The following is a 230,686-nucleotide window of genomic DNA, read 5'->3' as shown; positions in this document are numbered from 1 at the left end:
TACAGTTGTAGCAAGATCAGAGGACACAATTAATAATACGCTTCCGACAGGTCATGTTGAAGTGCTAGCTGTGGAATTTATTATTGAATCAGCTGCGGACACTCTACCTTTTGTTATTAATACCGAAAAAGACGCTCCCGAAGAGTCGAGGCTTAAACATCGCTTTTTAGATCTTAGACGTGAGAAATTACATAATAATATAATACTCCGCTCACAAATTATTTCTCATATTCGTCATTTGATGACGGCAAGAGGATTTACCGAATTTCAGACACCGATTTTAACTGCTAGCTCTCCTGAAGGTGCTAGGGATTTCTTAGTGCCGAGTAGAATGCATCCGGGTAAGTTCTATGCATTACCGCAAGCACCTCAGCAATTCAAGCAGTTATTAATGGTTTCAGGCTTTGATCGTTATTTCCAAATTGCTCCTTGTTTTCGGGATGAAGATGCAAGAGCCGATAGATCACCCGGCGAGTTTTATCAGCTAGATGTAGAAATGTCGTTTGTTACACAGGAAGACATATTTAGTACTATTGAGCCTGTGATGCATGATTTATTTACTAAATTTACAGATGAGAAAGTATCAGAGACTCCTTTCGTTCGTATTCCATATAATGAATCTATGCTAAAATACGGCTCTGATAAGCCTGATTTGCGTAACCCTATTATAATTGCCGATGTAACTGAGATATTTAGAAATTCCGATTTTACAATCTTTAGAGAGAATATTAAAAAAGGTAGCATAGTTCGTGCAATTCCTGCCCCTAAAGCTGCTTCATTACCTCGTAGTTTCTTCGATAAAATGATAGAGTTTGCGATATCAGAAGGAGCAGGTGGACTCGGCTATATTCAGTTTAGTGAAACCGGTGAAGCAAAAGGACCGGTAGCAAAATTCTTAAGCCCGCAGCAATTAGAGAGTCTAAAAGCTACAGCTAGCATTAGTAACGGTGATGCTGTATTTTTCGCTAGCGATAAGAAAGAGAAAGCTGCTAAACTTGCCGGTAAGGTTAGAATAAGACTTGGTGAAGAGCTTGATTTACTTGAAAAAGATTGTTTTAAATTCTGCTGGATTACCGATTTTCCATTCTATGAGCTAAATGAAGAAACAGGAAAAATTGATTTTAGCCATAATCCGTTTTCTATGCCGCAGGGCGGAATAGATGCTTTAGAGCAAGCTAAGACCACTGAAGAGTTATTAGAACTTACCGCATACCAATATGATATTGTTTGTAACGGTATTGAACTTTCCAGCGGTGCTATTAGAAATCATAAGCCGGAAATTATGTATAAAGCATTTTCCATAGCAGGTTATAGTGAAGAGAAAGTTGATAAGAGATTTGGAGGGATGATTAGAGCGTTTAAGTTTGGAGCTCCACCACATGGTGGAATAGCCCCCGGTATTGACCGAATCGTTATGCTGCTTGCGGAAGCAACAAATATAAGGGAAATAATTGCGTTTCCTTTAAACCAACAGGCTGAAGATTTACTAATGAACGCCCCAAGCTATGTAGAGGATAAAGCTCTAAAAGAGCTAAGCATTATGCTCTCACCGTCAGTTAGAAAAAATGCGGAAGGTGGTAAGGATTTATAGTTGTTGTATGTTATTATGTCATACTATGACTTGATCGCAGGATCTACCTTTTTTAAATTTTTTTCTAGATACCGTGGTCAAGCCACGGATGACAGAGGTGAAATTGATCCACGCAACAATGCTTACCTTTGTTGCTGTCTTTCCTTCCTAGCTTGTAATTTAGAGAATGCGATTCCTTTTACTGCTTCTACTCTTTTTGTTTGGAGCCATTCTTGCTTCTTCTGTTGTAGTATAGCATAGGCAATTAAGATAGTGATATTAATAAAAGGATATGGTAAAGTAATTAGAAAATAGTTATGCCAAGTCCATATTCATATGATTTAAGAAAGGGAGTGATTCAATATATTGAGTCAGGGAAAAGAATAATAGAAGCAAGTCAAGTATTTAATATCAGCCGTAAAGTAATATATGATTGGAAGAAATTAAAGAAAGAAACAGGAGATGTTCAATTAAAAACTGGCTATCAAAAAGGGCATAGTCATAAAATAACAGATATGGAAGGATTTAAAAAATTTTTGGAATCTAATAAAGATAAAAGCAGTCGAGAGCTAGCCATCTTGTATCCTAGTAAAGTGTCAGCAAGAACTATAATAAACATGATTAGAAAAGTTGGTTACAGCTATAAAAAAACTTTTCTTCATCCCAAAAGAAATCATAAATTAAGAAATGAGTTTATAGAAAAGATAACCACCATAGACAAAGATAAACTAGTGTTTTTGGATGAATCAGGAATAGAAGATAATGCGTGTCGAGAACATGGCTGGAGCCCAAAAGGAGAAAGATGTTATGGTGAAAAAGTTTATCAGCACAAACACAGAATTAGTATGATTGCTGGCCTATTTAATAGCAATATTGTAGCACCTCTAATATTTGAAGGCAATTGTAATAAAGCTATTTTTGAGACGTATAGCTTAAGCAGGTAAGGTAGTTACTTTTTGTAATACGTGATAAACAGCAGAAAAAAATATGTAAAGTTACTAGTATCTTTTCTAATTTGATGTTTAATTTTAAACCAATAATGTTCTATAGGATTAAGATTAGGACTGTAAGTAGGAAGGAATAAAATACTTGCCCCTACCGATTCAATTAATTCTTTTAGAGGGGTCTGTCAGATTTTTTGTGTAAGTACGATTTCTCCATTTGCCCAATTTTGTAAATTAGTATCACAAAGTATAGCAAATTGATTTAAAGCCATGGCCCAATTCTTAATAGGCATTGTCCATTTTTTAGAAGCATTTGTCAATGCTAAAAAGATTATTTTCTGAATCGATTTATCATCTGGAAATACCCCCTTATTTTTTATAATTTTACGAATTTGACGGTTAGTTGATTCAATAGCATTAGTAGTGTAAATCGCCTTTCTAATGTCTTCCGGAAAGCTAAAGAACGGAGCTATTCCAGACCAATTTCTCTGCCATATATCAAAAATAACTGGATATTTTTCATCCCATTTTTTAGCAAAATTTTCTTACTACATGACAATTTTTAGAGATGTAAGGACTAAAGGATTGAATTTTGCTGATAATTCATGATGATAACGGGGAAAGAACTTGGTTTACATATGAAAGATCATTCCGCCCCTCTAGTCGAATTATTACAAAAACATATTTCGCTTAATTTATCAAGAGCAAAATGTTTAGGATTATTTATCATTTCAATGCTTAACAGCAGGACAGTAAACATGTCATTGTTATGCAATAGAATGCCGTCTGGGATTAAAGCAGCTTCATGGTATAGAAGGATGCAAAGATTTATCTCTGAAATCTCAATATCATGGAGAGTATTACCTGTTATGTTAGTCATGATGACTGGGTTTGAGCAGGAGCAAAAATGGGTATTGTGTTTAGATAGAACGAATTGGAAATTTGGTAAACGACATATAAATATTTTATATTTAGCTGTCAGTTTTCATGGTATAGCGATCCCCCTTTTTGGAATTTTCTAAGTGATAAAAAGTGTGGTAACTCTGATTATATTGAGCGTATTGATCTGATGGAGTGTTTTTTAGAAGTTTTTGACAAAAACCGCATTGAAGCATTAACCGCTGATAGAGAATTTATAGGTAAGGAATGGCTCTCTTGGCTTAGAACAAATCAAATAAGATACGTTTTTCGAGTTAGAGAAAATAGACAATATATCAGTAATGCAAGGGGAAAAATGGTTAAAATACAAGAGTTATTTCGCCCTCTAGCCATAGGATCGCATGTGAGTTTGTCACAACGTAGAATTGGTACAAAAGGTGAAATATTTAATGTAGTAGGGATCAGAAATAAGAAGAGTGAACTTGCAGTCTTAATACATAGTGATGAGATCAAAAATCCTGCTGAGATATATGCTCAAAGATGGCAAATTGAAACAATGTTCAAAGCTTTTAAATCAGCAGGATTCAACTGTGAAGCAACTCATATTACTAATGATTTACGATTAGATACATTGATGCAAATATTGTCTATTGCATTTTGCCTAGCTTATCAAACTGGAGAGATTATAGTTTTAGATAAACCAATAGTTATTAAAAAACATGGTTATAGGCAAAATAGTATATTTCGTGTTGGATTAGATACATTGGTTAATATCTTGTATAATATTTCTACTCAATTAGTACGTTGGATACAGCTGTTGTCCTTGATATTCCAATATCCAAAGATGATAAAATGAAAAATTGTCATGTAGTAAGGCAAAATTTTGTAATTCTCTTAATCCCTCTGCTTCATTTATTGCAGAATAAACTGCCTTTAAATCAGCTGTTACCAATTTTAAATCTTTATATGATACGTATTTTACAGAGTTTCTTACCATATGAACAATACACAGTTGTACTGTGGTTTTTGGGAAAATGCTATTTATTGCTTCTGGAAAACCTTTAAGACCATCAACACACGCAACATATATTTGTTCTACACCACGATTCTTCAGTTCTGTTACTACTTGCATCCAAAATTTAGATCCTTCATTCTTGCCTATCCAAATACCTAATAGTTCCTTCTTGCCTTCTATATTCACGCCAATAGCTAGATAAACTGCTTTATTTATTATTATATGATTGTCTCTTGCCTTAACATGAATACAATCTACATTATAGGATATACACTATCAAGTGCTCTATTCTGCCACGCAGTAACTTCCTCTAAAATGCCATCAGTTACCTTTGATATTAACTCAGATGATACTTTGGTGGCATATAGTTCTTCTAAGTGCCCTTGTATTTCTCGAATAGTCATTCCCCTAGCATATAAAGATATTACTTTATCATCAAATCCTTCAAATCTCCTTACTCCTTTTGGAATTAGTTGAGGTTCAAATTCTCCTTCCCGATCCCTTGGCACTTCTACTATCAATTTACGACCCTCGGAATCTATTAGAGTCTTTTCATAATTGCCATTACGTCTATTATCTGACTCCTTGGTATTCTTAGAATGCTTCTCATAACCTATATGAGATTCCATTTCTTTTTCTAAAATCTTATTTACTATCTGCTTTTTAATTTCCTGAAATATTCCTTCTTTGCCAAATATCTCAGATGGATCACTTTGTGATAGTATTTCTGATACTACTTTTTCTATAGTCGGATTTGATACTTTACTCTTATTCTTCATATTAGCCTCATGTAAGTTGTTTTAATTAATTTTATTCTTAACTATGTGTAAGGAATAATTCATAAGCTTTTAAATCAACAAAATTACGTGATCCACGTAATAGCAAATGTTGTTTCACTGCTTGCTTAAATGTATCATGACTTTTTTCAACAGAACCATTTTCATGACTAACACCGGGATTATTTCGCGATGGTGCAACATCGTAATAACCAAGCAATTCTTGCCATTTTTCTGTAAATTGTCTACTATTACCACATTGCTTGGTAGCTGCACTTAAATTATCTGTACGATGCTCTGGTAAAACTCCACCTAACTCCCATACAGCTTTTTCAAACCCTGATGCTAATGTATCAAAACTTTCACTATGGCATATGCTGAAAGTTTCCCAACATGAATAAGGCAACATAAAATGAAATAGTAAGTGAGGATATGGTTTCCCACCAATACAAATACCCAATTGATTCATATTGCTCCAATCAGACTGGCTTTGTTTGCCAGGAAGAATATTTTGTAAAAAGATTACTGGCTTATCCTTACCATGTTCAGCTCTCCATTGTTTCAACCTTTTCTGCAAACAGCGTAATTGCTTTCCATTATAATTCCCATGATACTTTTCTGTCAAATATGCTAATATGGTAGTTGCTTGCAACTCCGGAGCTGATTCTAGCATTGATTCTATTTCATCCCAGTGCTTAACAAATGGATCCTTACGTGTCCTATATTTACGTATTGTTCGTAATTCACTTGGATACTTATTAACACGTAAATACTTACGTGCCGTTTTTACACTCATACCTGCTTTTGCAGCAGAAATTATCTGATTATATTTTTTGATCTTTTGCATTAAAATACCTACTTGTTTATTTGTACATGTCATCAGTAATTCTCGAATAATATATAAATCTTAAAAAAGAAATTTTTATTCGATTTTACTGTCCATAGTTACTTCTTTTTTATAGGTAATTTTAATGTTCGTTGAGGGTAATTCTAATATTCGTTAGTCAGAGATAGGAAAATCCGGTAGAAGAACATAGAAAAATCTTGTTATTATTTGATTAAAATTATATTGTAAATTCAAAGTATCATTATGAAATTACAAGGATGAAGTACCATAATGCCGGGAATAATACATATAAAAAAACAGAAAAAATAAGTGTAGTTGGAATAGAGAACTTATCTAATTTACAGCTTGGTTAAAGTGTACTAATTACGAGTCAATCTAATAGTGTTTGGAACAATCAGGCGGCTTGATAATCAACTAACAAGTTTTCTAGCAGTTTCTTTATACTGTTGCTTTCTATACTAATAAGTATTATATTACAAAATATTAATACTAAGGGAAAAAGTTTATATTAACTATAGAATGAATATTTTATAAAAGTAATTTTAATTTATATATTATTTCATTTAATGTTAGAATTTTATTTGCTTTACGTACTTTGAAATCCATTGATCTAATTTGATCACATAATACCGCCCCCTTTATTTGCTAAAAATCTATTATTACTTCAAAAGGATAATTTTTTATTTGACTAGTAATAGGAGCAAATAAAGCAAGACCGCTTTTAAGATTATATTTGTAAGGGCTAAGTACAACCGCAGGACGTGTCTTTTGAATTTCTTTACCTTTTTGTGGTTCAAAATCAAGCCAAACTATATTACCTTTTCAGGTATATAATTTACCATGTTTCATTACCTTTCATCTTATCATTACTTAATAATTCATGATAACGATTAGAGTCAGTAATATTATTTAGTAATATATCTAATTCAGATTCTTCTGTGCTAATAATTAAACCGTTATTAGTTAATTTTAAATTAACTAATGCGCCTTCACTAACATGTAATTTTCCAGCTAAATATTTAGGTATTCTAATACCTAAATTATTCCCCATTTTTTAATTTGACTTTGCATAATAATATACTTGATTATTGTATAAACAAGTATATACGTAAATTTAAATTTTGTAAATTAATTAATTTTAAACTACACATAAGGATTTTTAGTTTTTACGTAAGTGAATCTAATAGGAATGCCCGGCATGTCAAAAGCCTCACGCATATTGTTTACTAGATAACGAGTATAGCTATCAGTAATTTTCCCCGGGTTATTAGAGAATAATTTGAAAGTAGGTGGGCGGGTTTTTGTTTGAGCCATATATTTTACACGCACTCTTTTACCGCCTTTTTGTAGAGGTAGTGGATGTGCTTCCGTAGTAAAATTAAGCCATTCATTTAATTTGCTGGTAGTTATTTTTTTATTCCAAATTTTATAGATTTTAAGACAAGCATCTAAAACCTGCTCTATATTTTGTTTATTTATTGCTGAAATGAATAGAACTGGTACCCCTTTAACCTGAGGCAGATGAGTATTTATCTGATAATAAAATTCTTCCTGAAATGCTTCTTTTTCGGATTCTTTAACTAAATCCCATTTATTCACTACTATAACTATACTTCTTCCCTCATTTACCACATGGCTTGCAATATTTAAATCTTGCTGTTTTAAAGGGACTAAAGCATCAATCATTAAGATTACGGTATTAGCAAATTTAATACTGTTAATAGTATCTGATGCCGATAATTTTTCTAAAGATTCTGTAATAGTAGATTTTTTGCGAAGCCCTGCCGTATCGATTAATTTAATATGATTATTTTTGTATTGCCAATCAATTTCAATTGATTCACGAGTAATGCCGGCTTCAGGACCGGTTAATAATCTTTCATCATTAATAAGAGCGTTTATAAAAGTAGATTTTCCGGCATTGGGTCTGCCGCTAACTACTATCTGCAAACAATCTCCTTTAATTGGATCGGCTATATTTGTCTCGATTGATTCTTCTTCAGGTAACTTGGCAATAATCTCGTCATATAAATTAATTAAGCCTGTGCCATGCTCGGCAGAGATAGCCACCATACTATCAAACCCTAATTTGTAGTACTCTTTATCAAAATCAAAAGCTTTCTCGCATTTATTAACTACCAATATAGCAGGCTTATTATATTTTCTAACAAAGCTACCAAGTAGCTTATCATCGGGCAATATTCCGCTTCTACCGTCAACCATAAAGCAAATTAAATCTGCTTCTAAAATTGCTTTAGTAGTCTGTTCCATTAACTTCTCTCCCATACTATCAGGATTCTCTTCAAGTCCTGGGGTATCAATTAACAAAAATTCAAAAGAGCCAATTTTGCCTTCTGTATATTTTCTATCCCTAGTGACGCCCGGCAAATCGTGAACGATAGCTTTTTTACGTGTGCTTAATCTATTGAAAAGCGTTGATTTGCCTACATTTGGACGACCAACTAAAGTAATGATTTTCTTAGTCATTATTAAATATTATTATGGTTAAGAGAACTAATAATGCCCCGATAAAACCTACTATATTTGCTATTATAATAGGTGTATTTTTTATTAATATGCCGTATATAAGCTAACTACAAAGAGCAATAGCACCTATAGTAAAGGTGAGCATAGAAACGGAAGCTGAAGATTTGCAGGTGAAAATCTTATGAGCCTGTACATAAAACATAAAATTGCCGATTGTACCGACAATCGTCATATATTTTTCGTAAAATTTCATGAATTTTGGAGACATATATTTATTTCTTAAAAAGTGATTTATGTCATTTTCGTAGGTATTGTTGCATGGATAGCAAATCGTCATTGCGAGCGACTAAAAGGAGCGTGGCAATCTCAGGACTTTAGCATGAGATTGCTTCATCAAAACTTGCAGTTTTTCCTCGCAATGACGGTCTGGTATCCACGCAGGCAATGACATTCACTGACTATTTTTAAAACTCGCAATTACCGGTATATGATCTGAAGGTTTTTCTTGAGTCCTTAAATTATAATCCATATAGCAATTTTCTAAATAGTCAATAGTATTATTACAACCAAGGATCATATCAATCCTCATACCTTTATTTTGTTCAAAACATCCGGCTCTATAATCCCACCATGAAAATTCTTGTTTACTCGGATGCATCAATCTATATAAATCCTCAAACCCGGAATTTAGAATAGTACGTAATTTTTTTTGTTCAATCTCAGTAAAACAAGTAGTTTCAGCAAGTAGCTTAGGTGAATATACGTCTATATCGAACGGTGCAATATTGAAATCACCGCCAATGATAGTTTTTTCGTCAAAAGATTTTTTAGTTGATAGATAATTAATAAAATTATCATAAAATGCTAGCTTTGCTACAAATTTATCGCTACCGATAAATGAACCGTTAGGAGCATAGAGCGAGATTATATTACAGAATCCTATAGGTAATGATAATTTTATTTCTAAGAATCTTGCTTGATCACTGTAGTAATTATTCGGAAAGTCCTTAATTATTTCATCGGCAGGAAATTTTGAAATTATAGCAACGCCGTTATATGATTTTTGTCCGTGAACATAAAAATTATAAGGTAGATTGGATAATTCATCAAAAGGAAATTTCTCGGTTTCGCATTTTATTTCTTGCAATAATAAAATATCCGGATTTTCTTTAGATAAAAAATTACGCAATAAATTAAGTCTTGTTTTTATGGAATTAATATTCCAAGTAACTATCTTCATGTTTGTTTTTCTAAGTTTGTGTTTTCATTACGGAATCGCCACTCAAGAAAACCAAAATGATAAGCTAAAAGATTAGTAATGAATGCTCCGGAAATTACTATAATCATTGAATATTTTATGGTATTGTAATTTGGATTACTGCCGTATATATCTAATAATACGCTAAAGGCTATACCCCATAATATACTTATTTCAATACTCACTCCTCTTGGTATTCTCTTAATTGAATGTTCTTTCATAATAAAATCTCGTAATATCGCACCGCAATTAGCTGTAATAAAAGCAAAAAACGGTCCCCAAAAACTTAAAGGCTTGATTTTGTGAATAATAACCATTGCAACTCCTATAATTATAAAAGTTGCTTGTCCGAATGAATCACAAATTGCTACTATATTATTTAATGATTGTTCTAAATAATTATCTTCAGCAATCTGTTTATTATAATAGCTGAATAATTTAATAATTGTAAAACCAAGTAAAACTACTACAAATATATAATAGAAATAAGAAGGAGTAAAATAGAAGTTTAAATGTCCGGTATCATGATTTACTATTAAGTCGAGTATTATACAGCTACTAATAGACGGTAATACTGCAAATAAAAATGTACCGAATAAAGTACTATTTTTTCTGCTACTTAAAATAATTCCTGAAAAAGCAAAAGCAAGGCAGCCAAGTAATCCTATAATATGACACCAACGAGCATCTATAGATTTAGGTAATAGAATATGGTATATGTATGTCTTAATAATTTTTTTATATTCGTTACTTGTAAGAAAATCATCTATCGCAAAATTAAATTGCTCAATTATATTTAAAGATACGGTTTTTTTGCTAAATATCAAATGTATAGGAGTTTTAATATTTAAAGGAACTTCTAATATGTTCCTGTCTATCGCTCTTCCGAGTATATTAACGGAACCGACTATTCGATCACTAATAAAACCGTCAATTTCTTTCTTTATTATTCCGTTTACTAATTCTATATCATTTTGATATATTTCAATTATATCCCGATTTTTCTCATTATATAAAAAATCCGTAAATTTAGGGTCTCCGTATACGGTACCTTTCACTATTCCTAAATGAAGATTAAATAAGCGTATTTGTGCTGTTAGTTCATTAACATTTTGAAAATTTAACTTTTTGGCAAGTGATTCAATAATAAATAATGATAGTTCTTCTAAGCGATAAGGTTTTGAAAAATGAGCGTAGTTACTTCTCTCAGCAGTATAAGTAGCTCCTGCAGTCATATCGGCATTGCCGCTTTGAATATCTAATTGATCTTGATACCAACTATCTTGATTATACTCAATATTGATACCTATTTTTGCGGCAATAGCGTTAATTAATTCTATATCCATACCGGAAACGGTAGTGCGACCGTTTGAAGTAGCAATTAAGTATTGGTAAGGCTCATTTACATACCATGCATTTATCAAAGTTTTTTTATTGGTTGTCCCTTCACATTCTAAAATTGCTTGTTGTTCGTTCGTACCTATGCTCAAAGCATAAAAATTTTTAGAAATGAGAAGTATAAAAATAAAAAGCTTTAAAATTTTCATGGTCTGTATTTTTTTAGAATTATGTTTTGTCATTCCTGCGAAAGCAGGGATCTAGTAATTTTTAATGTCATCCCGCAACTTGATTGCGGGATCTCAGGATACAGCCTGTGATACAAGATCCTGTGGTCAAGCCACAGGATGACATTTTTAATTACGAACTACTTTAATTTCGCCGTCAGAAAATTTAATATTAAAAATTTTTTCATTTGCAGCAGTAATTTTAGAAGATAAAAAATTACCTGTTTCTCCTTTAACTATAGCAAAACCTCGTTTCAATACGTTATGATAATCAAGGCTTGCAAGTAACGTGCTATTTAATTCTAATTTATACTCAAAATTTTTCAAAGTATTATTTGCCGATTTTGATAGATAAGCTGTTTGATGTGTTAATTCTAATGTTTTGTAATTGAGTATTTTAGCAGGGTTAACTCTTTCTTTAGAAAAAGATTTAAGCTTTGTTCCTTGTAGTTCAATAAAGCACGGTAAAGCATCTAGTAAATTAAAACCGGTTTCGTCTAGTAATTGTTGCCTATTATTTATATAGTGAGAGAGATATCTGTATATTTTATCGTAATTTACTATATTTTGTTCGTGATATTTAATTAACCGGCTAGTATTATTCAATAATATTTTTTCATAAGATTGTAGAGTATTATTTAAAATAGATCGTACCGGTACGGCAAATTCTGCGGCAGCAGTTGGAGTCGGAGCTCTTTTATCGGCTGCTAAATCTATTAAAGTATAATCCACTTCATGACCTACTGCRGAAATAATAGGAATTTTTGAGTTATAAGCGGTACGTACTAATATCTCATCGTTAAATGACCAAAGATCTTCTATAGAACCGCCACCTCTAGCAACAATTATAACACTTGGTTTATTTATCTCTTCTAAATTGTTAAATCCTTCAATTGCTCTAGCAATTTCATTGCCGGAATTTTCGCCTTGTACGCTAACCGGCCATATTATTATCCGAGTCGGGAAACGTTCGCGAATGCGATGAATAATATCTTTAATAACAGCACCGGTTATTGAAGTGATAACGCCTATTTTATCAGGTAAAAAAGGTATAGGAATACGTTTCTTATTAAATAGTCCCTCTTTTTCTAAACGAGCTTTGCGTTCATTTAGAATTTGCAACATAGCACCAAGTCCTGCAGGTCGCAAATTATCTACCGATAATTGATAGCGTGAATTACCTGCATAGCTTGAAAGCTTGCCGCTAATTACCACTTCCATACCATCATTTAAAGGAAATTTGATTTTAGCAAGAATAGGACGCCAGCAAGTACAGGCTAAAATAGCGGTATTTTCTTTTAAGTTAAAATAAGCATGACCTGAGCTTGCTATTTTTAAACCTGAAATTTCTCCTTTTACTTTAATATAGCCAAAATTATTTTCTAATAATTCTTTAATTTTATTAGAAATCTCACTAACTGAAAACTCTTTAGTTGCTTGATTTGCAATGAAATTGTCTAGCATTTTATTAGTACTTGGTTTTTTGAGCTGAGAGTGGCTTTGTTGCATGGTTCTTGAAAAACGTTCCGATGTCATACCGTGGCTTGACCACGGTATGACAGTAGTGGAATCGATCCACGCAACAATGTCCACTCACAATGACTGTTATCATCTCCATAGAATAACCTTGCACTGCAAAAGAGCAAGCAAAATTTTTTATTATTTGATATATTGCTAATAGCTTGCTATTATTTTACTATTAAAATATTTTTAATATAAATGCTACTACGAATAATATGCTTGCTTATTATCATAATATTTTCTTTGGTAAGTTTTACCCATCTTTCTAAGAATGGTCAAAATATTAAAATAAGCAATATGATAGCCGACTTCGTAGAGTATAATGAAAGTCAGGATTTGATATATGCTAAAGGTAATATAAGAATTATCACGGATGAGTATTTATTAACGGCAGATAATTTACTTTATGATATAGAAAACGATATTTTATGGGCAGAAGGTAATATCCGAATTAAGGATAAACAAAACCGGATAATAGAGGGAGACAAAGCGGTTTTAAAAGATGAATTTAAGAAAGGTATCATATCGGAATTCATTTTGCTTCCCGGTGATAATAATCTTTTAATTGCTAAACTTGCCGAAAGAATAGATGAAAATAATCTTAAGCTGCACCATGCCGAATTTACCCCTTGCGATGTTACTTGTAATAGAAATCCTATTTGGCAAATTGCTGCTAAGGATACTTATATTTATTCCGAAGAACATAGAGTAGTTTATAAAAACGTATTTTTTGAAGTATATGGCGTACCGATTTTTTACTTACCGTATTTTTCCCATCCGACTCCTACGGCACCTGCAACTTCCGGATTATTAGTGCCTGACATCAAAAATAAAGGTTTTGGTATCCCTCTATATCTACGTGCAAAACCTAATATGGATTTTACTCTCACTCCAAGGATTTTTAGTAAATATCAAACTTATGAGCTAGAAGCACGCTATCGCCCGAATGATACCGATAATATGAATTTTCAAGGTAGTTACGGTAAATTACCGTATTTTCTAAAAAAAGATGGAAGTGTAGTGAAAAATAAAAAAGTTTCTTCTTATCATTATATAGCAAGCGGTAATTTTATTAGTACCGATAAAGTTTATGATTACGGTTTCAGGGTGGAACGTACATCGGATAAAGCTTATTTAAAAAATTATTATAATAACTACGCTTCATATTTAACTTCTAAAATATTCTTAAATAAAATTCATGAGACTGATTATTTTTCGGCGGAAGGATTAAGTTTTCAAGGCTTAGGTAGTAATGATAGTAAATATACCGATCCTCTAGTATTACCGAAAATCAATACAAAAAACGTGATAAATTTGAATGATAATGACAACAGCCATATCGTTGTTGAAAATAATATGTTAATGTACAAAGAAAGAATAGGAAAACAACTTGCTAGAACCTCTCTACAATTATCCTTTATGCATAATGTGCTGACTTCTTCAGGGCAAATTTTTGATTTTGTAGCAAAAGATAGAGGCGATTTTTATCTTGCTAGACGGGCTTATTTAGATAAGCCGAGAGAAAGTAAATCATTTCAAAGGAATATACCGGAATTGCAAACTTTATGGCGTTATCCGTTAGTAGGTAATATAACAAAAACTATAAATTTACTTATTGAGCCGGTAGTTTCTTTTACTATGGGACGTAAACTATCTAAGAAAGATAAAAAATTTGTTATAATTGATCCTGCTAAATATGAATTATCCGAAAAAAATATCTTTTTATCCAACCGTTATAGCGGTATTGATTGCCATGATTTCGGTAATAGATTAAGTTATGGCTTAAATACTAGTATTGCTAAAGAAGAAAATTATTTAAAATTATTTTTAGGACAGTCGCGTAATACAAGATATAGTATAGATTTGCCTGCTGATGATACGGAAAATGTAGGGCAGATTCTAGGTAATCTTTCTAATAATTTAGAAGTGTTTTATAGCTTTTGGAAAGATAGATATTTCAGACCTATTAAAGATGAAGTGGGAGGAAATTTTAACTATGATAAGATTAACTTTCTAGGTAGTTTTATTCAGCTTACCAATCTTAAAAAATATTATTCCGTAGAAAGTATAAAGGTTTTAAATAATAGAGTGCGACAATTTTATGGGGACATAAATTATCAGTTAGCGGAAAATTGGACTATAGGCTTTGGTGCACGTATTGATCTCTCTAGACGATCTCCAAATTTGCTTACTCGAACTATTAGGGTGACATATGCGAAAGATTGTGTTAGAATTACTGCAAAGATTTATTCCGATTATCTAGCCGATGGAAGTAGAGGAATCAAAAAAACTACCTCTTCGCCGACTATTTCTATCGGTTTAAAAGTTTTAAACATGTGAGTATACTCGTTTTATTTAAAAAATTGGCTACGTCGTCTTATAAGTTCTGCGGTGCTCACGTACTAAATGTACGCTCCACTCCTTGACTTATAGACTCCTTGCTCTTTTCCAAATAAAACTTCGTCTACTTACTGGTCACTTATTCAGAGTATCACATGAGAAAATTATTATTAATCATTACCGTTTTTTTTACTTTTAATGTAGCACAAGCATCATTACCGAATATAGTAGCATCCGTAAATGATGAACCTATTACTCTTAATGAGTTCCGTGCTAGAAAAAAAATGATTATGGCACTAAATAATGTTGAAAGTCTAACGCCTGCTCAAGATAAGCAGCTAAGTGACTTAGTAATCAAGAGCTTAATTGACGAATCTTTGCTTTTTCAATATGCCGGAGATAGAGAAATTCCGCAAGAAGAGATAGATAACGCTATTAAATCTATTGAAGATCGTAATAAAATGCCTCACGGTTCTCTTCTTCAGTATCTAAAAAGCAGATCGGTTAATCCTGATAGTTTTATTTCCCAAATTAAATCCGAGTTGATTAAAATGAATATTTTATCAAGTCTATCAAGATCGGTACAAGTAAGTAATAAAGAAATAGATGTCGCAATTTTATCTAGCGATCAAAAAGACGTAGAAATTTCAATGCAAGTATTTACATCTAAAGATGGTGGCAATAAAGCGTTTACGCAGATGAATAATTTGAAAAATCGACTAAAAAAATGTGCGGATGTTAAAAAATCGCTTTATGATAATTTTGCTACTATGCAAATTATTACCGATAAGCTTAGCAAGATAGAAGGCGTAAAACAAACTATTATAAAGGACTTAACTCCTGATAAAGCAAGCAATGTTTTTGAAGTAAATAACAAATTTGAAATAATATTAGTGTGCAGCAAAAAAATCTTAAATGTTAATGAAGATGAAAATAATTATGTAGTAAACTTCCTAACCAATAAAAAGATTTCGCAAAAAGCACAAAAAATGTTTGAAAATATGCGTAAAAAGGCAGCTATAAAAATAATGTTGCCATCTTGAGGTACCTGTTTTTCGTCATTGCGAGGAGAGGCAAAGCCTCGACGCGGCAATCTCAGGATTTTATACTATTTCATGAGATTGCCACGCTCCTTTCAGTCGCTCGCAATGACGATGAAAATCGATTCATGCAACTTTTTTAGCTAGAACAACATTACTCCATGCTCCCTTCAATTGCAAAACATGCAGCATCTCATCAAATTAATCCTCTTAAAAAGTACGGACAAAATTTTATTTTTGACAGTAGCCTATGTGATAAAATTGTACATGCGAGTAACCTTGCAGAAAATAGCCGAGTATTAGAAATAGGACCAGGCACCGGAGGGTTAACTAGGTCAATATTGCAAAAAAAACCTGAATCCTTAACTGTTATAGAAACAGATGAGAGATGCATCCCGCTTCTTAATGAGATTAAAGAATATTATCCTAATCTAAATATTATTAAACAAGATGCGCTTAAAATAAATTTAACCGATTTAAGCTATGATATAGTCAATTCAGTTGGATTTGCATACAAGGAGCGAGAAGCGAAGCCTATAACTAATAGGAGAGCGACGAGTAACGATGTAGGCGAGTCCAAATCAATTGACTATAAAGTAACTATAATTTCTAATTTACCGTATCATATAGGTACTGAGTTAGTGATTAGATGGCTGAAAGAAGCACGACTAATTAATAATATGACGCTAATGTTACAAAAGGAAGTAGTAGAACGTATTTGTGCTATGCCATCAACTAAAGCATATGGCAGGTTATCGGTAATATGTCAGTTAATTGCTAAAGTGGAAAAATGCTTTGACGTAGCACCGACTGCTTTCTATCCACCTCCTAAAGTATATTCTGCGATAGTCAAACTAATACCTTTAGAAAATCCGCCGTCTATTGCTCTGATAAATAAAGTTGAGCAAATAACAAAACTTGCTTTTGCAGGACGACGGAAAATGATCAAATCATCACTGAAAAATCTTGTACCTAATATACATGAAGTATTAACTCAGTTGAAAATCAATGATAATTATCGTGCTGAAAACCTTACCCCTCAAGATTATTTGAGAATTGCTGAAATATTATAAGCTTGCATCATTCAGCTTTATCTAACTTTTTTGCTTCTGCTTCTTGCTGTAGTTTATATTCTGCTGCTTTTTCTTCTATATAGTTAAAAAAGAAATAACAAAATGTTAAAAAGCTAGTTAAAATGATTGCAAACGTTATTAATATTAACTTAAGTTCTTTTTTAGAGTTTGCAGCTTTTAATCGTTTTTCCTCTTCTTCATCAATTATAAACTCAGGTAATATATTTGATTCTTCTTCTTTATTTTCCATGTGTTACCATATCTTAAGTTTATTAAAAATTAATGATAGAGTTTAAATACCATTTAAGTAAATTACGATATAAAGATACTTAAAATAAGTCAACAATTTTTAATTATTAGTTATGATTTAATATAAATGACTGGTGTTTTTTAAAATAATTTTCTAATAGACAGTTTTGAAATTAGTTATTCTTCTTTCTTGAGTTTCTGATTTTGTTTTTGGGAAATCTACATTATCTTAGCCAAGTGTATGAAAGTGTTTAAGCTTTCTTCGTCGTCTTTGGTTATTATATAAGGTACTTTGACATATATAAGCATTTGATGTGTTTTGTCCGATATATTATTTTTCTCTAAAACGCATATAATTTGTGAGTATTGTTATGTTCATCTTGTATACTAAACGCTTTATTTGCTGAAACTGATTTATCGGATTTTGATATAAAATCATCAATAAAATAGTTTAAAGAATCTCTAAATAATTCGCTTAATTGCTCATCATTTTCAAGTTCTTCATATGATAACGATCTTGCAGTTTTTAACTTAAAATATGATTTAATCATTTCAAGAGCAGAATATCTATCGCAGTTATTATTAAGAATTTTATATAACATTTTTTTATCAAAATATGCAGGTATTATTTTTAAATCCTTATTAATAATTTGCTGTTTGTAATAAGATAACTAACGCATAAAAACGATAACGGTAGCTGTAAGACCTGCAACTAAGATAGAGTATAAATTTAGTGAAAAGCATATTTTTAATATATTTAATTATAACTACCAACGATAGTATAGCATTTTTTGCTTTTCAATCTAAAAATGAACCATTACTGTATATTACTTATTTTTTCTTTCAATTAGTTTATTTATCACATATTTATTGTGCTGCTAATAGAACAATCTATGACAAGAAAGTTATTAAAAAATAAATTTCTAAAATCTTATTAATTTTTACATATTGATTCTAGAAAAATATTCTAATTATACATATTATCCTCTTATTAAATTCTATAAATTTTAATATTCTGTTAAAGAATGAGCTATAGACAAAATCATAATAAGAAGTTTTAAGAATGCAATAGAAATTTAATTAAAGATATAAATAAAAATTTGAGAGTAATTTAAAGAGTTTATGAATATATAGGGGATTAAAGGAAATAATAGAAGATTTTAATAGTTAATGATAGTTGCTCTTTATTGATTTAAAAAATCTATTTATTACAGTTGTTCCAAAACTATCGTCAGAACAGTTTAAAACATCTTTAAATAACAAGTTTATGCGTGATAATAATCTTACTTTTTCTAGCTGAAAATATTGTTTAATTTCTTCAAGTGCCAAATATCTACCAAGGTTATTATTAAGAATTTGCTGTTTATAAAAAGATATTTTGTTCATCATGGTCTAGTACCTCAAGAAAAGAAGTATAAAGTAGAACATATAGGGCAAATATCTAAAGAAAGTTGTGAAATATCTTAACTTCTTACATTCCACTACATGTGAAGTGCGTTAAGTTGCACTTCATTTCTCTATTTATCGTACGCGAGTTTCGTATTAATAGAGGAACTGAATAGCTGATAGTAACTGGGTTACGAGGATATTAGTAATATTGTTTTTGTTATAAAATGTACTTAAAACTGCATAAATTTTTAGTAAATTGTCTTTTTTGACTATAACTATTAAATTGTAAAACTTGTCACACCTCTTACAAACCTTGAAAGGATAAGCATTATAGCATATTCATTAACCATAATTTAGGCATCTTAATACGAAACTCGCGTTATCGTATAAGGCGAAAATTCCTATTGACTTTTATATAAAACAGTATAGATTTCTTTACAATTTAATTTTTTGTAAAGAAATTATGCTGACCTATAAAAAAAGCAAGTAAGGTTAAATAACGCGAGTTTCGTATTCAAAAAGTCGCTGTATAGCATAGGCAATTAAGATAGTGATATTAATAAAAGGATATGGTAAAGTAATTAGAAAATAGTTATGCCAAGTCCATATTCATATGATTTAAGAAAGAGAGTGATTCAATATATTGAGTCAGGGAAAAGAATAATAGAAGCAAGTCAAGTATTTAATATCAGCTGTAAAGTAATATATGATTGGAGGAAATTAAAGAAAGAAACAGGAGATGTTCAATTAAAAACTGGCTATCAAAAAGGGCATAGTCATAAAATAACAGATATGGAAGGATTTAAAAAATTTTTGGAATCTAATAAAGATAAAAGCAGTCGAGAGCTAACCATCTTGTATCCTAGTAAAGTATCAGCAAGAACTATAATAAACATGATTAGAAAAGTTGGTTATAGCTCTTACTACATGACAATTTTTCATTTTATCATCTTTGGATATTGGAATATCAAGGACAACAGCTGTATCCAACGTACTAATTGAGTAGAAATATTATACAAGATATTAACCAATGTATCTAATCCAACACGAAATATACTATTTTGCCTATAACCATGTTTTTTAATAACTATTGGTTTATCTAAAACTATAATCTCTCCAGTTTGATAAGCTAGGCAAAATGCAATAGACAATATTTGCATCAATGTATCTAATCGTAAATCATTAGTAATATGAGTTGCTTCACAGTTGAATCCTGCTGATTTAAAAGCTTTGAACATTGTTTCAATTTGCCATCTTTGAGCATATATCTCAGCAGGATTTTTGATCTCATCACTATGTATTAAGACTGCAAGTTCACTCTTCTTATTTCTGATCCCTACTACATTAAATATTTCACCTTTTGTACCAATTCTACGTTGTGACAAACTCACATGCGATCCTATGGCTAGAGGGCGAAATAACTCTTGTATTTTAACCATTTTTCCCCTTGCATTACTGATATATTGTCTATTTTCTCTAACTCGAAAAACGTATCTTATTTGATTTGTTCTAAGCCAAGAGAGCCATTCCTTACCTATAAATTCTCTATCAGCGGTTAATGCTTCAATGCGGTTTTTGTCAAAAACTTCTAAAAAACACTCCATCAGATCAATACGCTCAATATAATCAGAGTTACCACACTTTTTATCACTTAGAAAATTCCAAAAAGGGGGATCGCTATACCATGAAAACTGACAGCTAAATATAAAATATTCTAAAGAAAACCTTACTACATGACAATTTTTAGAGATGTAAGGACTAAAGGATTGAATTTTGCTGATAATTCATGATGATAACGGGGAAAGAACTTGGTTTACATATGAAAGATCATTCCGCCCCTCTAGTCGAATTATTACAAAAACATATTTCGCTTAATTTATCAAGAGCAAAATGTTTAGGATTATTTATCATTTCAATGCTTAACAGCAGGACAGTAAACATGTCATTGTTATGCAATAGAATGCCGTCTGGGATTAAAGCAGCTTCATGGTATAGAAGGATGCAAAGATTTATCTCTGAAATCTCAATATCATGGAGAGTATTACCTGTTATGTTAGTCATGATGACTGGGTTTGAGCAGGAGCAAAAATGGGTATTGTGTTTAGATAGAACGAATTGGAAATTTGGTAAACGACATATAAATATTTTATATTTAGCTGTCAGTTTTCATGGTATAGCGATCCCCCTTTTTGGAATTTTCTAAGTGATAAAAAGTGTGGTAACTCTGATTATATTGAGCGTATTGATCTGATGGAGTGTTTTTTAGAAGTTTTTGACAAAAACCGCATTGAAGCATTAACCGCTGATAGAGAATTTATAGGTAAGGAATGGCTCTCTTGGCTTAGAACAAATCAAATAAGATACGTTTTTCGAGTTAGAGAAAATAGACAATATATCAGTAATGCAAGGGGAAAAATGGTTAAAATACAAGAGTTATTTCGCCCTCTAGCCATAGGATCGCATGTGAGTTTGTCACAACGTAGAATTGGTACAAAAGGTGAAATATTTAATGTAGTAGGGATCAGAAATAAGAAGAGTGAACTTGCAGTCTTAATACATAGTGATGAGATCAAAAATCCTGCTGAGATATATGCTCAAAGATGGCAAATTGAAACAATGTTCAAAGCTTTTAAATCAGCAGGATTCAACTGTGAAGCAACTCATATTACTAATGATTTACGATTAGATACATTGATGCAAATATTGTCTATTGCATTTTGCCTAGCTTATCAAACTGGAGAGATTATAGTTTTAGATAAACCAATAGTTATTAAAAAACATGGTTATAGGCAAAATAGTATATTTCGTGTTGGATTAGATACATTGGTTAATATCTTGTATAATATTTCTACTCAATTAGTACGTTGGATACAGCTGTTGTCCTTGATATTCCAATATCCAAAGATGATAAAATGAAAAATTGTCATGTAGTAAGCAAATTTCCAATTCGTTCTATCTAAACACAATAACCATTTTTGCTCCTGCTCAAACCCAGTCATCATGACTAACATAACAGGTAATACTCTCCATGATATTGAGATTTCAGAGATAAATCTTTGCATCCTTCTATACCATGAAGCTGCTTTAATCCCAGACGGCATTCTATTGCATAACAATGACATGTTTACTGTCCTGCTGTTAAGCATTGAAATGATAAATAATCCTAAACATTTTGCTCTTGATAAATTAAGCGAAATATGTTTTTGTAATAATTCGACTAGAGGGGCGGAATGATCTTTCATATGTAAACCAAGTTCTTTCCCCGTTATCATCATGAATTATCAGCAAAATTCAATCCTTTAGTCCTTACATCTCTAAAAATTGTCATGTAGTAAGCATCAAATTAGAAAAGATACTAGTAACTTTACATATTTTTTTGATGCTGTTTATCACGTATTACAAAAAGTAACTACCTTACCTGCTTAAGCTATACTCTAAGTAATATATATTGGGAGTTCTGAAAACTATACTAAATTCTCTGATGTCATTCAGTTGATCCATAGGTGTTGTTGCATGAATCCTGTTATGTCATTCCCGCAGAAGTGGGAATCCAGTACTTTTATCTGTCACCCCGTGGCTTGACCACGGGGTGACACAGTGTATTTTACCGATCCACGCAACAATGCCAACAAAGGTAGACAATGACAAGTATGAGAGATATTACTAAGATAAAGCTGTAACTATTTAGCTATAGGTAAACTATTTTCTGCTTGATTTTCTTCAATTTCATTAATATTAGAAACTAAATCAGATTTCTTTTTTGAGGAAAGGTTAGCAAGTACTATTGCGTTTATTAAAAATAATGTTGTAAGTATTATAGTGCTTTTAGTAAGAAAATTACCGACTGTTTTAGCACTGACTACTCCCATATTATTACCGCCGCTTATACTACTAATTCCATCCGATCCGCTACGCTGCATCAGAATAACTATAATTAGCAATATTGCAATAGTAATATGTACAAAAAGAAGGATGTCTATCATATAATAAAATAATCGTTACTGTATTAAATGTAAATCATACATTAGTTTTATATTATTTGCAACTTAGCTTTATAAAATAAACGTAATACTATAATAGTATCTGACAGAAACTAGACTAAAATCAGCATATGAGCTTTTCAAGAAAGGTTAAAAACTCACAAAGCTTAGGATGTGTGGTGGTGCTACTAGGAGGAATTGAACCCCCGGCCTCTTCATTACCAATGAAGTGCTCTACCCCTGAGCTATAGCAGCAAGATTATTTCAAGCTCTTTTTGCCATATATTTGTTATTAAATCAAGAAGAATTTTGGAAATTCGTTTACTATTTACAAAAAAGCTCTTATTCTAGCTCTTCATTCGCTCCACTTATATGTACCTCATCATAAGATGCTACTGTAGTTTCATTAGCATGCATTCCAAATTCTTTCTGTAAATAATCACTTAAAATCTTTAGTATTTTTTCTTTGGTTTGGCATGCTAATATCATTTTATTATCTTGTACTAACTTTTGTAATTGGGCTATCTCTTTTGCAGAAGCAGGTCTCATTTCTAAAGATCTGCTTTCTTCTTGCTGTAGTCAGTCAGTCGTTACAGTCGTAGTAATTCTATGGCACGTACCGAATAAGTCTATATCTATCCTTGAAATTGCCTCGTTACTAGTTATTTTTTCAACAGTTTTGGAGTGATTTATGCTATCCTGTGAGATACTAGCAAAAACTAATCCTTTTTTAGTTATTTTATGTTCGTAAGCATTGCCATAGTAAAAACTCTTAGGTGTCAAGAATACAATCTTATCATTAAATTCAACTAGGTTTGCAGGTTTTGTAATTTTTTTCATATTTTATCTAAACTTCTATTTTTGTAAAAAGATAAGGCAATCAATGCAAAAATACAGCTTAATATGACATAATAAACTGCCGAGGTTACATGCCCTGTTTTTTGTACTAAATATTCAAAGACAAGAGGCGTAGTACCGCCAAAAATACTTGTAGCAGTATTATATGAAATAGAGAGAGCAGTGTTACGTATATTTGTAGGATAAAATTCTGCTTGTAATGCCGGTTCAGGACCGATATAGCTAGCGGCAAGTATAGCGAGTATAAATTGTGAGATAATTACGCTTGTGAAGTCCCCGTTCTCAAAATTATTAAGTAAAAACGGCGTTGTTACAATAATTATTATCAGATTAATTACAAAAATTTTCCTGCGACCTATAATATCGGATAGATAACCGCTTAATAAAGTTACGGCTATCATAATCACGTAACACATGCTAGCGAGGCTATTTACCTCATTTTCAGTGAAGTTGCGGCTGATTTTTAAAAACGATACCAAGTAAATTGTAGTTAGATAGAATATTATCGAACCGGGAGCATTGATAAAAATCGAGATTAATATATCAAACCAATGATTGGTAATGATTTTTTTTAACGGTGATTGTAAAATCTTTTTCTGCTCTCTTAGATTTTTAAAATTCGGTGTTTCGTGTGTATTTTTTTTAATATAAAATGCTGCAAAAAGAATAAAAAAACCAAGTAAAAAAGGTATTCTCCAGCCAAAACTATCAAATTGTGAAGCTGTTAGAATATTCTTGACTATATAAGAAACAAAAGAACCAAGCAATAAACCGGAGCATATACTAGACATTAAAATACTACCGGTGAAGCCTCGGTGTTTATGGCTAGTATGCTCAATAACAAAGGAAATAGAGCCGGTCAAAGCTCCTCCCACTGATAATCCTTGTAGAATTCGTACACAAATCATTAATATAGTCGCAGTTATACCGATAGTATGGTAAGTTGGTAATATTCCTATTAATACGGTTGGGGCAGACATGCAAAATAACGCACTAGTTAAGGCTAGTTTGCGTCCAAATCTATCACCGATAACACCAAAAAATATGCCACCCAACGGTCTTGCCAAATAACCTATAGCAAAGACTAAAAAAACTTGCAGTAAAGAAGTATTAGCATCATCATTCGGGGAAAATTTTGCTCCTATTATGGGTGCAAAATAACCGAATAATACATAATCATACCATTCAAAAGTGTTAGAGATACCGCTTGAAAATACTAGCTTACTGCGATTCATGTTTTCTACTCATAGTTTTTTTTTCGGAGTATATTATAAATAAGGTGGCAGGAATTATTATTACTGCTCCATGAAGTGTGCTTTTATCGGGAAACTCGTTAAATATGAAATATGCTGCTATTGCCGAAATCACCAGCTCTAAATATCTATAAGGAGCGGTAGCGGTTGCATCTACCATGGAAAAAGCTTTAAGTAGGAAGAATAATATTAAGCTTCCGCTACTACCGAGTACAAACAATAAAGCTAATTCAAAACTACTAGGAGTTAGCCAATACTGCGATGCTACAGGTAGCGACACTATAGCAGTTACTATTGCCGAATAAAACAGCATGCTAATCATCGATTCTTTTATTACGAATTTTTTATTAATAATGTCAAGCATAGCAAATGAAATAGCCGCTAATACAAAATACAAAATTTCGGGGTTAAAATCCTCGGCATGCGGTTTAAGCGTAACAACAAGTCCTATAAATCCTACTACGGTAACTACCCATCTTTGCCAAATAATATTTTCGTTCAGAAAAAATACGGCAAGTATTAAAGTAAATAAAGGAATAGAAAAACTTACAACGGTTGCAGTAGTAACGGGAGCTATAGTCAGACCGTAAGTCCAAGAAGTCATGCCGAAAAATAATAATAACCCTCTTAATATATGTACAAAAGGACGACTTGTTTTTAAGGTATTTTTACCGTAATAAACAACAAAAGGTAGTAAAACTATGCTACTGAAAAAGAAGCGGGAAAAAGCTACTTCAAAGCTATGTAAACGAGTCCCAAGATATTTAGACATTACATCATTGGTACTACTACTTACTAAACTAAGTAAAAACCAACCTATACCGGTTAAATATGTTTTTAATGCATCATTCATTAATATGCTCCAATAATTTCTATAATTTTACTTAAATGTCTTGACTTTTAGCATAAAAGAATTCTATCTTTTATGACAATAGGTATAAATATATAAACAAAAACTTTATATAATAATACGGTAATCAATTTTAAGCAAGTAAAGGTTATAATTATATGTTAAGAATAGTGAAAAAATTAGGGATAATTTTGTTTGTGTCCAGCATAAGTATTAATAGTTTTGCTAAAAGCATGTATGATGATGTAGATTCTGCTCCTGACTATGATAGTACACCGTATTACGAAAATGAAGGAAGTTTAGTTTTCAAGATGCGTCTAGGTGGTGTTTTTTCAAGTACTAAGCAAAAAGGATTACCTACTCCTACCTCTCCTCAACCTGTTTCAGTAGGAGAAGTTGCAAAAAACGGTTATGGAGGTGATGCGTCCACTACTATATTCTTTAATAATTATTTAGCTACTGAATTAGCGCTTGGCTTTAATGTTTTACGCACTAAATATACATCCCTTGCAGCCGTTGCTCATAATTATGGCGTTGATAATGTCAAACTAGGAAAAAACAAACCTATTTATATGATTCCTGCAACAGTTACAGGACAATTTCATATAGCTCCTTACGGTGGAATAAGACCGTATATAGGTATAGGTTATCACGGTTCTTATATGCTTACGCAAGCTACCGGTCTTAAAATTAGAAACGGACACGGTGCCGTAAGACAAATAGGTGTAGATTTTTATGCTAAAGATGATACTTTAATCAATATTGACGTAAGACAATTTTTCTTAAATCCTAAACTTGAGTATAAACCGAATTTAGTAGGTAATAAAACCGTGACCTCTAAAGTTAAACTTAACCCTTTAATAGTTTCCGTAGGTATAGGATTTACTTTTTAAAAATCTCTCGTCATTGCGAAGAGACATTGTTGTATGGATAACTGAGCCGTCATTGCGAGGAAATTACGAAGTAATTGACGAAGCAATCTCAGGAGTTTGTTATTATTTCATGAGATTGCCACGCAGGCTAATCTCCTCGCAATGACATTTCCAAATTATTAAATAAATTCACCTATGTCCCTACAAATTATCCAGTTATTATACTTAGTTGCGGCTGTTTGCTTTATTCTATCACTCAAATTCTTATCCTCACAAAAGCAAGCACGTTTAGGCAGTACCATAGGTATTTTGGGGATGGCGATAGCAGTCGGCGTTACTTTTTTCCTCCCGGATTTTACTCATAAATTACCCATTATAGCAACTATATTATTAGGCGGTATAATCGGAGGGATTATTGCACTTAAAATCTCCATGACGGCAATGCCTCAATTAGTTGCTGGATTTCACTCTTTCGTTGGTCTTGCTGCGGTATTTGTAGCTTACGCTACGATACTTGCTCCTGAAAATTTTTCTATAGGAATAGCAGGAAGTTTACCTATTAATTCGCTAATAGAAATATCGCTTGGAGTTTCTATAGGGGCATTAACTTTTAGCGGCTCGGTAATAGCTTTCCTAAAACTACAAGGCTTAATGAAAAGTAGCCCACTAAAATTCTACGGTCAGCAATATATATGCCTATTAACAGCAATAATATTACTTCTTCTGATAATATTATTTATTAGTTCAGAAAATATATTTTTATTTAATCTAATAGTTTTTTTATCGCTGTTAATCGGAGTATTACTAATAATACCGGTAGGCGGTGCAGATATGCCGGTTATAGTATCGATGCTAAACTCATATTCAGGCTTTGCAGCAGCAGGTATCGGCTTTACGCTTAGTAATAGCCTACTTATTATTACCGGGGCATTGGTCGGCAGTAGCGGAGCTATACTTAGCTATATAATGTGCAAAGCGATGAATCGCTCATTAATTAAGGTTATTTTTGGGGCGTTTTTGCCTGCACCTACTGGAATTAACAAGGATATAGATGACGATAAAATAGCAAAAATAAGCTGCCCTGAAGATGCGGCACATTTACTACTTAATACATCGTCGGTGATAATTGTCCCTGGTTACGGTATGGCAGTAGCCCAGTCTCAGCATATAATAAAAGAGATGGTTGATATATTAGAACGTTCAGATATTAATGTACGTTTTGCCGTACATCCGGTAGCCGGTAGAATGCCTGGACATATGAATGTTTTACTTGCAGAAGCTAATATAGATTATGAGAAAGTACTTGAGCTTGAAGAAATTAATAGAGATTTCGCTACCACTGATGTAGTGCTTGTGATTGGGGCAAATGACGTAACTAATCCTGCTGCTAAAAATGATCCGAATAGTCCAATTTACGGTATGCCGGTACTCGATGTCGAAAAAGCACGTACGATTTTGTTTATTAAACGCTCTATGGCATCAGGATATGCAGGTATAGAAAATGAGCTATTTTATCACGATAATACTTTTATGTTATTCGGCGATGCTAAGAAAGTAGTTGAGGAGATAGTTAAGTTTCTAAATGAAGATTGACTTAAATAACTCTATTTGTTATAACTTCTTAAATTAAGCCAAAAAACAATTATCATGAATTCGCAAAAAATATTACCGCTTCTGCCAAAAGCCACGGCTATGTGGTTAATTGAAAATACTTCTTTAACTTTTAAACAAATTGCCGATTTTTGCGGTATTCATGAATTTGAAATAAAAGGTATGGCTGACGATGAAGTAGCACAATCTATAAAAGGTTTAAATCCAATTGCAAACGGTCAGTTAACTTTAGAGGAAATTGAGCGTTGCAGTAAAGATCCTAATGCTAATTTACAAATTTCATATAGCCCTGCTGATGAATTGATGAAAAATCAGAAAAAACAGCGTGCTAAATACACTCCTATAGCAAGACGTCAAGATAAACCGGATGCTATATATTGGTTATTGTCTAATTATCCGAACATCCAAGACCATCAAATAATTAAATTAATAGGTACTACTAAAACTACTATAGATGCTATTAGAACCCGTATCCATTGGAATATGAAGTCTATTCGTCCTCGTGATCCTGTATTACTGGGGATCTGTAGTCAAATAGACCTGAATAAAATAGTAGAAAGCCTAAAGCCTCCACAAAATCCTACAAAAGAATCATAAAATTATACTAACTTCTATCCTGCGAAAAGCTTGCTTACATGAATTATTTTTTGATTGTTATCCGCCTTTATCAGCGTTATTGCGTAGCTCGTTTATGTCATTCCTGTATAGTCGGAACATTGCTGGATGGACCGGTAAAATCCACTGTGTCAAGCCACGGAATGACAACAGATGCGTTTTTCAATCTACACGGACAATGCCTTTCTCGCAAACGGATTTTTTATGGATTAGAAAAGTGATTATTGCCTAATAAGTCGTTTATCGCTAGGTAAAGTATAACTTTTATCGGTAGAAGAACGATAGGGACAAATATCAATTCCTCCACGCCTAGTATATACTATATAAATAGAAAGAAAATCAGGATTTATAGCGTTTTTAATGTCTGTAAAAATACGCTCGGCACACTGCTCTGCAAACTCATTACAATTTCTAAAAGATATTAGATATTTCAGGAAAGAATCATGTTTTAACTTTTTTCCTTTATATTTTATAATGATTGTACCCCAATCCGGTTGACCGGTTACTAAGCAATTTGATTTTAGTAAATTAGAATTAATCTCTTCTTCTACTAAAACATCTTCATACTCAATTAAACTATTATCGGGTGGACCGTAATTATTGCATACTATATCTAAATCATCGATATTTTTACCGCTTGGAACACCAAATTCTATTTTTGTATTTATAGGAAATATACGTCCTGTTACTTTAGCGTGTGTAACATTACTTAGATCCTGCAAGATAATTCTTTCTAGTTCTTCTACTGATTCAACAACAAAGTTATTAAAAGAATTTAGATATAATTTAAATGATTTTGATTCTACTATATTTTCAGAATCCATCGGTATATAAAAAGTACCTACTCCAACCCATGGCTTACCGTTCTTATTAAGGCAAGATAGTTCATATGTATTCCAAACATCTACCCCGTAAAACAGAAGATTATTACTATTTATTCCAAGTTCGTTTCGATTATTTATACGTGGAATTTTAAATAATAAAGTCGCATCATAACTATCTTTATAAGTACTTTTTTACCAAGTAAAGAAGTCGATAAAGGCATTAATTATGCTCCTTGTGCTAAAATTTCTTTTTGTTGTAATTCATCATATTCTTTTAGCATATAACCGCGTCCCCATACTGTGTCGATATAATCTCTACCGCCGGCAGCATCACTTAACTTTTTACGAAGTTTACAAATAAATACGTCAATAATTTTCATTTCCGGTTCGTCAACACTACTATATAAGTAATTTAAGAACATTTCTTTAGTTAATATAGTTCCTCTTCGGAGTATTAATAGCTCTAAAATAGCATATTCTTTGTTCGTCAAATGTACTTTTTTGCCGTTAACTTCTACACTTCTAGCATCTAGGTTTACGCTAACCTTATCAAACCTAAATACTGATGCTGCATGCCCTTTAGAACGTCTAACTATAGCTTTAATTCTAGCAATTAATTCCTCTCTTACAAACGGTTTGGTTAGATAATCATCGGCTCCGGAAGAGAAACCGGTAATTTTTTGATCGGTATCCGTTAAGCTAGATAAAATTAAGATTGGAGTTTTTATTTTGGCAGCACGCAATCTTAGTAATATCTCAAAACCATTAATATCCGGTAACATAAGGTCTAAAATCACTAGATCATAACCACCGACTTTACCAAGTCTTAAACCTTCCACACCAACTGAAGCTTTATCGCAAACTATCCCTTCTGAAGCTAAAGTTAGCTCAATTAAGTTAGCCATTTCCGGCTCGTCTTCAATTAACAAAACTCTCATTATTTTTCTCCATAAAATTCAATTTTTATATTGTGCTATAATTTAATACAGTTAATTATTGTTAACTAAATTATAATTTTTTATCTAGTGCTTTATACATTCATTAATAACATAAGTAAAGAATATTTAATCAAATTGATAAAATATTTACTATTAAGCTCTATCTGTGACTTAAAAACTATGGCGTTTAAAACGAGATTTATTAAATAATTAAAGATTTTTTTAATGTCCCCCTTCGGGGATAAGAAATCCCTCGCCTTCAGGCGAAGGGAAGATATAATGAAATTGCTTTAGCAATGAATTTATATCAAGAAACATGAGAAGTTATAGAAAGAATAGTCATAGTCAGTATGATTTAAAAGTACATCTTATATGGATACCAAAATATAGGAAGAGAGTATTGATAGGCAAAGTAGCGGAAAGGGCTAGAGATTTACTAAGGCAGATTTGTATGGAACATGAAGTATATATAATTTCAGGGAAAATATCATGTGATCACGTGCATATGTTTATCTCATATAAATCACAAATATCTCTTAGCAAGTTAGTACAGTATTTAAAAGGTAGTAGCTCAAGAATTTTATTGCAAGAATTTGCTCATTTAAGAAAACAATTTTGGGGCAATCATTTGTGGGCTAGGGGCTATATGGCGGTCAGTTCAGGTAATATAACTGATGAAATGATACAGCGCTATATTGATGAACAGGAAGGTGAACCTGTGAATGATGATCGATTTCTAATCGATTCCACTTTATAACCCCTCAGCTTATAGCTGAGGGTTCTTTAGTTTTGATGCTCCGACATTTTCTTATGATATAAGGCACCAAAATCTATAGGATCAATCATTAAAGGCTGGAATCCTGCATCTTGAGTACAGCTAGCTATAATTTTTCTAGCAAATGGAAATATCATTGCCGGACAATAAACGGATAATAAAATCGGATGTTGTTCAGAATCAATATTAATTAAATTAAATACTCCGGCATATTTTAATTCTATCTGAAATAATTTATATTTCTCATTTCTTGCAATTGCTTCGATATTTAACTCTACTTCATAGAAATTTTCTTCCGACAAATTAGTAATATTTATATCTAGAGATAAATCAATTTGAGGACGTTGATCCAAAGCCGCAAGAGAAGACGGGGCAGAAGGATTCTCAAGAGATAAATCTTTTATATATTGTGCATTAACGGAAATATGCGGCATTGCCTCATTAATATTGGTGTTTATTGTACTCATAAAAATCCTTATTAAAAATTAAATATAATTTTTTAGAGCCTGTTCACGATTTTATTTTGATTGATAATTAAAGAGGTTTTTAAGCGAAAATTAATAAGGTTTTTGTAGGAATAGTATTCTTATTTCAAAAAATCTTATAATTTGCAGCTAAAAAGATTTTAATTAGCTTTAAAATTAAGATCGCGAACAGGCTCTTACATAAAAAAGTTATGTTAACGGTAAAGTTACGCCTACTTGTTTCATATATTTTCCTTGTCGATCGGCATATGAAGTATCACAAATTTGATCACTTTTTAAAAATAAAAACTGACAAGCTCCTTCATTTGCATATATTTTAGCAGGTAATGGAGTAGTATTAGAAAACTCTAAAGTTACATGTCCTTCCCACTCCGGTTCTAACGGAGTCACATTTACTATTATACCGCATCTTGCATAAGTGGACTTGCCGACACAAATAACTAATACATCACGCGGTATTTTAAAATATTCTATAGTTCTGCCAAGGGCAAAACTATTAGGTGGAATAATACACACATCTACTTCTCTATCAACTAAATTATATTCACTGAAATTTTTTGGATCAACCGTAGTAGAATTTATATTGGTGAATATTTTAAATTCATTAGATACTCTAGCATCATAGCCGTAAGAAGATAAGCCGTAAGAAATAATCTTTTCTTTATTATGAACTCTTACCTGCTTTTCCGTAAAGGGCCTTATCATACTTTGATTTATAACAGCTTCTTTTATCCACTTATCTGACATTATAGCCATAATCAAAACTTAATTTAATTAATAAACTTAATGATTATAACTCATAATTATTTACAATACAAAATTTTTCTTTAAAACTATAAGTCTGAGACTACTTGAATAATGATAGTGATAATAATACTACATAAAATTAAATTATTACAAAATTAAAATAGTTTTTTATTGTCAATTCTGAAAAGTATTATTATATTTTAACATAGTTGATTTATATTTATTAATACTAAAAATTTATTTAGTATTAATAATTGTATAGTAAATTTTATTATTTAAGTTTATAGGGACTTTATTAAAATGAAAAAATTATTATTAGCTGCAAGTATTATTTGCCTTGCATCGGCTGGTCTTGCCGAAAAAAATCCAACAGCTGTTATTTCTAATTCTGATACTGAAATAAAATTAGAAGGATTATATTTATTTGAAAGCGGTTATATTAAACAGGATCATTTAATTTTATTTGATAAAAATGTAACTGATAACAGGAAAAAGCTAGGGTTTTACACGGAAGCAGCGTTTGCGGCAACTATTGCTAAAACTATCAATGATGTAATAGCAGGTGCTAAAATAGTGCTTCAGCCTACTACAAGAGCAAAAACCTCTGCAAGTTATAACGGATCACATATCTTTATTGAAACTAGTTACGGTAAAGTAGAATTAGGCTCTCCTGTTGATGCAAGTGCTAAGTTGCGTGTTACCGGCTCTCAAGTAACTGCAGGTACCGGAGGATGGTATAGATATACTCTACTTGACGGTCAGTATATGAGATATAACGGTTTAAAACCGGATTTTGATACTAGTGCTAGCTTTTATCTTGAATCATACTCGAACTCTTTTGATCAAATCAATGAAAAAACTGAAAAAGCTAGAAGACTCAACTTTTTCACACCTAAAATGAAAGGCTTCCAAGCTGGTATCTCTTATACTCCGGACACTGCTAATACAGGCGGTAATAAAGATATAAATAATTTAACACTTGAAAGTTCAGGAAGAAACGGGATTAGTGGTTCTAAAACCGGAATAAAAACGGTTACCTTAGGAAACGGCGAAACTATGACTATAAATCAGAATATTCGAGATGCTTTTTCTGCCGGCTTAACTTATGAACATGAAATTAGTGAAGATGCAAACTTAAAATTATCCGTTACCGGAGAATACGGTAAACCTGCTCGTCGTCTTATTCATGCTAAAAGAGAAGGAACTACAATCCAAGTGCTTAATACTTATAAGCTTTCTAATTTAAAAGCATATAATCTTGGAACTGTATTTACTTACGGTAATTTCTCTTTTGGGGCTTCTTACGGTAATTTAGGTAAAAGCTTAACCGCTAAGGAATATTATAAAGTCGGTCGTGATACCTATTATTACAATGGAGCAGTTGCTTATGGACAAGGACCTATAAAAACAACTCTTGAATATCTTAAAACTTCAAGATATAAAAACACCGTTGATTCTGTAAGCCTCGCTACTGAATATAAGATCATGCCTGGTTTATTACCATATGCTGAAATTTCTCATTTCCAAGCTAAAGGTAAACCTGTATATTACCCTGAAGCACCTAGTAAAACAACACGAGGTACTGTTGGTCTTATAGGTACAAAACTTAAGTTTTAATTATTTACAAATTAATGTCCCCCTTCGGGGATAAGAAATCCCTCGCCTTCAGGCGAAGGGAAGATATAATGAAATTGCTTTAGCAATGAATTTATATCAAGAAACATGAGAAGTTATAGAAAGAATAGTCATAGTCAGTATGATTTAAAAGTACATCTTATATGGATACCAAAATATAGGAAGAGAGTATTGATAGGCAAAGTAGCGGAAAGGGCTAGAGATTTACTAAGGCAGATTTGTATGGAACATGAAGTATATATAATTTCAGGGAAAATATCATGTGATCACGTGCATATGTTTATCTCATATAAATCATAAATATCTCTTAGCAAGTTAGTACAGTATTTAAAAGGTAGTAGCTCAAGAATTTTATTGCAAGAATTTGCTCATTTAAGAAAACAATTTTGGGGCAATCATTTGTGGGCTAGGGGCTATATGGCGGTCAGTTCAGGTAATATAACTGATGAAATGATACAGCGCTATATTGATGAACAGGAAGGTGAACCTGTGAATGATGATCGATTTCTAATCGATTCCACTTTATAACCCCTCAGCTTATAGCTGAGGGTTCTTTAGTTACCATATATTGTGATGCAAGCATAATATATGGTAATCATGTGATATATGATTTTTATTATTTTAAAACAGGAGTAACACTATGAATCATGCTCAATTTACAAGCTCAAGATATTCCTTTGTAAATGGATTAAAAGCAGTTACAAGATATGCAACCGCTTCTAAATTATTATTTAAAGATGCATATAATTTTGTTTCTAGTTCCAACTTAAAAAAATATTTACAATATTACATGCTTTAAATATTCAGAAAGTCTATACAAAAGGCGGGGATTTTGAGGCACCATTGAAGTTTTTTAATATGAAACAGGATAATTCTCTAAAGATAGATGTAACTCAGAACATCGAAAACCAGCATCAGAGGGCAATAAAAATCTTTTCTCTCCTATATAAATGTATTTAAAAACATGATGGAAACAAGTAACATTATAGATAAATATATTACTGCAATCCCTCATTTAATGAGTATAGGTTTTACCTTAAAAAAATTTCAAGCCCCAACCACGTTATAAGCAAATTTGATGCAATAAAAGGTACCAGCACTTATGGCTGCTGTTACCGCTATCGGAAAACATTTAATAGATACAATTAGAGAGGATTGTTCTACTATGATTCAATTTTTCAAAGATAGTAATAAACGCGAGTTTCGTATTAATAGAGGAGCTGAATAGCTGATAGTAACTGGGTTACGAGGATATTAGTAATATTGTTTTTGTTATTAAATGTACTTAAAACTGCATAAATTTTTAGTAAATTGTCTTTTTTGACTATAACTATTAAATTGTAAAACTTGTCACACCTCTTACAAACCTTGAAAGGATAAGGATTATAGCATATTCATTAACCATAATTTAGGCATCTTAATACGAAACTCGCGTTAATAAGTTATTAACTGGTGTTTATAACCTTTTCGGTAATAATAATGAAGATTTTACATATTATCAGTTAGAGGAAGGTCATCATGATGATCAGGTTGATGTTATAGGAGTAGGAGATAGTAACATCTATTAATTTAAATAGGTAAGATGAATTTAAAAGCCTATAAAAACTTTTAATAATAGAACGGTACAAGCGAATTTATAAATAATTCGCTTGTATCAAACCATATAAAATATGCTATTTTTTTGTATACATTCAATCTTTATTATAATTATGATGAAAATCTATTATTTTTTGGGAAGCCCATAGGAGGTAATTTACCGGTATTACCTCTTTTTCCTAAAAATGCAACAATGTTTTTCTCAAGTTTGACTTTTCCATTGTTATTCCAACCTAAGCCGTCTTCTTTATTGAATATTTTAATATCTAGAAGCTTTGCATTCTTAAATTTTTGCAGCGTTACACCTTGTCCTTTTTTCATTTCAGGTATTTCATCTATATTAAATACCAGTAATTTACGACTTTCACCGATACAAGCAATACTATCCCCGTTTACAGGTAAACAAGCTATACATGCATGACCATCCGGTATATTCATAATTTGCTTTCCTGTTTTTGTTTGAGCCATTACTTCGTTTGAATTAACTAAAAATCCCTTACCTACACTACTTGCGAGTAATAAAAGCTGATCAGGTTTATAGACTAAAATATTTGTAATATCGTTATTGCCTATATCCACAAGTAGCTTTATAGATTCTCCTGTTCCTTTACCTTTGGAAATATTATCGGCAAGCAAAGTAAAAAACCTGCCTTCTGAACTAACTATTAATATTTTATCAGTCGTGTAAGCTTCTAAAATAAATTTTTCTGCATCACCTTCTTTATATTTGATAGTCGATAAATCGGTGTTATGACCTTTTAACGAACGCACCCACCCCATTTTTGAACAAATAATAGTAATCGGTTCTTTAGTAATAAACGCCGTTATATCAACTACTTGATTCGTAAGCGTTACTTCTTCAAAACTTGTACGTCTAGCTCCTATTACCGTATTTAATCCGAATTTTGTTTGTACTGCTTTTATTTCCTTTTTTACTACTTTCCATAATTCTTTTGGATTATTTAAAATCTCTTCTAATATAGCTTGTTGCTTCTGCAAATTACCATGCTCATTAATAATTTCCTGCTCTTCAAGTTTACGAAGTGAGCGAAGACGGGTATTTAATATCGCTTCTACCTGTATTTCGGTTAGCTTGAACCGCTCCATCATTATCGCTTTCGGTTCATCTTCTTCACGAATGATTTTAATTATCTCATCAAGATTTAGATAAGCTATTCTCAGACCTTCTAGAATTTCTAAACGATGTTTGATTTTGTTTAAAAGATAAGTTGACCTCCGAGTAACAATATTTTGTCTGTGAGCTAAAAACTCTTGTAAAACCTCTAAAATATTCATTACTCTCGGCACGTTATTACTGCCGATCACATTCATATTTAACTGAATGCGGCTTTCTAAATTCGTTAGCTTGAATAGAGATTCCATAACTATTTGTGGATCACAACTACGATCTCTAGGCTCGATAATTAATCTAATAATATCGGTTGATTCATCTCTAATATTGCTAACAAGCGGGATTTTTTTATCCTTTAGTAATATCGCTATTTGTTCTATAAGTTTTGATTTCTGAACCTGATAAGGTATCTCGGTTACGACTATCTGATATGTACCGTAACTTAGCTCCTCTTTTTCCCATCTGCTTCTTACTCTAAGACTACCGCGTCCAGTAGTATATGCAGCATTAATAACTTCAGCTTTATCAATAATTATGCCGCCGGTTGGAAAATCAGGACCTTTAATGAAATTCATTATATCGTTAATTTCAGCTTTTGGGTGGTGGTCGATTAAATGCACCAAAGCATCGCATAACTCATGTAAATTATGCGGCGGTATATTGGTTGCCATACCGACTGCTATCCCTTCAGAACCATTAGCTAGTAAATTCGGAAAACTTGCCGGCATTATTACCGGTTCTAAATCGGAATCATCATAAGTAGGGCGGAAATCTACCGTATCTTTATCGATGTCTATCATTAATAAAGTACATATTTCCGTCATACGTGATTCGGTATAACGCATAGCCGCTGCATTATCACCGTCGATAGAGCCGAAATTGCCCTGCCCGTCAATTAAAGGATAACGTAATGAAAAGTGCTGAGCAAGGCGTACCAAAGTATCATACACTGCTACATCACCGTGCGGGTGATATTTACCGATCACGTCACCAACCACCCTTGCACATTTCTTATAACCGGAATTCGGCTCAAGCCTTAGCTGTAGCATTGCGTATAATAACCTACGATGTACAGGCTTGAGTCCGTCACGTACGTCAGGAAGCGAACGTGACATAATCGTTGACAACGCATAAGCAAGATAACGCTCCGATAATGCATTACCAAAGTCAATATTTTCTATTTTAGCTTCTTTCATAAGTTATTTAATATTTGTTGATGTTGAAGGGCTTTTATTTATTGTCATCGTCATTGCAAGCAATCGTTGTTGCATGGATCAGTTTCACCACTGTTATCCCGCGACTTGATCGCGGGATCCAGTAAAAATACTAATATCATTAGTATTTTTTATTGTTTTTCTGGATACCGTGGACAAGCCACAGTATGACACTAAAATATCACTTTAACACACAACTCTGTTTGTTATAAGCTAGTTTCTTACAAACCCCTTTGGCTTGACTAAGACTACCATAATCACCGGCTAAGATTAAATAGAAAAATTTGCCGTCCTCATATTTAACTTTTTTGGTTGTGATAACAACATTTTTAAGAATTTTTGGGAATTTCTTTTTTATTCTTTCCCCTTCTTGCACTGCTTCTGCTTCAGATTTTACCGACCCTAGTTGTACTTTATAACTTTCATTATTTTTACAATTTTTAGCATTACTAACCTTATCCTTACTTCCTTTTTCAAGCTTTATGATATTTAAATCAGTTTCATTTTTGGCGTTATTACTTGGCTCTATTAATGCAATAAGGTTGGATATTTCATCAAAAGATTCATCGCTTTGACTTTGGTTACGAAAATCTATATTCATAGGTTTCTCAGGATCAGGAAGCAATTTTACGGTTTTAATATTTGTATCTTTAGCAATAAGATTTTCATATATCGTACTATGTACTGCTGCTATTTGGTTATTTTCTATTATAGACGGTTTTATTTTTGTAGGCAACTCATCAGGATAAATAGTAATTACTGGCTTGCTATTCTGATAATATTGATAACCAAAATAAATAGCGGATACACATATTAAAAATACTAGAAATATTTTAATAAAAATATTATTGATCATGATATATAAAATATTTGAGATGTCACCCCGTGGCTTGACCACGGGGTCCAGTAATAAAAAATCTAAATACAGATAAAATTTTAAAACTAAAAGCTCGATTTATCTCGCTTTATGTTGGCCCCCGTGGTCAAGCAACGGGGTGACACAATGGGTTTTACTGATCCACGCGAGCAATAGGTGAATAGACCGAAGGAACCTCCCCTTCAGTCTCTCGCAGAACGGTGCGTAAACCTCTCAGCTTACACCGCTCCCATTATCCAAACCTTGATCCAAGGCCTAACCTCCAATGAACAAATAGTCTAGGTTCACGCTTTCGCACACACCCTAACCAATTCCTTGCTCGTTTCTTATAACCTTGGAATCTTTTGTATTTCCTCATTACCCAACGTGTTAGAAAACGCTCCATATTACGTAAAAATGGATACATAGCCGATTTATAATATCGTCCATAATAATTTACCCATCCTTGTACATGTGCATTAAACATCCTCGCTAGGTCAGTAATAGTTTTATCACTTCGCAGATGTATTCTCCAACTCCTTATCTCCTTTCTGATACGGTTTGCAGCTTGCTTACTAATTGCAGGTGAAAAGTTAACAAAAGTTTTACCATATTTATTCATTGATAATCGTGGTCTAAATGTATAGCCAAGAAAATCAAAGCTTTCATACTCATAAGAGCCTCCTCGATCATCATCTTTACAATACACTATTTTTGTCTTTTCTGGGTGTAGTTCAAGACCACACTCTTTTAGTCTAATCTTAATCTCCTCCAGTACTTTCTTAGCCTGCTTTTGTGAACTGCAATGTGCTAAAATATCATCTGCAAAACGCTCAAACCTTACTTCCGGATAGTGCCTTCTCATCCAATTATCAAATGCATGATGCATGAAAATATTTGCCAACAAAGGACTCGCTACTCCTCCCTGAGGAGTACCAGACTGCCTTTCTATCAGTTCTCCACTCTCCAATTGTAAAGGGGCTTTAAGCCACCGCTCCACATAAAGATGGATCCACTTCTCCTCGCTATGAAATCTTATGGCTTTCATCATTAACTGATGATCCAAACTATCGAAGAAATTCTTGATGTCCAGATCAATACACCAATCTTGCTGCCAACATCGCTGCCTTGCTACTCCAACTGCATCCAATGCTGATTTCTTAGGACGATATCCATAAGAATCTTCATGAAATTTTGGCTCCACTAATTGCTCAAGCTGATCTTTAACCACTGCTTGTGCAATTCTATCTGCCACAGTTGGAATACCTAACAAGCGTTTGCTCCCATCTGATTTTGCTATTTCTACCGCCTTTACAGGTGGAGGAAAATATGTACCAGATGACATCCGGTTCCATAACTTATAAAGGTTATCCTTTAAGTTTAATGCAAAATCTTCAATTGATTCTTCATCAACCCCATAGGAACCTTTGTTCGCTTTAACTCTTTCCCAAGCTGCCATAATACTTTTATTGGAAATACAAAATGGTTTTGTTTTATTCAATTTAGCTCCTCCCAATTCTTATTAGTTGACTAATCAATAAAACGGATAACTCAACCCCTTTGCTCCACTGCCTTTCAACAGCTTCATCACTACTACGAGCCAATCCACCCCTATGTACTGCTTTGGTACTCAGATACTCGTGGGGCTTCCACTTGCATCGCTCCCTTTGCATCAATACACAAGTTCCCACGTTCCACATAAGAGCCTAAATCAAGTTCATGCCACCTCTATGCCGGAGACCACTTGACCAGTAAACAGGTTTCCGCCAAATTTATCCTGAGTTAACGACTACCCCTCAGTTTTGATCTCATCTATACGCTTTCGACACTTCAGCAGTGGTTTAATCGCTTCATCTCCTTAATTCTTACCTGATACCTTGCAAGATACCTTTTCTCTAACGCTCACCACCTTGGCTCTTTACCAACGCAGCTTAGAGTGGTTTGAAGCCTTTTCCTGTAAAACGGCTTCGGAAGGCCTACTTCCATCTCTTATATAGTTACGTACAAATTCAATTTACATTATATGGCTTCATGTAACTTCCTTTGCACTCGTGGCACACAATCATCGCAATAACGATAAAAACCTAACTACATTTTGTTCATTGGTTCTACACCTATCACTTCGAGACCGCTAGCTATAACTTTCTGTATGGCACTTGCAAGAGCAAGACGTGCTAGAGTTAATTCTTTATTGCTCTCAATTACAAATCTATAATCGCTATTTTCTTTACCGAAATTCCACATAGAATGAAATTTTGAAGCTAAATTTATTAAATAAAATGCGATGCGATGTGGTTCAAAATATTTTGTAGATGCTTCTAATGTTTTTGTCCACGCAGCTAAAAGTTTTATAATCTCAATTTCTTCTTCTGACGATAATAAAGATAAATCATACTTACTTGCTTCAAAGCTATTATAAGATTCCGGCATTAATTCTCTAGCTTTTGATAAAATAGATATCGTTCTCACATGAGCATATTGTACGTAAAAGATAGGATTTTCCCTTGATTGTTCTTTCACTTTTACTAAATCAAAATCAAGCGGCTTATCATTTTGCCTTGTTAACATCATAAATCTTATAATATCTTTCCCCACCTCATGATTTACATCTTGCACACTAGCAAAGCTCCCAAGGCGTTTTGACATCTTAACCGGTACACCGTTTTCAACGAAATTGACCAATTGACAGATTTTAACGTCCACTTTAACATGCTCTTTGCCTAGAGCCTTAACTATTGCCTCAATTCTTTTAACATATCCACTATGATCGGCACCAAGTACATAAATTAAGTGATTCGCTCCCCGCTCTATTTTATCCTTAGCATATGCAAGATCGGAAGCAAAATAAGACCAACTTCTATCAGCTTTTTCTATAGGACGATCTTGACTATCACCGTACTTAGTAGATTTAAATAATTTTTGAACTCTATTATCCCATTCCTCATGAACTTTACCTTTAGGGGCAGGTAACGTACCTTCATAAATTAGCCCCATACGCTCCAGTAGTTTAACTGTTTTCTCTATCTCACCTTTATCATGCAATGATTGCTCAGAGAAAAATATATCATGTTTAATCCCTAAATTTGCTAAATCTTTTCTATTTAAATCAAGCATTTTTTCTACGGCAAAATTTTTGACTATTTTGAACTTTTCAGCATCGTTCATAGTTAATAATTTATTGCCGTATTCTTTCGCTAAAATTTGCCCGAGTGGAATTAAATACTCTCCCGGATATAACCCGACAGGGATAGTAATTTGCTCACCTAAAGCCTCTTTATAACGTAATAATACTGTACTAACTAAATCATTTATTTGTGAGCCTGCATCATTAACATAATATTCTTTTGTAACGGAGTAACCTACCTTTTGCAAAATCCTTGCTAGCACATCACCATATACCGCACCCCTAGCATGCCCTATATGCATTGGACCAGTGGGATTTGCCGAAACATACTCGATGTTAATATTTCTGCTTTTATCTATATCAATTTCAAAAAATTTTTCTTCGTGCTGTAAAATATCTTTTATTGATGCCTGCCAACTATCAGCTTTTATAGTAAAATTAATAAAGCCCGGTCCTGCTATTTCTATACTTGCAATATAAGGTAATGTTATAAGGACTTCTTTAAACTTTAAAGCCACTTCCCGAGGAGAAATACTTTCTTTAGCTGCAATAATCATTGCAATATTACTTGATAAATCACCGTTAAAACTATCTTTCGGTGTTTCAATAGTAGCAGTATTTGCTATTTCTTGATTATTATATAATTGCTGACTTGCCGCAATTATATCTTGTTTCAATTGATTAAATATATTCATAATTATTAAATGTTATTAAAATTCAGCGAATAGACTTCTTGCAAACGTCTGCTAATAAGGAGGAATTTGAAGAAAACACGGAACGCAGCACCGCAGCGTACACTTTAGTACGTGAGGATGCGAGTACCGGATTGACGTACAAATTACCGTTAGAAGCAAGTTATGTAGGAAGTCGAACAAAGCTGATTATATTCCTGAATGGCAAAACGGTCAGTCATCCCTGCTATATAATCAGCAACAACTCTAGCTTTACTATATGTTTCATTAGAGTCTATTAGCATTTTCCAATTAACCGGCAATAAATTAATATCATCCATATAAACCTTAAACAGACCTTGTACGATTTTAGTACATTTAAGGCTGATGGCCGTAATTTTATTACTTTTATAAACTCGCTTATGGAGAAACTTTTTAGTTTCCTTAATATTTTCATTAGTTTTTTCTGTAAAATCCACTATCTGATAATTCAAGTTACGTATTTTGTCTATATTAGTAATTTTTTCTTTATTTAAATTTTCTTTTGTTTGCCATAATAAATCGGTAATTAACTCATGTATTAGCTTACGTACTACCTCATAAATCAGACATGAGGAACTAATATTTTTAAATTTTGATTTGAGTTCAAAAACATGCTGATCAATATATTTAAGTTCAGCGAGACTATTAAAATCGATAATTTTAGCACCGATACTATCTTCCAAATCATGCGAAATATAGCTAATATCATCGGCAAGAGCTGCTATTTGAGCCTCTGCTGATGCATAAGTACTAAGTTCTAAATCATTTTGCTTATTATACTCTGCTATATATTCATTTATCTCACCTAGTATAGGACCGTTATGTTTTACGATTCCTTCTAAAACTTCCCATGTTAAATTTACTCCATTATAAGCCGCATATCTTTTTTCAAGTAATGTTAGTATCTTTAAAGATTGAGCATTATGAGAAAAACCGTTATACTCTTTCATACATTCATTTAAAGCTCTCTCTCCCGCATGACCGAAAGGCGTATGACCAAGATCGTGAGCAAGTGCTATTGTCTCAGCTAAATCACTTGATAAATTTAAAGTATTAGCAACCGAACGCGCAACAGTCGAAACCTCTAGAGAATGAGTTAACCTATTTCTGTAATGATCTCCCTCGTGATTAATAAAAACTTGAGTTTTATATTGCAAACGCCTAAATGCATTAGTATGTATAATGCGATCACGATCACGTTCAAACTCGTTTCTATAAGAGGTCGGGATTTCCTTATATAATCTTCCCCTACTTTTAAGAGGATCAGAAGCGTATGAAGCAAGCATCGTTATCCTTTATTTTGAAAGACGTTGTTGTGTGACTTTGGTTTTCCGGTTGTCATACCATGGCTTGACCACGATATCTAGTAATTAAAAAATACAAATACAGCAAGTTTTTAAAACTAAAAGCTCGATTTATCTCGCTTTACGCTGGATACCGTGGTCAAGCCACGGTATGACAAATTTGACAATTTCTAAACCATACAACAACGCCGACTTGAAAAATATCAAGATATACTATATAATTTATGAGACTTTTACAAGGTAATTTTAAGTGACGATAACAATTACGGATAGAGCTTTTGAACGGGTTTGCGAGTTAGTAGAGCTAGAAAAAGATAAGAATTTAGTACTGCGAGTTTCGGTTGATAGCGGCGGTTGCTCAGGACTTATGTATAATTACGAACTAGTCTCAAAAGATAATATAGAGCAAGATGATTATGTCATTACTAAACATAATGCTACAATTATTATTGATCCTATCTCTCAAAAATTTATGCTGGATTGTACTCTTGATTTTATAGAAGAGCTAGGCAGTTCATATTTCAACGTTAGTAATCCGCAAGCTAAAGCAAAATGCGGCTGCGGTAATTCTTTCTCGGTATAAATCCAAGTATTGCGAGTGGGCATTGTTATTAGAGTGCCGAGGTCATTCTCGCGAAAGCAGGAATGACCTCGTAACGTCAAACTTTAATGTTGATCATTAGGTTACATAGCTGCTCCACCTACCTCAACTTCGTCATTATCACCATAAAGAGGAGGAATTACTTCTTCATTATTGTCGTTATTATTCTCTTCCTCCTCTTCTTCTGAAGCACTATCTCCATTAATATAATAATGTTGTTCTTGGGCTTGTTGAGCTATTAAACTTTGTTTTAATGTTTCAGCTTGAGATTTTCTTAAATTTAGTCCTTGTCCTTTACATTGCTCCGTAGAGAGAATTTTAAGGCCTTGAGATTGTCTTATTAAATCATCGTATACAAAAACTCCGCAGTCCGAAGTATTTCCTTCTTCTTGTTGTTGATTTTTTAAATCTATTATTTCTGCATCAGAGCAAACCTCGGTAATAAGTTTTACTAAGTCAGGACGATCATTTAACGATCTGCCCAAAGGATCATTATAAGTAAATATTATCTTATTTGTATCATTATCTTTACTAATCATCATACTTACCCAATGCCCATGTCCTGTATTAATCGGTATAAGTACAACTTTACCTTTGTTCTTCAAATCCTCATGCACTCCCTCTCTAAGTGCGTCTCTTACTTGTTCAGGGCTTATTAAATCAACGTGGGTAACTATAGAGAATTTATTTTTGTCTATATTTGCTTCTAATATATTTTTTATATCATCTTCACTATATCAGTAATCCGATTCTTGTATATTTTCTATAGTGTGAAGCGGGGTACTTTTCGTTGGCGGCGGTTGTTGTTGATGCTTTTACTGCGGCTGAATTAAAGCTTCTTCTTATTTTTGAGGCTGCGTATCATTTTGTTTGTTTACTTCTTTTTGTTCATTAGTCAATTGCTCATTTTGATTTTGTTGTACTTTTGGCCACTCCTTGGCTTGCGGCTCCGGCAGTGGAATAAAATCATTTATTATAGTCTGTGTATCACTTAAAAAGTTTGTTCTGTCGGCCTCCTTGGCAAACATACTAAGATCCTCTATTTTGCCTTTGTCAAGCATTGCACGTATAAAAGCAGTATTTTTTGCCATATCCGTATCAAAAGCTTTTAAAGCCTTTGATACTAATTCTTGTTTTTCTTTCTCATTTTTGTCAACTCTACTTGCAGCTCTCAAATATTCAAGTCCTGCTTTTGACATTAAATTTAATTTAAACAAAAATTCTGCTACAGATATATGAAGATCTTTTTCTAAAGATATATAATGTGCTTTCGTTTCTCTTTTATTTTTTAAAATACTAAAAATTTCATGAAGAATATTACTACTCTCCTCAATATCGGCTATACTTAAACTTACTTTAAAATATTTCATTGCTTCATGAATTAACTTTATAGCACTTCCGTTTTCATTTTTACTTCTATACCATTTCCCTAGTGTTAAAAATAAGTCACCTATTTTTTTATAAATATTGCTAAAAATATACGGAATGGTATCATGACCATAGAGAAAGTTAAATCTTTATCAATTTCTAGGGCATTAATATATTCTCTTATCGCTCTAAACCAGTCTAATTCCGATTTACTATTTTCATAGATCATACCTAAATAATAATGAGCATTGGCTTTTATTTCATTTATAGATATAACAATATGCTCAGCTTGCGGTCCCGTAAGTTTATCAAGCCATTCTAATGCTTCTTTATAAGATTTTTTTTGTTCTTTATTAGATTCTACATTATCAGTTACCTGATAAGGTTTTAATTTCATATCTAATATAGCTTTATCTAATAAATTTTCTTCAATTAAGATTTTTTTGCTTCTTTAACTGCCCCCATCAGCGGTTGCAAACCTTGCGATTGCGGATAAAGTTTTTTACAAAAAGATAAAGCCTTCCATTGCTGATTTAAGAAATATACATAGTTACCTAATATTCCTTGGAAATGAATTTTATCTTTTATATCTTCTGCCTTATAAAATTTTCTTATAGTTTCTAAAAATGAACAAACCATATTTAGGTGATCATTTGGATTTTTTAGCTGATCATTAGAATATTTAATATATGTATCTTCAAGCTCTTCTATTTCTTTTAAAGCAGAAAAAAAAGTTTCTTTGGTTTTTTGTACCGGTGATTTATTTACGCGAGTTTCGTATTAAGATACCTAAATTATGGTTAATGAATATGCTATAATGCTTATCCTTTCAAGGTTTGTAAGAGGTGTGACAAGTTTTACAATTTAATAGTTATAGTCAAAAAAGACAATTTACTAAAAATTTATGCAGTTTTAAGTACATTTTATAACAAAAACAATATTACTAATATCCTCGTAACCCAGTTACTATCAGCTATTCAGTTCCTCTATTAATACGAAACTCGCGTTTATTTAATATTTTTTTGGCAAATAAGGTTGAATTAACGAAAACGGGCTTATTATGTTATGCTTATTGACTTGAAGAAAATTTATAATAATTTTACCTATAGTTAAAACATTTTCATTTACTTGATTAGATAAAACTTGCGGTAAAATTATCTTATTTGCATCTGATTTTTGAGGTTTTATATATACTTCTTTTATTGTAGCCCATTTACCTTGACTTAAGTCCTTAATATTAAGTGTATCCGAAAAGGGTCTTACACATAGGTTTATCAGTTTCTTTACATGTTCGATGATCAATGGCTCATATGAGGTTTTTTACTCAAAATATCTTGTAACTCTAATTTCAACGCAATACTTATAAGATTTTTTTGTTCCTCAGTTATAAGAGGATTTGCATCGGAACCGGAATTAAGTAGAACATCTCCTTTACCTTTGGTGGAAGAAGCAAATGCATCCAAGTTAGTGTGTTTCTGTTCATCTATTATAGTAATATTAGTGTTTTTTTCTTCTTCATTTTTACTCTGAGAAATAACCTCGATATAAGAAAAGATTTTTCCCCGCTTTACTTGTATTTCATTATTTGCGATTGTTCTGATTAATAACGAAATAGCAGATATAACAATAAAAAAATCTTTGGTCTCAAGTGTTTCTAAAAAAGATTTAGTATCACCGCTAGGTTTTTTAAATAAAATTACAGATTTTCCTAGCTCTGTAATTATAAATTTTTGTCCTTCATCTAAATTTTTACTCTTCAAAAGCTTACTGAGTTTACTTTTTTCTTCCTTAATCTTAGTATTTTTCTCTCTTTCATTTTTATAATCAGCAACAGAAATTATATAAGATACAGCATCTTCTAATTGTTCTTTAATTTCCAGAGTTAACTGACCGTTACCGTCTCTAAAAATATTAGTAAATTGTTTATATGTAGAATCAAAGACACCCTTTACACTATTATCGCTAATTATGACTGAAAATTTAACTTTTTCGGCTAATTCTAATATTTGCCAGTAAATATATGAATTAAGAATTGTTTGAATAGGATCTATGGGTTTATTATGAATCCCTGGACGTTCTATAATATTAATTCCACCTTCATCATCAGATATAAAGAAATTATTAACACGCTTATATCCATTGTCTGATTCATGATGTATTTTTTCATCATATTCCGGTTCTTTCGCATATTAAAGAGCGGTCTTCATTTTCTTCTAATTTTTGTCCGCTTAAAAAACAACTAAGAGTAGTGGTACCTACTCCGTTCATCCCTATCATCGCAATTATTTGAACTTTTGTTTTTTTTAATATGCATTTACAGAATTTTCATTTAAAATATCTACTTCGGGAATGAGCTGAAATTCTGAATTATCATTAAAATTAGGAGAGATTTTTAATTCTGCTAGCTTATATTGATTATTATGTTTTATCTCTAATAAAGTTTTTATTCCGATATTATTGCTTTATTACTCACTAAAGAAAGTTTAGTTATTGTTTTGTTAAGTCTAAACATTTCGGCTAAAATTTTTATTTGCTTATCATTTATACCGCAATTGTCCAAAAATACTCGCTCGATAGTCTTATTATTCCTTAAATAATTTGCTATATATTGTATATCTTCCGTTATAAAGAGGTAGACTAAAATCCAAGCAGCCACGTGGATAAACTCTGCAAGCCCGCTATTTGGTTTTACTAATGTTTCATTAAATATAGAACGAGTGTTATTAGAGAGCCAAGCTATAATATCTTTATATTCATACTTAGATATGAAGCTTGTGTTTGGAGTTAATATATCCTTAATATTATGTAATTTCATTAATATATTACATTCTTTAAGAACAGTTAAGTTTGGAGTGTTTTTTTGTCCCAAAATATTATTACAAATACTCCGTCAAAAAATCATTTATATTTTTTAAACCTCGTTCCTGTTTGGGACTTCCCACCAATTAAACATATATATTTACCTAAAAAACGCGAGTTTCGTATTCAAAAAGTCGCTGAATAGCTGATAGTAACTGGGTTACGGGGATCTTAATAATACTGTTTTTGTTATAAAGTGAGTACAAAATACAAATTGCTAATTAAAATATGGTATTTATAGTATTAGAAAAAAGTTTATAGGTTATTGAAAAAACTTTAAGAGCAATAACCTATGATAATGGATTTTACAGAAATATTTTGTTACGTCGATGATTTTTTTCAAGAATTAGACAAGCATACAAATTCAATTACTAACCATAACAACAAATCTGGTCCTAAAAGTCGACTGAACAGAAGTGAGGTAATAACAATTATAATAGGCTACTGGCAGTCATCTTATGATTGTTTTAAGAATTATTATCTGAAGCAAATATGAATTCATCATCAAAGAGATTTTCAATTAGTAAGCTATAGTCAATTTATAAAAATAATAGGTCCACATTTACCACTATTAGTACTAATATTCAATTCTATTTTGGATCAGTGTGACGGACTCTCTTTTGTAGATTCAAGTAGTATAGAGGTATGTAAGAGATACCGTATTTCAATGAATAAAGTGTTCGCCGGCATAGCAGCAAGCAGTAAGACAACAAAAGGTTGGTTCTATGGACTTAAACTACATCTAATAATTAATAGAGCCGGTGGTATAGTTAAAGCATCTTTTAGCCCTGGCAATAAGGATGATAGAAAACAGCTGGAACTGATAATCAAAAATCTTTTTGGTAAAGTATTCGGAGATCGTGGTTATATTTCGCAACAATTATTTCTACAACTTTTAGAGCAAGGAATTTTTATGGTAACTAGGGTAAAGAAAAATATGAAAAATAAACTTATGTCTATGTTGGATAAAATATTATTGCTTAAAAAAGCATTAATAGAATCTGTGTTTAGTAAAATTAAACTATTGGGGAAGTTTGAGCATTCAAGGCATAGATCAGTTACAAATGCCTTTGTGCATATGGTTGCAGCACTGATAAATTATCAAATGTCTGATAATAAACCTTCTATTACATCTCTCTTGATATGCTAAATCCTATGCTATATTAATTCRAAACTCGCGTTAAAATAATTTATATTACTCCAAATAAAAACATTTTAGCTTCATAAGTTGAATAAATAAATATTAACACTACTTAAAAAATTTTTTTGAATAAGTAAATTTACAGCAAGGATTTAAAGGTGAATTGTTGGAATTCTGATGATAAGAAAGTTCTATTTCTTATGTTGTAAAAAATTATCACTTCTATTTTAAAATTGAATTAATAGGGGATATTTATATATATTTTGAAAGGTAAAATTTGAGGTTATTTTTCTTTTGTAATTTTATCATATTTTTTTAGTTTGATAAGAACGGGTTCTAGATTATCCAACTTAATCATACATGGACCATCGCTTGGAGCGTTATCGGGGTCTTGATGTACTTCCATATACATACCAGCGATACCTACAGAAGTTGCTGCCTTTGCAAGTAACTCTACATATTTTCTTTCTCCGCCGGTACTACCTCCTAGCCCTCCCGGTTGCTGAACGGAATGTGTGGCATCAAAAACTACAGGTACATTTAACTCTGCCATTATTGCAAGACTACGCATATCAGATACCAAGTTATTATAGCCAAAACACGCTCCTCGCTCTGTAAATAATATATCCTTTACTCCAAAAGCTTCTAGTTTTGTTTGTACATTTTTCATATCCCACGGAGCTAGAAACTGTCCTTTTTTTACTTTTACTATTTTACCTGTTTTTGCTGCAGCTTGAAGCAAGTCGGTTTGTCTACATAAAAATGCCGGAATTTGTAAAATATCTGCTACTTCGGCTGTTTCGGTACATTGACTCTCTGAATGAACATCAGTAACAATAGGGCAATCGAATTCAGATTTTACTTTTGATAAAATTTCTAAACCTTTCTCAATACCAAGTCCTCTAATCCCATTTACGGAAGTTCTATTAGCTTTATCAAAAGAAGATTTATAAATAAACTGAATCTCAAGCTTGCTAGTTAATTTAACAAGTTTTTCTGCCATAAACAACGTATGATCTTTTCCTTCAATCTGACAAGGCCCTGCAATTAGAACAAACGGTAAATCATTTCCTATTTTGATATTGTTAAGTTTTACTACTTTTTGCATAATTCTTAGATTTAATTAATTGAGGCACGGATTAGTGTTTCTCTGTTATATCAGGTGCTGATTCATTTTCTATTAAGTCATTGTTAATTATTAGCGTATAATATTTTTCTTTTATTGTCGTTAAATCATAATTACCATGATAATAACCTTCTAGGTTAATAATTTTTTTTAAATAAAAATTTACCTGTTCTGTTTCTAACGGTTCATCTATATTTTTTATAATAGACGACTTAATATTAATTAAATACGCTTTTATTTTTTTAAATTCTTTAATAATTATAAAAATATCATGCGGTTTTGTTACCAATATTCCTACAAACAAAATTAATAATATTTGTGTTAAAGACATATTTATATTAATTTCTTATGTTTATATTTTGGATTTAAAATACTTTCCCCGTTAGTACTTAGCATATATTCATGATAATCTTGATAATTTCCTTCAAACCATGTAGCATTATTTTCTTTATCATATGATATAATATGAGTGGCTATTCTATCTAAAAACCACCTATCATGACTAATCACTAATACACAACCTGCAAAGTCTAAAATAGCATCTTCAAGTGCTCTTAACGTATTAATATCTAAATCATTAGACGGCTCATCTAATAATATAACATTTGCTCCTTCTTTTAGTAATTTTGCCAAATGTACTCTGTTACGTTCTCCACCTGAAAGTTGTCCAACTTTTTTTTGTTGATCACCGCCTCTAAAATTAAAAGCTGCACAATAAGCTCTACTTTTAATTATTCTATTACCAAGTTGTAATTCATCTAGACCTTCTGAAATTTCTTCCCATATAGTCTTATTATCATCTAAATAATCCCGTGATTGATCAACATAACCTAATTTTACCGTTTGACCAATTTTTATAGAACCACTATCTGGCATTATTCTACCTGTAATAATATTAAACAAAGTAGACTTACCTGCTCCATTCGGTCCAATAATTCCTACAATAGCTCCACGTGGAACTTTAAAACTAAAATCTGATAATAATATTTTATTATTAAATTTTTTAGCTATATGTTCTGCTTCAATAATAAGATCCCCTAAACGAGGTCCGTTAGGTATAATTATTTGAGTAGGATCAGTTTTTTGTTCTTGTTGTTTATTTAATAACTCTTGATATGCTGTAATACGTGCTTTATTTTTTGATTGTCTAGCTTTTGGAGTTTGACGAATCCATTCAAGTTCACGATTCAATTGTTTTTTTCTATCATCGTCTTCTTTACTTTCTAAAGCTAATTTTTTTTGCTTCTGCTCAAGCCAAGAACTATAATTTGATTCCCACGGTATACAATTTCCACGATCTATTTCTAATATCCATTCTGTAACATTATCTAAAAAATAACGATCATGGGTAATTACTATTACAGTACCCTCATAATGCTTTAAATAATCTTCAAGCCAAGAAACTGATTCTGCATCCAAATGATTTGTAGGTTCATCAAGTAACAACATATCAGGTTTCTCTAAAAGCAATTTACATAAAGCCACTCTTCTTTTTTCTCCACCGGAAATTTTTGTAATATCTGCTTCTTTTGGTGGGCAATGTAAAGCAAGCATTGCGATCTCTATTTCACGTTCTAGATTCCATCCATCACAATTGTCTATTTTTTCTTGCAATTCTGCTTGTTTATCAAAAAGCTTTTGCATTTCTTCATCAGTGATTTCAGCAAATTTGTTACTTATATAATTAAATTCATCAATAAGTTTTTTCTTTTCATGAAGACCTTCTATGATATTATCAAAAACATTTTTACTAGCATCAAGATACGGTTCTTGAGGTAAATATCCTACTTTTATACCAATTTTAGCTGTTGCTTTACCTTCAAACTCTTTATCAATACCTGCCATTATTTTTAATAAAGTTGATTTGCCTGCTCCATTTGGACCTATTATACCGATTTTAGCTTTTGGTAAAAATGATAAATTTGTTTCTTTTAAAATTCGTTTACCATTTATAATTTTGCTTAAACCAACCATTTCATAAACATATTGATATGACATAAATTATTTATTTCCTTATATTATTATTTTACACTGATATATATTTACTACTGTATTGTATGAATTTATTGCTCTATGCTCATATAATTCAAAATCAGACATTGTAATTTCTATCATTGTTTTTCTCGTTTAGATATTTATCTTAAGAAATAAAATGCTGTATATATACTTTAATTTTAACAGTTTTTTTAATTTAATTTTAATAATATCAAGTCTAATTCTTCTAAATCTTTATAATGAAATATTAATTTTCCACCTAATGGATAATTTTCTATTGTTATTTTTATACCAAATTTTTCTGATAAAGCTTTTACTAATAATTCTAGATCATTATCCGTAGCGTTGTCCTTTAAAAAACGCTTTCCTACTTTGTTATTATTGTTAGGGGATTTTGTATACTCATTTTTATACCATTGTCTTACTAGTTCTTCTGTTTGACGTACATTTAAATCATTATTTATAATATGATCGGCTATTACTTCTGCATGTTCGTGATTTATTAAACATCGAGCTTGCCCCATGCTTAGTATATTTTCATTTACTTTATCTTGAATAGACTGCGGCAAATTATTAAGCCTTAATAAATTAGCTATATGACTACGACTTTTACCAAGCCTTTCAGCTAATTTTTCTGCCGTATAATTAAAATTTTCTACTAAATATTTAAAGCCACGAGCTTCTTCCATAACTGTTAAATCAGCTCTTTGTATGTTCTCAATTAATGCTATTTCCATACTCTCTCTAGCATCTAAATTTTTTATAATTACTGGTATCTCTAAAACTTTTGCTAATTTACATGCACGCCAGCGTCGCTCTCCTGCTATAATTTGGAAATTATTATCAACAATAATAGGCTGTAATAAACCATTATTCAATATAGAATCTGCTAATTCTTTTATTTTATCATATTCAAAGTTTTTTCTAGGCTGATTCTCATTTGGTCTTATTTTATCAATATTTATTATTTGTATTATTTCTGATTCTATAGAAATAACTTCTTCTCCAAGTAATGAAGATAATCCTCTTCCTAGTCCTTTATTTTTCGCCATATCTTTCTAAGATTTCTTTTGTAAGTTCTATATATGCAACTGCTCCCGAACATTTATAATCATATATAATAGCCGGTTTTCCATATGAAGGAGCTTCAGATAGTTTAATATTTCTTGGAATAACGGTTTTAAATACTAATTCTCCTAAGCATTTTCTAACATCATCTTCTACTTGCTCAGTTAAACGATTACGCTTATCATACATTGTAAATAATATACCTGCAATCTTTATCTTAGGATTTAATTTTTTCTCTATAATTTCAATTGTTTTTAGCAAGTGACTTAATCCTTCTAAAGAATAAAAATCACATTGCATTGGAATCAGCACTTCATCGCTTGCAACTAAAGCGTTTACCGTTAATAAATTTAATGAAGGAGGGCAATCAATAATTATATAATCATATAATATTTTTATTTCTTCCAATAGCTTCATTAAAATATATTCTCGGTCCTTTAATTTTGTTAAATCTAATTCAGCCGCAGATAGATTAGTGTTTGAAGTAATTATTTCTAAATTTGGTATATCTGTAGAAATTATTGCATCTTTCAATTCTATTAAATTTGTTAATACTTGGTATATAGTATTTTTGCGTTGTTGCTGACTAATTCCAAAACCGGTACTACTATTCCCTTGAGGATCAAGATCTATAACTAAAATTTTTTTATTTACAGCAGCAAAAGCTGTAGCTAAATTTACAGTAGTTGTAGTTTTAGCTACCCCTCCTTTTTGATTAACAATAGCAATTATTTTCATATAATTTTTGTTAAATTATTAACTTCTAGAATTTTCCCTTCTTCACAAGTAATACTTTGATGTATTAAATAATCAAATAACCATCTTTCTTTAGCTTCTACTATTTCAGTTAAATAATTTTTTCCTTTTAATAACAAAAATTTTTCTCGTACTGAAATATTTTTTATGCAATTAAATATTGTATTTAAGTTAGAGAAAGCTCTACAAGTTAATATACTGCAATCTATTTCTACTTTTTCTATTCTTTGATTGATTATTTGTATGTTATTATTTGATATCTTTGATGCTTTTTCTAAAAATATACATTTACGTAAATCAGCTTCTATTAAACTTACTTTCGCTACCCCTGCTATAGATAATACTATACCAGGAAAACCAGAACCGCTTCCTATATCAACTAAATGTATTTCTTTATTATCAATATATTGTATTAATTGTAATGAGTCTAATATATGACGTTGCCAAAAATTATGTATACTATTCGATACAAGATTGATTGATTTATTCCATTTTTTAACTAACTTTTGAAAAATTTCTAACTTTTCAATTATTTCACGTGGAATTTCCATCACTATATTTAGTTTTTAAATAAATTATAATAGCCGTAATTGCTGCAGGTGTAATCCCTGGAATTCGACGTGCTACACCAATAGTAGCAGGTTTATGGGAAGAAAGTTTTTCCTGTATCTCTAATGATATACTTGGTATTTTAAAATAGTCAATATTTTTAGGTATTAACTGTGCCTCTTCACTTTGAAATAAATTAATATCTGCGTGTTGTCTAGTTAAATATGAAGCATATTTTGCTTCAATATAGAGTAATTGCAAAATGTTATTATTTTGCGTTTCTTTAAGCATAGGAAAAATTTTAATAGCTTGTTCAACATTAAAATTAGGTATTTTAAATAAGTCTAATACTGTTTTATATGTACCATCCTGTGCAACCTGTATACCCATTTTAGCAAGTTTACTAGTAGTTAAAGACAAGGTATTTAATAATGATTTTGTTTTTTCTATATCTTCACATTTTTTTGTGAATATTTTTTTACGTTTTTCTGATACAACTCCAATGTTCATCCCTAATTCTGTTAAACGTAAATCAGCGTTATCTGCTCTTAAAGATAATCTATATTCTGAGCGAGAAGTAAACATACGATAAGGTTCTATAGTACCAAATGTTGTTAAATCGTCAATCATTACTCCAATATAACTGTTTGCTCTTGTTAACATAAACGGTGCTTGATCTTTTACTGCTAAAGCAGCATTTATACCGGCTATTATACCTTGCCCCGCGGCTTCCTCATATCCTGTAGTACCGTTAATTTGCCCAGCAAAATACAATCCAGCTATTTTTTTTGTCTCTAGCGTAACACTTATTTCACGTGGATCAACATAATCATATTCTATAGCATAACCTGGACGTAAAACCTTTGCATTTTCTAATCCTAGTATTGTTTTGATTAATTTATATTGCACATCTTCAGGCAAAGAAGTAGAAATACCGTTTGGATAAATCGTATAATCATCTAACCCTTCAGGTTCTAAAAATATACGATGTTCTGATTTTGTACTAAATCTGACTATTTTATCTTCAATAGAAGGACAATATCGCGGTCCTATTCCTTCTATTTGCCCTGAATACATTGCGGATTTATCAAGATTCTCACGTATAATATCATGAGTTTCTGAGGTTGTTTTTGTGATAAAACAATTTATCTGAGGAACATTAACAACATTTGTTAATTCAGAAAAAGGACGAGGAATTTTATCGCCGGGTTGTAAAATTGTTTTACTATAATTAATAGTACGTCCATCAATTCGAGGCGGTGTACCTGTTTTTAAACGAGCCAGTTTAAAACCTATTTGTTTTAATGTATTTGATAATCCATACGAAGGCTCTTCATCTACTCTACCGGCAGGAATTTTTTTTTGTCCAATATGAATAAGACCTGATAGGAAAGTACCTGTAGTTAATATAATTTTTTGACAAAGAATTTTGCTACCGTTATTTAAAATAACCGCTTCAATTTTAGAAGATTTAATTTCTATATCCTCCACTTTTCCATATAATATATCTAGATTAGGATAATTTGTTAATATTTGATACATCGCTTTTTTATAAAGCTTTCGATCAGCTTGAGCTCTAGGTCCCCAAACTGCCGGTCCTCTAGTCTCATTCAGCGTTTTATAATGTATACCGGCTTGGTCTATAACATAACCCATTAACCCATCAAGTGCATCGATTTCTTTAACTAATGTGCCTTTTGCAATTCCACCGATTGCTGGATTACAAGACATTTCACCTAAATTTTCCGGTTTTAACGTAATTAAGAGAGTAGGAACTCCAAGACGTGCAGAAGTGGCGGCTGCTTCTACGCCTGCATGTCCACCGCCTATAACTATTACGTCATATTTTAGCATTAATTATTCTATAATTTCAGATTTATTAAAGAAAAATTCGATTTCTCTTTTCGCACTATTTTCACTATCTGAACCATGAATACTATTAGCCTTAATTGATTCGCCTAAATCTTTTCTAATAGTTCCTGCTTCAGCTTCAGCAGGATTAGTTGCACCCATAACGGTGCGGTTTAAAGTTATAGCATCTTCCCCCTTAAGAACTTGAAGTACTACCGCTCCTGAAGTAATATATTCAACTAAGCTATTAAAAAACGGTCTTGCTCTATGTTCATCGTAGAAACACTCAGCTTCATATTTAGTTAAAAATTTCATTTTCTGAGCTACTATCTTTAAGTCTGCATTTTCCAAATAAGTATTAACTTGTCCTATTTTATTCCTCTTGATAGCATCAGGCTTAATCATTGAAAAAGTATATTGTATTGTCATTTTGTAACCTTTATATAATTATTAAATTTATTTTTTAGCTGAACGATTCCATGTTAAAGCAAATAATACTCCTCCTAAAAGAGCAGAAATACTGAAAAATATAAATACCCCATTCCAACCGTAATTATCGCTAATCCATCCTACGCCGACTCCCGCAATAGCCGCTCCTAAATAACCAAATAACCCTGATAATCCATTAGCTGTACCGACAGCTTGACGGGTACTGAAATCAGCAGCTGCTATACCTACAAGGAGCTGAGGTCCTGAAACAAAAAAGCCTATTAAAGAAAGAATTACTATACTTAATAATTCACTTTGAATAGGAATTTTCCAAAACAAGACTAACAATAAGCTAAGCAATACCATACATATGGATGCAACAGGACCTCGACGACCTTGAAATAGTTTATCAGATAAAACACCTGCTATTAATGCCCCTGGGATACCTATCATTTCATATAAACCGATTTGTAAGCCTGCATTTGCAAGACTTATATTACGTAAATCTTTTAAAAATGTTGGAGCCCAATAAATTACTCCGGAACGTATTATATAAACAAACATGTTTGCTAAACAAACATACCATATTAGCTTATTACAAAAGACCATTTTAAGTAATTGGGGAGTTAATAGCTTCTCATAATCCCCTATAGCTTCAGGCGGATATTCTTTATATTCCTCTACGGTAGATAAACCTACTTCTTTTGGAGAATTACGAAGCCTATTATATAAAAAAAGCGATACTATACAAGCAACTACACCGGGAACGAAAAAAGTAGCTCTCCAATCAAATTTATCGATTAAATAACCGCAACTTATCATAGCAAGGGCACCACCTATTTGATTAGAAGTTGCACCCATAGCCCATTTAGTTCCAAGTTCTTTTGAAGCAAACCAGTGAGTAAGCATTTTTGTTGCAGGAGGCCAACCCATAGATTGAAACCAGTTACTGGCTATCCATAAAATTCCTATAAGCCATAAAGAATCTGAAAAACCTATTAGAATAGTAATGATCCCGACAAATAAAAGACCCAAAACCATAAATATTCGAGCATTAACTTTATCGCTAATAAACCCGTTACAAGCTTTACTGACTCCATACATAATAGATGAAGCAGTTAATATCCAACCAATTTGTGTTTTAGTAACCCCAAAATATTCTCTTATAGCAGGAGTTGCTATATTAAAATTCTGACGACAAAAATAGAAAGTCGCATAACCTATAATAATAGAATACAAAATCCTTATTCGCCAACTATTATATTTTTTTACATATGGCGATCTTGGAGTTTTAATTTTGGGTTTTGTATTTGTCATATTATAAACTCTCCGACTATAAAAAAGCAAGCTTCTAAGAAACTTGCTTTTTTATAATATTAAATTTTAACAAATTCTATTTTTCAGTTTTATTTACCAAAACTTGATACTCTTTATTTAAACCTTTAACAGCATATATCCATAATATTACTATTACAAAGAATATAGAAGCAAAATAAGGAGTTGCCTCTACAAAACCAAATGCAGGAAATAAAATAAAGAATGTAGATTGAATAATAGCACCACCTGATTTACCGAATCTTCCTCCGATAACTTCAACAGCAGCTTGTCCTTTTACTCGTAAATCCTTATCAAGCGGAATATATGCCATGTTTTTAGTGGTATCAAATAAAGAATATTTTACACCTTTACTTAAAACATTTTGAATCATACCAATCATAACAGTAAGTGCTAAAGGACCCGAAGCAAGAATGCCTGTTAAATGCATAGCAATAACACTATCAAAAAAGATAAATGCAAAAAATGCTGCACCGGTAATTAACATCATTAATGGAGTTATCATAGCTGCAGTTAGCCATGATACTTTTCTTAAAATATTACTACCTATAAGCATGAAAGCAATTGCAACCCAACCCTGATAAAATTGGAACTTACCCATATATATAGTATAAGCCTCTTTCGTCGGATATAATTCTTTTACTTTGGATTTCCAAACCCCTTCAACTAAATTTACTGAAACACCGTAAGCAATAAGTAACAATGCAATATAACCTACATACTTAGAAGTAAAGATCATTTTAAAACTGTCTATTAATGACATTTTAGCTTTAGCTTTCTTTTCTTTTACTAATGCCGGATCATAAAGTCTAGGATCGGTTAGAACGTTTTTATTCATCCATCTATATGTTAATATTACCAAAAAGCTACTTGTTATCATTATAACAAATAAAGGCACAAATTTTAGATGTTCTGCAACTATTTGAGTTTTCTCATGCAAGAAATATCCAATAATTACGGATGTTACAGGCAATGCTAAATTAGCAAGTAAACCAAACATTGAGTAAAAACGTTTAGCTTCATCGGTTTTAGTAATTTGGTTAGCAAATTGCCAAAACAATAAACTAAGCATCATTGTTCCCCAAAGCTCTGCCATAGTATAAAAAGATGCAAAACTCCATTTCCCAACTATTCTTATAAACCATTTGAAATTAGGGTAAGCTAAACTTAAAGATTCTATGGTTTCAGGATCAGGATGAACTAAATCAGGGTAGGGGTAAAGAACAAATGCAAATAATGCAAAATACCCTAAGAAAAATGAAGTAATAACATAAAACACGTTTTCTTGCTTTAAAATATCGCAGAGCTTAACATAAATTACCATAGCGATTACGGCAGAAGGTAGTACTATATATGTTTTTAAGAAACTTATTGCTTCTGCCCCTATATCCGTTACTACAAACCCGTCTTTAATTGAACGAAGCGTTGAGTAGTTTAATAAAATACAGAACATCATAAACGCCATAGGAAGAAACTTCTTATTTTCATATCTTTCTATAGGCCAAATTACCTTTCTTAGTTCCGAGAGATAATTGTCACTTTTGGGAGTACTCATAAATTAAATTTTTCTATTTATTTTGAAGATAAATATTATACTAGAATATGTTAGAAAAGTCAAACCTATTGATTTTTTCTCAAAAGAAATTAAATAAAATTATTAACTATAGGATGCGTAAAAGAAATATGACAATTTATTTACTTGATTTTAATTTCTATCTATAATTTTCTATTTATAAATTATTATAAAAAATATATGTCCAAATTAAAAACAGCTCTATTATTAACTGCTATAATTTTTATAACAGGTTATAAAAGTAATATGAAAAATGAAAACAATATTTCATTACCGCAATATGTAACTTTGAACATTCAAACCTTAAATAGTTCAAAGGATAAAACTATTAGAATAAAGGTAAAAACTTTAAACTTTCCGTTATCTTCCTTACTACATGACAATTTTTAGAGATGTAAGGACTAAAGGATTGAATTTTGCTGATAATTCATGATGATAACGGGGAAAGAACTTGGTTTACATATGAAAGATCATTCCGCCCCTCTAGTCGAATTATTACAAAAACATATTTCGCTTAATTTATCAAGAGCAAAATGTTTAGGATTATTTATCATTTCAATGCTTAACAGCAGGACAGTAAACATATCATTGTTATGCAATAGAATGCCGTCTGGGATTAAAGCAGCTTCATGGTATAGAAGGATGCAAAGATTTATCTCTGAAATCTCAATATCATGGAGAGTATTACCTGTTATGTTAGTCATGATGACTGGGTTTGAGCAGGAGCAAAAATGGTTATTGTGTTTAGATAGAACGAATTGGAAATTTGCTTACTACATGACAATTTTTCATTTTATCATCTTTGGATATTGGAATATCAAGGACAACAGCTGTATCCAACGTACTAATTGAGTAGAAATATTATACAAGATATTAACCAATGTATCTAATCCAACACGAAATATACTATTTTGCCTATAACCATGTTTTTTAATAACTATTGGTTTATCTAAAACTATAATCTCTCCAGTTTGATAAGCTAGGCAAAATGCAATAGACAATATTTGCATCAATGTATCTAATCGTAAATCATTAGTAATATGAGTTGCTTCACAGTTGAATCCTGCTGATTTAAAAGCTTTGAACATTGTTTCAATTTGCCATCTTTGAGCATATAATCTCAGCAGGATTTTTGATCTCATCACTATGTATTAAGACTGCAAGTTCACTCTTCTTATTTCTGATCCCTACTACATTAAATATTTCACCTTTTGTACCAATTCTACGTTGTGACAAACTCACATGCGATCCTATGGCTAGAGGGCGAAATAACTCTTGTATTTTAACCATTTTTCCCCTTGCATTACTGATATATTGTCTATTTTCTCTAACTCGAAAAACGTATCTTATTTGATTTGTTCTAAGCCAAGAGAGCCATTCCTTACCTATAAATTCTCTATCAGCGGTTAATGCTTCAATGCGGTTTTTGTCAAAAACTTCTAAAAAACACTCCATCAGATCAATACGCTCAATATAATCAGAGTTACCACACTTTTTATCACTTAGAAAATTCCAAAAAGGGGGATCGCTATACCATGAAAACTGACAGCTAAATATAAAATATTTATATGTCGTTTACCAAATTTCCAATTCGTTCTATCTAAACACAATACCCATTTTTGCTCCTGCTCAAACCCAGTCATCATGACTAACATAACAGGTAATACTCTCCATGATATTGAGATTTCAGAGATAAATCTTTGCATCCTTCTATACCATGAAGCTGCTTTAATCCCAGACGGCATTCTATTGCATAACAATGACATGTTTACTGTCCTGCTGTTAAGCATTGAAATGATAAATAATCCTAAACATTTTGCTCTTGATAAATTAAGTGAAATATGTTTTTGTAATAATTCGACTAGAGGGGCGGAATGATCTTTCATATGTAAACCAAGTTCTTTCCCCGTTATCATCATGAATTATCAGCAAAATTCAATCCTTTAGTCCTTACATCTCTAAAAATTGTCATGTAGTAAGAATTTGATGTTTAATTTTAAACCAATAATGTTCTATAGGATTAAGGTCAGGACTGTAAGTAGGAAGGAATAAAATACTTGCCCCTACCGATTCAATTAATTCTTTTACCTTAGAGTTTTTATGAAAATTAATATTATCCATTACTACGACTTGTCCTGCCCTTAATTCTTTAATGAGTATATCCTTGACATACGTCTCAAAAATAGCTTTATTACAATTGCCTTCAAATATTAGAGGTGCTACAATATTGCTATTAAATAGGCCAGCAATCATACTAATTCTGTGTTTGTGCTGATAAACTTTTTCACCATAACATCTTTCTCCTTTTGGGCTCCAGCCATGTTCTCGACACGCATTATCTTCTATTCCTGATTCATCCAAAAACACTAGTTTATCTTTGTCTATGGTGGTTATCTTTTCTATAAACTCATTTCTTAATTTATGATTTCTTTTGGGATGAAGAAAAGTTTTTTTATAGCTGTAACCAACTTTTCTAATCATGTTTATTATAGTTCTTGCTGACACTTTACTAGGATACAAGATGGCTAGCTCTCGACTGCTTTTATCTTTATTAGATTCCAAAAATTTTTTAAATCCTTCCATATCTGTTATTTTATGACTATGCCCTTTTTGATAGCCAGTTTTTAATTGAACATCTCCTGTTTCTTTCTTTAATTTCTTCCAATCATATATTACTTTACGGCTGATATTAAATACTTGACTTGCTTCTATTATTCTTTTCCCTGACTCAATATATTGAATCACTCCCTTTCTTAAATCATATGAATATGGACTTGGCATAACTATTTTCTAATTACTTTACCATATCCTTTTATTAATATCACTATCTTAATTGCCTATGCTATATGTCAAAATGTATAATAACATTTGCAGTACATGAAAATGAAGAGTTAAAAAAATAGCGTCCTGACCTTAAGGATACAATGCCTAAAACTATTTGGATTAACCCCTCATATAAACCGATAGGTATTGATAAACATGAAGATTACTAGGGGTGCTTTTCTGTTTAAAATGCTACAGGACCGGTAGCAAGATTCAAGAAAATTCATTATCACGCATATGATATAAATGGAAATCAAATTCAAGGTATCGCAGAAGGATTTTTAGCAAGAGTTATCCAACATGAAACCGATCATCTAAATGGAAAAGTATTTTTAGATTATGTAGCTCCCCAAAAAATAATGACTAAAGAAGAATATTTAGAAATGCGTAAAAAAGCTATGGAGCAGGAAAATATAAAATCTTAGAGTTCTCTAAATCTCAAATATCATTCTAGACGTGAGTTTCGTATTAAGATGCCTAAATTATGGTTAATGAATATGCTATAATCCTTATCCTTTCAAGGTTTGTAAGAGGTGTGACAAGTTTTACAATTTAATAGTTATAGTCAAAAAAGACAATTTACTAAAAATTTATGCAGTTTTAAGTACATTTTATAACAAAAACAGTATTATCAAGATCCCCGTAACCCAGCTACTATCAGCTATTCAGTTCCTCTATTAATACGAAACTCGCGTCATTCTAGCTAAAATTTTAGTATGTCATTCCTAACTAAAAGCGAGAATCCAGAAAAAAGCGAAATTATTTGAGTTTTTAATATGAAAAACTAAAGAACCCTCAGCTATAAGCTGAGGGGTTATAAAGTGGAATCGATTAGAAATCGATCATCATTCACAGGTTCACCTTCCTGTTCATCAATATAGTGCTGTATCATTTCATCAGTTATATTACCTGAACTGACCGCCATATAGCCCCTAGCCCACAAATGATTGCCCCAAAATTGTTTTCTTAAATGAGCAAATTCTTGCAATAAAATTCTTGAGCTACTACCTTTTAAATACTGTACTAACTTGCTAAGAGATATTTGTGATTTATATGAGATAAACATATGCACGTGATCACATGATATTTTCCCTGAAATTATATATACTTCATGTTCCATACAAATCTGCCTTAGTAAATCTCTAGCCCTTTCCGCTACTTTGCCTATCAATACTCTCTTCCTATATTTTGGTATCCATATAAGATGTACTTTTAAATCATACTGACTATGACTATTCTTTCTATAACTTCTCATGTTTCTTGATATAAATTCATTGCTAAAGCAATTTCATTATATCTTCCCTTCGCCTGAAGGCGAGGGATTTCTTATCCCCGAAGGGGGACATTAAAAAATTTTGTATCTTTTAGTTACTGGATTCCTGCCTTCGCAGGAATGACATCGTTCCATGCTAAGGCAGCGTAAATTTATTCTATATTATTTGGTATAATAACTATTGCATCAGATACAGGGCATATTGGATGTTCGCCTAAAGCTTCATCTTCATCACCTGTAACATTATTTATAATTTTTTCGTCCATAAATAGCGTGGAAGAGCCGCCGCCATCTAAATTGATTGCTGATTCACATCCAAGGCTTAACACATAATCTGCAAGTTCTGTTTTAGTTAGCCCTATCACAGTATCAAATTTTTAACGCTTCGGGAATTGTTAATTTTTCAAAAGTTATACCTTTTTCTTTTCGTAGAATTGATCTAACTTGTTCAAGCTTAATGTCTTTTATATGCTGCTTATATATCTGTTCTACTACAACTATCACTATAGTACCGTCATTACGCACCCTTAGAGCGATACGAGCATGAGCCGAATCATTTTGCTTTGGATTATCTATAACATTTTTATCGTTTTGAACCAACAACGGAATACCGGTTACTACTGAAGCGGTTTTGCTTAAATTTATAGGCTTACCGTCTTTATCGATAAATTCTAAATTTAGCTTTACGGAATCATTTATATTTACTACCGGTAAACTTATTTCTTGTGGAAAGGACAATATAAAGCCTTTTTGCAGGATTTGATTATCACCATGCTTGCTTATTTCCGTAACAATAAAATTCCGGTCAATCAAAATTTCTTTGTTAGTATACGGCGTTAATGTGGAGGACGCCCAAACATCATTATAGAAAGTAATATCTTTTGGATTTGAAAAATAATTCACTTGATTTGGAATAATCGATTTATCACCTATTTCTAATGAAATTTTTACTGATGCTTTGGTAATTTGGATATTATTTTGATCTATAATTAACAAGCTTTGTAGTTGTTCTAAGACTAAATAGCTTGCCGTTAATCATTAAAGTAAGGCTTGGTCTGCCGTCATCGCTACCGGCGATTTCAAAAAATCCGCCATTAATAGCAGCAACTGCATTAGTGCGGTGTGCTATAGCATCTACTGTTTCTCTGCCTATAACCTGATTATGTACTTTAACTAGTTTTAGCCCAAAATTCTTAGGATCGATAGTTAACACATGAATAACATGCTTATCTTTTTCATAACGATTATAGGTTAAGCCTTTATATTCCTTAGCGTATATTTTAAAACTGATTATTAAAGTGAGAAATAAATAAACTAATCTGATCATATTGTTTTACTTTTTTTACAATAAAATTTAACCATAATGCTTCTTTACTTGGAGAGAATCTCTTACTCTTTTCCGTCCATATTTTAACTACCTCAAAAGCCCGTTAAAATAAGGTTTTATTGTATCTTAATTCATATTGTAAAAATCGCGATCATCACGTTGTATAATATCTGAACCGTATCCGTAAGAAGCATAAAAAATCCCTTCCGGCTTTAATGCAGCATGAACTTTTTTATAAACATTGATTGTTTCATTATAAGGTACATGAAGGAGAGTTGCTTGAGCCCAAACTCCATCAAACGACTTCTTAAAATTGATATCTTGAAAAGTTGAGTGCAGTACATCTATTCCGGTTTCTTTTGTGGCTAATTTGACCATTTCGGTTAAGCCTTCAAAAGCGATAACTTGATATCCTTGACTTAAAAAATATTTTGTATCACGGCCAACTTCGCAACCTGCATCTAAAATATGAGCTTTTTCAGGTAAATAGCTAGTAAATGCTTTATAGTTATCAGATAAATCCGCATTGATTGTTCTGTTATAAAACTCTTGAGCATTATTATTATAATATTGTATATTTTTCATAATTTTATTTTATTCCCAACTACTAGGTTCTGTGAAGGAAAATTAAATTATTTATATTTTCAGATATTTTTTAGCGAAAATTAATAAGATTTTTGCAGTAATAGTTGTTCCTATTTTAAAAAAATCTTATGATTTACAGCAAAAAATAGCAAAAATAGATTAATTTAATTCTCCTTCACAGAACCTAGTATATTTATACTCACCAAACAATAAAATACAAATAGAAAATACATATAATTTCTATTATAGATTAGACTTCTTTTCGAACTCGCTTATAGGGAGGAATTTGGAGGGAACACTTCACCTCGCACCGCAGCGTACAAAAAAGTACGTGAGGATGAGAGTACCGGATTGACGTACAAATTACCCCTAGAAGTAGAGTTCGAAAAGAAGTCTATTGACTATTAGACTTAAAAATAGTCTACTTATCAAGAATAAGGCTTAAGGTTTATATGATAAAAAAAATAATATTTGGAATAGCTATTTTACTTAGTACAAGCTGCTTTGCCAATAGTACAACTTCTGACGGCTCCAGAAAAGACGGTGCAAAAACTAACGATGTTACAACACAAAAAATTATAGATGATTTTTCTGCTTACGCCGGTACTATAAAACCGAAAGTACGGAAGGAAATACAAAAATATAGAGTAGAAATAGTCGATATTAATAAGAAGAAACGTGAACTATATAATAGCCTTTCCAAAGAGGCTCAAAATTTTTTAGCAGAGCAACAAAAATATAAACAAAAACTATCTATCTCTAAACTACCGGCAGAAAACGACCAAAAGAATAATACTGCTGATTCTAGTGATAATAAGAACAAAGATACAAAATAAATTATTTTTCTCAGCGTTGTTGCGTGACTCCAAAATTGTCATTGCGAGCAACTGCAGGTGTTGTTGCATGGATAGAAAAATCTACTTGATGTCATTCCTGCGAAAGCAGGAATCCAGCATAAAGCGAGATAAATCGAGCTTTTAATTTTAAAAATTTGCTATATTTATACTTTTTTTGGATTCCTGCTTTCGCAGGAATGACATAAGAGCCATGCAACAAAGCTGCTTTTAGCTAGGAATTACATCTTCATAAATCTGCTCTACTATACCATCAAGACCCATTAAAAAAGTATAAACTTTTAATTGGGGAAATTTTTCTTTTATTATATCACGGGCTTTGTTTAAAATTTCTGCATGGGCTGCCGTTTCTTTTTCCTTGGTATTTAGCTGTTCCTGACCTATAAGTATTTTATAAGCTCCACATTCTCTATGATCAAGAAAAACAATTTGTTTGATGTTATGTAATTCTTGTAAAATCTCGATAGTATCTTCTATTGTTTTTCCCCAATAAGTATATTTGTCGTTAACAAGGGCAAGCGATGCACCCGGTAGCGATACTTTATCAAAATTATCCTCTAATCCTAATTGCTTCATTAATTTATCTGTTTCGTCTATTAATCTAAAATCTACACAACTAATTAAAAGAGTAGAAGCTTCATTTAATGTTTTTAAATGTTCATTACTTACTTCTACCTTTACAACTTTCTTATCGGCAATTATATCATTGTTAGCAGCGTAAAGATTTAAACTAGACACCATAATAAACCCTAAAATTATATATTTTACATATATCATAAAATTCTCCTATTTAAAAATATTTCTTACATGCTTTAAAATAAGAATAGCCTGTAATGATTGTTAAAAAAGCGGCAATCCATAAAATTATTTCCCCTACTATATCTAAATAAATAATTCCTGAACCTTTTGAGCCTAGTATCAATATCGATAAAGCAAACATTTGTAAAAACGTTTTTACCTTAGCAAGTCTCGATACAGGCACACTAACCTTTACTAGAGCCAAAAATTCCCGAAGACCGCTAACTAAAAATTCTCGTGCTAAAATTAATAAGCAAGGTATCTCATCTACGTTATCCTTTTTTAGTAGCATTATAATAACGCAACCTACTAGTAACTTATCTGCTATAGGATCAAACATCTTGCCAAAACTTGTGACTAAATTATATTTTCTTGCAATATAACCGTCAAAAAAATCCGTAATACTAGCTAAAACAAATAATAATGCCCCAAGTTTACGTGCAAGTAAATTATTTATATAAAATGCCAGTATAATAACCGGAATTACCATTATTCGAGCAATAGTTAGATAATTAGGTAAATTTTTATCTATTCTCATTAATTAATTAAATTTATTAATATAATATTGTTGAATTATGGATAGAATATTATTCCAAGACCAATATATTAAAAGTCCCACAGGAAAACTACTAAACATAAATAAAAAAATTAGCGGCATAAATTTCATTACTTGAGCTTGCATCGGATCCGCAGGTTCAGGACTCATTTTTTGCTGTAAGAACATAGTAATAGCCATTAAAATAGGCCATGCTCCAATCATTAAAAATGACGGCGGCAAGAACGGTAATAAGCCGAATAAATTAAAAATAGTAGTAGGGTCAGGTGCAGATAAGTCTTTAATCCAGCCGTAAAACGGTGCTTGCCGCATTTCAATAGTTACATACAATACTTTATAGATGGAGAAAAATACCGGAATTTGAACAAGTATAGGTAAACAACCCGCTACCGGATTTACTTTTTCTTTTTTATATAAAGCCATAATTTCTTGATTTAAACGTGCCTTATCATCACTGTATAAATTTTTTATCCTATCGATTTCCGGCTGTAAATTTTTCATTTTTTTCATCGAACGATAAGACTTATTGGCTAAAGTAAACATTAATAGCTTAATTATAACCGTAACAATTAATATACTAACACCGAAATTACCGACATAGCCATAGAAAAAATTCATGGCGTAGAAAACCGGTTTGGTAATTATATAAAACCAGCCGAAATCAATAGCTCTATCAAATAATTTGATATCATATTGCTTTTCATATTTATCAAGCAAATCTACTTTTTTTGCTCCAGCAAAAATTCTGCTTTTAATGGAAAAATTTTCGCCGGGCTTTATTATTTGTACCGGTGAAATAAAATCTACCTGATATCTTTCAGCCCCTTGCTTAAGAGCATAATTAAAATTCGAGCTGTAATTACTTGATTTATCCGGAATCAAGGAAGATAACCAATATTTATCAGTAATTCCTATCCAATCGACCTTACCTGCAGCAAATTTTTCGCTTTTTTTATCTTTAATATCATCATATGAATATTCTTTAAGATTCTCGTCTATACACCCGATAGGTCCTTGATGTAATATATTTACCGCTTTCTCTACAGCAATATATTTACGGTTTATTAAACCGTAAGATTGGACAGGAAGTTCTTTATCACTATTATTAACTATGGTTTGCTCTATAGTAAATAAATAGTTTTCATCGACAGTAATAGTAACTAAAAATTTAACTCCGTCTTCATTAACCCAAAATAAATTAACGGATTTTTCAGGGCTTAATATTTCACTATTACTATTCCATATAGTATCGTTGTTAGGGAGTTTTACACTAGATAAATTACTAACTAAACCAATTTCAGCAAAATATGCATTTTCTGTATTAGCCGGTGAAAATAATCTCACTTCAGGACTATTTTTAGATAAATCTTGTTTATATTTCTTTAATATTAAATCGTCAAATCTAAGTCCTTTTAATGAAATAGAACCGGTGAGTGATTCAGATTCTATTTTAATACGCTGTACTTGATTTTCTTCTTGAACAACAATATCAGTTGCAGGTTCTACTAAAGCTTTTAACTGTTGTTTCTTTAAATTTTCTGCTTTCTGCACTGCTATTTGCTGTTGCTGTTTTTTTTGTTCAGGTTTTACAACAAAATACTGCCAACCGAAGATTATACTTAAAGACAGTATAATAGCGGCTATTAAATTAATTATATTATTATTCATTCCTAGGTCTTAAATTTTCATATTTTTAAAGCTTTAAGTTTTAAAGCATTTAGAGAAAATAATCAAGTAGTATATATACTTCTTTTCTTTCAAAAGTAGTGAATATCCAAGATGGAAGTCGCCCTTCATCTTGGATACAAATTTAATTTATTTTTACTACTTTTCATTTTACTTCGGATATATTATACCACTCCCACATTCTGAAATATTTTTAATTTAAATTCAGGAAGTATAGAAATTAAATGTTCAGAAATATTATCCTGTATATTTTCATAACCTACTAAATTCACTTCTTTAACGAAGAGATATATTTCTATAGGCAACCCATTAATCGTAGGTTCAAGCTGTCTTACTAGAAAAGTAAACCCTTCGGTATAAACTGCCGGATTATTTTTTAGATATTCCTGAATATATAATTTGAATAGTTTAATATTAGTTAAATCTTTATCTTCTTTATCAAGAGTGATTTTATCTATTACATCCTTTGATATATAAGGAGATTTTTTTAGTTCTTTTAAAATAGTAGCATCACAGAAGTTAATAGTTGCCATATTAATATTAAATACTCTCTTTACCCTTCTTGCTCCTGATTCACTAATTCCTCTATAATTAGTTACGTTAGAATTTAAAATGCTGTAAGTAGGAACTGTAGAAATAGATTGGTCAAAATTCCTAATTGTTACTACAGAAATAGTAATTTTTTCAACTGTTCCTTCAATTTCGCCTATACGTACCCAGTCTCCAATATTAATAATTTCTTGAGTAGTTAGTTGCAAGCTTGCAAGTAATCCTAAAACGGTATCTTTGAAAACAAATGTTAAAAGAGCTGCGGCTGCACCTAAGCTTGTTAAGAATGTACTAAGTGAAATATTTAATATATATGAAATAGTTACCATTACTGCAATAACTATGACAATAATTTTTAATATTTGAAAATATAAGCTAAGCGGTGCATTTTTTGTAACGGCTTTGATCCTATTGTGATACAGATCTGCAAAAGCATCTATAAGCATTAATAATAACATCGTCACGGATATATTAGTATATAAGATTACTATAGTATCTTTGATTCCTAGTAATACATGTGCTTTAAAAGAAGTAGGATGGAAAATATTTCCCCAACATACAAAGTAAATTGCTAATAAAGTGTGTAATAAATAACGAAATATAGGATATTTTTTTAGTATCCTTTCATAATCATCATAATGATGTCTAGTTAAATAATTTTTTACAGGAATAAAAATTAATCTTTTAATTAGAAATATCACCGGTATAAGAGATACTAACATAACAAACAATAATACTAACTCAGTACTTGAGGTATGATATAGATCCATTAAATATTGCATATTTTACCTATCATTATTATTATAAAATATAAATCTTTTTTATTATTACTAAAAATTTTATTTTTATAATTTTAACCTTACTACATGACAATTTTTAGAGATGTAAGGACTAAAGGATTGAATTTTGCTGATAATTCATGATGATAACGGGGAAAGAACTTGGTTTACATATGAAAGATCATTCCGCCCCTCTAGTCGAATTATTACAAAAACATATTTCGCTTAATTTATCAAGAGCAAAATGTTTAGGATTATTTATCATTTCAATGCTTAACAGCAGGACAGTAAACATGTCATTGTTATGCAATAGAATGCCGTCTGGGATTAAAGCAGCTTCATGGTATAGAAGGATGCAAAGATTTATCTCTGAAATCTCAATATCATGGAGAGTATTACCTGTTATGTTAGTCATGATGACTGGGTTTGAGCAGGAGCAAAAATGGGTATTGTGTTTAGATAGAACGAATTGGAAATTTGGTAAACGACATATAAATATTTTATATTTAGCTGTCAGTTTTCATGGTATAGCGATCCCCCTTTTTGGAATTTTCTAAGTGATAAAAAGTGTGGTAACTCTGATTATATTGAGCGTATTGATCTGATGGAGTGTTTTTTAGAAGTTTTTGACAAAAACCGCATTGAAGCATTAACCGCTGATAGAGAATTTATAGGTAAGGAATGGCTCTCTTGGCTTAGAACAAATCAAATAAGATACGTTTTTCGAGTTAGAGAAAATAGACAATATATCAGTAATGCAAGGGGAAAAATGGTTAAAATACAAGAGTTATTTCGCCCTCTAGCCATAGGATCGCATGTGAGTTTGTCACAACGTAGAATTGGTACAAAAGGTGAAATATTTAATGTAGTAGGGATCAGAAATAAGAAGAGTGAACTTGCAGTCTTAATACATAGTGATGAGATCAAAAATCCTGCTGAGATATATGCTCAAAGATGGCAAATTGAAACAATGTTCAAAGCTTTTAAATCAGCAGGATTCAACTGTGAAGCAACTCATATTACTAATGATTTACGATTAGATACATTGATGCAAATATTGTCTATTGCATTTTGCCTAGCTTATCAAACTGGAGAGATTATAGTTTTAGATAAACCAATAGTTATTAAAAAACATGGTTATAGGCAAAATAGTATATTTCGTGTTGGATTAGATACATTGGTTAATATCTTGTATAATATTTCTACTCAATTAGTACGTTGGATACAGCTGTTGTCCTTGATATTCCAATATCCAAAGATGATAAAATGAAAAATTGTCATGTAGTAAGAATTTTAACTCAAAAGAATTTGGTATTGCTAACCAAATATAGATACTGTCATTGCGAAGCCACGAAGCAGCTGCGGCAACCCATAAAAATAATAAAAAACTGGATTGCCTCGTCAATTACTTACGTAATTTTCCGTAACTCAGACATTAAATGAATTAAATAACTTATTTATCTATGACATTTCCTAATATCAATCCAATTATTTTCTCTATAGGTCCACTTGCTGTCTCTTGGTATTCTCTTTCATACGTAGTAGGAATTTTGCTAGGCTGGTTCTATGCAAACAAAATTATAGAAAAATTTAAGCCTCAAATTATCAAAAAAAATCTAGAAGATTTCATTACTTATGCCATTATAGGCATAATAGTCGGAGGCAGACTAGGGTTTGTTTTATTATATAACCCTTCTAGATATTTTTCAAATCCAATAGATATCTTAAAAACTTATGAAGGCGGTATGTCTTTCCATGGCGGAGCTTTAGGGGTGATTATTGCTGCTTATTTGTTTTGCCGAAAATATAAAATTAATTTTTTAAGTCTCACGGATATAATAGCCCCTGTAGTACCTATCGGATTATTTTTAGGTAGAATCGCTAATTTTATTAACAGCGAACTATACGGACGTATTACGAATTCTTCTTTTGGTATGATTTTTCCGAATAGTGATTTGATACCAAGACATCCTAGTCAGTTATATGAAGCTTTTTTTGAAGGTTTAGTATTATTTTTTATCCTAGCATATGCAACATTTAAGCACAAAACTCTTAAAAAGTGCGGTTTAAACTCAGGACTATTTTTAACATTTTACGCTCTTTTCCGAATCGCTGTTGAAATATTTAGAGAACCAGACATACAAATCGGGTTTATTTTAGATAGCTTAACTATGGGACAAATCTTATCTGTACCTATGTTACTTTTAGGAAGTTATTTAATATGTCAATCGAACCCAAAATAAGACAATTAATTGATCAAAACGGTTATATTACTTGCGATGTTCTCATGCAGCAAGTATTACAATCAAATCCTAATTCCTATTATAAGCAAGTAAAATCTTTGGCTAGCGAAGGTGATTTTGTTACGGCTCCTGAAATTTCGCAGCTATTCGGTGAAATTATCGGCTTATGGTGTATCAAAGAGTGGCAAAGAATCGGTTGCCCAAAAAGTCTTAGTTTGGTTGAGCTTGGTCCAGGTCGAGGTCTATTAATGCGTGATTTACTAAGTACTGCAAAATTAGTACCGGAATTTTATAAAGCTTTATCAATTGAACTAATAGAAATTAATCAAAATTTTATTGTTCATCAAAAGGCTAATTTACAAGATATTGATTTACCGATTAAACACCTATCATTTATAGAAGATATACCCAAAAAACCTACTATAATAATAGCTAATGAATTCTTTGATGCTATGCCGATAAAGCAATATGTTAAAGTCAAGGAATTATGGTATGAAAGAATATTTGTGGTGCAACCGGTAGACGGGAGAATTAAATACGACAAAATAAGCATTAATAAACCATTACAAGAATATTTACTAAGAACTCATATTGAAGCAAAAGACGGAGCAGTGCTTGAAGAATCTTATAAATCTATAGAAATTATAAAATTTATAGCTGAACATCTAAAAACACAGAGCGGCAGTTGCTTAACAATAGATTACGGTTATGATATAGCTCCGAATGGTAGAACTAGATATCAATATAATCCAACATTACAAGCGGTCAAAAATCATAAATATTGTCCCATCCTTGAGAATCTTGGAGAGGCCGATTTATCGGCACATGTGGATTTTTATACATTAAAAATAGTAGCTAAAAATAGTAAAATAAACGTAATAGATACAATATCGCAACGAGATTTTTTAATAGAAAACGGAATCTTATTACGCAAACAAACATTGCAAGACAAGCTTAATTATAGGCATCTTTCCAAACTCGCTTATAGAGAGGAATTTAAAGGAGACACGAAACGCAGCACCGCAGCGTACACTTTAGTACGTGAGGATGCGAGTATTGGATCGACGTATAAATTACCTCTAGAAGTAGAGTTTGGAAAGATGCCTGAGCAAGCACAAATAATAGAAAGACAGGTAGAAAGACTAATATCACCGAAACAAATGGGAACATTATTTAAAGTATTACAAATTATGAATTAATCTAGGTTCTGAGTCTTGATTATAAATGGACAACTTAAGTCGCCTTCTTCACATTTCAGCATGGCTTCAAATTCTTTGATACGCTCTTCGTTTTTTTTGTAAAACACATAAGCAGTATCATTGGATATACAGAACCGCCATAAACCCTAAAGCTTTGAAATTCGCACTCAGCTTCTCGGTACTTAATCCATAAGTTTTGAGATTTTTTAAGTAAATTAACTTGTTCTTGTTTGTCTGAAATATGTTTTAATATTTCTTGGTATATTTGATTTAGTTCCTTATCAACTTTCTTATATTCTTCATCGGCACAATAATGCATATCACCTTGTGTCAGGGCATTATTACAATCAACGGCAAAAGTACAAGATATCGAACTAAGAAATAGCCAACAGAAAATAATTGCTTTTTTCATTATTTTATCATTTTTAAAAATAATTAATTAAGAATCACAGCTTTGTTGCGTGGATCAGTTTTTCCGGTATCATCCCGCGACTTGATCGCGGGATCTAGTTAAAAATACTAAAATTTTAGCATTTTAAGTTGTTTTTCTTGATACCGTGGTCAAGCCACGATATGACACCGAACGCATTTTTAGATCCATGCAACAACGCCAAGAATCACACGCCATGACGTTCTGCAATTAAACTTTTTATTTTACCTATAACCTTAGCAGGATTTAAGCCTTTAGGACAGGTTTTAGTACAGTTCATAATCGTATGACAACGGTAAAGCTTAAACGGATCTTCTAAAGCTTCAAGACGTTCACCGTTATGATCATCCCTTGAATCAGCAATCCATCTATATGCTTGTAGTAAAATCATAGGACCTAAATATTTATCACCGTTCCACCAATAGCTAGGACAGGAAGTAGAACAGCAAGCACATAATATACACTCATATAAACCATCAAGCTTTTCTCGGTCTTTAATCGACTGTAACCTTTCAGAGTTTGAAGGAGTAGGACTATCGGTTTTGAGCCAAGGTTCTATAGATTCGTATTGTGCATAAAAATGCGACATATCAGGTACTAAATCTTTCACTACTTTCATATGAGGAAGCGGATAGATTTTGATATCGCCTGATATATCTTCTATTGGTTTTATGCATGCTAAAGTATTTGTACCGTCAATATTCATTGCACAGCTACCGCAAATTCCTTCTCGACAAGAACGTCTAAATGTTAGAGTCGAATCGATTTCATTTTTGATTTTAATTAAAGCATCTAAAACCATTGGTCCGGTTTTACTTAAATCTATCTCAAAACTATCGATAGTAGGATTCTCGTCGAGGTCAGGATCATATCTATAAATCTTTATCTTACGAGGTTTTAGCATTTCCTCGTTTTCTTTATGCTCTCTACCTTTTTTTACTACTGAATTTGGCGGTAATCTTAACTCTGCCATTTAAGTACTCTCTTTTTTAGCTTTAGTTGTTTTTGTTTTCTCAGGTGATTTTTCTTTATCTATTTTTATAGTAGATGAATCATTAAAAGGAAATTTATTTTCCTCTTCTGAATCTAAAGCTCTACCGCTAAGTAAATTTTTAATTTGCTGACCGGACAATGTCTCATATTCAATTAAAGCATTTGCTAAGGTATGAAGTTGATCTATATGTTTTGTTAAAATATCTTTTGCAAATTCATATCCTTGTGTAATAATTCTTTTAACTTCGGCATCGATTAACTCTGCAGTAGCTTCCGAGGTTTCATTATTAGGTTGTCTACCATACATATCGTCACCACTTGAACCATGAAATATCGGTCCTATTAAATCGCTTAAACCTGCTTTTGTAACCATCGCTCTTGCAATATTAGTTGCACCTTTTATATCCGACGAAGCGCCTGAGGTAACTTTATTTCTACCAAAAATAATTTCCTCCGCTACTCTTCCTGCCATATAAACTGCTATAGATGATTCCATCTGTTCACGATTCTGAGAATATTCATCAGTTTCAGGAAGTCTTTGCACCATCCCAAGAGCATTACCACGCGGTATAATCGTAGCCTTATGAATAGGCGATGCTGCAGGACAATAAAGCCCAACCAATGCATGTCCTCCTTCATGATATGCAGTCAAACTTTTTTCTTTCTCCGACATTGCAATAGAACGACGTGCAACTCCCATCAGCACCTTATCTTTTGCCTCTTCCATATCATGCATATCTACTTCTTTCTTACCAAGCCTTGCAGCAATAAGAGCAGCTTCATTAACTAAATTAGCGAGTTCGGCACCGGAAAAGCCCGGAGTACCTCTAGCAATAATTCGTGCTAGTACTGTACTATTATATTTAATTTTCTTTAAATGTACTTTTAGAATTTGCTCACGACCGTTTATATCGGGGTTTGCAACGGCAATTTGACGATCAAACCTACCGGGACGTAGTAATGCACGATCAAGAACATCAGGACGGTTTGTAGCTGCAATGATCACAACTCCCTCGTTTGCTTCAAATCCGTCCATTTCGACTAACATTTGGTTTAAGGTTTGCTCACGTTCATCATTGCCGCCGCCCATACCGATACCTCTATGGCGACCCACCGCATCAATTTCATCGATAAAAATAATACAAGGAGCATTACGTTTACCCTGTTCAAACATGTTACGCACACGGCTTGCACCGACACCTACAAACATTTCAACAAAATCAGAGCCGGATATGTTAAAAAACGGAACATTAGCCTCACCTGCAATTGCTTTAGCAAGAAGTGTCTTACCGGTTCCAGGAGGACCTATAAGTAAGCAGCCTTTCGGTATTTTACCGCCAAGTTTTTGGAACTTGCTTGGATCTCTTAAAAAATCTACTATTTCAGTTAATTCTTCTTTTGCTTCATCGATACCTGCTACATCTTTAAAGGTAATTTTTGGTCCTTTATCTGATAGCAACCTAGCCTTAGATTTTCCAAACCCCATGGCCTTCCCGCCTCCATGCATTTGACGCATGAAAAAAACCCAAACACCTATCAATAAAAGCATAGGAAACCAAGAAATTAAAAAGCCTAAAAAGGTATTCATTCTTGTTTCAAGAGGCACTACTTCAATATTAACGTCATTGCTAGTAAGACGATTTACTAAATCAGGATAATCAGGAGCATAAGTGTTAAAAGTAGAGCCGTCATTTGAAGTGCCTTCAATTACTCTACCTTGAATTTTTACCGAATTAACGGTATTTTCATCAACTCGTGTTAAAAAATCCGAGAAAGTTATATTATTTCTTCTGCCAAGTAAACCGTCAGATTGGAAAATATTAAAAAGTAATATTACAAAAACAAAAAGTGCTGCCCAAGCTAAAATACTTCTACCTTGATTATTCATCGATATAAAACCTAATAAAAATTTTTATCGGTATAAGAGGTTATCTGTAAATAAATTTTAACTACTAATTAAAATTTATTTACAGATAACCTCTTAAATACCGGTGTTAGCAAAAATGGGTAAAACGAGATACAAAATTTGGAGCAAAAGATACTTCAAAGTTCCACATGTCGTTATCATAATATGATATATGTGGTATTGCTATAACTTTTTCAAGTATTTTAATGATAGGTAAGGTAAATAAAATTGCATTGTGGTTTTTGCAGGATAGATTTTTCAAAGGTTCTAAATCTAATTGTTTCTTTATTATTTTATAATCTTCTAACAATAGATGAGTTACAAAACAATTTAGAGTTTCTTGATTTCTTGTGATGCAAAATCTATTATCCCAAATAACGGATTTATCTAGTAATATTTTACTCTCAGGTAATTTTTTGCCGAATTCTCTATATATAAGTAACTCGTTTTGTATACGCTTAATTACACAGCCATGAAGGGTATTCTTAAAGTTTACCTCTTGAGTAATTAATTTTAAAATAGGTTCTACCGAATAAAAACGAGCTGCTCTAGATTGTCCACTAATCATTATCAGTAAAAAATTAATTATTTGTACTTTCACCTCATTTAAAAATTTATCAAATTTTACTAAATCAAGAAAAGCAAAGCCATATTCAAAAATCTTGACCGCTTCAGCTATTGCTAATATTAACTCCGGCTTAAACTTATCTTCTATAAGCTTGTTGGTTTTGAGTTGTTGTAAGATTATCTCGGCTTTAGACATTTTTCCAAACTCTAGAGGTAATTTATACGTCGAGCCTAGACTCGAATCCTCACGCAACAATGCCTCCCCACGTACGCTTGTGTACGCTGCGGTGCTGCGTTCCGTGTCTCCTTTAAATTCCTCTCTATAAGCTGGTTTGGAAAGATGTCTAATATAATCTTCGCCTTTAGCTAATTTTTGCCTAATAACATTTCGTCTATATTTATCGGATGAATTTGACTCATCTTCAAACCATTTTATATTATGACTGACTAAATATTCTACTAATTCACTTTTTGGAATATTATATAGCGGTCTAATTATTTGTATATTATTATACCAATTGATATTACTGCTACTAAGTCCAAATATACCGCTATTACGCTCTAATCTTAAACAAAAATTTTCTACGTAATCATCCTCATGGTGAGCAGTTAAAAGTACTAATATATCGAGTTCTAGACATAGATTTGTCATTAAATCATAGCGTCCTTCTCTTGTTCTTTCTTGTAAATTGGAAAAATTATTTTGATGGTCAAAAGATAAACTATAATGCTTGCGATTTAGACTATTACTGATATTTTGGATATAATGAGTCTCTTGCTTCGACTGTTCCCGTAAGTTATGATCAACCGATATAACAAATAATTCTATATTATTTTTTTCTGCCCAAATATTAGCAAGATAAAGAAGTGCTACCGAATCGCTCCCACCGGATACTGCAATCGATATTTTAGATAAGCCAAAATTACCTATTAGATTATTGATATTATACTCAAATTTTTCATATAGCATGGTTGAAAAATGTTAGTATTGTAAGTTTGACAATGTCATTTCTGCAGAAATGCTTTGTTATATGTCTCATATTTTTTCGTCATTGCGAGAAGAAACTGCAAGTTTCGACGCAATTCAGTTTAAAATGCTAATTTATAGCATTTTTTTAGATTGCCTCGCTCCTTTCAGTCGCTCATAAGGCATTGTTGCGTGGATACCGAGTCATCATTGCTAGCGAACGTTAGTGAGCGTGGCAATCTCAGGAATTCTTCCTAAGATTGCTTCGTCAATTGCTATGCAATTCCCTCGCAATGACGGAAGAACTGGTCAATGCCTTGCAGAAATGACAAAAAACCACACAATTAGATGATAAAGAAAAATTTATGCTGACTCAGCTAAATCTTCTAAAGTTTCAGTCTTTTGTTCGCGTAAATAATCTTGTGCTTCTGATTCTGATCTTGTAACAATAACCGTAACTATAGCATTAAGCTCCGCATGGAGTCTTATTTCAACTGTATAAATTCCGGTAGATTTAATTTGTTTATCAAGAATAACATTTGAATGAGAGATATTATAAGATACATTTTCAGATAATTTATCGGCTATCTCTTTATTAGTAACCGAACCAAAAAGTTTACCGTCATCTAATGTTTGACGGATAAAAACTAATTTTTGATCTTTAATAAGAGCGTTGATTTTTTCTACTTCTTCTCTTATTTGCTTATCTTTTGCTTCAAATTCGTGTTTTTGTTTAACTATTAGCTCTTTATTAGGCTCAGTAGCTCTAATAGCTAATTTTTGCGGTAAAAGATAATTACGACCAAACCCGTCTGCTACTTTGAGTATGTCGCCAATTTTACCTAATTTTCTTACGGGTTTTATTAATATAATTTCCATGTATTATGCCTTTATTTAGCTTGAAATACAAAAGGTAATAACGCTAAAATTCTTGCAATTTTAATAGCATTATTTAGCTTTCTTTGTTTCTTTGCACAAACATTTGTGATCCTGCTTGGTAGCATTCTGCCGCCTTCAGAGACAAATTTTATTAAAAGCTCAGGATTTTTATAATCAATAACAGGTGCATTAGGCACAGAAAGAGGGCATCCTTTACGTCTTCTAAAAAATACTTTTTTAGCAGTTTTATCTCCTAGCTTGTGAGTAGCTGTTTCACTAGCATTATTACTTTTTGACATTCTTTAACCTTAATTCTTACAAATTTAATTATTAATCGTTACGTCAATTACCGGAGTATTCTCTGTACTCTGATTTTTTAATATCGGTGAAGGTTCACTACTAATTGAATCTGCTTTAATTGTAAGAAATCTAATGATATTTTCGTTAAGCTTCATTTTTCTTTCTAGTTCTTCTTTTACATTACCAGTAATATCTAGACCTAAAAAATAATAATGTCCTTTTTTGTTATTACCGATTTTGTAAGCTAAAGTTCTTAACCCCCAATATTCTTTTTTTATGATAGTGCCATTATTATCTTTAATAATTTTAGCAAAATCATCAACGATTTTATCTATATCGTTTAATGATACGTCTTGGCGTATAATAAAAACTGATTCATAAAAGCTCATGATATATAAGAATCTCCAACAAACAAACTTTAAAATAAAGCTATTTATAGTAACTAAAACTATTAAATTCAAGTATTATCTTTAAAAATTATTATTTCTTTGTTTCTTTATTATAAAAAGTTTGCTATAAACCCTAATAAATTAGAAAATTATTACAAAAGTTTTTAATTATTTACTAAATATTAATGGGGATTAATTCAGTGTTTGATAAGCTATTACCTGAAGTTTTAATTTCTAGAAAAAGCATTAACTTATTTTTTTAGTCAGCCGCTTGCTATCATGATTATTAGTGCAGAATTACAAGAAAATCCTTTAATAAGAATAAATAACGTTAGAAAAATTAATAAATTTTCTAAAACGCCTATAATATTTATTATCAAACAAATAATTAATATTTAACAGAAATAGACGATAACGTGCTATTTTTTTATAAGCCCTTCTTATCTGAGCAAATAGTAGGTACTTTAAAGAGCTTATTGAGACGTTCCAAGTCAGTTTTACAAGATAATATTATTAAATTTAAGAATATAAATATTGATTTAAATACTGAAAAAGTATACAAAGACGGACTGAATATTCGTCTAGGTCCTACTGAAAATTTTACGACTTTTTTTCAGTTTCCAAATGAAGTATTTTCGCGTCAAGAAATAATAAAATATTTATGGGAAAGTGAAGAGACCTTTAATGAACGTCTCATAGATGTTCATATAAAGATTAGAGAGGCCTTAGGGAAAGACAATTTAATTATTAAAACCGTTCGTTTTATCGGTTATTGTTTAAATAAGGATAATGATTAGGTTCTGTGAATGAGAATTAAATTAATCTATTTTTGCTATTTTTTGCTGTAAATCATAAGATTTTTTTAAAATAGGAACAACTATTACTGCAAAAATCTTATTAATTTTCGCTAAAAAATATCTGAAAATATAAATAATTTAATTCTCCTTCACAGAACCTAGAATTTTGTTGTCAAAATTTTCTTTGTATTTATGCATTAAGTATGTTAATATCTATTAATTATATTTATGTATACTAACTATAATATAATAAGATTTTATTCGTTGCCGATTTATATATTTTATAACTAAAAACTGTAAATTTTATGTTAAGTAAACTAAATAAGCCTGCTTTATTTGCTTTAATATTTTATCCTATTTTTATTATATCTCTTGTAGTTAAATATTCGTTTGATTATGGGATAGGACTAACTGAAGTTATTTTTATAATTGCTAGCTATTATATTAATACTATTACCGTTGGGATCGGTTTACATAGGTTGTGGTCTCATAATGCCTATAAAATAAATAAATATGCCGAGTTTGTCTTAATTATGCTGTCTGCAGGAACATTACAAGGACCAGCTTTATCTTGGGCATCGAATCATTATAAGCATCATAGATATACGGATGAAGATCAAGATCCGCATACTCCATTAAAATTTGACAATAAATTTTTAGGCTTTATGTGGTCTCATATAGGATGGATGCTAGTCGGAAGCGGTAGCCATAAGTCTATTGATCGCATTACTTGGGCTAAGCACGGGAAAAATAATTTATTAAAATGGCAGCTAAAATATTATTGGCAAATAGCAGCTTTTATGAATATTGTCGTACCTTTATTTATCGGTTACTTAGTCGGCGGTACTATACAATCGGCATATGCAGGATTTTTATTTATGGGACTCGGTAGATTCCTACAGCAGCAAGCAACATTCTGTGTTAATTCTTTATGCCACTTTGCCGGTAGTAAAAAATATTATAAAGGCACTGCTGGAGATATTTGGTGGATGGCATTATTCTTACTCGGTGAAAATTGGCATAATTACCATCATGCTTTTCCTTCAGATTATCGTAACGGTGCAAAATGGTATCATTTTGACGTTCACAAATGGATAATATTTTTAATGAGTAAAATCGGTTTAGCTTCAGAACTTGAACGCACTACAAAAGTACGTATACAGGCAAAAATGCAAGAAACTTTAAGCTATCTTAGTGAAAAACAAAAGCAAAAATTGACCTTAATGCAAACTAAAATAGATCATTTATTAGAAAATCTATGCTTAAAAATTAAAGAGCTTGAAGAATCATCTATTACTATTAAAGAACAATTTAAAAAATCTTTTGTAGAAATACAGGAATCTCTTAAAAATTTAGCGGAGCAAGTAAGTTCTGCAACGCGAATAACAGAAAAATCTTCGGAAAAACTACTAAAAATAGTTAATAAAAAAATTATTGATGCCGAACAATCTATTTATAAGCTGTATAATCAATTAAATACCTTAAAGGTATCTAATTAGGCATTATTAAATAAAGATAGGTATCGTCATTGCAAGCGGGTGTTGGTGTTGTCGTATGGATCCTGTTATGTCATTCCCGCGTAGGCGGGAATGACATTGGTATCCAAGTGGGCAACACTTTCTCGCAATGACGCAAACTATCATTTTTTACTTAATAACGCCTCTAATTAGTTTCAATTTGAATGATAAAAATTTTAGGTATAGAATCAAGCTGTGATGATACAGCTGTTTCTATAATCACCGAAAACCGAGAAATCTTATCTAATATAATCATTTCACAAAATACAGAACATGCAGTTTTTGGAGGGGTAGTACCTGAAATTGCTGCACGTTCTCATTTATCGAATCTAGATAAGGCATTAAAAAGCGTTTTAAAAGAAAGCAATACTAAATTAACGGAAATTAGTGCAATTGCAGCAACTTCCGGTCCAGGTTTAATCGGCGGTGTTATAGTTGGCTCAATGTTTGCAAGGTTGCTAAGCAGTGCTTTAAAAAAACCATTTATTGCAATTAATCATCTAGAAGGTCATGCCTTAACTGCAAGACTAACCGATAATATTCCTTATCCTTATTTACTCTTGTTAGCTTCGGGTGGACATTGCCAATTTGTAGCAGTTTTAGGACTCGGAAAATATAAAATCCTAGGATCTACTATAGATGATGCTGTAGGCGAAGCCTTTGACAAAATAGCAAAAATGCTAAACTTAGCTTTTCCCGGAGGACCTGAAATTGAGAAAAGAGCAAAACTTGGCGATCCTCATAAATATAAATTTCCAAAACCTATAATTAACAGCGGTAATTGTAATATGTCATTTTCAGGACTTAAAACTGCCGTACGTACTTTAATAATGAATTTAAAGGGAATTGATTATAAAGACCGTCATCATTTAGAAAGCTTCAGACAAGATGAATTTAAGAAAGAGCCTGCGCAGCGTACAAAAGTACGTGAGCACAGGCGAAAGTCGCAAAATTTGCTTGTATCAAGCTTTCTAAATGATGACGTAATTAATGATATAGCGGCAAGTTTTCAATTTACCATAGGAGAAATTCTAGGTAGTAAGGTACAGCATGCTATTAGAGCATATGAGCAAGTAATAAATAATTGCGATAAGAAAAATATAGTAATTGCTGGTGGTGTCGCTGCTAATAAATATTTACAAGAAATATTAAGTAGTTGTGCTAAAACATATGATTATCGTCTTATTTATCCACCTATCCACTTATGCACCGATAATGCTGCAATGATTGCATATGCAGGACTTGAGCGTTACAATAATAAGTTATTTACTCCTTTGAATTTTTGTCCAAAAGCTAGATGGAGTCTAGAGGATATCAGTAAATAAATTTTAACCAATAATTTAATTCTTTTTTGCTGCAAATTATAAGATTTTTTAATGTCCCCCTTCGGGGATAAGAAATCCCTCGCCTTCAGGCGAAGGGAAGATATAATGAAATTGCTTTAGCAATGAATTTATATCAAGAAACATGAGAAGTTATAGAAAGAATAGTCATAGTCAGTATGATTTAAAAGTACATCTTATATGGATACCAAAATATAGGAAGAGAGTATTGATAGGCAAAGTAGCGGAAAGGGCTAGAGATTTACTAAGGCAGATTTGTATGGAACATGAAGTATATATAATTTCAGGGAAAATATCATGTGATCACGTGCATATGTTTATCTCATATAAATCACAAATATCTCTTAGCAAGTTAGTACAGTATTTAAAAGGTAGTAGCTCAAGAATTTTATTGCAAGAATTTGCTCATTTAAGAAAACAATTTTGGGGCAATCATTTGTGGGCTAGGGGCTATATGGCGGTCAGTTCAGGTAATATAACTGATGAAATGATACAGCACTATATTGATGAACAGGAAGGTGAACCTGTGAATGATGATCGATTTCTAATCGATTCCACTTTATAACCCCTCAGCTTATAGCTGAGGGTTCTTTAGTTCTTTTTTGCTGCAAATTATAAGATTTTTAAATAGGGACTCTATTCCTTCAAAAATCTTATAATTTGCAGCAAAAAAGAATTAAATTATTGGTTAAAATTTATTTACTGATATCCTCTAGGAAGAAATATAATTTTTTAATATTGACACTTCTTAATTTAGTAGTATAATATTGTAATTACCACGAAACATGATAATTATCTATATAAAAAAGAGGTAAGTTTATGAGCAATAACAATTATAAAAACATCTACAAAGCATTTAATTGTTTTTCAGAAGCAACAAATTCTGCCTATTCAGCCGTAAGTAATTTTTTAGAACTACCTAATGTATTTAATAAATATCCTACTGTTATTTCTTTAATTTTTTCTAAAACAGCAAAATTAGACTCTAATATAACCAATATAATTAAAAACGGTATTATTATATATGAGATATCAACAACCTTAATAGGTGCCGTAAATACTTTTTATAAAGATACAAAACTAGTCGATAAAATATTAAAAGACGGACAGAATGCTATTGATAAGCTTACTGAAACAACAACCTACTTATCGCCAATAGTTACAGATATTATAAATTCTTACTTAATTGATCCGTATAAAGAAGAAAAAACACTATTATTTGACTTACAAATTCCTAACTCTACTAGTAATGATTGTTATAAATTATCAGGTACTGAAAGTATAACATTAGCTGAAATTGAATGTTATTAATACTAATTTATAGAATTTTTTATTACTTTTTCTAGATTGCCATACTCCTTTTAGTTGTGGTTTTATTGCATTGCTCGTTTTGTATCATTCCCGCTTTCGCGGGAATGACATCGAACGCATTTTTTGAGCCATGCAACAAATCTTTTAACGCGAGTTTCGTATTAAGATGCCTAAATTATGGTTAATGAATATGCTATAATGCTTATCCTTTCAAGGTTTGTAAGAGGTGTGACAAGTTTTACAATTTAATAGTTATAGTCAAAAAAGACAATTTACTAAAAATTTATGCAGTTTTAAGTACATTTTATAACAAAAACCTTACTACATGACAATTTTTAGAGATGTAAGGACTAAAGGATTGAATTTTGCTGATAATTCATGATGATAACGGGGAAAGAACTTGGTTTACATATGAAAGATCATTCCGCCCCTCTAGTCGAATTATTACAAAAACATATTTCGCTTAATTTATCAAGAGCAAAATGTTTAGGATTATTTATCATTTCAATGCTTAACAGCAGGACAGTAAACATGTCATTGTTATGCAATAGAATGCCGTCTGGGATTAAAGCAGCTTCATGGTATAGAAGGATGCAAAGATTTATCTCTGAAATCTCAATATCATGGAGAGTATTACCTGTTATGTTAGTCATGATGACTGGGTTTGAGCAGGAGCAAAAATGGGTATTGTGTTTAGATAGAACGAATTGGAAATTTGCTTACTACATGACAATTTTTCATTTTATCATCTTTGGATATTGGAATATCAAGGACAACAGCTGTATCCAACGTACTAATTGAGTAGAAATATTATACAAGATATTAACCAATGTATCTAATCCAACACGAAATATACTATTTTGCCTATAACCATGTTTTTTAATAACTATTGGTTTATCTAAAACTATAATCTCTCCAGTTTGATAAGCTAGGCAAAATGCAATAGACAATATTTGCATCAATGTATCTAATCGTAAATCATTAGTAATATGAGTTGCTTCACAGTTGAATCCTGCTGATTTAAAAGCTTTGAACATTGTTTCAATTTGCCATCTTTGAGCATATAATCTCAGCAGGATTTTTGATCTCATCACTATGTATTAAGACTGCAAGTTCACTCTTCTTATTTCTGATCCCTACTACATTAAATATTTCACCTTTTGTACCAATTCTACGTTGTGACAAACTCACATGCGATCCTATGGCTAGAGGGCGAAATAACTCTTGTATTTTAACCATTTTTCCCCTTGCATTACTGATATATTGTCTATTTTCTCTAACTCGAAAAACGTATCTTATTTGATTTGTTCTAAGCCAAGAGAGCCATTCCTTACCTATAAATTCTCTATCAGCGGTTAATGCTTCAATGCGGTTTTTGTCAAAAACTTCTAAAAAACACTCCATCAGATCAATACGCTCAATATAATCAGAGTTACCACACTTTTTATCACTTAGAAAATTCCAAAAAGGGGGATCGCTATACCATGAAAACTGACAGCTAAATATAAAATATTTATATGTCGTTTACCAAATTTCCAATTCGTTCTATCTAAACACAATACCCATTTTTGCTCCTGCTCAAACCCAGTCATCATGACTAACATAACAGGTAATACTCTCCATGATATTGAGATTTCAGAGATAAATCTTTGCATCCTTCTATACCATGAAGCTGCTTTAATCCCAGACGGCATTCTATTGCATAACAATGACATGTTTACTGTCCTGCTGTTAAGCATTGAAATGATAAATAATCCTAAACATTTTGCTCTTGATAAATTAAGCGAAATATGTTTTTGTAATAATTCGACTAGAGGGGCGGAATGATCTTTCATATGTAAACCAAGTTCTTTCCCCGTTATCATCATGAATTATCAGCAAAATTCAATCCTTTAGTCCTTACATCTCTAAAAATTGTCATGTAGTAAGATATTTGACAGAAAAGTATCATGGGAATTATAATGGAAAGCAATTACGCTGTTTGCAGAAAAGGTTGAAACAATGGAGAGCTGAACATGGTAAGGATAAGCCAGTAATCTTTTTACAAAATATTCTTCCTGGCAAACAAAGCCAGTCTGATTGGAGCAATATGAATCAATTGGGTATTTGTATTGGTGGGAAACCATATCCTCACTTACTATTTCATTTTATGTTGCCTTATTCATGTTGGGAAACTTTCAGCATATGCCATAGTGAAAGTTTTGATACATTAGCATCAGGGTTTGAAAAAGCTGTATGGGAGTTAGGTGGAGTTTTACCAGAGCATCGTACAGATAATTTAAGTGCAGCTACCAAGCAATGTGGTAATAGTAGACAATTTACAGAAAAATGGCAAGAATTGCTTGGTTATTACGATGTTGCACCATCGCGAAATAATCCCGGTGTTAGTCATGAAAATGGTTCTGTTGAAAAAAGTCATGATACATTTAAGCAAGCAGTGAAACAACATTTGCTATTACGTGGATCACGTAATTTTGTTGATTTAAAAGCTTATGAATTATTCCTTACACAAATTAAAGAAAAGCGCAATAGCTGTAGAAAAGAAAAATTAGCTGAAGAATTAGTTTATTTAAAAGAGTTACCAATCAGGAAATGGAATGCACCTACAATATTATCAGTACGTGTTAACCCAAGCAGTACAGTTAGTATTTTATCTGTAGCTTATTTGTGCCTAGTCGCTTAATAGGTTATACTTTAAAAGCTTATATTTATTCTGAAGAAATAGAGCTTTACTATGGTAACAAATGTTTACAAAAAATGTCTAGAATCAGCAATGGCTATGTTATTGATTATAGACATATTATTGATAGTTTAGTACGTAAACCTAGAGCATTTGTCCGATATCAATATTATGAAGCTTTATTCCCACGTGCTATATTTCGTCAGGTATATGACCAGCTTATATCTATATATCCATATAAAGGGCATAAAATATATCTTAAAATATTACAATTAGCAAAAATGTATGGAGAATTGAATGTAGTTGCTGCATTAGAAGTGCTATTAGAAGAGAAGATTGAGCCAATAATTGATCATATTACAGATTTACTAAATAGTCAGACTAAAACTGTTTGTTCAGTAAAAATTAATCAACCAATACTGTCTGAATATGATCAATTACATTGCTTTAAAACAATGGAGGTCGCATGAGTAAACAGATAATAACTCTGCAACCGCTAAATAATTTACTCAAGAACCTTTGCTTACCTACTTTTGCATCATGCTACAAATCAGTTGCAGAAAGCTTTGAGCAAGAAAAGAAAACATATATAGATTACTACAGGAGTTAGCCATACGTGAGTTAGAACATAGACATCAGCAACGTATTGCCAGATTGCTGAAGCAAGCAAAACTCTCTCGAGATAAGTTATTAAGCAACTTTGATATTAAGAGTATCCCAGGATTATCGTCAACTAAGATCCAATATCTTGCACAAGGAGAATTTATGGATCGCTATGAAAATATACTTATTTTTGGTAATCCTGGCACTGGCAAAAGTCATCTTAGTATAGGTTTAGCACGTGAGTGGTGTCTTGCTGGTAGGCGTGTATTATATACAACAGCAGCTAATTTGGTTCAACAATTACTAGAAGCAAAACTTAGTTTAAAACTTAAGCAAATTATTAAAAAATTCGATTATTTTGAAATATTGATAATTGATGATATATCATATGTACCATATAATCGTGAAGAAACTGATGTTTTATTTACCTTATTACCTGAACGTTATGAAAATGAGTAGTGTATTAATTACTAGCAATTTAGTTTTTGCAAAATGGAATACTATTTTTAAAGATGAAATGACTACGTCAGCAGCTATTGGCAGATTGGTTCACCATTCTTCAATTCTTAAACTAAATACTGAAAGTCATAGAATCACTACAGCGAAAGGCAAAAAATTAACTATAAAATCGGAGGATAATAATGTAATACTTTAGACAATATTTTTTACTCAAAAATGGGGAATTTTAATATTCGTCATGGGGAATTCTAATGTTCGTTCATCATAGGGTTAGTCCAGAAAGTAAGGGAGAAAGCAAGTAAGCAATCGACTCCTACTGTAGGTATTATAGATAGTCAATCTGTTAAGAATACCCAAAAAGGGGGTCTAGAGGATATGATGCAGGCAAGAAAACTAAACAACCCTCAGCTATAAGCTGAGGGGTTATAAAGTGGAATCGGGGTCTGTCAGATTTTTTGTGTAAGTACGATTTCTCCATTTGCCCAATTTTGTAAATTAGTATCACAAAGTATAGCAAATTGATTTAAAGCCATGGCCCAATTCTTAATAGGCATTGTCCATTTTTTAGAAGCATTTGTCAATGCTAAAAAGATTATTTTCTGAATCGATTTATCATCTGGAAATACCCCCTTATTTTTTATAATTTTATGAATTTGACGGTTAGTTGATTCAATAGCATTAGTAGTGTAAATCGCCTTTCTAATGTCTTCCGGAAAGCTAAAGAACGGAGCTATTCCAGACCAATTTCTCTGCCATATATCAAAAATAACTGGATATTTTTCATCCCATTTTTTAGCAAAATTTTGTAATTCTCTTAATCCCTCTGCTTCATTTATTGCAGAATAAACTGCCTTTAAATCAGCTGTTACCAATTTTAAATCTTTATATGATACGTATTTTACAGAGTTTCTTACCATATGAACAATACACAGTTGTACTGTGGTTTTTGGGAAAATGCTATTTATTGCTTCTGGAAAACCTTTAAGACCATCAACACACGCAACATATATTTGTTCTACACCACGATTCTTCAGTTCTGTTACTACTTGCATCCAAAATTTAGATCCTTCATTCTTGCCTATCCAAATACCTAATAGTTCCTTCTTGCCTTCTATATTCACGCCAATAGCTAGATAAACTGCTTTATTTATTATTATATGATTGTCTCTTGCCTTAACATGAATACAATCTACATTATAGGATATACACTATCAAGTGCTCTATTCTGCCACGCAGTAACTTCCTCTAAAATGCCATCAGTTACCTTTGATATTAACTCAGATGATACTTTGGTGGCATATAGTTCTTCTAAGTGCCCTTGTATTTCTCGAATAGTCATTCCCCTAGCATATAAAGATATTACTTTATCATCAAATCCTTCAAATCTCCTTACTCCTTTTGGAATTAGTTGAGGTTCAAATTCTCCTTCCCGATCCCTTGGCACTTCTACTATCAATTTACGACCCTCGGAATCTATTAGAGTCTTTTCATAATTGCCATTACGTCTATTATCTGACTCCTTGGTATTCTTAGAATGCTTCTCATAACCTATATGAGATTCCATTTCTTTTTCTAAAATCTTATTTACTATCTGCTTTTTAATTTCCTGAAATATTCCTTCTTTGCCAAATATCTCAGATGGATCACTTTGTGATAGTATTTCTGATACTACTTTTTCTATAGTCGGATTTGATACTTTACTCTTATTCTTCATATTAGCCTCATGTAAGTTGTTTTAATTAATTTTATTCTTAACTATTTTTATAACTTACACAAACTTTCTGACACCCCTAGGAAATTTTTAGAGGCAATATTGGTATTTTTGCTATGGAGTGATTTTTTCCATCTCTATTTATTTTTATCTTTTTATTTGCTCCAAAAGCAAATGTGTGGCTCAAAGATGAAATATCAATGCAAGCTCCTGTGAAAATTGATAATATCCCAGTAGCTGTTGCGTTTTTTACTTCTATATCATCAAAAATAAGTTACTCTTTATCAGAGACGCTCGAAAAGCATTTACTTCCACCTGATGAAGGGTTATCAAGCAGGAAGAATGGGATTATGTTTGGAGCAAAAGCTATTGGTAAAATCAAGGACATTCAAATAGAGGATCCGGTAACTTTGACCAATACAAAAGAATTTTTAAGACAATGTTTTATGAAACCTTATATAATTGGTAATATTTTAGGTAAAAAAGCCGAAGCACAAAGAGCTAGTGACATCATTGCTTTTATCGAGCAAAATATGCCGAATAATTTTGGTATTTATTATAAGGATCCAAGTAATTCTGCTATTTCTTTTAAAACCTGCAGGCAGGTAACTCCTTTAATTAAGGCAGCTTTTAATAAAGAACTAAAGAACCCTCAGCTATAAGCTGAGGGGTTATAAAGTGGAATCGATTAGAAATCGATCATCATTCACAGGTTCACCTTCCTGTTCATCAATATAGTGCTGTATCATTTCATCAGTTATATTACCTGAACTGACCGCCATATAGCCCCTAGCCCACAAATGATTGCCCCAAAATTGTTTTCTTAAATGAGCAAATTCTTGCAATAAAATTCTTGAGCTACTACCTTTTAAATACTGTACTAACTTGCTAAGAGATATTTGTGATTTATATGAGATAAACATATGCACGTGATCACATGATATTTTCCCTGAAATTATATATACTTCATGTTCCATACAAATCTGCCTTAGTAAATCTCTAGCCCTTTCCGCTACTTTGCCTATCAATACTCTCTTCCTATATTTTGGTATCCATATAAGATGTACTTTTAAATCATACTGACTATGACTATTCTTTCTATAACTTCTCATGTTTCTTGATATAAATTCATTGCTAAAGCAATTTCATTATATCTTCCCTTCGCCTGAAGGCGAGGGATTTCTTATCCCCGAAGGGGGACATTTAAAATTATGATTTAGCAATTAATTACAAGCCAAGCGATGCAGCAGCATATTGTGACAAAGGCACATCTTTGAGAAAATTAGGTAAATACCAAGAAGCCATTCACAGCTACGACTTAGCTATTAAGCATAAATCTGATTATGCTGAAAGTTACTTAGAAAAAGGTATTGTCTTAGTTAATTTAGGTAAACACAAAGAAGCTAAAGAAAATTTTAACTTAGCTTTTAAATACAAACCTAATCTTATAACAGAATATGAAGCAATAATTAAAGCTTTAAGAACAGTAGGAAATAATTTGATGGCTAATGAATTTGAAGAAAAATTACAAATACTAAAAAATAATTTGTAATTCTATGCAACCACAAAATCAAAATAATTTTACTCGTGGTTCACAAATTTTTGCTCATCAGATGAGAATGCTTGGGCAAGGCAGTATTAATGCTTTAACTATTGGATTAATATTTACTGTAGTTTGGCTAATGTGGCGTACATATCAGAAATTATCCTTAGTAAGTTTATATTATTTTATTATAGAGAGATATGTAGGGTTAAAACTTGCTATAGGAGAACATTTTTATCCTATAGATCAAATAGGTATTCAATTCTATTATTTAGAGCAAAAAGCTTGGGTTTATCGTAATGCTGAAGAATTTGTGCATAAATTTTGGCATGTTACACCGCATTCGCATAATATCAATCAATTTGAGCAATTTTTATTGCACTCAGCTTGGCAAGAAGGTATTATTACGTTTACTGTGGGAATATTTACTGCTATCATCTTTTTTATGTATCGAGGTAAAAAAGCTGTTATCCAAGATAAGATCAGGGGAGCAAATTTTGTAGAAGCAGGTATTTTAGCAAAAATGCTTTATAAAAACAAACAAGCTGCTAATATTTGCTTTTCTGGATTACCGTTGGTAAAAAATAGTGAAAGAAGACATATTCTTATTACCGGTACTACTGGTAGTGGTAAAACTAATATGTTAAATGAGCTATTACCTCAGATTAGAAAAGAGCGAGGTAGAGCAATTATTGTTGATTTAACAGGTAGCTCTACTGATCGATTTTTTGATCCCAAATGTGATAAATTGTTGAATCCTTTGCAAGATGGTACAGAGCATTGGCTACCGTGGAATGATTGTCATGAAATTTGGGATTATAATGATATAGCCAGTAGTTTTAGTAATTATAATCCAAAATTAGATGATTTTTTTGCTAAAAGTGCTGAGCTAGTATTAGCTGAAGGATTAAGATTATATCAGGATAGTAAAGACATCAAAAAGCTTGTAAATACTATTCTTTATGCAAATAATAAAGAATTTGCAAAAAGTTTTAAGAATAGTGCAATGTCCGGTATCATTAGCAGTAGTGCACCTGAGACTTCGTCCGGTATTCAAGCAACTATTAGTAAAAATATTGCAGCTCTGCAACATTTAAAGCCTGATGGTAGTATTAGAAAGTGGTTTACTGCGGACAAAGGTTGGTTATTTATAACTAGTATTCATAATACTCATAGTAATATGTGGTTTGTAATTGATGAGCTGCCAGCTTTACAAAAGATATCTTCACTCCCTATAGCTTTAGCTGAAAGCAGGAAATATGGTGGCTGCGTTGTTACAGGCATGCAGAATATTCATCAATTAGAGGAGATGAGGAGATATATGGCCATGCAGGAGCAGCTTCAATGCTTGATTTATTTGGCAGTAAATTTATTTTTCGAGTGAGTGATCAGCAGACAGCACATAAATCAGCTTTAATGCTTGGTGAGCAAGAAATTATTGAAACTCAAGAGAATCTCTCTTATGGTGCTAACTCCATGCGTGATGGAGTAAATATGCACAGCTTAGAGAAAAGAAAATTATTAGTAATGCCTTCTGAAATCATGAATCTAGAAGATCTTATCTGTTATGTAAAACTTGCGGGTAATTTCCCAATTACTAAATTACCAATGAATTTACAAACTTGATTTAAATCTAAAAACATAAAAGCCATTTTAATGGTATTTTTAAAAGATTTCGATTGTTTGATAGGGGGGATTACCTTATAAAGAAAAATCCTATTATAATACCCCTTTAAATCGCTAATTTAGTATTACGAGTTTTAGAGGTAAGCTGTGTATAAAATTTTTTTTGTTATTTCAGAATTTTTATAAATGATTTTTCAAACAGCAGAGTAAATTTTACAAGAAATATGTTTACTCTAAAGAACTAATAAAAGCTTCATCAAGACCAGTTACACTAGAAATTAAAGAAATATTGCAACCTTGAGCTAACATTTTTTTTGCTATCTCTACTGCTTTATTATATTCCCCTTCAGCTTTTCCTTCAGCTTTTCCAATCTGGATACCTTTAGCTTCACCAATTTGGATACCTTTAGCTTCACCAATTTGGATACCTTCAGCTTTTCCAATTTGGATACCTTTAGCTTCACCAACTTGTAAGCCTTCAAGAATACCTATTTCTTTCCCTTCTTGTTGCCAATGTTGTGCTAAACTTCTCATAAGCCTTGTTCCTATTTCTGGATTTAACTTTGTTGATAATAAATTCTCTAGTTTTATTTTATCAGCTTGCTCTATCTTCGTCAATGTATAATATAATATCATTTCTAAATAATCATATCCTATAGTTATTTTGGTTAATTCCGGCAGTATATCTGATATTTCTTGCCATCTCTTTAATAACTCCCTCTCATGTATATGCTTGAGAAAAAATTCTAATATCCCTGACCATATCCTTTGTTTAAACTCTTCATCAGGAATTTCATGGACATTCACTAACTGGTAATCATTAATCCATAATTCTTTTGCTAATTTGTTATTGGCAAATAAATCCCACAAATTCCTTGAAACATTGTATTTCGCCTGACTATTGTAAAATATCATTGGGTATACCAATGGTAAAGTCTTAGCTTTAGGATTTTGTATTAAATATCGCTCACAAATATTAATCATATATTTAAATAGCCTAAAAGCCATAAAATGATCTGCTTTTGATTGATGCTCGACAAGCAAAAATAAATATCCATCTTGTTTATCAAATTTGCATGAGAATAAAACATCAGAGATAGAATCTTTTAAAGAGCTTTCTACAAAAGTGGTGTTTTCCATTGCTAAACTAGGAAAATCTATTAAACTTTTAATATTTGGGGGCAAATGTGCATTAAAGAACTCATGGGCGACTAGAGGATTCTCGAGTGCCTTACGAAATATCTTATCATGCTTAGCTTTCTTCGTGCCTTTATCTGGATCACCAAGCAGGTTTCCTTGTTCACTCATATATTTACATTTTTTAAACTTGATAAATATTATTACACTATACTCTAAACTCTTATTCCTTGACTAAGCTTTACCTCAGATACTTGCTTTACTGCACTTTTTATTTCTTTAGCTATTTCTGAGCTTGGACTTATATACTGCATTACTTGTTTATCCCTTCCTATAGTATTTAAGTAATCTTCAGGAACGAGATGACTTTTGCCTTGAAAATCATGTACTACTATATCACAAAATCTTTTATCACCAAGATTATAATTAGGATCAAATTTATTCTGCATAATTTGTAAATCTTTCTTTATCTTCTGCTCTATTGCTGCTATGCAAATCTTGTTACTGTAGAGCATACAAGAATCTATACCTTTTTCTCTGTAGATTTGTATTGCGGTATTGATATTTTCTTCTGTGCCAAACTTTGCTAGAGCTGTTATTTGCTGTTGCTGCAAATTATTTAGTTCGTTATTATCGTTATTTGCAAATTTTGAAAATAGTAATTCTATAGACTGAAATTGTGATTTTCTATTATCATTTGTTTTCAATGATGATTTAAGTTCTATTGCATTGCTAGCTGCTGTTAATTTTATTATTTCAGGCTCTATAAGCTTGTCTATAGATTCTACCCCTTGGGATTTTAACATATCGTTAAAATCGCCTTTTTCTGGTGGTCGTATTATTGCTACCGTCGCTCCTTGCCTAATTAATTCTTCCTGAGCCTTAATTACAGTATTAACTGATACTGCGTCTTTGCCATCATTATCGGCAGCAATTATTATTCTTTCTCCTTTGATAGGCTCATAGTTCCTAATGTTACTTACACCTAAACTACAAAGAATTTTGCCCTTAATACCAGCTTCTGCAATGCTTAAAGCTGTCTCTACCCCTTCTGCTATAATCGTTATATTACTAACTGAATTATTGCCATCTTTACTGCTTTGTACGTTCTGCTGTTCGTTATTTTTATTAATCTCAACAAAAGAACCTCTGATTCTACCAAATGAACGTTTATTAACCTCAATATTAGCTTTATTATTTGTGTCTTTGTTTAAATAAATTGATTGTCCACCAGTAATATTACCATCTTTATTTCTAGCAAAAGCAATTAATGCAGGATAATATTGTTTGCTATTACTATCCCACATCATATTGGTTCTAAGATCGTTACTTAATTGATATCCTGTTAATATTTTTTCAATTCCACGATGTTCTGATAAATATCTTGTTGCTACATTATTAGGCATAGAATATTTTATAGAATCTGATTTTTCATATAATATTTCTGCCCTCTTAATTTTTGCCATTTCAGATTCTTGCTCTGTTTGAGTCTTAATTTGCCGCTTTTTGTTTGTTGATAAATTTACTGCTAGAGCTTCATCTACTTTGGTTGATATACTAACCATATCTTGTAAATATTTCTTAGCTTCTACAAAATCACAATTTTTTTCTCGTTGTACTAAAGTAAATAAATCTCCTCCCTCTTCTTTACTAAAATCATACCATATGCCAACTTTACTGCCATTTATCTTCATCGCTATCTTACCATCTTTCTCCCAGCGGAGTAACTGGCTATTTGATAAATGCTTATTTGGACTACCTAGTAAATTTCTTCCTATTTCTTCTGCTTTAAATGATAATCTTTGCTTTAATTCTACTGCTTCTTGTTTATTAATAGCATTATAATCTATTTTTTTCTTTGCCATAATATCCTCTTGTAACTTGATACTTATTGTTGTATCCTGTTTATTACAATTCTTGAGGTTATAAGAAGAGCGTGTCCGCTCTTCTTGGACTTTATGGCTTGTGGCAAGATTTGTGCTAGTACTTCCTAGGATCTCTGCTACTTTAGCAGGTGGCTCTAACTTCACTCTTAAGTGGTAATAGTTATCATTACTATGTAATCTATCCTTAATATCTTCTACTACCCCTTTAAACCAATTACCTACTTTATCTATAATATTAGGACTCTTATTTTCTTGATCTTGAATCGCTACTAATTCTTCTAAAGTTTTAAAATTAATGCTAGATAGCCTATTATCTATTTTGTTAAGTTGTGATATTAAACTTGCTATATTTCTTGTACTGTCCTTATTATAGTAGAGTTTTACCTCTTCTATGTGCCTCGTCATCGCTACATAAGAATTTCTGCTATTTCCTGCTAAATTATGTAATACATAGACATCTTTAATTGAGGCTCCTTGTGCTTTATACACTGTAGAAGCATAGCCATGTTTAAAGCTTACATCTTGAGGATTAAATTCTATTTCTTTCCCGCTATCTGTTTTAGCAACAAACTTATCGTTACTGACTAGAGTTATCGTTGCAAATTCACCATTTTCTATTTGTAAATCTTTATTTGTACTTTTAAACAAAATACGATCTCCTGCCATATAATCTTCATGCTTTTCAGATGAAATATAGTCTCTATATTCTTTACCGGTAAGTAAGCGGTAAGTAAGCCTTTAGCTTTTAGTAACTCCCTGATCCCTTGATTAATACTATCTACTTCAGCATTACGCATGGTAATTATTAAACGCTCATTCAGAGCAAATTTGCTGTTACTCCAATCGTTAATTAATCTTACCATTGATTCTTCTAGCGTATGATCAATCTTTAAACATTTATGCTGTTCTAGTAATTGCAGGCCACCAGCAATATCTGATTTTGCAAAGCATTAAGCCATTTCTCTTGCCCATGCCTTGCTTTGTCTTCTAATGTTACTTAATTCATATGAGCCAAATTTACTAGCCAATACTGTAAACATTCCTCCTCGCTCAACGGAAGTGAGTTGTCTCTCATCTCCAGCCAATATCAGATTACAATTATTACTCCTTGCTACTTTTAGTAATTCTAAATAATCACTATTACCTACCATCCCTGCTTCATCTACTACTAGCGTAGTATTTCTTGGTAGATTAGCTTTACCATTATACAATTTAAATAAAAATCCTTTTACTGTATGACACTTCCGGTAACCTTTACTTTTAAGCTCTGATGCTGCTTTATGAGTAGGGCTAAGCCCTATAACATTTTGCCCATGATTAGTGGCAATTTTATAAACTTCAGCAAGTACTTGTGACTTACCGGTGCCAGCTCTACCTCGAAGGATTCTAATACCTTGACTATTAATTAAAATATGTTGCAGGCTTGCTCTTTGTGCTTCATTAACACTGGTAATATTTGCGATATCACTTTTAAGCTTAATAACGTTATTAAAATGAATCTGGCTATTTACCTTATCTGCTATTCTAACTATCCTTAATTCTTCATCCAGTATATCTTTAGTAGTATAGTATTTAGTATCCGTGCCATCTTCATTATATAGTTTTACCAGCCTATCTGAATTTAATACCTCCCTTATTAGTTTTTGCTTTGCTGCTTCTTCTGGAATCTCTTTTACTGCTTTTTCTAGATCCAATTTAGTAAAAATAGCTTGATGACGAATCATGCGATCAAGTATCCCATCTGCTCCTTTGATGATTTCAAGATGGGCTAGCTTACATATTTTATTTTGCTCTGCTATTTCATTGATAATACTTCGCATTCTAGTAGGGCCAACATGCTGCTGAGGCACGAAACTTATTGGATCTACCCGATTTTCTAGACCTAACTGAGCAAAATATTTATTTAAATCTACTGCCTTAGCTCCTAAGGCTTTACCATCTTCTGTGAATCTTCTGGTAGTAACAAGCAGATGGGCATGCCAATTCTTCTCTCCATCATGTGGCTTGTGAATATCAACTTGAACTCCTAGACCATTTTTTACCCACCCCATCTCCTCAATGATTTTGTGAGTAATGGTAATCCTATCTTGTAAATCTAATTCCTTATCATCAGGCAGTGCTATAACTACATCTTTTAATAATTGACTATTTTTTCTTGTCTCTAGACGTTCTACCTCATTCATCAAGATTCTAGGATCTTTGAATTTTTGATCTACATAATTAGGCAATAATACTGCATGATAAACATTATCGCCTTTTTTGCTAAAATTATAAGTAATGTTAGTTCTTTCATCTTTAATAATTAGCCTGGCATTATAAGCATCTTTCAAACAAGCATTTCCTCCTGAACTCCTACTTACTATTTCTATTCTTGCAAACTGTATTACCATGATTCTTTTTATGATTATTACAATCCTGCATTACATTAGCATGAATGTTTTTCATCATCCATTGAATCAGCAATAAATCAGCACACAATAAACGATAGTTTATATATTGCGTAGTGCGACACGATGGCACTAAATTAAAGTCTGCAAGTATATTGCGTAGTGCGACACGATGGCACTAAATTAAAGTCTGCAAGTATATTGCGGCTAGGTTGCATTTAGACCTAATTACTATTATTGCGGTGCAAGATTGGTAACGTTCTTGTGCTAAGCGCAATAAGAAGCCTAACTAAATTACTAATCTGGATGGGAAATAGGGGCAAGGTAAAGTTAAAATTGGTTAAACGAAAGTGAATCTTTGTTTAGAAAATATCGTAAATATCTTACTACATGACAATTTTTAGAGATGTAAGGACTAAAGGATTGAATTTTGCTGATAATTCATGATGATAACGGGGAAAGAACTTGGTTTACATATGAAAGATCATTCCGCCCCTCTAGTCGAATTATTACAAAAACATATTTCGCTTAATTTATCAAGAGCAAAATGTTTAGGATTATTTATCATTTCAATGCTTAACAGCAGGACAGTAAACATGTCATTGTTATGCAATAGAATGCCGTCTGGGATTAAAGCAGCTTCATGGTATAGAAGGATGCAAAGATTTATCTCTGAAATCTCAATATCATGGAGAGTATTACCTGTTATGTTAGTCATGATGACTGGGTTTGAGCAGGAGCAAAAATGGGTATTGTGTTTAGATAGAACGAATTGGAAATTTGGTAAACGACATATAAATATTTTATATTTAGCTGTCAGTTTTCATGGTATAGCGATCCCCCTTTTTGGAATTTTCTAAGTGATAAAAAGTGTGGTAACTCTGATTATATTGAGCGTATTGATCTGATGGAGTGTTTTTTAGAAGTTTTTGACAAAGACCGCATTGAAGCATTAACCGCTGATAGAGAATTTATAGGTAAGGAATGGCTCTCTTGGCTTAGAACAAATCAAATAAGATACGTTTTTCGAGTTAGAGAAAATAGACAATATATCAGTAATGCAAGGGGAAAAATGGTTAAAATACAAGAGTTATTTCGCCCTCTAGCCATAGGATCGCATGTGAGTTTGTCACAACGTAGAATTGGTACAAAAGGTGAAATATTTAATGTAGTAGGGATCAGAAATAAGAAGAGTGAACTTGCAGTCTTAATACATAGTGATGAGATCAAAAATCCTGCTGAGATTATATGCTCAAAGATGGCAAATTGAAACAATGTTCAAAGCTTTTAAATCAGCAGGATTCAACTGTGAAGCAACTCATATTACTAATGATTTACGATTAGATACATTGATGCAAATATTGTCTATTGCATTTTGCCTAGCTTATCAAACTGGAGAGATTATAGTTTTAGATAAACCAATAGTTATTAAAAAACATGGTTATAGGCAAAATAGTATATTTCGTGTTGGATTAGATACATTGGTTAATATCTTGTATAATATTTCTACTCAATTAGTACGTTTAGTACGTTGGATACAGCTGTTGTCCTTGATATTCCAATATCCAAAGATGATAAAATGAAAAATTGTCATGTAGTAAGCAAGTTTCCAATTCGTTCTATCTAAACACAATAACCATTTTTGCTCCTGCTCAAACCCAGTCATCATGACTAACATAACAGGTAATACTCTCCATGATATTGAGATTTCAGAGATAAATCTTTGCATCCTTCTATACCATGAAGCTGCTTTAATCCCAGACGGCATTCTATTGCATAACAATCAAGGGAAAATCCTATCTTTTACGTACAATATGCTCATGTGAGAACGATATCTATTTTATCAAAAGCTAGAGAATTAATGCCGGAATCTTATAATAGCTTTGAAGCAAGTAAGTATGATTTATCTTTATTATCGTCAGAAGAAGAAATTGAGATTATAAAACTTTTAGCTGCGTGGACAAAAACATTAGAAGCATCTACAAAATATTTTGAACCACATCGCATCGCATTTTATTTAATAAATTTAGCTTCAAAATTTCATTCTATGTGGAATTTCGGTAAAGAAAATAGCGATTATAGATTTGTAATTGAGAGCAATAAAGAATTAACTCTAGCACGTCTTGCTCTTGCAAGTGCCATACAGAAAGTTATAGCTAGCGGTCTCGAAGTGATAGGTGTAGAACCAATGAACAAAATGTAGTTAGGTTTTTATCGTTATTGCGATGATTGTGTGCCACGAGTGCAAAGGAAGTTACATGAAGCCATATAATGTAAATTGAATTTGTACGTAACTATATAAGAGATGGAAGTAGGCCTTCCGAAGCCGTTTTACAGGAAAAGGCTTCAAACCACTCTAAGCTGCGTTGGTAAAGAGCCAAGGTGGTGAGCGTTAGAGAAAAGGTATCTTGCAAGGTATCAGGTAAGAATTAAGGAGATGAAGCGATTAAACCACTGCTGAAGTGTCGAAAGCGTATAGATGAGATCAAAACTGAGGGGTAGTCGTTAACTCAGGATAAATTTGGCGGAAACCTGTTTACTGGTCAAGTGGTCTCCGGCATAGAGGTGGCATGAACTTGATTTAGGCTCTTATGTGGAACGTGGGAACTTGTGTATTGATGCAAAGGGAGCGATGCAAGTGGAAGCCCCACGAGTATCTGAGTACCAAAGCAGTACATAGGGGTGGATTGGCTCGTAGTAGTGATGAAGCTGTTGAAAGGCAGTGGAGCAAAGGGGTTGAGTTATCCGTTTTATTGATTAGTCAACTAATAAGAATTGGGAGGAGCTAAATTGAATAAAACAAAACCATTTTGTATTTCCAATAAAAGTATTATGGCAGCTTGGGAAAGAGTTAAAGCGAACAAAGGTTCCTATGGGGTTGATGAAGAATCAATTGAAGATTTTGCATTAAACTTAAAGGATAACCTTTATAAGTTATGGAACCGGATGTCATCTGGTACATATTTTCCTCCACCTGTAAAGGCGGTAGAAATAGCAAAATCAGATGGGAGCAAACGCTTGTTAGGTATTCCAACTGTGGCAGATAGAATTGCACAAGCAGTGGTTAAAGATCAGCTTGAGCAATTAGTGGAGCCAAAATTTCATGAAGATTCTTATGGATATCGTCCTAAGAAATCAGCATTGGATGCAGTTGGAGTAGCAAGGCAGCGATGTTGGCAGCAAGATTGGTGTATTGATCTGGACATCAAGAATTTCTTCGATAGTTTGGATCATCAGTTAATGATGAAAGCCATAAGATTTCATAGCGAGGAGAAGTGGATCCATCTTTATGTGGAGCGGTGGCTTAAAGCCCCTTTACAATTGGAGAGTGGAGAACTGATAGAAAGGCAGTCTGGTACTCCTCAGGGAGGAGTAGCGAGTCCTTTGTTGGCAAATATTTTCATGCATCATGCATTTGATAATTGGATGAGAAGGCACTATCCGGAAGTAAGGTTTGAGCGTTTTGCAGATGATATTTTAGCACATTGCAGTTCACAAAAGCAGGCTAAGAAAGTACTGGAGGAGATTAAGATTAGACTAAAAGAGTGTGGTCTTGAACTACACCCAGAAAAGACAAAAATAGTGTATTGTAAAGATGATGATCGAGGAGGCTCTTATGAGTATGAAAGCTTTGATTTTCTTGGCTATACATTTAGACCACGATTATCAATGAATAAATATGGTAAAACTTTTGTTAACTTTTCACCTGCAATTAGTAAGCAAGCTGCAAACCGTATCAGAAAGGAGATAAGGAGTTGGAGAATACATCTGCGAAGTGATAAAACTATTACTGACCTAGCGAGGATGTTTAATGCACATGTACAAGGATGGGTAAATTATTATGGACGATATTATAAATCGGCTATGTATCCATTTTTACGTAATATGGAGCGTTTTCTAACACGTTGGGTAATGAGGAAATACAAAAGATTCCAAGGTTATAAGAAACGAGCAAGGAATTGGTTAGGGTGTGTGCGAAAGCGTGAACCTAGACTATTTGTTCATTGGAGGTTAGGCCTTGGATCAAGGTTTGGATAATGGGAGCGGTGTAAGCTGAGAGGTTTACGCACCGTTCTGCGAGAGACTGAAGGGGAGGTTCCTTCGGTCTACTCACCTTATAGTTTGTGCAAAATCTGAAAGCTCTTGTATTAAAGCAAAGAAGATAATTAACGATTGGTTAAATATCAGAGGATTAACATTATCAGAGGAAAAGACCAAGATACTCCATATTAAGGAAGGGTTTGACTTTCTGGGATTTAATATCCTAAATAGGGTCTGTCAGATTTTTTGTGTAAGTACGATTTCTCCATTTGCCCAATTTTGTAAATTAGTATCACAAAGTATAGCAAATTGATTTAAAGCCATGGCCCAATTCTTAATAGGCATTGTCCATTTTTTAGAAGCATTTGTCAATGCTAAAAAGATTATTTTCTGAATCGATTTATCATCTGGAAATACCCCCTTATTTTTTATAATTTTATGAATTTGACGGTTAGTTGATTCAATAGCATTAGTAGTGTAAATCGCCTTTCTAATGTCTTCCGGAAAGCTAAAGAACGGAGCTATTCCAGACCAATTTCTCTGCCATATATCAAAAATAACTGGATATTTTTCATCCCATTTTTTAGCAAAATTTTGTAATTCTCTTAATCCCTCTGCTTCATTTATTGCAGAATAAACTGCCTTTAAATCAGCTGTTACCAATTTTAAATCTTTATATGATACGTATTTTACAGAGTTTCTTACCATATGAACAATACACAGTTGTACTGTGGTTTTTGGGAAAACGCTATTTATTGCTTCTGGAAAACCTTTAAGACCATCAACACACGCAACATATATTTGTTCTACACCACGATTCTTCAGTTCTGTTACTACTTGCATCCAAAATTTAGATCCTTCATTCTTGCCTATCCAAATACCTAATAGTTCCTTCTTGCCTTCTATATTCACGCCAATAGCTAGATAAACTGCTTTATTTATTATTATATGATTGTCTCTTGCCTTAACATGAATACAATCTACATTATAGGATATACACTATCAAGTGCTCTATTCTGCCACGCAGTAACTTCCTCTAAAATGCCATCAGTTACCTTTGATATTAACTCAGATGATACTTTGGTGGCATATAGTTCTTCTAAGTGCCCTTGTATTTCTCGAATAGTCATTCCCCTAGCATATAAAGATATTACTTTATCATCAAATCCTTCAAATCTCCTTACTCCTTTTGGAATTAGTTGAGGTTCAAATTCTCCTTCCCGATCCCTTGGCACTTCTACTATCAATTTACGACCCTCGGAATCTATTAGAGTCTTTTCATAATTGCCATTACGTCTATTATCTGACTCCTTGGTATTCTTAGAATGCTTCTCATAACCTATATGAGATTCCATTTCTTTTTCTAAAATCTTATTTACTATCTGCTTTTTAATTTCCTGAAATATTCCTTCTTTGCCAAATATCTCAGATGGATCACTTTGTGATAGTATTTCTGATACTACTTTTTCTATAGTCGGATTTGATACTTTACTCTTATTCTTCATATTAGCCTCATGTAAGTTGTTTTAATTAATTTTATTCTTAACTATTTTTATAACTTACACAAACTTTCTGACACCCCCTGCAATTGTAATAAAGCTATTTTTGAGACGTATGTCAAGGATATACTCATTAAAGAATTAAGGGCAGGACAAGTCGTAGTAATGGATAATATTAATTTTCATAAAAACTCTAAGGTAAAAGAATTAATTGAATCGGTAGGGGCAAGTATTTTATTCCTTCCTACTTACAGTCCTGATCTTAATCCTATAGAACATTATTGGTTTAAAATTAAACATCAAATTAGAAAAGATACTAGTAACTTTACATATTTTTTTGATGCTGCTTATCACGTATTACAAAAAGTAACTACCTTACCTGCTTAAGCTATACCCGCCATTTAATTAGCATGGGTGGGTTAGTTGTGAAAGCTAAACTTGATGATTTACCTACTAATAGTTTATTGGGAGCTTTTGTTTCTTTGAAAAAAGAATTAATACAACACCCGAGTATCCAAGATCAATGGACCAAAACTGGCAAAAATATTTTTGATAATCAAGAATTATGATAATTAGTCCGTCCGCCAAAATTCAAAAAAATATCACTTGTGGCACTAATTTCCAAAAATAGTGCGATTTTATAGAGCAAATTACTTGATTTTGAGGGCTAATTTCAAATTTTTGTATCAAAAAACATACTATTTCCCAAAACATACTCAATTTTCTCATTGCCATTTTTTCGTATTTCCATAAGCTTTTGATATAAAACTTTTCATTTTCTTATGAATTTTACTATTACTTTTTGCCTTAAAACCCCCTAATCTATAGGGCTTATAGAGTTTTGGTGGATGGACTAATTAATATCAATATAATATATAAACTAAAGAACCCTCAGCTATAAGCTGAGGGGTTATAAAGTGGAATCGATTAGAAATCGATCATCATTCACAGGTTCACCTTCCTGTTCATCAATATAGTGCTGTATCATTTCATCAGTTATATTACCTGAACTGACCGCCATATAGCCCCTAGCCCACAAATGATTGCCCCAAAATTGTTTTCTTAAATGAGCAAATTCTTGCAATAAAATTCTTGAGCTACTACCTTTTAAATACTGTACTAACTTGCTAAGAGATATTTGTGATTTATATGAGATAAACATATGCACGTGATCACATGATATTTTCCCTGAAATTATATATACTTCATGTTCCATACAAATCTGCCTTAGTAAATCTCTAGCCCTTTCCGCTACTTTGCCTATCAATACTCTCTTCCTATATTTTGGTATCCATATAAGATGTACTTTTAAATCATACTGACTATGACTATTCTTTCTATAACTTCTCATGTTTCTTGATATAAATTCATTGCTAAAGCAATTTCATTATATCTTCCCTTCGCCTGAAGGCGAGGGATTTCTTATCCCCGAAGGGGGACATTAATTATTTTGGTTGAGGAGTAGATAAATTGCATAACATCTGATACTTCACATTATACTATTAAACCCTGATATTATATCAATATTTGGTTACCCATACTAAAAGTCATATATTTTTATATCATTATCAGAGCCATCTTTTTTATTGACACTTGGAGTACTATACTGCTCTTCATTATTAGTTTCTATAATTTTTGATGTCATTTCATATAATGTAATCAATGGTTTTTGATCTTGATTGAAAAAATGCATATTATACTTGACTATACTTGTATTAGTGTTTCTTTTATCAAGCTCCCAAAAACAAAAAGTAAGATTATCAAATTTATTACTATGTAAAATAAATCCACTAAGGTGGAAAGGAACAATAATTTTATTTTTTTCAGGATTAATACTTTTTGCTAATGGGAAAATAGGTATCTATAGTCCACTATCTATTATTGATTGATCTATATTAAATATCTCAGATGGGTTGCAATATATTGCTCCTAAAGCACAATCATTATTGTATTTAATCCATTGTAGTTTTCTATACTTGTCACCATATGCATAACCATTTTCAGCTAGCTTTTTATAAATTTCATCTTTCTCAATTATTGAGATATCTTGCAATTCAGTAGAAATCTTGTGTAACTTTAAATTATATTGTTCTATATTACTTAATCCAACACTTCCAGAACAATATTCATTTTTGTTAGTATCAGAAATCACAAAATTATTTTTTGTATTAATAAACTCATAATGTTCTATATTATTTACAAGTGGTTTTAACCAACATATATTTAATAATTCTTGAGCTTGAGTTGTTTTTTGGGCTAGTGATAAAGTATAAGCAGCAGGAAGAAGTTTTTTATTATTTACTATATGATGATGGTAATATTTATCTTTATCAGCTAACCCATATTTTGGCTGATCAATCCAGTGTATGTAATCGTCAAATTCATATGGAGGTAAATCTGATATTTTCCTTACTGAATATATTTTTGACCAGTCAAATTCGTGACAATCTAAATATAATTTTCCAAGCCTTTTATATAATTTTAGTAGATCATTGAAATTAAGTAATTGTAGCTCAATAGATTCAAGTTGAAAATCCTGTTGTTGTTCCATTTCATAGTATTCTGGTATTGTGAAATTAAATAAATTTTCTGATAATTTGTTTATCAACTGCTCTTTATTTTCAACAATAAAAAATCTTCGGTATTTATAATGTTCCCTACAAACTGATAGGGTATATGTAATACTATATAAATCAATTTCATTTTTGCCTTTAAGCCAAATTCTTAAGGCATCTATATTTCTTTGAAGTGCTCCAATTGAGTGACCAGAGATTAATATAATAAATAGCTTATATGGTATTTTATCTGAAATTTCATTAATTTTGAATTCCTCAATTATAGCATTGGCATTTGCTCCACCTGCACAAAATGAACTTATCATTGCTATCCTATTTTTTATATCTGATTTGTTCCATGCAATTTGTTCTTGAGACAAATAGAAAGGAGAGTCATCGAAATTTATATAAGAATTTGGTGTTTTGGAATTTAAAGTAGGAACTATTTTTTCATTATACATTTGATATAGTACCTTTATTATACCTGCTACTCCTGCAGCTGACTCTAGATGACCGATATTACTCTTCACAGAACCTATAGCACATTTATTTTTTACATTAGTATTAAAAGCTAGATTAAGTGCTCTTATCTCTATTGGATCACCAAGTTCAGTGCCAGTACCATGTGCTTCTACATAATCAATTGCATCAGAAGATATCTGAGATTTTGTGATAGTAGAAGATATTAGTGCTGATTGAGCAAGTGGATTTGGAGCTGTATAACCATTAGAATGGCCTCCAGCATTGATAGAACTTCCTTTTATAACACCAAAGATTCTATCCTTATTTTAATTGCTTGATTAAGTGGTTTTAAAAATATGGCAGCAATACCTTCACCATCAACAAACCCATCAGCATTTTCTCCAAATGATCTACACTCTAATCTCTTTGAAAGCATCCTTAACCTGCACAACTTACAATATTGTTTAGGATGTAATATTAAATTTACTCCACCGGCTATAGCCATAGTACTTTCACCATTCTGAATGGATTGACACGCCAAATGAATTGCTGTAAGTGATGAAGAACAAGCAGTATCCACAGCCATACTTGGTCCATGCCAATCAAAATTGTATGAAACACGGTTAGCAACAGACCAATATAAAGTATCTGCCCAATTCATTTTATCGGTGTCAATCCCCAACCAAGAATAACCAACATTCATTATTCCAACAAAAACTCCTATATTTGAACCTTTGAGATCAGAAACTTTATAACCTGAATTTTCAATAGCATGATATGTTGTTTGTAAAAAAAGCCTTTCTTGTGGATCAATATTTTCTGCATCAAAAGGAGTTATTTGAAAAAATTTATTATCAAAATATTCTACGTCTTCTATAAAACAACCATAATTAGTATATATTTTGCCTAAACCTCCTTCTGGATCGTAAAATTCACTATTATTCCATCTTTCTAATGGTATTGCTGTGGTGCAGTTTAATCCATTGACTAAATTATTCCAAAATTCATCAATATTTTTGGCCTTTGGAAATTTGCCTGATAAACCAATAACAGCTAAATCATTTTCATTTCTTTGAGATAAAGAGGAAGGTTCTAAATTTTGCGGTGGTTTACTACTAGTACTTTCAGTTACAACAAAATTTTCCTTTATTTTTTCGCTATATTGACCTATAAGGTAAGTGTAAAGAGAATTTAATGTTGTGTGTTCAAAGAAAATTGTATTTGGTAGATAACCAAGCTTATTCGCAATTAATTTTACAATCTCAAGGGTAATTAATGAATCTATGCCGTAATTAGCAAATGGTGTATTTTCATTCAGTTCTTTTGGGTCAATACGAATTACATGACATATAGTGTCTTTAAGCCATGTTTTGAATCTATTATCATCAATCATAGTAGGTTTTATATCCTTAGAACTTTGTATAACAACCTCTTTGCTTGTTTTGAACGCTTTTTCTGATTCTTCTTTATACTCTTTTAACAAATAATTTTTCAAATTTGATATAGTACTATATTCAAAGAAAATTGTAGTTGGGAGCTCTTTATATATTTCCTTAAATGGTTTAGCCAACTCAAGTACAATCAATGAATCTATACCATAATTTGCAAATGCTGTTGTTACATTCAGCGATTCATGAGGAATTTTCATTATTTGTGATATGTTTTTAGTAATAAATTTTTCTACCGAATTAGCTATATCTTTATTATAATCTCGATTCGAAGAATTCACATCATAACTTATTTTGCTTACAGATTCTTGAATTGTATTGTCACAAGTAAAGTTGTTATCCAAATTTGTTTTTCCTGCTAAAGCTACTATAACCTTTTGTCCCTGATTTCCGTAAAATTTTACTTCAATAAAATTATTTTTACGAAGTATTTCTTTCCATATATTAGAATCTATTAGTGGACTATCAATAATTCTAGAGTCTGAGTATAGCCACCATCCTGGTGTTAGTCCAAAAGTAAGGGTAGCAAAATCAGATATTTCAGTTACCTCATTAATTATTGCTATACCATCTGTTTTTACATATTTTCTTACATTTGCTATAGTTCTTTTAATGTTTTTAGTAGCATGGAGAACATTTGTTGCAATGAGAATATCAAAGCTTCCGATTAGGTCTTCCTTAGAATCTTCTTCTATATTACATATGTCATATTTAACATTTTGAAATCCATTAAATTCATTTTTTGCTTTTTTTAAAAAAGCAATGGATAAATCAGTATAATAATAACTATCTTTTTCTCTTAATTTTGGTAAAACAAATTTAGTTGTACTACCTGTTCCAGCACCTATTTCTATTATTCTTATTGGATGGTGAGTCAATCTACTATTTATATAGTTTTCAACTATTTCTGAGACCTTAATATTATAATAGTCTGAAATAGGATTATCTCGATAGATTGGTTCAACAAGATCAAATTTACCATCTGGGAATAGAACAGACATATAATCAATTTTACCAGTAAGGATTTCAGCATATTTTGAAATACATTTATCAAGAAGATTAATATGTCCCACCAACCAAGGATAATCATGTAAAATTTCTGATTTATCTATTTGATCAGTTTTAGGTATAGCATTTATAGCTTTAATAAGCCTGTCATAACGACTTAGCACTGATTCAGTTGGAATGCAGATGCTCTGTATAGAGTATCTTGCATATTCTTCTAATTTTTTTAGTGCTAATTGATGATTTTGAATAGTAATGTCATTTACTTTAAATATAGGTATTAATTCATCTAATATGTTGTTATTTTCTGATAGGATATTTTTTGTATCTGATAAATCACTAATATTATTAGTAAAATAATCTCTAACAATTGCTTTTGTATTTTGAGATTCAAAATCTATATATAAATTTTTAAGGGCCTGTTCTGTTCCTTTGATAACAGTTATTTGATTTATATCGCTTGTAAGAATTTGTTCAATAACCTTAAATCCTTATTCAGGTTCAATAGAACCTATACCATACTCATCCTATTTCTGTATTCGTCTGTTGAAACTATTCCCACGCTACCCCAATATCCCCAATTTATTATTTTAGTATTCTGCATATTAAAGTTTCTAAGGAGATTAGCGATAGTATCTTTAAATACACAGGCTGCTGTATAATTGGCTTGTCCTGAATTAGCAATAAAAGATTGAATTGATGAAAAGAATAGAACAAAATCAAGATCAAGGTTGTTCTCTACTATTGTATTATATAAATTAATGGAGCCAATAACTTTTGGGTCTAGTACATCATTCAATGTATCTCTATTCATGAATTGTATAGTTTTATCTAGTAAGGTTAGAGCTGAATGTATAATACCATTTACTGCATATTTATGTAGCAAGTTGGTTATCATGTTTTTATTAAGTAAATCTGCTTTTTCATAACTAACCGTACCACCAAATCTATTGATTTCTTCAATTTTTGCTATATCTGGGTCTGATCTTCCAACAAGAACAAGATTAGCCTTATAATTTTGGGCTAAATATTTACTTAACTCAAATCCTATTCCACCTAAACCTCCAAAAATCATATATAATCCATTATACTTAAATTTTGACTCTTTAAGTTTTTCAAATTTATATGGTACTAATTTTCTTATATATCTTTTACCTTTAATACGCGAGTTTTGAATTAATATAGCATAGGATTTAGCATATCAAGAGAGATGTAATAGAAGGTTTATTATCAGACATTTGATAATTTATCAGTGCTGCAACCATATGCACAAAGGCATTTGTAACTGATCTATGCCTTGAATGCTCAAACTTCCCCAATAGTTTAATTTTACTAAACACAGATTCTATTAATGCTTTTTTAAGCAATAATATTTTATCCAACATAGACATAAGTTTATTTTTCATATTTTTCTTTACCCTAGTTACCATAAAAATTCCTTGCTCTAAAAGTTGTAGAAATAATTGTTGCGAAATATAACCACGATCTCCGAATACTTTACCAAAAAGATTTTTGATTATCAGTTCCAGCTGTTTTCTATCATCCTTATTGCCAGGGCTAAAAGATGCTTTAACTATACCACCGGCTCTATTAATTATTAGATGTAGTTTAAGTCCATAGAACCAACCTTTTGTTGTCTTACTGCTTGCTGCTATGCCGGCGAACACTTTATTCATTGAAATACGGTATCTCTTACATACCTCTATACTACTTGAATCTACAAAAGAGAGTCCGTCACACTGATCCAAAATAGAATTGAATATTAGTACTAATAGTGGTAAATGTGGACCTATTATTTTTATAAATTGACTATAGCTTACTAATTGAAAATCTCTTTGATGATGAATTCATATTTGCTTCAGATAATAATTCTTAAAACAATCATAAGATGACTGCCAGTAGCCTATTGTAATTGTTATTACCTCACTTCTGTTCAGTCGACTTTTAGGACCAGATTTGTTGTTATGGTTAGTAATTGAATTTGTATGCTTGTCTAATTCTTGAAAAAAATCATCGACGTAACAAAATATTTCTGTAAAATCCATTATCATAGGTTATTGCTCTTAAAGTTTTTTCAATAACCTATAAACTTTTTTCTAATACTATAAATACCATATTTTAATTAGCAATTTGTATTTTGTACTCACTTTATAACAAAAACAGTATTATCAAGATCCCCGTAACCCAGTTACTATCAGCTATTCAGCGACTTTTTGAATACGAAACTCGCGTTTTTTAGCAAATTCAGGATATAAATCCCGCAAGATTTTTAAATTAGCTTTATTGCCGGTAATGAAGCCTGTATCAACTGTTGTAACGTTAGGGCTAGCAGGGCGAATGCTCGTAGTACTAGTTAATTCGGAGCTATGTACTACTGCCATAGATATTATACCCGGTTTTAGGTGATTTATAGAAGCCACAACCTTTAAATCTGCCGAACCGAGTTTATCAGTCGCTTTTAATGTCCCCCTTCGGGGATAAGAAATCCCTCGCCTTCAGGCGAAGGGAAGATATAATGAAATTGCTTTAGCAATGAATTTATATCAAGAAACATGAGAAGTTATAGAAAGAATAGTCATAGTCAGTATGATTTAAAAGTACATCTTATATGGATACCAAAATATAGGAAGAGAGTGTTGATAGGCAAAGTAGCGGAAAGGGCTAGAGATTTACTAAGGCAGATTTGTATGGAACATGAAGTATATATAATTTCAGGGAAAATATCATGTGATCACGTGCATATGTTTATCTCATATAAATCACAAATATCTCTTAGCAAGTTAGTACAGTATTTAAAAGGTAGTAGCTCAAGAATTTTATTGCAAGAATTTGCTCATTTAAGAAAACAATTTTGGGGCAATCATTTGTGGGCTAGGGGCTATATGGCGGTCAGTTCAGGTAATATAACTGATGAAATGATACAGCGCTATATTGATGAACAGGAAGGTGAACCTGTGAATGATGATCGATTTCTAATCGATTCCACTTTATAACCCCTCAGCTTATAGCTGAGGGTTCTTTAGTTTAACATTAATAGTAGCTTCCTTATTTTCGTCTATCGGTATCTCTTTAGGATAATCTAATATTTTAAGTCCTTCGCTTGTTTCAATATTTAGAAAAACCTGAGCGTTTCCTGAATCTTTTAGGTTATTAAATATTGTTACCGGTACTGTAAACTCATCATTCGGAGCTACAAATAAAGGTAAATTTGGATTGATAATAAGATCGGATTGGTAATAAATCAGCTTTGGAAGTTCCTATAGTGTCAAGGCTTGAGGCTACCCCTATAACTCTTAAAGTGCCGTTAAAATAGCTTGGTATGTCAAATGTGACTTCTCTCTCATCAAGATCCGCTTTTAAAATTCCTGACCAAAATGCTACCGGAGGCTGGCTTTTTCTTTTAAACGGATTAAGGTTTCGAGCGACATTTATAAAACCGTCTCCGGCAGGAGCCGCCATATAAGCTTTCATTAATAAAGGACGCTCAGGTAATATTAGATCCATGATTTGTGATGTTCGGACTTCCAAGGCTTTATCGTTAATGAAGTAATTAAGCGGGTCGGGAGTCTGATAACCATACCTAAGATTAAGCTCTGTAATAGTAGAATTATCTTTTAGCATTAAGGCTAATTCCTTTGCTCCTTGCTCGCCTATTTTGTTCCATCTAAGATCAAGCGACGTTAAAGAGTTATTAGCTTTTAAGCTTGCCGCCAAGTCTCTCGCTCTAGCCTCGCCTATGTCGTTATAAGAAAGATTAAGCGTTGTATCACCCTTTCTTAAACTATTTGCTTGTCTAGTAAATCCTCTTTTTTCTAGAAATTCTATTAATTCTTTCATATCTCTACCCTTATTAAATTCTATAAATTTTAATATTTTGTTAAAAATGAGCTTATAGACAGAATCATAATAAGGAGCTTTAAGAAAGCAATAGAAATTTAACTAAAAGTATGAATAAATAAATTAGGATTAATTTAAGGGATTTATGAGTATATAGAGGATTAAGGGAAATAATAAGAGGTGTTAATAAATTATAATAATAATAATCTATAATGTTGCTGATGTGTCGCTAAACCTTGCAGCTTAACACCGCCTTTAGTACGCATCCATCTTAATAGCTCATCGACACAGTTGCTAAATATTCAACTCGGTTAAGCTTCTGCCACAAGGTTGATGCTTGGAATTTTCCCCCGCCACAGTTAAAGATAAATGAGGGAGGCTTGTTGGTTAATTAAATTATTAATATTTCTTTTTATAAGGTGATAAATTTACTATTTAGAAGAAAGAGAAAAGCTACTTAGTTTAGAGATTTGGTGAAAGACACTTAATATTTCAGTTAAACGACAAAAAGCTTGATTTTATACTGTGTCCGCCGTTTGATACGTTTGTAGAAATACTGAAAAATGAAGAATGGCGCACCCGAGAGGAGTCGAACCCCTAACCTTATGATCCGTAGTCATATACTCTATCCAATTGAGCTACGGGTGCTAAGCTTGAAGTACTTATTTCTAAGCCTTATTTCTTGTTGCTAACATACGAAGGAGCATATATAAGAGCATAGCATTTGTCAAGAAACATAGAGTGTTCTTATATTTTTCTAAATAATAAAATATATTACGATTAATAGTTGAATTATCGTATTATATATTGTATTATGACTGCACAAGCAGACAATATATCGGAAAGTGCTAAAAAAATTAGAGGTAATTAACTCTTTAAAATGTTGAGGAAAAGTGGCAAAAAGGTATGTAATAAATTGTAAGTCGGGAGAAACTTTATTAGAAGAAACGGAAAAATATAACTCTCCTAAGTTAAAGCGTTTGACTCATTGTAGTTGTTTTGCGTATGCTGCTAGTGCAGCCTTGGGGCTTCCAAATAAGTCTCTACTTCCTCATCCTGAAAGCGATAAAGAAATTTATACCTACTTTATCAAATAAGCAAGCTGAGTGGCTTGAAAAAGACGGAATAAAGAACGGATGGAATTTTGTTAAAGCAGGAAATCGTGATGATAGTTTTATTCAAGCACAAAAATTTGCTAATCAAGGATATTTTGTTGTATCCGTATATAAAAATGCTAACCCAAAAAGAGCAGGGCATATTGCCGTTGGTAGTACCAAGTAGTAAGGATATAGAGAAAATAAAAAATGAAGGACCGGACACGGCTCAAGCCGGTAATATTAATGTCCCCCTTCGGGGATAAGAAATCCCTCGCCTTCAGGCGAAGGGAAGATATAATGAAATTGCTTTAGCAATGAATTTATATCAAGAAACATGAGAAGTTATAGAAAGAATAGTCATAGTCAGTATGATTTAAAAGTACATCTTATATGGATACCAAAATATAGGAAGAGAGTATTGATAGGCAAAGTAGCGGAAAGGGCTAGAGATTTACTAAGGCAGATTTGTATGGAACATGAAGTATATATAATTTCAGGGAAAATATCATGTGATCACGTGCATATGTTTATCTCATATAAATCACAAATATCTCTTAGCAAGTTAGTACAGTATTTAAAAGGTAGTAGCTCAAGAATTTTATTGCAAGAATTTGCTCATTTAAGAAAACAATTTTGGGGCAATCATTTGTGGGCTAGGGGCTATATGGCGGTCAGTTCAGGTAATATAACTGATGAAATGATACAGCGCTATATTGATGAACAGGAAGGTGAACCTGTGAATGATGATCGATTTCTAATCGATTCCACTTTATAACCCCTCAGCTTATAGCTGAGGGTTCTTTAGTTGTTTCTTAAAAAATTAATAAATTTTTTACTACAGTACCTAACAACCATATTCTATCATTGACAGTCTATCTCATATGTGGTTATGTCTATACTATTCTAAAAAATATTATATGTAATGATGTTATTTAAAATAAATCCTGAATGGATATTAAATTTTAGAAGTGAAATGTTAACTAGCTGGTTTAAAATATTTCCTTTTTTGCTAGTGATTATTTTTACATTACAATTATTGCGATTGCCTACTGGTTAAATCCAAGAAATAGATTATTTTTGGATTTAGGCTGGCTTATATCATTTGCAACATTATTGAATGTTATTATTAAAAAGGCTTTTTCTATTCCTAGCCCGCCTAGTACATTACATATGTTACCTATTAATGATGGATCATTTGGTTTTCCTAGTGGGGATGTACAGGTGGCTACTGTTTTCTTTATGATAATATTTTTATCATTTAATTCAAAAATGATTATTAATATTATGCTTTCACGCCTATATCTTGGAGTACATAGTATATATGATGTTATAGGCGGTATGATTTTTGGAGTGTTAATTGTTTTAGTTTATAGAAGTAATTTTATACAAGCACAAATAAGTAGATGGGAAAATAGGGCTAAATCTTATTATTGTATATTGGCTTTTGTGATAGGTATATGTTTCTTTTTATGGAAAGACAGTCCTTTTCCCTTACTGGTTTTATTACCAATAGGAACTTTAGTGGGTTATGGTATCGTATATATTTGCTTTAAATATAATTCTGATTTGATCTTAAATAATGCTCAAAAAACTATAGGTATAATTATTAGTTTCATTCTGTTATTCTTTTTTTATAAAACTTTTTCTATAATAAAAAATTCAACAATATTATTTAATTTTACACTTTTGCCTTACTACATGACAATTTTTAGAGATGTAAGGACTAAAGGATTGAATTTTGCTGATAATTCATGATGATAACGGGGAAAGAACTTGGTTTACATATGAAAGATCATTCCGCCCCTCTAGTCGAATTATTACAAAAACATATTTCGCTTAATTTATCAAGAGCAAAATGTTTAGGATTATTTATCATTTCAATGCTTAACAGCAGGACAGTAAACATGTCATTGTTATGCAATAGAATGCCGTCTGGGATTAAAGCAGCTTCATGGTATAGAAGGATGCAAAGATTTATCTCTGAAATCTCAATATCATGGAGAGTATTACCTGTTATGTTAGTCATGATGACTGGGTTTGAGCAGGAGCAAAAATGGGTATTGTGTTTAGATAGAACGAATTGGAAATTTGGTAAACGACATATAAATATTTTATATTTAGCTGTCAGTTTTCATGGTATAGCGATCCCCCTTTTTGGAATTTTCTAAGTGATAAAAAGTGTGGTAACTCTGATTATATTGAGCGTATTGATCTGATGGAGTGTTTTTTAGAAGTTTTTGACAAAAACCGCATTGAAGCATTAACCGCTGATAGAGAATTTATAGGTAAGGAATGGCTCTCTTGGCTTAGAACAAATCAAATAAGATACGTTTTTCGAGTTAGAGAAAATAGACAATATATCAGTAATGCAAGGGGAAAAATGGTTAAAATACAAGAGTTATTTCGCCCTCTAGCCATAGGATCGCATGTGAGTTTGTCACAACGTAGAATTGGTACAAAAGGTGAAATATTTAATGTAGTAGGGATCAGAAATAAGAAGAGTGAACTTGCAGTCTTAATACATAGTGATGAGATCAAAAATCCTGCTGAGATATATGCTCAAAGATGGCAAATTGAAACAATGTTCAAAGCTTTTAAATCAGCAGGATTCAACTGTGAAGCAACTCATATTACTAATGATTTACGATTAGATACATTGATGCAAATATTGTCTATTGCATTTTGCCTAGCTTATCAAACTGGAGAGATTATAGTTTTAGATAAACCAATAGTTATTAAAAAACATGGTTATAGGCAAAATAGTATATTTCGTGTTGGATTAGATACATTGGTTAATATCTTGTATAATATTTCTACTCAATTAGTACGTTGGATACAGCTGTTGTCCTTGATATTCCAATATCCAAAGATGATAAAATGAAAAATTGTCATGTAGTAAGCAAATTTCCAATTCGTTCTATCTAAACACAATAACCATTTTTGCTCCTGCTCAAACCCAGTCATCATGACTAACATAACAGGTAATACTCTCCATGATATTGAGATTTCAGAGATAAATCTTTGCATCCTTCTATACCATGAAGCTGCTTTAATCCCAGACGGCATTCTATTGCATAACAATGACATGTTTACTGTCCTGCTGTTAAGCATTGAAATGATAAATAATCCTAAACATTTTGCTCTTGATAAATTAAGCGAAATATGTTTTTGTAATAATTCGACTAGAGGGGCGGAATGATCTTTCATATGTAAACCAAGTTCTTTCCCCGTTATCATCATGAATTATCAGCAAAATTCAATCCTTTAGTCCTTACATCTCTAAAAATTGTCATGTAGTAAGCACTTTTGCTTAAATTTGCTTTATTACCTGTTTTGATTTATATTTTACTTCCTATGATGCAAAGAGAACTAAAAAATAGATTAAATTAAATTTCTTTCACAAAATCCAATGTACAGATTTATAACTATCCGCAGGATAGTCTAATATATCAAGTATTGACAAAGTACTTACATTATTTATTATAAATATAACATTGAAAATGGTTGTATTATGAGTATCAAACTAGATCCTCACGAACAAGATATTGAAGATAATTTTGAAAAGCAGCAAAAAATTGATGATCCAGCTCTCATTGCATTATTTCAAAAGTCTGCAAAAGCACATCTTAATAAAAAGTGGTCTGTTACTATTAGAATTGCAGAACATGACATAGAAGCAATAAAAATTAAAGCTTCTAAGCATGGTTTGCCTTATCAAACCTATCTTAATATGCTAATTCATTCAGATGCTACTAAATTGTAAATACCAATGATCAAATTTAGATATAATCATGAAAAGAACGCTAAGTTATTGCATGAGCATAATATAGGCTTTGAAGAAATAATACAGTTGATTGCTGACGGTAATTTATTAGATATTAAATTACATCATAATCAAGAGAAATATAAAGGTCAAAAAATTTTATATGTTAGAATGATTGAGCAAGTATATGCAGTACTTTATATAAAAGGTGATAAAGATGCTATTTTCCTTAACACTTTATTTCCTAGCAGAAAAGCAAAAAAGGAATTTTTAAAAAAATAAGAAATAATATATGAGTTTTATAGAAGAATTTATAAACAAAGGATATTTCCATCAATGTACCGATTTGGATCGGTTAACTGCTATAACGAAAGAAACAAAAATAGCTGCATATATAGGCTTTGACTGTACTGCTACATCACTCCACATCGGTAGTTTAATGCAGATAATGATTCTGCGATTGCTTCAGCAGTATGGACATAAGCCTATTGTAATTATCGGCGGCGGTACGAGTAAAATCGGTGATCCTTCAGGTAAAGATGAAGCACGTAAAGCTTTGACTAAAGATGATATAAAAAGAAATGCTGAAGGTATTAAAAAGTCACTGTCAAAGTTTATCAAATTCGGTGACGGTAAAAGTGATGCTATTATGCTGGATAACGCAGAGTGGTTAGATTCGCTCAATTATCTAGATTTCCTACGGGATTTCGGTAGCTATTTCTCGGTAAACCGCATGCTGACTATGGATTCAGTAAGGCTAAGGCTTGAGCGTGAGCAGCATTTAAGCTTCTTAGAATTTAACTATATGTTGCTACAAGCCTATGATTTTTACTATTTAAGCAAGCATTATAATTGCAGTTTGCAGCTTGGCGGTAGCGATCAATGGGGCAATATCGTAATGGGAGCGGATTTAATTCGTAAAATAAGCGGTAAAGAAGTATTCGGTATGACGACGCCGCTACTTACGACTAGCTCAGGTGCTAAAATGGGTAAAACTGCAGTAGGGGCGGTATGGCTTAATGAAGATTTGTTAAGCCCGTATGATTATTACCAATATTGGCGTAACTGTGAAGATGCCGACGTAATTAGATTTGCTAAATTATATAGTGAGCTAACTTCTGAAGAGCTTAATAAATTTGAGAGTTTAGCGGCTGAAGATATTAATGCAGCTAAAAAACAGCTTGCTTATGAGCTAACTAAGCTTTGTCATTCGGAACAAGCGGCAAAATCAGCTCTAAAAACTGCAGTAAAGATATTTGAAGAAGGACAAATCGATGAGAATTTACCTACCGTTGTTTTAGAGCAGGAAGTATTACAAGCAGGTATTAGTGCATATGAATTATTTCATGAAGCAGGGCTTGCTACTTCTAAATCGGAAACACGCAAGCTTATAAGAGGGAAGGGAGCTAAAATAAATGATGAATTAGTTGCAGATGAGAATATGATAATTAATACTAATTTCTTACTCGATAAAAATGTTATAAAGCTCTCTGCCGGTAAGAAAAGACATATATTGGTTAGGATTTGAATATTTTTCTAGATTACCATGCTCCCTTCAGTTGTAGCATTATTGTATGGCTCAAATATATTACGTCTAATTGAAACTGCAACTTTCAATTAGACAAATTGTATATTTTCTATCTCATGAACCCTTATAACATAAGTTAAATTCAAATTTAAAAAGTAATGACTAAAATAAGGCTTGATGAATATTTGCTGCAAAAAGGTTTTGTAACAGATATTACCATAGCACGAAGCTTGATTATCCAAGGTAAAGTACATAATAAGCATGAGCAGTTAATTAAGCCTGGGATACAGGTTAATATAAATGACACCGACATTAAGGTAAAGTTACCGAAGCATAATTATGTTTCAAGAGGGGCATTAAAATTAATTGCCGCTTTGGATTATTTTAAAATTGATCCTGAAAATTTAGTTTGTATTGATATAGGTAGTAGCACCGGCGGTTTTACAGAAGTATTACTTGAGCGTAAAGCAAAATTAATTTTTGCCGTAGATGTCGGTTATGGCGAACTTCATCCTAAATTACGCGACAATCCACAAATTAAAGTGCTTGAGAAGACTAACGCACGATATTTAACCGATAAGCAAATAACTACCCCTCCTGATTTAATTGTCTGTGATGCCAGCTTTATTAGTTTAACTACTATATTACCGACTGCACTAAATTTAGTTAAAGAAGATTGCATGCTTATTGCTTTAATAAAACCGCAGTTTGAGGTCGAAAAGTATGAAGTAGAGCAGGAAGGAATTATTAAAAATTCTCTCTTACATCAAAAAGTATGTGATAAAATCAAAGATTGGCTTGAGAAAGAGCATAATTTTAAAATATTTGGTATAATAGAAAGTCCTATACTAGGTGCTAAGGGGAATAAGGAGTTTTTAATATGCGGAAAAAGAAAAACGGTTATTTTTCTATAGCTTATCCTTAATTTGAATTGTTTTAGTAATCATTGCATCTTCTAATGTATAATTATTCAATGTTTTTATAAATGCTTCACTTGCTTCTTTAATAAAATGTTTAAATTGGCATGAATTTGTAATTCTGCAGCTATTAGTATTTTTATTAAAACATTCTACTATATCCATATTAGGTTCTAATTTTTCTATTATATCTCCCAACTTCATAGAAGAAGGGCTAAATGCTAGCTTAATTCCCCCTCCTTTTCCTTTACTACTATTAATATATCCTAATTGTGCTAATCTATGAATCACTTTTACCAAATGATTAAGGGAAATATTATAGTACTCTGATATCTCTTTTACACTACAAATTCTTTCCGGTTTTGAAGCAAGATATATAAGGCTACGTAATCCGTAGTCAGTAAAACTTGTTAACTGCATAAAAATTTTATTTATTTTTACCTTGAATATACAAAAAAACGTCTATATACGACTAGTTACTATAATATGTATTTTAAATGTAAAAGTTATATTATTAAAAAAGGAGTAATCATGTCTAGAACAACTATAGTGAGAGAAATAAGAAAAGCTGCTGAGCTATTTAAGAATTTTGATATTACTAAATCTTTAAATTTTTATGGAAATTTAGCAACTAAATATGAAGCAGTGGTAAATGAATTTTTTAATAGTAATAGTTTTAATACTGAAAAACCTGAGAAAGGAATACAGCCAAATGCAATGAAAAATTTTTTAAATCTTACCGGCAGTAGTATTCTAAAGGTTTTAAGTTCATATAGCGAAACAGATGAAGTAGATCTTTTAGAATTGATCCAACCAGCATTAGAGAATGATCATAAATTTAAAAAGGCAGTATCAAAAATTGTTGGTATACATGTAGGGCGCAATATTCCTTCAGAGTTATATCAACCTGTTGCTGAAGAGCTTATATCAAATGTAGATGAGGGTAACACGCTGGTAACGGAAATATTAAATATACGCGAGTTTCGAATTAATATAGCATAGGATTTAGCATATCAAGAGAGATGTAATAGAAGGTTTATTATCAGACATTTGATAATTTATCAGTGCTGCAACCATATACACAAAGGCATTTGTAACTGATCTATGCCTTGAATGCTCAAACTTCCCCAATAGTTTAATTTTACTAAACACAGATTCTATTAATGCTTTTTTAAGCAATAATATTTTATCCAACATAGACATAAGTTTATTTTTCATATTTTTCTTTACCCTAGTTACCATAAAAATTCCTTGCTCTAAAAGTTGTAGAAATAATTGTTGCGAAATATAACCACGATCTCCGAATACTTTACCAAAAAGATTTTTGATTATCAGTTCCAGCTGTTTTCTATCATCCTTATTGCCAGGGCTAAAAGATGCTTTAACTATACCACCGGCTCTATTAATTATTAGATGTAGTTTAAGTCCATAGAACCAACCTTTTGTTGTCTTACTGCTTGCTGCTATGCCGGCGAACACTTTATTCATTGAAATACGGTATCTCTTACATACCTCTATACTACTTGAATCTACAAAAGAGAGTCCGTCACACTGATCCAAAATAGAATTGAATATTAGTACTAATAGTGGTAAATGTAGACCTATTATTTTTATAAATTGACTATAGCTTACTAATTGAAAATCTCTTTGATGATGAATTCATATTTGCTTCAGATAATAATTCTTAAAACAATCATAAGATGACTGCCAATAGCCTATTATAATTGTTATTACCTCACTTCTGTTCAGTCGACTTTTAGGACCAGATTTGTTGTTATGGTTAGTAATTGAATTTGTATGCTTGTCTAATTCTTGAAAAAAATCATCGACGTAACAAAATATTTCTGTAAAATCCATTATCATAGGTTATTGCTCTTAAAGTTTTTTCAATAACCTATAAACTTTTTTCTAATACTATAAATACCATATTTTAATTAGCAATTTGTATTTTGTACTCACTTTATAACAAAAACAGTATTATCAAGATCCCTGTAACCCAGTTACTATCAGCTATTCAGCGACTTTTTGAATACGAAACTCGCGTTAAATATAGTAGGAAAGCATTTTGTAAGTGCTGAAAAGAAGCAATATGATGAATTAAAAGAAAAGTATAATATAGAGAGTTTTGAAAGTCATAAAATAAAAATCGAAATAGAAAGTGCTGATAGAAATACGGCAAAAATAAAATTTTGTAGACAAAATGAATAAAAAGTAATACCGCACAAACATGGGCAGGTCATTACTGTTAAAGTAGGAGAAAAATACAGTGAATTTACAGTTATAAAAACCGGTCATGATGAAGAAGGTTATTATTATGAATGCCTAATAAAGAAAAATCCTAATGGAACTATAACAAACTATCTATTTGATTCTGAAAATCAGCTAGTAAAAGTACACCCTTCGTATATTGAATCGGATATAGAAAACAATAAAGATCTCGTTCTTATCAGCGGCGGGTCAGGAGAAAGTCATTCTATTTCTAGAATTAATAGTATAACAAATGAAGAAAATGTTAAGCTTCCCGCCGTTATTCACATTATTTACTCTACTAAAAATAAAAACAGTGACACATTTCAATTAGATGCAGCTGTAAAAAAATTAACTGATATTGCAGCAATATGCGATACTGAAATTCACTATGATAAATTTTATACTCAAGATAGTTATGATAATATTAATGAGAACGATAATATACATTATCATACCGGTAGAATAGCTGAAGAATTTTTATTAGGCATTTTAAAAGGTGAAACCTATGAAATTTGCGGTCCTCATTCTTTTAACGATCATGTGTAGCATATATTAGAAGAGAAAATTGGGGTTATGTATACTCAGTATTCATGTAGAAGAATTTTGTTCATCAGGAGGAGCCTATGATCCATTCTAAGCGGACAAGAGGGATTATCGAGTATTTGCCCATTTATGAATATGTAGTTTTACAAAAATATAAAGTTAAATATTGCTTATATATTCTAATTAGTGTATTTTCGTTACGGATAAGCATTATAAAAATTATAGATAGGTGGGTTTATCCCACCTTTTTTGTTATAAATATCAAATATGCAAACTATTGAACAACAAATAACAAACGTAATAGAAGAATCCTTGACGGATATGGGGTTTGAGTTAGTTCTTGTTAAGTTTAAAGGTGTTAACCCTAAAGTAGTGGAGATATTGATTGATAGCTTAAACGGCGAAAAAATATCTGTGGAAGATTGTACTAAAGCAAGTAGGACTATCTCCGCTATTCTAGATGTTGAAGATTTAATAGAAGATACATATTCTTTAGAGGTATCATCAAGTGGTCTTGAACGTCCGTTAGTAAAGTTTGAAAATTATAATAGATTTTCAGGAAGAGAAGTTAAAATCAAACTTAAGGAATTATTGAACGGCAAAACTCGTTATCAGGGTAAAATAATTAAAGCCGAAAATAATAAAATATATTTAAAATGTGAAGAACAAGAAGTACTAATTGATTATGATTTAATTAAAAATGCTAATCTAGTTTTAACTGAAGAAGTATTTAAAAAATTACTAGGTTCTGTGAAAGTTTCTAATTGATTGGCTATTTTGAGGTATTTTTAAAAAATAACCAAAATTAAATCTTTTTAGAAATTGTACGCAAGAACCTAAAGCAATAAGAATAATGTATGTCTAATATAGGTAATGTAGAAATTTTACAAATTATAGATTCTGTAGCCCGTGAGAAAGGAATATCAAAAGAAATTTTGATTTCAACGGTTGAACAAGCGGTACAAGTAGCAGGACGAAAAAAATACGGTAATGAATATAATATTAAAGCTCAGATAAATAGGAAAACCGGCGAGATAAATCTTTTAAGGATCTTAAAAATAGTAGAAAATGTAGAAGATTACTTAACGCAAATCTCACTTGAAGAAGCTTTAATAAAGAATCCGGAAGCTAAAATCGGTGATGAAATATATGAATATTTACCGCCGATTGATCATGCTAGAGTATCGGCTCAAGCTGCAAAACAAGTTATAACTCAACGTGTTATAGAAGCTGAACGTGAAAAACAATATCATGACTTTAAAGATAGAAAAGGCGAAATTATAAACGGGATAGTTAAGAGAATAGAATACGGTGATATAATAGTTGACTTGAGTCGTGCTGAAGCAATAATAAAAAAAGATCAATTAATTAAGGGTGAGAATTTTAAACCTAATGATCGTATAAAAGCATATGTACAGGATGTAAGGCAAGAAACAAAAGGACCGCAGATTTTCTTGTCTAGAGTAGATAACCAGATGCTGGTTAAGCTATTTAAGTTAGAAGTACCTGAAATTCTTGAAGATATTATTCAAATAAAATCAATAGCACGTGATCCCGGTTCAAAAGCAAAAATAGCGGTATTTGCTTCGGATAGTAGTATAGATCCTGTAGGCTCATGCGTAGGTATTAGAGGTAATAGAGTAAAAGCCGTAACAAATGAATTAAACGGAGAGAAAATTGATATAGTATTATGGAGTAATGATCTTGCACAGTTTATAGTTAATGCTCTTGCACCGCTTGCACCTGGGGAAATCACAAAAATTTTGATTGATGAGGATAGGCATAAGGTAGAAGTAGTAGTTTCGCAAGAAAATCAAAGTATTGCAATAGGTAGAAGAGGGCAGAATGTTCGTTTAGCTTCTAAGCTTACAGGTTGGAATATCGATATAATGACCGAAGAGCAAGAATCAAAAAGAAGAAATGAAGAATTCTTAACTTCTACGGAATTATTTATGGAAGCTTTAGATGTTGAAGAAGTTATAGGTCAGCTTTTATCGGTAACGGGATTTAATTCAGTAGAACAAATTGCTAGTAGTGAGATTAGTACTTTAACAAGAATTGAAGGCTTTGAGGAAGAACTTGCCGTAGAGATCAAAAATCGAGCTATTAATTACGTCGACCTTAAGAATGAAAAGATTATCAAAAAGCTAGAGGATCTAGGAGTTGAGCAAGAATTAATAGATATATTAGAATTACCGCTTGAATTAATATTAAAATTTGCCGAATATGGTATAAAGACCATAGAAGATTTAGGAGAGATGAGCGTAAATGAATTTAAAAATTTAGCTCCAAATTCTAATATAACGGACGAAAATATTAAATTGCTGATTAAAACTGCTAGACAGCACGGTGAATTAAAGGATAGTTAGTGGGTTGGGTGTATGTTATTCCTAGCTAAAAGCAATATTGTTGCATTGCTCGGGTTTATCCATCATTGCGAGCTGGCATTGTTGCATGGATCAATTCCATCGCTGTCATCCCGCGACTTGATCGCGGGATCTAGCTAAAAATACTAATAATTTTAGTATTTTTAGTTATTTTTTTGGATACCGTGATCAAGCCACGGTATGACAGCGAACGCATTTTTAGAGCCACGCAGCCTACGGCTGCTCGCAATGATGAAAAAAAAACTGATCCACGTAACAACATTTCTACGGGAATGACATAATGAAGTAGTAGACGGAAAAAACAGAAACACAAAGGTTTTAAATATGACGGATAACCAGGAAATCAAACCCAAAAAGTTGACACTTGGCAATTCAAAATTATCGCTTAATAAGTCTTTTGACTCTCTTACAGGAGCTCAAAGCTTTGTTAATGCTAAATCTAAAACGCTAGTAGAAGTTAGAAAAAGCGCTACCGGTAGTACTACCCTTTCATTAAATAAAGAAAGAAATAGCTTAGATCAAACTGTTATTGATGCTAATAAGGAAGAATTTAACAGACGTTTATCTATTCTTAAAAAAGCTGCTGAGCAATCTAAATTAAATGACCCTTCACAAATAAGCACTTTAAGTAAACTTGCAAGTATTAACCAGTCTGCTAACTCAAAAATAGAACCGCTAGAAACTGATAAAGAAGTTGAACAAAAACAGCAAAATACCGAAGAAAATAAAGTAGAAGTTAGTGCTAAAATCGTTCAAGATGATGAAGATACACCGTCACAAATACCTAAAAAGAAAGAAGAAACTTTTGTAAAGTCTCCTTTAGTAGGAATGCGAACACGTTACGGTATAGAATCAGAGAAAGAATTAGATAAAACGGCAGATAGTAAAGTAGTCGCACCAAAAATTAAGCTAGAAGAGCCAAAAAAATTCAAAAAAGCCGATCTTTTCAATATGCTTAGCGACGACGAAAGCGGCAGCGGTAGAACTAGAAGTCTTGCTTCTATAAAAAGAGCTAGAGAAAAAGAAAAGCGTAAATTAGTATCACAAGCACCTGAGAAAGTATATAGAGAAGTGACGATACCGGAAGTTATCGGAGTCGGCGATCTTGCAAATGCTATGTCTGAAAGAGTGGCTGATATAATTAAAGAATTAATGAAACTCGGTATTCTTGCAAATGCTAGCCAAACAATAGATGCCGATACGGCAGAACTAGTTGCAACAAATTTAGGGCATACGGTAAAAAGAGTCCAAGAATCAGATGTTGAAAATGTTTTAATTAGTGATGATAAGGTTGAAGATTTAAGAACGCGTGCTCCGGTTGTGACGGTAATGGGGCATGTCGATCATGGTAAAACCTCATTGCTTGACGCTCTTAAATCTACGGATATTGCTGCAGGTGAGCTAGGCGGCATTACCCAACATATCGGGGCTTATAGAGTAACTCTTGCAGATGGTAGAGCGATTACTTTTATTGATACTCCGGGGCATGAAGCTTTTTCGGAAATGCGGTCAAGAGGTGCTAAAGTAACGGATATAGTTATTATAGTGGTCGCAGCAGATGATGGAATCAAAACACAAACGGTTGAGGCAATTAATCATGCGAAAGCAGCGGGTGTTCCTATAATTGTAGCTATTAATAAGATTGATAAGCCTGATATTGATATTGAGCGTGTAAAGAACGAATTATATGTCCACGAAATTATCGGCGAAGAGGCAGGTGGCGACGTTATGGTTATTCCTATCTCGGCACTAAAGAAAATTAACTTAGATAAACTTGAAGAAGCAATTTTATTAATTGCAGAAATGCAGGATTTAAAGGCAAGCCCTTTCAGTTCAGCTGCCGGTGTTGTAATCGAGTCAAAAATTGAAAAAGGAAGAGGAACGCTAACTACTATATTAGTTCAGCGAGGTACTTTAAGAAAAGGTGATATTATAATAGCCGGTTCTTCTTACGGCAAAGTTAAAAAGATGACCAATGATAAGGGACTAGAAATAGCGGAAGCAACTCCGTCTGTTCCTGTAGAAATTCAGGGTTTAAACGAAGTACCTTTTGCCGGCGATAAATTTAACGTAGTACAAAATGAGAAACAAGCAAAAGATATAGCTGAATATAGAATGCGTCTTGCTAAAGAAAAGAAAATATCTATTGCACCGCGTTCAAGTTTAGAAGATTTATTTTTAAAAGCTTCCGGTAATAGTAAAATTAAGGAATTACTTTTAATTATTAAAGGTGATGTTCAAGGGTCGGTTGAAGCTATTTCAGGTAGCTTATTAAAATTACCGAGTGATGAAATAAAGCTTCGTATACTTCATAGCGGCGTAGGTCCGATAACGGAATCCGATGTATCTCTTGCCCATGCTTCTTCGGCTATTATTGTCGGCTTTAACGTTAGAGCAGGGGCAAATGCTTTAACTGCTGCAGAAAAAGAAAAAGTCGATATTAGATATTATAGTATAATATATAATTTAATTGATGACGTAAAAGCCATTATGAGCGGTATGCTTGATCCGATAGTTAGAGAGCAGTATATCGGAAGCGTAGAAATTAGACAAATATTCAATATTACCAAAGTCGGTAAAATCGCCGGTAGCTATGTAACTAAAGGGATTATTAAGAAAGGGGCGGGCGTACGCTTATTACGTGATAATGTAGTCATTCATGAAGGAAAACTCAAAACTTTAAAACGCTTTAAAGATGAAGTTAAAGAGGTTAGAGAAGGATATAAGTGTGGTATAGCATTTGAAAATTACGAAGATATTAGAGAAGGAGACACAGTTGAAGTTTTTGAGCTAATTCAAGAACAAAGACAATTATAATATACTCGTTGAACTTCAAAAATTGGCTACATTATAATACAAGTACTCCGGCGTTGTTGCATGGATACTACTAAATCGTTATTGCGAGCAGTCGTAGACTGCGTGGCAATCTCATGAAATAATAACAAACTCCTGAGATTACTTTGTAATTTCCTCGCAATGACGAAAAGTTAGAACCACGCAACAACGCCCTGACTTCGCGGGAATGACATTTAGTAGAATATCCCTCTTTGATAAATTAATCAATTTTAAGCTTACTACATGACAATTTTTAGAGATGTAAGGACTAAAGGATTGAATTTTGCTGATAATTCATGATGATAACGGGGAAAGAACTTGGTTTACATATGAAAGATCATTCCGCCCCTCTAGTCGAATTATTACAAAAACATATTTCGCTTAATTTATCAAGAGCAAAATGTTTAGGATTATTTATCATTTCAATGCTTAACAGCAGGACAGTAAACATGTCATTGTTATGCAATAGAATGCCGTCTGGGATTAAAGCAGCTTCATGGTATAGAAGGATGCAAAGATTTATCTCTGAAATCTCAATATCATGGAGAGTATTACCTGTTATGTTAGTCATGATGACTGGGTTTGAGCAGGAGCAAAAATGGGTATTGTGTTTAGATAGAACGAATTGGAAATTTGGTAAACGACATATAAATATTTTATATTTAGCTGTCAGTTTTCATGGTATAGCGATCCCCCTTTTTGGAATTTTCTAAGTGATAAAAAGTGTGGTAACTCTGATTATATTGAGCGTATTGATCTGATGGAGTGTTTTTTAGAAGTTTTTGACAAAAACCGCATTGAAGCATTAACCGCTGATAGAGAATTTATAGGTAAGGAATGGCTCTCTTGGCTTAGAACAAATCAAATAAGATACGTTTTTCGAGTTAGAGAAAATAGACAATATATCAGTAATGCAAGGGGAAAAATGGTTAAAATACAAGAGTTATTTCGCCCTCTAGCCATAGGATCGCATGTGAGTTTGTCACAACGTAGAATTGGTACAAAAGGTGAAATATTTAATGTAGTAGGGATCAGAAATAAGAAGAGTGAACTTGCAGTCTTAATACATAGTGATGAGATCAAAAATCCTGCTGAGATATATGCTCAAAGATGGCAAATTGAAACAATGTTCAAAGCTTTTAAATCAGCAGGATTCAACTGTGAAGCAACTCATATTACTAATGATTTACGATTAGATACATTGATGCAAATATTGTCTATTGCATTTTGCCTAGCTTATCAAACTGGAGAGATTATAGTTTTAGATAAACCAATAGTTATTAAAAAACATGGTTATAGGCAAAATAGTATATTTCGTGTTGGATTAGATACATTGGTTAATATCTTGTATAATATTTCTACTCAATTAGTACGTTGGATACAGCTGTTGTCCTTGATATTCCAATATCCAAAGATGATAAAATGAAAAATTGTCATGTAGTAAGATTTTTCATATTTTTCTTTACCCTAGTTACCATAAAAATTCCTTGCTCTAAAAGTTGTAGAAATAATTGTTGCGAAATATAACCACGATCTCCGAATACTTTACCAAAAAGATTTTTGATTATCAGTTCCAGCTGTTTTCTATCATCCTTATTGCCAGGGCTAAAAGATGCTTTAACTATACCACCGGCTCTATTAATTATTAGATGTAGTTTAAGTCCATAGAACCAACCTTTTGTTGTCTTACTGCTTGCTGCTATGCCGGCGAACACTTTATTCATTGAAATACGGTATCTCTTACATACCTCTATACTACTTGAATCTACAAAAGAGAGTCCGTCACACTGATCCAAAATAGAATTGAATATTAGTACTAATAGTGGTAAATGTGGACCTATTATTTTTATAAATTGACTATAGCTTACTAATTGAAAATCTCTTTGATGATGAATTCATATTTGCTTCAGATAATAATTCTTAAAACAATCATAAGATGACTGCCAGTAGCCTATTATAATTGTTATTACCTCACTTCTGTTCAGTTTGTTATTACCTCACTTCTGTTCAGTCGACTTTTAGGACCAGATTTGTTGTTATGGTTAGTAATTGAATTTGTATGCTTGTCTAATTCTTGAAAAAAATCATCGACGTAACAAAATATTTCTGTAAAATCCATTATCATAGGTTATTGCTCTTAAAGTTTTTTCAATAACCTATAAACTTTTTTCTAATACTATAAATACCATATTTTAATTAGCAATTTGTATTTTGTACTCACTTTATAACAAAAACAGTATTATTAAGATCCCCGTAACCCAGTTACTATCAGCTATTCAGCGACTTTTTGAATACGAAACTCGCGTTAAATTAGGAAACTTCTTTGCTAACCTTATTTGTAGCGATCTTCTTTTTTAGGTTAAACTAAAATTTGTGTCGTTGTTTTGCGATCTCATATAGCACAATGCCGGATGATGTACCCAAATTAAGACTTTCAATAATTCCGTACATTGGAATGTTAATACAAAAGCTACTTCTCTTGACAGCAGTTTTGCTAATTCCTACTCCTTCGTTTCCAAACCAAACTGCAAGCTTTTTATACTTAGTGTAATCATGTTTATGAAGCACTACATTTTTGTATCCTTTTATGTGAGGAGAAGTAATGACCGAAACAAAACTTTCCTTCTCCAAATGATCCATACAGCTATTTGTGTCTTTGAAAATCTTTACGAAACTCCATTTGATGTCAGAGACGGATATAGCATTGAGTTTTGGCTCTTTACGCATTTCTTCCCATGTGTCAGGCAATAGTTTTTGATTGGTAACAATATAAGCTTTTTTAATCCCAAGTGCGTTAACATTTCGAATGATGGCGCCAATATTTTTTATATTATCAGGGTTCTCAATTACGGCGATCAAGTTCTTGCACCTAAACTCTTTAATTTTATTAGCTCTTGTGCGAAGAGTCGGTTTAGACTTTTGTTTTTCTTCCATAATATATTAAATAGATTTATAAATATAAAAATTATAAAAGATGCTAATGCATAATAACAAAAGAAATATTATTATGGCGGAGAGAGGGGGATTCGAACCCCCGACACGTTGCCGTAAACACGCTTTCCAGGCGTGCGCCTTAAACCGCTCGGCCATCTCTCCAAAATTTTTAGCATTGCCCGTGTGGCTTCCTATGTCATTCTCGCAAGATGGATACTTAATCGTCATTGCGAGCAGCCGTAGGCTGCGTGGATCAATTTCACCTCTGTCATCCTGCGACTTGATCGCGGGATCCAGTTAAAAATACTAAAATTATTAGTATTTTTTATTGTTTTTCTAGATATCGTGGTCAAGCCACGGGGTAACACCGAATGCGTTTTTCGATCCACGCAACAAAGCCCACTCGTAATGACAACTCGGTATCCATGCGGGTAATACTAAGACTTATTCTTAGAAAAAATATTATTAGCTTCTTCTAGCTCATTTTTAGTATTAACACCAACAATTAAATCATGATCAGTAGATAATAAATATGAAACTTTTTCACCATGATTTTTACATATTTTTACTATTTCAGTTAAATAAACTTCCTTATTACCGTTAGTATTAGTAGCAAATAAAGGTAAGTATTTATTTAAAATTCCGCTACTGAAAGCCATAATACCTGAATTACAAAGTTTTATGTTTTTCTCTTCTTCACTTGCATTTTTATATTCGATTATCTCTAAAAATTCACCATTTTTATCAGTAGCTATTCTTCCATATTGAGCCGGATTTGCTCTCTCAAAGCTTAAAGTCACTAATGCAGAATTAGTAAGGCTTAAGTAATCTATTAATTCATGCATAAGTTTTGGAGTAATAAGAGGATGATCGCCGTATAAAACTAATATTGTTTTATTTTTATCAATTAAATCTATTGCTGCATAAGTAGCATGAGCTGTGCCTTTAGGTTCTTCTTGCAGTACAAAGCAACACATATTTTCATAGGGCGTTAAATGTTTTTTAAGTTCTTCTAAATAAACTATAATTACATCATTTGTGACGTTAAGCGAATTCTTTAATACCGTTTCAAGCATTGGAACTCCGCCAACTTTATGCATTACTTTCGGTAAATCGGACTCCATTCTAGTACCTTTACCGGCTGCTAAAATAATTATTTGATAATTTGTATCGTTATAAGTCATTGTTCTCCTTGTATTATTTCATAAACATCATCAGATAACTCATAATTCCCGAAAACTCTTTGTACATCGTCGCTTTCTTCTAAAATTTCCACGAGCTTTAGTAATTTTTCAGCTTTTTCCTTATCATCTATAATTATTGTATTTAATGGAATCCAGCCTATATAAGAGTCTTCAGGTATACCGTATTTGCCGGTTAAAAATTCTAGAACTTTGGAAAAATTTTCAATATCCGTATAGATTGTATGGGTGGTATCATCAGAGATAATATCATCTACATCTAACTCTATAACTGCTTCTAAAATATTTTCATTCGATGCTATATTGCTTAGATATTGAATAACGCCGCAATGTTTAAATAAATAATTGACACTACCGGTTTCGCCTAAACTTCCACCATATTTAGTAAAACTAGAGCGTACTTCTGCAGCAGTGCGGTTTTTATTATCGGTTAAAGCTTCAACTATTATAGCAATACCATTCGGGGCATAACCTTCATATCTAATTTCCGTATAATTTTCGGTATTAGAAGAATCATTAGCACTATTAATAGCTTTATCTATTCTTTCTTTAGGGAGATTTTGACTACGTGCGGAGGTTAAAGCATTTCTAAGACGTGGATTATTTTCAGGATTATTAGAAGAACCGGTTTTAGCTGCAGTAACTATTTCACGAATTAATTTAGTGAAAACTTTTGCTCTTTTTTTATCTTGAGCCCCTTTACGATGCTGAATATTTTTGAACTTTGAGTGACCGGCCATATTTATTTCTTTTCTTTCAAAAGTAGTATTATATACTCCGAAGTAAAATGAAGACTAGTATACAAAGATCAACTTGGAAAAGAGCAAGGAGTCTGTAAGCCGAGGAGCGGAGCGTATATTAAACGTTCAGCATCCGAGAACTTACAAAGACGACATATACTCACATGCTTTCAAGAATTGAATTTTATTTTGAGAGGTGACTGCACGCAACGTACAACTTAGTACGTGAGTACAGGAATCCTCGATAAAATAAAATTCAATTCTTGAAAGCAAAAGAGTAAGGCAATTTTTCAAGTTCATCCGATTAATTAGCCTTGTTTTGCTTTAAATCTTTTATTCTTTTTATTTATTACAAAAATTTTGCTTCTTCTTTTAACGATCTGACAATCTTTATCACGTTTTTTTAATGATTTTAATGAGCTAACAACTTTCATAAAATATACTTTTACATTTAATTTGGACTGATAATAAACATTTTTATTTATTCAGTCAATTACCAATTTAAAGCATTTTTAAATAAAAAACCACGAAACATGGTATTTTAAAGAAGCAAAAAATAATAATGAAACTATTATAAAAGGTAAGGACATATTAGGGTTACTTGCTCAAAATTTACCGGCAACTAAAAGCGATACATTAAAAACAACAATATTTCACATACTACTAAATGATTGTAGTGATTATTATAGAAATAATGAAGATGTTAAAAACGCGAGTTTCGTATTCAAAAAGTCGCTGAATAGCTGATAGTAACTGGGTTACGAGGATATTAGTAATATTGTTTTTGTTATAAAATGTACTTAAAACTGCATAAATTTTTAGTAAATTGTCTTTTTTGACTATAACTATTAAATTGTAAAACTTGTCATACCTCTTACAAACCTTGAAAGGATAATAAGGATTATAGCATATTCATTAACCATAATTTAGGCATCTTAATACGAAACTCGCGTAATATAGCATAGGATTTAGCATATCAAGAGAGATGTAATAGAAGGTTTATTATCAGACATTTGATAATTTATCAGTGCTGCAACCATATGCACAAAGGCATTTGTAACTGATCTATGCCTTGAATGCTCAAACTTCCCCAATAGTTTAATTTTACTAAACACAGATTCTATTAATGCTTTTTAAGCAATAATATTTTATCCAACATAGACATAAGTTTATTTTTCATCTTACTACATGACAATTTTTAGAGATGTAAGGACTAAAGGATTGAATTTTGCTGATAATTCATGATGATAACGGGGAAAGAACTTGGTTTACATATGAAAGATCATTCCGCCCCTCTAGTCGAATTATTACAAAAACATATTTCGCTTAATTTATCAAGAGCAAAATGTTTAGGATTATTTATCATTTCAATGCTTAACAGCAGGACAGTAAACATGTCATTGTTATGCAATAGAATGCCGTCTGGGATTAAAGCAGCTTCATGGTATAGAAGGATGCAAAGATTTATCTCTGAAATCTCAATATCATGGAGAGTATTACCTGTTATGTTAGTCATGATGACTGGGTTTGAGCAGGAGCAAAAATGGGTATTGTGTTTAGATAGAACGAATTGGAAATTTGCTTACTACATGACAATTTTTCATTTTATCATCTTTGGATATTGGAATATCAAGGACAACAGCTGTATCCAACGTACTAATTGAGTAGAAATATTATACAAGATATTAACCAATGTATCTAATCCAACACGAAATATACTATTTTGCCTATAACCATGTTTTTTAATAACTATTGGTTTATCTAAAACTATAATCTCTCCAGTTTGATAAGCTAGGCAAAATGCAATAGACAATATTTGCATCAATGTATCTAATCGTAAATCATTAGTAATATGAGTTGCTTCACAGTTGAATCCTGCTGATTTAAAAGCTTTGAACATTGTTTCAATTTGCCATCTTTGAGCATATATCTCAGCAGGATTTTTGATCTCATCACTATGTATTAAGACTGCAAGTTCACTCTTCTTATTTCTGATCCCTACTACATTAAATATTTCACCTTTTGTACCAATTCTACGTTGTGACAAACTCACATGCGATCCTATGGCTAGAGGGCGAAATAACTCTTGTATTTTAACCATTTTTCCCCTTGCATTACTGATATATTGTCTATTTTCTCTAACTCGAAAAACGTATCTTATTTGATTTGTTCTAAGCCAAGAGAGCCATTCCTTACCTATAAATTCTCTATCAGCGGTTAATGCTTCAATGCGGTTTTTGTCAAAAACTTCTAAAAAACACTCCATCAGATCAATACGCTCAATATAATCAGAGTTACCACACTTTTTATCACTTAGAAAATTCCAAAAAGGGGGATCGCTATACCATGAAAACTGACAGCTAAATATAAAATATTTATATGTCGTTTACCAAATTTCCAATTCGTTCTATCTAAACACAATACCCATTTTTGCTCCTGCTCAAACCCAGTCATCATGACTAACATAACAGGTAATACTCTCCATGATATTGAGATTTCAGAGATAAATCTTTGCATCCTTCTATACCATGAAGCTGCTTTAATCCCAGACGGCATTCTATTGCATAACAATGACATGTTTACTGTCCTGCTGTTAAGCATTGAAATGATAAATAATCCTAAACATTTTGCTCTTGATAAATTAAGCAAAATATGTTTTTGTAATAATTCGACTAGAGGGGCGGAATGATCTTTCATATGTAAACCAAGTTCTTTCCCCGTTATCATCATGAATTATCAGCAAAATTCAATCCTTTAGTCCTTACATCTCTAAAAATTGTCATGTAGTAAGGGAAATTTGGTAAACGACATATAAATATTTTATATTTAGCTGTCAGTTTTCATGGTATAGCGATCCCCCTTTTTGGAATTTTCTAAGTGATAAAAAGTGTGGTAACTCTGATTATATTGAGCGTATTGATCTGATGGAGTGTTTTTTAGAAGTTTTTGACAAAAACCGCATTGAAGCATTAACCGCTGATAGAGAATTTATAGGTAAGGAATGGCTCTCTTGGCTTAGAACAAATCAAATAAGATACGTTTTTCGAGTTAGAGAAAATGGACAATATATCAGTAATGCAAGGGGAAAAATGGTTAAAATACAAGAGTTATTTCGCCCTCTAGCCATAGGATCGCATGTGAGTTTGTCACAACGTAGAATTGGTACAAAAGGTGAAATATTTAATGTAGTAGGGATCAGAAATAAGAAGAGTGAACTTGCAGTCTTAATACATAGTGATGAGATCAAAAATCCTGCTGAGATTATATGCTCAAAGATGGCAAATTGAAACAATGTTCAAAGCTTTTAAATCAGCAGGATTCAACTGTGAAGCAACTCATATTACTAATGATTTACGATTAGATACATTGATGCAAATATTGTCTATTGCATTTTGCCTAGCTTATCAAACTGGAGAGATTATAGTTTTAGATAAACCAATAGTTATTAAAAAACATGGTTATAGGCAAAATAGTATATTTCGTGTTGGATTAGATACATTGGTTAATATCTTGTATAATATTTCTACTCAATTAGTACGTTGGATACAGCTGTTGTCCTTGATATTCCAATATCCAAAGATGATAATGTTATAAAATGTACTTAAAACTGCATAAATTTTTAGTAAATTGTCTTTTTTGACCATAACTATTAAATTGTAAAACTTGTCACACCTCTTACAAACCTTGAAAGGATAAGGATTATAGCATATTCATTAACCATAATTTAGGCATCTTAATACGAAACTCGCGTTACTTACATACACAGATCAATCTCCATAAATAATGGAATATATTGGAGTAATTTAGAACCAGTAAACTTATTAAACCCTGATAGTGCCATTGATGCCATTAATTTAGGTGATGATACATTACTACTTACATATAATCGAGTAATCAATAATCATAAATCACGAAATATATTAAGTGTAGCTATAGCTTAAGCAGGTAAGGTAGTTACTTTTTGTAATACGTGATAAGCAGCATCAAAAAAATATGTAAAGTTACATTGAATCACTCTCTTTCTTAAATCATATGAATATGGACTTGGTATAACTATTTTCTAATTACTTTACCATATCCTTTTATTAACGCGAGTTTCGTATTAATAGAGGAACTGAATAGCTGATAGTAACTGGGTTACGAGGATATTAGTAATATTGTTTTTGTTATAAAATGTACTTAAAACTGCATAAATTTTTAGTAAATTATCTTTTTTGACTATAACTATTAAATTGTAAAACTTGTCACACCTCTTACAAACCTTGAAAGGATAATAAGGATTATAGCATATTCATTAACCATAATAGATGCTTTAACTATACCACCGGCTCTATTAATTATTAGATGTAGTTTAAGTCCATAGAACCAACCTTTTGTTGTCTTACTGCTTGCTGCTATGCCGGCGAACACTTTATTCATTGAAATACGGTATCTCTTACATACCTCTATACTACTTGAATCTACAAAAGAGAGTCCGTCACACTGATCCAAAATAGAATTGAATATTAGTACTAATAGTGGTAAATGTGGACCTATTATTTTTATAAATTGACTATAGCTTACTAATTGAAAATCTCTTTGATGATGAATTCATATTTGCTTCAGATAATAATTCTTAAAACAATCATAAGATGACTGCCAGTAGCCTATTATAATTGTTATTACCTCACTTCTGTTCAGTCGACTTTTAGGACCAGATTTGTTGTTATGGTTAGTAATTGAATTTGTATGCTTGTCTAATTCTTGAAAAAAATCATCGACGTAACAAAATATTTCTGTAAAATCCATTATCATAGGTTATTGCTCTTAAAGTTTTTTCAATAACCTATAAACTTTTTTCTAATACTACGCGAGTTTCGTATTAAGATGCCTAAATTATGGTTAATGAATATGCTATAATGCTTATCCTTTCAAGGTTTGTAAGAGGTGTGATAAGTTTTACAATTTAATAGTTATAGTCAAAAAAGACAATTTACTAAAAATTTATGCAGTTTTAAGTACATTTTATAACAAAAACAATATTACTAATATCCTCGTAACCCAGTTACTATCAGCTATTCAGTTCCTCTATTAATACGAAACTCGCGTAATGTTAATGTTTTTCTAATGGTTGTACCCCAAACCCGGTATATCGTTTTGTGATTCAAAATTCACAAGAGGGTATTGCGCTAGAACCATTTTGATAATAGGATTTTTATCTATCATTTTGCAACCAATTGATCGGTATTTGCTCTATTGGCAGTTTATAATTCATTAATCCACCAAACTCGTGTAAAGTACGAAAATCTAACGATGCTTGACTTAATGATGTATCTGATAAACCAAACTCTGTTGGAAATTTCTTACTCAATATTTTTAATACTTCTTCTACTGTTTGAAGAGTATAACGTATATCTGCTTCAGAATGACAAAAATTGACCATTTGGGGATCAAATGGATGAAATAATATGCCTCTTGATTGTAATGTACGATGAAACGCAGTTTCAATTTTCTCATTATCAAAAATAATGTGAAACAATGCTGGATATTTCTTGATACATGCCTTTACTCCGAAAGTTAAAAAAAGATTACTGAGGCCTTGAATTAATTGATTGCCAATGAAATTTAATTTATTTATTACGTTCTTGTGCATATAAACATCTAATGTTGCAATAGCTGCTGCCATTGGTGTCTGTTCATTGTGAAATGTATCAACTAAGTGTGTTTTTTCTCTAGCTACCATGATATCTTTCTGTCCTAAAACTGCAGATAATACATACCCATTTGTTAGCCCCTTGCCTATGACTAATAAATTAGGAGTAAAACTTAGTTGAGAATAAAATCCTCCATAATGAATTCTAAAGCCACACATTACTTCATCAAATACTAGTATTGATCCATAAAATTTTGTAATTTGATATAACTCTTCAAAATATTCGTTTGGAAAAAAAGTTGGTTCTGGAGTAATAATAGTACACGCTACCTGTCCTTTATGTTGTTCGTAATAAAATTTTAAAAGATTAAGGTTATAAGAAAAATCTAAATAATTTGGATCTTCTATCTTAAAACGTGGAAAAATATTAAGATGCCAATCATGCCATCCATGATATCCAGAAGTTAATATTATTTTTTTTCTGCTGTAAATTCTTGCTAATCTCACTGCAGCTGTTGTAGCACATGATCCAGTTCTAAAAAAGAGCACTTTTTCATAACCATGGAAAAGATTCAGAGTTTTCTTTGCTAGTTCTAGTTGAAGTTTTGATAAAGTAGTTGTAAATATACTACCATAATTTCTCACCTGTTCTATTACAGCATTATCTACTTCATCATATCTATAACCTAAAATAATTGCTCCAGTAGAAGAAGTATAATCAATATATTTATTGCCATCTACATCCCAAACGTAGGCTCCTTGACCTTTATCAATAATGAAATTATATGTTCCTTCTAAATCAACACGTTTCGAGGCGCTATATTTTTGACATTCAATAATTAATTGTTTTGACTTTTGTAAATCTCTCATATTATTCCTCATGGTTTTAGTTTATCTAAACTCTTTAGCATAATACTCGTTGTACCTCATAGATTAAGGCAGAGTGTATATGCTTTTAATAAAATAGTTAAAGTCTACTAAATTAGGTTATATATTCACATTCCAAACTTTAACCATTTATTGTAATTACCGCATCTTTAAAATCTTCTATATCACTGTGATCTGTATTATTACTTTTATCCTCTAAACTACTATTTTCTTCTCTTCGAAAGAGTAATATAGGCATAATAATAGTTGCTATTGGTAGTAATATGATTGTACTGAAAAATCCAACAGTTCTTAAATACTTATGCCATGAAGGAGTAAAATATGGATATACTTTGGTTGTAGCTTCTTTCAGGTTTAAAATTAAACATCAAATTAGAAAAGATACTAGTAACTTTACATATTTTTTTGATGCTGTTTATCACGTATTACAAAAAGTAACTACCTTATCTGCTTAAGCTATACGAAGAAAAAACATGTATGAATCAGAAAGATTTCAAGAAACAAAACACATATACTTTCTACAATAATTTTAAGGTCATTTTAAGTTCAAGATACTTACAGTTTATGACTATTATTATTGCTTCCTATAGTCTCACTATTAATCTATTAGAAGGGGTGTGGTTTGCTAAATCTGTAGAATTTTATAAACAACCTGAACAACTTATACATTATAAAGGGACAGTACTTTTGTGGACTGGTATCTTTACAATCTTTTATGCCGTTTTTAATAGCTATATATTTAGAAAGATAAGTTGGCTAAATGGAGCTTTATTAACCCCTGTTATAACACTAATTTTTGGAACAGTGTTTTTCATATTAATTTTATTCGAACCTGTATTAAAGAGTGCAATTTGTTGGATTACTATTACTCCGCTAGCAATAATATTATTTCTTGCAGGAGTGCAAAACGCCTTTATTAAAGGAATAAAATATGTATTATTCGATTTAACTAAAGAAATAGCATATTTACCTTTCAACCCGAATTCTGGATTAAAAGAGGTAGGAATGGAAGTATTTACAAGGGATAGAAGATATTCTATATAAGTTTTTAGCAAAAAAACAAGAATATCCCCTTGAAGAAAGATATTACCGCATTATTTTATTTTGTCGATGATTTTTGTAAAGTTGCTGAATATTGGATTAGTCGGTCTTTTTTACCAATTAGCAATAAAAAACCTACAAGAGAGTCTAAGATAAGCCATTCTGAGCTATTAACAATAGTACTTTTATATCATCAATCACCTTGTAAAAACTTTAAATATTTTTATATGTCCTATCTACAATTATATAAATCTGAATTTGTAACTCTTCCATCATATACTCGTTTTATAGCTTTAAAACCCAGAATTCTAACGTATTTAGTTTTATTGCTTGAATGGTATATGTATCAATCTCAACCTACCGGAGTCTCTTATATTGATGCAACATCTTTAGCAATTTGTCATCCAAAAAGAGTATCTCGCAATAAGGTGTTTGCTGGTATTGCTGCATTAGGCAAAACAACAAAAGGTTGGTTCTTTGGTTTTAAATTACATTTATTGATTAATGAACTTGGAGAGATTCAAGGTTTAAAACTAACGCCTGGCAACATAGATGATAGAGTGCCAGTGCCAGAAATAACCAAACGTATTACTGGATTGTTGTTTGGGGATAAATGCTATATAAAACAAGAACTTTTTGATGAACTATACGTCAGAGAGATCAAGTTGGTAACTGGGATAAAGAAGAACATGAAGAATAAACTTATACCATTAATTGAAAAAATTTTACTACGCAAACGCTCAATTATTGAAACAGTTTTTAGTGTACTAAAGGGGTTTTTGAACTTGAACATACAAGACATAGATCAATTTGGAATGCCTTCGTCCATATCTTATCTACTCTTGTTGCTTACTGTATGAAATCTAACAAACCAGCTATATCTAAAAATTATCTAATCCAGAATTGAGGTTGATAGTAAAATAAAAAGATACTGGACATCACCTGAGGAATGGGATAAATGGGAGGAAGAAAAACAGAAAGGTACAGGGAAAGAGAATAAACTAATAAGACCTCATACAAAATTTGCAATAGAACATTCTAAACATACTCAATCTAAAGAGCCTATATATCATCCAACTCCTAAAAAATTGAATATTAACGAAATAACTCACGATTTAAAGCTAAAAGGCAATACAAAAAGCTTAAAAGACAAATTTGAAAACTTAGCAAAAGAAGCGAAGCAAATTGGGACACAAGCACAGCAAAGCTCCAAATCTTCAAGTAGTCCTAGCATAAAACCTACAGGTCGCAGTAAAGACGGAAGAAATATCTAAGGCAATTGATGTTATTTCTATGTATATTTTAAGTTGTTTTTTGGATCCCGTGGTCAAGCCACGGGATGACAACGAGTGCGTTTTCCGATCCACACAACAAGCCTTTTTACGAGGATGACATCCTACGTAAAACCAACACTGTACTCATTAATATTATAAGCAAAAATATGAAAAAGTTTAAAGTTAGAGATAGTGACTTAAAATTTTGCCACAACAACATACTAAAGAAAGGAGTAGTTGAGGATAGAATAATACCTCCAAAAGAATGTGATAGACTATAAAGCCTCATTTTAACATTAGTCTTAAATAAGGATTGAACAATAATTTGTAGCGGTACTGCATAAAATGCTGCAAGCCCTATTAATATAACGGGACAGAGAATATTAAATATTTGTTTGTATAACATTATTTGCATTCCTAAAGCAACAATAATGCTGGCAAATAAAGCCCATGCAATCTGTCTTAAAGGGTTTATTTTATCGGCAAGCAGCCCTGCAAAAACGGCTGATATTCCATAGGTAGTAGTAAGAGCTATATTCATAAATCTTATTTCAGGATGATTTATAAAAGCTATTTTTGTTAAAAAAACTCCTAAGAAAATTACTAAAAAGTGGTATACTCCTCCAATAGCACCGTTTACTAATAATGCTATTATAAAGGATAGTTTATTATCTTTTATAATTTGCCGAGCGTCATTTAGAAAGCTTAATACAAGCGAATTTTGCGGCATTCGTCTGTGTTTACGTACTTTTGTACGCTCCGCAGACTCTTCCTTAAATTCATCTTGTCTAAACCTTTCTAAATTTAGCTCTATAGTACTTTTATAATATAAAAATTCGCTACTTTCTTTAAAAAAATTTCTCATCAAAATAGCAAATAAACCAAATATTGCACCGATAAAGAAATTAAAACGCCATAAATATTGGATATCGGAATTACTAGCGTAATAATAAGCTATAGCCGCAAATAATGCTCCTATTTGGCTACAACATGAAACTATTCCTATATTTAAATTTTTCCGATTATTTCCTGTTTTTTCAGCTACATAAACCTTTATTCCGTCAACTTCCCCGGCAAGGCTTGCTAAAAAAACCATTCGACATAATGTTAGTATTACCGTAGCAAAAATACCTATTATCTCAAAGGAAGGAGTAATAGCAATTAATCCGGTAGAAATGCTACTCATGAACATTGATATCTTGATAGATTTAGTACGCCCGTATTTATCTCCGATAAATCCAAAAATTAAAGACCCTAAAGGTCGCACTATAACGGCTGCACTAAGAATGGCAAAAAAAACGAGTAGTTGTTTATCCTGCTCTATATTAGGTAAGAAATTTTGTGCAAGAATACTAGCCGATAAACCGAATAGAGCATAATCATAATAACGGATAATCGTTGTAAAAAATGCAACTAAAAAAGCTGAATTAGACATATAATATTTTCTTTGGTGACAACTATGATACCAACTATTTAGGCTGTCTGAAAGAAAATTAATTTAATCTATTTTTACTCTTTTTGTCTACAAATTATAAGATTTTTTTGAAATATGAATAACTATTCCAACAAAAATCTTATTAATTTTCGCTAAAAAATAAAACTAAAAAATAAAACTAAAGAACCCTCAGCTATAAGCTGAGGGGTTATAAAGTGGAATCGATTAGAAATCGATCATCATTCACAGGTTCACCTTCCTGTTCATCAATATAGTGCTGTATCATTTCATCAGTTATATTACCTGAACTGACCGCCATATAGCCCCTAGCCCACAAATGATTGCCCCAAAATTGTTTTCTTAAATGAGCAAATTCTTGCAATAAAATTCTTGAGCTACTACCTTTTAAATACTGTACTAACTTGCTAAGAGATATTTGTGATTTATATGAGATAAACATATGCACGTGATCACATGATATTTTCCCTGAAATTATATATACTTCATGTTCCATACAAATCTGCCTTAGTAAATCTCTAGCCCTTTCCGCTACTTTGCCTATCAATACTCTCTTCCTATATTTTGGTATCCATATAAGATGTACTTTTAAATCATACTGACTATGACTATTCTTTCTATAACTTCTCATGTTTCTTGATATAAATTCATTGCTAAAGCAATTTCATTATATCTTCCCTTCGCCTGAAGGCGAGGGATTTCTTATCCCCGAAGGGGGACATTAAAGAATTTCAAGCATTAGTAAAATCTAGAAATAAATATAACATATCATTAGTTGACTCTTTAATTGAATCAAGAAGAAAGAAATTTAATAATGAATATTGCCTAAACATGGTTGCTTTGTAGGACATCTTAACCATTCTTAAGTTATTCTTGTAAAGGTGCTGTTGCGTGGATTAATTCCACTCCTGTCACCCCGTGACTTGACCACGGTATGACACCGAACTTATTTTTCAATTCATGCAGCAAGTTATATTCCTCTTCCTGTAGGTTCTATTTTCTTTCTTTGTACCGCTATAGCTTTTGCTAGTTCTTCTTTATGATTATCCATCATATCCCTCTAAAGCAAGATAATGGGATAATCAGTTGTGGAAATCCAGTAATTACTTTCTTTAACGCGAGTTTCGTATTAAGATGCCTAAATTATGGTTAATGAATATGCTATAATCCTTATCCTTTCAAGGTTTGTAAGAGGTGTGACAAGTTTTACAATTTAATAGTTATAGTCAAAAAAGACAATTTACTAAAAATTTATGCAGTTTTAAGTACATTTTATAACAAAAACAATATTACTAATATCCTCGTAACCCAGTTACTATCAGCTATTCAGTTCCTCTATTAATATGAAACTCGCGTATGCTATGTAAAACTTGTCGGTAATGTTCCTATTACTAAATTACAAATGAATCTACAAATTGATTTTAATCCAAAAATGTAAAAATCATTATAATAGCATTTTTAAAAGATTTTTATTACTTGATATGGGAAAAAATTACCTGAACACAAATAATCTTATTATAACACCCCTTAAAATCGCTAATTTAGCATTGTAAACTTTGTTACTAAGACGGTATTAAAAAATTTTATGAAAACATCTTTTTTTAATTGAGTATTTACGAATTTTATCGATTTAAAATAAACTACTACTAAAGTAAATCCTATTAACAATATTTTACGATAAAGAACGAATAAAAGCTTCTTCAAGACCAGTAACACTAGAAATGAAAGGAAAATCACAACCTTGGGATAGCATTTTCCTTGCCATTTCAACTCTTTCCTCAGCTTTACCTCTGGCTTCTCCTATTTGAATCCCATCAGCTTTACCTTTTTCAATCCCTTGTTGTATACCTTGAACTATGCCATGCTGAACGCCTTGATCTATATATTTTTGAGCTATTATTCTCATAATATTATCTTTTTCTTCTGTTGATAAATGTTTAACTATTATTTGTTCTAATTCTTGTTGCTTATCTTCAGAGATCTTAACATCAGTATACCATAAAAATGATCTTAAGTAAATATATCCTGATTCCTTATCCATTATTAAACTTGGTTTAAATCTAGTTAAAAACTCATCCCATAGTTTTAGCATATCCCTTTGATGTATATGCTTTAAAAAATACTCCATCATCCCAAGATGTTTCTTCTTCGCTATCTCATCATCAGACTGATTTTGCAAATCTACTAGTTGGTAATCCTGCACCATTAATTTCTTTGCTTGCTCTGGTTTTGTAAATAATACCCAGAAATTTCTTGGCGCACTATATACTTCAGAGCCATTATATACGCGAGTTTCGTATTAATAGAGGAACTGAATAGCTGATAGTAACTGGGTTACGAGGATATTAGTAATATTGTTTTTGTTATAAAATGTACTTAAAACTGCATAAATTTTTAGTAAATTGTCTTTTTTGACTATAACTATTAAATTGTAAAACTTGTCACACCTCTTACAAACCTTGAAAGGATAAGGATTATAGCATATTCATTAACCATAATTTAGGCATCTTAATATGAAACTCGCGTATCTAATCCAACACGAAATATACTATTTTGCCTATAACCATGTTTTTTAATAACTATTGGTTTATCTAAAACTATAATCTCTCCAGTTTGATAAGCTAGGCAAAATGCAATAGACAATATTTGCATCAATGTATCTAATCGTAAATCATTAGTAATATGAATTGCTTCACAGTTGAATCCTGCTGATTTAAAAGCTTTGAACATTGTTTCAATTTGCCATCTTTGAGCATATATCTCAGCAGGATTTTTGATCTCATCACTATGTATTAAGACTGCAAGTTCACTCTTCTTATTTCTGATCCCTACTACATTAAATATTTCACCTTTTGTACCAATTCTACGTTGTGACAAACTCACATGCGATCCTATGGCTAGAGGGCGAAATAACTCTTGTATTTTAACCATTTTTCCCCTTGCATTACTGATATATTGTCTATTTTCTCTAACTCGAAAAACGTATCTTATTTGATTTGTTCTAAGCCAAGAGAGCCATTCCTTACCTATAAATTCTCTATCAGCGGTTAATGCTTCAATGCGGTTTTTGTCAAAAACTTCTAAAAAACACTCCATCAGATCAATACGCTCAATATAATCAGAGTTACCACACTTTTTATCACTTAGAAAATTCCAAAAAGGGGGATCGCTATACCATGAAAACTGACAGCTAAATATAAAATATTTATATGTCGTTTACCAAATTTCCAATTCATTCTATCTAAACACAATACCCATTTTTGCTCCTGCTCAAACCCAGTCATCATGACTAACATAACAGGTAATACTCTCCATGATATTGAGATTTCAGAGATAAATCTTTGCATCCTTCTATACCATGAAGCTGCTTTAATCCCAGACGGCATTCTATTGCATAACAATGACATGTTTACTGTCCTGCTGTTAAGCATTGAAATGATAAATAATCCTAAACATTTTGCTCTTGATAAATTAAGCGAAATATGTTTTTGTAATAATTCGACTAGAGGGGTGGAATGATCTTTCATATGTAAACCAAGTTCTTTCCCCGTTATCATCATGAATTATCAGCAAAATTCAATCCTTTAGTCCTTACATCTCTAAAAATTGTCATGTAGTAAGAAAAAAAGAGTATATTTCTCCAATATATTTTGTTGTTTTATGGATAACGTAGAAAGGAACGGAGGGATATCGTGTTAATTACTAGAAAACTCATTCACCACTAATATATAACTTGTTTTTAAGTCCAAATCATAATCAATGGTATTATATATTAGCTTTTTTATGTCGGTAAATTTTTGTAGTAAATAGGAAGGATGCTTATTTGGCAGTTTATTAAAAATCTTGTTTTCTAAATCTAGAAGTTCAATATTAATGTTAGCAGATTTTTTAAGAATTCTATTCATTAATAATAATAAATTATCAATAAAATCTAGCCATAATTCTCGGTCTTTAGTAGTAAAACGATTAATAAAATCTAACGTTTCGTTATCTGCTATCGGCTGAATAAACTGAAGATATAAATCATTTCGAGCATTAGGTAGAGGAGATCTAACATTAACTTTAAAACATCTTGATCTAATTGTAGATATAATACTTGCAGCTCTTGAGGTAATTAAAAAAATGTAACTATTCTTTGGTGCATCTTCAAGAATTTTTAAGCATGAATTTGCCGCATTCAAATTCATAAGATCCGCCGAATAAATTACTGCAACTTTATAACCTGAGATTGCAGAAGTTTTACTTAAGAAGTCTTGTAATTTTCTTATTTGTTCAATAGAAATATTTTTAGCATTAGATGTAGCTGAAGTTTCCCTAGCGATGAAATGATAATCAGGATTGTTTTCAAGAGGAATGCTATTCTTAAAAAGCTTAATATATATAAAATCTTCTAAATCTTTTAAAACCTGCTCTATATTTTCGGCTTCAATAAGCCAACTATTGTATAGCTTATTATGTTTTAAGTTAAACTCTAGGCGTTCGATTATCAATGGTTGTAATATCGTTATGAATTGTACTTAAGAAGTGTTCTATATCAATCCGGCTTTTGCAGAGCATTGTTGCATGAGCCGGTTTTTCTAGTGTCACCCCGCAAGCTTGTAACGGGATTCGGAAATTATCAGTACTATAAGTTACTTCTTTTAATTACAAGCTTCTTTCATTTTTCTTCCGGCTCTAAAAGTAGGTTGATTGTAAGCATCTATTTTCATTTTTGCTCCGGTTTTTGGGTTACGACCCTCACGTGCTTTTCTATGATGTATTTCAAATGAACCGAAACCTGTTATATTAATATTATGGTGGCTCTTTATAGCACTAATCACACTATCAAGAACTAAATTAAGTGCTTTCTCGGCATCAGCTTTTGTTAATGTTTTATGTGAAGCATGTTTATGATTATGACCATGGTCGGTCATAAATGCTATAAATTCGGTTTTATTCATTTTTTTTGGTTCTTTTTTGTTATGTGTACTCATAATAAAATCAACTCTCCTTTAATGGGTTAATATGTATTTGATGTTTTTTTATAAAACAATATATACAACTGGCAATAATATACATCAATATATTTTTATGTGAGTTAATTATAACAAACTACCTACATACTGCAAATGCCAGTTATTTACAAAGTTTAAAATATATACGTTATTATATTAATTTATAGAAAAATGTAGCCATTTTACATCAGTTATACTGTTAAAACTATCTTAATCAAGTAATTAAAGTGAAAATTTATCATTAAAACCCTAATTTATTGTCAATAGTAAATTACAAAAACTAATTTTCTACCCTGTAAAAAATTATAAGTTTTTTAATAAAAAACAATATATACTTAATTTATATAAAAAGTGAAACCGTCTTTCACCTTTTATACAGAATATTTCTAACCGAATAGCAGATTATGTAATAATTCGCTATTCATATTAATTTAGAATAAAACTTTTAAAGAAAAATATATTAAATCCAATGTTATTGTCTGAAATTTGTATTAAGCGTCCTGTCTTTGCTACGGTTTTGAGTTTGGTTATCGTAGCTCTTGGAGCAATTTTTTACCAAACTACAAATTAGAGGAACTCCGGATATTTCAGTTCCCATTATAAATGTCGAAGCTCATTATGCAGGTGCCGATGCTTTATATATGGAAAAAGAAATAACGACGCGTATAGAAAAAACTTTAAAGACGGTTAAAATTTTAGATTATATAACTTCTCAAAGTTCCACCGGCGAAAGTAGTATTACTTTATCATTTTTACTATCTACCGATATTGAAATAGCATTAAACGATGTTCGTTCTAAAATATCGGATATCACTTATATGTTCCCGCAAAATATGAAAGCCCCGTCAGTTGCAAAACTTGATGCCGATAGTTTCCCAAGCCTCTTCATAAGTGTTGAAAGTGATCAATATAGCGATTTAGCATTAACAAAGATAGTCGAAGATAATCTACAAACACCGTTAGATAAACTTGAAAGCGTAGGACAGTCATAAATTTACGGCGGTCGGGAATATATAATGAGAATAGAACCCTACTCCAAAAAATTATATCAACATAAAATTTCTTTATTGGAGATTGAATCCGCAATAAAAGAGCAAAATAAAGATTATCCTGCAGGAACGATTAAAACAAAAAGTAATAATTTTATAGTAACTCTTGAAGGTTCTTTATCTACACCGGAAGAATTCGGTAATATTATTCTAAAAGTACAAAACAGAGGTATCATAAAATTACGAGATATAGCGAAAATATCTTTAACTTCTCCCGATGAGGACATAATTTTTAGATATAACGGCAAAAGTTCCATTGCTCTTGGTCTTATAAAAGAATCAAAAGCTAACGTCATAGATTTATCAAATGAAGTAACTAAAGAACTAGAAAACGCGAGTTTCGTATTAATAGAGGAACTGAATAGCTGATAGTAACTGGGTTACGGGGATCTTGATAATACTGTTTTTGTTATAAAATGTACTTAAAACTGCATAAATTTTTAGTAAATTGTCTTTTTTGACTATAACTATTAAATTGTAAAACTTGTCATACCTCTTACAAACCTTGAAAGGATAAGGATTATAGCATATTCATTAACCATAATTTAGGCATCTTAATATGAAACTCGCGTAATATAGCATAGGATTTAGCATATCAAGAGAGATGTAATAGAAGGTTTATTATCAGACATTTGATAATTTATCAGTGCTGCAACCATATGCACAAAGGCATTTGTAACTGATCTATGCCTTGAATGCTCAAACTTCCCCAATAGTTTAATTTTACTAAACACAGATTCTATTAATGCTTTTTTAAGCAATAATATTTTATCCAACATAGACATAAGTTTATTTTTCATATTTTTCTTTACCCTAGTTACCATAAAAATTCCTTGCTCTAAAAGTTGTAGAAATAATTGTTGCGAAATATAACCACGATCTCCGAATACTTTACCAAAAAGATTTTTGATTATCAGTTCCAGCTGTTTTCTATCATCCTTATTGCCAGGGCTAAAAGATGCTTTAACTATACCACCGGCTCTATTAATTATTAGATGTAGTTTAAGTCCATAGAACCAACCTTTTGTTGTCTTACTGCTTGCTGCTATGCCGGCGAACACTTTATTCATTGAAATACGGTATCTCTTACATACCTCTATACTACTTGAATCTACAAAAGAGAGTCCGTCACACTGATCCAAAATAGAATTGAATATTAGTACTAATAGTGGTAAATGTGGACCTATTATTTTTATAAATTGACTATAGCTTACTAATTGAAAATCTCTTTGATGATGAATTCATATTTGCTTCAGATAATAATTCTTAAAACAATCATAAGATGACTGCCAGTAGCCTATTATAATTGTTATTACCTCACTTCTGTTCAGTCGACTTTTAGGACCAGATTTGTTGTTATGGTTAGTAATTGAATTTGTATGCTTGTCTAATTCTTGAAAAAAATCATCGACGTAACAAAATATTTCTGTAAAATCCATTATCATAGGTTATTGCTCTTAAAGTTTTTTCAATAACCTATAAACTTTTTTCTAATACTATAAATACCATATTTTAATTAGCAATTTGTATTTTGTACTCACTTTATAACAAAAACAGTATTATTAAGATCCCCGTAACCCAGTTACTATCAGCTATTCAGCAACTTTTTGAATACGAAACTCGCGTTCTATAAGTGCTTCCGTATATCTTCCTAAATCACATAATGCAAAAGCTTTAAACGAATAAGCCATAGGGTTAGTATTATCTAATGCAATAGCTTTTCAAACGTCTTTAAAGCTTCTTTGTGTTTACCTAATTTATTTAACTCGTTTCCTTCTATTAAAGCATTAAGAGCTTCTTCCTTCTTTAATTTATATTCTCCTTTATCGGTTAATATAATATCTTGAGGAAATTTTTGCTCTAATGCTTTATATTTATCAAATGCTTCACTAGCTAACTTGTATTCACCTAATTTTTCTAAAATCACGCGAGTTTCGTATTAAGATGCCTAAATTATGGTTAATGAATATGCTATAATGCTTATCCTTTCAAGGTTTGTAAGAGGTGTGACAAGTTTTACAATTTAATAGTTATAGTCAAAAAAGACAATTTACTAAAAATTTATGCAGTTTTAAGTACATTTAATAACAAAAACAATATTACTAATATCCTCGTAACCCAGTTACTATCAGCTATTCAGTTCTTCTATTAATATGAAACTCGCGTATTTTACCGTCAATTCAGGTATTGCCTATAAAAAATTGACTCAAGGTTTCGATGTCATTCCTGCGAGGCATTGGCTTTGTTGCATGGCTCGGTTTTTTCGTCATTGCGAGGAAAATTACGAAGTAATTGACGAAGCAATCTCAGGAGTTTGTTATTATTTCATGAGATTGTCACGCAGCCTATGGATGCTCGCAATGACGACTCGGTATCCAAACAACAATGCCTCGCGGGAATGACACAGAAAGCCGAGCAACAACCCCACTATTTACTATATCCTTTTAAAATCTCAAAATCTTGCCCTTGGAGAAAAAACTTTTCCGGTAATGTAATTTTTGCTACAAAATTCTTTACATCTTCGCTTTGTAAATAGATCGTAGCTTTAGCATTACTCTGATCCCTGTTATTAATGCGGGTTGCAAGCAAGGTTACTATCTGCAGTAATTCTTCATGATTTTGTGGGTAAAGCTGTAGTTCGAATTGTTTATTATTAATTGCATCCTCAATTGATAAAAAGCTTTTTGCCGTTAGTTTTATTCCTCCTTCATCTTTGATTATATCACAATTAACGACTACCAAACTTTTAACGTCAAGTAAATGTACATAATCTTTTAAGACTTCTTCGCTAAAAATACTAAGCTCAAAGATATTCTCAGGATCGGAAAGCACGAGTGTAACGAATCTACCTCTTGCTGACATACGAGAATCCTTTTTTTGTATTACACCGGCAAGATTTACTCGGTTAGTACCTTCAGGTAAGTTATTCTGTAAATCCGCAGTATTTAAAATATTTAAACGACTAAATATTTCTTGATACTGCATAAGAGGATGATTAGAGATAAATAAACCCATAGCCTCAAATTCGTAAAAAGCTAAGGTATTTTTATCGGCATAATCACTTGATACTAAAATAGTTGGACTTAAAGTAGAAACTTTAATTAAACTAAATTGATTAGATCCCTGCTCTTCGTGATATGAAGTTGAATAAGAAAGCAATTTTGAAATACTTGAAAATAATTGCAATCTATTATCATGTAACTCATCAAAACAGCCTGATTTAATTAAATTTTCCAATAATTTACTGTTAATAGATTTTGGGGGTAATCTTTCAATAAAATCAGTAATTGATTTAAACATTCCTCTTGCTTTTCGCTCGTCCGTTACTAACTTACCGAAATTCGGCGTGACTCCCTTAATAGCACCTAAGGCAAAGATTATTGCATTTTCTTCTTTGTCATATCCAATACCTTCTATGTCATTCCCGCGAAAGCGGGAATCCATTTTCATACTTTTATGATTCAGAGCAGTTTCTAGCTTTTCTGGATCCCCGCTTTCGCGGGGATGACATAGAGAACCTTGGGGATGACAAGTCGCAGCTCGCGGGATGACAGTGTCCGAAGACTTTACGCTAAAATATCCTTCAGAAATATTAATATTAGGTGCAATAATTTTTATGCCGTTATCTTTTGCTTCTTGCAGAAATAAATTAATTTTATCATGATTATTTAATTCAAGATTTAAGCATGCTACTAAAAATTCAGCAGGATAATTAGCTTTAAGATATGCAGTTTGGTATGAAATAACACCGTAAGCCGCAGCATGTGCCTTATTAAAACCGTATCCGGCAAATTTAGCCACGGTTGCAAAAATGGATTTAGCTTGAGATTCCGAAATATTATTAGCAATTGCTCCTTTAACAAAAATTTCTTCCTGCTCCTCCATTTCTTTTTTTATCTTCTTACCCATTGCTCTACGAAGTAAATCGGCAGCTCCTAGCGTATAACCTGCGAGAACCTGAGCAATTCTTTGTACCTGCTCCTGATATATCACCACTCCGTAAGTTTCTTCTAAGATTGGCTTCAATAGCTCATGTAAATAATCAGGCTGTTGTAATTTATGCTTACAAGCTATATAGGTAGGGATATTTTCCATAGGACCGGGACGGTATAACGCACCAAGAGCTATCAAATCATGTATAGAATCAGGTTTAAGGCGTCTAAGTGCATCTTTCATCCCGATACTTTCAAATTGGAAAACGCCGACTCCTTTACCTTTACACAACATTTGATAAGTCTTATTATCATCAAACGTCATATTGTTAAAATCCACTTCTATCCCTTGCTCTTTAAGCAGTTTCTTACAATCGGTAATAACCGTTAGGGTTTGTAGCCCTAAAAAATCAAATTTAATTAAACCGGCAATTTCAGAATATTTCATAGAATAACCGACTACCAGCATATCGGAATTAGCATCTTTGTATACCGGTACTATATCGACTAAATCAGTACCTGCTATTACGATTCCTGCGGCATGAGTTGAGGAATGCCTATGTAACCCCTCAAGAATTAACGAAGTATCAAGCACTAGCTTAATTAACTCCGCCTCACCCTCTAAATTATACAGTCCATTACCTTTAGCGGCATTTGCAAGCTCCGGAACTTCACGTATTGCCTGTTCTAGGCTAACGGGATTAACTGCACTAAAAGGTACAAGTTCTGTTAGATAATCAGCGAATTTATAAGGTAAACTAAGAACACGAGCGACATCCTTAATTACAGCCTTTGCCTGCATCTTACCGAAAGTTATAATCTGTCCTACTCTATTATCACCGTATTTAGAGCGTACGTAATTAATTACTTCCTCACGCCTTTCTTGACAAAAATCAATATCAAAATCAGGCATTGAAATACGTTCAGGATTTAAAAATCTTTCAAATAATAAGCCAAATTTAATCGGATCAAGATCAGTAATAAGCAAGCTCCAAGCAACAACCGAACCTGCTCCCGAACCTCTACCTGGTCCGACTAAAATACCCTCTTTTTTACTCCATTTAATAAAATCGGATACAATCAAAAAATAACCGGCAAAATTCATATTACAGATAATATCCAGCTCATAATTAAGACGAGCAAAATATTCGGTTTTCAATTCTTCTTGATTCTCTAACGAAATATTTTCAGATTTAAACTTTGTAGCAAGCCTTGCAAGCAACCCTTCTTTTGCATCTTTTCTAATTAAATCCGTTTCACTAATATCTTTGGTGGCAAAATTAGGCAGCATCGGCGGGTTTGCATGTGCTGCAAAATAACAACGCTCTCTTAAATTCACGGTATTTTGGATGGCACTAGGTAGATCAGAAAAAAGCTCTATCATCTCATGCGGTGATCTAAAATAACAATTTTCGCTAACTGTTTTTCGATCCGGATATTCTTTAGTAACACCAGCTGATATACATAACAATACATCATGTGCATCATGCATGCTTTTCTCACTAAACAAAACTTTATTAGTAGCAACAAGCGGAATAGCAAGCTCGGCAGCAATTCTAATATAACTATCCTCAATAAACTGTTCTTCAGGTAGATCATGTCTCATAATCTCAAAATAAAAACGATCTCCTAAAATTTCCTGTAATTTACGTGCAAATAGCATCGCTTGCTCCTCGTTGCGAGCTAGCAAGCATTTCCCGACAATACCGTCGGTATAACAGCATAACGCTATTAATCCCTCTTGATATTCGATTAAATCTTCAAAATCAATGTGATCGCATATCTTACGATCATTCTTAGTAAAAGTAAGGCTTGATAGTTTGAGTAAATTTTTATAGCCGGTTTCATCTTTAGCTATAAGTAAAATTTGAGCAAAAATATCTCCAGCATCATTCAGCAAGCTTGATACAAGCGAATTTTTTGAGTCAAGCCTTTGCTCACGTACTTTTGTACGCTCCGCAGGCTTGCTCTTAAATTCATCTTGTCTGAAGCTTGCTGAATGATGCTGTATATTATATTTTATGTTGAGAATAACTCCGTGTATCGGCTGCAGTCCTTTTTTTACTGCATATAATGCAAACTCTAATGAGCCGAATAAATTTCCCTTATCTGCCAAACAAATAGCAGACATTTTATTCGATGAAGCAAGCTCTACTACCTTCTCGATCGTTAATGCACTTTCTAGAAAAGAATAAGAGCTTTGAGTTCTTAAATGAATAAATTCAGGTCGCATTTTAAATTAATGTTAAAGTTTTTATTGTATTCATGTCATTGTGTCACCCCGTGGCTTGATCACGGGGTCCAGAAAAAAATTTAAAAAGACTGGATCCTGCGATCAAGTCGCGGGATGACAATTACAAAGACTAAATTTTACTTCCGACTGCATAATATCTAAAACCGATTTTTTTCACTGCTTCATTATCTAGTATATTTCTAAGGTCAATGATTATCGGAGATTTTACTAAATCATAAATTTCTTGCCAATTAAGTTCTTTAAATTCTGACCATTCAGTTGCAATAACTATAATATCTACTGATTTACAAACTTCAACTGCCGAATCTAAATATAGCAAATTTTTATGTTCCAAATTCTTTTTAGCATTTTCAAGACCGATAGGATCAAATGCTTTAACATATACATCTTTATTTAATAAGATCTTTACAATTTCGATGGCAGGACTTGCTCTAACATCATCTGTTCCTGCTTTATATGTTAAGCCTAAAATTGCTATATTTTTACCTTTTAAATCTCCGTCTAACAAAGTAGCTATCTTATCTACCATATTACTTGGACGCTGCTTATTACTTTTAATTACTGCCTTAAGAAGCTTACAATCGATATGATGATTTTCTACAAGATTATTTAATGCTAGAATATCTTTTGGAAAACACGAACCACCAAAACCTGGTCCTGCATTTAAAAATTTTTGACCGATTCTTTGATCAAGTCCTACACCTTTAGATAAATCTTTAATATTACCGCCGATTTTTTCACATAAATCAGCCATTTCGTTAATAAAAGCAATTTTGGTAGCTAAAAAACTATTTGAAGCATATTTAATAAGTTCGCTCGTCACTAAATCGGTAACCACAAACTTTGCACCTTGTTCTATTAAAGGTGCATAAATTTTTCGTAATATTTCCTCTGATTCTTTATTATTTACACCGATAACTATACGATCAGGATATAAAAAATCTTCTACCGCACTGCCCTCTCTTAAAAACTCAGGATTAGAAGCAACATTAAATGAAAAGCCTTTTGATTTTAAATAAGCTATAATATTACTGCAACTATCAGGCGGAACAGTAGATTTTATGACTATTAAACAATCTTTATTTATATGCATAGAAACTTTATCAATAGCATCATAGACATATTTTAAATCTGCTTCTCCCGACTCTTTTGAAGGCGTGCCGACCGTAATAAATATTGCATAGGCATTTTGAAGTTCATTATTATAAATATTTGTAAATTTTAACCTATCAGATTCTAAAACTTGCTTAAGATACTCATCAAGTTTAGCTTCATAAATCGGTAATATTTGCTTATTTAATTTGGATATTTTAACCTCATCATTATCAAGACAAGTAACATTATGACCTAAATAGCCCATAATAATACCTGAGACTAATCCCACATATCCGCTACCGATAAATGTAATATTCATAATTTTTTGTGATTTTTATATTAAATTTTTAAATTATACGTTATATTCCAAGTGTATACCTCAAATAAATGAAGAGTAGTATAGACGAAGATCAACTTCAAAAAGAGCAAGGAATCCACAAGACGAGGAATGGAGCGTATACTTAATACGTGAGTACCGCAGTACTTGTAGGATGACGTAGCCAATTTTTGAAGTTGATCGAGTATATAAAGCTTTTATCATATTTCAATAGATTTACAAGCTCAAATGAATTTTATTAAAAAAACCTTTACTAGTATTTTTATAATTCTAATTTCATTATCTTTGGCTATAACTCTAACTGTTTATAGTGCAAATAAAGGACACTTAAATGAACCTTTGAAAAAAATAATTGAATTTTATTTAAGTAAAAATGATATAAAGGCTGTACTACATAATTTAGAATTTAAAGAAAACCGATTATCCATAGATAAAATTTCCTTAAGTCTTATAGATAATGCTAGAGGAGAAATTAACGATTTTAAGCTTTTCTTTAATTTCAAAAATTTCTTTTCTAATTCATTAATAGAAGCCAATTTTAATATTGATAAAATTTCCGTAATCTCAAATAACAATGAAGAGATTATAAATACTTCAACGACCGCTGATTATTCGTTAAATATAATTAAAAAAGATTCCCTAACCGACATACGGTTAACTTCAATAAAAAGTGATATCTTAACCGATGAGCAAGGAGCGGGCTTACCGCTAGGAAATGCTTTATGCTCATATAAAACCACCTATTCTAAAGATAATCCAAAGACCGTTAATTGCAAACTTACATTTGGGGATAAAGCTTTTTTATCACTAAACGGTATAATAACCGATAAAAATATCGACGCAAGTGCAGCTACCGCAAATATGCCTTTAATAATTTATCAAACAGTCGAAAAAATTATTCCGGATAATCCTATAATCTCATATTTGCGAGAACATATAAAACAAGGTTACATCCAAAACGGAGAACTAAATATTAAATTAGATAAAAAATTTTTAAAAAAAAATATTTTAGTAGAAGATAATTTAAAAGCAAATTTACATATCTCGAATTTTGAATATAAATATCATAAAGATTTACCGCCTTTAACTAAAGTTGATACTAATATAATCATTTCAGGACTGGAAATAAAATTTCTAATTAATGAAGCATATAGCGGTAAAAGTTTCGTTTCAGACGGTATTATGACTTTCAAATGGGAAGGACCAGATAAATCACAATTTGTTTTTAATGCTACTGCTAAAGGTGAAATTAACGACTTAATTGCCTTTGTTCCAAATGATGCATATCAAAATATTGATCTTAAAAAAATCAAAGGAACAGCAAATTCAATAATAGAGCTAATAATTCCTATTAGCCCAAATATCCCTAATAGCTATAATATTTTGTCGACATTAACAAATATCTCTTTTAACACCTTAAACAATAATATCCTATTACAAAACGGTGAAGCCAAAGGTAGCTTTAAAGACAATAAACTAAATATTAGCGGTAAAGGTAAAATTAATAATTATGCAAGCAGCTTTACTTATGATCATGATATATCGGATAAGAATAATGAGTGTTTACTTAAAATAAAAAGTAATATTGCGGCAAATAATCAAAGATTAGGAGTATTTAAATTAATTTCAGGCAGCACCGTTTTAAATTTTGAGTATAAAAAACAGCATAATAATGAGAGCTTTATTACCGTTAATTCTAATCTTGATAATTTAGAATTTTATATAGATAAAGTATCCATTCATAAAAAATTATATAAAAAAGCTAATTTATATTTATATACTAAATTAAATGATAAAAATTTCGATAGAAATATTGAATTTAACCTTTTAGGGCAGGATAATCTAAAAATTAACGGTAATGCCTTAATTAAGAAAAATATTTATAATATTAATCTAGCCTCTGTTAAACATAATCATACGGATTTAAAAGGAAAAATAATCATAGATAACCATAATCTTAATACGGAACTTTATGGAAGCGGATTAGATTTATCAAATGCTAATATGATGCAGTTTTTAGAAAAAGAGGGAGATTCTACACGTAATATTAATTTAAAAACTAATATATCAAAAATACTTTTAAAAAATAATATAATTCTAGGTAATCTTGATTTAGCAATTAAATGTGATAAAGTGCGGTGTTTCTCCGGTTTTCTAAATGCTAATATCGACAATAAAAAAGTTAAGATGTCGCTTACCGCTAAGGACACTTTTGAACAATGGCTAATTGAATCCGATAATGCCGGAGCATTGCTCAAGGGACTCGGAATGTATACCACTATGCAAAACGGTCAGATTAATATCAACTTAAATACAAAAAGATATGAAGTAAAAAAAGGTGAAATAGTGCCGATATTAGACGGCAAATTTTCTATAAAACATTTTACGGTAGTCGATACTCCTTTTTTAACACGCCTTGTTTCCTTTGTTTCATTGCCGGGTTTTCTTAGTTCAATAACTAATAATAAAAATATTTTATTTGAAGATATGACCGGTAAATTTAATTATAGAGGAAATATAATTACAATTTTTGATACGGAAGCACATGGACCGTTCTTTGATTTTACTATGAAAGGTAATATTGATACCAAGCAGCAATTAATTATGGTTAAAGGAAATGTTATTCCTTCTTTTTTCTTAATCAGCACTATTGTAACTAAAATACCAGTAGTCGGTAAAATATTTTCCAAAGTAGCCCCTTACTCCCTAAAAATGAAATATTAAGTAACTATAAAGCTATTAGATTTCGTGTACAAAATTTTTAATCATTCCTTTATGTCATTCCTGCGAGGCATTATTGCGTGTGTACCTAATTGTCATTACGAGCGACTGAAAGCGTTGTTGCATGGCTCAAAAAACGTGTTCGGTGTCATACCGTGGCTTGACCACGGTATCCAGAAAACAACTAAAAATACTAATAATATTAGTATTTTTAACTGGATCCCGCTACAAGCTCGCGGGATGACAGAGGTAGAAGTGAGCCATGCAACAAAGCCACAACTGAAAGGAGTGTGGCAATCCAGAAAAAATAATAAAAAATTCTGTAAATTAGAATTTTTTACTGGATTGCTTCGTCGAAACTTACAGTTTCTCCTCGCAATGACGTTGAAGATCAATTCACGCAGGAATGACATAAATAACCATACATATTTAATCGGTATTTTACTTTTAGGCTTAATTTCCGGTCTTACGTTCAATTTAATTTTTTTTACAGTTCCATATCAATTATCCGAAGCAAAATACACCACTGATATAATAGGTTCGATATCACTAGCTGCTTTTCCGTATTGCTTAAAGGTCATATGGTCACCTTTTATAGATAAATACTCTATACCTTTTTTATGTTCTAAATTCGGTCACAGACGTGGCTGGGCATTAGTAGCACAAATATGTTTAATCCTAGCAATGACGGGGTTCTTAAACATAAGCCCTTGTAATAATTTATATATTACTGCCGTTATCTTATTTATTATTTCATTCTGCAGTTCTACTCAAGATATTGTACTTGATGCATATAGAATTGAGAGACCTACATCGAAAGAAGAGCTTTCAATGGCTTTTACCTTTAGTAGCATAGGGTTTCGTTTAGGTATGTTACTTGGTAGCGTCGGTGCTTTATATTCATCAATTATTTTCGGCTGGAATACAGTATATAAATTTGCTCTATTCATTACTCTAATTGGACCTATAGTAATTTTGTGTATCAAAGAACCACAATCAAAAGAAATACGTAATACAACCACTAATTTAATAGGATTACAACAATATTTTGAAGTTATTAAAAAAAGTATTATCTCCTTAAAAAATAAACAGCAATATTTACTGCTAATTATATTGTTTATCTTTTTATATAAAGCTGCGGATTCTATACCTATGGCTATGAGTTCTCCTTTATTTCTAGATTTAAGTTTTACTACTCATGAAATTGCCGTTATTTACAAAGCTTACGGGTTACTAATCATGATCGTCGGGGGAGCTTTAGGCAGCGTTTTAGCTACAAAAATGGGTATATTTCATAGTGTCTTAATTGGTGGAGTTATTCAATTATTATCACCTCTTATGTTTATGATTCTTGCTACTATCGGCTATGATATAAAGACATTTATAATAACCGTTACAGTACAAAATTTTTGTGCAGGCTTTGCAGGAACTATTATCTCTATCTATTTTGCTAGCCTTTGCAATAGTGAATTTGTTGCCACACAATATTCTATTATTGCATCTTTTAGCTCTCTTAGCCGTATTATTCTAGCTAGCCTTGGCGGTATTTGTGCAAAATATCTTACTTGGCCTGTATTCTTTTTAGGTAATACTCTGTTTAGCATGTTATTTATACCGATATTTTATAAAATATATAGAAAGAAACTAGGCTTTGTGAATATTTCTAAAAAGATATGACAATTATTAAAAAAGGTTTATAATATATATATTTCTGCGAAATGAAGAGTCAGAATTTTTATGAAACTATATAGTTTTCAAGAACATTTATTAGAATTAAAAATAAGGCTTCTTAGAATATTTACTGCTTTTATAATTATATTTGCTATTTGCTATTATTTTAGCGACTATATTTATAGTTTTTTATTAAAACCGCTTGCTAAGCTAAGCGGTGATACGGTACGAAATATAATTTATACAGGGCTTACAGAAGCATTTTTTACCTATATTAAACTTGCAGCTTTTACTGCTTTTACTATTATTATACCTATAATTGCTTTGGAGTGTTATTTATTTATCAGTCCCGGGTTACACCGCCATGAAAAAAAAATTATCGCTTTTATTCTTTTTATGTCGCCTATTTTATTTTGGTGCGGTAGTATTTTTGTTTTTTACTTTGTAATGCCAAAAGCTTGGAATTTTTTTCTTAGTTTTGAAAAACGTAATATGATAGTACCGATAGTTTTGGAAGCAAGAATTAGCGAGTATCTAAATTTAGTTATTCATTTAATTATTGCTTTTGGAGTTGCTTTTCAACTACCGGTCGTGATAATAATATTAAATATACTAAAAATAGTTAAGGTACAAACACTTAAGCAAAAAAGACGCATTGCCGTGGTAATTAACTTTATTATTGCAGGAATATTAACGCCTCCTGACATTTTAAGCCAGTTTGCTCTTGCAATACCGATACTTTTATTATATGAAACTTCAATAATGATATGTAATTTTATAGAAAAACCGAGGACACTAAATGTTAAATATCAAATGGATTAGAGAAAATCAAGAATTATTCGATGAAAAGCTTAGCCAAAGATTTATTGAACCTATGTCTAGTAAAATTGCTATGCTCGACGGAGAGAAAAGAAAAATTACAAGTTTAATTCAAGAATTTCAGCATGCACGTAAGGTAAAATCAAAGATTTTAGGTAATATGGCCTCTAAAAGCGGCGAAGAGTTTGAAGGGTTACAAAGAGATGTCAAACATATAAATGAGAAATTGGAAGAACTCGAACAGGATCTAAATAATAATAACGAATTAAATGAACTATTAAATATGCTTCCTAATATTCCGGACGAAGAAGTACCTTACGGAATTGATGAAAGTATGAATAAATTAGTTCGTACTTACGGAGAAACAAATCCAAATGCTTTGAATAAGCAGCATTTTGAACTAGGTACAAAATTAAATTTAATGGATTTTGAACAAACTGCTAAAATTTCAGGAGCTAGATTTGTAACGTTAAAAGGTGATTTAGCAAAGCTAGAACGTGCTTTAATTAATTTTATGATTGATGTTCATACTAAAGAGTTTGACTTCTTTGAGATATCACCTCCGATATTAGTTCGAGATAATGCTATGTATAATGCAGGACAACTACCTAAATTTGCCGAAGAGTCTTTTGCAACAACAAATGGTTACAGACTAATTCCAACCGCAGAAGTATCTTTAGTAAATATAGTCGCCGATACTATTATACCGAGAGAAAAATTACCGATGCGTTATGTTGCTTACACCCCGTGCTTTAGATCAGAAGCAGGTAGTAGCAGTAGAGATACAAGAGGTATGATTAGATTACATCAATTCGGTAAAGTAGAGCTTGTATCTATTACTACTCAGGAAGAGTCAAAAACCGAACATGAATATATAACTAATGCATCAGAGACTATTTTACAAAAACTGAATCTTCCTTATCGTGTTATGTTACTTTGCACCGGAGATATGGGGTTTGCGGCAAAAAAAACCTATGATATAGAAGTATGGCTTCCGGGACAAAAGCAATATCGCGAAATTGCTAGCTGTTCTAATTGTGGAGATTTTCAAGCACGTAGAATGAAAGCAAGATATAAGGAATTCGGCAGTAATGAAACTACCTTAGTTCATACTTTAAATGCTTCAGGATTACCTATCGGAAGAACTATGGTTGCAATACTTGAAAATTATCAGAATGAAGATGGATCAATAACTATACCTGATGTCTTGATAAATTACATGGGAGGGTTACAAAAAATCACTACATATAGTGAATAATTGTTTATTAAATATAAATAATAAGGTAAAGTTTTGTAGTATACTCGTTTAATTTAAAAAATTGGCATCGTCATGTAGGAAACGACGTTGTATGACTCTGTGTCATCCCATCCCGTGGCTTGACCACGGTATCCAATTACTAATAATAAAATAGATTAGTATTGTTAAGTTATTTCTAGATCCCGCAATCAAGTCGCGGGATGACATCCCAAATGTTACATAGTATACAAAACGATAATTTAAATTCAGGTTATTTGTGTTTAGTGATTTACGAAAATTTGACAAAGATATATATAATTATAATGCTCCTAATTTTATACCTATAGCATGTCATTATAATGAAAATACTTTACTTACCAAAGACGGTAAATTACTACAAATTATCAAAATACACGGCATTAACTCAGAGAAAATAAGCAATAACATACAAAATTTACGTGAAATGGTTAGAGTTTCTATAAAAAAGAATATAACCGATTATGATTTTGCTTTTTGGCTACATACAATACGAGAAAAACAAAATTTAGACGATTCCACTCCTTACAAAAAATTATTACCGGCAAATATTCATGCACTATGGCAAAGAAAAAACCATTGGAATGATAAATTCGTTAATACTTTATATATATCTATAGTACATGATTCTGCTAAAGTTGACATCAAAAATTTTAACTCTTTAATAAATTCTTTATCTAATAAATTAATTACTGATTTTGAAAATAACTACTTAGATTCAGCTTTTCAAAAATTAGAAAATATCACTAATAATATTTTAAACGATTTAAACGAATTTGGTGCTGAAAAACTCGGCATGATATTTGAAAATGATAATGTTTTTTCTAATCCTTTATTTTTATATAATCGAATAGCTAATCTTAATAATAATGATTGTTTGGTACCTATAATAGATTTATCCGATGCACTAGGTAGAAGTATTTATACAATTAGCGGCAATAAAATGGTAGTTACGGATCATGAGAAAAATAATAAATTCGCTTCTTTACTATCTATAAAAGAATATCAAGAAACTCCTTCTAATACACTGGATAAATTTTTACAGTTACCTATTGAATTAATAATAACTGAAATATTTTACTTTGTTAGCAAAAAACAAGTAACATCCAAATTGCGTGGTCAAGATTATATTCTAAAAATTACTAACGACTCAACTTTACTTAATCACAAAGGGATTAATAAGCTTGATGCAGCTAATTTAGATTTTCAATTTTGTAATCAGCAAATTTCAATTGCCGTTATAGAAGAAGATGAAAATAAACTAGATGCAGCCGTAACTAAAGCATCAACCGAACTTTTTAAACTTGGTATTATTCATGTAAAAGAAGATCTTAATATTGAGCAAATATTTTGGTCGCAATTACCTGCTAACTTTGCCTTTATACGTAGAATGTCACCATTATCCGTAGAACATATTGCTTCTCTTACCGCTCTTCATAATACTACACTCGGTAATCAATATAATCCTTGGGGTAAGGCTATAACTTTACTACGAACCGAGAAAGGTACTCCATATTTCATGAATTTTCATGATAAAACGAATAAAGGTAATACTTGCATCTTTGGTACGGGGAAAACCGGCAAAACCGTATTATTGAACTTTTTAATATCAGAATCGACTAAATACGATCCAACAATAATTTATATCTCTAATAATAATGATTCTAAAATTTTTATCGAGGCAATAGAAGGCAAATGGTTAGAACCGGACAAACAAATTATCAATCCATTTTTAGTAGATGATACAGAAAAATCACAAGCCTTCATTTTAGAATTTTTAAAATTAATCAGTGGTCATTATATTTCACCTCTTAGTGAAATAGAGATATCCTTTCTAGAGAAATTAAAAAATAAAATTTTATCAATTGAAAAAGAAAAACGTATTTTTTCCGATATTTTAAAATTAGAAGATTTTAAGGAGGAAGGAGGAATACAAATACTTGATAAACTTAAAGTTTTTACCGAAGAACAATTATATTATGGATTATTTGATGGACCGTCTCTTAACCTTGAAGAAGGAAAAGTTATAGGATTTAATTTATATAAACTTTCTGATGAGCTGTTTTCTAAACAATTTTACCCGACGGAGAGAAAATTTTTAGAACAATTTAATAATAATTTAAAGAAGCACCAAAGTATTAGTGCAGCAGTAATTTATGCTTTTACTTATCATTTAAGCCTAGTTGGCAGAAAACCTAAAATATTTGCTGCCGATAATTTTGATAAACTTTACAGACCTGAGGTTTATTATGATAATATAAATTTAATCTATAATAATTTATCTCAAAATAACGGTATTTTCGTCAGTAATTTCAATTTTATTTATCTTAAGTCATATCCAAAATATACTATAAAACCTTGGCTTGATTTAATTAATACTAAAATTATTTTACCGTCTGACGTTAAAATAGAAGATTTAGATAAAATTTTAGGTTTAAGCGAGCCGGAAACACGAAAATTATCACAGCTAATACTTTCTGCAAGAATGTTCTTAATTAGTAAGGATAATGAATCGATAGCTTCTGAATTAAGTATTGCCGCTTTAATAGGAATTGTCCGTATTTTATCAAGCAGACAAGAGGAAATGGATATTTATAAAAAAATACTTGAACAACACCAAGGTCCTCCGGATAATTGGGTTAATTACCTATATAATGAGTTAAATACGAACTAATATTTCACTCTGTCATCCCGTGATTTATTCACGGGATCCAAAAAAACTAAAAAGGACTGGATCCCGCTACAAGCTCGCAGGATGACAATAATTTATTATGAACTATAAAAACAACGAGCATAAAGAATACTCAAAGTGTTAAAAAAATATTTACTATTTTTCTTATTTTCATTTTTCTCATTTAATGTATATGCATCTATTTGGGGTGATATAGTAGATTGTCTTAACGATCCATGTAATTGCGGTCAAAGTGAGAGAACGGAAATTTGGAATAAGGGCAGCAAAAATGAAGTAAAAAGAGGACCTTTTAAACCAGACACATTGTGTCCTCCTTGGAATAAAAGCGACGGTCGCGATAATGATACTTGTTTATTAAAATTTGATTACCCAGGTACATTTATCGGTTTTTTACTCAATAGATGTGCGGAAGAAGCCCCTGATAGTAATTACTTTACTCCAAAAATTCGTATTAGAGTTCAAAGCTGTAATGCCGCAGCTTGTTGGCACCAAAACTCTACTTTAAATTGGGATGGAGAATGTGTATTATGGCCTACAGGTTACGGTCTACCTCTAACTAGAGTTTGTGCTAGAATTGCCGTACCGGATATGCCTCCGCCTCCCGGAATAAATACTACACCTTCCCCTGCAGATCCAGGTTATACCGATGGAGTACATCTCAATAAAGTCGGTTACACGCAAAGTGATAATAAGATAATCGGTGTAGACGGAAAAATAGTTACTTTAAAATCTCCTAAACTTTGTGCTTATAGCGATCCTGGACTTGTTAACCTTGTTTCAGATTCCGGTGTACATCTTGATCCGATGGACTGGAATCCTAATCGTCAACCTCTTCATCAAACTAATGAACTTAGCCCTATTGCAAAAGTATTAAAATTTTTAGTTGAAATGGTAAAAGGAGCAAGTTTACCAAGTTTATTAGGGCAGCTTCTTGGTATGATAGATCAAGATTCAGAATTTATAAAAGTACTTCAATCAATACTTAATGCAATAGGAAAGATTTTTAATTTTTTTCCTGATTTAATAATAAAAATTATTGAAGCACTTGGGTCATTAAACGGTTCTGTAGATAGCTATTCTTTTGGTTGTGTACAATTACCTTTAGGACCTTTTCCACCGCCATATTGTCCAAATTTAGATTATATTAGCATTAATGCTAGTGCTAATAATGTATGTAGCATAAAAGATGCAAGCGGCAAGTTTGACCAATCTTCTACTAGTCCGGCTTGTGTAGTGCCGTCTAATATTAATGTTAAAAACAATATTGTTAATAATACCATACGTGTTAGCTTTAGCAATCTTGTTCCACTTTGCACGAGTTCTCCCTCTGACCTCAAAACTTGTGTAGAACCACGTAATATAGATTTTTCTTCAGCAAAAATTACTCATACTAATACGGCTTTTAAAGATTTAATCAAATCGTGTAAGAATACTTCAGGCGGCACTCCATGTATTAATACAGAAATTCCTACGCCATGTAGTGTTACGGCTAACGGTTGTAATGAGGGATTTAGAATAGTATATTCGCAGAAAATTGGAAATGTAGAAACACCTAGCGATTACTACATAAGCGATATACCGGACTGTCCAAGTTCTAATTCAACTACCTGCCAAAAAGTATGGGGAGTTAATATCGGCGAATTTAAGGATGTAAGCGTAAAATTTCCTGAGGTACAAAAACAAGATACAACTAGCTTAATACCTATAAAGACAGATGTCACCTTAAAAGACAATAACGGTAAAGATAGAAAGCTTTATGTCTCTATTAGTAATACCGAAGACGATAAGCAAAATCCTAATAATATTTGCTTATTTGAGTCCGGTAATTTAATAGATTGCGTACCGAGAGCAAATCATTCTTACAGCTTAGCTGCTTATGAATGTGCAAAACAATATGCCGGAATTACCTGTACTAATAATAGCAATCTCAATGATGCTTATTATAAACCGCAATTCATTGCTTCAGTACAAGTAAGAGAAGGCAACAATATCATAGATGAAACAAGCACTCTTGTAACGCCGTTAGCATACGCCGGACCTCCACCTCCCAACCCCACTGACACAGAAAGCATAGTAATGCTTGCCGGTTATAAGTATAGTTCTTCCGTTGCGTTTATACCTAAAGATCCACCAAAAGATCCGAAGGAAGATAAATATATTGCTATGCCGTTTTCAGGAGAAAATGCTCTAAATCAGTTGACTATTCACGGTAAATATAAAGACGATAAAGAACCTTATGATAGTAATGGAAATCCTGACTCAAGTGCGGTATATTTAAAATATTTAGAATATATAAACGGTAAATATATCCAAGGTGGAACGCATGCCTGCTTGATGCCGAAAAATTTCCAACATTGTAATCCTATGCCGCTTCCTACTTTACCTGATGGATCACCTATTCCCGGTTACAATAATGACTCGACAAATTGTGTACTTGCTAAACTAAACAACAATGATACTATAAATTGTAAGGATTTTAAAAAAAAATATAACGTTAAATATCCAAATCTTGGCTTATGTAAAAAAGATACAGATCTAACGAGCTGTACTCTAGAAGAAACAGTGTCAGGTCCAGGAAGAGGTATTACAATTTATACTTGCAATATAAATAAGATCCCGAGTAAATGCTATACCAATAACGATAAGACTAATACTCCAATATGTGTTTTAAGTAGGGATTATACAGATAGAATTAAGCCGGAACCTAACATAGGACCAATATTAGTACCGGTAGATCCTTCAAAATATTATACAGTGACATATACAAAAGGAGATGAAAACACTCGTCCTGAGCCGACATATAAAGCTGAGACTGAGGATGTAAGAGATAAAACTTGGCAAGAGCTAAATCTTTGTGCTCCTATATTAGTACCTACTTGTGCTAAAATTCCTAGCACAGCGGGAGCTCCTTCCGGTAACAATCACGGTAATACAGAATGGCCTGAAAGCGATATAGGAGAACTTGCAAAAGGAAAATGTCCAACGAATTGGATAGTTATTGATCCTAGTAAACCTTTAGAACGCCATTGTTTGTCATATTCTGATAGAAAGGTTGTCGAGTTTGAACCTTTAGGTCAAGATGTCGGCTGTAGAGAATCTACAGGATTACCTATAAAAGTTGGTTATAACGACTTTCCATCAAGCCAATTACCTGAGACCCCTTATAATCCGGTAACTAAAATAGGTGACTATATCTTAAACAAAAAACCGGTACCACAGGAGAGCATTATGGCATTTCCAAAGGATGGGGCATTTATAGATGCAACAAATGAACCGGGCAATACAATATTGCATACTGTAGAATTCAAAGTAACTTTAGATGCAATAATGGACGATATTGAGTATTTTGAAGTAAAAGATTTATGGTATGATGATTGCACATTAATATATGTCAACGGCACAAAACTACTTAGCCTCCCTACTAACGTTGATTCTCTAGATGAGAAAAAGTACTGTAACAATGGAAATGACCAAGGTCAAGCATTACAAGCTAAGAATTTACCGATTGATATAAAGCGTTATTTAAAACAAGGAGAAAATACTATAAAATTCCAGCTAAGAGTTATGTTTGGCGGGGGGTTATATTTCCACATGCAATATAAAATGAAGAGATAAATAAATGAGTTGGATTATTTTTTATACGGTAATCGCTGCTTTACTGATTCTCGATTTGGGAATAATACACAAAAAAAATACCGTAATGAGCTTTAAAGAAAGCGTACTTTTTAGTCTTTTCTATTTTGTAATAGCTTGTTTATTCTGTATCTATGTTTACTATAATACGGGGGCAGATCATGCTCGTGAATATTATACTTGCTTTCTCATTGAGAAAGCTATGTCACTTGATAATATTTTTGTTATCTCTATTATTTTTCAATTTTTTAAAATTCCCGGGAAATATCAATATCGTGTTTTATTTTTCGGTACAATAGGCGTAATAATATTCAGAGCTATAATGATTTACTGCGGTATTATTCTTATAAATAAATTTGCCTGGTTATTATATATTTTTGCCGTAATACTTATTGCTACCGGTATAAAAACTTTTTATGTATCACATAAAACTTTTGATATACAGAATTCTTATATTTACAAGTCAATAGTAAAAAATCTAAATATTACTCCTAATCTTGAAGAGGATAAATTTGTTGTTAAACGTAATAACAAACTATATTTTACCCCCCTTTTTATATCTCTAGTACTGATAGAAGCAATAGATTTAGTCTTTGCTATAGATAGTATACCGGCAATATTCGCAATTACTAATGATGTTTATATAATTTATACTTCAAATATTTTTGCTATTTTAGGGCTTAGAGCGTTATTCTTTTGTTTAGCAGAAATTGTAGAACGTTTCAGTTATATAAAATATTCTTTGGCTTTAATTTTAATATTTATCGGCTTTAAAATATTTATTCATCATTATATAGCGATTCCGGCATATGTTTCGCTCACTGTAACTATTACTTTATTACTATTTGGTATAATTGCTTCCATAATTAGAAAAAATATGATTGACCCTTAATAAAGGGAGTATATAATATTTTTTTATTTTTTAAGCAATTATAATGACTAAATTACTAAAATTATTTTTTATTACTATCATCATTTTTAATAACATTGCTTTTGCAAAAGAAACAGGGTTCTATATAGGAGCAGAAGGCGGAATAGTTGAACCGGTAGTTAGTAAATTCCGACATAAACACTCAAATACCGAAATAATTTTAAAAAAATCAAGTATGTATAGTGGGGAAATAGGTTATATAATATATCCACAGATAGCTATTGAATTCTCAGCAACTTACAAACTAAATATTGTCTGCATTACTTATTACCTCAGCAAAAAGTAAGAATTAATTATGATACGCTTGATATGAGAACGGGGCAATTTGTGCCGGCAAATCCTATCAAAAAAACTATAGCCATTGGAGAATTTGGCGTAGGATTTACTTATAGATTGCCATTTTAATAATTCTGTGAAATATTTATATGAAAGCTGCAATGTCATCCCGCGGTCAAGCCGCGGGATGACACGAATAATCCAACTATATAAGGAAAAAATATGTCCCCAAAAGCTACTAACTCTTCTTCTACCCCTAACGGTCATGATAAGACGGCAAAAAAATCACATTCCATACAATCAGTTCTTAACGGTGCGGTTTCAGATCATAACACTTATGATGAAGTACCATATGAGAGCTACCCGTATGCCACTACCCACCCCTATCACTTAAGTACACTTGCAACTCTTTTCGATGTAAATGCTCCTGAAGTCGAGAATTCAAAAATATTAGAGCTTGGTTGTGCAGCAGGCGGTAATTTAATACCACACGCAGTTCTTTATCCAAAAGCTCATTTTGTTGGGGTTGATTTGTCTAAGGTACAAATTGACGAAGCAAATAAAAATGTCAAAGAACTTGGACTGAAAAATATAGAATTTCATCATTGTTCGATAACCGATATTGATGATTCTTTCGGTAAGTTTGATTATATAATTTGCCATGGCGTAATTTCTTGGGTGCCAAAAACCGTTAGAGATAAAATTTTTGAAGTTTGTAATAAAAATCTTAGCCCAAACGGAATAGCATATATTAGCTATAATACGCTACCGGGTTGGAATATGGTCCGTACTATTAGAGATATGATGATGTATCATTCTAGCTCATTTGCAAATGTACGGGATAGAATAGCTCAATCTAGATTGTTACTAGAATTTGTTAAGGATAGCTTAGAGAATTCTAAAACTCCTTATGCAGAAGTATTAAAAACCGAGGCGGGGCTGCTTGCTAAACAAACCGATCATTATTTACGTCATGATCATCTAGAAGAAGAAAATGCTCAATTCTACTTCCATGAATTTATGAATGAAGCAAGAAAGCACAATTTACAATATTTAGCCGATTGTAATCTTTCGACTATGTATCTTGGTAATATGCCACCAAAAGTAGTAGAGCAGTTAAAAGCGGTGAACGATATAGTTAGAACTGAACAATATATGGATTTCATTACGAATCGTCGTTTTAGAACCACTTTGTTATGTCATAGTGATGTGAAAATTAATAGAAATATTAACAATGATGATATAACGAAATTTAATATGATCTTTAATATAGTGCCTGAAAAACCACTCAAAGAAGTAGATCTTAATAATGCTTCAGAATCCTTAAAATTCTTCTTAAACGGTAATAAAGACTCTAACTTAACAACTAGTTCGCCTTATATGAAAGCTATTTTATACACTTTTAGCGAGAATCTAAATAATCCGTTAAGCTTTGAGAAAATAACCGCTGAAGCTAATAAAAAGCTACATAATACTAAATTAAACGAAATTAAAGCTGAGCTTTTAAATAATGCAATGAAGCTAGTATTACAAGGTTATATTAGTATTACAAATCAGAAGCATCGAAATAACCCTGAGCTTGATAAGCCTAAAACAACAAAAATGGTAATACATCAAGCAACCCATACACCTTCTATGTGGGTTACAAATTTAAAACATGAACCGATCGGCGTTAATTTCTTTGAGAAGTTTGCACTTAGATATATGGACGGTAAACATGATAAAAAAGCAATCATTGAGGCTGTACTTGGTCATGTAGAAAAAGGCGAGCTAACTTTAAGTAAAGAAGGTCAAAAGGTAGAAAACAAAGAAGAAATACGCAAAGAACTAGAAAGCTTATTTACTCCGATGATCGAGAAATTTTCTTCTAATGCTTTGTTGGTTTGATGGAATATAGGCATTTACTATGTCATTCCTGCGAAAACAGGAATCCAGTAAAACCTATAAAAACTTGTTTTTATAGGTTTATTTTGTCAAATATGTATTTATATTAAGGTTATTTTTCTAGATTCCCGCTTTCGCGGGGATGATATTGAAATCATGCAAAAAACATGTCGGAAGAGGCAAAAATGAATAATAAAAATACTAATCAAACCGAAAAAAGTATATTAATTGGAATGCAAGAGGCTGTTTTATACGCTAAAGGAAAATTAAAAGCAAATAAACATGATATAAAATTATCTAATATAGACGTGCATGAAGCAAGAGATAAGTTAAAATTAACACAACAATAATTTGCTACAACATTTGGAGTTAGTGTTGCAACTTTAAGAAACTGGGAACAAGACAGAAGATTACCTACCGGAGCTGCAAAATTACTTCTTAAGATTATTGAGAAAGAACCTAATGTTGTAAAACGAGTTTTACGAGGATAAAATAGAGATAAGACACAACCTATATAAACACCATGCCTATATTTTTTTATTTATTTGCAACATTAATAACTATCAGTGGCTTATGCGTTGTCTTAAGCAAAAATTCCGTATATTCGGTATTATGGTTAATTTTTGCATTTATCAACGGTGCAGGGCTTATGATTTTGCTTGGAGCAGAATTTTTAGCTATGATGCTGATAGTGATTTATGTTGGAGCTGTAGCAGTATTATTCTTATTTGTGATAATGATGCTAGATATGCATTTTAATAAGACAATAACACAGTTAAAAGAAAATCTTGCTTTAAGTATTTTTATAGCTCTAATAATGTTTGCTGATTTAGTAACAGTTATTTTACTTGGCACCAAAAATATTAATTTCAGCTCCGATATATCATTTGCCATAACAAATAATATCTCAAATACTAAAGCAATAGGAGGCGTACTCTACACAGACTTTATGCTACCGTTTCAAATGGCGGGCCTTATCTTATTTGTCGCTATGATTGCATGTATTACGTTAACGCTAAAGAAGCGTGAGGGAGTAAAACGTCAAGATATATCAAAACAACTACGTCACAATAAAGAAAATACCGTATTAATGACAAAGCCTATTCTAAATAAAGGTGTTGAGAATATTAAATATGAATGAATATATTTCGCTTAATCATTATTTAATCTTAAGCAGCTTAGTTTTTACTATCGGAATGTTTGGATTATTTATGCATCGCAAAAATATTATCAATATATTAATGTCTATTGAGTTAATGCTGCTTGCAGTTAACATAAATTTTGTTGCATTTTCCGTATATATGCAAGAATTATCGGGACAAATTTTTAGTATTATAATCTTAACCGTAGCAGCTGCCGAAACCTCAATCGGGCTTGCAATATTACTAATATATTTCCGTAATAAAGGCTCAATTGAAATTACCGACATTAATCAGATGAGGGGATAATGATGTATCAAAATATTTCCATAATGATCATCATGTTACCGCTTGCCTCTGCAATAATAAACGAGTTATTCGTAAGGATAATAGACAAAAAATTAGCTCAAGTAATTGCAACCGGCTTTTTATCTTTATCTGCCTTATTCTCATTAATAATATTTTGTGATACGGGCTTGGACGGAAATATAATCCATATAAAATTATTACCATGGATTGAGGTTGGAAATTTTAAAGTAAATTGGTCGATTTATATCGATCAGCTAACTAGCATAATGTTTATAGCCGTAACATGGGTATCTAGCGTCGTGCATATTTACTCGCTTGGCTATATGGCCGAAGATAAGGGGATTATACGCTTCTTGTCTTTTCTTTCTTTATTCACTTTTTTTATGTTAATGCTAGTATCTAGTGATAATTTCTTACAGTTATTTTTTGGTTGGGAGGGCGTCGGCGTTTGCTCATATTTACTAATTGGTTTTTGGTATTCAAAAGAATCCGCCAATAAAGCAGCGATTAAAGCTTTTATAACAAATAGAGCCAGCGATTTTGCTTTTATCTTAGGCGTAATAACGATTATTGTTTATTGTGGTTCGGCAAATTACAAAGATGTATTTTCATCTGCAGAATTATTATCTAATACAAAAATATGGTTACAGTTTTCTATTCTAGATATTATTTGCTTCTTATTATTCATCGGCTGTATGGGTAAATCTGCACAGATTGGTTTACATGTATGGCTTCCTGATGCGATGGAAGGACCGACTCCGGTATCCGCACTTATTCACGCAGCAACCATGGTAACGGCAGGAGTATTCTTAGTAGCACGCTGCTCGTATTTGTTTGAATATAGCCCTTTAATTCTACAATTTATTACGATTATCGGCGGTGTTACTTGTCTTTTTGCTGCAAGCATTGCTATTATGCAAAGCGATATCAAGAAGATTATTGCTTACTCTACCTGTAGCCAACTTAGTTATATGTTTATGGCTTGCGGGGTATCTGCCTATAATAGCGGGATATTTCACTTAGTAACTCATGCCTTTTTTAAAGCCTTATTATTCTTATCAGCCGGCAGCGTAATACATGCCGTTCACGAGCAGGATATTTTTAAAATGGGTGATTTAAGAAATAAAATGCCGGTAACTTACGGAAATTTCTTAATCGGCTCACTTGCACTAATAGGGATTTATCCTTTAGCAGGGTTTTACTCTAAAGACTCGATTTTAGAAGCGGCTTATAGTAGCGGCTCATTTATGTTCATTTTTGGGATAGCAGCAGCAATACTTACCGCTATTTATTCAATGAAGATTATTATGTTGGTATTTCATGGCAAAACTAAGCTAGAAAAAGATGTTTTTGAGCATGCTCACGAACCGGCTAAAGTAATGAATAATCCACTTATATTACTTGTCGCTGGGAGCTTTTTTAGCGGTATGATAGGCTATTATTTACTCTCTATGGACAAACCAAACGGTTATTTCCATGAAAGCCTATTTAATTTACATATTTATAAATTACTAATTAGCCACCCGCCTTTATATATAAAATTACTACCTATGGCAGTCGGTATAGTGGGAATTGTTATTGGGATTTACTTATATAAGTCAAGTACTGTCATTCCGTGGCTTGACCACGGAATCCAAAAAAAATGGATCCCGCAGTCAAGCTGCGGGATGACACCCCTTGGATTAATTTCCAACATTCTAAGAAATAAATATTACTTCGACGAGATATATAATTTCTTAATTGTGAAGCCTATTAACTGTTTAGCTTCTTTATTTTATCTTGGCGATCAGAAAATAATCGATCGTTTTGGACCGAACGGTTTTGCACGAGTCGTTAATTGCTTTAGCGTTCTTATCGGCAAAACACAAACAGGATATGTTTTTAATTATGCTTTGTATATAGTATCATTTATTGTTGTAACAATTAGTTATTTTGTTTGGAAAGGTTTTTAGTGTCATACCATGGCTTGACCGCGGTATCCAGAAAAAAATTAAAAAAGGACTGGATCCCGCGATCAAGTCGCGGGATGACGGCGGTGGAATTGATCCACGCAACAATGCCTCGCGGGAATGACATATACTAATAAAAAAAACTCATAAAATCTTAAAAGAATGTTAGAATTACCTATTATATCTATCAGTATTTTTCTGCCGCTAATAAGCGTGCTATATATTTTGCTGTTTATTAGTCAAAGTAAAAAGGCAGATAAACCAATATATGTAATGTATGTTGCAGTGCTTAGTTCTGTTTTAACATTCATCTCAACTATTTATATTTTAATAGAGTTTGACTCCTCAAACCCCGCTTATCAATTTGTTGAACGCTACGCTTGGCTTGATAAAATCGGGCTTGAATTTCATGTTGGCGTTGACGGTATATCAATATTTTTCGTGGCTCTAACTTCCTTTCTTACTCTTATTTGTATAATCGGAAGCTTATTTACCGTTAAAAAATATATTAAAGAATATTTAGTATGTTTTTTATTAATGGAATCTTTTTGTATAGGGGCATTTACCTCTGTAAATTTATTATTATTCTATCTCTTTTTTGAAGCAATATTAGTGCCGATGTATATCATTATAGGCATCTGGGGTGGTGAGAATAGAATATATGCAGCTCTTAAATTCTTCTTATATACTTTCTTTGGTTCAGTATTTTTTCTACTTTCATTAATTTATATTTACAGCAACATTCATAGTTTTGATTTAACCTATATTTCTGAACTTACCTATAACATCCCGTTATTTGCTCAGCAAATTTTATGGTGGGCTATCTTTATTGCTTTTGCCGTTAAAATTCCTATGATTCCGTTTCATACTTGGCTACCCGATGCACACGTACAAGCTCCAACTAGCGGCTCGGTTATTCTTGCCGGTATTTTGCTAAAACTTGGTGGTTACGGTTTTTTAAGAGTATTACTACCGCTATTTCCGAGTGTATCACAAGAATTTGCAATTTACGTAATTTACCTTAGCGTTATTATTATAATATATGCGTCCCTTGTTGCTTTTGCTCAAAAAGATATGAAAAAGATGATAGCCTATTCATCAATTGCACATATGGGATATGTTACGATAGGTATTTTTAGCTTTACTGAAGCTGGAGTTAGCGGAGCAATATTTCAGATGCTTAGCCATGGCGTGATTTCTTCATGCTTATTCTTAATAGTCGGTACTTTATATGAAAGATTGCATACTAAAGAAATAGCTAAATATGGTGGTGTAGCAAGTAAAATGCCTGTACTTGCCACATTTTTTATGATTGCTATGCTCGGCTCTGTCGGGCTACCCGGAACTAGCGGATTTATCGGTGAATTTTTAAGCCTACTTGGGATTTATAAGGTGAACGTAATAGCAACCTTTATAGCAGCTCTCGGCATAATCCTTGGGGCGGTTTATATGCTGAAATTATATAAAGAAGTAATGCTCGGTGAGATTATCAATAAAGAAATTATGCATTTCAGAGATTTATATAAATATGAAATAATCTCAATAACTCCTTTAATACTACTAATTATTTACTTTGGTCTAATGCCGAGTTCTATTTTAAACGTATTTCGTTTATCGGTGGAGAATTTGCTAGTAAAATTTTAATTGCTTACAAAAAATATAAATGCTACTCTAATTATAGAACTTAAAAGTGAGGTCTATATGAAAAAAAGAATAGATAAAGAAGCTAAAAAAGTAAATCATGAATTAGACAACGCAACTAAAAAACTAGGTCAAGAAGCTATAAGAGGTGCTCGTGACAAACTTGGAATTGGTCATAATAATCAACAAGATAATACAGAATTAACTGGGACCACACCAGAAGAGCATCATGAAAATTAAATTTATTAAAAAGCAACAGATATCATACCGTGGTCCCGTCACGGTATCTAGTAAAATTATTAGTATTTTAAATTGCTTTTATGGATACCGTGGCGGGACCACGGTATGACAAGGGCATGCTATCACTTCATCAATTACAATTTAACTTGGCACAAAGAAATTTATTTGATCTAAATATTACTTTTCTTCCTTCTTCTATCACCTATATAAAAGGAGCTAACGGTTGCGGTAAAAGCTCACTGCTACGAATGATAGCGGGAATTATGCAACCTAGTAGCGGTAATATCTACTATAGAAACTGTAATATTAACAATATCGCTAAACCCTATTGTACTTATATCGGTCATAATTTAGGTCTAAAACTTGAAATGACTGTTTTTGAGAATCTAAAATTTTGGTCGGAAATTTATAATTCCGCTGAAACCCTATACGCTGCTATTCATTACTTCAAATTACACGATTTATTAGATGAAAAATGCTATAGTCTGTCTAGCGGGATACAGAAAATCGTAGCTGTAGCAAGGCTTATTGCTTGCCAATCTGACTTATGGCTACTTGATGAAGTTGAAACTAATTTAAGCAAAGAAAATAGGGATTTACTAAATAATTTAATTGTTATGAAAGCAAATAGCGGTGGTATTGTTCTTCTATCCTCTCATCTAGAAAGATCTATAAAATCTGCACAGACATTACAACTTGATTAATTATTATTGTTTTGCATATTTTTCTTACTACATGACAATTTTTCATTTTATCATCTTTGGATATTGGAATATCAAGGACAACAGCTGTATCCAACGTACTAATTGAGTAGAAATATTATACAAGATATTAACCAATGTATCTAATCCAACACGAAATATACTATTTTGCCTATAACCATGTTTTTTAATAACTATTGGTTTATCTAAAACTATAATCTCTCCAGTTTGATAAGCTAGGCAAAATGCAATAGACAATATTTGCATCAATGTATCTAATCGTAAATCATTAGTAATATGAGTTGCTTCACAGTTGAATCCTGCTGATTTAAAAGCTTTGAACATTGTTTCAATTTGCCATCTTTGAGCATATAATCTCAGCAGGATTTTTGATCTCATCACTATGTATTAAGACTGCAAGTTCACTCTTCTTATTTCTGATCCCTACTACATTAAATATTTCACCTTTTGTACCAATTCTACGTTGTGACAAACTCACATGCGATCCTATGGCTAGAGGGCGAAATAACTCTTGTATTTTAACCATTTTTCCCCTTGCATTACTGATATATTGTCCATTTTCTCTAACTCGAAAAACGTATCTTATTTGATTTGTTCTAAGCCAAGAGAGCCATTCCTTACCTATAAATTCTCTATCAGCGGTTAATGCTTCAATGCGGTTTTTGTCAAAAACTTCTAAAAAACACTCCATCAGATCAATACGCTCAATATAATCAGAGTTACCACACTTTTTATCACTTAGAAAATTCCAAAAAGGGGGATCGCTATACCATGAAAACTGACAGCTAAATATAAAATATTTATATGTCGTTTACCAAATTTCCAATTCGTTCTATCTAAACACAATACCCATTTTTGCTCCTGCTCAAACCCAGTCATCATGACTAACATAACAGGTAATACTCTCCATGATATTGAGATTTCAGAGATAAATCTTTGCATCCTTCTATACCATGAAGCTGCTTTAATCCCAGACGGCATTCTATTGCATAACAATGACATGTTTACTGTCCTGCTGTTAAGCATTGAAATGATAAATAATCCTAAACATTTTGCTCTTGATAAACTAAAGAACCCTCAGCTATAAGCTGAGGGGTTATAAAGTGGAATCGATTAGAAATCGATCATCATTCACAGGTTCACCTTCCTGTTCATCAATATAGTGCTGTATCATTTCATCAGTTATATTACCTGAACTGACCGCCATATAGCCCCTAGCCCACAAATGATTGCCCCAAAATTGTTTTCTTAAATGAGCAAATTCTTGCAATAAAATTCTTGAGCTACTACCTTTTAAATACTGTACTAACTTGCTAAGAGATATTTGTGATTTATATGAGATAAACATATGCACGTGATCACATGATATTTTCCCTGAAATTATATATACTTCATGTTCCATACAAATCTGCCTTAGTAAATCTCTAGCCCTTTCCGCTACTTTGCCTATCAATACTCTCTTCCTATATTTTGGTATCCATATAAGATGTACTTTTAAATCATACTGACTATGACTATTCTTTCTATAACTTCTCATGTTTCTTGATATAAATTCATTGCTAAAGCAATTTCATTATATCTTCCCTTCGCCTGAAGGCGAGGGATTTCTTATCCCCGAAGGGGGACATTAAGCGAAATATGTTTTTGTAATAATTCGACTAGAGGGGCGGAATGATCTTTCATATGTAAACCAAGTTCTTTCCCCGTTATCATCATGAATTATCAGCAAAATTCAATCCTTTAGTCCTTACATCTCTAAAAATTGTCATGTAGTAAGCGTATTTTTATAAATCTTCCAATGTATAGCTTAAGCAGGTAAGGTAATTACTTTTTGTAATACGTACGCGAGTTTCGTATTAATAGAGGAACTGAATAGCTGATAGTAACTGGGTTACGAGGATATTAGTAATATTGTTTTTGTTATAAAATGTACTTAAAACTGCATAAATTTTTAGTAAATTGTCTTTTTTGATTATAACTATTAAATTGTAAAACTTGTCACACCTCTTACAAACCTTGAAAGGATAAGCATTATAGCATATTCATTAACCATAATTTAGGCATCTTAATACGAAACTCGCGTAGTAATAGGGTTATTAGTTGCTGCAGATTAAGTATATACTCAATAGTAGGGTTTAAAATTTTAGTATAATTTTGTGGATCAGAATAATAACGAAAATTTTCTTGACATATTTTCATCAATGCTTCCTCATACACAAAAGTATTATCACCTTGTTTTTTAAATATATAATCTCGTATATCATCTCCATTATCATTAACTGCAGTAATAATAGCCTCGTCTATAGTTAACGCTTTCTTTACTTTGAAAAACCCTCTAAATATTAGGTTCATGATATTGCTATTTAATAATTCAATTCCTTTGCTACACTCCATCGCTGCCATATTGTTTTTAGGACAATTCGATACAATTAAATTTTTTGTAGTAGGATCTTATAATAATTTTCTCCGTTATATCCTATTTGAAGCATATTATATTCTTGGTCTCCAATTGTTGCTCTTGCTGTAGTAATTCTTGCCACAGTGGTTAAAAATGAAGTTAATTGATGTATCATTTTGCTATTCTTTTGGATTTTTAAAATTGAAGGGCATGATAAGCAGTACTTATTTGATAGTCAAGAAATTATTAACAAAAATTAATAATTAATATATAATCATTGCAATTAGGTGAAATTATATAAATTTCAATATCGCTTGAAGTATCTAAAGAAATGTTATAAAGTCAAAAAGTTCATAGAAATTTGAGGGTATTATGCAAGTAGTAAAAGCTTTAGAACAAATTTTAGCAGATAGTTATGCTTTATATTTTAAAACACAAAATTATCATTGGAATGTAGAAGGAGCAGAGTTTAGAAGTCTACATTTATTATTTGAGGGGCAGTATGAAGATTTAACTGAAAGCTTAGATGAGCTTGCTGAAAGAATAAGAAGTTTAGGTGCTAAAGTCCCCGCATTATCAGATTTAATAAAACTTGCATCTGTAGATGAGGCAAATCCAAACGCAACAGCAAATGAAATGCTTAAAAGTCTAACAAAAGATCAGGATATTATTAGAGATACATTATATAAGGGACTCAAAGTAGCACAAGCAGAGGGCGATGAGGGTACAGCCGATATGATTATTGGACGAATTAAAGTGCATGAAAAAAACAGATGGATGCTGAAGAGTAGTATACTCTAGTGTCATTTCCTTTGTCATTACGAGCGACTGAAAGGAGCGTGGCAATCTCAGGAGATAGTGTATGATTCCTGAGATTGCCGAGTCGATGCTACGCATCTCCTCGCAATGACGTTAATGCTCATAACAAACAAACTAACAAAATAAAAATAAAATGGAACAATACGATGTAGTCGTTATAGGCGGTGGTCCAGGTGGATATGTTGCAGCAATTAGAGCAGCACAATTAAAGAAAAAAGTTGTATTAATAGAAAAAGAACATTTAGGAGGGGTGTGCCTTAATTGGGGATGTATACCGACTAAATCCCTGCTTAAATCTGCTGAGGTTTTTGAATATATAAAACATGCTAAAGATTATGGAATTGATGCTAAAGGTGCTGAAATCAACATTAAGAAAATAGTCGAACACTCAAGAGAGATTTCAAATAAGCTTGCAGGCGGTGTTAAGTTACTACTGAAAAAAAACAAAGTTACCGTGATAGAAGGAGTAGCAAGTCTTGCAGGAAATAAGGTAATAAATATAAATGATAAACCTACAGTAAAAGCAGAAAATATTATTATAGCTACCGGAGCAAGATCTAGGGTTTTAAAAGGCTTTGAGCCTGACGGTAAACAAATTTGGACGTCTAAGGAAGCTATGATACCACAGCATGTGCCGAAATCTATTATTATTGTCGGCTCAGGTGCAATAGGTATAGAATTCGCTTCATTTTATAATAGTATCGGTGTGGATGTTACCGTAATTGAGGCACATAATAGAATATTGCCGGCTGAAGATACGGAAATTGCCGGAATTGCTCATAAGAGCTTTGAGAAGAAAGGTATAAAAATTATTACAAATGCTAAGTTAATTAAGCAAACAAAAACAAAAGATACGATAGAAGTTGAGTTAGAGTTAGCAGGTAAAACACAAAAATTACAAGCTGAAATTTTACTTATGGCAGTAGGTATTACAGCTAATACGGAAAATTTAGGTCTTGAGAAAACAAAAATTAAAGTAGAAAACGGCTATATAACTACTAACGGGTTAATGCAAACTACGGAATCAGGAATTTATGCTATAGGCGATGTAGCAGGAGTGCCTTGTTTAGCTCATAAAGCAAGCCATGAAGGTATTATTGCAGCGGAAAGCATAGCGGGCTTAAAACCGTGTGCTATTAATAAACATAATATTCCCGGTTGCACTTATTCTTCGCCACAAATAGCAAGCGTCGGTTTGACTGAAGAAGCAGCAAAAACCTTAGGTTATGAGCTTAAAATAGGCAGATTTCCTTTTATAGCTAACGGTAAGGCTTTAGTAAGCGGTGATAGTGATGGCTTAATTAAAACTATATTTGATGCTAAGACGGGTGAGTTGCTCGGAGCTCATATGATAGGTTCGGAAGTTACGGAATTAATACAAGGATATGTGGTTTCAAAAAATTTAGAAGGAACGGAGTTGGATTTAATTAACACTATCTTCCCGCATCCGACTTTATCGGAAATGATGCATGAATCAGTACTCGCCGCTTATGATAGAGCAATACATATTTAAATATAATTAAAAAAATGAACAAAGGTAATTTAATCGAGAATTATGCAGTAGCGTTATTTAATAACGCTATGGTTGATAATATACAAGATAAGATCTTTGAAGAAATTACTTCTATAAACCTTATAATTACCGATAATTTTGATATTAGAGAGTTCCTATTTTCTCCTATAGTAAATAAGAACGACAAAATTAACGCAGTCAATTCGTTAGCAAAAAATATCAAAATTAGCACAATAGTACAAAATTTTTTATTGTTATTGGTAAAAAATTCTAGTACTGCTATTTTATCTAATATAGTAGATGCTTATAATACTTTACTATATGAAAGTAAAAATATAAAGATAGTTCAGGTTATTTCTGCAAATAAGTTACAACCTAAAGAGCAGGAATGGATTAAATATCGTATAGAAAAAGAATTAAATCAAAAAACAGAAATATTATTTGATATAGATAGTACTATTATTGGCGGTATTGTAATTAAATATGATAGTATGTTGCAAGATTACTCAATAAAAGGTAGTTTAGAGAAAATAACGAAAGCTTTAAAGAAAGTTAATATTGCTGCATAGATATTTATATAGTCATTGCGAGGAAATTACGAAGTAATTGACGAAGCAATCTCAGAATATTTTATGAGATTGCCACGCAGCCTACGGCTGCTCGCAATGACGACTTAGTATCCACATGGGTAATGCTCGTTCGCAATGACAAGAAAATTAGGAGACGTAAACCACATGAAACTAAAGCCTATTGAAGTAGCTGAAATATTACAAAAGGAAATAGCTAATATTAATTGCTTAAGTGAGTTTGAGGAAATAGGACAGGTAATAACCGTCGGTGACGGTATAGCCAAAATTTACGGTCTTGCTAATGTAAAATCTGGTGAAGTGGTAGAATTTAAATCCGGTGTTAAGGGGCTTGTTTTAAATTTGGAGAATGATAGCGTCGGTGCTGTAATTATGGGGGATGATAACCAAGTACAGCAAGGTGATAATGTTAAAAGAACTAAAGAAGTTTTAGAAGTACCGGTAGGAAAAGCTTTGCTTGGTCGTGTTGTTGATGCTCTAGGTAATCCTATTGACGGCAAAGGTGATATTGCAAGTAAAGAGTACAGACATATCGAGATGAAGGCTCCGGGAATAATAGAAAGAACGAGCGTAAGCGAACCCGTACAAACCGGAATAAAGGCTATAGATTCGTTAATCCCAATAGGTAGAGGGCAAAGAGAGTTAATAATCGGTGATAGGCAAACCGGAAAAACAGCTATAGCCGTCGATACTATTATCAATCAAAAACAAGCCCATTCACTTACTAATGAAAGTGATAAAATTTATTGTATTTATGTAGCTATTGGGCAGAAAAGATCAAGTGTTGCACAGATAGTAAAGAAATTAGAAGATGCCGGAGCCATGGACTATACAATCGTTGTTTCGGCTACTGCATCAGAAGCTGCGGCTCTTCAATTCATTGCCCCTTATTCTGCCTGTAGCATGGGTGAATATTTTCGTGATAACGGCATGCACGCACTTATTATTTATGATGATTTAAGTAAGCATGCCGTTGCATATAGACAAATCTCATTATTACTTAGAAGACCTCCCGGGCGAGAAGCGTATCCTAGTGACGTGTTCTACCTGCATTCAAGATTGCTTGAGCGAGCTGCTAAAATGTCAGAGGAAAAAGGCAGCGGTTCACTTACTGCTCTTCCTATAATTGAGACGCAAGCAGGTGACGTATCCGCATATATCCCAACAAATGTTATTTCAATTACCGACGGTCAAATTTTCTTAGAAAGCGAGCTATTTTATAAAGGCGTAAGACCTGCCGTTAATGTCGGCATTTCGGTAAGCCGTGTTGGTTCTGCGGCACAAATAAAGGCTATGAAGCAGGTAGCAGGTTCGGTAAAGCTAGAACTTGCTCAATTTAGAGAGCTTGAGTCTTTCTTGCAATTTGGATCAGATCTAGACCCTGCCACTAAAGCACAAATCGATCACGGTAAAAGATTAGTTGAGATATTAAAACAAGCTCAATATCATCCTTTTCCGGTAGAAGAACAAATAGTAAGTATTTATGTCGGGACTAAGAAATATTTAAATGATGTACCGCTTCAGAAAGTAAAAGAATTTGAAGATAAAATGCTTACGGAGATAAGGTTAAATAAAAAAGATATTTTGGAATCAATAAAAAACGAGCAACGTATAACCGAAGAAACCGAGCAAAAACTAAAAGCATTTTTAGAAAATTTCGTAAAAGCCTACTGTGTCATGCCGTGACTTGATCACGGCATCCAGTAAAATAAGTTAAAAATACTGGACCCCGTGGTCAAGCCACGGGGTGACAATGGAAAAACCAAAAAACTATTATGTTAAATTTAAAGCAGTTAAGAACTAGAATTAAAAGCGTTAAATCTACACAAAAGATTACTAAAGCAATGCAACTAGTATCAGCTTCTAAAATGGCAAAAATAAAAAGTCAAATAGCCAATTCAAATTTTTATATTGAGGCTATTAGTAAAATGATGTCTGCTATATTATCAATTGATATGTATGAGTTATCTATAGAAGAGCAGAAATTTTTTAATACCGTGCCGAATAAAGCAAATTTATTGATAGTTATGACATCACAGTGTGGTTTATGCGGAACGTTTAATTACAGTATAATTAAACAAGTTAAGAATGATATTAAAGAGTTAGAAAATAAAGGCGAACAAATAAAACTTATCATTATTGGAAAAAAAGGTTACGAAGCACTAAAAAGGCAATATGTAAATTATATTGATAGTTATTTTGAGTTACCCAAAATTCATGATGAAAATCTGATGCTACAAGTAAAACAAAAAATTATGTCGGCAGTAGAAAATCTAGAAGTTAGTAATTGTGTTATATATTTTAATAAATTTAAGAACGCAATGACTCAAATTATGACTAAGCAGCAGATTTTACCGGTAGAAAAATATCAAGATGATTCTGCAGTAGAAAATGATCATTATGAATATGAGGGGGAGAATCTAATTTCTAATCTAATTAATTTATATGTGAATTCCCAAATAAATTATGCTTTACTACAAAGTAGAGCAAGTGAGGAGGGAGCTAGAATGACCGCTATGGAAAATGCAACAAATAATGCTAATGATTTAATAAGCAAGTTAGTTTTAAAGTTGAATAGATCAAGACAGGCTATTATTACTACGGAGTTGATAGAGATTATAGCTGGTTCTGAGGCGGTTTAGGTATAAGGCTGTGTCATCTCCCGTGGCTTGGACCACGGGATCCATTAAAAAGTAAAGAGAAGCCTGGATCCCGCAATCAAGCCACGGGATGACAAATTATAACAAAAGAAAAAATTATGACAAAAAATATCGGTAAAATTACTCAGATTATTTCAGCGGTGGTGGATGTAAAATTTACGAATAACGGTGAGTTACCGGAAATTTTAAATGCTCTAGAGTGCTATAACGATAAACAAAGGATAGTACTGGAAGTAGCACAACATATAGGCGATAATACGGTGCGTTGTATTGCTATGGATTCTACTGAAGGATTAGTGCGGGGCGTAGAAGTAATAGATACAGACAGTCCTATTCGTATTCCTGTAGGTACTGAGGCGCTTGGGCGTATTATGAATGTTGTAGGTGAGCCAATTGACGGTAAAGGAGACATTAAAAGCTCAAATATTTCTTCTATATATAAACCTGCTCCTGATTTTACCAATCAGTCAACCGAGCGTAATATATTAGTAACCGGTATTAAAGTTGTTGATTTACTTGCTCCTTATACTAAAGGCGGTAAAATAGGACTATTCGGTGGTGCAGGAGTCGGTAAAACCGTGTTAATTATGGAGCTTATTAATAACGTAGCTAAGGCCCACGGCGGTTATACGGTATTTGCAGGAGTCGGTGAGAGAACTAGAGAAGGTAATGATCTTTACCATGAAATGATTGACTCGGGTGTTATTAACCTTGAAGAGCCTGAAAAGTCAAAAGTAGCTTTAGTTTACGGGCAAATGAACGAGCCGCCTGGAGCAAGAGCAAGAGTTGCGTTAAGCGGCCTGACCATTGCAGAAAGTTTTAGAGATATGAATGAGGGGCAAGATGTTTTATTCTTTGTAGATAATATTTTCCGTTTTACTCAAGCAGGTTCTGAAGTATCGGCGTTGCTTGGTAGAATTCCGTCAGCGGTAGGGTATCAGCCTACTCTTGCTACTGATATGGGAGAGCTACAGGAGCGTATCACCTCTACTAAGCACGGCTCAATAACTTCCGTGCAGGCTATATATGTACCGGCAGATGATTTAACCGATCCTGCTCCTGCTACTTCTTTCGCACATTTAGATGCTACAACAGTACTTAGCCGTCAGATAGCCGAGCTTGGAATTTATCCGGCAGTTGACCCGTTAGATAGTAATTCTCAGGTACTTGATCCGATGATTGTTGGTGAAGAACATTATAGCGTAGCAAGACAAGTGCAGCAAGTTTTACAAACTTATAAATCGTTGCAGGATATCATCGCTATTTTAGGTATGGATGAGCTATCCGAAGAAGATAAACTAACCGTATCGCGTGCTAGAAAAATACAGCGTTTCTTATCGCAGCCTTTCCATGTAGCCGAAGTATTTACCGGAGCTGAAGGCAAATTTGTTAACTTAGCTGATACTATCGCAGGCTTTAAAGGACTTGTAGAGGGTAAATACGATGATTTACCGGAAACTGCTTTTTATATGGTCGGAACTATGGACGAGGCTATTGAGAAAGCAAAGACGTTGAAGATGTAGACATTGTCACCCCGTGGCTTGACCACGGGATCCAGTGAAAGTAGCAATATAGCAAGTCGTTTTTCTGGACCCCGTGGTCAAGCCACGGGGTGACATTAAGGATAAACCAAAATATGAACGAAACAATTCTAGTCAAAATAATTACTCCTTTAAGTATTGCATTTGAAAAGCAAGCTAAAATGGTAACAATGCCGGGTGAGGAGGGTATGTTTGGAGTGCTGCCGGGTCACGCTCCGATGATTGTTAATTTAAAAGCCGGTTTAGTGCAGGTTTATATAGATGACATGCATAAATCTGAAAACACTTATCTTATTTCCGGCGGTGTAACCGAAGTAACGGCAAATTATATTAATATAGCTACGGAAACGGCTATTAACGTTACGAATTTAAGTGAAGCAGAAATAGCAACTAAGCTTCTAGAACTTCAAAAACCTTTATCAGATCAACATTAATGTCCCCCTTCGGGGATAAGAAATCCCTCGCCTTCAGGCGAAGGGAAGATATAATGAAATTGCTTTAGCAATGAATTTATATCAAGAAACATGAGAAGTTATAGAAAGAATAGTCATAGTCAGTATGATTTAAAAGTACATCTTATATGGATACCAAAATATAGGAAGAGAGTATTGATAGGCAAAGTAGCGGAAAGGGCTAGAGATTTACTAAGGCAGATTTGTATGGAACATGAAGTATATATAATTTCAGGGAAAATATCATGTGATCACGTGCATATGTTTATCTCATATAAATCACAAATATCTCTTAGCAAGTTAGTACAGTATTTAAAAGGTAGTAGCTCAAGAATTTTATTGCAAGAATTTGCTCATTTAAGAAAACAATTTTGGGGCAATCATTTGTGGGCTAGGGGCTATATGGCGGTCAGTTCAGGTAATATAACTGATGAAATGATACAGCACTATATTGATGAACAGGAAGGTGAACCTGTGAATGATGATCGATTTCTAATCGATTCCACTTTATAACCCCTCAGCTTATAGCTGAGGGTTCTTTAGTTTGTTTGAAAAATCTACGTTTTGGGATAAGGTTATTTTGATGTCATTGCGAGGAGAATTACATAGTAATTCGACGAAGCAATCTCAGGATATTTGACGAGATTACCACGCAGCCTACGGCTGCTCGCAATGACGATGTTCATTCCACATAATCAAGTGAGAAACAAATGTCAAAAGTGCATAATTCAGAATATCTTAAAGAATTATCAGTCGATAATACTTCATACAAAATTTACGATATAAATAAAGCGGCAAGCGATATCGAACTTCCCTTAAAAAAGCTTCCATATAGTTTAAGAGTGTTATTTGAGAATGTATTACGTTCTAATGGTTCAAAGCAAAACTTACTTGTATTTAAAGAATGGCTAAAAACTAAAAAATCTAATGCGGAAATAGATTTTATGCCGGCAAGAGTTTTGATGCAGGATTTTACTGGTGTGCCTGCTATTGTGGACTTGGCTGCTATGCGTGATGCGATGAAGAAAATAGGAGGCGATCCGTTAAAAATTAATCCGCTTATTCCTGTTGATTTGGTAATAGACCATTCCGTAAGTGTTGATTCTTACGCAGCTAAGGATTCATTCGATAAAAATGTTCAAATGGAAATGAAACGTAATATAGAGCGTTATGCATTTCTTAAATGGGGGCAGCAAGCATTTAATAATTTTAAAGTAGTGCCGCCAGGTACGGGTATTTGCCATCAAGTAAATTTAGAATATTTAGCAAAAGTCGTGTGGCATAAGGACGGGCTTGCTTATCCTGATAGTTTAGTTGGAACGGATAGCCATACAACTATGGTAAACGGATTATCGGTGCTTGGTTGGGGAGTCGGCGGAATAGAGGCGGAAGCTGCAATGCTTGGACAACCTCTTACTATGATTCTACCGGAAGTAATCGGTGTAAAACTAACAGGAAAATTAATAGGTATAGCTACCGCAACCGATTTAGTTTTAACTGTTACTGAAATGCTACGTAAAAAGAGAGTAGTAGGTAAATTTGTTGAGTTTTTCGGTGAGGGGCTAAAAAATCTAACGATTGCCGATCGTGCTACCATTTCTAATATGTCGCCTGAATACGGTGCTACTTGCGGCTTTTTCCCGATTGATCAAGAAACTATAAAATATCTAGAGCTAACAGGTAGAGAAAAAACGCAAATCAAATTAGTAGAGAAATACGCAACCGAGCAGAATCTTTGGTATGATTTTGAGCATGAGGCAGAATATACTGAGGTTTTAGAGCTAGATTTATCCACGGTACATAGTTCACTTGCCGGTCCAAAACGTCCGCAAGATCGAGTAAACTTAAACGATGTAGCAAGTAATTTTAAACATGAATTATCGAATTTTGCTTTAGAAAATAAAGACATTGATAAAAAATATGCCGTAGCAAATCAGAATTACGAAATCGGTAACGGCGATGTGGTAATTGCAGCAATTACTAGCTGTACTAATACTTCTAATCCTTCGGTTATGATTGGTGCAGCACTTCTTGCTAAAAAAGCACTAGAATACGGGTTAAAGGTAAAGCCCTGGGTTAAAACTTCTCTTGCTCCTGGTTCAAAAGTCGTAACGGAATATTTGAATCTTAGAGGTCTTGATAAATATTTAGATGAATTAGGGTTTAATCTAGTAGGTTACGGCTGCACTACTTGCATCGGTAATTCTGGACCTCTAAATCCGGAAATAGAGGAAACTATTAACAAAAACGGGCTAGTTGTTGCTTCTGTTTTATCTGGTAATAGGAATTTTGAAGGGCGAATTAATCCACTTACTAAAGCAAGCTATCTCGGTTCGCCTATTTTAGTCGTAGCATATGCACTTAGTGGCACTCTTAATATAGATCTAACAAATATGCCTATAGGAGAAAATATTTATTTAAAAGATATTTGGCCAAGCAAAGAAGAGATAGATGAAGTTATTGCAAATTCAATTAATTCCTCTATGTTTATAGAAAAATATTCTGATATATTTAGCGGAACAAAAGAGTGGAAAGATTTACAGGTTACTACTAGCTCTAATTATAATTGGGATAAGAATAGTACCTATATTAATAATCCGCCTTATTTTGAGGATATAGGAAGCGAGAATAGTATGAAAGATATAAAATCTGCAAAAATTCTAGCAATTTTCGGCGATTCTATTACTACCGATCATATTTCGCCGGCAGGCAGTATTAGTAAAACCAGCCCTGCTGCTAAATATTTAACGGACCATCATATAGAACCTCTAGATTTCAACTCTTACGGATCACGTAGAGGAAATCATAAAGTGATGATGCGTGGCACATTTGCTAATATCCGTATAAAAAATGAGATGTGTAAAGGTGTAGAAGGCGGTTTTACTATAAATCAATTAAGCGGCACGCAGCAAACTATCTACGATGCAGCTATGGACTACAAAGCTCATGATGTACCTGTAGTGATTTTTGCAGGTAAAGAATATGGTAGCGGCTCATCTAGAGACTGGGCAGCAAAAGGACCTGGGTTGCTTGGTGTAAAGGCAGTGATTGCCGAGAGCTTTGAACGAATACATCGCTCAAATTTAGTAGGTATGGGTATTTTACCGCTAACTTTTACCGGCAATAATACAAGATTAGATTTAAAGTTAGACGGTTCAGAAACTATTGACATTATAGGCTTAAGCGAGAATATAAGACCTTATAATCCTGTTAAATGCGTGATAAAAAAACAAACCGATGAAATAAGAACAATCGATTTAATATTGCAAATATTTACGGATAATGAGATAAATTATATAAATCACGGCAGTATTATGCATTTTGTGGTAGAGAGTTTGAAGGGGTAGTTTGCTGGTATCGTCATTGCGAGGAAATTGCGTAGCAATTGACAAAGCAATCTCGGGAGTTTGTTTTATTTCATGAGATTGCCACGCAGTCTACGACTGCTCGCAATGACGACTCAGATATCCATGCAACAACGCCACACGGGAACGGCATAAAGAGGTAAAAATATGGACAAGCATCTTAAAGAATATACCGAGAGCGGTAAGAAAAATTTAATAGTGGTATATATATTATATCTATGCGGGATAGTAGCACCGATATTACCGTTAATTGGAGTATTTTTTGCATATCTCAATAAAGATAAAGGTGATAACTTTGCTACTAGTCATTACGTGTTTTTATTTCGTACTTTTTGTCTTGGAGTTCTTGGGTGGATTGTATGTTTCATATTTACGTTTATCATTATTGGAGTAGTATTGTATTTTGCACTCGCTGTTTGGTATATACTTCGTGTTGCTATCGGTTTTAAATATATGATAGAGGATCAAGCTTATCCGAACCCTATGACTTATTGGATAAAATAAAAGATGATAAAACTTACTATAGACGGTTCTGAAATAGAAGTATCAGAAGGCAGCACCGTTTATCAAGCCTGTACACAAGCAGGTAAAGAAATTCCTCATTTTTGTTATCATGAGCGTCTAAAAATCGCCGGTAATTGCCGTATGTGCTTGGTTGAAATGGAAAAATCACCAAAGCCTATAGCTTCTTGTGCAATGCCTGCCGGTAACGGTATGGTTATTCATACCGATACGCCTATGGTAAAAAAAGCACGTGAAGGGGTGATGGAGTTTTTACTTATTAACCATCCTCTAGATTGCCCTATTTGTGACCAAGGTGGGGAGTGCGACCTGCAAGATCAGGCTTTTAGATACGGCAAAGGTACTAATAGATTTCATGAAAATAAGAGATCTATTAAAGATAAATATATGGGGCCGCTGATTAAAACAGCAATGAATAGATGTATACAATGCACTAGATGCATTAGATTTGCGAGTGACATAGCGGGAATAGAAGAAATGGGAGCTATTCATCGAGGCGAGCATATGGAGGTAACTTCATATTTAGAGCAAACTTTAGACTCTGAAATTTCCGGTAATATGATAGATATTTGTCCGGTCGGTGCTTTAAATTCCAAACCTTATGCTTTTAAAGCCCGTAAATGGGAACTAAAACATACCGCTAGTATTGGAGTGCATGATGCTGAAGGCTCTAATATTCGCATTGATAGCAGAGGCGATGAGGTAATGAGAATATTACCTCGTGTTAATGAAGAAATAAATGAGGAGTGGCTTTCGGATAAAAATCGCTTTAGTTATGACGGTTTGAAATATCAGCGTTTAGATCGCCCTTATGTCAGAAAAAACGGTAAGTTAGTAGAAGTTAGCTGGAGCGAAGCTTTAAAAATTATAGCGGATAAAATTAAATCCGTAGAACCTGAGAAAATTGCCGCTATTGCCGGCTCTCTTGCTTCTGTCGAAGCAATGTTTATGCTAAAAGCATTACTGCAAAAGCTTGGCTCTAATAACTATAGTGTTAATCAGTTTAACTATAAAATAGATACAAGCGAGCGAGGAAACTATTTATTTAATACGACTATTGCCGGTGTAGAAAAAGCTGATTTATGTTTACTAATCGGAGCGAATCCAAGACAAATAGCACCTATATTAAATAGCAGAATAGGCATGCGAGTACGTGCCGACTCATTAAAAATAGCAAAAATAGGCGAAGGACATAATCAAACTTATAGAATTCAGGATTTAGGAAGCAACCCTAAAATAATTGAGGAGTTAGCTAGCGGTAAACATGAATTTGCAAAAGCCTTTAAAGCAGCAAAATATCCGATGATTATACTAGGTGACGGCGTATATGCAAGAGATGACGGATATGCTATATTGTCGCTTATTTATAAGATAGTGGCTGAATATAATATTATGCGTGATGATTGGAAAGGCTTTAATATATTGCATAATCACGCTTCTATAGTTGGCGGTCTTGATATCGGTTTTAATACTCCTATTAAGCTCGAAGAGTTGGAACTTGCTTACCTGCTTGGAGCTGATGAAGTCCCGTTTGATAAGCTGAAATCGGCTTTTATAATATATCAAGGACATCACGGGGATTCAGGTGCTGCGAGTGCTGACGTAATTTTACCTGCGGCTGCTTATACCGAGCAGAGCGGAATTTATGTTAATTTAGAAGGAAGACCGCAAATAGCGGAAAAAGCAGTATCGTCTGTAGGAATAGCTAAAGAAGATATAGAAATTATTAAAGAGTTTGCCAGTTCTCTAAGAATAGATATCGGAATGGATAATTTGCAAGAAGTAAGAGCCAAGCTTGCTAAAGAATATAAGATATTTGCTAGTATTGATAAAATTACAGAGAATAAATTTACTAAATTTAGCTCTAAAGATAAGTTATCAAAAGAGCCTATAACTGCGGAACCTATTAATTATTATATGACAGACGTAATTAGTAAAAACTCAGTCACTATGGCTAAGTGCGTTGAGGCTAAGGAAGCAAGAGACGAGGAGGCAGCATGACAATAATGTCATACCGTGGCTTGACCACGGTATCCGGTAAAAATATTGATATAGCGTGTATTGTACTACTGGATACCGTGGTCAAGCCACGGTATGACACCGAGGTACTCTCATGACAGAACTCTTTTTTGAATATATTTTTCCGTTAATTATCATCGCTCTAAAGGTAGTTGCAATCACTATCCCTTTAATATTGTGCGTTGCGTATTTAACATATGCAGAGCGTCGTGTTATTGGATTAATGCAGCTCCGACGAGGACCTAACGTTGTCGGTCCGTTTGGATTACTTCAGCCTATTGCCGATGCGGTTAAGCTCTTATTCAAAGAGCCGATCATTCCAACCAATTCCGATAAAATATTATTTATTTTAGCACCGATGATAACTTTTATATTAAGTTTAATCGGCTGGGCAGTTATACCTTTTGCAAAGGGCGTAGTTCTTGCAGATATTAATGTCGGTGTTTTATATATCCTTGCTATATCTTCATTAAGCGTTTACGGCATTATTATTGCCGGTTGGGCTAGTAACTCAAAATATGCATTCCTTGGCGCTATACGCTCATCTGCTCAAATGATTTCTTATGAAGTGTCGATGGGGCTGGTTATTATTACCGTGCTACTTACTACCGGTACTCTTAATTTAAGTGGGATCATTGAAGCACAAAGAACAATGCAGTGGTGGATTGATTTAATGCTACTACCTATGGGCGTCGTGTTTTTTATCTCAGTGCTTGCTGAAACAAATAGATTACCTTTTGATTTACCTGAAGCAGAATCGGAGCTAGTCGCCGGCTATAATGTTGAATATTCCTCTATGGGATTTGCTTTATTTTTCCTAGGGGAATATGCTAATATGATATTAGTTAGTGCAATGACTACGACTTTCTTTTTAGGAGGTTACTTGCCGCCCTTTAATATATCGTGGTTAGATTGTATTCCGGGATTCTTTTGGTTTGTATTTAAGGTCGGATTCTTATTGTTCTGCTTTTTATGGATTAGAGCGACCTTACCAAGATATCGTTATGATCAATTAATGCGACTTGGCTGGAAAGTATTTTTACCTCTAACTTTATTTTGGGTGGTGTTAGTGTCAAGTGTGCTTATGTATACCGATAATTTACCGAGTATTTAGAGGGGGAGAGTATCATTGCTCTCCATTGTCATCCCGTGGCTTGACCACGGGGATCCAGAAAAAATATACGAATTAAAAGCACTATAAATTGTTTTACTAGATCCCGTGGTCAAGCCACGGGATGACAGGTATTTTTTAATATTATGATAAACTATTTAAAATCGTTTTTTCTATATGAGATAGTGCGAGGGATGGCTTTGACTTTAAAGTATTTCTTTAAGCCCAAAGTTACCATAAATTATCCTTATGAAAAAAGTCCTGTTAGCCCTAGATTTAAGGGTGAGCATGCACTGCGTCGCTATGAAAACGGCGAAGAGCGTTGTATTGCTTGTAAGCTCTGTGAGGCGATTTGTCCGGCACAAGCGATAGTGATTGAAGCGGACGAACGAGATGACGGCAGTAGACGTACTACTCGTTATGATATCGATATGACAAAATGTATTTATTGCGGGTTGTGTCAAGAAGCTTGCCCTGTAGATGCGATAGTTGAAGGACCTAATTTTGAGTTTACAAGTCTAACTCATACCGCACTTATTTACGATAAAGAAAGATTACTGCAAAACGGCGACAAATGGGAGCAGGCACTTGCTAGTAAACTACACAAAGATTACGAGTATAGGTAATATACTCGTTTAATTACTTTTCATTTATTCGGAATATATACGTATTATGCTATTGTGATTCTGTTAATAGGTTCATTTCAAAAAAGTTAAATTAAAAAAATATATAATGAAAATTCGAACCTTGCATTCGAGATTTCATAAACCTTTGTAATTTAATTATTGCTTTTCTTTTTTTGACTTTTATTCTCTTAATTGTAAATAATTATAAAAACTAAAAAATTATGTTTATAAAACAGATTTATAGTATGGTAGTTTGTTTTGTTACTACTATAGTTTTATTGATAACGCTCTCTATTATATTTAATGCATTCATTACATTATTTCTGCCGGAATATACTAATAAAGAGGAACTTATAAAATTATAGTACTAATGAGCAATATTTAAAGCTAAAATCATATGATAAGGATTTATATGAACAATTAAAGGGCTGCTTCCAAAAGAGCTAGAAGAAAAGAGAATTACTTATAAGAATGAATATATAGAAGTTACTAAAGCACGTGCTGTAAGTACAATAATTAATTGTTCAATTTGGATTATAGTTAGCATTATATTTTTTATTGTATAGCATAGGCAATTAAGATAGTGATATTAATAAAAGGATATGGTAAAGTAATTAGAAAATAGTTATGCCAAGTCCATATTCATATGATTTAAGAAAGGGAGTGATTCAATATATTGAGTCAGGGAAAAGAATAATAGAAGCAAGTCAAGTATTTAATATCAGCCGTAAAGTAATATATGATTGGAAGAAATTAAAGAAAGAAACAGGAGATGTTCAATTAAAAACTGGCTATCAAAAAGGGCATAGTCATAAAATAACAGATATGGAAGGATTTAAAAAATTTTTGGAATCTAATAAAGATAAAAGCAGTCGAGAGCTAGCCATCTTGTATCCTAGTAAAGTGTCAGCAAGAACTATAATAAACATGATTAGAAAAGTTGGTTACAGCTATAAAAAAACTTTTCTTCATCCCAAAAGAAATCATAAATTAAGAAATGAGTTTATAGAAAAGATAACCACCATAGACAAAGATAAACTAGTGTTTTTGGATGAATCAGGAATAGAAGATAATGCGTGTCGAGAACATGGCTGGAGCCCAAAAGGAGAAAGATGTTAACGCGAGTTTCGTATTCAAAAAGTTGCTGAATAGCTGATAGTAACTGGGTTACGGGGATCTTAATAATACTGTTTTTGTTATAAAGTGAGTACAAAATACAAATTGCTAATTAAAATATGGTATTTATAGTATTAGAAAAAAGTTTATAGGTTATTGAAAAAACTTTAAGAGCAATAACCTATGATAATGGATTTTACAGAAATATTTTGTTACGTCGATGATTTTTTTCAAGAATTAGACAAGCATACAAATTCAATTACTAACCATAACAACAAATCTGGTCCTAAAAGTCGACTGAACAGAAGTGAGGTAATAACAATTATAATAGGCTACTGGCAGTCATCTTATGATTGTTTTAAGAATTATTATCTGAAGCAAATATGAATTCATCATCAAAGAGATTTTCAATTAGTAAGCTATAGTCAATTTATAAAAATAATAGGTCCACATTTACCACTATTAGTACTAATATTCAATTCTATTTTGGATCAGTGTGACGGACTCTCTTTTGTAGATTCAAGTAATATAGAGGTATGTAAGAGATACCGTATTTCAATGAATAAAGTGTTCGCCGGCATAGCAGCAAGCAGTAAGACAACAAAAGGTTGGTTCTATGGACTTAAACTACATCTAATAATTAATAGAGCCGGTGGTATAGTTAAAGCATCTTTTAGCCCTGGCAATAAGGATGATAGAAAACAGCTGGAACTGATAATCAAAAATCTTTTTGGTAAAGTATTCGGAGATCGTGGTTATATTTCGCAACAATTATTTCTACAACTTTTAGAGCAAGGAATTTTTATGGTAACTAGGGTAAAGAAAAATATGAAAAATAAACTTATGTCTATGTTGGATAAAATATTATTGCTTAAAAAAGCATTAATAGAATCTGTGTTTAGTAAAATTAAACTATTGGGGAAGTTTGAGCATTCAAGGCATAGATCAGTTACAAATGCCTTTGTGCATATGGTTGCAGCACTGATAAATTATCAAATGTCTGATAATAAACCTTCTATTACATCTCTCTTGATATGCTAAATCCTATGCTATATTAATTCGAAACTTGCGTTAAATTAAAACAATATATTGATGAAATTGAAGCTGAAAAACTTGCTGCTGAAATTAATGAAGATGTTACTACTGAAAATAACACTCTACTTGATAATGATCATGCTGTGGTAGATATGACCAGAGTCTCCTATGAAGAAGAAGGTACTTTAGTATAGATAACTTAGAGTATTGCTTTTTAATCAACAACCATTGACTAACGAATATTAGAATTACCCTCAACGAACATTAAAATTACCTATAAAAAAGAAGTAACTATGGACAGTAAAATCGAATAAAAATTTCTTTTTTAAGATTTATATATTATTCGAGAATTACTGATGACATGTACAAATAAACAAGTAGGTATTTTAATGCAAAAGATCAAAAAATATAATCAGATAATTTCTGCTGCAAAAGCAGGTATGAGTGTAAAAACGGCACGTAAGTATTTACGTGTTAATAAGTATCCAAGCGAATTACGAACAATACGTAAATATAGGACACGTAAGGATCCATTTGTTAAGCACTGGGATGAAATAGAATCAATGCTAGAATCAGCTCCGGTAGTTGCAAGCAACTACCATATTAGCATATTTGACAGAAAAGTATCATGGGAATTATAATGGAAAGCAATTATGCTGTTTGCAGAAAAGGTTGAAACAATGGAGAGCTGAACATGGTAAGGATAAGCCAGTAATCTTTTTACAAAATATTCTTCCTGGCAAACAAAGCCAGTCTGATTGGAGCAATATGAATCAATTGGGTATTTGTATTGGTGGGAAACCATATCCTCACTTACTATTTCATTTTATGTTGCCTTATTCATGTTGGGAAACTTTCAGCATATGCCATAGTGAAAGTTTTGATACATTAGCATCAGGGTTTGAAAAAGCTGTATGGGAGTTAGGTGGAGTTTTACCAGAGCATCGTACAGATAATTTAAGTGCAGCTACCAAGCAATGTGGTAATAGTAGACAATTTACAGAAAAATGGCAAGAATTGCTTGGTTATTACGATGTTGCACCATCGCGAAATAATCCCGGTGTTAGTCATGAAAATGGTTCTGTTGAAAAAAGTCATGATACATTTAAGCAAGCAGTGAAACAACATTTGCTATTACGTGGATCACGTAATTTTGTTGATTTAAAAGCTTATGAATTATTCCTTACACAAATTAAAGAAAAGCGCAATAGCTGTAGAAAAGAAAAATTAGCTGAAGAATTAGTTTATTTAAAAGAGTTACCAATCAGGAAATGGAATGCACCTACAATATTATCAGTACGTGTTAACCCAAGCAGTACAGTTAGTATTTTATCTGTAGCTTATTTGTGCCTAGTCGCTTAATAGGTTATACTTTAAAAGCTTATATTTATTCTGAAGAAATAGAGCTTTACTATGGTAACAAATGTTTACAAAAAATGTCTAGAATCAGCAATGGCTATGTTATTGATTATAGACATATTATTGATAGTTTAGTACGTAAACCTAGAGCATTTGTCCAATATCAATATTATGAAGCTTTATTCCCACGTGCTATATTTCGTCAGGTATATGACCAGCTTATATCTATATATCCATATAAAGGGCATAAAATATATCTTAAAATATTACAATTAGCAAAAATGTATGGAGAATTGAATGTAGTTGCTGCATTAGAAGTGCTATTAGAAGAGAAGATTGAGCCAATAATTGATCATATTACAGATTTACTAAATAGTCAGACTAAAACTGTTTGTTCAGTAAAAATTAATCAACCAATACTGTCTGAATATGATCAATTACATTGCTTTAAAACAATGGAGGTCGCATGAGTAAACAGATAATAACTCTGCAACCGCTAAATAATTTACTCAAGAACCTTTGCTTACCTACTTTTGCATCATGCTACAAATCAGTTGCAGAAAGCTTTGAGCAAGAAAAGAAAACATATATAGATTACTACAGGAGTTAGCCATACGTGAGTTAGAACATAGACATCAGCAACGTATTGCCAGATTGCTGAAGCAAGCAAAACTCTCTCGAGATAAGTTATTAAGCAACTTTGATATTAAGAGTATCCCAGGATTATCGTCAACTAAGATCCAATATCTTGCACAAGGAGAATTTATGGATCGCTATGAAAATATACTTATTTTTGGTAATCCTGGCACTGGCAAAAGTCATCTTAGTATAGGTTTAGCACGTGAGTGGTGTCTTGCTGGTAGGCGTGTATTATATACAACAGCAGCTAATTTGGTTCAACAATTACTAGAAGCAAAACTTAGTTTAAAACTTAAGCAAATTATTCTTACTACATGACAATTTTTAGAGATGTAAGGACTAAAGGATTGAATTTTGCTGATAATTCATGATGATAACGGGGAAAGAACTTGGTTTACATATGAAAGATCATTCCGCCCCTCTAGTCGAATTATTACAAAAACATATTTTGCTTAATTTATCAAGAGCAAAATGTTTAGGATTATTTATCATTTCAATGCTTAACAGCAGGACAGTAAACATGTCATTGTTATGCAATAGAATGCCGTCTGGGATTAAAGCAGCTTCATGGTATAGAAGGATGCAAAGATTTATCTCTGAAATCTCAATATCATGGAGAGTATTACCTGTTATGTTAGTCATGATGACTGGGTTTGAGCAGGAGCAAAAATGGGTATTGTGTTTAGATAGAACGAATTGGAAATTTGGTAAACGACATATAAATATTTTATATTTAGCTGTCAGTTTTCATGGTATAGCGATCCCCCTTTTTGGAATTTTCTAAGTGATAAAAAGTGTGGTAACTCTGATTATATTGAGCGTATTGATCTGATGGAGTGTTTTTTAGAAGTTTTTGACAAAAACCGCATTGAAGCATTAACCGCTGATAGAGAATTTATTTGTAAGAGGTGTGACAAGTTTTACAATTTAATAGTTATAGTCAAAAAAGACAATTTACTAAAAATTTATGCAGTTTTAAGTACATTTTATAACAAAAACAATATTACTAATATCCTCGTAACCCAGTTACTATCAGCTATTCAGTTCCTCTATTAATACGAAACTCACGTTTCTTTAACTACAATCCCCTTGAGTTATAAAAGGTATAGTAAGTGATATTAGGGCAGTTAGGTGTAAAATAATTTTTTCATATAATTAAAATTCCAAATAAATGAATAAGTAGGTAGGTAGCTTTGTTGTATGGATCAAAAAATGTATTTAGTGTCATACCGTGGCTTGACCACGGGGTCCAGAAAACAACTTAAAATACTAATAATTTTAGTATTTTAAACTGGATCCCGCTACAAGCTTGCGGGATGACAGAGGGAAATATTGATCCATACAACAATGCTGTACGAGAATGACATCCGCTTAAACTAAGTGTATACAATTTAATAAATTTCTTGAGACTGATCTTCCTTACTCGGTACATAATCAAAAATATCATTATTATCGTGATTATCGATCATATCTTCATTCTCAAGCATCTGAAAATTATTGACTTTAAATGCTTCTATAACCGTGCCGCTTGGCGTAATTTTACCGGTTGCTCTATCTACTGCTAATAATTTTATTGAATCAGGAACTTTGAAAGGCAGCGACAGTTCATCCTTATAAGCATTACTCATAAAATCAATAAAAATCGGCAATACTACGTTTGAACCTGTTGCTCTTTTTCCAAGCTCTTTCGGTGTATCATAGCCAACATAACTGCCAACTACTATCTTGGGCGTAAAACCTACAAACCATGTATCTTTACTATCGTTACTAGTACCGGTTTTTCCACCGATAATTTTCCGTAGCTTCTTCGCAGCATAACTGGTACCTCTATCTATTGCTCCGGTTAAAAACGAAGTAATTTGATAATCACTAGCTTCATCCGTAACTCTATAGATATATTCTTTCGGTATTTCTAATATTGCGGTATCTAAATTGCTATCTGAAACATTACAAGAAAGACATTCTCTATCATCTCGCCTATAAATAATTTTACCGTTACGGTCTTTAATTAATTCTACAAAATGAGGCTCAACTTTTTTACCGCCGTTAGCAATAATTGCATAAGCATTAGTCATTCTGCTAAGTGTGGTTTCAATTGAACCAAGTACCATAGAGTAAACTTTTTTCGGTTCATTATTAATACCGAATCGCTTAATTATATCAACGATTTTTGTAAGCCCTACAGCAGTCGCAACTCTTACGGTTATGAGATTACGAGATTTTTCAAGCCCGGTACGCATAGTGATTTCACCTAAAAACTTACCTTCATAATTTTTAGGACGCCAGCTAGGCATACCCGGACCTTGCAAAATCTCAATAGGTCCATCGTTAAAAATCTGATTCGGCTTAACACCGTTTTCAAGGGCTGCTAAATAAACAAAGGTTTTACTCAAAGAACCCGGTTGACGAAGTGCTTGAGTTACTCTATCAAATTTACTTGTGGAAAAATCATACCCCCCGACGCTTGCAAGTACCTGTCCGGTATTTGGGTTCATAACCATAATAGCCCCATTTACTTCAGGAATCTGACGAAGAGCATACCCCTCTTTTATAGCCTCAACCACTATCACGTCACCTTTTTTAAGCAAAGCCTTAACTGATTTAAGGTTACTTCTTGCCCATTTCATTTCAGCAATAGGAATTTTAGATTTGCTGCCGTCTATAAGTCCAATCTCTGCATGGTTATCAGTCACATCTAGAACTACAGCTAATTTATACTCTAAAAGCGATTGAGGTGTAGGTAATTTTTTAAACTCTTCTTGCCAATTATCAAGAGAAATATTGGCAATAGGTTTTCTAAAACCACGCTTCCTATCAAACTCCCTAAGTCCTTTTCTTAGAGAGTTTTCGGCTAATTGCTGCATCTTTGCATCTAAAGAAGTAATAATAGTAAGACCTCCTGTATAAAATTCCTCTTTACTATTTAGCATCTTAATTACTTCTTCTCGCACCTGCTCGGCATAATAATCAGCAGTAACAGTTTCTTCTTTAGCTCGTTTACATAAAACTATCGGGCTATCCATAGCTTCTTTCGCAGCATCTCTTGTTATATAACCATCTTCAAACATACGCATTATTACGTAATCACGACGAGCTTTTACTCTAGCGTAGTTTCTCTCCGGATTAAGTTTGGAAGGGGCTTTAGGCAGTGCCGCAATAAAAGCTGATTCTGCAATGGTAAGTTCCTCTACGGATTTATTAAAATAATTTTGTGCAGCTGCCGCAACACCGTATGCACCACGACCAAAGAATGTTTGATTAAGATATAATTCTAAGATTTGATCCTTAGTAAATACTCTTGAAATCATATAAGAAAGAATCGCTTCTTTAATCTTACGTTCAAGAGAAACCTCGTTAGTTAGCAGAAAATTTTTAACCACTTGCTGAGTAATGGTAGATGCTCCTTCCATACGCCTATGATGTAAATAATTAGATATATTTAAAAATGCCGCTCTAACTATTCCAAGCAAATCAACGCCGGGATGGTTATAGAAATTCTTATCCTCAGCTGCAATAAAACTTTCTATTAGCGAACTCGGTACGCTATTAATCGGTACAAATACACGACGTTCAAAAGCGTACTCCTCCATTAATTTGCCGTCACGGGAATAAATACGTGTTATCGACGGTGGATAATAACGTGCAAGCTGTGAGTAATCAGGCAAATCACGTGAATAGTGATATATTATATAAGCAGTAATCCCGCAACCTACTAAAATAAGGAAGGCAAAAATTTTTAAACAAAAAAATAAAGATTTATACATGACTTATACCGGTTAAACTATTAAGTGAAGCCTTAGTAATTTTTACATCAATGATTTTACCAAGTAAAGATTTATTAGGGTTTTGGATATATACGGACTGCATGTATGGAGTTTTACCTATTATCTGGTCGTCGAATTTACCATCGTGATCAAATAGAACTTTCATAGTACTACCAACACAACTTTCATTAAAAGCTAGTTGCTGAGCCATAAGTTCTTTTTGCAATATAGTTAATCTCTCTGATTTTATATGTTCAGGTATTTGGTCGGTTCTAGTTGCACCAGGTGTGCCGGGACGTGGGCTATATTTAAACGAATAGCACTGACCGTATTTTACTCTGCGGACCAAATCTAAAGTATCCTCAAAATCTTCATCTGTTTCACCGGGAAAACCGACAATAAAATCAGAGGATAAAACTATATCGGGTCTTGCTTCTCTTAAGCGATTAATTATATCAAAATAATATTCCCGATCATGTTTGCGGTTCATGGATTTTAATATTTTATTTGAACCTGACTGCACCGGTAGATGTAGAAACGGCATTAATTTAGGTTCGGTGCCGTGCAGTTTTATTAGATCATCATTCATATCTATCGGGTGTGAGGTGGTATAACGTAATCTCTCTAAATTTGGAATTTGTGCTAGATGTTTGAGTAAATCGGCTAGACTAAATATTTTATCTGCAGGACCTTTACCGTGATATGCATTGACATTTTGTCCAAGTAACATAATTTCTTTAGCACCGCTACTAACTACTTTTAGTGCTTCTCTGTAAACTTGCTCTACATTCCTTGAAAATTCAGCACCTCTTGTGTAAGGCACTACACAGAAAGTACAAAATTTATCGCACCCTTCCTGTACCGATATAAAGGCACTTGTTCCTTGTGGATATAATTGCTCAGGTAACTGATCAAATTTTGCTTCTTCAACAAAATCAAGATCGATTAAGTGCTTTTCGTGTCTAACGACTTTTGAGATTAATTCCGGTAGGTTATAATAAGATTGCGGACCGACAACAATATCAACATAAGGAGTTCTTGTGAAAATCTCTTCACCTTCCGCCTGTGCAACACAACCGGCTACAACTATTATTGCAGAGTTTAAGCCTTGTTTTTTTCTGGTATCTTGTATTTTCTTAATACGACCGAGTTCAGAATAAGTTTTCTCGGCTGCTTTCTCTCTGATATGACAGGTATTTAGAATAATAACATCAGCATCTTCAATATTTTCCGTGGGTTCATAGCCAAAGGGATAAAGCAAATCCTGCATCTTAACGGAGTCATAAATATTCATCTGACATCCGTAGGTCTTAATATAAAGCTTCTTACTCATAAAATTTTTAATATTATAAATAAGTTCTATACTATATTTAGATAATTTTATCAAATTTTAAATAAACTGAAAGCACTATCCATCTGCTTTTCTTAACTTAATTAATTCATCTACTAGAGAAATTTTTTTCCTGTAGTATCTATATAATCTTGCACTTTTGCTTGTAATTTTGCTAAAGCTTGATTTGAAGTAGTAGTACAAATCATACTTTCTTTTTTATGAGCCTTATCTTTTATTTTCTTTTTTACCATATTAATAATACTTGTATAATGATTGAGCGTTTTTTAGCAAAAGATATTAAATCTTTTTTAAATGAGTTTTTAGCTGTAGCTATTTTAGGCCCAAGACAAGTGAGAAAAACTACTTTGGCAAAAGAAATAGCCGCACAAATATCCCCTACCCCTTTTTTAGACTTAGAGAAGCCTTCAGATTTAGCAAAATTATCTGATCCTGAGCTTTACTTTCAAACTCATTCTAACCATTTAGTTATTATTGATGAAATTCAAAGAATGCCGCAGCTTTTTCAAGTTTTACGTAGCGTTATTGATGAAAGACGTCAGCAGGGGCAAAAGGTTAAACAATTCTTACTTCTTGGTTCTGCTTCTAAAGAATTATTAAAGCATTCCTCAGAATCGTTAGCAGGTCGTATAATTTATACTCAGCTTTGTGGTTTTAATATTCAAGAAGTTAGAAAAGCCGTATATATTGATGATAATTTATATGGCTTAGGGGCAGCTTTCCCGATAGCTTTCTTAGTGCTTCGGATAATAGTAGTATGAATTGGCGGCAATCTTTTATCATGACTTATTTAGAACGTGAAATACCGCAACTCGGCTATAATATATCTACAGAAATTTTACGTAGAACATGGACTATATTTGCTCATTGTCAAGGCGATTTACTAAATACTAGCAAAATAGCAGCAAGCCTTGGGATATCAGTCCCTACTATAATGAGATATATTGCTCTCTTTGAGGATTTATTCCTTATAAACGCGAGTTTCGTATTAAGATGCCTAAATTATGGTTAATGAATATGCTATAATGCTTATCCTTTCAAGGTTTGTAAGAGGTGTGACAAGTTTTACAATTTAATAGTTATAGTCAAAAAAGACAATTTACTAAAAATTTATGCAGTTTTAAGTACATTTTATAACAAAAACAATATTACTAATATCCTCGTAACCCAGTTACTATCAGCTATTCAGTTCCTCTATTAATACGAAACTCGCGTTAATTTGATGTTTAATTTTAAACCAATAATGTTCTATAGGATTAAGGTCAGGACTGTAAGTAGGAAGGAATAAAATACTTGCCCCTACCGATTCAATTAATTCTTTTACCTTAGAGTTTTTATGAAAATTAATATTATCCATTACTACGACTTGTCCTGCCCTTAATTCTTTAATGAGTATATCCTTGACATACGTCTCAAAAATAGCTTTATTACAATTGCCTTCAAATATTAGAGGTGCTACAATATTGCTATTAAATAGGCCAGCAATCATACTAATTCTGTGTTTGTGCTGATAAACTTTTTCACCATAACATCTTTCTCCTTTTGGGCTCCAGCCATGTTCTCGACACGCATTATCTTCTATTCCTGATTCATCCAAAAACACTAGTTTATCTTTGTCTATGGTGGTTATCTTTTCTATAAACTCATTTCTTAATTTATGATTTCTTTTGGGATGAAGAAAAGTTTTTTTATAGCTGTAACCAACTTTTCTAATCATGTTTATTATAGTTCTTGCTGACACTTTACTAGGATACAAGATGGCTAGCTCTCGACTGCTTTTATCTTTATTAGATTCCAAAAATTTTTTAAATCCTTCCATATCTGTTATTTTATGACTATGCCCTTTTTGATAGCCAGTTTTTAATTGAACATCTCCTGTTTCTTTCTTTAATTTCTTCCAATCATATATTACTTTACGGCTGATATTAAATACTTGACTTGCTTCTATTATTCTTTTCCCTGACTCAATATATTGAATCACTCCCTTTCTTAAATCATATGAATATGGACTTGGCATAACTATTTTCTAATTACTTTACCATATCCTTTTATTAATATCACTATCTTAATTGCCTATGCTATACCCGGGAAAGGATAAATATTATCTTAATTCACAAGTTGAAGTAGTTCCTTTGCATTATCTTCTTGATCTATTAAAATACAGAGCTGTAATAGCTGCATAATTTAGGTTTTGTTGCATGGCTCGAAGAACCCGCTCGATGTCATTCCCGCGAGGCATTGTTGCGTGGATCGTCTTTTCCGTCATTGCGAGGAAATTACGTAAGTAATTGACGAAGCAATCCAGTAAAAAATTCTGATTTACAGAATTTTTTTGTTATTTTTTCTGGATTGCCACGCTCCTTGCAGTCGCTAGCAATGACGACTCGGTATCCAGGCAGGCAATGCTGAGCTAAGAATGACCCTAACCTACTACTGATTAATTCTTGTTGTACAGATTCTTTCGGTGATTTCTTTTAATTTTTCTATTCTTTCAATAAGATAAAGTAGTTGTTCTTTTGTAATTTTATAATTTTTATCATATCTTGCATCAACATAAGCTTTTTGTAGTAATTTAAAACATTCCTCTTGCTCCGGCGTTGCCATAGGAAATACCTGTAATAGCTCAATATGATATTTTCTTACTCTACTACCTAACTTTTTTATATCATCCAATTTAGGTTTATAGTTAGAAAAAACTAATAAAAAAATAGTACTGTAAAAACTTTCGGTAGCTTGATGAAGTGAAAAGGCTGATAAAGCATACTCCAAATCGTTTAAATAAGTAGTTGCCCCTTTTAAAAAACCTTTACCTCTACCAAACCAATAATCATAATTATCTTTAGCAATTTCTTTCATTTCACTCCAAGGCAATTCATCAGGCAAAGCTTTTGTTCCTATGATAGAAATTATTACTACCGGCAATAAATCCCTATGTTTCATACCTTTCTTAATTTGATTAATGTAGGTATAACAACTGTAAAGCTGCGTTCTATTAAGATAATCTTTCTCCATTTTACGCTGCATCTCGATTATATAACATCTACCAGTTTCATCTTTAACTTTTAGATTGAATAAACTTCTTTTCCCTTCAAGAAATAAAGGCAATTTGTTCAGTAGTTATATAGCTTAAATCTATGATTCTATCTCCTTTCGATAACCTAAGAAGAGAGTTCAGTAAATTTATTAATTTTACTTTATCGCTAAATAATTTTTTAAATGCGACATCATTTGTACCGTCTAAATATCTTTGCATAAATAATTATATCTTTAGTCAGTTTTTATATATAGTAAATTAATACCTATCATTATCATCATATACTCCCCAAATTACTTTCTTGGAAATCCAACCTGTGTAATCCTTACATGTAATTTGGCAGAATTGTTCTTTACATTTTTTTAAACCGCAGCGAACCTTGGGCATTAATTTTGCTATAACTCGGCTTTTAGGGTCTGCGGATTTGGTAAGTTCTATTTTCTTATCAGAAGTAATAATTACTGATCTTTTACCTGATAAGACGCTTGAATGTATCCAACCGCCTTCGCCGTTAATGTCACGTACTTGTCGCCATTGCTCGTACTCTGCAGTTATTTCTACCGGTTCGCCTTTTTTAACAAAAACCCATTCTACAGCAGATTTAGTAGTTGGTCCGCTTCTTGCATTTACTTCATTAGATTTTATTGAAACAAATCTCGGAATAGGCAATTTTTTATTATCGGCGTTAATTGTTGTTGATAATATTACAATAATTAAAGTAATAAGAATTTTAATCATTATCTTCCGCTTCAGATAAAGCATCTTCTTTTTTTGCTATTATATAATTACCAAGCCTAAATTGTACTTTTATTCTATTAATTTCCTGCTCGCTAATACCTATATTTTTTAGGACTATTCCACCGATTTGTAATCCAGTCTCATAACTTTCCGGAATAATAGTTGTGGCGCCTAAATCATAAAACTCTCTAGCATTTTTTAAATTTTTTAACTTAACGACAACCGGTATATCCTGATAATTACTGCTAATTGTTTTAAGCGATTTCTTAATAGTTACTTGATTATTCATAGTAAGTATTATAGCGAATGCTCTTTCCGTACCTAATGCCTTTAGAGTATCGGCTTGCGATACATCACCTTTAAAAACCGGTAAACCGTTTGATAGCTCTTCTTTGACTCTATCATCATCTAAATCAAGTATTACGTAACTTATACCTTCTGCTTCTAAAACTCTTGCTACCATTTTACCGGTATTACCGAGTCCGGCAATAATAATATGGTTTGTTAAATCTCTTGCACCAAGCTCAATCATTTGAGTCGGAGTTTTACCTAGTCCTTTATCAACTTTCTCGGCAATCTTTTTCCCTAAAGCTGCGAGTAATGGAGTAAGTGCCATAGTAAAAGTAACTACGAGTAATAATATATCGGCAGTACTTTCTTCTAATACTCCGCTATCTTTACCTAAACTGAATAATATAAAACCAAACTCTCCGCCTTGCGATAATAATAAGCCTGAATAAAAAGCAACTCCTTTATTAAAACCGAATAAAATACAAAAAGCCGTTATGATTAAGGTTTTTATACCTATTAAAGCAATAGATAAAGTAAGAATATGAGATATTTTTTCATACATTTCTAGGGCATCGATATTCATACCGACGGTCATGAAAAACAATCCTAAAAATAAACTTTTAAAAGGATAAATACTTTCTTCTGCCTGCAATCTAAATTCAGTTTCCGCAACTAATACTCCGGCAACAAATGCTCCTAGAGCTAAAGACAAACCAAATGTTTCAGTAGCCCAAGCAGCAGAAAGTACTATTAACAAAGTCATCGAAATAGGTAACTCGCTTGCATTATTACTTTCTGATGAAATGAATGAAAATACAGGACGAAGAAAAACACGACCGACAATAAATATTGTAAGTAAGGCCGTTACGGCTTTTAAGAGTGCAATACCAAGAGCCGCTGCAAGCGAGGCTTTATCGTTACCGGCAAGTAACGGAACTATCACAAGCAATGGAACTACGGCCAAATCTTGCAGTAATAGAATAGCTAAAGAAACTCTTCCTATTTGCGTTGATTGACTACGATTTTCCTCAATAACCTGCATAACAAGTGCCGTAGATGAAAGGGCAAGACCACCGCCGGTAATGATAGCCGCACTACTATTACCGTCTATAAGTACCATTGCACCGGCAATTACTATAGCAGTCGTTAAAACTTGCAAACTACCGAGACCAAAGACATATCGCCTCATAGCTTTTAATCGCTCGAAGGATAACTCAAGACCTATTGCAAATAATAGAAATACTACACCAAGTTCACCTAGTAACTTAGTTTGCTCATATGTTACGATTTTTAAACCGTGATCACCTATTGCAGCTCCCGCAATTAAGTAACCAAGTACTGGACTTAATCTAAGACGCTTAAGTATAGCCACGATAAAAACCGCAGTACCGAGTAAAATTATAACGTTAATAAGAATATGATCGTTCATCTTTTCCAAATTTCTTCTAGCTTAAAATGCTCCCGTGCTTCAGGATAAAAAATATTAATTAAAATAGTACCTGCATCTATTAGTACCCACTCTGATTTACCAAGCCCCTCAATATTACTATTTACACCGGCATTATTTTTTAATTCTAAAGCTACATATTCGGCAATTGCTCCAACATTTTTAGTCGAACGACCGCTAGCAAATATAATATAATCGGCTAATTTATGTTTTCCTGTTAAATCAATTACCTCAATATCTTCTGCTTTTTTCTCACTCAAACATTCTAAGATAAATAATTTTAATTCTTCAGCTTCTTTTTTCATAATAATTAATAAATGACATAATAATATTAATTATTATATGCATAAGAGTAGAGTTTATCAATGAATGTTTAAAATTCTATAATAAAAATTCATATAAAGCTTTACTTTAACCAAAAAAACTTTAATTAATATTTATAGGCTTTTATATCTAAAAAGTGATAAAATAATGGCAATATCTGCAGAAGAGCTAGAAAAAATACTTAAGGAATCCTTTCCAAACAGTATAATAAAAATTACTGATTTAATAGGAGATCAAGACCATTATGCATTAGAAATATCAGATGTTCAATTTAATGGACTTTCTTTAATTAATCAACATAAATTAGTAAAAAATGCCTTATCTGAAATATTAAATACAAAACTACATGCAATTACCATAAAAACTATCGCAGTTCCTGAAAAATAATTACAAATAATAATATAATAAATCTTATACAAATTCAACTTATTTTTAATTAAGTTTTATACTTACTTAGCATTAAGATTATAATTTTTCTGATAAAACCAAATTTTAAATTAACTTTTGCATTGGTCAACAATATGTTGACTTCTATTCTTACATAGAGTATATTATAATTTAATCTATATCTCATCTCTAAATGCAATATAAACTCAGCTTTTCTAAAACAGCTTTAAAAAATTTACTCAAAATTTCTACAAAGAAAAGAAAAATTAGAACAACTAAAGCTAAATCCTTATATGGAAAATAATAATATCAAGAAATTAATAGGACACGATGGTTATAGATTAAGGATTGGGGACTATAGAATTATATATAGAATAAATAAAGGAAAGTTAGAAATTCTAGTAAATAATGTTGATGTTAGAGGAGAGGTATATAAATGAGTAATAAACATATAATAGAATATCAAGGAAAGCCTGCTTTTGTTGTTATACCTTTTAATGAATATCAGGAACTTATCAATAAAAAACAATGTATTACCGATGAAACATTATACACTGAAGCTATAGCCAAAAATGAGAAATATTTTCCTGAAGAATTAGTACAAAAAATCCTGGACGGGAAAAATCCTATTAAAGTTTATCGTGAATATAGAGGGTTATCTCAAGAATAATTAGCTATTAAAATCGGTAAAACTAAGCAATATATATCATCTATTGAAAAAGGATTACGAAAAGGCATAATAGATACACTAAAAAAACTAAGTACCGTTCTAAATGTTGATTTAGATATGTTATAGTTCATTAAATTATTACTAATAGCAAATTACAATAAGTAATTTGCTATTAGTAAGTGGATTTTTAGAAATTTACTTTAAGTCTTAGCGTACCGGATTGAGCATGGTATTTTTTAGCTAAGTTCAACCCGTAATGCACTCCGTACTCCATTCTGCCTTTCTTAAGTACTACCCCTGCTCCTAAATCATACAGCATTTTAGTAGGTTTAGGTGACGGTACCGGTAGAGGCTCATTAAGACCGTTAAGATCTGCAATGATTGCCGGTGTTTTACCTTTAAAGTCGTAATTAATAAAGGCATGAACTTGCGGTCTAATTATGAACTCATCCTTATAGAAAGTTGTTTTAATGTCCCCCTTCGGGGATAAGAAATCCCTCGCCTTCAGGCGAAGGGAAGATATAATGAAATTGCTTTAGCAATGAATTTATATCAAGAAACATGAGAAGTTATAGAAAGAATAGTCATAGTCAGTATGATTTAAAAGTACATCTTATATGGATACCAAAATATAGGAAGAGAGTATTGATAGGCAAAGTAGCGGAAAGGGCTAGAGATTTACTAAGGCAGATTTGTATGGGACATGAAGTATATATAATTTCAGGGAAAATATCATGTGATCACGTACATATGTTTATCTCATATAAATCACAAATATCTCTTAGCAAGTTAGTACAGTATTTAAAAGGTAGTAGCTCAAGAATTTTATTGCAAGAATTTGCTCATTTAAGAAAACAATTTTGAGGCAATCATTTGTGGGCTAGGGGCTATATGGCGGTCAGTTCAGGTAATATAACTGATAAAATGATACAGCGCTATATTGATGAACAGGAAGGTGAACCTGTGAATGATGATCGATTTCTAATCGATTCCACTTTATAACCCCTCAGCTTATAGCTGAGGGTTCTTTAGTTTCACCGCCGAGTATCCCCTCAACCTTATTATATTGACGCTTCTGAATAGTTAGATTTTGGAAAGAAGTACCGTATTCCTGATAACCAGAATCTTTAATCTTAGTAAGTCTGAAACCTGCCATCGGTGCAAATGAAGTTTCTTTCCATAGATAATTATAGCCCCCAACTACTTGACCGCTATAAGAAGTTGAATAATACTTACCGTGTGCCGTTTCATAACCGCCTATAATATTACGTAGTTCATTAGTTTTAATATCGCTTCGTGAATAGGTAGTTACGCCTTCTACAAACCAATTATTTATAAAGTTATATAAACCGTATATAGAACCCATGTTAGTTCCGACCTTAGTAGTATTACCGGCTTTAGCATTTTGGTAACGTAACTTCGTATCGACTCTAGTATAAGCAGCACCAAGAACTATATTATCGTTTATAACGGTATCGACCCCGATTGAACCACCGGTAGATTTAGCTTTATAACCGCTAAGTCCGTTAAAGGCTTTTTGTACCGCTTTGCCGTAATATGGGCTAACCCATACTCCGTAAACGGAATTATTAGCATTACCTTCATCGAGTTCACTGTTTGTCCTCCAGCTGGTGCTTCTATAATCAATTGTGAGCCAGCAGTAGCTATATTAACCTACCTCCTAAGGCAAAATTTCTTGGAACGGTAACCGTAAACTCTCCGTCGACCGGACCTACAACATTACCTATATTAATTGTTGCTGTTCCGATACTCACATTAGTAGCAAGAAGGTTAGTATAAACGTCTAATATACCATTATTAGCCTGAAGAATCGGACTTGCAAAAGTATAAGGATTTATGCCTACAGCACCGTTAAATTGAAGTCTAGCTGCTGCATTGTTATAATCAACTCCTGCTGTTGCAGTTAATGTTCCTCCTACTGCAGCTATCCCATCACTAGTAAAATTAAAGTTATTAACTGTAACATTACCTCCCAAATCAACAGCTGTAGTATTATCGCCTTAAACATTTAATGTATTAATCGCATTATTGGCTCCTATATTTCCGGTAAACGTACTACCCGGCAAAATTTAATGTATTATTTCCTTCGGCTAAGGAATTAATTATATTCCCACCGGTAGCTCCGCCGACATTCGCATCGGCAGCTATTGTTACTTGTGCGGCAGTATCTTTAAAATCTATATCAGAAATTACGCTTTTTTGAAAGCGTGTTAACGAGTTGTGCGTAAATTATACTAACCCTCCATTTCCTGTATCAATTCCCGTTTCCCAATCTACACCATAATGGGTGTCACCTCCAACAAGAGGCTGATACTGGTTTCCTATCTGAATAGTTTGTGCAAAGATAGTTCCTGTAATTGTAACCGGATTTTGATTTAGAAGTTGTCCCGGCTCATCGGCTATCCCATCGGTACTAAATATGTTAAGCCTTTTTGTTCCCCCTGTTCCGTTGCCACTACCTGTATCAAGTGCAATTTCTCGTTTACCAGAAGCCACGTGTACTCCTAATTGACCCCTTAAATCCTGTGCCGGAATTAGTTTCACAGTAGCTATAAATTTTGCTTCATTTTTGATCCATTACTTACTATATAACTAGAATTTGAGCCGGAAAAATTGATATTTTTTGTAGGTTGTATATCTACAACTTCATTTCCTGGGGAGTAAACTGAAGTATCGGTTGCAAGATTATATCTTGATCCATTAAGGTTACCAATATTAATAGCATTCGCTTTATTCCAATTTGGATTTTTAACAACGAATGGCGTATTAGTAGCTATTGTAAGATTATTTTGACCCTGAACATCAGTTATAATAGTGTGTTCATCCAAGTAAACGGTAGGATCAGCAGGAGCAACAACTGTAGAAGCAATAGTCAAAGTACTAACAGTGTTGTTAAAATTCATATTATTAACGTAATAAGTGTTACCTGTTAAAGTTAAAGCCGCCCCGTTATTAGGACAATCGATATTTAGTCCACTTCCGGCACCATTAGATGTAACATTACCGAGATTTATTGCGGTATTGGTCGGTACAGTCATAACTGCGTTATTATTGGCACCTATATTTAAAGAGCCAATTGAAACATTAGCAGTGAAATTAAACACTCCTCCAAGTGCTAAATCATCCCCTGGGGCAAAAGGCGTTCCACCATCAAGGTTAAAGCCTGTGGATAACACAGCATTTGGACCTATGACGGTTCGAACCCCAAGTGCACTTGTGCTAGCAAGCATCACTGCCGCAGTTGATGCGAACATGCCTTTTTTTATTAAATTTTTTAGAGTATTTTTTCGTTGACTTGACATAACATCTCCTAAATTTGGACTTAATTTTCTAAATTATAAATTCGAGACTAGTATTCATTAACAAATATAAATTTTATGTATTTTTGGAAGATTTTCTTACTACATGACAATTTTTAGAGATGTAAGGACTAAAGGATTGAATTTTGCTGATAATTCATGATGATAACGGGGAAAGAACTTGGTTTACATATGAAAGATCATTCCGCCCCTCTAGTCGAATTATTACAAAAACATATTTCGCTTAATTTATCAAGAGCAAAATGTTTAGGATTATTTATCATTTCAATGCTTAACAGCAGGACAGTAAACATGTCATTGTTATGCAATAGAATGCCATCTGGGATTAAAGCAGCTTCATGGTATAGAAGGATGCAAAGATTTATCTCTGAAATCTCAATATCATGGAGAGTATTACCTGTTATGTTAGTCATGATGACTGGGCTTGAGCAGGAGCAAAAATGGGTATTGTGTTTAGATAGAACGAAAGGTAATACTCTCCATGATATTGAGATTTCAGAGATAAATCTTTGCATCCTTCTATACCATGAAGCTGCTTTAATCCCAGATGGCATTCTATTGCATAACAATGACATGTTTACTGTCCTGCTGTTAAGCATTGAAATGATAAATAATCCTAAACATTTTGCTCTTGATAAATTAAGCGAAATATGTTTTTGTAATAATTCGACTAGAGGGGCGGAATGATCTTTCATATGTAAACCAAGTTCTTTCCCCGTTATCATCATGAATTATCAGCAAAATTCAATCCTTTAGTCCTTACATCTCTAAAAATTGTCATGTAGTAAGATAAATGTTAGATATATCAATTCAAGAATTAATAAATAAGTGGCAAAAATACCTCGTTTTGCAAAGAAATTGCTCTAATCATACAGTAATTTCTTATAATAATGACCTTAAGCATTTCCTTGAGTTTATGAATTATTATAATTCAGAGCTTGTAACGATAAATCATATTAAAACCGCAGATATAAGATTAATCCGAAGTTGGCTTGCAAAACGTAACTGTAATAATTTTACCACTTCTTCAATTTCACGTGGTTTATCTGCAGTAAAAAATTTTTATAGGTTTTTAGAGAAAACAACACAATTAAATAGTCATATAATTTTTTCTATAAAATCTCCTAAAAAAACTAAATTGTTACCAAAAGCTTTATCGGAGGATGATGTAGTAATATCACTTGAACATATTGAAGAATATGGGAATGTTAAGTGGGTAGAACTTAGAAATAAAGCCCTACTTGTTCTTATATATGCTTCAGGTCTACGTATATCGGAGGCATTATCAATTACGAAACTTCATCTACAAAATCTAGAATTTATAAGAATAATAGGTAAAGGTAGTAAAGAAAGAATAATTCCGTGGTTACCGATTACTAAAAATTTAATTACCAAATATTTAGAAATATTGCCGTATAAGCTAGGGGATAATGAACCGATATTTAGAGGAAAGCAGGGTAAGAAATTGCAGCCCCCGGTATTTAATCGTGAATTAATTAAATTAAAGCATTTTTATGGTTTACCGCAGCATTTAACTGCTCATTCATTTAGACATAGTTTTGCTTCACATTTGCTTGAGCATGGTGCAGATTTGCGCTCTATTCAAGAGCTATTAGGTCATAAAAGTTTATCTACTACACAAAATTATACTAAAACAAGTATAAAGCATTTAGAGGCTGTATATACTACCGCATATCCAATTAAAAAATAAAATATATTAATATTCATAATCTTCTTGCGTTAATTTTAAGTTATATATTATATTATTTTAAAAATCTTATAAATATAATATATTAAAGCTAATATTGAGATATTAATATGTTAGAAACACCTAAATTACCTATGGGATATAAACCTTCTAAAGATGAAGAATATATGTGTCCTAATCACCTAGAATATTTTAGACAAAAACTTTTAATATGGAAAGAGGATTTATTAAAGGAATCTCAAGAGACTTTAGATCATTTAAAGGAAGAAAATTTAAAAGAATCCGATCTTAACGATTGTGCTACTCATGAAATAGAAAGAGCTTTTGAGCTTCGTAGTAGAAATAGATATTGTAAATTAATGAGTAAAATAGAAGAAGCATTATCACGTATTAAAAATGGGGAATATGGTTACTGTGAAGAAACAGGCGACCCAATAGGTATAAAAAGATTAGAAGCACGACCTATTGCTGCATTATGTATTGAAGCTCAAGAGCGTCATGAAAATTATGAGAGAAGTCATTTGGATGAGCCTGGAAACTGAGTAGCTAAGTAATTTATGTAGTGGATACTGAGTCGTCATTGCGAGAAGAAACTATAAGTTTCGACGAAGCAATCCACTAAAATGCGTAGCATTTTTATTATTTTTCTAGATTGCCACGCGGTCTTTGACCGCTCGCCAATGACGATTTTGTCTCCACGCAACAATGTTCACGACTATTAGCGTTTATATACCTTAAAACCTAAAGAAGTTAGAGCATTTACCGTTTCAAATAAAGGTAATCCCATAACATTTGAATATGAGCCGGAAATAAATGAGATAAAAGCTTCTGCATAACCGGAAATTTTGCACCCGCCGGCTTTATCTATTCCCTCATCCAAAGAACAATAAAAATTGATCTCTTCATCACTTAATTTTTTGAACTTAACAATAGTCTGAACTATTTTTTGTCTAACTGTAAGCTGATCATTCTCTTTTTTGATAATACATAAACCGGTATGGACACGATGACGACGTCCGGATAACATCTTAATACAATTCTTGACTTCTTCGTAAGTAGTAGCTTTCGGCAATATTCTTCTACCTACTGCCGCTACGGTATCGGCAGCTATAATTATAGCTGATTCCTCTATTTGAGATGCAACTTTTATAGCTTTTTCGTAAGCAAGTCTTATGGCTAAGAGAGCAGGTAATTCACGCAAATTAGGTGTTTCGTCTATATCTGCTGGAATAATTTGTGAAGGAGTAATTCTTATTCGGTGTAGTAATTCAATTCTTGCAGGAGAGCTTGATGCTAATATAATCGGTAGGTTTTTTTTGTTCTGCTTCATACTTATAAAGACTAGTGACGATGAATCACACGCCCTTTAGTTAAATCATAAGGAGTCATTTCTACCGTAACTTTATCTCCTAGTAATATTCTGATACGATTTTTACGCATCCTACCGGAAGTATGAGCAATAATTACATGATCATTCTCAAGCTTTACTCTGAAAGTAGCATTAGGTAAAAGTTCAAGTACTGTACCTGTAAACTGAATGAGGTCGTCTTTTGACATTAGGTTTAAATTTATATTTATGGTCGGGGCGGAGAGATTCGAACTCCCGACCCTCTGGTCCCAAACCAGATGCGCTACCAGGCTGCGCTACGCCCCGAGAATTAATTATGTCTATACTATATACTCTATTATTCGTAGCAAATCAATTTGTTTATGTAAAAATTTATAGATTTTGCTAAATAAAGAAAGATGTGTATTTCTTAAGTTTTATATACGATTTACCGAATTTCTATAAAAAACCTTACTACATGACAATTTTTAGAGATGTAAGGACTAAAGGATTGAATTTTGCTGATAATTCATGATGATAACGGGGAAAGAACTTGGTTTACATATGAAAGATCATTCCGCCCCTCTAGTCGAATTATTACAAAAACATATTTCGCTTAATTTATCAAGAGCAAAATGTTTAGGATTATTTATCATTTCAATGCTTAACAGCAGGACAGTAAACATGTCATTGTTATGCAATAGAATGCCGTCTGGGATTAAAGCAGCTTCATGGTATAGAAGGATGCAAAGATTTATCTCTGAAATCTCAATATCATGGAGAGTATTACCTGTTATGTTAGTCATGATGACTGGGTTTGAGCAGGAGCAAAAATGGGTATTGTGTTTAGATAGAACGAATTGGAAATTTGGTAAACGACATATAAATATTTTATATTTAGCTGTCAGTTTTCATGGTATAGCGATCCCCCTTTTTGGAATTTTCTAAGTGATAAAAAGTGTGGTAACTCTGATTATATTGAGCGTATTGATCTGATGGAGTGTTTTTTAGAAGTTTTTGACAAAAACCGCATTGAAGCATTAACCGCTGATAGAGAATTTATAGGTAAGGAATGGCTCTCTTGGCTTAGAACAAATCAAATAAGATACGTTTTTCGAGTTAGAGAAAATAGACAATATATCAGTAATGCAAGGGGAAAAATGGTTAAAATACAAGAGTTATTTCGCCCTCTAGCCATAGGATCGCATGTGAGTTTGTCACAACGTAGAATTGGTACAAAAGGTGAAATATTTAATGTAGTAGGGATCAGAAATAAGAAGAGTGAACTTGCAGTCTTAATACATAGTGATGAGATCAAAAATCCTGCTGAGATATATGCTCAAAGATGGCAAATTGAAACAATGTTCAAAGCTTTTAAATCAGCAGGATTCAACTGTGAAGCAACTCATATTACTAATGATTTACGATTAGATACATTGATGCAAATATTGTCTATTGCATTTTGCCTAGCTTATCAAACTGGAGAGATTATAGTTTTAGATAAACCAATAGTTATTAAAAAACATGGTTATAGGCAAAATAGTATATTTCGTGTTGGATTAGATACATTGGTTAATATCTTGTATAATATTTCTACTCAATTAGTACGTTGGATACAGCTGTTGTCCTTGATATTCCAATATCCAAAGATGATAAAATGAAAAATTGTCATGTAGTAAGCAAATTTCCAATTCGTTCTATCTAAACACAATACCCATTTTTGCTCCTGCTCAAACCCAGTCATCATGACTAACATAACAGGTAATACTCTCCATGATATTGAGATTTCAGAGATAAATCTTTGCATCCTTCTATACCATGAAGCTGCTTTAATCCCAGACGGCATTCTATTGCATAACAATGACATGTTTACTGTCCTGCTGTTAAGCATTGAAATGATAAATAATCCTAAACATTTTGCTCTTGATAAATTAAGCGAAATATGTTTTTGTAATAATTCGACTAGAGGGGCGGAATGATCTTTCATATGTAAACCAAGTTCTTTCCCCGTTATCATCATGAATTATCAGCAAAATTCAATCCTTTAGTCCTTACATCTCTAAAAATTGTCATGTAGTAAGCAAAATTTTGTAATTCTCTTAATCCCTCTGCTTCATTTATTGCAGAATAAACTGCCTTTAAATCAGCTGTTACCAATTTTAAATCTTTATATGATACGTATTTTACAGAGTTTCTTACCATATGAACAATACACAGTTGTACTGTGGTTTTTGGGAAAATGCTATTTATTGCTTCTGGAAAACCTTTAAGACCATCAACACACGCAACATATATTTGTTCTACACCACGATTCTTCAGTTCTGTTACTACTTGCATCCAAAATTTAGATCCTTCATTCTTGCCTATCCAAATACCTAATAGTTCCTTCTTGCCTTCTATATTCACGCCAATATCTAGATAAACTGCTTTATTTATTATTATATGATTGTCTCTTGCCTTAACATGAATACAATCTACATTATAGGATATACACTATCAAGTGCTCTATTCTGCCACGCAGTAACTTCCTCTAAAATGCCATCAGTTACCTTTGATATTAACTCAGATGATACTTTGGTGGCATATAGTTCTTCTAAGTGCCCTTGTATTTCTCGAATAGTCATTCCCCTAGCATATAAAGATATTACTTTATCATCAAATCCTTCAAATCTCCTTACTCCTTTTGGAATTAGTTGAGGTTCAAATTCTCCTTCCCGATCCCTTGGCACTTCTACTATCAATTTACGACCCTCGGAATCTATTAGAGTCTTTTCATAATTGCCATTACGTCTATTATCTGACTCCTTGGTATTCTTAGAATGCTTCTCATAACCTATATGAGATTCCATTTCTTTTTCTAAAATCTTATTTACTATCTGCTTTTTAATTTCCTGAAATATTCCTTCTTTGCCAAATATCTCAGATGGATCACTTTGTGATAGTATTTCTGATACTACTTTTTCTATAGTCGGATTTGATACTTTACTCTTATTCTTCATATTAGCCTCATGTAAGTTGTTTTAATTAATTTTATTCTTAACTATTTTTATAACTTACACAAACTTTCTGATACCTCCTCGGAGGATAATATGTTACTTCAACTTAATATTGCTGATAAAAAAGATTTTATCGATTTTACTTCTATAATCCCTAGAAACTTGCAACAATGTTTTGCAACCGAACCTTTAACCGTACAATCCATATGACACGCTAGGCTCTATTTTTAAAACCTATAATAAAAATTGTCTTAGGGCTATTTTGGATAATGACAGGAATTATTTCAAGTATTTTTGCTTATGATGCTAGTATGCAAATTATAATATCACTAGGATTTGATAAACAAATAGTACCTTACATATTATATGGAAGCTACTTTACAGATATTATTCTTGGAATTCTACTAATTATCAAAAATAAAATGAGTAGGATATGTAGTTTACAAATTTTATTAATACTAGCTTATACTCTACTATTAACATATATTAAGCCAATATTATGGCTAGATCCGCTTGGTCCAATATTTAAAAATATTCCAATAATATTACTTAACGCGAGTTTCGTATTAAGATGCCTAAATTATGGTTAATGAATATGCTATAATGCTTATCCTTTCAAGGTTTGTAAGAGGTGTGACAAGTTTTACAATTTAATAGTTATAGTCAAAAAAGACAATTTACTAAAAATTTATGCAGTTTTAAGTACATTTTATAACAAAAACAATATTACTAATATCCTCGTAACCCAGTTACTATCAGCTATTCAGTTCCTCTATTAATACGAAACTCGCGTTAAATTAGTATTGTCCCGTGGTCAAGCCGGTGTTGTTGTGTGGATACCACCCCGTCATTGCGAGCAGCCGTAGGCCTTGTTGCATGTACTCCAAACTCCTATCGAGGAATAATCGGGCAATAAACCGATTATTAAGGTAGGGATTACAATACCGATAATCGTAAAACTTAAGGCTTTTTTTCGACCGTATATATCCCCTATACGTCCAAAAATATAAGCACCTATAGGTTTTGATAAATATGCTACTGCATAAACGGCAAAAACATTTACAAGCTTTGTTAATGGATCAGTACCGGCTGAAAAGAATTTATCGGCGATAATTGCCGCTGAAAAACCATATAAACTATAGTCGTAATACTCAATGATAGTGCCTAAAAAAGCACCGAGAACTTTATTGCTTGATTTTGTTTGTTTCATTTTAAAGGTATATGTCATTTTCGGTGTCATCCCGTGGCTTGTCCAGCGTTGTTGCATGGATAGGTTTTCCCGTCATTGCGAGAAGAATTACGTAGTAATTCGACGAAGCAATCCAGTAAAAAATTCTGATTTACAGAATTTTTTTATTATTTTTTCTGGATTGCCACGCTCCTTACAGTCGCTCGCAATGACGATTAGGTATTATCCATACGGGAATGACATAGGTATACATGACCACTTTGGCCGTTACTTAAAATCCTTCAAAGACCTTTATATAAAGGTGGACTTCATATATCTAAACTGAATTAGTATTAGACAGGGACGATGTCCTAAAAGTTATTGGTAGTCCTAGGTTAATATTAAGCTCACGAACCAAGCAGCCAAGAGCTAATATATCACTTTCTCATTTTACATGCAAGGTTTTCTAGGTAACCTGCTATAGTAGTTAAGGTTTCTGCGAATTTTTCTTCGTCGGGATGATTTTTTTGAAGGCCGTTTTTATTAAGTTTTTCTGTTAGACTAGCTATTTCAGCTTGAGCATTAAGTGATGCCATAACTAATAATAGCTCAAAAGAGGCTGTGGGACTACCAAGTTTAATTTCCGCTATTTTATCATTCAATTTATTCGCTAAAGATAGTAATTCTTCCTCATCTCCATTATTACAATATAATTGAAAACTCTTGTTATTTAATGTTACCGTAACAATTGACATAATTATTTTTGCTGTTTTTTTATTTCTTCAAGTTCATTAATATAAATGTTAATTTGATCTAGCATTTTTATATAATTATCTTTTAATTCTTTATTTTCGTTTTGTAATTTTTTAATTTCATTTAGATCATACTCATGAATCTTCAATAACTCATCAAGTTTATGCTCTACTTCTTCCATTAATTTCTTTAGACTGCTTACATAACTTGCTTCTAAAGGTAATTTGTACGTCGATAGGGTACTCGCATCCTCACGTACTTCTTTGTACGCTGCGGTTCTGCGTTCCGTGTCTCCTTCAAATTCCTCTTTATTAGCTTCGTTCTGTAAGCAGTCTAATATTTCATTATCCATTTTCGTTTAAGCGTTAATTATGAATGGATGACTTACAATAATAATCGATAACATTATAATAGATATAAGTACTAATTGTTTTTTACGTTTATAATTTATCAATGCCGTAGCTCTTTTATTACTTAATAATTTTTCGGTTTCGTTCTGTTTAGTAGCTTCTATCTGCTCTGCATTTCGATCTTTTACATTAAGATAATCCAAGTATAATTTTAAGTAACCTCTTACGTATACTTCTCCCGGTAAAACATCAAAATTATCCTCTTCTAAAGCTACTAAATATTTTTTTCTAATTTTTAAATCACTAGATACCTGATTTAAAGTTTTACCCGAATCTAACCTAATTTGCTTAAGCATTGATGACATAATTTACTCAAGTTTTTGTAAGAATATTTCAAATTTCTTATTTGCTAAAATAATTATATTTAAGTCTATAGTTTCTTGAGATTTAATTTCTTTAATAAAATCAAGAAAATTTCTAACTAAGTTATTATTATCATCAATCCATAAATCTAAATCAATAGTTGTTTTAGATTTATTAATTATTTTTATTAATAATCTACGTTGTTTATCATATAAATCATCTTTTAGCGATTGAATACCTAAGCGACGCCAAAATGAATCATTCAATTGCCTATAACAAGCTTTACGTAACCAATCAAGACTAAACATATCACTTATAGCAAAATAAGCTTTTGCTATCTCTTTATTATTTCCTGAAGTCTGTTTTGTTACATATATAATGTCAAATACTGAAATTAAATTGTCAAATGTAGCGATAGTAGCAGCAAATGATTCCTCTACCCCGCTAGTTGTATAATAATTTAATTTTTCTTCAAATCTTATTTTAGTTTCTCCGACTAATAAAGTACCTACCGTTTTTCTTAAGTTTTGTGCAGGAACTCTAAACTCTTCTATAGTTTCACTAATATTAATAGGATGTTTTAAATTTTTAATAAACCACGAAATACCTCGACGCATTAATTTCGTTATTTCGGTAAACATGTCGATTTTTACATTGTAATCAATATTAGTAGGTAGCTTACTTATCGTTTCCCATATATCATCAAGATCAAAAATTTCACAAATAATGGTATATGACCTTATTATATCACAAAGAGGAGCCCCAATCTCACGCTTTACAATACTAATAAGCGGTCCTCCAAGCTGATTAATTATTTTATTTATAGTAACGGTTTTAATAATCTCATGTTTAAGAGGATGAGATAAAATTTCATTATAAAACTTTTTTTGCATCATTTCAGGAAAATAATCTATAAGATATGCATCAAAATATTTATCATGGGAAAAAGTAGAATTAAGTAACTCGTGATAAGCCGACCTTTTACTATATGATAGCAGTAAGCAAAGCTCAGGACGAGTTAATACTTCACCGCTAATAGCTCTTCTATTCAATTCTTCTGCACTAGGCAAAAATTCATTTTCCCGCTCTAATACTTTTTCTTCTTCTAAAATATCTATAAATTGACTAAGTATATTAACGGTTAAAGTAGGAGATAGTTGCATAATTGTTATTGCTTCGGTTTGCTTATAATTATCAAGCAATACTAACTCTTCAACTTGCTTTGTCATATCGTTTAGAAGTTTATTACGTTCTTCTAAAGTAATTTTTCCTGAGGTTACCGCACTACTTAAAGCAATCTTGATATTTACTTCATGATCAGAGCAATCAACACCTGCTGAATTATCAATAAAGTCGGCATTTATGCGTCCGCCTTTTTTAGCATATTCAACTCTACCTCTCTGTGATACACCGACATTACCGCCTTCTGCTATAACCTTTGCTCTAATTTCTTCACCGTTACATCTAAGGTTATCATTTGCTTTATCACCGATTTCTAAATTATTTTCCGTTTTAGCTTTAATATAAGTGCCTATTCCGCCATTCCACAATAAATCAACATCTGCTTTTAAAATAGCTTTAATTAATTCTTCCGGTGACATCTCATTATCATTTATATCAAGTAATTTTTTAATTTCCGGTGATAATTTTATTAATTTACTACTGCGTTCAAATACTTTGCCTCCTTTAGAAATCAGCTTAGAATCATAATCGGACCAATTAGAACCCTTTAAATTAAATAAACGCAAACGCTCATTAAAACTTGATAAAGGATCAGGAGTAGGATCAATAAATATATGTTTATGATTAAAGGCGGCGACTAACTTAATAGTCTCTGATCTTAGCATACCGTTACCGAACACGTCTCCCGACATATCTCCTATACCTACGACGGTAATAGGGTCTTTTTGGACATCTAACCCTAAAGTTTTAAAGTGATTAGTTACGGAAATCCAAGCTCCTTTGGAAGTAATAGCCATTTTTTTATGATCGTAACCTGCAGAACCACCGGAAGCAAAAGCATCATCAAGCCAGTAATTATATTCTCTTGCCACACTATTAGCATAATCCGAAAATGAAGCTGTACCTTTATCGGCAGCAACCACTAAATAAGGATCTTCTTTATCATAAATAATAACCTCTTTCGGATATACTACTTTACCGTCAATGATATTATCGGTTATGTCTAATAAACCTCTCAGGAAATTCTTATAGCATTCTACCACTTTTTCCATATATTCATCACGAGTAAGCCCTTCCTCAGTAAAATGAACATAAAAGCCGCCTTTAGAACCGACAGGGACAATAACGGAATTCTTCGTCATTTGTGCTTTCATAAGCCCAAGGACTTCAAACCTATAATCTTCTGCTCTATCCGACCATCTAAGCCCCCCGCGCGATACGGGACCGCCTCTTAAATGAACAGCTTCAAAATTTCTAGAATAAACAAATGCTTCGGCAAACGGAACAGGTTTAGGCAAATCCAGTACTTTTGAAGAATCAAACTTAAATGAAAAAATATGTTTATGTGGTTGATAGTAATTTGTTCTAGTAATAGCATTAACTATACCAAGCATATTACGTAGTACTTTATCTTCACTACTCATCTCAACGGTTACTAAGTAGTTATTTAGTTTGTCTTTAATTACGTCACAATTATTAGACATCTTCCCAAACTTCGCTTCTAGAGGTAATTTAGACGTCGAACCGGTACTCGCATCCTCACGTACTTCTTTGTACGCTGCGGCGGCAAGTGCTTCCGTGTCTCCTTTAAATTCCTCTCTATAAGCTGGTTTAGAAAGATTTCTATCATTGGAGTATTTAGGATTGAATTTTATATCAAATAGATTTACCAACATTTTTGTATATTCGGGATGTTTAAGTAACGTTAACTGTACATAACCTTTACCGTAACTAAATCCTGTTTGATGT

233 protein-coding genes, 4 tRNA genes, 1 other RNA gene and 34 pseudogenes (1 of these 272 cut by a window edge) are annotated in these 230,686 nt (G+C 32.2%); 127 read left to right on the top strand and 145 right to left on the bottom strand.

Annotated elements, in window-relative coordinates:
• Both aspS and REIS_RS12075 read left to right on the top strand, forming a co-directional pair.
• On the top strand, positions 1 to 1,591 hold the 3' portion of the coding sequence (aspS, locus tag REIS_RS01990; RefSeq protein WP_008579575.1) for an aspartate--tRNA ligase. Its footprint begins 227 nt before the window's first position; only the last 1,591 of its 1,818 coding nucleotides appear in the window; its start codon lies off the left edge, out of view; the stop codon is at positions 1,589 to 1,591.
• A gap of 296 nt (positions 1,592 to 1,887) precedes the next feature.
• Positions 1,888 to 2,514: a transposase gene (locus REIS_RS12075; protein WP_008579574.1), complete on the top strand. Its 627-nt coding sequence runs from the start codon at positions 1,888 to 1,890 to the stop codon at positions 2,512 to 2,514.
• Here the strand turns inward: REIS_RS12075 and REIS_RS12070 are convergent.
• A pseudogene (locus REIS_RS12070) lies at positions 2,503 to 2,690 on the bottom strand (transposase); the annotation flags it as partial. The gene REIS_RS12075 and the pseudogene REIS_RS12070 overlap by 12 nt on opposite strands.
• A gap of 9 nt (positions 2,691 to 2,699) precedes the next feature.
• Positions 2,700 to 3,047: pseudogene (locus REIS_RS16350) on the bottom strand (transposase); the annotation flags it as partial.
• 72 nt (positions 3,048 to 3,119) lie between these two features.
• On the opposite strand from REIS_RS16350, the gene REIS_RS12060 reads away from it, so the two are divergent.
• On the top strand, positions 3,120 to 3,536 hold the full coding sequence (locus tag REIS_RS12060) for a hypothetical protein (protein WP_008579269.1): 417 nt from the start codon (positions 3,120 to 3,122) through the stop codon (positions 3,534 to 3,536).
• Positions 3,482 to 4,249 (top strand): IS4 family transposase, encoded by a 768-nt coding sequence (locus REIS_RS12055; protein ID WP_338109792.1) that lies wholly within the window; start codon positions 3,482 to 3,484, stop codon positions 4,247 to 4,249. The genes REIS_RS12060 and REIS_RS12055 overlap by 55 nt, the downstream gene beginning before the upstream one ends.
• Here the strand turns inward: REIS_RS12055 and REIS_RS01975 are convergent.
• From REIS_RS01975 to xseA, 10 genes and pseudogenes are all read right to left on the bottom strand, one after another.
• Positions 4,190 to 4,624, bottom strand: coding sequence for a transposase (locus REIS_RS01975; protein ID WP_241760938.1), 435 nt, complete (start codon positions 4,622 to 4,624; stop codon positions 4,190 to 4,192). The two genes, REIS_RS12055 and REIS_RS01975, sit on opposite strands and share 60 nt — an antisense overlap.
• Positions 4,625 to 4,662: 38 nt before the next feature.
• Positions 4,663 to 5,187 carry an IS256 family transposase gene (locus REIS_RS01970; protein ID WP_008579336.1) on the bottom strand — a complete coding sequence of 175 codons (525 nt, stop codon included), beginning with the start codon at positions 5,185 to 5,187 and terminating at the stop codon, positions 4,663 to 4,665.
• A 37-nt stretch (positions 5,188 to 5,224) separates the two neighbouring features.
• Positions 5,225 to 6,064 (bottom strand): IS21 family transposase, encoded by an 840-nt coding sequence (istA, locus tag REIS_RS01965; RefSeq protein ID WP_008579571.1) that lies wholly within the window; start codon positions 6,062 to 6,064, stop codon positions 5,225 to 5,227.
• Between the two features lie 612 nt (positions 6,065 to 6,676).
• Positions 6,677 to 6,805 (bottom strand): type II toxin-antitoxin system PemK/MazF family toxin, encoded by a 129-nt coding sequence (locus REIS_RS16870; RefSeq protein WP_371256151.1) that lies wholly within the window; start codon positions 6,803 to 6,805, stop codon positions 6,677 to 6,679.
• Between the two features lie 61 nt (positions 6,806 to 6,866).
• On the bottom strand, positions 6,867 to 7,082 hold the full coding sequence (locus REIS_RS01960) for an AbrB/MazE/SpoVT family DNA-binding domain-containing protein (protein ID WP_008579570.1): 216 nt from the start codon (positions 7,080 to 7,082) through the stop codon (positions 6,867 to 6,869).
• 92 nt (positions 7,083 to 7,174) lie between these two features.
• A complete protein-coding gene (der, locus tag REIS_RS01955) occupies positions 7,175 to 8,518 on the bottom strand; it encodes a ribosome biogenesis GTPase Der (RefSeq protein WP_008579569.1) in 1,344 nt (447 codons plus the stop codon).
• Positions 8,511 to 8,786: pseudogene (locus REIS_RS12045) on the bottom strand (SemiSWEET family transporter). The gene der and the pseudogene REIS_RS12045 overlap by 8 nt, the downstream one beginning before the upstream one ends.
• A 183-nt stretch (positions 8,787 to 8,969) precedes the next feature.
• Entirely contained in the window at positions 8,970 to 9,758 is a 789-nt protein-coding gene (gene xth, locus REIS_RS01950; protein ID WP_008579566.1) for an exodeoxyribonuclease III, read from the bottom strand.
• Entirely contained in the window at positions 9,755 to 11,356 is a 1,602-nt protein-coding gene (locus REIS_RS01945) for a transporter substrate-binding domain-containing protein (RefSeq protein ID WP_241760912.1), read from the bottom strand. The genes xth and REIS_RS01945 overlap by 4 nt, the downstream gene beginning before the upstream one ends.
• 114 nt (positions 11,357 to 11,470) lie before the next feature.
• Entirely contained in the window at positions 11,471 to 12,805 is a 1,335-nt protein-coding gene (gene xseA / locus REIS_RS01940; protein ID WP_037214473.1) for an exodeoxyribonuclease VII large subunit, read from the bottom strand.
• 255 nt (positions 12,806 to 13,060) lie between these two features.
• Between xseA and REIS_RS01935 the strand changes: the two genes are divergently transcribed.
• From REIS_RS01935 to rsmA, 3 genes are all read left to right on the top strand, one after another.
• Positions 13,061 to 15,202 carry an LPS-assembly protein LptD gene (locus REIS_RS01935; RefSeq protein ID WP_008579563.1) on the top strand — a complete coding sequence of 714 codons (2,142 nt, stop codon included), beginning with the start codon at positions 13,061 to 13,063 and terminating at the stop codon, positions 15,200 to 15,202.
• Positions 15,203 to 15,357: 155 nt separating this feature from the next.
• Entirely contained in the window at positions 15,358 to 16,245 is an 888-nt protein-coding gene (locus REIS_RS01930) for a SurA N-terminal domain-containing protein (protein WP_008579562.1), read from the top strand.
• A 158-nt stretch (positions 16,246 to 16,403) separates the two neighbouring features.
• Positions 16,404 to 17,315: a 16S rRNA (adenine(1518)-N(6)/adenine(1519)-N(6))-dimethyltransferase RsmA gene (gene rsmA / locus REIS_RS01925; RefSeq protein ID WP_008579561.1), complete on the top strand. Its 912-nt coding sequence runs from the start codon at positions 16,404 to 16,406 to the stop codon at positions 17,313 to 17,315.
• 7 nt (positions 17,316 to 17,322) lie between these two features.
• On the opposite strand, the gene REIS_RS01920 is transcribed toward rsmA, so the two are convergent.
• From REIS_RS01920 to REIS_RS01910, 3 genes and pseudogenes are all read right to left on the bottom strand, one after another.
• Complete coding sequence (locus REIS_RS01920; RefSeq protein ID WP_008579560.1) at positions 17,323 to 17,565, bottom strand: hypothetical protein; 243 nt, start codon at positions 17,563 to 17,565, stop codon at positions 17,323 to 17,325.
• Positions 17,566 to 17,783: 218 nt separating this feature from the next.
• A pseudogene (locus REIS_RS16865) lies at positions 17,784 to 18,338 on the bottom strand (hypothetical protein).
• Positions 18,339 to 18,731: 393 nt separating this feature from the next.
• Positions 18,732 to 18,953 carry a hypothetical protein gene (locus REIS_RS01910; protein WP_037214468.1) on the bottom strand — a complete coding sequence of 74 codons (222 nt, stop codon included), beginning with the start codon at positions 18,951 to 18,953 and terminating at the stop codon, positions 18,732 to 18,734.
• Positions 18,954 to 19,547: 594 nt separating this feature from the next.
• Here REIS_RS01910 and REIS_RS12040 point away from each other — a divergent pair.
• A complete protein-coding gene (locus REIS_RS12040; RefSeq protein WP_241760911.1) occupies positions 19,548 to 19,955 on the top strand; it encodes an IS630 transposase-related protein in 408 nt (135 codons plus the stop codon).
• Here the strand turns inward: REIS_RS12040 and REIS_RS01905 are convergent.
• Positions 19,892 to 20,566: a transposase gene (locus REIS_RS01905; protein ID WP_241760926.1), complete on the bottom strand. Its 675-nt coding sequence runs from the start codon at positions 20,564 to 20,566 to the stop codon at positions 19,892 to 19,894. The two genes, REIS_RS12040 and REIS_RS01905, sit on opposite strands and share 64 nt — an antisense overlap.
• A 173-nt stretch (positions 20,567 to 20,739) precedes the next feature.
• On the opposite strand from REIS_RS01905, the gene REIS_RS01900 reads away from it, so the two are divergent.
• Both REIS_RS01900 and REIS_RS10850 read left to right on the top strand, forming a co-directional pair.
• Positions 20,740 to 21,156 carry a hypothetical protein gene (locus REIS_RS01900; protein WP_008579269.1) on the top strand — a complete coding sequence of 139 codons (417 nt, stop codon included), beginning with the start codon at positions 20,740 to 20,742 and terminating at the stop codon, positions 21,154 to 21,156.
• Positions 21,102 to 21,869 carry an IS4 family transposase gene (locus tag REIS_RS10850; RefSeq protein WP_338109792.1) on the top strand — a complete coding sequence of 256 codons (768 nt, stop codon included), beginning with the start codon at positions 21,102 to 21,104 and terminating at the stop codon, positions 21,867 to 21,869. The genes REIS_RS01900 and REIS_RS10850 overlap by 55 nt, the downstream gene beginning before the upstream one ends.
• Here the strand turns inward: REIS_RS10850 and REIS_RS12035 are convergent.
• From REIS_RS12035 to REIS_RS01865, 7 genes are all read right to left on the bottom strand, one after another.
• Complete coding sequence (locus tag REIS_RS12035) at positions 21,806 to 22,228, bottom strand: hypothetical protein (RefSeq protein WP_040614694.1); 423 nt, start codon at positions 22,226 to 22,228, stop codon at positions 21,806 to 21,808. The genes REIS_RS10850 and REIS_RS12035 overlap by 64 nt on opposite strands.
• A 405-nt stretch (positions 22,229 to 22,633) precedes the next feature.
• Complete coding sequence (gene secG / locus REIS_RS01890; protein WP_008579555.1) at positions 22,634 to 22,936, bottom strand: preprotein translocase subunit SecG; 303 nt, start codon at positions 22,934 to 22,936, stop codon at positions 22,634 to 22,636.
• Positions 22,937 to 23,113: 177 nt separating this feature from the next.
• Positions 23,114 to 23,188 (bottom strand) — tRNA-Thr (locus REIS_RS01885).
• Between the two features lie 87 nt (positions 23,189 to 23,275).
• Complete coding sequence (locus REIS_RS01880) at positions 23,276 to 23,482, bottom strand: hypothetical protein (RefSeq protein ID WP_008579554.1); 207 nt, start codon at positions 23,480 to 23,482, stop codon at positions 23,276 to 23,278.
• 30 nt (positions 23,483 to 23,512) lie between these two features.
• Positions 23,513 to 23,773, bottom strand: coding sequence for a hypothetical protein (locus REIS_RS01875; RefSeq protein WP_008579552.1), 261 nt, complete (start codon positions 23,771 to 23,773; stop codon positions 23,513 to 23,515).
• Complete coding sequence (locus tag REIS_RS01870) at positions 23,770 to 25,026, bottom strand: MFS transporter (protein WP_008579551.1); 1,257 nt, start codon at positions 25,024 to 25,026, stop codon at positions 23,770 to 23,772. The genes REIS_RS01875 and REIS_RS01870 overlap by 4 nt, the downstream gene beginning before the upstream one ends.
• A complete protein-coding gene (locus tag REIS_RS01865; protein ID WP_008579550.1) occupies positions 25,013 to 25,897 on the bottom strand; it encodes a DMT family transporter in 885 nt (294 codons plus the stop codon). Before REIS_RS01865 ends, REIS_RS01870 begins: the two co-directional genes overlap by 14 nt.
• A gap of 155 nt (positions 25,898 to 26,052) precedes the next feature.
• Here REIS_RS01865 and REIS_RS01860 point away from each other — a divergent pair, with 155 nt between their 5' ends.
• The 3 genes from REIS_RS01860 (at position 26,053) to REIS_RS01850 (ending at position 28,974) form a co-directional block, all read left to right on the top strand.
• Complete coding sequence (locus REIS_RS01860) at positions 26,053 to 26,787, top strand: OmpW family outer membrane protein (protein ID WP_008579549.1); 735 nt, start codon at positions 26,053 to 26,055, stop codon at positions 26,785 to 26,787.
• A 174-nt stretch (positions 26,788 to 26,961) separates the two neighbouring features.
• Complete coding sequence (locus REIS_RS01855) at positions 26,962 to 28,359, top strand: NAD(P)(+) transhydrogenase (Re/Si-specific) subunit beta (RefSeq protein ID WP_008579548.1); 1,398 nt, start codon at positions 26,962 to 26,964, stop codon at positions 28,357 to 28,359.
• A 54-nt stretch (positions 28,360 to 28,413) separates the two neighbouring features.
• Positions 28,414 to 28,974, top strand: a complete 561-nt coding sequence (locus REIS_RS01850; RefSeq protein WP_008579547.1) for a cell cycle transcriptional regulator TrcR — start codon at positions 28,414 to 28,416, stop codon at positions 28,972 to 28,974.
• 239 nt (positions 28,975 to 29,213) lie between these two features.
• On the opposite strand, the pseudogene queF reads toward REIS_RS01850, so the two are convergent.
• Together queF and ctrA are read right to left on the bottom strand one after the other, a co-directional pair.
• Positions 29,214 to 30,037: pseudogene (gene queF, locus REIS_RS01845) on the bottom strand (NADPH-dependent 7-cyano-7-deazaguanine reductase QueF).
• Between the two features lie 3 nt (positions 30,038 to 30,040).
• Complete coding sequence (gene ctrA / locus REIS_RS01840; protein ID WP_008579546.1) at positions 30,041 to 30,754, bottom strand: response regulator transcription factor CtrA; 714 nt, start codon at positions 30,752 to 30,754, stop codon at positions 30,041 to 30,043.
• 316 nt (positions 30,755 to 31,070) lie between these two features.
• On the opposite strand from ctrA, the gene tnpA (REIS_RS01835) reads away from it, so the two are divergent.
• Positions 31,071 to 31,511, top strand: a complete 441-nt coding sequence (gene tnpA, locus REIS_RS01835; protein ID WP_008579324.1) for an IS200/IS605 family transposase — start codon at positions 31,071 to 31,073, stop codon at positions 31,509 to 31,511.
• A gap of 26 nt (positions 31,512 to 31,537) precedes the next feature.
• Here the strand turns inward: tnpA (REIS_RS01835) and secB are convergent, their stop codons facing one another.
• The gene (gene secB / locus REIS_RS01830) at positions 31,538 to 31,996 is read right to left on the bottom strand and encodes a protein-export chaperone SecB (RefSeq protein WP_008579545.1); all 459 of its coding nucleotides are present in this window, start codon (positions 31,994 to 31,996) and stop codon (positions 31,538 to 31,540) included.
• A 207-nt stretch (positions 31,997 to 32,203) separates the two neighbouring features.
• Positions 32,204 to 32,770: a dCTP deaminase gene (gene dcd / locus REIS_RS01825; RefSeq protein WP_008579544.1), complete on the bottom strand. Its 567-nt coding sequence runs from the start codon at positions 32,768 to 32,770 to the stop codon at positions 32,204 to 32,206.
• 291 nt (positions 32,771 to 33,061) lie between these two features.
• Here dcd and REIS_RS01820 point away from each other — a divergent pair, with 291 nt between their 5' ends.
• The 4 genes and pseudogenes from REIS_RS01820 to REIS_RS16345 all read left to right on the top strand — a co-directional run bounded on the left by REIS_RS01820 (position 33,062) and on the right by REIS_RS16345 (position 35,624).
• Complete coding sequence (locus tag REIS_RS01820; RefSeq protein WP_008579543.1) at positions 33,062 to 34,378, top strand: porin; 1,317 nt, start codon at positions 33,062 to 33,064, stop codon at positions 34,376 to 34,378.
• A 105-nt stretch (positions 34,379 to 34,483) separates the two neighbouring features.
• Positions 34,484 to 34,924, top strand: a pseudogene (tnpA, locus tag REIS_RS12030) (IS200/IS605 family transposase).
• A gap of 112 nt (positions 34,925 to 35,036) precedes the next feature.
• Positions 35,037 to 35,195 (top strand): hypothetical protein, encoded by a 159-nt coding sequence (locus tag REIS_RS14835; RefSeq protein ID WP_008579542.1) that lies wholly within the window; start codon positions 35,037 to 35,039, stop codon positions 35,193 to 35,195.
• Positions 35,196 to 35,498: 303 nt separating this feature from the next.
• Positions 35,499 to 35,624, top strand: a complete 126-nt coding sequence (locus REIS_RS16345) for a hypothetical protein (protein WP_008579540.1) — start codon at positions 35,499 to 35,501, stop codon at positions 35,622 to 35,624.
• Between the two features lie 479 nt (positions 35,625 to 36,103).
• Here REIS_RS16345 and parC read toward each other — a convergent pair whose 3' ends face one another.
• From parC to argS, 4 genes are all read right to left on the bottom strand, one after another.
• Positions 36,104 to 38,320 carry a DNA topoisomerase IV subunit A gene (parC, locus tag REIS_RS01800; RefSeq protein WP_008579539.1) on the bottom strand — a complete coding sequence of 739 codons (2,217 nt, stop codon included), beginning with the start codon at positions 38,318 to 38,320 and terminating at the stop codon, positions 36,104 to 36,106.
• Between the two features lie 199 nt (positions 38,321 to 38,519).
• Positions 38,520 to 39,194, bottom strand: coding sequence for an SPOR domain-containing protein (locus tag REIS_RS01795; protein ID WP_008579538.1), 675 nt, complete (start codon positions 39,192 to 39,194; stop codon positions 38,520 to 38,522).
• Between the two features lie 253 nt (positions 39,195 to 39,447).
• On the bottom strand, positions 39,448 to 40,695 hold the full coding sequence (gene ltrA / locus REIS_RS01790; protein WP_037214589.1) for a group II intron reverse transcriptase/maturase: 1,248 nt from the start codon (positions 40,693 to 40,695) through the stop codon (positions 39,448 to 39,450).
• Positions 40,696 to 41,282: 587 nt separating this feature from the next.
• Positions 41,283 to 43,013 carry an arginine--tRNA ligase gene (gene argS, locus REIS_RS01780; protein WP_008579537.1) on the bottom strand — a complete coding sequence of 577 codons (1,731 nt, stop codon included), beginning with the start codon at positions 43,011 to 43,013 and terminating at the stop codon, positions 41,283 to 41,285.
• A gap of 23 nt (positions 43,014 to 43,036) precedes the next feature.
• Between argS and REIS_RS16855 the strand changes: the two are divergent.
• Positions 43,037 to 43,228: pseudogene (locus tag REIS_RS16855) on the top strand (palindromic element RPE1 domain-containing protein); the annotation flags it as partial.
• On the opposite strand, the gene REIS_RS01775 reads toward REIS_RS16855, so the two are convergent.
• Positions 43,163 to 44,317: a deoxyguanosinetriphosphate triphosphohydrolase gene (locus tag REIS_RS01775; RefSeq protein ID WP_008579536.1), complete on the bottom strand. Its 1,155-nt coding sequence runs from the start codon at positions 44,315 to 44,317 to the stop codon at positions 43,163 to 43,165. The pseudogene REIS_RS16855 and the gene REIS_RS01775 overlap by 66 nt on opposite strands.
• A gap of 268 nt (positions 44,318 to 44,585) precedes the next feature.
• Here REIS_RS01775 and REIS_RS01770 point away from each other — a divergent pair, with 268 nt between their 5' ends.
• Entirely contained in the window at positions 44,586 to 44,918 is a 333-nt protein-coding gene (locus tag REIS_RS01770) for an iron-sulfur cluster assembly accessory protein (RefSeq protein ID WP_008579535.1), read from the top strand.
• 101 nt (positions 44,919 to 45,019) lie between these two features.
• Here the strand turns inward: REIS_RS01770 and REIS_RS01765 are convergent, their stop codons facing one another.
• The 6 genes from REIS_RS01765 to REIS_RS14820 form a co-directional block, all read right to left on the bottom strand.
• The gene (locus REIS_RS01765) at positions 45,020 to 45,592 is read right to left on the bottom strand and encodes a Ulp1 family isopeptidase (RefSeq protein ID WP_152540734.1); all 573 of its coding nucleotides are present in this window, start codon (positions 45,590 to 45,592) and stop codon (positions 45,020 to 45,022) included.
• A gap of 186 nt (positions 45,593 to 45,778) precedes the next feature.
• Entirely contained in the window at positions 45,779 to 46,306 is a 528-nt protein-coding gene (locus REIS_RS14830; protein WP_008579533.1) for a hypothetical protein, read from the bottom strand.
• Positions 46,307 to 46,386: 80 nt separating this feature from the next.
• Positions 46,387 to 46,701: a hypothetical protein gene (locus REIS_RS14825; RefSeq protein ID WP_008579532.1), complete on the bottom strand. Its 315-nt coding sequence runs from the start codon at positions 46,699 to 46,701 to the stop codon at positions 46,387 to 46,389.
• Positions 46,702 to 46,736: 35 nt separating this feature from the next.
• The gene (locus REIS_RS01750; RefSeq protein WP_008579531.1) at positions 46,737 to 46,943 is read right to left on the bottom strand and encodes a hypothetical protein; all 207 of its coding nucleotides are present in this window, start codon (positions 46,941 to 46,943) and stop codon (positions 46,737 to 46,739) included.
• A 659-nt stretch (positions 46,944 to 47,602) separates the two neighbouring features.
• Complete coding sequence (locus tag REIS_RS01740; protein ID WP_008579527.1) at positions 47,603 to 48,064, bottom strand: hypothetical protein; 462 nt, start codon at positions 48,062 to 48,064, stop codon at positions 47,603 to 47,605.
• A gap of 683 nt (positions 48,065 to 48,747) precedes the next feature.
• Positions 48,748 to 49,119: a hypothetical protein gene (locus tag REIS_RS14820; protein WP_008579525.1), complete on the bottom strand. Its 372-nt coding sequence runs from the start codon at positions 49,117 to 49,119 to the stop codon at positions 48,748 to 48,750.
• 540 nt (positions 49,120 to 49,659) lie between these two features.
• Between REIS_RS14820 and REIS_RS10840 the strand changes: the two genes are divergently transcribed.
• Positions 49,660 to 50,313 (top strand): IS982 family transposase, encoded by a 654-nt coding sequence (locus REIS_RS10840; RefSeq protein ID WP_083787731.1) that lies wholly within the window; start codon positions 49,660 to 49,662, stop codon positions 50,311 to 50,313.
• A gap of 274 nt (positions 50,314 to 50,587) precedes the next feature.
• Here the strand turns inward: REIS_RS10840 and kdsA are convergent, their stop codons facing one another.
• The 10 genes from kdsA to tlc1 all read right to left on the bottom strand — a co-directional run bounded on the left by kdsA (position 50,588) and on the right by tlc1 (position 60,968).
• Positions 50,588 to 51,412 (bottom strand): 3-deoxy-8-phosphooctulonate synthase, encoded by an 825-nt coding sequence (gene kdsA, locus REIS_RS01725; RefSeq protein WP_008579524.1) that lies wholly within the window; start codon positions 51,410 to 51,412, stop codon positions 50,588 to 50,590.
• 31 nt (positions 51,413 to 51,443) lie between these two features.
• Positions 51,444 to 51,761, bottom strand: coding sequence for a DUF2672 domain-containing protein (locus tag REIS_RS01720; RefSeq protein WP_008579523.1), 318 nt, complete (start codon positions 51,759 to 51,761; stop codon positions 51,444 to 51,446).
• 2 nt (positions 51,762 to 51,763) lie between these two features.
• Positions 51,764 to 53,428 (bottom strand): energy-dependent translational throttle protein EttA, encoded by a 1,665-nt coding sequence (gene ettA, locus REIS_RS01715; protein WP_008579522.1) that lies wholly within the window; start codon positions 53,426 to 53,428, stop codon positions 51,764 to 51,766.
• A gap of 188 nt (positions 53,429 to 53,616) precedes the next feature.
• The gene (locus REIS_RS01710) at positions 53,617 to 54,477 is read right to left on the bottom strand and encodes a ParB/RepB/Spo0J family partition protein (RefSeq protein WP_008579521.1); all 861 of its coding nucleotides are present in this window, start codon (positions 54,475 to 54,477) and stop codon (positions 53,617 to 53,619) included.
• On the bottom strand, positions 54,464 to 55,231 hold the full coding sequence (locus tag REIS_RS01705; RefSeq protein WP_008579519.1) for a ParA family protein: 768 nt from the start codon (positions 55,229 to 55,231) through the stop codon (positions 54,464 to 54,466). Before REIS_RS01705 ends, REIS_RS01710 begins: the two co-directional genes overlap by 14 nt.
• Complete coding sequence (gene rsmG, locus REIS_RS01700) at positions 55,228 to 55,800, bottom strand: 16S rRNA (guanine(527)-N(7))-methyltransferase RsmG (RefSeq protein WP_008579518.1); 573 nt, start codon at positions 55,798 to 55,800, stop codon at positions 55,228 to 55,230. Before rsmG ends, REIS_RS01705 begins: the two co-directional genes overlap by 4 nt.
• Complete coding sequence (gene mnmG / locus REIS_RS01695) at positions 55,784 to 57,652, bottom strand: tRNA uridine-5-carboxymethylaminomethyl(34) synthesis enzyme MnmG (RefSeq protein WP_008579517.1); 1,869 nt, start codon at positions 57,650 to 57,652, stop codon at positions 55,784 to 55,786. The genes rsmG and mnmG overlap by 17 nt, the downstream gene beginning before the upstream one ends.
• Positions 57,653 to 57,655: 3 nt before the next feature.
• Positions 57,656 to 58,078, bottom strand: a complete 423-nt coding sequence (gene ndk, locus REIS_RS01690) for a nucleoside-diphosphate kinase (protein WP_008579516.1) — start codon at positions 58,076 to 58,078, stop codon at positions 57,656 to 57,658.
• Positions 58,079 to 58,105: 27 nt separating this feature from the next.
• On the bottom strand, positions 58,106 to 59,395 hold the full coding sequence (locus REIS_RS01685) for an MFS transporter (protein ID WP_008579515.1): 1,290 nt from the start codon (positions 59,393 to 59,395) through the stop codon (positions 58,106 to 58,108).
• A 76-nt stretch (positions 59,396 to 59,471) separates the two neighbouring features.
• On the bottom strand, positions 59,472 to 60,968 hold the full coding sequence (gene tlc1 / locus REIS_RS01680) for an ATP/ADP exchange transporter Tlc1 (protein WP_008579514.1): 1,497 nt from the start codon (positions 60,966 to 60,968) through the stop codon (positions 59,472 to 59,474).
• A 198-nt stretch (positions 60,969 to 61,166) separates the two neighbouring features.
• Here tlc1 and REIS_RS13970 point away from each other — a divergent pair.
• Together REIS_RS13970 and REIS_RS12005 are read left to right on the top strand one after the other, a co-directional pair.
• Positions 61,167 to 61,355: pseudogene (locus REIS_RS13970) on the top strand (peptide deformylase); the annotation flags it as partial.
• A 60-nt stretch (positions 61,356 to 61,415) separates the two neighbouring features.
• Positions 61,416 to 61,838: a hypothetical protein gene (locus REIS_RS12005; RefSeq protein ID WP_008579511.1), complete on the top strand. Its 423-nt coding sequence runs from the start codon at positions 61,416 to 61,418 to the stop codon at positions 61,836 to 61,838.
• Here REIS_RS12005 and REIS_RS16340 read toward each other — a convergent pair.
• The 4 genes from REIS_RS16340 to REIS_RS12000 are packed head-to-tail and all read right to left on the bottom strand — an operon-like array spanning position 61,775 to position 63,767.
• A complete protein-coding gene (locus tag REIS_RS16340; RefSeq protein WP_008579488.1) occupies positions 61,775 to 62,074 on the bottom strand; it encodes a hypothetical protein in 300 nt (99 codons plus the stop codon). The genes REIS_RS12005 and REIS_RS16340 overlap by 64 nt on opposite strands.
• 4 nt (positions 62,075 to 62,078) lie before the next feature.
• Positions 62,079 to 62,441: a transposase gene (locus REIS_RS16335; RefSeq protein ID WP_008579487.1), complete on the bottom strand. Its 363-nt coding sequence runs from the start codon at positions 62,439 to 62,441 to the stop codon at positions 62,079 to 62,081.
• A gap of 47 nt (positions 62,442 to 62,488) precedes the next feature.
• Complete coding sequence (locus REIS_RS01665; RefSeq protein ID WP_008579269.1) at positions 62,489 to 62,905, bottom strand: hypothetical protein; 417 nt, start codon at positions 62,903 to 62,905, stop codon at positions 62,489 to 62,491.
• Positions 62,906 to 62,954: 49 nt separating this feature from the next.
• A complete protein-coding gene (locus tag REIS_RS12000; protein WP_008579510.1) occupies positions 62,955 to 63,767 on the bottom strand; it encodes an IS630 family transposase in 813 nt (270 codons plus the stop codon).
• A 65-nt stretch (positions 63,768 to 63,832) separates the two neighbouring features.
• Here REIS_RS12000 and REIS_RS11995 point away from each other — a divergent pair.
• Positions 63,833 to 64,234, top strand: a pseudogene (locus REIS_RS11995) (peptide deformylase); the annotation flags it as partial.
• A gap of 389 nt (positions 64,235 to 64,623) precedes the next feature.
• Here REIS_RS11995 and tnpA (REIS_RS01655) read toward each other — a convergent pair.
• The 5 genes from tnpA (REIS_RS01655) to REIS_RS11990 all read right to left on the bottom strand — a co-directional run bounded on the left by tnpA (REIS_RS01655) (position 64,624) and on the right by REIS_RS11990 (position 66,994).
• On the bottom strand, positions 64,624 to 65,064 hold the full coding sequence (tnpA, locus tag REIS_RS01655; protein WP_008579210.1) for an IS200/IS605 family transposase: 441 nt from the start codon (positions 65,062 to 65,064) through the stop codon (positions 64,624 to 64,626).
• A gap of 170 nt (positions 65,065 to 65,234) precedes the next feature.
• Complete coding sequence (locus tag REIS_RS15365; RefSeq protein WP_008579509.1) at positions 65,235 to 65,447, bottom strand: phosphodiester glycosidase family protein; 213 nt, start codon at positions 65,445 to 65,447, stop codon at positions 65,235 to 65,237.
• Positions 65,448 to 65,451: 4 nt separating this feature from the next.
• Complete coding sequence (locus REIS_RS15360; protein ID WP_233466321.1) at positions 65,452 to 66,078, bottom strand: phosphodiester glycosidase family protein; 627 nt, start codon at positions 66,076 to 66,078, stop codon at positions 65,452 to 65,454.
• Positions 66,056 to 66,409, bottom strand: coding sequence for a hypothetical protein (locus tag REIS_RS15355; RefSeq protein ID WP_241760910.1), 354 nt, complete (start codon positions 66,407 to 66,409; stop codon positions 66,056 to 66,058). The genes REIS_RS15360 and REIS_RS15355 overlap by 23 nt, the downstream gene beginning before the upstream one ends.
• 126 nt (positions 66,410 to 66,535) lie before the next feature.
• Positions 66,536 to 66,994, bottom strand: a complete 459-nt coding sequence (locus REIS_RS11990; protein ID WP_008579508.1) for a class I SAM-dependent methyltransferase — start codon at positions 66,992 to 66,994, stop codon at positions 66,536 to 66,538.
• Between the two features lie 252 nt (positions 66,995 to 67,246).
• Here REIS_RS11990 and REIS_RS13955 point away from each other — a divergent pair.
• Positions 67,247 to 67,396, top strand: a pseudogene (locus REIS_RS13955) (palindromic element RPE1 domain-containing protein); the annotation flags it as partial.
• A gap of 50 nt (positions 67,397 to 67,446) precedes the next feature.
• The gene (locus REIS_RS01630) at positions 67,447 to 67,830 is read left to right on the top strand and encodes a hypothetical protein (protein WP_008579507.1); all 384 of its coding nucleotides are present in this window, start codon (positions 67,447 to 67,449) and stop codon (positions 67,828 to 67,830) included.
• A gap of 228 nt (positions 67,831 to 68,058) precedes the next feature.
• Here the strand turns inward: REIS_RS01630 and REIS_RS01625 are convergent, their stop codons facing one another.
• The 4 genes from REIS_RS01625 to REIS_RS01610 all read right to left on the bottom strand — a co-directional run bounded on the left by REIS_RS01625 (position 68,059) and on the right by REIS_RS01610 (position 72,219).
• Entirely contained in the window at positions 68,059 to 68,625 is a 567-nt protein-coding gene (locus REIS_RS01625) for a carbonic anhydrase (RefSeq protein ID WP_008579506.1), read from the bottom strand.
• Positions 68,626 to 68,638: 13 nt separating this feature from the next.
• Complete coding sequence (pgsA, locus tag REIS_RS01620) at positions 68,639 to 69,184, bottom strand: CDP-diacylglycerol--glycerol-3-phosphate 3-phosphatidyltransferase (protein WP_008579505.1); 546 nt, start codon at positions 69,182 to 69,184, stop codon at positions 68,639 to 68,641.
• A 3-nt stretch (positions 69,185 to 69,187) separates the two neighbouring features.
• On the bottom strand, positions 69,188 to 70,870 hold the full coding sequence (gene yidC, locus REIS_RS01615; protein ID WP_008579504.1) for a membrane protein insertase YidC: 1,683 nt from the start codon (positions 70,868 to 70,870) through the stop codon (positions 69,188 to 69,190).
• 182 nt (positions 70,871 to 71,052) lie between these two features.
• Positions 71,053 to 72,219, bottom strand: coding sequence for a mechanosensitive ion channel domain-containing protein (locus REIS_RS01610; protein ID WP_008579503.1), 1,167 nt, complete (start codon positions 72,217 to 72,219; stop codon positions 71,053 to 71,055).
• Positions 72,220 to 72,356: 137 nt separating this feature from the next.
• On the opposite strand from REIS_RS01610, the gene REIS_RS11985 reads away from it, so the two are divergent.
• The 4 genes from REIS_RS11985 to REIS_RS01595 all read left to right on the top strand — a co-directional run bounded on the left by REIS_RS11985 (position 72,357) and on the right by REIS_RS01595 (position 75,658).
• Positions 72,357 to 72,773 carry a hypothetical protein gene (locus REIS_RS11985; protein WP_008579269.1) on the top strand — a complete coding sequence of 139 codons (417 nt, stop codon included), beginning with the start codon at positions 72,357 to 72,359 and terminating at the stop codon, positions 72,771 to 72,773.
• Positions 72,719 to 73,486: an IS4 family transposase gene (locus REIS_RS11980; RefSeq protein ID WP_338109792.1), complete on the top strand. Its 768-nt coding sequence runs from the start codon at positions 72,719 to 72,721 to the stop codon at positions 73,484 to 73,486. Before REIS_RS11985 ends, REIS_RS11980 begins: the two co-directional genes overlap by 55 nt.
• 193 nt (positions 73,487 to 73,679) lie before the next feature.
• Positions 73,680 to 74,459, top strand: a complete 780-nt coding sequence (lgt, locus tag REIS_RS01600) for a prolipoprotein diacylglyceryl transferase (protein WP_008579502.1) — start codon at positions 73,680 to 73,682, stop codon at positions 74,457 to 74,459.
• Positions 74,438 to 75,658 (top strand): class I SAM-dependent methyltransferase, encoded by a 1,221-nt coding sequence (locus tag REIS_RS01595; RefSeq protein WP_008579501.1) that lies wholly within the window; start codon positions 74,438 to 74,440, stop codon positions 75,656 to 75,658. Before lgt ends, REIS_RS01595 begins: the two co-directional genes overlap by 22 nt.
• A gap of 55 nt (positions 75,659 to 75,713) precedes the next feature.
• Here REIS_RS01595 and REIS_RS01590 read toward each other — a convergent pair whose 3' ends face one another.
• From REIS_RS01590 to rpsF, 7 genes are all read right to left on the bottom strand, one after another.
• The gene (locus tag REIS_RS01590; protein ID WP_008579500.1) at positions 75,714 to 76,070 is read right to left on the bottom strand and encodes a lysozyme inhibitor LprI family protein; all 357 of its coding nucleotides are present in this window, start codon (positions 76,068 to 76,070) and stop codon (positions 75,714 to 75,716) included.
• 205 nt (positions 76,071 to 76,275) lie between these two features.
• The gene (locus REIS_RS01585) at positions 76,276 to 77,061 is read right to left on the bottom strand and encodes a succinate dehydrogenase iron-sulfur subunit (protein ID WP_008579499.1); all 786 of its coding nucleotides are present in this window, start codon (positions 77,059 to 77,061) and stop codon (positions 76,276 to 76,278) included.
• Positions 77,062 to 78,969 (bottom strand): ATP-dependent zinc metalloprotease FtsH, encoded by a 1,908-nt coding sequence (gene ftsH, locus REIS_RS01580; RefSeq protein ID WP_008579498.1) that lies wholly within the window; start codon positions 78,967 to 78,969, stop codon positions 77,062 to 77,064.
• A 106-nt stretch (positions 78,970 to 79,075) separates the two neighbouring features.
• The gene (gene tilS, locus REIS_RS01575; RefSeq protein ID WP_008579497.1) at positions 79,076 to 80,524 is read right to left on the bottom strand and encodes a tRNA lysidine(34) synthetase TilS; all 1,449 of its coding nucleotides are present in this window, start codon (positions 80,522 to 80,524) and stop codon (positions 79,076 to 79,078) included.
• Positions 80,525 to 80,884: 360 nt separating this feature from the next.
• The gene (gene rplI, locus REIS_RS01570) at positions 80,885 to 81,400 is read right to left on the bottom strand and encodes a 50S ribosomal protein L9 (protein WP_008579496.1); all 516 of its coding nucleotides are present in this window, start codon (positions 81,398 to 81,400) and stop codon (positions 80,885 to 80,887) included.
• Between the two features lie 11 nt (positions 81,401 to 81,411).
• Positions 81,412 to 81,699 (bottom strand): 30S ribosomal protein S18, encoded by a 288-nt coding sequence (rpsR, locus tag REIS_RS01565; protein ID WP_008579495.1) that lies wholly within the window; start codon positions 81,697 to 81,699, stop codon positions 81,412 to 81,414.
• A gap of 24 nt (positions 81,700 to 81,723) precedes the next feature.
• A complete protein-coding gene (gene rpsF, locus REIS_RS01560) occupies positions 81,724 to 82,089 on the bottom strand; it encodes a 30S ribosomal protein S6 (protein WP_037214204.1) in 366 nt (121 codons plus the stop codon).
• Positions 82,090 to 82,505: 416 nt separating this feature from the next.
• Between rpsF and REIS_RS01550 the strand changes: the two genes are divergently transcribed.
• From REIS_RS01550 to REIS_RS11970, 6 genes are all read left to right on the top strand, one after another.
• Positions 82,506 to 82,886 (top strand): winged helix-turn-helix domain-containing protein, encoded by a 381-nt coding sequence (locus REIS_RS01550; protein WP_037214205.1) that lies wholly within the window; start codon positions 82,506 to 82,508, stop codon positions 82,884 to 82,886.
• A 305-nt stretch (positions 82,887 to 83,191) separates the two neighbouring features.
• The gene (locus tag REIS_RS01545; protein ID WP_008579492.1) at positions 83,192 to 84,385 is read left to right on the top strand and encodes a fatty acid desaturase; all 1,194 of its coding nucleotides are present in this window, start codon (positions 83,192 to 83,194) and stop codon (positions 84,383 to 84,385) included.
• A gap of 182 nt (positions 84,386 to 84,567) precedes the next feature.
• The gene (gene tsaD / locus REIS_RS01540) at positions 84,568 to 85,728 is read left to right on the top strand and encodes a tRNA (adenosine(37)-N6)-threonylcarbamoyltransferase complex transferase subunit TsaD (protein ID WP_008579491.1); all 1,161 of its coding nucleotides are present in this window, start codon (positions 84,568 to 84,570) and stop codon (positions 85,726 to 85,728) included.
• A gap of 142 nt (positions 85,729 to 85,870) precedes the next feature.
• The gene (gene tnpA / locus REIS_RS01535) at positions 85,871 to 86,311 is read left to right on the top strand and encodes an IS200/IS605 family transposase (protein WP_008579210.1); all 441 of its coding nucleotides are present in this window, start codon (positions 85,871 to 85,873) and stop codon (positions 86,309 to 86,311) included.
• A 254-nt stretch (positions 86,312 to 86,565) separates the two neighbouring features.
• A complete protein-coding gene (locus REIS_RS01530) occupies positions 86,566 to 87,057 on the top strand; it encodes a DUF5424 family protein (RefSeq protein WP_008579490.1) in 492 nt (163 codons plus the stop codon).
• A 378-nt stretch (positions 87,058 to 87,435) separates the two neighbouring features.
• Positions 87,436 to 87,858, top strand: a complete 423-nt coding sequence (locus REIS_RS11970) for a hypothetical protein (protein ID WP_008579489.1) — start codon at positions 87,436 to 87,438, stop codon at positions 87,856 to 87,858.
• Here the strand turns inward: REIS_RS11970 and REIS_RS16330 are convergent.
• Genes REIS_RS16330 through REIS_RS01515 form a run of 3 tightly spaced genes read right to left on the bottom strand, consistent with a single transcriptional unit; the run spans position 87,795 to position 88,925 of the window.
• Positions 87,795 to 88,094: a hypothetical protein gene (locus REIS_RS16330; protein ID WP_008579488.1), complete on the bottom strand. Its 300-nt coding sequence runs from the start codon at positions 88,092 to 88,094 to the stop codon at positions 87,795 to 87,797. The genes REIS_RS11970 and REIS_RS16330 overlap by 64 nt on opposite strands.
• A gap of 4 nt (positions 88,095 to 88,098) precedes the next feature.
• On the bottom strand, positions 88,099 to 88,461 hold the full coding sequence (locus REIS_RS16325; RefSeq protein ID WP_008579487.1) for a transposase: 363 nt from the start codon (positions 88,459 to 88,461) through the stop codon (positions 88,099 to 88,101).
• A 47-nt stretch (positions 88,462 to 88,508) separates the two neighbouring features.
• Entirely contained in the window at positions 88,509 to 88,925 is a 417-nt protein-coding gene (locus tag REIS_RS01515; RefSeq protein WP_008579269.1) for a hypothetical protein, read from the bottom strand.
• Positions 88,926 to 89,050: 125 nt separating this feature from the next.
• Between REIS_RS01515 and REIS_RS10810 the strand changes: the two genes are divergently transcribed.
• The 5 genes and pseudogenes from REIS_RS10810 to REIS_RS15350 form a co-directional block, all read left to right on the top strand.
• Positions 89,051 to 89,740, top strand: coding sequence for a DDE-type integrase/transposase/recombinase (locus REIS_RS10810; protein WP_050755334.1), 690 nt, complete (start codon positions 89,051 to 89,053; stop codon positions 89,738 to 89,740).
• Complete coding sequence (locus REIS_RS10805; RefSeq protein ID WP_008579485.1) at positions 89,725 to 90,207, top strand: hypothetical protein; 483 nt, start codon at positions 89,725 to 89,727, stop codon at positions 90,205 to 90,207. The genes REIS_RS10810 and REIS_RS10805 overlap by 16 nt, the downstream gene beginning before the upstream one ends.
• A gap of 115 nt (positions 90,208 to 90,322) precedes the next feature.
• The gene (locus REIS_RS10800; RefSeq protein ID WP_371256149.1) at positions 90,323 to 90,799 is read left to right on the top strand and encodes an ATP-binding protein; all 477 of its coding nucleotides are present in this window, start codon (positions 90,323 to 90,325) and stop codon (positions 90,797 to 90,799) included.
• On the top strand, positions 90,792 to 90,995 hold the full coding sequence (locus tag REIS_RS10795; protein ID WP_008579483.1) for an ATP-binding protein: 204 nt from the start codon (positions 90,792 to 90,794) through the stop codon (positions 90,993 to 90,995). The genes REIS_RS10800 and REIS_RS10795 overlap by 8 nt, the downstream gene beginning before the upstream one ends.
• Before the next feature lie 74 nt (positions 90,996 to 91,069).
• Positions 91,070 to 91,197 (top strand): annotated as a pseudogene (locus REIS_RS15350) (IS5/IS1182 family transposase); the annotation flags it as partial.
• Positions 91,198 to 91,245: 48 nt separating this feature from the next.
• Here the strand turns inward: REIS_RS15350 and REIS_RS10790 are convergent.
• Positions 91,246 to 92,513 (bottom strand): annotated as a pseudogene (locus REIS_RS10790) (IS256 family transposase).
• 83 nt (positions 92,514 to 92,596) lie between these two features.
• Here REIS_RS10790 and REIS_RS01490 point away from each other — a divergent pair.
• Positions 92,597 to 93,160 (top strand): annotated as a pseudogene (locus REIS_RS01490) (conjugal transfer protein TraG N-terminal domain-containing protein); the annotation flags it as partial.
• Between the two features lie 21 nt (positions 93,161 to 93,181).
• Here REIS_RS01490 and tnpA (REIS_RS01485) read toward each other — a convergent pair.
• Positions 93,182 to 93,622: an IS200/IS605 family transposase gene (gene tnpA / locus REIS_RS01485; RefSeq protein ID WP_008579210.1), complete on the bottom strand. Its 441-nt coding sequence runs from the start codon at positions 93,620 to 93,622 to the stop codon at positions 93,182 to 93,184.
• Between the two features lie 95 nt (positions 93,623 to 93,717).
• Between tnpA (REIS_RS01485) and REIS_RS01480 the strand changes: the two are divergent.
• A pseudogene (locus REIS_RS01480) lies at positions 93,718 to 94,062 on the top strand (tetratricopeptide repeat protein); the annotation flags it as partial.
• 4 nt (positions 94,063 to 94,066) lie between these two features.
• Positions 94,067 to 95,679: pseudogene (locus REIS_RS01475) on the top strand (type IV secretion system DNA-binding domain-containing protein).
• Positions 95,680 to 95,907: 228 nt separating this feature from the next.
• Here REIS_RS01475 and REIS_RS01470 read toward each other — a convergent pair.
• From REIS_RS01470 to REIS_RS16830, 4 genes are all read right to left on the bottom strand, one after another.
• Entirely contained in the window at positions 95,908 to 96,987 is a 1,080-nt protein-coding gene (locus tag REIS_RS01470; protein WP_008579478.1) for an Rpn family recombination-promoting nuclease/putative transposase, read from the bottom strand.
• A 44-nt stretch (positions 96,988 to 97,031) separates the two neighbouring features.
• Entirely contained in the window at positions 97,032 to 99,368 is a 2,337-nt protein-coding gene (locus tag REIS_RS16840; protein WP_371256046.1) for a toprim domain-containing protein, read from the bottom strand.
• Positions 99,317 to 99,565 carry a hypothetical protein gene (locus tag REIS_RS16835; RefSeq protein ID WP_371256047.1) on the bottom strand — a complete coding sequence of 83 codons (249 nt, stop codon included), beginning with the start codon at positions 99,563 to 99,565 and terminating at the stop codon, positions 99,317 to 99,319. The genes REIS_RS16840 and REIS_RS16835 overlap by 52 nt, the downstream gene beginning before the upstream one ends.
• Before the next feature lie 87 nt (positions 99,566 to 99,652).
• Positions 99,653 to 101,092 (bottom strand): AAA family ATPase, encoded by a 1,440-nt coding sequence (locus REIS_RS16830; protein ID WP_371256113.1) that lies wholly within the window; start codon positions 101,090 to 101,092, stop codon positions 99,653 to 99,655.
• A 440-nt stretch (positions 101,093 to 101,532) separates the two neighbouring features.
• Here REIS_RS16830 and REIS_RS01460 point away from each other — a divergent pair, with 440 nt between their 5' ends.
• The 3 genes from REIS_RS01460 to REIS_RS15340 are packed head-to-tail and all read left to right on the top strand — an operon-like array spanning position 101,533 to position 102,672.
• Complete coding sequence (locus tag REIS_RS01460; RefSeq protein WP_008579269.1) at positions 101,533 to 101,949, top strand: hypothetical protein; 417 nt, start codon at positions 101,533 to 101,535, stop codon at positions 101,947 to 101,949.
• Positions 101,950 to 101,996: 47 nt separating this feature from the next.
• Entirely contained in the window at positions 101,997 to 102,359 is a 363-nt protein-coding gene (locus tag REIS_RS15345; protein WP_008579477.1) for a transposase, read from the top strand.
• A gap of 4 nt (positions 102,360 to 102,363) precedes the next feature.
• Positions 102,364 to 102,672: a hypothetical protein gene (locus tag REIS_RS15340; protein ID WP_008579475.1), complete on the top strand. Its 309-nt coding sequence runs from the start codon at positions 102,364 to 102,366 to the stop codon at positions 102,670 to 102,672.
• On the opposite strand, the pseudogene REIS_RS11965 reads toward REIS_RS15340, so the two are convergent.
• Positions 102,600 to 102,872 (bottom strand): annotated as a pseudogene (locus REIS_RS11965) (transposase); the annotation flags it as partial. The gene REIS_RS15340 and the pseudogene REIS_RS11965 sit on opposite strands and share 73 nt — an antisense overlap.
• Between REIS_RS11965 and REIS_RS01450 the strand changes: the two are divergent.
• Together REIS_RS01450 and ltrA (REIS_RS01440) are read left to right on the top strand one after the other, a co-directional pair.
• Positions 102,870 to 103,292 (top strand): annotated as a pseudogene (locus REIS_RS01450) (DALR anticodon-binding domain-containing protein); the annotation flags it as partial. The pseudogenes REIS_RS11965 and REIS_RS01450 sit on opposite strands and share 3 nt — an antisense overlap.
• 587 nt (positions 103,293 to 103,879) lie before the next feature.
• Positions 103,880 to 105,127 (top strand): group II intron reverse transcriptase/maturase, encoded by a 1,248-nt coding sequence (gene ltrA / locus REIS_RS01440; protein ID WP_037214589.1) that lies wholly within the window; start codon positions 103,880 to 103,882, stop codon positions 105,125 to 105,127.
• Between the two features lie 240 nt (positions 105,128 to 105,367).
• Here ltrA (REIS_RS01440) and REIS_RS10780 read toward each other — a convergent pair.
• A pseudogene (locus tag REIS_RS10780) lies at positions 105,368 to 106,635 on the bottom strand (IS256 family transposase).
• A gap of 81 nt (positions 106,636 to 106,716) precedes the next feature.
• Between REIS_RS10780 and REIS_RS01425 the strand changes: the two are divergent.
• Positions 106,717 to 107,016 (top strand): annotated as a pseudogene (locus tag REIS_RS01425) (transposase); the annotation flags it as partial.
• The gene (locus REIS_RS01420) at positions 106,986 to 107,198 is read left to right on the top strand and encodes a conjugal transfer protein TraD (RefSeq protein WP_256377133.1); all 213 of its coding nucleotides are present in this window, start codon (positions 106,986 to 106,988) and stop codon (positions 107,196 to 107,198) included. The pseudogene REIS_RS01425 and the gene REIS_RS01420, both read left to right, overlap by 31 nt.
• A gap of 341 nt (positions 107,199 to 107,539) precedes the next feature.
• On the opposite strand, the gene tnpA (REIS_RS01415) is transcribed toward REIS_RS01420, so the two are convergent.
• From tnpA (REIS_RS01415) to REIS_RS01395, 6 genes and pseudogenes are all read right to left on the bottom strand, one after another.
• Entirely contained in the window at positions 107,540 to 107,980 is a 441-nt protein-coding gene (gene tnpA, locus REIS_RS01415) for an IS200/IS605 family transposase (protein ID WP_008579210.1), read from the bottom strand.
• Positions 107,981 to 108,490: 510 nt separating this feature from the next.
• The gene (locus REIS_RS15050) at positions 108,491 to 109,933 is read right to left on the bottom strand and encodes a ketoacyl-synthetase C-terminal extension domain-containing protein (protein WP_233466353.1); all 1,443 of its coding nucleotides are present in this window, start codon (positions 109,931 to 109,933) and stop codon (positions 108,491 to 108,493) included.
• Positions 109,934 to 109,944: 11 nt separating this feature from the next.
• Positions 109,945 to 112,266, bottom strand: a complete 2,322-nt coding sequence (locus tag REIS_RS10770) for a beta-ketoacyl synthase N-terminal-like domain-containing protein (protein ID WP_050755346.1) — start codon at positions 112,264 to 112,266, stop codon at positions 109,945 to 109,947.
• 344 nt (positions 112,267 to 112,610) lie between these two features.
• On the bottom strand, positions 112,611 to 113,174 hold the full coding sequence (locus REIS_RS01405) for an SDR family NAD(P)-dependent oxidoreductase (RefSeq protein ID WP_040614696.1): 564 nt from the start codon (positions 113,172 to 113,174) through the stop codon (positions 112,611 to 112,613).
• A gap of 118 nt (positions 113,175 to 113,292) precedes the next feature.
• On the bottom strand, positions 113,293 to 113,946 hold the full coding sequence (locus REIS_RS10765) for an IS982 family transposase (protein WP_083787731.1): 654 nt from the start codon (positions 113,944 to 113,946) through the stop codon (positions 113,293 to 113,295).
• A 387-nt stretch (positions 113,947 to 114,333) separates the two neighbouring features.
• Positions 114,334 to 114,561, bottom strand: a pseudogene (locus REIS_RS01395) (hypothetical protein); the annotation flags it as partial.
• 90 nt (positions 114,562 to 114,651) lie between these two features.
• On the opposite strand from REIS_RS01395, the gene tnpA (REIS_RS01390) reads away from it, so the two are divergent.
• Positions 114,652 to 115,092 carry an IS200/IS605 family transposase gene (gene tnpA, locus REIS_RS01390; protein ID WP_008579324.1) on the top strand — a complete coding sequence of 147 codons (441 nt, stop codon included), beginning with the start codon at positions 114,652 to 114,654 and terminating at the stop codon, positions 115,090 to 115,092.
• A 24-nt stretch (positions 115,093 to 115,116) separates the two neighbouring features.
• On the opposite strand, the pseudogene REIS_RS11960 reads toward tnpA (REIS_RS01390), so the two are convergent.
• From REIS_RS11960 to REIS_RS01380, 4 genes and pseudogenes are all read right to left on the bottom strand, one after another.
• Positions 115,117 to 115,675, bottom strand: a pseudogene (locus REIS_RS11960) (alpha-2-macroglobulin family protein); the annotation flags it as partial.
• 54 nt (positions 115,676 to 115,729) lie between these two features.
• Positions 115,730 to 115,936: pseudogene (locus tag REIS_RS11955) on the bottom strand (hypothetical protein); the annotation flags it as partial.
• 271 nt (positions 115,937 to 116,207) lie between these two features.
• Positions 116,208 to 116,303 (bottom strand): hypothetical protein, encoded by a 96-nt coding sequence (locus tag REIS_RS16825; protein ID WP_371256148.1) that lies wholly within the window; start codon positions 116,301 to 116,303, stop codon positions 116,208 to 116,210.
• 204 nt (positions 116,304 to 116,507) lie between these two features.
• Positions 116,508 to 116,584, bottom strand: a tRNA-Arg gene (locus REIS_RS01380).
• 357 nt (positions 116,585 to 116,941) lie between these two features.
• Between REIS_RS01380 and REIS_RS10760 the strand changes: the two genes are divergently transcribed.
• The 5 genes from REIS_RS10760 (at position 116,942) to REIS_RS10755 (ending at position 119,914) form a co-directional block, all read left to right on the top strand.
• Complete coding sequence (locus REIS_RS10760; protein WP_008579463.1) at positions 116,942 to 117,217, top strand: hypothetical protein; 276 nt, start codon at positions 116,942 to 116,944, stop codon at positions 117,215 to 117,217.
• Positions 117,218 to 117,367: 150 nt separating this feature from the next.
• Positions 117,368 to 117,808: an IS200/IS605 family transposase gene (gene tnpA / locus REIS_RS01370; RefSeq protein WP_008579324.1), complete on the top strand. Its 441-nt coding sequence runs from the start codon at positions 117,368 to 117,370 to the stop codon at positions 117,806 to 117,808.
• Between the two features lie 302 nt (positions 117,809 to 118,110).
• Positions 118,111 to 118,788, top strand: coding sequence for a phosphatase PAP2 family protein (locus REIS_RS15335; RefSeq protein ID WP_008579459.1), 678 nt, complete (start codon positions 118,111 to 118,113; stop codon positions 118,786 to 118,788).
• Positions 118,785 to 119,201 (top strand): hypothetical protein, encoded by a 417-nt coding sequence (locus REIS_RS01360; protein WP_008579269.1) that lies wholly within the window; start codon positions 118,785 to 118,787, stop codon positions 119,199 to 119,201. Before REIS_RS15335 ends, REIS_RS01360 begins: the two co-directional genes overlap by 4 nt.
• Positions 119,147 to 119,914, top strand: a complete 768-nt coding sequence (locus tag REIS_RS10755) for an IS4 family transposase (RefSeq protein ID WP_338109792.1) — start codon at positions 119,147 to 119,149, stop codon at positions 119,912 to 119,914. Before REIS_RS01360 ends, REIS_RS10755 begins: the two co-directional genes overlap by 55 nt.
• Here the strand turns inward: REIS_RS10755 and REIS_RS11945 are convergent.
• The gene (locus REIS_RS11945; protein WP_040614694.1) at positions 119,851 to 120,273 is read right to left on the bottom strand and encodes a hypothetical protein; all 423 of its coding nucleotides are present in this window, start codon (positions 120,271 to 120,273) and stop codon (positions 119,851 to 119,853) included. The two genes, REIS_RS10755 and REIS_RS11945, sit on opposite strands and share 64 nt — an antisense overlap.
• A 271-nt stretch (positions 120,274 to 120,544) precedes the next feature.
• On the opposite strand from REIS_RS11945, the gene REIS_RS01350 reads away from it, so the two are divergent.
• The 4 genes from REIS_RS01350 to REIS_RS01335 all read left to right on the top strand — a co-directional run bounded on the left by REIS_RS01350 (position 120,545) and on the right by REIS_RS01335 (position 123,238).
• Positions 120,545 to 120,796: a CopG family antitoxin gene (locus REIS_RS01350; protein ID WP_008579458.1), complete on the top strand. Its 252-nt coding sequence runs from the start codon at positions 120,545 to 120,547 to the stop codon at positions 120,794 to 120,796.
• A gap of 6 nt (positions 120,797 to 120,802) precedes the next feature.
• Positions 120,803 to 121,078: a hypothetical protein gene (locus REIS_RS01345; protein ID WP_008579457.1), complete on the top strand. Its 276-nt coding sequence runs from the start codon at positions 120,803 to 120,805 to the stop codon at positions 121,076 to 121,078.
• A 10-nt stretch (positions 121,079 to 121,088) separates the two neighbouring features.
• Positions 121,089 to 122,324 (top strand): tyrosine--tRNA ligase, encoded by a 1,236-nt coding sequence (gene tyrS / locus REIS_RS01340; RefSeq protein WP_008579456.1) that lies wholly within the window; start codon positions 121,089 to 121,091, stop codon positions 122,322 to 122,324.
• 158 nt (positions 122,325 to 122,482) lie between these two features.
• Positions 122,483 to 123,238 carry a TlyA family RNA methyltransferase gene (locus REIS_RS01335; protein WP_008579454.1) on the top strand — a complete coding sequence of 252 codons (756 nt, stop codon included), beginning with the start codon at positions 122,483 to 122,485 and terminating at the stop codon, positions 123,236 to 123,238.
• Here REIS_RS01335 and REIS_RS01330 read toward each other — a convergent pair.
• Complete coding sequence (locus REIS_RS01330) at positions 123,233 to 123,661, bottom strand: Rrf2 family transcriptional regulator (RefSeq protein WP_008579452.1); 429 nt, start codon at positions 123,659 to 123,661, stop codon at positions 123,233 to 123,235. The two genes, REIS_RS01335 and REIS_RS01330, sit on opposite strands and share 6 nt — an antisense overlap.
• A 111-nt stretch (positions 123,662 to 123,772) precedes the next feature.
• Here REIS_RS01330 and REIS_RS15330 point away from each other — a divergent pair, with 111 nt between their 5' ends.
• A complete protein-coding gene (locus tag REIS_RS15330) occupies positions 123,773 to 124,243 on the top strand; it encodes a hypothetical protein (protein WP_233466354.1) in 471 nt (156 codons plus the stop codon).
• Positions 124,244 to 124,246: 3 nt separating this feature from the next.
• Here REIS_RS15330 and REIS_RS10745 read toward each other — a convergent pair whose 3' ends face one another.
• Positions 124,247 to 124,900, bottom strand: coding sequence for an IS982 family transposase (locus REIS_RS10745; protein ID WP_083787740.1), 654 nt, complete (start codon positions 124,898 to 124,900; stop codon positions 124,247 to 124,249).
• Between the two features lie 366 nt (positions 124,901 to 125,266).
• Between REIS_RS10745 and REIS_RS15045 the strand changes: the two genes are divergently transcribed.
• The 6 genes from REIS_RS15045 (at position 125,267) to REIS_RS11930 (ending at position 132,682) form a co-directional block, all read left to right on the top strand.
• The gene (locus REIS_RS15045) at positions 125,267 to 125,449 is read left to right on the top strand and encodes a hypothetical protein (protein WP_193784379.1); all 183 of its coding nucleotides are present in this window, start codon (positions 125,267 to 125,269) and stop codon (positions 125,447 to 125,449) included.
• Positions 125,450 to 126,301: 852 nt separating this feature from the next.
• On the top strand, positions 126,302 to 126,802 hold the full coding sequence (gene rimP, locus REIS_RS01310; RefSeq protein ID WP_008579448.1) for a ribosome maturation factor RimP: 501 nt from the start codon (positions 126,302 to 126,304) through the stop codon (positions 126,800 to 126,802).
• An 89-nt stretch (positions 126,803 to 126,891) separates the two neighbouring features.
• On the top strand, positions 126,892 to 128,403 hold the full coding sequence (nusA, locus tag REIS_RS01305; protein WP_008579446.1) for a transcription termination factor NusA: 1,512 nt from the start codon (positions 126,892 to 126,894) through the stop codon (positions 128,401 to 128,403).
• 342 nt (positions 128,404 to 128,745) lie between these two features.
• The gene (infB, locus tag REIS_RS01300) at positions 128,746 to 131,238 is read left to right on the top strand and encodes a translation initiation factor IF-2 (protein ID WP_008579444.1); all 2,493 of its coding nucleotides are present in this window, start codon (positions 128,746 to 128,748) and stop codon (positions 131,236 to 131,238) included.
• Positions 131,239 to 131,552: 314 nt separating this feature from the next.
• Positions 131,553 to 131,969 (top strand): hypothetical protein, encoded by a 417-nt coding sequence (locus tag REIS_RS11935; protein ID WP_008579269.1) that lies wholly within the window; start codon positions 131,553 to 131,555, stop codon positions 131,967 to 131,969.
• Complete coding sequence (locus REIS_RS11930; protein ID WP_338109792.1) at positions 131,915 to 132,682, top strand: IS4 family transposase; 768 nt, start codon at positions 131,915 to 131,917, stop codon at positions 132,680 to 132,682. The genes REIS_RS11935 and REIS_RS11930 overlap by 55 nt, the downstream gene beginning before the upstream one ends.
• A gap of 7 nt (positions 132,683 to 132,689) precedes the next feature.
• Here the strand turns inward: REIS_RS11930 and REIS_RS11925 are convergent, their stop codons facing one another.
• The 7 genes from REIS_RS11925 to REIS_RS11910 all read right to left on the bottom strand — a co-directional run bounded on the left by REIS_RS11925 (position 132,690) and on the right by REIS_RS11910 (position 137,247).
• On the bottom strand, positions 132,690 to 133,097 hold the full coding sequence (locus REIS_RS11925) for a transposase (protein WP_241760935.1): 408 nt from the start codon (positions 133,095 to 133,097) through the stop codon (positions 132,690 to 132,692).
• A 523-nt stretch (positions 133,098 to 133,620) separates the two neighbouring features.
• Complete coding sequence (locus REIS_RS01285) at positions 133,621 to 134,190, bottom strand: TrmH family RNA methyltransferase (RefSeq protein WP_008579442.1); 570 nt, start codon at positions 134,188 to 134,190, stop codon at positions 133,621 to 133,623.
• Positions 134,191 to 134,264: 74 nt separating this feature from the next.
• Positions 134,265 to 134,352: transfer RNA gene (locus REIS_RS01280), tRNA-Ser, on the bottom strand.
• Positions 134,353 to 134,627: 275 nt separating this feature from the next.
• Positions 134,628 to 135,374: a sugar phosphate nucleotidyltransferase gene (locus REIS_RS01275; protein WP_008579441.1), complete on the bottom strand. Its 747-nt coding sequence runs from the start codon at positions 135,372 to 135,374 to the stop codon at positions 134,628 to 134,630.
• Positions 135,371 to 136,132: a YebC/PmpR family DNA-binding transcriptional regulator gene (locus REIS_RS01270; RefSeq protein WP_008579440.1), complete on the bottom strand. Its 762-nt coding sequence runs from the start codon at positions 136,130 to 136,132 to the stop codon at positions 135,371 to 135,373. The genes REIS_RS01275 and REIS_RS01270 overlap by 4 nt, the downstream gene beginning before the upstream one ends.
• Before the next feature lie 308 nt (positions 136,133 to 136,440).
• Complete coding sequence (ykgO, locus tag REIS_RS01265) at positions 136,441 to 136,566, bottom strand: type B 50S ribosomal protein L36 (protein ID WP_008579439.1); 126 nt, start codon at positions 136,564 to 136,566, stop codon at positions 136,441 to 136,443.
• A 534-nt stretch (positions 136,567 to 137,100) separates the two neighbouring features.
• Positions 137,101 to 137,247 carry a hypothetical protein gene (locus tag REIS_RS11910; protein ID WP_008579438.1) on the bottom strand — a complete coding sequence of 49 codons (147 nt, stop codon included), beginning with the start codon at positions 137,245 to 137,247 and terminating at the stop codon, positions 137,101 to 137,103.
• Positions 137,248 to 137,373: 126 nt separating this feature from the next.
• Here REIS_RS11910 and REIS_RS11905 point away from each other — a divergent pair, with 126 nt between their 5' ends.
• Positions 137,374 to 137,796, top strand: coding sequence for a hypothetical protein (locus REIS_RS11905; RefSeq protein WP_008579489.1), 423 nt, complete (start codon positions 137,374 to 137,376; stop codon positions 137,794 to 137,796).
• Here the strand turns inward: REIS_RS11905 and REIS_RS01255 are convergent.
• Both REIS_RS01255 and REIS_RS01250 read right to left on the bottom strand, forming a co-directional pair.
• Positions 137,733 to 138,407 (bottom strand): transposase, encoded by a 675-nt coding sequence (locus REIS_RS01255; protein WP_241760926.1) that lies wholly within the window; start codon positions 138,405 to 138,407, stop codon positions 137,733 to 137,735. The genes REIS_RS11905 and REIS_RS01255 overlap by 64 nt on opposite strands.
• 38 nt (positions 138,408 to 138,445) lie before the next feature.
• Complete coding sequence (locus tag REIS_RS01250; protein WP_008579220.1) at positions 138,446 to 138,862, bottom strand: hypothetical protein; 417 nt, start codon at positions 138,860 to 138,862, stop codon at positions 138,446 to 138,448.
• Positions 138,863 to 139,056: 194 nt separating this feature from the next.
• Here REIS_RS01250 and REIS_RS15325 point away from each other — a divergent pair, with 194 nt between their 5' ends.
• The 3 genes from REIS_RS15325 (at position 139,057) to REIS_RS11900 (ending at position 140,073) form a co-directional block, all read left to right on the top strand.
• Positions 139,057 to 139,419 carry a transposase gene (locus REIS_RS15325; protein ID WP_008579396.1) on the top strand — a complete coding sequence of 121 codons (363 nt, stop codon included), beginning with the start codon at positions 139,057 to 139,059 and terminating at the stop codon, positions 139,417 to 139,419.
• Positions 139,420 to 139,423: 4 nt separating this feature from the next.
• Positions 139,424 to 139,726, top strand: coding sequence for a hypothetical protein (locus REIS_RS15320; RefSeq protein WP_050755343.1), 303 nt, complete (start codon positions 139,424 to 139,426; stop codon positions 139,724 to 139,726).
• 164 nt (positions 139,727 to 139,890) lie between these two features.
• On the top strand, positions 139,891 to 140,073 hold the full coding sequence (locus tag REIS_RS11900; RefSeq protein ID WP_256377132.1) for an exo-alpha-sialidase: 183 nt from the start codon (positions 139,891 to 139,893) through the stop codon (positions 140,071 to 140,073).
• Positions 140,074 to 140,359: 286 nt separating this feature from the next.
• On the opposite strand, the gene REIS_RS11895 is transcribed toward REIS_RS11900, so the two are convergent.
• Both REIS_RS11895 and REIS_RS10730 read right to left on the bottom strand, forming a co-directional pair.
• Positions 140,360 to 140,623 (bottom strand): transposase, encoded by a 264-nt coding sequence (locus tag REIS_RS11895; RefSeq protein ID WP_008579436.1) that lies wholly within the window; start codon positions 140,621 to 140,623, stop codon positions 140,360 to 140,362.
• 703 nt (positions 140,624 to 141,326) lie between these two features.
• Positions 141,327 to 142,634 (bottom strand): aminotransferase class III-fold pyridoxal phosphate-dependent enzyme, encoded by a 1,308-nt coding sequence (locus REIS_RS10730; protein WP_008579434.1) that lies wholly within the window; start codon positions 142,632 to 142,634, stop codon positions 141,327 to 141,329.
• Positions 142,635 to 142,915: 281 nt separating this feature from the next.
• On the opposite strand from REIS_RS10730, the gene REIS_RS01225 reads away from it, so the two are divergent.
• From REIS_RS01225 to REIS_RS01210, 4 genes and pseudogenes are all read left to right on the top strand, one after another.
• Positions 142,916 to 143,107 carry a hypothetical protein gene (locus REIS_RS01225; protein WP_037214221.1) on the top strand — a complete coding sequence of 64 codons (192 nt, stop codon included), beginning with the start codon at positions 142,916 to 142,918 and terminating at the stop codon, positions 143,105 to 143,107.
• A 22-nt stretch (positions 143,108 to 143,129) separates the two neighbouring features.
• Positions 143,130 to 143,696, top strand: coding sequence for an ATP/ADP translocase (locus tag REIS_RS01220; protein WP_008579431.1), 567 nt, complete (start codon positions 143,130 to 143,132; stop codon positions 143,694 to 143,696).
• Between the two features lie 29 nt (positions 143,697 to 143,725).
• A pseudogene (locus tag REIS_RS01215) lies at positions 143,726 to 144,600 on the top strand (IS982 family transposase).
• Positions 144,601 to 144,781: 181 nt separating this feature from the next.
• Positions 144,782 to 144,967 carry a hypothetical protein gene (locus REIS_RS01210; protein WP_008579429.1) on the top strand — a complete coding sequence of 62 codons (186 nt, stop codon included), beginning with the start codon at positions 144,782 to 144,784 and terminating at the stop codon, positions 144,965 to 144,967.
• Positions 144,968 to 145,073: 106 nt separating this feature from the next.
• Here the strand turns inward: REIS_RS01210 and REIS_RS01205 are convergent, their stop codons facing one another.
• The 7 genes and pseudogenes from REIS_RS01205 to REIS_RS01175 all read right to left on the bottom strand — a co-directional run bounded on the left by REIS_RS01205 (position 145,074) and on the right by REIS_RS01175 (position 151,393).
• Positions 145,074 to 146,402 carry an MFS transporter gene (locus REIS_RS01205; protein WP_008579428.1) on the bottom strand — a complete coding sequence of 443 codons (1,329 nt, stop codon included), beginning with the start codon at positions 146,400 to 146,402 and terminating at the stop codon, positions 145,074 to 145,076.
• A gap of 208 nt (positions 146,403 to 146,610) precedes the next feature.
• Entirely contained in the window at positions 146,611 to 147,051 is a 441-nt protein-coding gene (gene tnpA / locus REIS_RS01200) for an IS200/IS605 family transposase (protein ID WP_008579210.1), read from the bottom strand.
• Positions 147,052 to 148,092: 1,041 nt separating this feature from the next.
• A pseudogene (locus REIS_RS01195) lies at positions 148,093 to 148,695 on the bottom strand (Rpn family recombination-promoting nuclease/putative transposase); the annotation flags it as partial.
• A 233-nt stretch (positions 148,696 to 148,928) separates the two neighbouring features.
• Complete coding sequence (locus REIS_RS01190; protein WP_008579423.1) at positions 148,929 to 149,516, bottom strand: transposase; 588 nt, start codon at positions 149,514 to 149,516, stop codon at positions 148,929 to 148,931.
• A gap of 47 nt (positions 149,517 to 149,563) precedes the next feature.
• Complete coding sequence (locus REIS_RS01185; RefSeq protein WP_008579422.1) at positions 149,564 to 149,980, bottom strand: hypothetical protein; 417 nt, start codon at positions 149,978 to 149,980, stop codon at positions 149,564 to 149,566.
• A 135-nt stretch (positions 149,981 to 150,115) separates the two neighbouring features.
• Positions 150,116 to 150,910: a DNA polymerase III subunit delta' gene (locus REIS_RS01180; protein WP_008579421.1), complete on the bottom strand. Its 795-nt coding sequence runs from the start codon at positions 150,908 to 150,910 to the stop codon at positions 150,116 to 150,118.
• A gap of 150 nt (positions 150,911 to 151,060) precedes the next feature.
• Positions 151,061 to 151,393 carry an HU family DNA-binding protein gene (locus tag REIS_RS01175; protein ID WP_008579420.1) on the bottom strand — a complete coding sequence of 111 codons (333 nt, stop codon included), beginning with the start codon at positions 151,391 to 151,393 and terminating at the stop codon, positions 151,061 to 151,063.
• A 490-nt stretch (positions 151,394 to 151,883) separates the two neighbouring features.
• On the opposite strand from REIS_RS01175, the pseudogene REIS_RS11880 reads away from it, so the two are divergent.
• Positions 151,884 to 152,793, top strand: a pseudogene (locus REIS_RS11880) (efflux RND transporter permease subunit); the annotation flags it as partial.
• Between the two features lie 257 nt (positions 152,794 to 153,050).
• Here REIS_RS11880 and REIS_RS10725 read toward each other — a convergent pair.
• From REIS_RS10725 to REIS_RS01145, 4 genes are all read right to left on the bottom strand, one after another.
• The gene (locus REIS_RS10725) at positions 153,051 to 153,704 is read right to left on the bottom strand and encodes an IS982 family transposase (RefSeq protein WP_083787731.1); all 654 of its coding nucleotides are present in this window, start codon (positions 153,702 to 153,704) and stop codon (positions 153,051 to 153,053) included.
• Positions 153,705 to 154,168: 464 nt separating this feature from the next.
• A complete protein-coding gene (locus REIS_RS01155) occupies positions 154,169 to 154,390 on the bottom strand; it encodes a hypothetical protein (RefSeq protein ID WP_008579419.1) in 222 nt (73 codons plus the stop codon).
• Between the two features lie 500 nt (positions 154,391 to 154,890).
• Entirely contained in the window at positions 154,891 to 158,628 is a 3,738-nt protein-coding gene (dnaE, locus tag REIS_RS01150; RefSeq protein WP_008579418.1) for a DNA polymerase III subunit alpha, read from the bottom strand.
• Between the two features lie 130 nt (positions 158,629 to 158,758).
• Positions 158,759 to 160,063: a UDP-glucose dehydrogenase family protein gene (locus REIS_RS01145; protein WP_008579417.1), complete on the bottom strand. Its 1,305-nt coding sequence runs from the start codon at positions 160,061 to 160,063 to the stop codon at positions 158,759 to 158,761.
• Positions 160,064 to 160,309: 246 nt separating this feature from the next.
• Between REIS_RS01145 and REIS_RS01140 the strand changes: the two genes are divergently transcribed.
• The 16 genes and pseudogenes from REIS_RS01140 (at position 160,310) to ccmA (ending at position 181,963) form a co-directional block, all read left to right on the top strand.
• The gene (locus REIS_RS01140) at positions 160,310 to 162,805 is read left to right on the top strand and encodes an AsmA-like C-terminal region-containing protein (protein WP_008579416.1); all 2,496 of its coding nucleotides are present in this window, start codon (positions 160,310 to 160,312) and stop codon (positions 162,803 to 162,805) included.
• Positions 162,806 to 162,829: 24 nt separating this feature from the next.
• On the top strand, positions 162,830 to 164,479 hold the full coding sequence (locus REIS_RS01135; protein ID WP_008579415.1) for an MFS transporter: 1,650 nt from the start codon (positions 162,830 to 162,832) through the stop codon (positions 164,477 to 164,479).
• 60 nt (positions 164,480 to 164,539) lie between these two features.
• On the top strand, positions 164,540 to 165,295 hold the full coding sequence (gene tatC, locus REIS_RS01130; protein ID WP_008579414.1) for a twin-arginine translocase subunit TatC: 756 nt from the start codon (positions 164,540 to 164,542) through the stop codon (positions 165,293 to 165,295).
• Entirely contained in the window at positions 165,273 to 166,550 is a 1,278-nt protein-coding gene (gene serS / locus REIS_RS01125) for a serine--tRNA ligase (protein WP_008579413.1), read from the top strand. Before tatC ends, serS begins: the two co-directional genes overlap by 23 nt.
• A 256-nt stretch (positions 166,551 to 166,806) precedes the next feature.
• Complete coding sequence (locus tag REIS_RS01120; RefSeq protein WP_008579412.1) at positions 166,807 to 169,239, top strand: VirB4 family type IV secretion/conjugal transfer ATPase; 2,433 nt, start codon at positions 166,807 to 166,809, stop codon at positions 169,237 to 169,239.
• A 135-nt stretch (positions 169,240 to 169,374) separates the two neighbouring features.
• Positions 169,375 to 172,872 carry a hypothetical protein gene (locus REIS_RS01115; protein WP_008579411.1) on the top strand — a complete coding sequence of 1,166 codons (3,498 nt, stop codon included), beginning with the start codon at positions 169,375 to 169,377 and terminating at the stop codon, positions 172,870 to 172,872.
• A 4-nt stretch (positions 172,873 to 172,876) separates the two neighbouring features.
• Complete coding sequence (locus REIS_RS01110; protein ID WP_008579410.1) at positions 172,877 to 173,782, top strand: TerC/Alx family metal homeostasis membrane protein; 906 nt, start codon at positions 172,877 to 172,879, stop codon at positions 173,780 to 173,782.
• A gap of 43 nt (positions 173,783 to 173,825) precedes the next feature.
• A pseudogene (locus tag REIS_RS01105) lies at positions 173,826 to 174,226 on the top strand (hypothetical protein).
• A 93-nt stretch (positions 174,227 to 174,319) separates the two neighbouring features.
• A complete protein-coding gene (locus REIS_RS01100) occupies positions 174,320 to 175,984 on the top strand; it encodes a methyltransferase regulatory domain-containing protein (RefSeq protein WP_008579407.1) in 1,665 nt (554 codons plus the stop codon).
• Between the two features lie 182 nt (positions 175,985 to 176,166).
• Positions 176,167 to 176,331 (top strand): hypothetical protein, encoded by a 165-nt coding sequence (locus REIS_RS15310; RefSeq protein WP_233466325.1) that lies wholly within the window; start codon positions 176,167 to 176,169, stop codon positions 176,329 to 176,331.
• A gap of 173 nt (positions 176,332 to 176,504) precedes the next feature.
• Positions 176,505 to 177,122 (top strand): NADH-quinone oxidoreductase subunit J, encoded by a 618-nt coding sequence (locus tag REIS_RS01090; protein ID WP_008579405.1) that lies wholly within the window; start codon positions 176,505 to 176,507, stop codon positions 177,120 to 177,122.
• Entirely contained in the window at positions 177,115 to 177,429 is a 315-nt protein-coding gene (gene nuoK, locus REIS_RS01085; RefSeq protein WP_010421133.1) for an NADH-quinone oxidoreductase subunit NuoK, read from the top strand. The genes REIS_RS01090 and nuoK overlap by 8 nt, the downstream gene beginning before the upstream one ends.
• A 32-nt stretch (positions 177,430 to 177,461) precedes the next feature.
• Positions 177,462 to 179,381, top strand: a complete 1,920-nt coding sequence (nuoL, locus tag REIS_RS01080) for an NADH-quinone oxidoreductase subunit L (protein ID WP_241760909.1) — start codon at positions 177,462 to 177,464, stop codon at positions 179,379 to 179,381.
• A gap of 159 nt (positions 179,382 to 179,540) precedes the next feature.
• Complete coding sequence (locus tag REIS_RS01075; protein ID WP_008579400.1) at positions 179,541 to 181,022, top strand: NADH-quinone oxidoreductase subunit M; 1,482 nt, start codon at positions 179,541 to 179,543, stop codon at positions 181,020 to 181,022.
• A 57-nt stretch (positions 181,023 to 181,079) separates the two neighbouring features.
• A complete protein-coding gene (locus REIS_RS01070; RefSeq protein WP_173400493.1) occupies positions 181,080 to 181,259 on the top strand; it encodes a hypothetical protein in 180 nt (59 codons plus the stop codon).
• A 116-nt stretch (positions 181,260 to 181,375) separates the two neighbouring features.
• Complete coding sequence (gene ccmA, locus REIS_RS01065; protein WP_037214211.1) at positions 181,376 to 181,963, top strand: heme ABC exporter ATP-binding protein CcmA; 588 nt, start codon at positions 181,376 to 181,378, stop codon at positions 181,961 to 181,963.
• A gap of 42 nt (positions 181,964 to 182,005) precedes the next feature.
• On the opposite strand, the gene REIS_RS15305 is transcribed toward ccmA, so the two are convergent.
• From REIS_RS15305 to REIS_RS15295, 5 genes and pseudogenes are all read right to left on the bottom strand, one after another.
• Positions 182,006 to 182,305, bottom strand: a complete 300-nt coding sequence (locus REIS_RS15305) for a hypothetical protein (RefSeq protein ID WP_008579488.1) — start codon at positions 182,303 to 182,305, stop codon at positions 182,006 to 182,008.
• A gap of 4 nt (positions 182,306 to 182,309) precedes the next feature.
• On the bottom strand, positions 182,310 to 182,672 hold the full coding sequence (locus REIS_RS15300; protein WP_008579396.1) for a transposase: 363 nt from the start codon (positions 182,670 to 182,672) through the stop codon (positions 182,310 to 182,312).
• Positions 182,673 to 182,719: 47 nt separating this feature from the next.
• Positions 182,720 to 183,049: pseudogene (locus REIS_RS10715) on the bottom strand (transposase); the annotation flags it as partial.
• A 28-nt stretch (positions 183,050 to 183,077) separates the two neighbouring features.
• The gene (gene tnpA, locus REIS_RS01050) at positions 183,078 to 183,518 is read right to left on the bottom strand and encodes an IS200/IS605 family transposase (protein WP_008579210.1); all 441 of its coding nucleotides are present in this window, start codon (positions 183,516 to 183,518) and stop codon (positions 183,078 to 183,080) included.
• A 494-nt stretch (positions 183,519 to 184,012) separates the two neighbouring features.
• Positions 184,013 to 184,375, bottom strand: a complete 363-nt coding sequence (locus REIS_RS15295; RefSeq protein WP_008579393.1) for a hypothetical protein — start codon at positions 184,373 to 184,375, stop codon at positions 184,013 to 184,015.
• A 376-nt stretch (positions 184,376 to 184,751) separates the two neighbouring features.
• Here REIS_RS15295 and REIS_RS01040 point away from each other — a divergent pair, with 376 nt between their 5' ends.
• The 21 genes from REIS_RS01040 (at position 184,752) to REIS_RS13905 (ending at position 204,799) form a co-directional block, all read left to right on the top strand.
• Positions 184,752 to 185,180 (top strand): Dps family protein, encoded by a 429-nt coding sequence (locus REIS_RS01040; protein ID WP_008579390.1) that lies wholly within the window; start codon positions 184,752 to 184,754, stop codon positions 185,178 to 185,180.
• Positions 185,181 to 185,331: 151 nt separating this feature from the next.
• On the top strand, positions 185,332 to 186,711 hold the full coding sequence (lpdA, locus tag REIS_RS01035; protein ID WP_008579389.1) for a dihydrolipoyl dehydrogenase: 1,380 nt from the start codon (positions 185,332 to 185,334) through the stop codon (positions 186,709 to 186,711).
• A gap of 14 nt (positions 186,712 to 186,725) precedes the next feature.
• The gene (gene atpH, locus REIS_RS01030) at positions 186,726 to 187,280 is read left to right on the top strand and encodes an ATP synthase F1 subunit delta (protein ID WP_008579388.1); all 555 of its coding nucleotides are present in this window, start codon (positions 186,726 to 186,728) and stop codon (positions 187,278 to 187,280) included.
• A gap of 165 nt (positions 187,281 to 187,445) precedes the next feature.
• Positions 187,446 to 188,984, top strand: coding sequence for a F0F1 ATP synthase subunit alpha (gene atpA, locus REIS_RS01025; RefSeq protein ID WP_008579387.1), 1,539 nt, complete (start codon positions 187,446 to 187,448; stop codon positions 188,982 to 188,984).
• Positions 188,985 to 189,073: 89 nt separating this feature from the next.
• Complete coding sequence (gene atpG, locus REIS_RS01020) at positions 189,074 to 189,940, top strand: ATP synthase F1 subunit gamma (protein WP_008579386.1); 867 nt, start codon at positions 189,074 to 189,076, stop codon at positions 189,938 to 189,940.
• Positions 189,941 to 190,056: 116 nt separating this feature from the next.
• Complete coding sequence (gene atpD, locus REIS_RS01015) at positions 190,057 to 191,481, top strand: F0F1 ATP synthase subunit beta (RefSeq protein WP_008579385.1); 1,425 nt, start codon at positions 190,057 to 190,059, stop codon at positions 191,479 to 191,481.
• Positions 191,482 to 191,594: 113 nt separating this feature from the next.
• Positions 191,595 to 191,933 (top strand): F0F1 ATP synthase subunit epsilon, encoded by a 339-nt coding sequence (locus REIS_RS01010; RefSeq protein WP_008579384.1) that lies wholly within the window; start codon positions 191,595 to 191,597, stop codon positions 191,931 to 191,933.
• Positions 191,934 to 192,023: 90 nt separating this feature from the next.
• Positions 192,024 to 192,464 carry an IS200/IS605 family transposase gene (gene tnpA, locus REIS_RS01005; RefSeq protein WP_008579210.1) on the top strand — a complete coding sequence of 147 codons (441 nt, stop codon included), beginning with the start codon at positions 192,024 to 192,026 and terminating at the stop codon, positions 192,462 to 192,464.
• Between the two features lie 197 nt (positions 192,465 to 192,661).
• On the top strand, positions 192,662 to 195,298 hold the full coding sequence (gene acnA / locus REIS_RS01000) for an aconitate hydratase AcnA (RefSeq protein WP_008579383.1): 2,637 nt from the start codon (positions 192,662 to 192,664) through the stop codon (positions 195,296 to 195,298).
• A 165-nt stretch (positions 195,299 to 195,463) separates the two neighbouring features.
• On the top strand, positions 195,464 to 195,820 hold the full coding sequence (locus REIS_RS00995) for a DUF4870 family protein (protein ID WP_032139092.1): 357 nt from the start codon (positions 195,464 to 195,466) through the stop codon (positions 195,818 to 195,820).
• A gap of 3 nt (positions 195,821 to 195,823) precedes the next feature.
• Positions 195,824 to 197,839, top strand: a complete 2,016-nt coding sequence (gene nuoG / locus REIS_RS00990; protein WP_008579382.1) for an NADH-quinone oxidoreductase subunit NuoG — start codon at positions 195,824 to 195,826, stop codon at positions 197,837 to 197,839.
• A gap of 112 nt (positions 197,840 to 197,951) precedes the next feature.
• Positions 197,952 to 198,971: an NADH-quinone oxidoreductase subunit NuoH gene (gene nuoH / locus REIS_RS00985; protein WP_008579380.1), complete on the top strand. Its 1,020-nt coding sequence runs from the start codon at positions 197,952 to 197,954 to the stop codon at positions 198,969 to 198,971.
• Between the two features lie 143 nt (positions 198,972 to 199,114).
• Positions 199,115 to 199,594 carry an NADH-quinone oxidoreductase subunit NuoI gene (gene nuoI / locus REIS_RS00980; protein WP_008579379.1) on the top strand — a complete coding sequence of 160 codons (480 nt, stop codon included), beginning with the start codon at positions 199,115 to 199,117 and terminating at the stop codon, positions 199,592 to 199,594.
• 627 nt (positions 199,595 to 200,221) lie between these two features.
• Positions 200,222 to 200,713: an IS630 transposase-related protein gene (locus REIS_RS00975; RefSeq protein WP_008579378.1), complete on the top strand. Its 492-nt coding sequence runs from the start codon at positions 200,222 to 200,224 to the stop codon at positions 200,711 to 200,713.
• A 384-nt stretch (positions 200,714 to 201,097) separates the two neighbouring features.
• Complete coding sequence (locus REIS_RS10705) at positions 201,098 to 201,751, top strand: IS982 family transposase (RefSeq protein WP_083787737.1); 654 nt, start codon at positions 201,098 to 201,100, stop codon at positions 201,749 to 201,751.
• A gap of 350 nt (positions 201,752 to 202,101) precedes the next feature.
• The gene (locus REIS_RS10700; RefSeq protein WP_050755339.1) at positions 202,102 to 202,386 is read left to right on the top strand and encodes a hypothetical protein; all 285 of its coding nucleotides are present in this window, start codon (positions 202,102 to 202,104) and stop codon (positions 202,384 to 202,386) included.
• A 31-nt stretch (positions 202,387 to 202,417) separates the two neighbouring features.
• Entirely contained in the window at positions 202,418 to 203,107 is a 690-nt protein-coding gene (locus tag REIS_RS10695; protein WP_050755334.1) for a DDE-type integrase/transposase/recombinase, read from the top strand.
• Positions 203,092 to 203,574: a hypothetical protein gene (locus tag REIS_RS10690; protein WP_008579188.1), complete on the top strand. Its 483-nt coding sequence runs from the start codon at positions 203,092 to 203,094 to the stop codon at positions 203,572 to 203,574. The genes REIS_RS10695 and REIS_RS10690 overlap by 16 nt, the downstream gene beginning before the upstream one ends.
• 115 nt (positions 203,575 to 203,689) lie before the next feature.
• Complete coding sequence (locus tag REIS_RS00960; RefSeq protein WP_338109806.1) at positions 203,690 to 204,061, top strand: ATP-binding protein; 372 nt, start codon at positions 203,690 to 203,692, stop codon at positions 204,059 to 204,061.
• A gap of 49 nt (positions 204,062 to 204,110) precedes the next feature.
• Positions 204,111 to 204,527 (top strand): hypothetical protein, encoded by a 417-nt coding sequence (locus REIS_RS00955; protein ID WP_008579220.1) that lies wholly within the window; start codon positions 204,111 to 204,113, stop codon positions 204,525 to 204,527.
• A gap of 47 nt (positions 204,528 to 204,574) precedes the next feature.
• Entirely contained in the window at positions 204,575 to 204,799 is a 225-nt protein-coding gene (locus tag REIS_RS13905) for a hypothetical protein (protein ID WP_008579374.1), read from the top strand.
• A 335-nt stretch (positions 204,800 to 205,134) separates the two neighbouring features.
• Here REIS_RS13905 and REIS_RS00950 read toward each other — a convergent pair whose 3' ends face one another.
• From REIS_RS00950 to REIS_RS14795, 3 genes are all read right to left on the bottom strand, one after another.
• The gene (locus tag REIS_RS00950; protein WP_008579373.1) at positions 205,135 to 207,507 is read right to left on the bottom strand and encodes a penicillin-binding protein 1A; all 2,373 of its coding nucleotides are present in this window, start codon (positions 207,505 to 207,507) and stop codon (positions 205,135 to 205,137) included.
• Positions 207,500 to 208,840 (bottom strand): tRNA (N6-isopentenyl adenosine(37)-C2)-methylthiotransferase MiaB, encoded by a 1,341-nt coding sequence (gene miaB / locus REIS_RS00945; protein WP_037214343.1) that lies wholly within the window; start codon positions 208,838 to 208,840, stop codon positions 207,500 to 207,502. Before miaB ends, REIS_RS00950 begins: the two co-directional genes overlap by 8 nt.
• Positions 208,841 to 208,953: 113 nt before the next feature.
• Positions 208,954 to 209,091 carry a hypothetical protein gene (locus REIS_RS14795; protein ID WP_008579371.1) on the bottom strand — a complete coding sequence of 46 codons (138 nt, stop codon included), beginning with the start codon at positions 209,089 to 209,091 and terminating at the stop codon, positions 208,954 to 208,956.
• 18 nt (positions 209,092 to 209,109) lie between these two features.
• Here REIS_RS14795 and REIS_RS00940 point away from each other — a divergent pair, with 18 nt between their 5' ends.
• Positions 209,110 to 209,619: an AAA family ATPase gene (locus REIS_RS00940; protein WP_008579370.1), complete on the top strand. Its 510-nt coding sequence runs from the start codon at positions 209,110 to 209,112 to the stop codon at positions 209,617 to 209,619.
• Entirely contained in the window at positions 209,616 to 209,870 is a 255-nt protein-coding gene (locus tag REIS_RS15090) for a DUF4143 domain-containing protein (protein ID WP_241760908.1), read from the top strand. Before REIS_RS00940 ends, REIS_RS15090 begins: the two co-directional genes overlap by 4 nt.
• A gap of 165 nt (positions 209,871 to 210,035) precedes the next feature.
• Here the strand turns inward: REIS_RS15090 and REIS_RS11850 are convergent, their stop codons facing one another.
• From REIS_RS11850 to rsfS, 6 genes and pseudogenes are all read right to left on the bottom strand, one after another.
• A complete protein-coding gene (locus tag REIS_RS11850; protein WP_008579368.1) occupies positions 210,036 to 210,875 on the bottom strand; it encodes an IS630 family transposase in 840 nt (279 codons plus the stop codon).
• Between the two features lie 262 nt (positions 210,876 to 211,137).
• A pseudogene (locus REIS_RS15290) lies at positions 211,138 to 211,225 on the bottom strand (lytic transglycosylase domain-containing protein); the annotation flags it as partial.
• 63 nt (positions 211,226 to 211,288) lie between these two features.
• Positions 211,289 to 212,111: pseudogene (locus REIS_RS15285) on the bottom strand (Rpn family recombination-promoting nuclease/putative transposase).
• Between the two features lie 39 nt (positions 212,112 to 212,150).
• The gene (locus tag REIS_RS00915; RefSeq protein WP_037214346.1) at positions 212,151 to 212,630 is read right to left on the bottom strand and encodes an SH3 domain-containing protein; all 480 of its coding nucleotides are present in this window, start codon (positions 212,628 to 212,630) and stop codon (positions 212,151 to 212,153) included.
• On the bottom strand, positions 212,623 to 214,350 hold the full coding sequence (locus REIS_RS00910) for a monovalent cation:proton antiporter-2 (CPA2) family protein (RefSeq protein ID WP_008579363.1): 1,728 nt from the start codon (positions 214,348 to 214,350) through the stop codon (positions 212,623 to 212,625). The genes REIS_RS00915 and REIS_RS00910 overlap by 8 nt, the downstream gene beginning before the upstream one ends.
• On the bottom strand, positions 214,347 to 214,673 hold the full coding sequence (gene rsfS / locus REIS_RS00905; RefSeq protein ID WP_008579362.1) for a ribosome silencing factor: 327 nt from the start codon (positions 214,671 to 214,673) through the stop codon (positions 214,347 to 214,349). The genes REIS_RS00910 and rsfS overlap by 4 nt, the downstream gene beginning before the upstream one ends.
• Positions 214,674 to 214,839: 166 nt before the next feature.
• On the opposite strand from rsfS, the gene REIS_RS00900 reads away from it, so the two are divergent.
• The 5 genes and pseudogenes from REIS_RS00900 to tnpA (REIS_RS00880) all read left to right on the top strand — a co-directional run bounded on the left by REIS_RS00900 (position 214,840) and on the right by tnpA (REIS_RS00880) (position 216,751).
• Positions 214,840 to 215,079, top strand: a complete 240-nt coding sequence (locus REIS_RS00900; RefSeq protein ID WP_008579361.1) for a BolA/IbaG family iron-sulfur metabolism protein — start codon at positions 214,840 to 214,842, stop codon at positions 215,077 to 215,079.
• 293 nt (positions 215,080 to 215,372) lie between these two features.
• Positions 215,373 to 215,519 carry a type II toxin-antitoxin system RelE family toxin gene (locus tag REIS_RS15280; RefSeq protein WP_233466343.1) on the top strand — a complete coding sequence of 49 codons (147 nt, stop codon included), beginning with the start codon at positions 215,373 to 215,375 and terminating at the stop codon, positions 215,517 to 215,519.
• Entirely contained in the window at positions 215,516 to 215,749 is a 234-nt protein-coding gene (locus tag REIS_RS00890; RefSeq protein WP_050755342.1) for a hypothetical protein, read from the top strand. Before REIS_RS15280 ends, REIS_RS00890 begins: the two co-directional genes overlap by 4 nt.
• Before the next feature lie 6 nt (positions 215,750 to 215,755).
• Positions 215,756 to 215,875 (top strand): helix-turn-helix domain-containing protein, encoded by a 120-nt coding sequence (locus REIS_RS16320; protein WP_371256146.1) that lies wholly within the window; start codon positions 215,756 to 215,758, stop codon positions 215,873 to 215,875.
• A gap of 435 nt (positions 215,876 to 216,310) precedes the next feature.
• Positions 216,311 to 216,751 (top strand): annotated as a pseudogene (gene tnpA / locus REIS_RS00880) (IS200/IS605 family transposase).
• A gap of 4 nt (positions 216,752 to 216,755) precedes the next feature.
• Here the strand turns inward: tnpA (REIS_RS00880) and REIS_RS11845 are convergent.
• From REIS_RS11845 to REIS_RS14785, 4 genes are all read right to left on the bottom strand, one after another.
• Complete coding sequence (locus REIS_RS11845) at positions 216,756 to 217,397, bottom strand: autotransporter outer membrane beta-barrel domain-containing protein (RefSeq protein ID WP_233466345.1); 642 nt, start codon at positions 217,395 to 217,397, stop codon at positions 216,756 to 216,758.
• Between the two features lie 16 nt (positions 217,398 to 217,413).
• On the bottom strand, positions 217,414 to 217,746 hold the full coding sequence (locus REIS_RS00870) for a hypothetical protein (protein WP_037214351.1): 333 nt from the start codon (positions 217,744 to 217,746) through the stop codon (positions 217,414 to 217,416).
• A 253-nt stretch (positions 217,747 to 217,999) separates the two neighbouring features.
• Entirely contained in the window at positions 218,000 to 218,314 is a 315-nt protein-coding gene (locus REIS_RS00865) for a hypothetical protein (protein WP_008579360.1), read from the bottom strand.
• A 5-nt stretch (positions 218,315 to 218,319) separates the two neighbouring features.
• A complete protein-coding gene (locus REIS_RS14785; RefSeq protein ID WP_008579359.1) occupies positions 218,320 to 219,072 on the bottom strand; it encodes a hypothetical protein in 753 nt (250 codons plus the stop codon).
• 156 nt (positions 219,073 to 219,228) lie between these two features.
• Here REIS_RS14785 and REIS_RS16785 point away from each other — a divergent pair.
• The 3 genes and pseudogenes from REIS_RS16785 to dksA form a co-directional block, all read left to right on the top strand.
• A pseudogene (locus REIS_RS16785) lies at positions 219,229 to 219,555 on the top strand (transposase); the annotation flags it as partial.
• Between the two features lie 328 nt (positions 219,556 to 219,883).
• A complete protein-coding gene (locus REIS_RS00845; RefSeq protein ID WP_008579357.1) occupies positions 219,884 to 220,801 on the top strand; it encodes a tyrosine recombinase XerC in 918 nt (305 codons plus the stop codon).
• A gap of 107 nt (positions 220,802 to 220,908) precedes the next feature.
• Entirely contained in the window at positions 220,909 to 221,340 is a 432-nt protein-coding gene (dksA, locus tag REIS_RS00840) for an RNA polymerase-binding protein DksA (RefSeq protein WP_008579356.1), read from the top strand.
• 176 nt (positions 221,341 to 221,516) lie between these two features.
• On the opposite strand, the gene REIS_RS00835 is transcribed toward dksA, so the two are convergent.
• From REIS_RS00835 to REIS_RS00825, 3 genes are all read right to left on the bottom strand, one after another.
• Positions 221,517 to 222,128 carry a Maf family protein gene (locus tag REIS_RS00835; protein WP_008579355.1) on the bottom strand — a complete coding sequence of 204 codons (612 nt, stop codon included), beginning with the start codon at positions 222,126 to 222,128 and terminating at the stop codon, positions 221,517 to 221,519.
• A gap of 11 nt (positions 222,129 to 222,139) precedes the next feature.
• Complete coding sequence (infA, locus tag REIS_RS00830) at positions 222,140 to 222,355, bottom strand: translation initiation factor IF-1 (protein ID WP_008579354.1); 216 nt, start codon at positions 222,353 to 222,355, stop codon at positions 222,140 to 222,142.
• A 20-nt stretch (positions 222,356 to 222,375) separates the two neighbouring features.
• Positions 222,376 to 222,452: transfer RNA gene (locus tag REIS_RS00825), tRNA-Pro, on the bottom strand.
• Between the two features lie 204 nt (positions 222,453 to 222,656).
• Here REIS_RS00825 and REIS_RS11830 point away from each other — a divergent pair.
• Entirely contained in the window at positions 222,657 to 223,073 is a 417-nt protein-coding gene (locus REIS_RS11830; RefSeq protein WP_008579269.1) for a hypothetical protein, read from the top strand.
• Positions 223,019 to 223,786 carry an IS4 family transposase gene (locus tag REIS_RS11825; RefSeq protein ID WP_338109792.1) on the top strand — a complete coding sequence of 256 codons (768 nt, stop codon included), beginning with the start codon at positions 223,019 to 223,021 and terminating at the stop codon, positions 223,784 to 223,786. The genes REIS_RS11830 and REIS_RS11825 overlap by 55 nt, the downstream gene beginning before the upstream one ends.
• Here REIS_RS11825 and REIS_RS00815 read toward each other — a convergent pair.
• Genes REIS_RS00815 through REIS_RS10665 form a run of 3 tightly spaced genes read right to left on the bottom strand, consistent with a single transcriptional unit; the run spans position 223,723 to position 225,124 of the window.
• Complete coding sequence (locus REIS_RS00815; RefSeq protein ID WP_008579489.1) at positions 223,723 to 224,145, bottom strand: hypothetical protein; 423 nt, start codon at positions 224,143 to 224,145, stop codon at positions 223,723 to 223,725. The two genes, REIS_RS11825 and REIS_RS00815, sit on opposite strands and share 64 nt — an antisense overlap.
• Positions 224,142 to 224,561 carry a transposase gene (locus tag REIS_RS10670; RefSeq protein WP_241760931.1) on the bottom strand — a complete coding sequence of 140 codons (420 nt, stop codon included), beginning with the start codon at positions 224,559 to 224,561 and terminating at the stop codon, positions 224,142 to 224,144. Before REIS_RS10670 ends, REIS_RS00815 begins: the two co-directional genes overlap by 4 nt.
• 38 nt (positions 224,562 to 224,599) lie before the next feature.
• Complete coding sequence (locus REIS_RS10665) at positions 224,600 to 225,124, bottom strand: IS256 family transposase (protein ID WP_008579336.1); 525 nt, start codon at positions 225,122 to 225,124, stop codon at positions 224,600 to 224,602.
• 266 nt (positions 225,125 to 225,390) lie between these two features.
• Between REIS_RS10665 and REIS_RS00805 the strand changes: the two genes are divergently transcribed.
• A complete protein-coding gene (locus REIS_RS00805; RefSeq protein ID WP_037214360.1) occupies positions 225,391 to 225,711 on the top strand; it encodes a DoxX-like family protein in 321 nt (106 codons plus the stop codon).
• Between the two features lie 287 nt (positions 225,712 to 225,998).
• Here the strand turns inward: REIS_RS00805 and REIS_RS00800 are convergent.
• The 7 genes and pseudogenes from REIS_RS00800 to REIS_RS16775 form a co-directional block, all read right to left on the bottom strand.
• Positions 225,999 to 226,331 (bottom strand): annotated as a pseudogene (locus REIS_RS00800) (MFS transporter); the annotation flags it as partial.
• Between the two features lie 227 nt (positions 226,332 to 226,558).
• Positions 226,559 to 226,717: non-coding RNA, 6S RNA (gene ssrS / locus REIS_RS11820), on the bottom strand.
• Positions 226,718 to 226,726: 9 nt separating this feature from the next.
• Positions 226,727 to 227,044: a cell division protein ZapA gene (locus REIS_RS00795; RefSeq protein ID WP_008579304.1), complete on the bottom strand. Its 318-nt coding sequence runs from the start codon at positions 227,042 to 227,044 to the stop codon at positions 226,727 to 226,729.
• 2 nt (positions 227,045 to 227,046) lie between these two features.
• Positions 227,047 to 227,394, bottom strand: a complete 348-nt coding sequence (locus REIS_RS00790; RefSeq protein ID WP_008579303.1) for a palindromic element RPE1 domain-containing protein — start codon at positions 227,392 to 227,394, stop codon at positions 227,047 to 227,049.
• Positions 227,395 to 227,400: 6 nt separating this feature from the next.
• Positions 227,401 to 227,757, bottom strand: a complete 357-nt coding sequence (locus REIS_RS00785) for a helix-turn-helix domain-containing protein (RefSeq protein WP_008579302.1) — start codon at positions 227,755 to 227,757, stop codon at positions 227,401 to 227,403.
• Between the two features lie 3 nt (positions 227,758 to 227,760).
• A pseudogene (locus REIS_RS00780) lies at positions 227,761 to 230,415 on the bottom strand (NAD-glutamate dehydrogenase domain-containing protein); the annotation flags it as partial.
• A 150-nt stretch (positions 230,416 to 230,565) separates the two neighbouring features.
• A pseudogene (locus tag REIS_RS16775) lies at positions 230,566 to 230,686 on the bottom strand (hypothetical protein); the annotation flags it as partial.

The organism is Rickettsia endosymbiont of Ixodes scapularis (assembly GCF_000160735.1).
Taxonomy (GTDB): domain Bacteria; phylum Pseudomonadota; class Alphaproteobacteria; order Rickettsiales; family Rickettsiaceae; genus Rickettsia; species Rickettsia tamurae.
This window is presented reverse-complemented; position numbering and strand designations above follow the sequence as displayed.

Bases quoted from the DNA above. Each gene is read 5' to 3' on its own strand.
- REIS_RS12075 (WP_008579574.1), top strand. From the start codon at position 1,888: ATGCCAAGTCCATATTCATATGATTTAAGAAAGGGAGTGATTCAATAT.
- REIS_RS12060 (WP_008579269.1), top strand. From the start codon at position 3,120: ATGATGATAACGGGGAAAGAACTTGGTTTACATATGAAAGATCATTCC.
- REIS_RS01970 (WP_008579336.1), bottom strand. From the start codon at position 5,187: ATGAAGAATAAGAGTAAAGTATCAAATCCGACTATAGAAAAAGTAGTA.
- istA (WP_008579571.1), bottom strand. From the start codon at position 6,064: ATGACATGTACAAATAAACAAGTAGGTATTTTAATGCAAAAGATCAAA.
- REIS_RS01960 (WP_008579570.1), bottom strand. From the start codon at position 7,082: ATGGGGAATAATTTAGGTATTAGAATACCTAAATATTTAGCTGGAAAA.
- der (WP_008579569.1), bottom strand. From the start codon at position 8,518: ATGACTAAGAAAATCATTACTTTAGTTGGTCGTCCAAATGTAGGCAAA.
- xth (WP_008579566.1), bottom strand. From the start codon at position 9,758: ATGAAGATAGTTACTTGGAATATTAATTCCATAAAAACAAGACTTAAT.
- REIS_RS01945 (WP_241760912.1), bottom strand. From the start codon at position 11,356: ATGACAAAACATAATTCTAAAAAAATACAGACCATGAAAATTTTAAAG.
- REIS_RS01935 (WP_008579563.1), top strand. From the start codon at position 13,061: ATGCTACTACGAATAATATGCTTGCTTATTATCATAATATTTTCTTTG.
- REIS_RS01930 (WP_008579562.1), top strand. From the start codon at position 15,358: ATGAGAAAATTATTATTAATCATTACCGTTTTTTTTACTTTTAATGTA.
- rsmA (WP_008579561.1), top strand. From the start codon at position 16,404: ATGCTCCCTTCAATTGCAAAACATGCAGCATCTCATCAAATTAATCCT.
- REIS_RS01920 (WP_008579560.1), bottom strand. From the start codon at position 17,565: ATGGAAAATAAAGAAGAAGAATCAAATATATTACCTGAGTTTATAATT.
- REIS_RS01910 (WP_037214468.1), bottom strand. From the start codon at position 18,953: ATGATGAACAAAATATCTTTTTATAAACAGCAAATTCTTAATAATAAC.
- REIS_RS12040 (WP_241760911.1), top strand. From the start codon at position 19,548: ATGCCAAGTCCATATTCATATGATTTAAGAAAGAGAGTGATTCAATAT.
- REIS_RS01900 (WP_008579269.1), top strand. From the start codon at position 20,740: ATGATGATAACGGGGAAAGAACTTGGTTTACATATGAAAGATCATTCC.
- REIS_RS12035 (WP_040614694.1), bottom strand. From the start codon at position 22,228: ATGATGATAACGGGGAAAGAACTTGGTTTACATATGAAAGATCATTCC.
- secG (WP_008579555.1), bottom strand. From the start codon at position 22,936: ATGATAGACATCCTTCTTTTTGTACATATTACTATTGCAATATTGCTA.
- REIS_RS01880 (WP_008579554.1), bottom strand. From the start codon at position 23,482: ATGAGACCTGCTTCTGCAAAAGAGATAGCCCAATTACAAAAGTTAGTA.
- REIS_RS01875 (WP_008579552.1), bottom strand. From the start codon at position 23,773: ATGAAAAAAATTACAAAACCTGCAAACCTAGTTGAATTTAATGATAAG.
- REIS_RS01870 (WP_008579551.1), bottom strand. From the start codon at position 25,026: ATGAATCGCAGTAAGCTAGTATTTTCAAGCGGTATCTCTAACACTTTT.
- REIS_RS01865 (WP_008579550.1), bottom strand. From the start codon at position 25,897: ATGAATGATGCATTAAAAACATATTTAACCGGTATAGGTTGGTTTTTA.
- REIS_RS01860 (WP_008579549.1), top strand. From the start codon at position 26,053: ATGTTAAGAATAGTGAAAAAATTAGGGATAATTTTGTTTGTGTCCAGC.
- REIS_RS01855 (WP_008579548.1), top strand. From the start codon at position 26,962: ATGTCCCTACAAATTATCCAGTTATTATACTTAGTTGCGGCTGTTTGC.
- REIS_RS01850 (WP_008579547.1), top strand. From the start codon at position 28,414: ATGAATTCGCAAAAAATATTACCGCTTCTGCCAAAAGCCACGGCTATG.
- ctrA (WP_008579546.1), bottom strand. From the start codon at position 30,754: ATGAGAGTTTTGTTAATTGAAGACGAGCCGGAAATGGCTAACTTAATT.
- tnpA (WP_008579324.1), top strand. From the start codon at position 31,071: ATGAGAAGTTATAGAAAGAATAGTCATAGTCAGTATGATTTAAAAGTA.
- secB (WP_008579545.1), bottom strand. From the start codon at position 31,996: ATGAGTACAATAAACACCAATATTAATGAGGCAATGCCGCATATTTCC.
- dcd (WP_008579544.1), bottom strand. From the start codon at position 32,770: ATGGCTATAATGTCAGATAAGTGGATAAAAGAAGCTGTTATAAATCAA.
- REIS_RS01820 (WP_008579543.1), top strand. From the start codon at position 33,062: ATGAAAAAATTATTATTAGCTGCAAGTATTATTTGCCTTGCATCGGCT.
- REIS_RS14835 (WP_008579542.1), top strand. From the start codon at position 35,037: ATGAATCATGCTCAATTTACAAGCTCAAGATATTCCTTTGTAAATGGA.
- REIS_RS16345 (WP_008579540.1), top strand. From the start codon at position 35,499: ATGGCTGCTGTTACCGCTATCGGAAAACATTTAATAGATACAATTAGA.
- parC (WP_008579539.1), bottom strand. From the start codon at position 38,320: ATGAAAGAAGCTAAAATAGAAAATATTGACTTTGGTAATGCATTATCG.
- REIS_RS01795 (WP_008579538.1), bottom strand. From the start codon at position 39,194: ATGATCAATAATATTTTTATTAAAATATTTCTAGTATTTTTAATATGT.
- argS (WP_008579537.1), bottom strand. From the start codon at position 43,013: ATGAATATATTTAATCAATTGAAACAAGATATAATTGCGGCAAGTCAG.
- REIS_RS01775 (WP_008579536.1), bottom strand. From the start codon at position 44,317: ATGCTTGCTTCATACGCTTCTGATCCTCTTAAAAGTAGGGGAAGATTA.
- REIS_RS14830 (WP_008579533.1), bottom strand. From the start codon at position 46,306: ATGAAATATTTTAAAGTAAGTTTAAGTATAGCCGATATTGAGGAGAGT.
- REIS_RS14825 (WP_008579532.1), bottom strand. From the start codon at position 46,701: ATGAAATTAAAACCTTATCAGGTAACTGATAATGTAGAATCTAATAAA.
- REIS_RS01750 (WP_008579531.1), bottom strand. From the start codon at position 46,943: ATGGTTTGTTCATTTTTAGAAACTATAAGAAAATTTTATAAGGCAGAA.
- REIS_RS14820 (WP_008579525.1), bottom strand. From the start codon at position 49,119: ATGAAATTACATAATATTAAGGATATATTAACTCCAAACACAAGCTTC.
- kdsA (WP_008579524.1), bottom strand. From the start codon at position 51,412: ATGCAAAAAGTAGTAAAACTTAACAATATCAAAATAGGAAATGATTTA.
- REIS_RS01720 (WP_008579523.1), bottom strand. From the start codon at position 51,761: ATGTCTTTAACACAAATATTATTAATTTTGTTTGTAGGAATATTGGTA.
- ettA (WP_008579522.1), bottom strand. From the start codon at position 53,428: ATGTCATATCAATATGTTTATGAAATGGTTGGTTTAAGCAAAATTATA.
- REIS_RS01710 (WP_008579521.1), bottom strand. From the start codon at position 54,477: ATGGCGAAAAATAAAGGACTAGGAAGAGGATTATCTTCATTACTTGGA.
- REIS_RS01705 (WP_008579519.1), bottom strand. From the start codon at position 55,231: ATGAAAATAATTGCTATTGTTAATCAAAAAGGAGGGGTAGCTAAAACT.
- rsmG (WP_008579518.1), bottom strand. From the start codon at position 55,800: ATGGAAATTCCACGTGAAATAATTGAAAAGTTAGAAATTTTTCAAAAG.
- mnmG (WP_008579517.1), bottom strand. From the start codon at position 57,652: ATGCTAAAATATGACGTAATAGTTATAGGCGGTGGACATGCAGGCGTA.
- ndk (WP_008579516.1), bottom strand. From the start codon at position 58,078: ATGACAATACAATATACTTTTTCAATGATTAAGCCTGATGCTATCAAG.
- REIS_RS01685 (WP_008579515.1), bottom strand. From the start codon at position 59,395: ATGACAAATACAAAACCCAAAATTAAAACTCCAAGATCGCCATATGTA.
- tlc1 (WP_008579514.1), bottom strand. From the start codon at position 60,968: ATGAGTACTCCCAAAAGTGACAATTATCTCTCGGAACTAAGAAAGGTA.
- REIS_RS12005 (WP_008579511.1), top strand. From the start codon at position 61,416: ATGATGATAACGGGGAAAGAACTTGGTTTACATATGAAAGATCATTCC.
- REIS_RS16340 (WP_008579488.1), bottom strand. From the start codon at position 62,074: ATGTTCAAAGCTTTTAAATCAGCAGGATTCAACTGTGAAGCAACTCAT.
- REIS_RS16335 (WP_008579487.1), bottom strand. From the start codon at position 62,441: ATGGAGTGTTTTTTAGAAGTTTTTGACAAAAACCGCATTGAAGCATTA.
- REIS_RS01665 (WP_008579269.1), bottom strand. From the start codon at position 62,905: ATGATGATAACGGGGAAAGAACTTGGTTTACATATGAAAGATCATTCC.
- REIS_RS12000 (WP_008579510.1), bottom strand. From the start codon at position 63,767: ATGCCAAGTCCATATTCATATGATTTAAGAAAGGGAGTGATTCAATAT.
- tnpA (WP_008579210.1), bottom strand. From the start codon at position 65,064: ATGAGAAGTTATAGAAAGAATAGTCATAGTCAGTATGATTTAAAAGTA.
- REIS_RS15355 (WP_241760910.1), bottom strand. From the start codon at position 66,409: ATGATCAGATTAGTTTATTTATTTCTCACTTTAATAATCAGTTTTAAA.
- REIS_RS11990 (WP_008579508.1), bottom strand. From the start codon at position 66,994: ATGAAAAATATACAATATTATAATAATAATGCTCAAGAGTTTTATAAC.
- REIS_RS01630 (WP_008579507.1), top strand. From the start codon at position 67,447: ATGATAAAAAAAATAATATTTGGAATAGCTATTTTACTTAGTACAAGC.
- REIS_RS01625 (WP_008579506.1), bottom strand. From the start codon at position 68,625: ATGATATATGTAAAATATATAATTTTAGGGTTTATTATGGTGTCTAGT.
- pgsA (WP_008579505.1), bottom strand. From the start codon at position 69,184: ATGAGAATAGATAAAAATTTACCTAATTATCTAACTATTGCTCGAATA.
- yidC (WP_008579504.1), bottom strand. From the start codon at position 70,870: ATGAATAATAATATAATTAATTTAATAGCCGCTATTATACTGTCTTTA.
- REIS_RS01610 (WP_008579503.1), bottom strand. From the start codon at position 72,219: ATGCAATATTTAATGGATCTATATCATACCTCAAGTACTGAGTTAGTA.
- REIS_RS11985 (WP_008579269.1), top strand. From the start codon at position 72,357: ATGATGATAACGGGGAAAGAACTTGGTTTACATATGAAAGATCATTCC.
- lgt (WP_008579502.1), top strand. From the start codon at position 73,680: ATGACATTTCCTAATATCAATCCAATTATTTTCTCTATAGGTCCACTT.
- REIS_RS01595 (WP_008579501.1), top strand. From the start codon at position 74,438: ATGTCAATCGAACCCAAAATAAGACAATTAATTGATCAAAACGGTTAT.
- REIS_RS01590 (WP_008579500.1), bottom strand. From the start codon at position 76,070: ATGAAAAAAGCAATTATTTTCTGTTGGCTATTTCTTAGTTCGATATCT.
- REIS_RS01585 (WP_008579499.1), bottom strand. From the start codon at position 77,061: ATGGCAGAGTTAAGATTACCGCCAAATTCAGTAGTAAAAAAAGGTAGA.
- ftsH (WP_008579498.1), bottom strand. From the start codon at position 78,969: ATGAATAATCAAGGTAGAAGTATTTTAGCTTGGGCAGCACTTTTTGTT.
- tilS (WP_008579497.1), bottom strand. From the start codon at position 80,524: ATGCTATATGAAAAATTTGAGTATAATATCAATAATCTAATAGGTAAT.
- rplI (WP_008579496.1), bottom strand. From the start codon at position 81,400: ATGGAAATTATATTAATAAAACCCGTAAGAAAATTAGGTAAAATTGGC.
- rpsR (WP_008579495.1), bottom strand. From the start codon at position 81,699: ATGTCAAAAAGTAATAATGCTAGTGAAACAGCTACTCACAAGCTAGGA.
- rpsF (WP_037214204.1), bottom strand. From the start codon at position 82,089: ATGAGCTTTTATGAATCAGTTTTTATTATACGCCAAGACGTATCATTA.
- REIS_RS01545 (WP_008579492.1), top strand. From the start codon at position 83,192: ATGTTAAGTAAACTAAATAAGCCTGCTTTATTTGCTTTAATATTTTAT.
- tsaD (WP_008579491.1), top strand. From the start codon at position 84,568: ATGATAAAAATTTTAGGTATAGAATCAAGCTGTGATGATACAGCTGTT.
- tnpA (WP_008579210.1), top strand. From the start codon at position 85,871: ATGAGAAGTTATAGAAAGAATAGTCATAGTCAGTATGATTTAAAAGTA.
- REIS_RS01530 (WP_008579490.1), top strand. From the start codon at position 86,566: ATGAGCAATAACAATTATAAAAACATCTACAAAGCATTTAATTGTTTT.
- REIS_RS11970 (WP_008579489.1), top strand. From the start codon at position 87,436: ATGATGATAACGGGGAAAGAACTTGGTTTACATATGAAAGATCATTCC.
- REIS_RS16330 (WP_008579488.1), bottom strand. From the start codon at position 88,094: ATGTTCAAAGCTTTTAAATCAGCAGGATTCAACTGTGAAGCAACTCAT.
- REIS_RS16325 (WP_008579487.1), bottom strand. From the start codon at position 88,461: ATGGAGTGTTTTTTAGAAGTTTTTGACAAAAACCGCATTGAAGCATTA.
- REIS_RS01515 (WP_008579269.1), bottom strand. From the start codon at position 88,925: ATGATGATAACGGGGAAAGAACTTGGTTTACATATGAAAGATCATTCC.
- REIS_RS10795 (WP_008579483.1), top strand. From the start codon at position 90,792: ATGAGTAGTGTATTAATTACTAGCAATTTAGTTTTTGCAAAATGGAAT.
- tnpA (WP_008579210.1), bottom strand. From the start codon at position 93,622: ATGAGAAGTTATAGAAAGAATAGTCATAGTCAGTATGATTTAAAAGTA.
- REIS_RS01470 (WP_008579478.1), bottom strand. From the start codon at position 96,987: ATGAGTGAACAAGGAAACCTGCTTGGTGATCCAGATAAAGGCACGAAG.
- REIS_RS16840 (WP_371256046.1), bottom strand. From the start codon at position 99,368: ATGGCAGGAGATCGTATTTTGTTTAAAAGTACAAATAAAGATTTACAA.
- REIS_RS16835 (WP_371256047.1), bottom strand. From the start codon at position 99,565: ATGGTAAGATTAATTAACGATTGGAGTAACAGCAAATTTGCTCTGAAT.
- REIS_RS16830 (WP_371256113.1), bottom strand. From the start codon at position 101,092: ATGGTAATACAGTTTGCAAGAATAGAAATAGTAAGTAGGAGTTCAGGA.
- REIS_RS01460 (WP_008579269.1), top strand. From the start codon at position 101,533: ATGATGATAACGGGGAAAGAACTTGGTTTACATATGAAAGATCATTCC.
- REIS_RS15345 (WP_008579477.1), top strand. From the start codon at position 101,997: ATGGAGTGTTTTTTAGAAGTTTTTGACAAAGACCGCATTGAAGCATTA.
- REIS_RS15340 (WP_008579475.1), top strand. From the start codon at position 102,364: ATGTTCAAAGCTTTTAAATCAGCAGGATTCAACTGTGAAGCAACTCAT.
- tnpA (WP_008579210.1), bottom strand. From the start codon at position 107,980: ATGAGAAGTTATAGAAAGAATAGTCATAGTCAGTATGATTTAAAAGTA.
- REIS_RS01405 (WP_040614696.1), bottom strand. From the start codon at position 113,174: ATGATTTTTGGAGGTTTAGGTGGAATAGGATTTGAGTTAAGTAAATAT.
- tnpA (WP_008579324.1), top strand. From the start codon at position 114,652: ATGAGAAGTTATAGAAAGAATAGTCATAGTCAGTATGATTTAAAAGTA.
- REIS_RS10760 (WP_008579463.1), top strand. From the start codon at position 116,942: ATGCTGCTAGTGCAGCCTTGGGGCTTCCAAATAAGTCTCTACTTCCTC.
- tnpA (WP_008579324.1), top strand. From the start codon at position 117,368: ATGAGAAGTTATAGAAAGAATAGTCATAGTCAGTATGATTTAAAAGTA.
- REIS_RS01360 (WP_008579269.1), top strand. From the start codon at position 118,785: ATGATGATAACGGGGAAAGAACTTGGTTTACATATGAAAGATCATTCC.
- REIS_RS11945 (WP_040614694.1), bottom strand. From the start codon at position 120,273: ATGATGATAACGGGGAAAGAACTTGGTTTACATATGAAAGATCATTCC.
- REIS_RS01350 (WP_008579458.1), top strand. From the start codon at position 120,545: ATGAGTATCAAACTAGATCCTCACGAACAAGATATTGAAGATAATTTT.
- REIS_RS01345 (WP_008579457.1), top strand. From the start codon at position 120,803: ATGATCAAATTTAGATATAATCATGAAAAGAACGCTAAGTTATTGCAT.
- tyrS (WP_008579456.1), top strand. From the start codon at position 121,089: ATGAGTTTTATAGAAGAATTTATAAACAAAGGATATTTCCATCAATGT.
- REIS_RS01335 (WP_008579454.1), top strand. From the start codon at position 122,483: ATGACTAAAATAAGGCTTGATGAATATTTGCTGCAAAAAGGTTTTGTA.
- REIS_RS01330 (WP_008579452.1), bottom strand. From the start codon at position 123,661: ATGCAGTTAACAAGTTTTACTGACTACGGATTACGTAGCCTTATATAT.
- REIS_RS15330 (WP_233466354.1), top strand. From the start codon at position 123,773: ATGTCTAGAACAACTATAGTGAGAGAAATAAGAAAAGCTGCTGAGCTA.
- rimP (WP_008579448.1), top strand. From the start codon at position 126,302: ATGCAAACTATTGAACAACAAATAACAAACGTAATAGAAGAATCCTTG.
- nusA (WP_008579446.1), top strand. From the start codon at position 126,892: ATGTCTAATATAGGTAATGTAGAAATTTTACAAATTATAGATTCTGTA.
- infB (WP_008579444.1), top strand. From the start codon at position 128,746: ATGACGGATAACCAGGAAATCAAACCCAAAAAGTTGACACTTGGCAAT.
- REIS_RS11935 (WP_008579269.1), top strand. From the start codon at position 131,553: ATGATGATAACGGGGAAAGAACTTGGTTTACATATGAAAGATCATTCC.
- REIS_RS01285 (WP_008579442.1), bottom strand. From the start codon at position 134,190: ATGGAAGAAAAACAAAAGTCTAAACCGACTCTTCGCACAAGAGCTAAT.
- REIS_RS01275 (WP_008579441.1), bottom strand. From the start codon at position 135,374: ATGACTTATAACGATACAAATTATCAAATAATTATTTTAGCAGCCGGT.
- REIS_RS01270 (WP_008579440.1), bottom strand. From the start codon at position 136,132: ATGGCCGGTCACTCAAAGTTCAAAAATATTCAGCATCGTAAAGGGGCT.
- ykgO (WP_008579439.1), bottom strand. From the start codon at position 136,566: ATGAAAGTTGTTAGCTCATTAAAATCATTAAAAAAACGTGATAAAGAT.
- REIS_RS11905 (WP_008579489.1), top strand. From the start codon at position 137,374: ATGATGATAACGGGGAAAGAACTTGGTTTACATATGAAAGATCATTCC.
- REIS_RS01250 (WP_008579220.1), bottom strand. From the start codon at position 138,862: ATGATGATAACGGGGAAAGAACTTGGTTTACATATGAAAGATCATTCC.
- REIS_RS15325 (WP_008579396.1), top strand. From the start codon at position 139,057: ATGGAGTGTTTTTTAGAAGTTTTTGACAAAAACCGCATTGAAGCATTA.
- REIS_RS15320 (WP_050755343.1), top strand. From the start codon at position 139,424: ATGTTCAAAGCTTTTAAATCAGCAGGATTCAACTGTGAAGCAACTCAT.
- REIS_RS10730 (WP_008579434.1), bottom strand. From the start codon at position 142,634: ATGAGAGATTTACAAAAGTCAAAACAATTAATTATTGAATGTCAAAAA.
- REIS_RS01225 (WP_037214221.1), top strand. From the start codon at position 142,916: ATGATTGTACTGAAAAATCCAACAGTTCTTAAATACTTATGCCATGAA.
- REIS_RS01220 (WP_008579431.1), top strand. From the start codon at position 143,130: ATGAATCAGAAAGATTTCAAGAAACAAAACACATATACTTTCTACAAT.
- REIS_RS01205 (WP_008579428.1), bottom strand. From the start codon at position 146,402: ATGTCTAATTCAGCTTTTTTAGTTGCATTTTTTACAACGATTATCCGT.
- tnpA (WP_008579210.1), bottom strand. From the start codon at position 147,051: ATGAGAAGTTATAGAAAGAATAGTCATAGTCAGTATGATTTAAAAGTA.
- REIS_RS01190 (WP_008579423.1), bottom strand. From the start codon at position 149,516: ATGGAGTGTTTTTTAGAAGTTTTTGACAAAAACCGCATTGAAGCATTA.
- REIS_RS01185 (WP_008579422.1), bottom strand. From the start codon at position 149,980: ATGATGATAACGGGGAAAGAACTTGGTTTACATATGAAAGATCATTCC.
- REIS_RS01175 (WP_008579420.1), bottom strand. From the start codon at position 151,393: ATGAGTACACATAACAAAAAAGAACCAAAAAAAATGAATAAAACCGAA.
- dnaE (WP_008579418.1), bottom strand. From the start codon at position 158,628: ATGCGACCTGAATTTATTCATTTAAGAACTCAAAGCTCTTATTCTTTT.
- REIS_RS01145 (WP_008579417.1), bottom strand. From the start codon at position 160,063: ATGAATATTACATTTATCGGTAGCGGATATGTGGGATTAGTCTCAGGT.
- REIS_RS01140 (WP_008579416.1), top strand. From the start codon at position 160,310: ATGAATTTTATTAAAAAAACCTTTACTAGTATTTTTATAATTCTAATT.
- tatC (WP_008579414.1), top strand. From the start codon at position 164,540: ATGAAACTATATAGTTTTCAAGAACATTTATTAGAATTAAAAATAAGG.
- serS (WP_008579413.1), top strand. From the start codon at position 165,273: ATGTTAAATATCAAATGGATTAGAGAAAATCAAGAATTATTCGATGAA.
- REIS_RS01110 (WP_008579410.1), top strand. From the start codon at position 172,877: ATGAGTTGGATTATTTTTTATACGGTAATCGCTGCTTTACTGATTCTC.
- REIS_RS01100 (WP_008579407.1), top strand. From the start codon at position 174,320: ATGTCCCCAAAAGCTACTAACTCTTCTTCTACCCCTAACGGTCATGAT.
- REIS_RS15310 (WP_233466325.1), top strand. From the start codon at position 176,167: ATGAATAATAAAAATACTAATCAAACCGAAAAAAGTATATTAATTGGA.
- REIS_RS01090 (WP_008579405.1), top strand. From the start codon at position 176,505: ATGCCTATATTTTTTTATTTATTTGCAACATTAATAACTATCAGTGGC.
- nuoK (WP_010421133.1), top strand. From the start codon at position 177,115: ATGAATGAATATATTTCGCTTAATCATTATTTAATCTTAAGCAGCTTA.
- nuoL (WP_241760909.1), top strand. From the start codon at position 177,462: ATGTTACCGCTTGCCTCTGCAATAATAAACGAGTTATTCGTAAGGATA.
- REIS_RS01075 (WP_008579400.1), top strand. From the start codon at position 179,541: ATGTTAGAATTACCTATTATATCTATCAGTATTTTTCTGCCGCTAATA.
- REIS_RS01070 (WP_173400493.1), top strand. From the start codon at position 181,080: ATGAAAAAAAGAATAGATAAAGAAGCTAAAAAAGTAAATCATGAATTA.
- ccmA (WP_037214211.1), top strand. From the start codon at position 181,376: ATGCTATCACTTCATCAATTACAATTTAACTTGGCACAAAGAAATTTA.
- REIS_RS15305 (WP_008579488.1), bottom strand. From the start codon at position 182,305: ATGTTCAAAGCTTTTAAATCAGCAGGATTCAACTGTGAAGCAACTCAT.
- REIS_RS15300 (WP_008579396.1), bottom strand. From the start codon at position 182,672: ATGGAGTGTTTTTTAGAAGTTTTTGACAAAAACCGCATTGAAGCATTA.
- tnpA (WP_008579210.1), bottom strand. From the start codon at position 183,518: ATGAGAAGTTATAGAAAGAATAGTCATAGTCAGTATGATTTAAAAGTA.
- REIS_RS15295 (WP_008579393.1), bottom strand. From the start codon at position 184,375: ATGGAGTGTAGCAAAGGAATTGAATTATTAAATAGCAATATCATGAAC.
- REIS_RS01040 (WP_008579390.1), top strand. From the start codon at position 184,752: ATGCAAGTAGTAAAAGCTTTAGAACAAATTTTAGCAGATAGTTATGCT.
- lpdA (WP_008579389.1), top strand. From the start codon at position 185,332: ATGGAACAATACGATGTAGTCGTTATAGGCGGTGGTCCAGGTGGATAT.
- atpH (WP_008579388.1), top strand. From the start codon at position 186,726: ATGAACAAAGGTAATTTAATCGAGAATTATGCAGTAGCGTTATTTAAT.
- atpA (WP_008579387.1), top strand. From the start codon at position 187,446: ATGAAACTAAAGCCTATTGAAGTAGCTGAAATATTACAAAAGGAAATA.
- atpG (WP_008579386.1), top strand. From the start codon at position 189,074: ATGTTAAATTTAAAGCAGTTAAGAACTAGAATTAAAAGCGTTAAATCT.
- atpD (WP_008579385.1), top strand. From the start codon at position 190,057: ATGACAAAAAATATCGGTAAAATTACTCAGATTATTTCAGCGGTGGTG.
- REIS_RS01010 (WP_008579384.1), top strand. From the start codon at position 191,595: ATGAACGAAACAATTCTAGTCAAAATAATTACTCCTTTAAGTATTGCA.
- tnpA (WP_008579210.1), top strand. From the start codon at position 192,024: ATGAGAAGTTATAGAAAGAATAGTCATAGTCAGTATGATTTAAAAGTA.
- acnA (WP_008579383.1), top strand. From the start codon at position 192,662: ATGTCAAAAGTGCATAATTCAGAATATCTTAAAGAATTATCAGTCGAT.
- REIS_RS00995 (WP_032139092.1), top strand. From the start codon at position 195,464: ATGGACAAGCATCTTAAAGAATATACCGAGAGCGGTAAGAAAAATTTA.
- nuoG (WP_008579382.1), top strand. From the start codon at position 195,824: ATGATAAAACTTACTATAGACGGTTCTGAAATAGAAGTATCAGAAGGC.
- nuoH (WP_008579380.1), top strand. From the start codon at position 197,952: ATGACAGAACTCTTTTTTGAATATATTTTTCCGTTAATTATCATCGCT.
- nuoI (WP_008579379.1), top strand. From the start codon at position 199,115: ATGATAAACTATTTAAAATCGTTTTTTCTATATGAGATAGTGCGAGGG.
- REIS_RS00975 (WP_008579378.1), top strand. From the start codon at position 200,222: ATGCCAAGTCCATATTCATATGATTTAAGAAAGGGAGTGATTCAATAT.
- REIS_RS10700 (WP_050755339.1), top strand. From the start codon at position 202,102: ATGACATGTACAAATAAACAAGTAGGTATTTTAATGCAAAAGATCAAA.
- REIS_RS00955 (WP_008579220.1), top strand. From the start codon at position 204,111: ATGATGATAACGGGGAAAGAACTTGGTTTACATATGAAAGATCATTCC.
- REIS_RS13905 (WP_008579374.1), top strand. From the start codon at position 204,575: ATGGAGTGTTTTTTAGAAGTTTTTGACAAAAACCGCATTGAAGCATTA.
- REIS_RS00950 (WP_008579373.1), bottom strand. From the start codon at position 207,507: ATGTATAAATCTTTATTTTTTTGTTTAAAAATTTTTGCCTTCCTTATT.
- miaB (WP_037214343.1), bottom strand. From the start codon at position 208,840: ATGAGTAAGAAGCTTTATATTAAGACCTACGGATGTCAGATGAATATT.
- REIS_RS14795 (WP_008579371.1), bottom strand. From the start codon at position 209,091: ATGGTAAAAAAGAAAATAAAAGATAAGGCTCATAAAAAAGAAAGTATG.
- REIS_RS00940 (WP_008579370.1), top strand. From the start codon at position 209,110: ATGATTGAGCGTTTTTTAGCAAAAGATATTAAATCTTTTTTAAATGAG.
- REIS_RS15090 (WP_241760908.1), top strand. From the start codon at position 209,616: ATGAATTGGCGGCAATCTTTTATCATGACTTATTTAGAACGTGAAATA.
- REIS_RS11850 (WP_008579368.1), bottom strand. From the start codon at position 210,875: ATGCCAAGTCCATATTCATATGATTTAAGAAAGGGAGTGATTCAATAT.
- REIS_RS00915 (WP_037214346.1), bottom strand. From the start codon at position 212,630: ATGATTAAAATTCTTATTACTTTAATTATTGTAATATTATCAACAACA.
- REIS_RS00910 (WP_008579363.1), bottom strand. From the start codon at position 214,350: ATGAACGATCATATTCTTATTAACGTTATAATTTTACTCGGTACTGCG.
- rsfS (WP_008579362.1), bottom strand. From the start codon at position 214,673: ATGAAAAAAGAAGCTGAAGAATTAAAATTATTTATCTTAGAATGTTTG.
- REIS_RS00900 (WP_008579361.1), top strand. From the start codon at position 214,840: ATGGCAATATCTGCAGAAGAGCTAGAAAAAATACTTAAGGAATCCTTT.
- REIS_RS15280 (WP_233466343.1), top strand. From the start codon at position 215,373: ATGGAAAATAATAATATCAAGAAATTAATAGGACACGATGGTTATAGA.
- REIS_RS00890 (WP_050755342.1), top strand. From the start codon at position 215,516: ATGAGTAATAAACATATAATAGAATATCAAGGAAAGCCTGCTTTTGTT.
- REIS_RS14785 (WP_008579359.1), bottom strand. From the start codon at position 219,072: ATGTCAAGTCAACGAAAAAATACTCTAAAAAATTTAATAAAAAAAGGC.
- REIS_RS00845 (WP_008579357.1), top strand. From the start codon at position 219,884: ATGTTAGATATATCAATTCAAGAATTAATAAATAAGTGGCAAAAATAC.
- dksA (WP_008579356.1), top strand. From the start codon at position 220,909: ATGTTAGAAACACCTAAATTACCTATGGGATATAAACCTTCTAAAGAT.
- REIS_RS00835 (WP_008579355.1), bottom strand. From the start codon at position 222,128: ATGAAGCAGAACAAAAAAAACCTACCGATTATATTAGCATCAAGCTCT.
- infA (WP_008579354.1), bottom strand. From the start codon at position 222,355: ATGTCAAAAGACGACCTCATTCAGTTTACAGGTACAGTACTTGAACTT.
- REIS_RS11830 (WP_008579269.1), top strand. From the start codon at position 222,657: ATGATGATAACGGGGAAAGAACTTGGTTTACATATGAAAGATCATTCC.
- REIS_RS00815 (WP_008579489.1), bottom strand. From the start codon at position 224,145: ATGATGATAACGGGGAAAGAACTTGGTTTACATATGAAAGATCATTCC.
- REIS_RS10665 (WP_008579336.1), bottom strand. From the start codon at position 225,124: ATGAAGAATAAGAGTAAAGTATCAAATCCGACTATAGAAAAAGTAGTA.
- REIS_RS00805 (WP_037214360.1), top strand. From the start codon at position 225,391: ATGACAGGAATTATTTCAAGTATTTTTGCTTATGATGCTAGTATGCAA.
- REIS_RS00795 (WP_008579304.1), bottom strand. From the start codon at position 227,044: ATGTCAATTGTTACGGTAACATTAAATAACAAGAGTTTTCAATTATAT.
- REIS_RS00790 (WP_008579303.1), bottom strand. From the start codon at position 227,394: ATGGATAATGAAATATTAGACTGCTTACAGAACGAAGCTAATAAAGAG.
- REIS_RS00785 (WP_008579302.1), bottom strand. From the start codon at position 227,757: ATGTCATCAATGCTTAAGCAAATTAGGTTAGATTCGGGTAAAACTTTA.